At 64.1% G+C, this 230686-nt stretch carries 218 protein-coding genes and 3 tRNA genes (1 of these 221 cut by a window edge); 98 read left to right on the plus strand and 123 right to left on the minus strand.

What is annotated here, in order from left to right:
• The 3 genes from groEL to CK230_RS09950 all read right to left on the minus strand — a co-directional run.
• A partial coding sequence (gene groEL, locus CK230_RS09940) for a chaperonin GroEL (protein WP_141246013.1) occupies positions 1-857 on the minus strand: 857 nt, incomplete at its 3' end.
• A 62-nt stretch (positions 858-919) separates the two neighbouring features.
• Positions 920-1216 carry a co-chaperone GroES gene (gene groES, locus CK230_RS09945; RefSeq protein WP_095776521.1) on the minus strand — a complete coding sequence of 99 codons (297 nt, stop codon included), beginning with the start codon at positions 1214-1216 and terminating at the stop codon, positions 920-922.
• Between the two features lie 521 nt (positions 1217-1737).
• Positions 1738-1827 (minus strand) — tRNA-Ser (locus tag CK230_RS09950).
• A 478-nt stretch (positions 1828-2305) separates the two neighbouring features.
• On the opposite strand from CK230_RS09950, the gene CK230_RS09955 reads away from it, so the two are divergent.
• From CK230_RS09955 to CK230_RS09975, 5 genes are all read left to right on the plus strand, one after another.
• A complete protein-coding gene (locus CK230_RS09955; protein ID WP_095817022.1) occupies positions 2306-3046 on the plus strand; it encodes a metallophosphoesterase family protein in 741 nt (246 codons plus the stop codon).
• Positions 3047-3064: 18 nt separating this feature from the next.
• On the plus strand, positions 3065-4477 hold the full coding sequence (locus CK230_RS09960) for a bifunctional serine/threonine-protein kinase/universal stress protein (protein WP_095817023.1): 1413 nt from the start codon (positions 3065-3067) through the stop codon (positions 4475-4477).
• Positions 4478-4581: 104 nt separating this feature from the next.
• Positions 4582-5283 (plus strand): DUF2569 family protein, encoded by a 702-nt coding sequence (locus CK230_RS09965; RefSeq protein ID WP_095817024.1) that lies wholly within the window; start codon positions 4582-4584, stop codon positions 5281-5283.
• Positions 5284-5384: 101 nt separating this feature from the next.
• The gene (locus CK230_RS09970) at positions 5385-5711 is read left to right on the plus strand and encodes a hypothetical protein (protein WP_095817025.1); all 327 of its coding nucleotides are present in this window, start codon (positions 5385-5387) and stop codon (positions 5709-5711) included.
• 281 nt (positions 5712-5992) lie between these two features.
• The gene (locus CK230_RS09975) at positions 5993-6982 is read left to right on the plus strand and encodes a BMP family ABC transporter substrate-binding protein (protein WP_095817026.1); all 990 of its coding nucleotides are present in this window, start codon (positions 5993-5995) and stop codon (positions 6980-6982) included.
• A 107-nt stretch (positions 6983-7089) separates the two neighbouring features.
• On the opposite strand, the gene CK230_RS09980 is transcribed toward CK230_RS09975, so the two are convergent.
• Both CK230_RS09980 and CK230_RS09985 read right to left on the minus strand, forming a co-directional pair.
• Positions 7090-7497: a hypothetical protein gene (locus tag CK230_RS09980; RefSeq protein ID WP_095817027.1), complete on the minus strand. Its 408-nt coding sequence runs from the start codon at positions 7495-7497 to the stop codon at positions 7090-7092.
• A gap of 22 nt (positions 7498-7519) precedes the next feature.
• The gene (locus tag CK230_RS09985) at positions 7520-7726 is read right to left on the minus strand and encodes a SlyX family protein (RefSeq protein WP_095817028.1); all 207 of its coding nucleotides are present in this window, start codon (positions 7724-7726) and stop codon (positions 7520-7522) included.
• Between the two features lie 254 nt (positions 7727-7980).
• Here CK230_RS09985 and CK230_RS09990 point away from each other — a divergent pair, with 254 nt between their 5' ends.
• Genes CK230_RS09990 through deoA form a run of 6 tightly spaced genes read left to right on the plus strand, consistent with a single transcriptional unit; the run spans position 7981 to position 14191 of the window.
• Positions 7981-9513 carry an ABC transporter ATP-binding protein gene (locus CK230_RS09990; RefSeq protein ID WP_095817029.1) on the plus strand — a complete coding sequence of 511 codons (1533 nt, stop codon included), beginning with the start codon at positions 7981-7983 and terminating at the stop codon, positions 9511-9513.
• A complete protein-coding gene (locus CK230_RS09995) occupies positions 9510-10649 on the plus strand; it encodes an ABC transporter permease (protein ID WP_095817030.1) in 1140 nt (379 codons plus the stop codon). The genes CK230_RS09990 and CK230_RS09995 overlap by 4 nt, the downstream gene beginning before the upstream one ends.
• A gap of 1 nt (position 10650) precedes the next feature.
• Positions 10651-11622: an ABC transporter permease gene (locus tag CK230_RS10000; RefSeq protein WP_095817031.1), complete on the plus strand. Its 972-nt coding sequence runs from the start codon at positions 10651-10653 to the stop codon at positions 11620-11622.
• A gap of 60 nt (positions 11623-11682) precedes the next feature.
• Complete coding sequence (gene cdd, locus CK230_RS10005; protein WP_095817461.1) at positions 11683-12075, plus strand: cytidine deaminase; 393 nt, start codon at positions 11683-11685, stop codon at positions 12073-12075.
• Positions 12072-12875 (plus strand): purine-nucleoside phosphorylase, encoded by an 804-nt coding sequence (locus CK230_RS10010; RefSeq protein WP_095817032.1) that lies wholly within the window; start codon positions 12072-12074, stop codon positions 12873-12875. The genes cdd and CK230_RS10010 overlap by 4 nt, the downstream gene beginning before the upstream one ends.
• Positions 12875-14191, plus strand: a complete 1317-nt coding sequence (gene deoA / locus CK230_RS10015; RefSeq protein WP_095817033.1) for a thymidine phosphorylase — start codon at positions 12875-12877, stop codon at positions 14189-14191. The genes CK230_RS10010 and deoA overlap by 1 nt, the downstream gene beginning before the upstream one ends.
• A gap of 5 nt (positions 14192-14196) precedes the next feature.
• On the opposite strand, the gene CK230_RS10020 is transcribed toward deoA, so the two are convergent.
• The 3 genes from CK230_RS10020 to CK230_RS10030 form a co-directional block, all read right to left on the minus strand.
• Positions 14197-14763 (minus strand): TIGR02281 family clan AA aspartic protease, encoded by a 567-nt coding sequence (locus CK230_RS10020; RefSeq protein ID WP_095817034.1) that lies wholly within the window; start codon positions 14761-14763, stop codon positions 14197-14199.
• A 105-nt stretch (positions 14764-14868) separates the two neighbouring features.
• Positions 14869-15498: a uracil phosphoribosyltransferase gene (upp, locus tag CK230_RS10025; protein WP_027165262.1), complete on the minus strand. Its 630-nt coding sequence runs from the start codon at positions 15496-15498 to the stop codon at positions 14869-14871.
• 170 nt (positions 15499-15668) lie between these two features.
• Positions 15669-16643, minus strand: a complete 975-nt coding sequence (locus CK230_RS10030; protein WP_095817035.1) for an adenosine deaminase — start codon at positions 16641-16643, stop codon at positions 15669-15671.
• Between the two features lie 168 nt (positions 16644-16811).
• Here CK230_RS10030 and ubiE point away from each other — a divergent pair, with 168 nt between their 5' ends.
• From ubiE to coaBC, 3 genes are all read left to right on the plus strand, one after another.
• Entirely contained in the window at positions 16812-17588 is a 777-nt protein-coding gene (ubiE, locus tag CK230_RS10035) for a bifunctional demethylmenaquinone methyltransferase/2-methoxy-6-polyprenyl-1,4-benzoquinol methylase UbiE (protein ID WP_095817036.1), read from the plus strand.
• A 57-nt stretch (positions 17589-17645) separates the two neighbouring features.
• A complete protein-coding gene (gene ubiB, locus CK230_RS10040) occupies positions 17646-19220 on the plus strand; it encodes a 2-polyprenylphenol 6-hydroxylase (RefSeq protein ID WP_095817037.1) in 1575 nt (524 codons plus the stop codon).
• Between the two features lie 72 nt (positions 19221-19292).
• On the plus strand, positions 19293-20765 hold the full coding sequence (gene coaBC / locus CK230_RS10045) for a bifunctional phosphopantothenoylcysteine decarboxylase/phosphopantothenate--cysteine ligase CoaBC (RefSeq protein WP_210201474.1): 1473 nt from the start codon (positions 19293-19295) through the stop codon (positions 20763-20765).
• 36 nt (positions 20766-20801) lie between these two features.
• Here the strand turns inward: coaBC and CK230_RS10050 are convergent, their stop codons facing one another.
• Complete coding sequence (locus CK230_RS10050; RefSeq protein WP_095817038.1) at positions 20802-22133, minus strand: aspartate aminotransferase family protein; 1332 nt, start codon at positions 22131-22133, stop codon at positions 20802-20804.
• Positions 22134-22335: 202 nt separating this feature from the next.
• Here CK230_RS10050 and CK230_RS10055 point away from each other — a divergent pair, with 202 nt between their 5' ends.
• Positions 22336-23193 carry a LysR family transcriptional regulator gene (locus tag CK230_RS10055; protein ID WP_095817039.1) on the plus strand — a complete coding sequence of 286 codons (858 nt, stop codon included), beginning with the start codon at positions 22336-22338 and terminating at the stop codon, positions 23191-23193.
• A gap of 46 nt (positions 23194-23239) precedes the next feature.
• Here the strand turns inward: CK230_RS10055 and CK230_RS10060 are convergent, their stop codons facing one another.
• The 7 genes from CK230_RS10060 to CK230_RS10090 all read right to left on the minus strand — a co-directional run bounded on the left by CK230_RS10060 (position 23240) and on the right by CK230_RS10090 (position 28449).
• Entirely contained in the window at positions 23240-24631 is a 1392-nt protein-coding gene (locus CK230_RS10060) for an MFS transporter (protein ID WP_095817463.1), read from the minus strand.
• Positions 24632-24765: 134 nt separating this feature from the next.
• Positions 24766-25242: a DUF992 domain-containing protein gene (locus CK230_RS10065; RefSeq protein ID WP_095817040.1), complete on the minus strand. Its 477-nt coding sequence runs from the start codon at positions 25240-25242 to the stop codon at positions 24766-24768.
• 146 nt (positions 25243-25388) lie between these two features.
• Positions 25389-25865 carry a DUF992 domain-containing protein gene (locus tag CK230_RS10070; protein ID WP_095817041.1) on the minus strand — a complete coding sequence of 159 codons (477 nt, stop codon included), beginning with the start codon at positions 25863-25865 and terminating at the stop codon, positions 25389-25391.
• Between the two features lie 232 nt (positions 25866-26097).
• On the minus strand, positions 26098-26949 hold the full coding sequence (locus CK230_RS10075) for a tetratricopeptide repeat protein (RefSeq protein WP_095817042.1): 852 nt from the start codon (positions 26947-26949) through the stop codon (positions 26098-26100).
• A gap of 132 nt (positions 26950-27081) precedes the next feature.
• Positions 27082-27348: a 30S ribosomal protein S21 gene (gene rpsU / locus CK230_RS10080; protein ID WP_095817464.1), complete on the minus strand. Its 267-nt coding sequence runs from the start codon at positions 27346-27348 to the stop codon at positions 27082-27084.
• A 175-nt stretch (positions 27349-27523) separates the two neighbouring features.
• A complete protein-coding gene (locus tag CK230_RS10085) occupies positions 27524-27916 on the minus strand; it encodes an SET domain-containing protein-lysine N-methyltransferase (RefSeq protein ID WP_095817043.1) in 393 nt (130 codons plus the stop codon).
• A 164-nt stretch (positions 27917-28080) separates the two neighbouring features.
• A complete protein-coding gene (locus CK230_RS10090) occupies positions 28081-28449 on the minus strand; it encodes a DUF2568 domain-containing protein (protein ID WP_095817465.1) in 369 nt (122 codons plus the stop codon).
• 204 nt (positions 28450-28653) lie between these two features.
• Between CK230_RS10090 and CK230_RS10095 the strand changes: the two genes are divergently transcribed.
• From CK230_RS10095 to CK230_RS10115, 5 genes are all read left to right on the plus strand, one after another.
• The gene (locus CK230_RS10095) at positions 28654-29907 is read left to right on the plus strand and encodes a sarcosine oxidase subunit beta (RefSeq protein WP_095817466.1); all 1254 of its coding nucleotides are present in this window, start codon (positions 28654-28656) and stop codon (positions 29905-29907) included.
• 72 nt (positions 29908-29979) lie between these two features.
• Positions 29980-30276: a sarcosine oxidase subunit delta gene (locus CK230_RS10100; RefSeq protein WP_095817044.1), complete on the plus strand. Its 297-nt coding sequence runs from the start codon at positions 29980-29982 to the stop codon at positions 30274-30276.
• On the plus strand, positions 30273-33266 hold the full coding sequence (locus CK230_RS10105; protein ID WP_095817045.1) for a sarcosine oxidase subunit alpha: 2994 nt from the start codon (positions 30273-30275) through the stop codon (positions 33264-33266). Before CK230_RS10100 ends, CK230_RS10105 begins: the two co-directional genes overlap by 4 nt.
• A complete protein-coding gene (locus CK230_RS10110; RefSeq protein WP_095817046.1) occupies positions 33259-33840 on the plus strand; it encodes a sarcosine oxidase subunit gamma in 582 nt (193 codons plus the stop codon). The genes CK230_RS10105 and CK230_RS10110 overlap by 8 nt, the downstream gene beginning before the upstream one ends.
• A 71-nt stretch (positions 33841-33911) precedes the next feature.
• On the plus strand, positions 33912-34130 hold the full coding sequence (locus CK230_RS10115; RefSeq protein WP_095817047.1) for a hypothetical protein: 219 nt from the start codon (positions 33912-33914) through the stop codon (positions 34128-34130).
• Positions 34131-34215: 85 nt separating this feature from the next.
• Here CK230_RS10115 and CK230_RS10120 read toward each other — a convergent pair whose 3' ends face one another.
• From CK230_RS10120 to CK230_RS10145, 7 genes are all read right to left on the minus strand, one after another.
• A complete protein-coding gene (locus tag CK230_RS10120) occupies positions 34216-34449 on the minus strand; it encodes a DUF680 domain-containing protein (protein WP_095817048.1) in 234 nt (77 codons plus the stop codon).
• A gap of 165 nt (positions 34450-34614) precedes the next feature.
• On the minus strand, positions 34615-35259 hold the full coding sequence (locus CK230_RS10125; RefSeq protein ID WP_095817049.1) for a TetR/AcrR family transcriptional regulator: 645 nt from the start codon (positions 35257-35259) through the stop codon (positions 34615-34617).
• Between the two features lie 111 nt (positions 35260-35370).
• A complete protein-coding gene (locus CK230_RS33560; RefSeq protein ID WP_348629151.1) occupies positions 35371-35730 on the minus strand; it encodes an SDR family oxidoreductase in 360 nt (119 codons plus the stop codon).
• Positions 35643-36146 (minus strand): SDR family NAD(P)-dependent oxidoreductase, encoded by a 504-nt coding sequence (locus CK230_RS33565; RefSeq protein ID WP_245429873.1) that lies wholly within the window; start codon positions 36144-36146, stop codon positions 35643-35645. The genes CK230_RS33560 and CK230_RS33565 overlap by 88 nt, the downstream gene beginning before the upstream one ends.
• Before the next feature lie 16 nt (positions 36147-36162).
• Positions 36163-37200 (minus strand): phosphotransferase family protein, encoded by a 1038-nt coding sequence (locus tag CK230_RS10135; protein WP_095817050.1) that lies wholly within the window; start codon positions 37198-37200, stop codon positions 36163-36165.
• Positions 37197-37682 (minus strand): MaoC family dehydratase, encoded by a 486-nt coding sequence (locus tag CK230_RS10140; protein WP_280952531.1) that lies wholly within the window; start codon positions 37680-37682, stop codon positions 37197-37199. Before CK230_RS10140 ends, CK230_RS10135 begins: the two co-directional genes overlap by 4 nt.
• Before the next feature lie 80 nt (positions 37683-37762).
• Positions 37763-38578 (minus strand): SDR family oxidoreductase, encoded by an 816-nt coding sequence (locus CK230_RS10145; protein ID WP_095817052.1) that lies wholly within the window; start codon positions 38576-38578, stop codon positions 37763-37765.
• 114 nt (positions 38579-38692) lie between these two features.
• On the opposite strand from CK230_RS10145, the gene CK230_RS10150 reads away from it, so the two are divergent.
• The 6 genes from CK230_RS10150 to CK230_RS10175 all read left to right on the plus strand — a co-directional run bounded on the left by CK230_RS10150 (position 38693) and on the right by CK230_RS10175 (position 44452).
• Positions 38693-39934: an acyl-CoA dehydrogenase family protein gene (locus CK230_RS10150; protein WP_095817053.1), complete on the plus strand. Its 1242-nt coding sequence runs from the start codon at positions 38693-38695 to the stop codon at positions 39932-39934.
• 5 nt (positions 39935-39939) lie between these two features.
• Entirely contained in the window at positions 39940-40977 is a 1038-nt protein-coding gene (locus tag CK230_RS10155) for a zinc-binding dehydrogenase (RefSeq protein WP_095817054.1), read from the plus strand.
• A gap of 122 nt (positions 40978-41099) precedes the next feature.
• Complete coding sequence (locus tag CK230_RS10160; RefSeq protein ID WP_095817055.1) at positions 41100-42266, plus strand: glycosyltransferase family 87 protein; 1167 nt, start codon at positions 41100-41102, stop codon at positions 42264-42266.
• The gene (locus CK230_RS10165) at positions 42259-43227 is read left to right on the plus strand and encodes a glycosyltransferase family 2 protein (RefSeq protein WP_095817056.1); all 969 of its coding nucleotides are present in this window, start codon (positions 42259-42261) and stop codon (positions 43225-43227) included. Before CK230_RS10160 ends, CK230_RS10165 begins: the two co-directional genes overlap by 8 nt.
• On the plus strand, positions 43224-44045 hold the full coding sequence (locus tag CK230_RS10170) for a ChbG/HpnK family deacetylase (protein WP_095817057.1): 822 nt from the start codon (positions 43224-43226) through the stop codon (positions 44043-44045). Before CK230_RS10165 ends, CK230_RS10170 begins: the two co-directional genes overlap by 4 nt.
• The gene (locus CK230_RS10175; protein WP_095817058.1) at positions 44042-44452 is read left to right on the plus strand and encodes a GtrA family protein; all 411 of its coding nucleotides are present in this window, start codon (positions 44042-44044) and stop codon (positions 44450-44452) included. Before CK230_RS10170 ends, CK230_RS10175 begins: the two co-directional genes overlap by 4 nt.
• 194 nt (positions 44453-44646) lie before the next feature.
• Here the strand turns inward: CK230_RS10175 and CK230_RS10180 are convergent, their stop codons facing one another.
• The gene (locus CK230_RS10180) at positions 44647-45471 is read right to left on the minus strand and encodes a MurR/RpiR family transcriptional regulator (protein WP_095817059.1); all 825 of its coding nucleotides are present in this window, start codon (positions 45469-45471) and stop codon (positions 44647-44649) included.
• A gap of 143 nt (positions 45472-45614) precedes the next feature.
• Here CK230_RS10180 and CK230_RS10185 point away from each other — a divergent pair, with 143 nt between their 5' ends.
• The 14 genes from CK230_RS10185 to CK230_RS10250 all read left to right on the plus strand — a co-directional run bounded on the left by CK230_RS10185 (position 45615) and on the right by CK230_RS10250 (position 60836).
• Entirely contained in the window at positions 45615-46433 is an 819-nt protein-coding gene (locus CK230_RS10185) for an N-formylglutamate amidohydrolase (protein WP_095817060.1), read from the plus strand.
• 21 nt (positions 46434-46454) lie between these two features.
• Positions 46455-48011: an amino acid permease gene (locus CK230_RS10190; RefSeq protein WP_095817061.1), complete on the plus strand. Its 1557-nt coding sequence runs from the start codon at positions 46455-46457 to the stop codon at positions 48009-48011.
• Positions 48012-48096: 85 nt separating this feature from the next.
• Positions 48097-49467, plus strand: a complete 1371-nt coding sequence (locus CK230_RS10195) for a glutamine synthetase family protein (protein ID WP_095817062.1) — start codon at positions 48097-48099, stop codon at positions 49465-49467.
• A gap of 61 nt (positions 49468-49528) precedes the next feature.
• Complete coding sequence (locus tag CK230_RS10200) at positions 49529-50005, plus strand: hypothetical protein (RefSeq protein WP_095817063.1); 477 nt, start codon at positions 49529-49531, stop codon at positions 50003-50005.
• Complete coding sequence (locus CK230_RS10205; protein ID WP_095817064.1) at positions 50002-50418, plus strand: type II toxin-antitoxin system VapC family toxin; 417 nt, start codon at positions 50002-50004, stop codon at positions 50416-50418. Before CK230_RS10200 ends, CK230_RS10205 begins: the two co-directional genes overlap by 4 nt.
• Positions 50419-50448: 30 nt before the next feature.
• Complete coding sequence (locus CK230_RS10210) at positions 50449-51834, plus strand: aldehyde dehydrogenase family protein (protein WP_095817065.1); 1386 nt, start codon at positions 50449-50451, stop codon at positions 51832-51834.
• A gap of 18 nt (positions 51835-51852) precedes the next feature.
• The gene (locus tag CK230_RS10215; RefSeq protein WP_095817066.1) at positions 51853-53025 is read left to right on the plus strand and encodes an iron-containing alcohol dehydrogenase; all 1173 of its coding nucleotides are present in this window, start codon (positions 51853-51855) and stop codon (positions 53023-53025) included.
• Between the two features lie 244 nt (positions 53026-53269).
• Positions 53270-54376: an ABC transporter substrate-binding protein gene (locus tag CK230_RS10220; RefSeq protein ID WP_095817067.1), complete on the plus strand. Its 1107-nt coding sequence runs from the start codon at positions 53270-53272 to the stop codon at positions 54374-54376.
• A 61-nt stretch (positions 54377-54437) separates the two neighbouring features.
• A complete protein-coding gene (locus CK230_RS10225) occupies positions 54438-55352 on the plus strand; it encodes an ABC transporter permease subunit (protein WP_095817068.1) in 915 nt (304 codons plus the stop codon).
• Positions 55349-56140 (plus strand): ABC transporter permease, encoded by a 792-nt coding sequence (locus tag CK230_RS10230; RefSeq protein WP_095817069.1) that lies wholly within the window; start codon positions 55349-55351, stop codon positions 56138-56140. Before CK230_RS10225 ends, CK230_RS10230 begins: the two co-directional genes overlap by 4 nt.
• 15 nt (positions 56141-56155) lie before the next feature.
• On the plus strand, positions 56156-57220 hold the full coding sequence (locus CK230_RS10235; RefSeq protein WP_095817070.1) for an ABC transporter ATP-binding protein: 1065 nt from the start codon (positions 56156-56158) through the stop codon (positions 57218-57220).
• 186 nt (positions 57221-57406) lie between these two features.
• Positions 57407-58960 carry a sodium:proton antiporter gene (locus CK230_RS10240; protein WP_095817071.1) on the plus strand — a complete coding sequence of 518 codons (1554 nt, stop codon included), beginning with the start codon at positions 57407-57409 and terminating at the stop codon, positions 58958-58960.
• Positions 58961-59065: 105 nt separating this feature from the next.
• Positions 59066-59983 (plus strand): endonuclease/exonuclease/phosphatase family protein, encoded by a 918-nt coding sequence (locus tag CK230_RS10245; RefSeq protein ID WP_095817072.1) that lies wholly within the window; start codon positions 59066-59068, stop codon positions 59981-59983.
• Between the two features lie 7 nt (positions 59984-59990).
• Positions 59991-60836, plus strand: coding sequence for an EamA family transporter (locus tag CK230_RS10250; protein WP_095817073.1), 846 nt, complete (start codon positions 59991-59993; stop codon positions 60834-60836).
• Positions 60837-60843: 7 nt separating this feature from the next.
• Here CK230_RS10250 and CK230_RS10255 read toward each other — a convergent pair whose 3' ends face one another.
• The 14 genes from CK230_RS10255 to CK230_RS10325 all read right to left on the minus strand — a co-directional run bounded on the left by CK230_RS10255 (position 60844) and on the right by CK230_RS10325 (position 77220).
• The gene (locus CK230_RS10255) at positions 60844-62061 is read right to left on the minus strand and encodes an MFS transporter (RefSeq protein WP_095817074.1); all 1218 of its coding nucleotides are present in this window, start codon (positions 62059-62061) and stop codon (positions 60844-60846) included.
• Positions 62062-62155: 94 nt separating this feature from the next.
• Complete coding sequence (locus CK230_RS10260; protein WP_095817075.1) at positions 62156-62473, minus strand: Dabb family protein; 318 nt, start codon at positions 62471-62473, stop codon at positions 62156-62158.
• A gap of 10 nt (positions 62474-62483) precedes the next feature.
• Complete coding sequence (locus CK230_RS10265) at positions 62484-64112, minus strand: GMC family oxidoreductase N-terminal domain-containing protein (protein ID WP_095817076.1); 1629 nt, start codon at positions 64110-64112, stop codon at positions 62484-62486.
• A gap of 6 nt (positions 64113-64118) precedes the next feature.
• Complete coding sequence (locus tag CK230_RS10270) at positions 64119-64880, minus strand: 3-ketoacyl-ACP reductase (protein WP_095817077.1); 762 nt, start codon at positions 64878-64880, stop codon at positions 64119-64121.
• 418 nt (positions 64881-65298) lie between these two features.
• The gene (locus CK230_RS10280; RefSeq protein ID WP_095817079.1) at positions 65299-66801 is read right to left on the minus strand and encodes a GMC family oxidoreductase; all 1503 of its coding nucleotides are present in this window, start codon (positions 66799-66801) and stop codon (positions 65299-65301) included.
• A gap of 5 nt (positions 66802-66806) precedes the next feature.
• On the minus strand, positions 66807-67922 hold the full coding sequence (locus CK230_RS10285) for an ABC transporter ATP-binding protein (protein WP_095817080.1): 1116 nt from the start codon (positions 67920-67922) through the stop codon (positions 66807-66809).
• A 20-nt stretch (positions 67923-67942) separates the two neighbouring features.
• Entirely contained in the window at positions 67943-68887 is a 945-nt protein-coding gene (locus tag CK230_RS10290) for a carbohydrate ABC transporter permease (RefSeq protein ID WP_095817081.1), read from the minus strand.
• Positions 68884-69843 carry a sugar ABC transporter permease gene (locus CK230_RS10295; RefSeq protein WP_095817082.1) on the minus strand — a complete coding sequence of 320 codons (960 nt, stop codon included), beginning with the start codon at positions 69841-69843 and terminating at the stop codon, positions 68884-68886. Before CK230_RS10295 ends, CK230_RS10290 begins: the two co-directional genes overlap by 4 nt.
• Before the next feature lie 125 nt (positions 69844-69968).
• Positions 69969-71222: an ABC transporter substrate-binding protein gene (locus CK230_RS10300; RefSeq protein ID WP_095817083.1), complete on the minus strand. Its 1254-nt coding sequence runs from the start codon at positions 71220-71222 to the stop codon at positions 69969-69971.
• Positions 71223-71280: 58 nt separating this feature from the next.
• Positions 71281-72792: an aldehyde dehydrogenase family protein gene (locus CK230_RS10305; RefSeq protein ID WP_095817468.1), complete on the minus strand. Its 1512-nt coding sequence runs from the start codon at positions 72790-72792 to the stop codon at positions 71281-71283.
• Between the two features lie 10 nt (positions 72793-72802).
• Complete coding sequence (locus CK230_RS10310) at positions 72803-73576, minus strand: enoyl-CoA hydratase/isomerase family protein (RefSeq protein ID WP_095817467.1); 774 nt, start codon at positions 73574-73576, stop codon at positions 72803-72805.
• On the minus strand, positions 73569-75170 hold the full coding sequence (locus tag CK230_RS10315; RefSeq protein WP_095817084.1) for an acyl CoA:acetate/3-ketoacid CoA transferase: 1602 nt from the start codon (positions 75168-75170) through the stop codon (positions 73569-73571). The genes CK230_RS10310 and CK230_RS10315 overlap by 8 nt, the downstream gene beginning before the upstream one ends.
• Positions 75167-76180: a Gfo/Idh/MocA family oxidoreductase gene (locus CK230_RS10320; protein ID WP_095817085.1), complete on the minus strand. Its 1014-nt coding sequence runs from the start codon at positions 76178-76180 to the stop codon at positions 75167-75169. Before CK230_RS10320 ends, CK230_RS10315 begins: the two co-directional genes overlap by 4 nt.
• Positions 76177-77220 (minus strand): LacI family DNA-binding transcriptional regulator, encoded by a 1044-nt coding sequence (locus tag CK230_RS10325; RefSeq protein ID WP_095817086.1) that lies wholly within the window; start codon positions 77218-77220, stop codon positions 76177-76179. Before CK230_RS10325 ends, CK230_RS10320 begins: the two co-directional genes overlap by 4 nt.
• A gap of 240 nt (positions 77221-77460) precedes the next feature.
• On the opposite strand from CK230_RS10325, the gene CK230_RS10330 reads away from it, so the two are divergent.
• The 4 genes from CK230_RS10330 to CK230_RS32415 all read left to right on the plus strand — a co-directional run bounded on the left by CK230_RS10330 (position 77461) and on the right by CK230_RS32415 (position 81739).
• The gene (locus tag CK230_RS10330) at positions 77461-78615 is read left to right on the plus strand and encodes a dihydrodipicolinate synthase family protein (RefSeq protein WP_095817087.1); all 1155 of its coding nucleotides are present in this window, start codon (positions 77461-77463) and stop codon (positions 78613-78615) included.
• An 82-nt stretch (positions 78616-78697) separates the two neighbouring features.
• Complete coding sequence (locus tag CK230_RS10335) at positions 78698-79666, plus strand: GDP-L-fucose synthase (protein WP_280952526.1); 969 nt, start codon at positions 78698-78700, stop codon at positions 79664-79666.
• Positions 79653-81083, plus strand: coding sequence for a hypothetical protein (locus CK230_RS10340; protein ID WP_245429874.1), 1431 nt, complete (start codon positions 79653-79655; stop codon positions 81081-81083). Before CK230_RS10335 ends, CK230_RS10340 begins: the two co-directional genes overlap by 14 nt.
• Before the next feature lie 362 nt (positions 81084-81445).
• Positions 81446-81739 carry a DUF1330 domain-containing protein gene (locus CK230_RS32415; RefSeq protein WP_141246016.1) on the plus strand — a complete coding sequence of 98 codons (294 nt, stop codon included), beginning with the start codon at positions 81446-81448 and terminating at the stop codon, positions 81737-81739.
• A gap of 63 nt (positions 81740-81802) precedes the next feature.
• Here the strand turns inward: CK230_RS32415 and CK230_RS10350 are convergent.
• Together CK230_RS10350 and CK230_RS10355 are read right to left on the minus strand one after the other, a co-directional pair.
• Positions 81803-81877: transfer RNA gene (locus CK230_RS10350), tRNA-Val, on the minus strand.
• A 118-nt stretch (positions 81878-81995) separates the two neighbouring features.
• The gene (locus CK230_RS10355) at positions 81996-82358 is read right to left on the minus strand and encodes a response regulator (protein WP_006199474.1); all 363 of its coding nucleotides are present in this window, start codon (positions 82356-82358) and stop codon (positions 81996-81998) included.
• A 150-nt stretch (positions 82359-82508) separates the two neighbouring features.
• Between CK230_RS10355 and CK230_RS10360 the strand changes: the two genes are divergently transcribed.
• Positions 82509-83465 (plus strand): N-formylglutamate amidohydrolase, encoded by a 957-nt coding sequence (locus CK230_RS10360; protein ID WP_095817471.1) that lies wholly within the window; start codon positions 82509-82511, stop codon positions 83463-83465.
• A 358-nt stretch (positions 83466-83823) separates the two neighbouring features.
• Positions 83824-84597 (plus strand): histidinol-phosphatase, encoded by a 774-nt coding sequence (hisN, locus tag CK230_RS10365; protein WP_095817089.1) that lies wholly within the window; start codon positions 83824-83826, stop codon positions 84595-84597.
• 36 nt (positions 84598-84633) lie between these two features.
• Here hisN and CK230_RS10370 read toward each other — a convergent pair whose 3' ends face one another.
• Positions 84634-85590, minus strand: a complete 957-nt coding sequence (locus CK230_RS10370) for an alpha/beta hydrolase (RefSeq protein ID WP_095817090.1) — start codon at positions 85588-85590, stop codon at positions 84634-84636.
• 465 nt (positions 85591-86055) lie between these two features.
• Between CK230_RS10370 and CK230_RS10375 the strand changes: the two genes are divergently transcribed.
• Positions 86056-86523: an Hsp20 family protein gene (locus tag CK230_RS10375; protein WP_095817091.1), complete on the plus strand. Its 468-nt coding sequence runs from the start codon at positions 86056-86058 to the stop codon at positions 86521-86523.
• Between the two features lie 103 nt (positions 86524-86626).
• Here CK230_RS10375 and CK230_RS10380 read toward each other — a convergent pair whose 3' ends face one another.
• From CK230_RS10380 to CK230_RS10385, 3 genes are read right to left on the minus strand one after another with little or no spacing between them, the layout of a single operon-like run.
• Positions 86627-87373 carry an MBL fold metallo-hydrolase gene (locus CK230_RS10380; protein ID WP_348629152.1) on the minus strand — a complete coding sequence of 249 codons (747 nt, stop codon included), beginning with the start codon at positions 87371-87373 and terminating at the stop codon, positions 86627-86629.
• Complete coding sequence (locus CK230_RS34080; protein ID WP_348629146.1) at positions 87268-87519, minus strand: hypothetical protein; 252 nt, start codon at positions 87517-87519, stop codon at positions 87268-87270. The genes CK230_RS10380 and CK230_RS34080 overlap by 106 nt, the downstream gene beginning before the upstream one ends.
• Positions 87520-87533: 14 nt before the next feature.
• Positions 87534-88583: a low specificity L-threonine aldolase gene (locus CK230_RS10385; protein ID WP_095817092.1), complete on the minus strand. Its 1050-nt coding sequence runs from the start codon at positions 88581-88583 to the stop codon at positions 87534-87536.
• A gap of 491 nt (positions 88584-89074) precedes the next feature.
• On the opposite strand from CK230_RS10385, the gene gltB reads away from it, so the two are divergent.
• Positions 89075-93811: a glutamate synthase large subunit gene (gene gltB, locus CK230_RS10390; protein ID WP_095817093.1), complete on the plus strand. Its 4737-nt coding sequence runs from the start codon at positions 89075-89077 to the stop codon at positions 93809-93811.
• A gap of 198 nt (positions 93812-94009) precedes the next feature.
• Complete coding sequence (locus CK230_RS10395) at positions 94010-95464, plus strand: glutamate synthase subunit beta (protein WP_095817094.1); 1455 nt, start codon at positions 94010-94012, stop codon at positions 95462-95464.
• A gap of 154 nt (positions 95465-95618) precedes the next feature.
• Here the strand turns inward: CK230_RS10395 and CK230_RS10400 are convergent, their stop codons facing one another.
• Positions 95619-96827 (minus strand): DUF459 domain-containing protein, encoded by a 1209-nt coding sequence (locus CK230_RS10400; protein ID WP_095817472.1) that lies wholly within the window; start codon positions 96825-96827, stop codon positions 95619-95621.
• A 113-nt stretch (positions 96828-96940) separates the two neighbouring features.
• Positions 96941-98161, minus strand: coding sequence for a lytic murein transglycosylase (locus tag CK230_RS10405; protein ID WP_095817473.1), 1221 nt, complete (start codon positions 98159-98161; stop codon positions 96941-96943).
• 238 nt (positions 98162-98399) lie between these two features.
• Between CK230_RS10405 and galU the strand changes: the two genes are divergently transcribed.
• Positions 98400-99305, plus strand: coding sequence for a UTP--glucose-1-phosphate uridylyltransferase GalU (gene galU, locus CK230_RS10410; RefSeq protein WP_095817095.1), 906 nt, complete (start codon positions 98400-98402; stop codon positions 99303-99305).
• A 162-nt stretch (positions 99306-99467) separates the two neighbouring features.
• On the opposite strand, the gene CK230_RS10415 is transcribed toward galU, so the two are convergent.
• Complete coding sequence (locus tag CK230_RS10415; RefSeq protein WP_095817096.1) at positions 99468-101267, minus strand: outer membrane beta-barrel protein; 1800 nt, start codon at positions 101265-101267, stop codon at positions 99468-99470.
• Between the two features lie 173 nt (positions 101268-101440).
• On the opposite strand from CK230_RS10415, the gene CK230_RS10420 reads away from it, so the two are divergent.
• A complete protein-coding gene (locus CK230_RS10420) occupies positions 101441-102442 on the plus strand; it encodes a KpsF/GutQ family sugar-phosphate isomerase (RefSeq protein ID WP_095817097.1) in 1002 nt (333 codons plus the stop codon).
• 39 nt (positions 102443-102481) lie between these two features.
• On the opposite strand, the gene CK230_RS10425 is transcribed toward CK230_RS10420, so the two are convergent.
• The 11 genes from CK230_RS10425 to CK230_RS10475 all read right to left on the minus strand — a co-directional run bounded on the left by CK230_RS10425 (position 102482) and on the right by CK230_RS10475 (position 115486).
• Positions 102482-102946 carry an NfeD family protein gene (locus tag CK230_RS10425; RefSeq protein WP_095817098.1) on the minus strand — a complete coding sequence of 155 codons (465 nt, stop codon included), beginning with the start codon at positions 102944-102946 and terminating at the stop codon, positions 102482-102484.
• A gap of 125 nt (positions 102947-103071) precedes the next feature.
• Positions 103072-104022, minus strand: a complete 951-nt coding sequence (locus CK230_RS10430; RefSeq protein WP_095817099.1) for an SPFH domain-containing protein — start codon at positions 104020-104022, stop codon at positions 103072-103074.
• 134 nt (positions 104023-104156) lie between these two features.
• Complete coding sequence (hemH, locus tag CK230_RS10435; protein WP_095817100.1) at positions 104157-105221, minus strand: ferrochelatase; 1065 nt, start codon at positions 105219-105221, stop codon at positions 104157-104159.
• Positions 105222-105366: 145 nt separating this feature from the next.
• A complete protein-coding gene (locus tag CK230_RS10440; RefSeq protein WP_095817101.1) occupies positions 105367-107478 on the minus strand; it encodes a bifunctional UDP-sugar hydrolase/5'-nucleotidase in 2112 nt (703 codons plus the stop codon).
• Between the two features lie 189 nt (positions 107479-107667).
• Entirely contained in the window at positions 107668-108042 is a 375-nt protein-coding gene (locus CK230_RS10445; RefSeq protein ID WP_095817102.1) for a hypothetical protein, read from the minus strand.
• A gap of 86 nt (positions 108043-108128) precedes the next feature.
• On the minus strand, positions 108129-109574 hold the full coding sequence (locus CK230_RS10450; protein ID WP_095817103.1) for a homospermidine synthase: 1446 nt from the start codon (positions 109572-109574) through the stop codon (positions 108129-108131).
• A 132-nt stretch (positions 109575-109706) separates the two neighbouring features.
• Positions 109707-110636, minus strand: coding sequence for a DUF3445 domain-containing protein (locus tag CK230_RS10455; RefSeq protein ID WP_095817104.1), 930 nt, complete (start codon positions 110634-110636; stop codon positions 109707-109709).
• A 39-nt stretch (positions 110637-110675) separates the two neighbouring features.
• Complete coding sequence (locus CK230_RS10460; RefSeq protein WP_095817105.1) at positions 110676-111338, minus strand: aminotransferase class IV family protein; 663 nt, start codon at positions 111336-111338, stop codon at positions 110676-110678.
• The gene (locus tag CK230_RS10465; protein ID WP_095817106.1) at positions 111287-112432 is read right to left on the minus strand and encodes an aminodeoxychorismate synthase component I; all 1146 of its coding nucleotides are present in this window, start codon (positions 112430-112432) and stop codon (positions 111287-111289) included. The genes CK230_RS10460 and CK230_RS10465 overlap by 52 nt, the downstream gene beginning before the upstream one ends.
• A gap of 152 nt (positions 112433-112584) precedes the next feature.
• On the minus strand, positions 112585-113295 hold the full coding sequence (locus tag CK230_RS10470) for a proton-conducting membrane transporter (protein ID WP_095817107.1): 711 nt from the start codon (positions 113293-113295) through the stop codon (positions 112585-112587).
• 352 nt (positions 113296-113647) lie between these two features.
• Positions 113648-115486, minus strand: coding sequence for a M3 family oligoendopeptidase (locus tag CK230_RS10475; RefSeq protein WP_176480069.1), 1839 nt, complete (start codon positions 115484-115486; stop codon positions 113648-113650).
• Between the two features lie 156 nt (positions 115487-115642).
• Here CK230_RS10475 and CK230_RS10480 point away from each other — a divergent pair, with 156 nt between their 5' ends.
• The 3 genes from CK230_RS10480 to CK230_RS10490 all read left to right on the plus strand — a co-directional run bounded on the left by CK230_RS10480 (position 115643) and on the right by CK230_RS10490 (position 119596).
• Positions 115643-117190, plus strand: a complete 1548-nt coding sequence (locus tag CK230_RS10480) for a sigma-54 dependent transcriptional regulator (protein WP_095817108.1) — start codon at positions 115643-115645, stop codon at positions 117188-117190.
• Positions 117191-117568: 378 nt separating this feature from the next.
• Positions 117569-119434 (plus strand): DUF882 domain-containing protein, encoded by a 1866-nt coding sequence (locus CK230_RS10485; RefSeq protein WP_095817109.1) that lies wholly within the window; start codon positions 117569-117571, stop codon positions 119432-119434.
• 88 nt (positions 119435-119522) lie between these two features.
• Positions 119523-119596: transfer RNA gene (locus tag CK230_RS10490), tRNA-Gln, on the plus strand.
• An 86-nt stretch (positions 119597-119682) separates the two neighbouring features.
• Here the strand turns inward: CK230_RS10490 and CK230_RS10495 are convergent.
• Positions 119683-120576 carry an AraC family transcriptional regulator gene (locus CK230_RS10495; protein ID WP_095817475.1) on the minus strand — a complete coding sequence of 298 codons (894 nt, stop codon included), beginning with the start codon at positions 120574-120576 and terminating at the stop codon, positions 119683-119685.
• 277 nt (positions 120577-120853) lie between these two features.
• Between CK230_RS10495 and CK230_RS10500 the strand changes: the two genes are divergently transcribed.
• Positions 120854-121603, plus strand: coding sequence for an SDR family oxidoreductase (locus CK230_RS10500; RefSeq protein WP_095817476.1), 750 nt, complete (start codon positions 120854-120856; stop codon positions 121601-121603).
• A 9-nt stretch (positions 121604-121612) separates the two neighbouring features.
• Here CK230_RS10500 and CK230_RS10505 read toward each other — a convergent pair whose 3' ends face one another.
• A complete protein-coding gene (locus CK230_RS10505) occupies positions 121613-122251 on the minus strand; it encodes a 2-dehydro-3-deoxy-phosphogluconate aldolase (RefSeq protein ID WP_095817110.1) in 639 nt (212 codons plus the stop codon).
• Positions 122252-122400: 149 nt separating this feature from the next.
• Between CK230_RS10505 and CK230_RS10510 the strand changes: the two genes are divergently transcribed.
• The 3 genes from CK230_RS10510 (at position 122401) to CK230_RS10520 (ending at position 125178) form a co-directional block, all read left to right on the plus strand.
• A complete protein-coding gene (locus CK230_RS10510) occupies positions 122401-123327 on the plus strand; it encodes a rhodanese-related sulfurtransferase (protein ID WP_095817111.1) in 927 nt (308 codons plus the stop codon).
• Between the two features lie 116 nt (positions 123328-123443).
• On the plus strand, positions 123444-124175 hold the full coding sequence (locus tag CK230_RS10515) for a tellurite resistance TerB family protein (protein WP_095817477.1): 732 nt from the start codon (positions 123444-123446) through the stop codon (positions 124173-124175).
• Positions 124176-124416: 241 nt separating this feature from the next.
• Complete coding sequence (locus tag CK230_RS10520; protein WP_095817478.1) at positions 124417-125178, plus strand: SDR family oxidoreductase; 762 nt, start codon at positions 124417-124419, stop codon at positions 125176-125178.
• 12 nt (positions 125179-125190) lie between these two features.
• On the opposite strand, the gene CK230_RS10525 is transcribed toward CK230_RS10520, so the two are convergent.
• The gene (locus CK230_RS10525) at positions 125191-126375 is read right to left on the minus strand and encodes a pyridoxal phosphate-dependent aminotransferase (RefSeq protein WP_095817112.1); all 1185 of its coding nucleotides are present in this window, start codon (positions 126373-126375) and stop codon (positions 125191-125193) included.
• An 82-nt stretch (positions 126376-126457) separates the two neighbouring features.
• Between CK230_RS10525 and CK230_RS10530 the strand changes: the two genes are divergently transcribed.
• The 4 genes from CK230_RS10530 (at position 126458) to denD (ending at position 129413) form a co-directional block, all read left to right on the plus strand.
• Positions 126458-127144, plus strand: coding sequence for a GNAT family protein (locus tag CK230_RS10530; protein ID WP_095817479.1), 687 nt, complete (start codon positions 126458-126460; stop codon positions 127142-127144).
• Between the two features lie 67 nt (positions 127145-127211).
• A complete protein-coding gene (locus tag CK230_RS10535) occupies positions 127212-128186 on the plus strand; it encodes a cation diffusion facilitator family transporter (RefSeq protein ID WP_095817113.1) in 975 nt (324 codons plus the stop codon).
• Between the two features lie 43 nt (positions 128187-128229).
• Positions 128230-128436, plus strand: a complete 207-nt coding sequence (locus tag CK230_RS10540; RefSeq protein ID WP_095817114.1) for a hypothetical protein — start codon at positions 128230-128232, stop codon at positions 128434-128436.
• A 2-nt stretch (positions 128437-128438) separates the two neighbouring features.
• Positions 128439-129413 (plus strand): D-erythronate dehydrogenase, encoded by a 975-nt coding sequence (gene denD / locus CK230_RS10545; protein ID WP_095817115.1) that lies wholly within the window; start codon positions 128439-128441, stop codon positions 129411-129413.
• A 35-nt stretch (positions 129414-129448) separates the two neighbouring features.
• Here denD and CK230_RS10550 read toward each other — a convergent pair whose 3' ends face one another.
• The 4 genes from CK230_RS10550 to CK230_RS10565 form a co-directional block, all read right to left on the minus strand.
• The gene (locus tag CK230_RS10550) at positions 129449-130639 is read right to left on the minus strand and encodes a nickel/cobalt transporter (protein WP_095817480.1); all 1191 of its coding nucleotides are present in this window, start codon (positions 130637-130639) and stop codon (positions 129449-129451) included.
• Between the two features lie 7 nt (positions 130640-130646).
• Complete coding sequence (locus CK230_RS10555) at positions 130647-131315, minus strand: DUF1007 family protein (protein WP_095817481.1); 669 nt, start codon at positions 131313-131315, stop codon at positions 130647-130649.
• Between the two features lie 131 nt (positions 131316-131446).
• Positions 131447-132349 (minus strand): LysR family transcriptional regulator, encoded by a 903-nt coding sequence (locus tag CK230_RS10560; protein WP_095817116.1) that lies wholly within the window; start codon positions 132347-132349, stop codon positions 131447-131449.
• A 2-nt stretch (positions 132350-132351) separates the two neighbouring features.
• The gene (locus tag CK230_RS10565; protein ID WP_095817117.1) at positions 132352-133548 is read right to left on the minus strand and encodes an amidase; all 1197 of its coding nucleotides are present in this window, start codon (positions 133546-133548) and stop codon (positions 132352-132354) included.
• A gap of 540 nt (positions 133549-134088) precedes the next feature.
• Between CK230_RS10565 and odc2 the strand changes: the two genes are divergently transcribed.
• Positions 134089-135222 (plus strand): ornithine/lysine decarboxylase, encoded by a 1134-nt coding sequence (odc2, locus tag CK230_RS10570; protein ID WP_095817118.1) that lies wholly within the window; start codon positions 134089-134091, stop codon positions 135220-135222.
• 164 nt (positions 135223-135386) lie between these two features.
• A complete protein-coding gene (locus CK230_RS10575; RefSeq protein WP_095817119.1) occupies positions 135387-136055 on the plus strand; it encodes an N-acetyltransferase in 669 nt (222 codons plus the stop codon).
• A 116-nt stretch (positions 136056-136171) separates the two neighbouring features.
• Here the strand turns inward: CK230_RS10575 and CK230_RS10580 are convergent, their stop codons facing one another.
• The 6 genes from CK230_RS10580 to CK230_RS10605 form a co-directional block, all read right to left on the minus strand.
• Positions 136172-136456, minus strand: a complete 285-nt coding sequence (locus CK230_RS10580) for an SCP2 sterol-binding domain-containing protein (RefSeq protein WP_095817120.1) — start codon at positions 136454-136456, stop codon at positions 136172-136174.
• 196 nt (positions 136457-136652) lie between these two features.
• Positions 136653-137183, minus strand: a complete 531-nt coding sequence (locus CK230_RS10585) for a hypothetical protein (RefSeq protein WP_095817121.1) — start codon at positions 137181-137183, stop codon at positions 136653-136655.
• A 76-nt stretch (positions 137184-137259) separates the two neighbouring features.
• Entirely contained in the window at positions 137260-137679 is a 420-nt protein-coding gene (locus CK230_RS10590) for a hypothetical protein (protein WP_095817122.1), read from the minus strand.
• An 8-nt stretch (positions 137680-137687) separates the two neighbouring features.
• Positions 137688-138257, minus strand: a complete 570-nt coding sequence (locus tag CK230_RS10595) for a rod-binding protein (protein WP_245429875.1) — start codon at positions 138255-138257, stop codon at positions 137688-137690.
• Between the two features lie 292 nt (positions 138258-138549).
• Positions 138550-139290, minus strand: a complete 741-nt coding sequence (locus CK230_RS10600) for a class I SAM-dependent methyltransferase (protein ID WP_095817124.1) — start codon at positions 139288-139290, stop codon at positions 138550-138552.
• Between the two features lie 35 nt (positions 139291-139325).
• A complete protein-coding gene (locus CK230_RS10605) occupies positions 139326-140258 on the minus strand; it encodes a 2-dehydropantoate 2-reductase (RefSeq protein WP_245429876.1) in 933 nt (310 codons plus the stop codon).
• A 401-nt stretch (positions 140259-140659) separates the two neighbouring features.
• Here CK230_RS10605 and CK230_RS10610 point away from each other — a divergent pair, with 401 nt between their 5' ends.
• On the plus strand, positions 140660-140899 hold the full coding sequence (locus CK230_RS10610) for a hypothetical protein (protein ID WP_095817125.1): 240 nt from the start codon (positions 140660-140662) through the stop codon (positions 140897-140899).
• 93 nt (positions 140900-140992) lie between these two features.
• Here CK230_RS10610 and CK230_RS10615 read toward each other — a convergent pair whose 3' ends face one another.
• On the minus strand, positions 140993-141214 hold the full coding sequence (locus tag CK230_RS10615; RefSeq protein WP_141246017.1) for a hypothetical protein: 222 nt from the start codon (positions 141212-141214) through the stop codon (positions 140993-140995).
• Positions 141215-142710: 1496 nt separating this feature from the next.
• Complete coding sequence (locus CK230_RS33570) at positions 142711-143061, minus strand: hypothetical protein (RefSeq protein WP_245429877.1); 351 nt, start codon at positions 143059-143061, stop codon at positions 142711-142713.
• A gap of 189 nt (positions 143062-143250) precedes the next feature.
• On the opposite strand from CK230_RS33570, the gene CK230_RS32425 reads away from it, so the two are divergent.
• Positions 143251-143472, plus strand: coding sequence for a hypothetical protein (locus tag CK230_RS32425; RefSeq protein WP_141246018.1), 222 nt, complete (start codon positions 143251-143253; stop codon positions 143470-143472).
• 80 nt (positions 143473-143552) lie between these two features.
• Here the strand turns inward: CK230_RS32425 and CK230_RS10635 are convergent, their stop codons facing one another.
• The 4 genes from CK230_RS10635 to flhA all read right to left on the minus strand — a co-directional run bounded on the left by CK230_RS10635 (position 143553) and on the right by flhA (position 147635).
• On the minus strand, positions 143553-144005 hold the full coding sequence (locus tag CK230_RS10635) for a YidB family protein (RefSeq protein WP_095817130.1): 453 nt from the start codon (positions 144003-144005) through the stop codon (positions 143553-143555).
• A 404-nt stretch (positions 144006-144409) separates the two neighbouring features.
• A complete protein-coding gene (locus CK230_RS10640) occupies positions 144410-144793 on the minus strand; it encodes a hypothetical protein (protein ID WP_095817131.1) in 384 nt (127 codons plus the stop codon).
• A 5-nt stretch (positions 144794-144798) separates the two neighbouring features.
• Positions 144799-145551: a flagellar biosynthetic protein FliR gene (fliR, locus tag CK230_RS10645; RefSeq protein WP_095817132.1), complete on the minus strand. Its 753-nt coding sequence runs from the start codon at positions 145549-145551 to the stop codon at positions 144799-144801.
• Positions 145548-147635 (minus strand): flagellar biosynthesis protein FlhA, encoded by a 2088-nt coding sequence (gene flhA / locus CK230_RS10650; RefSeq protein ID WP_095817133.1) that lies wholly within the window; start codon positions 147633-147635, stop codon positions 145548-145550. Before flhA ends, fliR begins: the two co-directional genes overlap by 4 nt.
• 122 nt (positions 147636-147757) lie before the next feature.
• Here flhA and CK230_RS10655 point away from each other — a divergent pair, with 122 nt between their 5' ends.
• From CK230_RS10655 to CK230_RS10665, 3 genes are all read left to right on the plus strand, one after another.
• Positions 147758-148057 carry a putative quinol monooxygenase gene (locus CK230_RS10655; protein WP_095817134.1) on the plus strand — a complete coding sequence of 100 codons (300 nt, stop codon included), beginning with the start codon at positions 147758-147760 and terminating at the stop codon, positions 148055-148057.
• 137 nt (positions 148058-148194) lie between these two features.
• Positions 148195-149976 carry a chloride channel protein gene (locus CK230_RS10660; RefSeq protein ID WP_095817135.1) on the plus strand — a complete coding sequence of 594 codons (1782 nt, stop codon included), beginning with the start codon at positions 148195-148197 and terminating at the stop codon, positions 149974-149976.
• A gap of 50 nt (positions 149977-150026) precedes the next feature.
• Positions 150027-151412: an FAD-binding oxidoreductase gene (locus CK230_RS10665; protein WP_095817136.1), complete on the plus strand. Its 1386-nt coding sequence runs from the start codon at positions 150027-150029 to the stop codon at positions 151410-151412.
• Positions 151413-151424: 12 nt separating this feature from the next.
• Here the strand turns inward: CK230_RS10665 and CK230_RS10670 are convergent, their stop codons facing one another.
• The 32 genes from CK230_RS10670 to CK230_RS10825 all read right to left on the minus strand — a co-directional run bounded on the left by CK230_RS10670 (position 151425) and on the right by CK230_RS10825 (position 181728).
• Complete coding sequence (locus tag CK230_RS10670; protein ID WP_095817137.1) at positions 151425-153068, minus strand: MFS transporter; 1644 nt, start codon at positions 153066-153068, stop codon at positions 151425-151427.
• A gap of 150 nt (positions 153069-153218) precedes the next feature.
• A complete protein-coding gene (gene asnB, locus CK230_RS10675; protein WP_095817138.1) occupies positions 153219-155084 on the minus strand; it encodes an asparagine synthase (glutamine-hydrolyzing) in 1866 nt (621 codons plus the stop codon).
• Positions 155085-155226: 142 nt separating this feature from the next.
• Entirely contained in the window at positions 155227-155493 is a 267-nt protein-coding gene (gene fliQ, locus CK230_RS10680; RefSeq protein WP_027165133.1) for a flagellar biosynthesis protein FliQ, read from the minus strand.
• A gap of 125 nt (positions 155494-155618) precedes the next feature.
• Complete coding sequence (gene flgD / locus CK230_RS10685; protein WP_095817139.1) at positions 155619-156026, minus strand: flagellar hook assembly protein FlgD; 408 nt, start codon at positions 156024-156026, stop codon at positions 155619-155621.
• 1 nt (position 156027) lies between these two features.
• Complete coding sequence (gene flbT, locus CK230_RS10690) at positions 156028-156465, minus strand: flagellar biosynthesis repressor FlbT (protein WP_095817140.1); 438 nt, start codon at positions 156463-156465, stop codon at positions 156028-156030.
• Positions 156462-156809 (minus strand): flagellar biosynthesis regulator FlaF, encoded by a 348-nt coding sequence (gene flaF, locus CK230_RS10695; protein WP_042640513.1) that lies wholly within the window; start codon positions 156807-156809, stop codon positions 156462-156464. Before flaF ends, flbT begins: the two co-directional genes overlap by 4 nt.
• A gap of 31 nt (positions 156810-156840) precedes the next feature.
• Positions 156841-157890 carry a flagellar hook-associated family protein gene (locus CK230_RS10700; RefSeq protein ID WP_095817141.1) on the minus strand — a complete coding sequence of 350 codons (1050 nt, stop codon included), beginning with the start codon at positions 157888-157890 and terminating at the stop codon, positions 156841-156843.
• 3 nt (positions 157891-157893) lie between these two features.
• Positions 157894-159345, minus strand: coding sequence for a flagellar hook-associated protein FlgK (gene flgK / locus CK230_RS10705; RefSeq protein WP_095817142.1), 1452 nt, complete (start codon positions 159343-159345; stop codon positions 157894-157896).
• 30 nt (positions 159346-159375) lie between these two features.
• Entirely contained in the window at positions 159376-160629 is a 1254-nt protein-coding gene (locus CK230_RS10710) for a flagellar hook protein FlgE (protein ID WP_095817143.1), read from the minus strand.
• 91 nt (positions 160630-160720) lie between these two features.
• Complete coding sequence (locus CK230_RS10715; RefSeq protein WP_042640505.1) at positions 160721-161389, minus strand: response regulator transcription factor; 669 nt, start codon at positions 161387-161389, stop codon at positions 160721-160723.
• A 222-nt stretch (positions 161390-161611) separates the two neighbouring features.
• Complete coding sequence (locus CK230_RS10720; protein WP_095817144.1) at positions 161612-162202, minus strand: transglycosylase SLT domain-containing protein; 591 nt, start codon at positions 162200-162202, stop codon at positions 161612-161614.
• A complete protein-coding gene (locus CK230_RS10725) occupies positions 162132-163487 on the minus strand; it encodes a flagellar hook-length control protein FliK (RefSeq protein WP_095817145.1) in 1356 nt (451 codons plus the stop codon). Before CK230_RS10725 ends, CK230_RS10720 begins: the two co-directional genes overlap by 71 nt.
• Positions 163484-164923 (minus strand): chemotaxis protein MotC, encoded by a 1440-nt coding sequence (locus CK230_RS10730; protein WP_095817146.1) that lies wholly within the window; start codon positions 164921-164923, stop codon positions 163484-163486. The genes CK230_RS10725 and CK230_RS10730 overlap by 4 nt, the downstream gene beginning before the upstream one ends.
• A complete protein-coding gene (locus CK230_RS10735; RefSeq protein ID WP_095817147.1) occupies positions 164920-166338 on the minus strand; it encodes a MotB family protein in 1419 nt (472 codons plus the stop codon). The genes CK230_RS10730 and CK230_RS10735 overlap by 4 nt, the downstream gene beginning before the upstream one ends.
• Positions 166335-166970, minus strand: a complete 636-nt coding sequence (locus tag CK230_RS10740) for a hypothetical protein (protein WP_095817148.1) — start codon at positions 166968-166970, stop codon at positions 166335-166337. The genes CK230_RS10735 and CK230_RS10740 overlap by 4 nt, the downstream gene beginning before the upstream one ends.
• Before the next feature lie 3 nt (positions 166971-166973).
• A complete protein-coding gene (gene fliF / locus CK230_RS10745; protein WP_095817149.1) occupies positions 166974-168632 on the minus strand; it encodes a flagellar basal-body MS-ring/collar protein FliF in 1659 nt (552 codons plus the stop codon).
• Positions 168633-168811: 179 nt separating this feature from the next.
• Positions 168812-169882 carry a flagellin gene (locus CK230_RS10750; protein WP_095817150.1) on the minus strand — a complete coding sequence of 357 codons (1071 nt, stop codon included), beginning with the start codon at positions 169880-169882 and terminating at the stop codon, positions 168812-168814.
• A 251-nt stretch (positions 169883-170133) separates the two neighbouring features.
• The gene (locus CK230_RS10755; RefSeq protein WP_095817151.1) at positions 170134-171129 is read right to left on the minus strand and encodes a flagellin; all 996 of its coding nucleotides are present in this window, start codon (positions 171127-171129) and stop codon (positions 170134-170136) included.
• A 213-nt stretch (positions 171130-171342) separates the two neighbouring features.
• Positions 171343-172074 (minus strand): flagellar type III secretion system pore protein FliP, encoded by a 732-nt coding sequence (fliP, locus tag CK230_RS10760; protein WP_095766375.1) that lies wholly within the window; start codon positions 172072-172074, stop codon positions 171343-171345.
• Complete coding sequence (locus CK230_RS10765) at positions 172071-172565, minus strand: flagellar basal body-associated FliL family protein (protein ID WP_095817152.1); 495 nt, start codon at positions 172563-172565, stop codon at positions 172071-172073. The genes fliP and CK230_RS10765 overlap by 4 nt, the downstream gene beginning before the upstream one ends.
• A 19-nt stretch (positions 172566-172584) precedes the next feature.
• Positions 172585-173289, minus strand: coding sequence for a flagellar basal body L-ring protein FlgH (gene flgH / locus CK230_RS10770; RefSeq protein ID WP_095817153.1), 705 nt, complete (start codon positions 173287-173289; stop codon positions 172585-172587).
• Positions 173286-173906: a MotE family protein gene (locus CK230_RS10775; RefSeq protein WP_095817154.1), complete on the minus strand. Its 621-nt coding sequence runs from the start codon at positions 173904-173906 to the stop codon at positions 173286-173288. Before CK230_RS10775 ends, flgH begins: the two co-directional genes overlap by 4 nt.
• 8 nt (positions 173907-173914) lie before the next feature.
• Positions 173915-175003 (minus strand): flagellar basal body P-ring protein FlgI, encoded by a 1089-nt coding sequence (locus tag CK230_RS10780; RefSeq protein WP_245429895.1) that lies wholly within the window; start codon positions 175001-175003, stop codon positions 173915-173917.
• A gap of 149 nt (positions 175004-175152) precedes the next feature.
• The gene (flgA, locus tag CK230_RS10785; RefSeq protein WP_176480070.1) at positions 175153-175674 is read right to left on the minus strand and encodes a flagellar basal body P-ring formation chaperone FlgA; all 522 of its coding nucleotides are present in this window, start codon (positions 175672-175674) and stop codon (positions 175153-175155) included.
• 6 nt (positions 175675-175680) lie between these two features.
• On the minus strand, positions 175681-176469 hold the full coding sequence (gene flgG, locus CK230_RS10790) for a flagellar basal-body rod protein FlgG (RefSeq protein ID WP_095817157.1): 789 nt from the start codon (positions 176467-176469) through the stop codon (positions 175681-175683).
• A gap of 10 nt (positions 176470-176479) precedes the next feature.
• Positions 176480-176809 (minus strand): flagellar hook-basal body complex protein FliE, encoded by a 330-nt coding sequence (locus tag CK230_RS10795; protein ID WP_095817158.1) that lies wholly within the window; start codon positions 176807-176809, stop codon positions 176480-176482.
• Complete coding sequence (gene flgC / locus CK230_RS10800; RefSeq protein WP_095817159.1) at positions 176809-177225, minus strand: flagellar basal body rod protein FlgC; 417 nt, start codon at positions 177223-177225, stop codon at positions 176809-176811. The genes CK230_RS10795 and flgC overlap by 1 nt, the downstream gene beginning before the upstream one ends.
• 2 nt (positions 177226-177227) lie before the next feature.
• Positions 177228-177608, minus strand: coding sequence for a flagellar basal body rod protein FlgB (gene flgB, locus CK230_RS10805; RefSeq protein WP_095817160.1), 381 nt, complete (start codon positions 177606-177608; stop codon positions 177228-177230).
• Positions 177609-177696: 88 nt separating this feature from the next.
• Positions 177697-178485 carry a hypothetical protein gene (locus CK230_RS10810; RefSeq protein WP_095817161.1) on the minus strand — a complete coding sequence of 263 codons (789 nt, stop codon included), beginning with the start codon at positions 178483-178485 and terminating at the stop codon, positions 177697-177699.
• Positions 178466-179872, minus strand: a complete 1407-nt coding sequence (gene fliI, locus CK230_RS10815; protein ID WP_095817162.1) for a flagellar protein export ATPase FliI — start codon at positions 179870-179872, stop codon at positions 178466-178468. The genes CK230_RS10810 and fliI overlap by 20 nt, the downstream gene beginning before the upstream one ends.
• A gap of 4 nt (positions 179873-179876) precedes the next feature.
• Entirely contained in the window at positions 179877-180599 is a 723-nt protein-coding gene (gene flgF, locus CK230_RS10820; protein WP_095817163.1) for a flagellar basal-body rod protein FlgF, read from the minus strand.
• A gap of 7 nt (positions 180600-180606) precedes the next feature.
• Complete coding sequence (locus tag CK230_RS10825; protein WP_095817164.1) at positions 180607-181728, minus strand: DUF1217 domain-containing protein; 1122 nt, start codon at positions 181726-181728, stop codon at positions 180607-180609.
• 147 nt (positions 181729-181875) lie between these two features.
• Here CK230_RS10825 and motA point away from each other — a divergent pair, with 147 nt between their 5' ends.
• The 6 genes from motA to CK230_RS10855 are packed head-to-tail and all read left to right on the plus strand — an operon-like array spanning position 181876 to position 186778.
• Complete coding sequence (gene motA / locus CK230_RS10830) at positions 181876-182751, plus strand: flagellar motor stator protein MotA (RefSeq protein WP_095817165.1); 876 nt, start codon at positions 181876-181878, stop codon at positions 182749-182751.
• Positions 182752-182785: 34 nt separating this feature from the next.
• A complete protein-coding gene (locus CK230_RS10835; RefSeq protein WP_095817166.1) occupies positions 182786-183724 on the plus strand; it encodes a FliM/FliN family flagellar motor switch protein in 939 nt (312 codons plus the stop codon).
• A gap of 30 nt (positions 183725-183754) precedes the next feature.
• Entirely contained in the window at positions 183755-184147 is a 393-nt protein-coding gene (fliN, locus tag CK230_RS10840) for a flagellar motor switch protein FliN (RefSeq protein WP_095817167.1), read from the plus strand.
• A gap of 43 nt (positions 184148-184190) precedes the next feature.
• On the plus strand, positions 184191-185216 hold the full coding sequence (locus tag CK230_RS10845; RefSeq protein ID WP_095817168.1) for a flagellar motor switch protein FliG: 1026 nt from the start codon (positions 184191-184193) through the stop codon (positions 185214-185216).
• Positions 185217-185240: 24 nt separating this feature from the next.
• Entirely contained in the window at positions 185241-186323 is a 1083-nt protein-coding gene (flhB, locus tag CK230_RS10850; RefSeq protein ID WP_095817169.1) for a flagellar biosynthesis protein FlhB, read from the plus strand.
• A 17-nt stretch (positions 186324-186340) separates the two neighbouring features.
• Entirely contained in the window at positions 186341-186778 is a 438-nt protein-coding gene (locus CK230_RS10855; RefSeq protein ID WP_095817170.1) for a hypothetical protein, read from the plus strand.
• Between the two features lie 109 nt (positions 186779-186887).
• Here the strand turns inward: CK230_RS10855 and CK230_RS10860 are convergent, their stop codons facing one another.
• The 4 genes from CK230_RS10860 to CK230_RS10875 all read right to left on the minus strand — a co-directional run bounded on the left by CK230_RS10860 (position 186888) and on the right by CK230_RS10875 (position 190534).
• Positions 186888-187658, minus strand: a complete 771-nt coding sequence (locus CK230_RS10860) for a helix-turn-helix transcriptional regulator (RefSeq protein WP_095817171.1) — start codon at positions 187656-187658, stop codon at positions 186888-186890.
• Positions 187655-188365 (minus strand): helix-turn-helix transcriptional regulator, encoded by a 711-nt coding sequence (locus CK230_RS10865; protein ID WP_095817172.1) that lies wholly within the window; start codon positions 188363-188365, stop codon positions 187655-187657. The genes CK230_RS10860 and CK230_RS10865 overlap by 4 nt, the downstream gene beginning before the upstream one ends.
• Positions 188366-188807: 442 nt before the next feature.
• Complete coding sequence (locus CK230_RS10870) at positions 188808-189839, minus strand: histone deacetylase family protein (protein WP_095817173.1); 1032 nt, start codon at positions 189837-189839, stop codon at positions 188808-188810.
• A 41-nt stretch (positions 189840-189880) separates the two neighbouring features.
• Positions 189881-190534: a TetR/AcrR family transcriptional regulator gene (locus tag CK230_RS10875; RefSeq protein ID WP_095817174.1), complete on the minus strand. Its 654-nt coding sequence runs from the start codon at positions 190532-190534 to the stop codon at positions 189881-189883.
• 246 nt (positions 190535-190780) lie between these two features.
• Here CK230_RS10875 and CK230_RS10880 point away from each other — a divergent pair, with 246 nt between their 5' ends.
• The 8 genes from CK230_RS10880 (at position 190781) to CK230_RS10920 (ending at position 201709) form a co-directional block, all read left to right on the plus strand.
• Complete coding sequence (locus tag CK230_RS10880) at positions 190781-192442, plus strand: amidohydrolase (RefSeq protein WP_095817175.1); 1662 nt, start codon at positions 190781-190783, stop codon at positions 192440-192442.
• Between the two features lie 128 nt (positions 192443-192570).
• Entirely contained in the window at positions 192571-193674 is a 1104-nt protein-coding gene (locus CK230_RS10885) for an ABC transporter ATP-binding protein (RefSeq protein WP_095817176.1), read from the plus strand.
• Positions 193674-194714, plus strand: coding sequence for an ABC transporter permease (locus tag CK230_RS10890; RefSeq protein ID WP_095817177.1), 1041 nt, complete (start codon positions 193674-193676; stop codon positions 194712-194714). The genes CK230_RS10885 and CK230_RS10890 overlap by 1 nt, the downstream gene beginning before the upstream one ends.
• On the plus strand, positions 194633-195427 hold the full coding sequence (locus CK230_RS10895; protein WP_245429879.1) for an ABC transporter permease: 795 nt from the start codon (positions 194633-194635) through the stop codon (positions 195425-195427). The genes CK230_RS10890 and CK230_RS10895 overlap by 82 nt, the downstream gene beginning before the upstream one ends.
• 40 nt (positions 195428-195467) lie before the next feature.
• Positions 195468-196496, plus strand: coding sequence for an extracellular solute-binding protein (locus tag CK230_RS10900; protein ID WP_176480071.1), 1029 nt, complete (start codon positions 195468-195470; stop codon positions 196494-196496).
• Positions 196497-196611: 115 nt separating this feature from the next.
• Positions 196612-197808 (plus strand): serine hydrolase, encoded by a 1197-nt coding sequence (locus tag CK230_RS10905; RefSeq protein ID WP_095817483.1) that lies wholly within the window; start codon positions 196612-196614, stop codon positions 197806-197808.
• Positions 197809-197839: 31 nt separating this feature from the next.
• On the plus strand, positions 197840-199018 hold the full coding sequence (locus CK230_RS10910) for a serine hydrolase (protein WP_095817180.1): 1179 nt from the start codon (positions 197840-197842) through the stop codon (positions 199016-199018).
• Between the two features lie 369 nt (positions 199019-199387).
• On the plus strand, positions 199388-201709 hold the full coding sequence (locus tag CK230_RS10920; RefSeq protein WP_095817181.1) for a Tex family protein: 2322 nt from the start codon (positions 199388-199390) through the stop codon (positions 201707-201709).
• Here the strand turns inward: CK230_RS10920 and CK230_RS10925 are convergent, their stop codons facing one another.
• Positions 201710-202621 (minus strand): LysR family transcriptional regulator, encoded by a 912-nt coding sequence (locus CK230_RS10925; protein ID WP_095817182.1) that lies wholly within the window; start codon positions 202619-202621, stop codon positions 201710-201712. It lies immediately after the preceding gene.
• Between the two features lie 106 nt (positions 202622-202727).
• Between CK230_RS10925 and CK230_RS10930 the strand changes: the two genes are divergently transcribed.
• From CK230_RS10930 to CK230_RS10980, 11 genes are all read left to right on the plus strand, one after another.
• Positions 202728-203924, plus strand: coding sequence for an acyl-CoA dehydrogenase (locus tag CK230_RS10930; RefSeq protein WP_095817484.1), 1197 nt, complete (start codon positions 202728-202730; stop codon positions 203922-203924).
• 105 nt (positions 203925-204029) lie between these two features.
• The gene (locus CK230_RS10935; protein WP_095817183.1) at positions 204030-207389 is read left to right on the plus strand and encodes a transglutaminase family protein; all 3360 of its coding nucleotides are present in this window, start codon (positions 204030-204032) and stop codon (positions 207387-207389) included.
• A gap of 6 nt (positions 207390-207395) precedes the next feature.
• A complete protein-coding gene (locus CK230_RS10940) occupies positions 207396-209807 on the plus strand; it encodes a circularly permuted type 2 ATP-grasp protein (protein WP_095817184.1) in 2412 nt (803 codons plus the stop codon).
• A 1-nt stretch (position 209808) separates the two neighbouring features.
• Positions 209809-210693, plus strand: a complete 885-nt coding sequence (locus CK230_RS10945; RefSeq protein ID WP_095817185.1) for a transglutaminase family protein — start codon at positions 209809-209811, stop codon at positions 210691-210693.
• A gap of 65 nt (positions 210694-210758) precedes the next feature.
• A complete protein-coding gene (locus tag CK230_RS10950) occupies positions 210759-211745 on the plus strand; it encodes a glycosyltransferase family A protein (protein WP_245429880.1) in 987 nt (328 codons plus the stop codon).
• The gene (locus CK230_RS10955) at positions 211745-212617 is read left to right on the plus strand and encodes a glycosyltransferase family A protein (protein ID WP_095817186.1); all 873 of its coding nucleotides are present in this window, start codon (positions 211745-211747) and stop codon (positions 212615-212617) included. The genes CK230_RS10950 and CK230_RS10955 overlap by 1 nt, the downstream gene beginning before the upstream one ends.
• Complete coding sequence (locus CK230_RS10960; protein ID WP_095817187.1) at positions 212614-213357, plus strand: hypothetical protein; 744 nt, start codon at positions 212614-212616, stop codon at positions 213355-213357. Before CK230_RS10955 ends, CK230_RS10960 begins: the two co-directional genes overlap by 4 nt.
• Positions 213358-213419: 62 nt before the next feature.
• Positions 213420-214511 (plus strand): DNA topoisomerase IB, encoded by a 1092-nt coding sequence (locus tag CK230_RS10965; RefSeq protein ID WP_095817188.1) that lies wholly within the window; start codon positions 213420-213422, stop codon positions 214509-214511.
• Between the two features lie 111 nt (positions 214512-214622).
• Positions 214623-214997 carry a YciI family protein gene (locus CK230_RS10970; protein ID WP_095817189.1) on the plus strand — a complete coding sequence of 125 codons (375 nt, stop codon included), beginning with the start codon at positions 214623-214625 and terminating at the stop codon, positions 214995-214997.
• Positions 214994-216268, plus strand: coding sequence for an RNA polymerase sigma factor (locus CK230_RS10975; protein WP_095817190.1), 1275 nt, complete (start codon positions 214994-214996; stop codon positions 216266-216268). Before CK230_RS10970 ends, CK230_RS10975 begins: the two co-directional genes overlap by 4 nt.
• Before the next feature lie 184 nt (positions 216269-216452).
• Positions 216453-217967: an aldehyde dehydrogenase family protein gene (locus tag CK230_RS10980; RefSeq protein ID WP_095817191.1), complete on the plus strand. Its 1515-nt coding sequence runs from the start codon at positions 216453-216455 to the stop codon at positions 217965-217967.
• Positions 217968-218012: 45 nt separating this feature from the next.
• Here the strand turns inward: CK230_RS10980 and ugpC are convergent, their stop codons facing one another.
• The 6 genes from ugpC to CK230_RS11010 form a co-directional block, all read right to left on the minus strand.
• Positions 218013-219089: a sn-glycerol-3-phosphate ABC transporter ATP-binding protein UgpC gene (gene ugpC, locus CK230_RS10985; RefSeq protein ID WP_095817192.1), complete on the minus strand. Its 1077-nt coding sequence runs from the start codon at positions 219087-219089 to the stop codon at positions 218013-218015.
• A complete protein-coding gene (locus CK230_RS10990) occupies positions 219076-220014 on the minus strand; it encodes a PfkB family carbohydrate kinase (RefSeq protein WP_095817486.1) in 939 nt (312 codons plus the stop codon). Before CK230_RS10990 ends, ugpC begins: the two co-directional genes overlap by 14 nt.
• Positions 220014-221036, minus strand: a complete 1023-nt coding sequence (locus CK230_RS10995) for an SIS domain-containing protein (protein ID WP_176480080.1) — start codon at positions 221034-221036, stop codon at positions 220014-220016. The genes CK230_RS10990 and CK230_RS10995 overlap by 1 nt, the downstream gene beginning before the upstream one ends.
• A complete protein-coding gene (locus tag CK230_RS11000; protein WP_095817193.1) occupies positions 221033-221878 on the minus strand; it encodes a carbohydrate ABC transporter permease in 846 nt (281 codons plus the stop codon). Before CK230_RS11000 ends, CK230_RS10995 begins: the two co-directional genes overlap by 4 nt.
• The gene (locus tag CK230_RS11005) at positions 221878-222762 is read right to left on the minus strand and encodes a sugar ABC transporter permease (RefSeq protein ID WP_095817194.1); all 885 of its coding nucleotides are present in this window, start codon (positions 222760-222762) and stop codon (positions 221878-221880) included. Before CK230_RS11005 ends, CK230_RS11000 begins: the two co-directional genes overlap by 1 nt.
• 87 nt (positions 222763-222849) lie before the next feature.
• Positions 222850-224088, minus strand: coding sequence for an extracellular solute-binding protein (locus CK230_RS11010; protein ID WP_095817195.1), 1239 nt, complete (start codon positions 224086-224088; stop codon positions 222850-222852).
• A gap of 188 nt (positions 224089-224276) precedes the next feature.
• Here CK230_RS11010 and CK230_RS11015 point away from each other — a divergent pair, with 188 nt between their 5' ends.
• Positions 224277-225479, plus strand: a complete 1203-nt coding sequence (locus CK230_RS11015) for an ROK family transcriptional regulator (protein WP_095817196.1) — start codon at positions 224277-224279, stop codon at positions 225477-225479.
• Between the two features lie 12 nt (positions 225480-225491).
• On the opposite strand, the gene CK230_RS11020 is transcribed toward CK230_RS11015, so the two are convergent.
• Positions 225492-226352 (minus strand): hypothetical protein, encoded by an 861-nt coding sequence (locus CK230_RS11020; protein ID WP_095817197.1) that lies wholly within the window; start codon positions 226350-226352, stop codon positions 225492-225494.
• A 119-nt stretch (positions 226353-226471) separates the two neighbouring features.
• Positions 226472-227338: a hypothetical protein gene (locus CK230_RS11025; RefSeq protein WP_095817198.1), complete on the minus strand. Its 867-nt coding sequence runs from the start codon at positions 227336-227338 to the stop codon at positions 226472-226474.
• Between the two features lie 522 nt (positions 227339-227860).
• Between CK230_RS11025 and CK230_RS11030 the strand changes: the two genes are divergently transcribed.
• The 3 genes from CK230_RS11030 (at position 227861) to CK230_RS11040 (ending at position 230426) form a co-directional block, all read left to right on the plus strand.
• Positions 227861-228694, plus strand: coding sequence for a GNAT family N-acetyltransferase (locus tag CK230_RS11030; protein ID WP_095817199.1), 834 nt, complete (start codon positions 227861-227863; stop codon positions 228692-228694).
• Positions 228695-228819: 125 nt separating this feature from the next.
• Entirely contained in the window at positions 228820-229590 is a 771-nt protein-coding gene (locus CK230_RS11035) for an SDR family oxidoreductase (RefSeq protein WP_095817200.1), read from the plus strand.
• Positions 229591-229670: 80 nt separating this feature from the next.
• Complete coding sequence (locus tag CK230_RS11040) at positions 229671-230426, plus strand: SDR family NAD(P)-dependent oxidoreductase (RefSeq protein ID WP_245429881.1); 756 nt, start codon at positions 229671-229673, stop codon at positions 230424-230426.
• 68 nt (positions 230427-230494) lie between these two features.
• Here CK230_RS11040 and CK230_RS11045 read toward each other — a convergent pair whose 3' ends face one another.
• Positions 230495-230686, minus strand: the 3' portion of a protein-coding gene (locus CK230_RS11045; RefSeq protein WP_095817202.1) for an oxidoreductase. The gene runs 624 nt beyond the window's last position; the window shows 192 of its 816 coding nt (coding positions 625-816); its start codon lies off the right edge, out of view; the stop codon is at positions 230495-230497.

The following is a 230686-nucleotide window of genomic DNA, read 5'->3' on the forward strand; positions in this document are numbered from 1 at the left end:
TTGCGGCGGTCACCGAAGCCCGGCGCCTTGACGGCGGCGATCTTCAGGCCACCGCGCAGCTTGTTGACGACCAGCGTGGCCAGAGCCTCGCCTTCGACGTCTTCCGAGATGATGAGCAGCGGCTTCGAAGTCTGCACGACAGCCTCGAGCACTGGCAGCATCGCCTGCAGGTTGGAGAGCTTCTTCTCGTGCAGCAGGATGTAGACGTCCTCGAGATCGGCGACCATCTTGTCGGCGTTGGTGACGAAGTAGGGCGACAGGTAGCCGCGGTCGAACTGCATGCCTTCGACGACTTCCAGCTCGGTCTCGGCGGTCTTGGCCTCCTCGACGGTGATGACGCCTTCGTTGCCGACCTTCTGCATCGCTTCCGCGATCATCGAGCCGACCGACTCGTCGCCATTGCCGGCGATGGTGCCGACCTGGGCAACCTCCTCGGAGGTCTTGATCTTCTTGGCGTTCTTGATCAGCGTCGCGACGACCTCGGTGACGGCGAGGTCGATGCCGCGCTTGAGGTCCATCGGGTTCATGCCGGCGGCAACGGCCTTGTTCCCTTCCTGGACGATCGACTGCGCCAGAACGGTCGCGGTCGTGGTGCCGTCGCCGGCGATATCATTGGTCTTCGAAGCGACTTCGCGGACCATCTGCGCGCCCATGTTCTCGAACTTGTCCTCAAGCTCGATCTCCTTGGCGACGGTGACGCCGTCCTTGGTGATGCGCGGGGCGCCGAACGACTTGTCGATGACGACGTTGCGGCCCTTGGGACCGAGGGTGACCTTCACCGCGTCGGCGAGGATGTTGACACCGCGCAGCATGCGCTCACGGGCGTCGCGGGAGAATTTTACGTCTTTTGCAGCCATGGTTAGCTCCTGACAGGGGCTCGGGAAGAGCCCGAAAACTCAGTTGATGGAGAGGCCGATATTCAGCCGATGATGCCCATGATGTCGGATTCCTTCATGATCAGAAGGTCCTCGCCATTGAGCTTGACTTCAGTGCCCGACCACTTGCCGAACAGGATGCGGTCGCCGGCCTTGACGTCGAGCGGCACGAGCTTGCCGCTTTCGTCGCGGGCGCCGGAACCGACGGCGATGATCTCGCCTTCCTGCGGCTTTTCCTTAGCCGTATCGGGGATGATGATCCCGCCCGCGGTCTTGGATTCGGATTCGACTCGACGAACGACCACGCGGTCATGCAGCGGCCGGAAATTCGACTTTGCCATTTTGGATATCCCTGGTGCCGAGGTTGAAAGGTTCTCCGTTGCCGGAGCCGGTTAGCACTCGCCAGCGGGGAGTGCTAACGTGGCGGTGAGATAGGCTGTAGGTTCATCCTGGTCAAGACGGACGAGCGGACAGCCGAAGAGCAAAAGATTTGGAATCGACACGGAAGCCCGGCCTCATTACGGGGCGCATCCCACTGCCTAAGCGCGTTTCGGCCGTCAGCTCTGGGCCGATTTTTGTGTCTTATTTGAAATGTGAAATTATGTGAAATTAACGGCCGAGCCGTGGCCGCATCCACAAATTGGGTCGCAACGAGCGCTCATCGCTTCGGCAGGCACTTGCAGAAGGCGCTCTGAGAGTACTCCCCGTTCTCGATGGGATCCCGTTTTTCGATGGGAATGGCACCCCGGCTGTTATGTCTCATGCCGTCGCATGCTGTCTAAATCAATAGCATCCTGCATGAGGGGCTTTTTGGCGGGTAAATTCTGAAATTCGCTCTAAATCATTGATTTTGTTGATGAACTGGCGGAGAGAGCGGGATTCGAACCCGCGTTACGGTTTCCCGTAAACACACTTTCCAGGCGTGCGCCTTCAACCACTCGGCCACCTCTCCGTCCTTGACATCTCGCGCCGGCCGGTTTCGCCGCGCGGGTTGGGGAGATGCTCCCATGGGAAGTCCTCAACGGATATGTGGTGCCTTCAACCGGCAGGCAACCCTTCCCTGCGCCGCTAGCCCTCTAGGCAAACAGGCGCGGGGCTCATCTAGTCGATCCGAAAGCGAATGCCAAGCCATAATGGCGTTGCAAAGGCTTTTGGCCGTGGATGGCCCCGAAGGCCGCCTTAACGAGGCGTGCCGCGCGTTCGCGTGATGTGTGTGGGCTGACCCGCAGGAGCCGTTCGCGCCTAGCCGCAGCCTGGTTTCAGAGTGCGTAAGAGCCGGACAGCCGATCTGCAGCCAATGTCATGGAAATCGACAAGGTAACCGCAATTGGCGGGATGCTCCGCCGCAAGCCCGCGCACGGTATTGAGCCGGATCAAATTCCTTGCAGCCGTCGCCTTGCTATGTTGCGCGCTTCCCGGGACAAGGTTGAATGCGCATCGCGATCCTGTCTGACATCCATGCCAACCGTGAGGCGTTCGACGCAGTCCTCGACGTCGTTCGGAGGCAGGCACCGGACCAGCTGGTTCTGCTTGGCGATCTGGTCGGCTACGGGCCCGATCCTGTCTATGTGGTCGAGAAGGCCGCCGATCTGGTGGAGGGCGGCGCATTCTGCATCAAGGGCAACCACGATGAAGCGGCGGCCTTGGGCCGGACCGACATGACGGAGAACGCGCGGGCCGCCATCGAGTGGACCCGCGAACGGCTCGCCCAGAAGCATCTCGACTTTCTTGCGCAGCTGCCGCTTTCGCTCCGGTCCGAAGACCGGCTGTATGTTCACGCCAGCGCGGAGCGGCAGGAAAAATGGCTGTACATACGCGACGTCGACGCGGCGGAACGCTGCCTCTCCTCAAGCGATGCCCGCTTCATCTTCTGTGGCCATACCCACATTCCAGCCATTTACTATGCTTTGCCCGGCAGACGGCCGGTTCATTTTCGGCCGCTCGACAACGTGGCGGCGCCTTTGTCCGAGCTCAGGCGGCATCTTGTCGTCGTCGGGGCGGTCGGCCAGCCGCGTGATGGCAATCCGGCCGCCTGCTTCGCGCTTCTCGACACGGAGCGGCGCGAGGTGACGATGGTGCGCGTTCCTTACGATCATGAAGAAACCGCTCGCAAGATTCAGGCGTCAGGCTTGCCCGGGTGGCTTGGCATGCGCTTGAAGATCGGCCGTTAGTCAGCCTGGAGGCGATGGATGCAGAAGTTCGAGGCAGGGGCAAGCATCGATGGTTTCGAGCTCGTCGAACGGGTCCAGTCCGGCGGCATGGCGACACTATGGCGGGCGAGAAATCCGAAATTCGATTTCCCGCTTCTTCTGAAGATACCGTTTCTCGACCCGGGCGGAGACGTTTCCGTCATTCTCGGCTTCGAAGCCGAGGAACTGATCCTCAAACGCCTGTCGGGTCCGCATGTGCCGCGCTTCGCGGCATCCGGCAGCCTGGCGAAGGTTCCCTATATCGCCATGGAGTTCGTCGCCGGCGTCGGTCTGGCTGAACTGACGAACCGCGCGCCACAGCCGCCGGCCGAGGTGGCAAGGACCGGCGCCGAAATTGCGAAGGCGCTCGCCGCCTTGCACCGCCAGAAGGTCATCCACCTCGATCTCAAGCCCGAAAACATCATTCTGGCCGAGCGCGGTGCCGTGCTTTTGGACTTCGGCCTCGCCCGCCATGCGGAGCTTCCGGACCTTCTTGGCGAAGAGAGTTCCGTGCCGATGGGTACGGCAGCCTATATGTCGCCGGAACAGGTGCTGGGCGAGAGGTCCGATCCCGCAAGCGATATATTCGCGCTGGGCTGCATCCTCTATCAGCTCGCCACCGGCGAGGAGCCGTTCGGGCGTCCGGCCACCTTCGCGGGAATGAAGCGCAGGCTCTATCACGCGCCCAAGCCGCCGCGAGACATCGACAAGGCGATACCGAGATGGCTGGAGGCCGTCATTGTGCGATGCATGGAAGTCGACAGATCCAGGCGCTATGGCGAAGCGGCGCATGTGCTCTCGGATCTCAGGAACCCCGATCAGGTCGTGGTCACCAGGAAGAGCGAGCCATCGAAGGAACGGGCCTGGGGCGCGATCAGGAACCTTTTCCGCAGGACGGACGAGAAGTCGCTGGTAGGCAAGGCGGCCAGCTCCGCGGTGCGCGCGGGACCGCCGATCGTCTTGGCCGCGGTCGACCTTGCCAGCGGAAGCGATGCGCTGGCGGGCGAGGTTCGCAACGAAACCGCGCGTATCCTTGCGGCGCATCAGGATTCCTGGCTGGCCTGCGTGACGGTGTTGAAGACCGAGATTGTCGGTAAGACACCGGATGTCGATGAACCGGGGCGCCTGGTTTATCTGCAGCGGCTGGTCGCGCTGAAGGACTGGGCGCGCCCGCTGCATCTGCCGGAGGACCGCATAAGCTATCACGTGCTGGAGGCGGTCAGTCCGGCCGACGCAATCCTCAACTATGCCGAGCACAATGATGTCGGGCACATCGTCGTCGGCGCGCGATCCTCTTCGGCAATCCGCCGCCATCTCGGCAGCGTGTCGACCAAGGTGGTGGCGCGAGCCCTTTGCTCGGTGTCGGTCGTGCGATTGAAAGCGGTCGAGGAGGAAAGGCGGCTGCGGCCGTGAGGTGGTCGGTGCCCTGCGAGACCATCCGAGCTTGACTTCGGCCTTGCCTGCCTGTCGACTGCTTGCAGAATTGCATTGGGCTTTGCGAGGGGCATTGTCCTGAGATGGCATCGATCGACCAGCGACCCGCAGGGCGGCCGGACAGCGGGCTTTCCTTCATCCCGGTGGCCTGGCTCGTCATCGTCATGGGCCTGTCGGCCTATGGCCTGATCTCGAACTGGCGGCTGATCGGCGACTTCAGCCTGCCGGATAACGTCCTCTTCCTGGTCTATGGCGGCCTCGCCGGCGGCGTCATCACCATTGTGTGGGGGCTGTACCTGCTTGCTCTCGCCTTCAACCGATCCGCCCGTTTCCCGCGCCACTACACGATCTGGCAGGTCGCCATCATCATCTGGATCCTCGTGCGCCAGGCCTATGTGCTGCTCGTGTCCGACTTCGTCTTCTCGGCCGAGGGGCTGGCCTTCACCGTCGCCGAGATCGCCATCGGCCTGCTCTGTATCTATCTCCTGCGCGACGGGGCCGGCGCCGAGACGGTCTACGCTAATCCGGAGACCGAGCGGCCGCCGGTCTTCGTCTCGATCCTCGCCGCGCTGCTCGGCATCATCCTTGGCGGCGCGATCGGCGCCTGCGCCGGATTCTTCGCCGGTTCGCTGATTGCCGACCTGACGCAGATGAGCTGCTTCGAGGGCGCCTGCGGATTTTTCGCGGCTTTCATCGGGCTAGGAGGTATGATCTTCGGAGCGATCGCCGGCGGCATTTTCGCCGTCTGGCGGGTCAACCGGCGCAGACCGGCGCGGGCTCGCTAACATCAAGGGGTCGCAATTTCATGGGGCCGCGATTGCGCGGGAACTGCGCACACTCTATGTCGATGGCGGGGTAGACGGGAGCCTTCCCGGGGAGAGCGTCGATGTTGCGTTTCATCTTTCGGCTGGCGGCCATGGTTGCGCTGTCGATTTCCGTCATCATGGCGGTGATCGACACGACACGCTCGGTCGCCGCCTCCTCGCTGGTGATGACGCCGCTCAATGTAAGCTGGCTCGCGGTTTCGCCGGATACCCGCGCGGCCTTCGAGAGCTTCGTGCGCGCCAAGGCAAGCCCGCTGGTGTGGGACGGCGCCGTCGCCTGGGTGCTCGCGCAGCCCGGTTTCGCCGTGTTCGCGGTGCTTGCCTTCCTGCTCTACGCCATCGGCTACCGGCGCAAGCGTCGGGGCGCGGAATTCGCTCCAAGCCCCTGAAGGGTCTCGTTCCGACGCAATTCCGGACGGAAGGCTACGGCGAAACCGCCGAGCCTGACCGCTTCACACTTTTCCCGGAATTGCTCGAAGAGCCACGCCGGACCGCCCGGTAGCCGCTTTTTCCAACAGGTCAAAAATCCACGTGAATTTTGTTTCGCGCCGTGCCAGATTGACCTTGAGCGGGAAGGGCAAACACTTCCTGCCTGGCATCGCAAGCCTGCCGGAGAACCGGGCAGGCAGGCGGTGCAAAACGGAAAAATAACCGACAGGGTGTGGATCACATGAAACGTATCGTTCTCGGCCTTCTGGCCGCAACCGCAATGGTTCTTCCGGCTTTCGCCGCGGACGTGCAGCCGGCCATCCTCTATGATCTGGGCGGCAAGTTCGACAAATCCTTCAACGAGGCTGCCTATCACGGCGCTGAGAAATTCAAGACTGAAACCGGCGTCGCCTATGTCGAGTTCGAAGTCTCGAATGCCTCGCAGCGCGAGCAGGCGCTGCGCCGCTTCGCCGAGGACGGCCGCAACCCGATCGTCATGGCCGGCTTTGCCTGGGAGGACGCGCTGAAAGCGGTCGCGAAAGACTATCCTGACCTGAACTTCGCCATCATCGACGATGCCGTCGACCTGCCCAATGTGCGCTCGCTGGTCTTCAAGGAGAACGAAGGCTCCTACCTCGTCGGCATCCTGGCGGCGATGGCGTCGAAGTCGAAGAAGGTCGGCTTCATCGGCGGCATGGATATCCCGCTGATCCGCAAGTTTGAATGCGGCTATGTCGGCGGCGCCAAGTCGGCGGGTGCGACCGATGTCATCCAGAACATGACCGGCGACACGCCGGCCGCCTGGAACGACCCGGCCAAGGGCGGTGAGATCGCCAAGACCCAGATCGACCAGGGCGCCGACGTGGTCTACGCGGCGGCCGGCGGCACCGGCGTCGGCGTGCTGCAGGCGGCGGCGGATGCCGGCAAGCTCGGCGTTGGCGTCGATTCCAATCAGAACGGCCTGCAGCCGGGCAAGGTGCTGACCTCGATGATGAAGCGCGTCGACGTCGCCGTCTACAACGCCTTCATGGACGGCAAGAACGGCACCTTCAAGGGCGGCCTCCAGAATCTCGGCCTCAAGGAAGGCGGCGTCGACTACGCCATGGACGACAACAACAAGGCGCTGGTGACCGACGAGATGAAGGCCGCGGTCGAAAAGGCCAAGGCCGACATCATCGCCGGCAAGATCGAGGTGCACGACTATACCGCCGACAACAAATGCCCCTATTGATCGGCAGCTGAAGCAGGGTTTTGAACCGCCGGGCCAGTGCCCGGCGGTTTCATTTTTGAGAAGGGATGATGCGGCCGACGATCGAAGCCATGGCCGAAGGCGGCATTCTATAGCGTGCCGACGATATAGCCGAGCGCGAATGCTGCCAGCAGGGCGAGCGCAATAACAAAACCAAGCCTGCCGCCAAGCGAATGCAGGCCGACGCCGTAGGGCTTGCGCTCGAGCCGGTGGATCATCACCGGCGGCGGTTCGGCCTCGGGAGCGGCAAGGCCAGCGAGGCGCGCCTGCATCTGCGGCAGTTCGGCAAGGCGTTGCGTGACAAGCTCCCAGCGATTGCCGCGCGCTTCGGCTGCCGCGGGATCAAGCGCGCGCAAGCGCTCGGCGAGCCGCAGCACCGTGTCGCGAAAGGCGGGATCGATCTCGAGGTCGCGCTCGGCGCGGGCGCGTTCCCTGTCGTTCATCAGGCCAAAGACATAGTCGCCGGCCCGGGCGACGCGGTCGCTTTCACTGGACATGGCCGTCTTTCCCCATGGCTCCTCACCAATGCGGCGGTTTGGTCACCGGCACATCAGAGGCGGTCTGCTCCAACTCCAGGAACCGGTCGGTCAGGGCGGCAAGCTTGCGCTCCATGCGCTCGATCACCTTCCACTGTTCGGCGATCTGGCCGGACAGTTCCTCGATGGTCTTTTCCTGCTCTGCGGCGCGGATTTCCAGCGTCGTCAGCCGATCGTCAGGCATGGCCATGCAAAACCGGTCCTTGCGAATATCAAGCTCCCACCTAAGCAGATATTCGTGGAATGCCCACGAATATCTGCTTAGGTGGGTTGGTTCTCGCAGGTTCTGATCGCAAAACCGCGGGACACTTTTGCGGAACCTGCCCAGGTTCGAAATTGACAAGGGCGCGGGGATTTGTCGAGAGTGAACGGCCGATTGGCATAAGCGGGGCATCATGCTAGGCATTTTGACCAAGCGATAAAAAACTGAGTGGGACAGGCTGCATGGCGCAAGCCGCAATTGAGCTCATAGGCATCAACAAGAGCTTTGGCGCGGTACGCGCCAACCGCGACATCAACCTGGAGGTCGAGCGCGGCACCATCCACGGCATTGTCGGCGAGAACGGCGCCGGCAAGTCGACGCTGATGTCGATCCTGTACGGCTTCTACCAGGCCGACAGCGGCGAAATCCGCGTCGGCGGCAAGCCTGTTTCGATCCACACGTCCAACGACGCCATCGCGCTCGGCATCGGCATGGTCCATCAGCATTTCATGCTGGTCGACAATTTCACGGTGCTGGAAAATGTCATCCTCGGGGCCGAAAGCGACGCGCTGCTGAAGAGCAGCATAACCAAGGCGCGCTCGGAGCTTGACCGGCTGGAGCGCGAATACGGCCTCGAGGTCGATCCCGACGCCGTCATCGAGGAGCTGCCGGTCGGCCTGCAGCAGCGCGTCGAGATTCTCAAGGCGCTCTATCGCGGCGCCGAGATCCTGATCCTCGATGAACCGACGGGCGTGTTGACGCCGGCCGAGGCCGACCACCTTTTCCGCATCCTCAAGCAATTGAAGGACCAGGGAAAAACGATCGTGCTCATCACGCACAAGCTGCGCGAGATCATGGCGATCACCGACACGGTTTCGGTGATGCGCCAGGGAACCATGGTGGCGACCAGGACGACAAAGGAAACCACGGTCGGCGAATTGGCCGAGCTGATGGTCGGCCGGCGCGTGCTGCTCAGGGTCGAGAAAGGCCAGTCGGAAGCCGGCGCGGTGAAACTGTCGGTGAAGAACCTGACGGTGAAGGACCAGCGCGGCGTCACCATGGTCGACGACGTTTCCTTCGACGTGCGCGGCGGCGAGATCGTCGGCATCGCCGGTGTTGCCGGCAACGGCCAGTCCGAATTGCTCGAGGCGATTTCCGGCATCAGGCATGCGGTCTCCGGCGAGGTGATGCTCGACGGCAAGCCGATCGACCTCACCGGCAAGGCCGATCCCGGCGAATTGCGCGACCGCGGGCTCGCCCACGTCCCCGAGGACCGCCACCATGTCGGGCTGGTGCTTGCGTTCGAGGAGAACGAGAATTCCATCCTCGGCTATCATGACGACGAGCGCTATCTGAAGGGGCCGTTCCTCGACGTCGATGCCATCATGGCCGACGCCAAGGACAAGATCGAGAAATACGACATCCGCCCCACCAATCCGCGCCTCAAGACAGCCAATTTCTCCGGCGGCAACCAGCAGAAGATCGTGCTGGCGCGTGAAATGGAACAGGACCCCGGCGTGCTGATCGTCGGCCAGCCGACGCGCGGCGTCGATGTCGGCGCCATCGAGTTCATCCACAAGCGGCTGATCGCCATGCGCGACCAGGGCAAGGCCGTGCTGGTGGTGTCGGTCGAGCTCGACGAGATCCGTTCGCTCTCCGACCGCATCCTGGTGATGTTTGCCGGCCGTGTCGTCGGCGAGCGCGGCCCGGACGCGACCGAAGGCGAACTCGGCCTCCTGATGGCCGGCGTCGAGCACCAGGAGGCCGCCGAATGAGCACGCCCTACGCCAAGCTGCCGGCCTGGGCCGATTACGGACTGATCCCGCTGATCAACCTGTCGGTTGCCTTCATCGTCGCCGGCTTCGTCGTCATGCTGGTCGGGGAAAACCCGTTCCGCGCCGCCGTCATCCTGGTCGAAGGCGCCTTCGGCAGGGGCACGGGCATCGCATTCACGCTCTTCTATGCCACCACCTTCATCTTCACCGGACTGTCGGTGGCAGTGGCGGCGCATTGCAGCCTGTTCAACATCGGCACCGAGGGCCAGGCCTATATAGGCGGCCTCGGCATCGCGCTCGTGTGCCTGAGCTTCGACAGCGTGCTGCCCTGGTGGGTGATCTTTCCGATCGCGATCGTGGCCGCCGCGGCGTTCGGTGCGCTCTGGGGCCTGATCCCGGCCTATCTCCAGGCCAAGCGCGGCTCGCACATCGTCATCACCACCATCATGTTCAACTTCATCGCGGCCTCGGCGATGGTCTATCTGCTGGTCGGCGCGCTGAAGCCGGCCGGCTCGCAGGCGCCGCAGACGCGCAATTTTCTTGCCGGCGCGGAACTGCCGAAGCTCAACTGGGTGATCGAATTGTTCGGCGCAAAGATCCGCTCGGCGCCGCTCAACATCTGTTTCCTGCTGGCGCTGGTCATGGCTTTCCTGGTGTGGCTTCTGATCTGGCGCACCCGGCTCGGCTATGAAATGCGCACCTATGGCCACAGCCCCAAAGCGGCGCGCTACGCGGGCATTTCGGAAACCCGCATCATCATCACGGCCATGATGATCTCGGGGGCATTGGCCGGCATGATGGCGCTCAACCCCGTCATGGGCGATCAGCACAATGTCGCGATCGATTTCGTTTCCGGCGCCGGCTATGTCGGAATCGCGGTGGCGCTGATGGGCCGACTGCATCCGGTCGGCATCGTCCTGGCGGCCATCCTGTTCGGCATGCTCTACCAAGGCGGCGCCGAGCTCGCCTTCGAGATGCCGGCGATCAGCCGCGACATGATCGTCATCATCCAGGGGTTGGTCATCCTCTTCGCCGGCGCGCTGGAACATATGTTCAGGCCTTACATCCAGGCGCTTTTCGCCTCGGTCAGTCCGAAGTCGGTCGGCATGCAGGCGGTCAAGGGGACGGGGGCCTGAGATGGACATGTTCAACGCAATCGTCCAGGTGCTGGATTCGACCATCCGCCTTTCGGTGCCGCTGCTGCTCGCCTGCCTGGCGGGCCTTTATTCGGAACGGGCCGGCATCTTCGACATCGGGCTGGAAGGCAAGATGCTGGTCGGCGCCTTCGCCGGGGCTTCCGCCGCCGCCGTCTTCCATTCGGCGCTGATCGGCCTCGGCACGGCGATCCTGATCTCGGTTGCTTTCGCCCTGGTGCACGGCTTCGCCTCGATCACGCATCGCGGCAACCAGATCGTGTCCGGCGTGGCGATCAATTTCATCGCCGCCGGATCGACCATCATCCTCGGCCAGGCCTGGTTCAGTCAAGGCGGGCGCACGCCGGCGCTGCAGCCGGGCGAACGATTCGCAGCGATCACCTGGCCCGGCGCCGATGCGATCAGGGACGTGCCGATCATCGGCCCGATCTATGCCGAGCTGATCTCAGGCCATTCGATCCTGGTCTATTTCGCCTTCGCCATGGTGCCGTTCACGTGGTGGGTGCTGTTTCGCACCCGCTTTGGGCTCAGGATGCGCGCCGTCGGCGAAAATCCCGCCGCGGTCGACACCGCCGGCATCTCGGTCGCGTGGCTGCGCTATCGCGCGCTGATCTGCACCGGTATCCTGACCGGCGTTGCCGGCGCCTACCTGTCGATGGCCCAGAACGGCGGCTTCGTAAAGGACATGACGGCGGGCAAGGGCTATATCGCGCTGGCAGCGCTGATCTTCGCCAAATGGAAGCCGGTCAACGCCATGTTCGCCTGCCTGCTGTTCGGCTTCCTCGACGCGGCCTCGATCCGCTTGCAGGGTTCGCCACTGCCGCTTGTCGGCAAGGTGCCGGCGCAGTTCATGCAGGCGCTGCCCTATGTGCTGACCGTCATCCTGCTCGCCGGCTTCATCGGCAAGGCCATCCCGCCGCGCGCCGGCGGCGTGCCTTACGTCAAGGAACGTTGAGGCTGGATTTTCGTCTGCCGCGACCGGCATTTGAACAAGATCGTGGGAGAGAAGAACCGTATGTCGCATGATCTGTTCGAGGCGGCGAAGACGGCGATGGCCAAGGCCTATGCGCCCTATTCGAAATTCCCGGTGGGTGCCGCACTTCGCACGGAGGACGGGCGTGTCTTCACCGGCGCCAACATCGAGGTGGCGTCCTATCCGGAAGGCTGGTGCGCGGAGACGACGGCGCTCGGCCACTACATCATGGGCGGCGGCGGCAGGATCGTCGAGATCGCGGTGATCGCCGAACGCATGGCCAAATGCCCGCCCTGCGGCGGCTGCCGGCAACGGCTGGCGGAATTCTGCCAGCCTGATACGAAGCTCTATCTTTGCGACAGCACCGGCGTGGCCGAGACGGTCACCCTGGGCGACATGCTGCCTTACGGCTTCAGGGGCGAGATACTGAAATGATGGAAGCACTGGATCACCTGGTCGAGAAGCTGGACGGGCTGGCGCCCACGGCGGCGCTCGTGCTGGGCTCGGGCCTGGGCGGGCTGGTCGACCAGGTCAAGGATGCCAGGCGTATCTCATATGCGGAGCTGCCCGGCTTCCCGCGCAGCGGCGTTTCCGGCCATGCCGGCGAGGTGGTTGCCGGGCATTTCGCCGGTACGCCGGTGCTGATGCTGTCCGGCCGCGCGCATTATTACGAGCATGGCAACGCCGCCGCGATGCGCCCGGCGCTGGAGGTGCTGGCCGGCATTGGTATCTCGCATCTGATCCTCACCAATGCCGCCGGCTCGGTCGACCCGGACATGGGGCCGGGCTCGGTGATGCTGATCACCGACCACATCAATTTCTCCGGCTCGAATCCGCTGATCGGCGAGCCGAGCGACCGCCGCTTCGTCGGCCTCACCGAGGCCTATGATGCCGGCCTGCGCGGCGCGATCGAGAAGGCGGCGAAGGCGACCGGCACGGCGCTGCACAAAGGCGTCTATATGTGGTTTTCCGGACCATGTTTCGAAACGCCGGCCGAGATCCGCATGGCGCGCATCATGGGCGCCAACGCGGTCGGCATGTCCACCGTGCCGGAGGTGATCCTCGCCCGCTTTCTCGGCCTCAAGGTCTCCGCCTGCTCGGTCATCACCAACCTGGCGGCCGGCATGACCGGAGCGGAGCTCTCGCACCAGGAAACCAAGGACATGGCGCCGGTCGGCGGCGCGCGGCTGGCGACGATCTTGCGACGCGTCTTCCAGGACGGCTTGCCCGACTGATGCTGCTGCAGGAGATCATCCGCCGCAAACGCGACGGCCACAGGCTCTCGGCCGATGAGATCGCGGCCATCGTCGCAGGGCTGGCGTCCGGCACCATCTCCGAGGGCCAGATCGGCGCTTTCGCAATGGCCGTGTTCCTCAACGGCATGAGCCGCGAGGAAGCGGTGGCACTGACGATCGCCATGCGCGATTCCGGCGATGTGCTCGACTGGTCCGACCTGCCGGGGCCGGTCACCGACAAGCATTCGACGGGCGGCGTCGGCGACAATGTCTCGCTGATGCTGGCGCCGATCGTTGCCGCCTGCGGCGCTTATGTGCCGATGATCTCCGGGCGCGGCCTCGGCCACACCGGCGGCACGCTGGACAAGATGGATGCCATCCCAGGATATGCCAGCCAGCCGGACGTGGCGCTTTTGCGCAAGACGGTGCTGGAAACAGGATGCGCCATTATCGGCCAGACCGCCGATCTGGCGCCCGCCGACCGCAGGCTCTACGCTATCCGCGATGTGACGGGCACGGTCGAATCGGTCCCGCTGATCACCGCTTCGATCCTGTCTAAGAAGCTTGCCGCGGGTCTGGGCTCGCTGGTGCTCGACGTCAAGGTCGGCAATGGCGCCTTCATGGAAAAGTCGCGCGATGCCGTCGCCCTGGCGAACAGCCTGGTCGAGGTCGCCAATGGCGCCGGCCTGAACGCATCGGCGCTGGTGACGGGCATGAACGAACCGCTGGCTTCGGCTGCCGGCAATGCGGTCGAGGTGAAGAATGCGGTGGATTTCCTCACCGGCCGTTTTCGCGACAAGCGGCTGGAGGAGGTGACGCTGGCGCTGGCGGCCGAGATGCTGCAGTCGGCGGGGCTCGTCTCGTCCAACCAGGACGGTATCAGGCGCGCCACCGAGGCGCTTGCCGGAGGCCGTGCAGCAGCCGTCTTCGCGCGAATGACGGCAGTGCTTGGCGGACCGGCCGATTTCGTCGAGAATCCGGAAAAATATTTGCCGGCGGCGCCGGTCGAACTGGCCGTGAAAGCGGAACAGGCCGGCTTTGTGACCGGCATCGCCACGCGCGATATCGGGCTGGCCGTCGTGACGCTCGGCGGCGGGCGTTCCCGCCCGGACGACAAGATCGATCATGCGGTTGGTTTGACCCGGCTGTTGCCGGTCGGCGCCGAGCTGCGCCCGGGGGAGGCGCTGGCGCTGGTCCATGCCCGTACCGACGCGGAGGCCGAGGCGGCAGCGGCGGCCGTGCGTGCCGCTTACACGATCGGAGGCTCGAAGCCGCCGGCCGAAAAGACGGTGCTCAGGCGAATATTGCCGCGCTGACCTATTTACTGGACGAGCAGCAACGCGCCGGCCTGGACCTGGTATTTCTGCAGCCGCTGCAGGAAGCTCATACCGATCAGATTGGTCTGCAGCGCCCGGTCGTCAAGCACCACCGCCTGGACGTTGTCGACCGAGATCTTGCCGATCTGCAGGCGGTCGACCGTCACGACGGCGGCCTTGATCGCTCCATTGGCGGTGTTCACCTGTTGATTGAAATCTGACGGGTTGAGCGAGATGCCGATCCTGCGCGCGGTCGAGCTGTTGATGGCGACCAGCGTCGCGCCGGTGTCGATCATGCCGTCGATCTGCCGGCCATTGAGCTTGAACTGCGATGTGAAATGGCCGCGGCCATCGGCATTGACCAGCACCTGGCGGCCAAGCGGCATCGGCGTAGCAGGTTTGACCGGAACCGAGACGAGATTGACCTGGGGCTCGGCCTTCGGCGCCGCCGGCTGCGCGGCATTGGTCGATTTCAGCAGGCCGTCCACCAGATGCGGATTGGCCTGATAGACGATCGGAATCGAGGCCGAGGTTCCGGCAAAGATGCCGAGGACGAGAAGCTTGCGCAGCATGGATGCCCCTGGATCAAGGCCGCATCCTAACGCCGACATGGTGTTTTGAGCTTTAACGTGCGCCGGAACCGCGCGGCTGTGTAAACGCTCGGTAAACGGATGCGCTCACTTTGTCCCGTACATGCGGTCGCCGGCGTCGCCAAGGCCGGGCATGATGTAGCCCTTGTCGTTCAACTGGCGGTCGATCGAGGCGGTGAAGATCGGCACGTCCGGATGCGCCTTGGTGAAGCGCTCGATGCCTTCCGGGGCGGCGAGGAGACAGAGGAAGCGAATGTTGGTGGCGCCGCGTCCCTTCAGCTTGTCGATGGCGGCGATCGCCGAATTGGCGGTCGCCAGCATCGGATCGACGACGATGACCAGACGGTCGGCAAGATCGCTCGGCGCCTTGAAGAAATATTCGACCGCTTCCAGGGTCTCATGGTCGCGGTAGAGGCCGATATGGGCGACGCGCGCGGCCGGCACCAGATCGAGCAGGCCCTCGAGCAGGCCGTTGCCGGCGCGCAGCACCGAGGCGAAGACCAGCTTCTTGCCTTCCAGCGTCGGCGCTTCCATCTCCTCGATCGGCGTTTCGATCATGGTCGTGGTCAGCTCGAGATTGCGGGTCACCTCATAGCCGAGCAGCAGCGAGATCTCGCGCAGCAGCCGCCGGAAGCCGGCCGTCGAGGTCTCCTTCTTGCGCATGATGGTCAGCTTGTGCTGGACAAGGGGGTGGTCGACGACGGTGACGCCCTGCATGATGTGCTCCAGTGAGTGGTGAATAGTGAATAGTGAATAGTAAGCGGGTTTGCGAGTCCTGATGGTTCTACGATTGTCTTGACATGCCGAAGCGCGCCGGCAAACCAACCATTCACCATTCACCATTCACCATTCACCATTCACCATCCACCATTTCACCATTTCACCATTCACCGGCCGCGGGCGTCGAGTCTGCTCAGCAGCATCGCCTTGGTCTTCCTGTCGACGAAGGCTGCTTCGATGGCCGTCCGCGTGACGGCGGTAAGCGCCTTGTCGTCCATGCGGAAATGCTCGGCGGCGATATCGTATTCGCGCTTCAGCGAGGTCCAGAAATAGGGCGGGTCGTCGGAGTTGAGCGTCACCTTGCAGCCGGCGGCGCGCAGCACCGGAAAGGGATGGTCAGCAAAACTGTCGAAGACTTTCAGCGCGATGTTCGAGCCCGGGCAGCATTCCAGCACCACCCCCTCTGCGGCGATCCGGCGGACGAGGTCCGGGTTCTCGATGGCGCGAACGCCATGGCCGATGCGCGATGGCCGGATGTGGTCGAGGGCGGCCTTGACACTTTCCCAGCCCATCAGCTCGCCAGCATGGATGGTGATGCCGAGGCCCGCTTCGCGCGCGATCTCGAAGGCGCGCACATAGTCTTCGAAGTCACCAATGCGCTCGTCGCCGGCGACACCGAAACCAGTCACCAGCGGATGGCCGCAGCGCGCCGCGAAGCGTGCGGCTTGTTCGATCGCCTCGACCCCGACATGGCGCACGCCGGTGACGATCATGCGGCCTTCGATCCCTGTCTTGGCCTTGGCGCGGGCCATGCCTTCGCCCAGCGCATCGGTATAGGCTTTTGGCGAGAGGCCGGCCTTCTTCGCATGATCCGGCGAGGTGAAGACCTCGGAATAGATGGCGCCGTCGCGAGCGAGGCTGGTCAGATAATAGTCGGCGAGGCGCGCATAATCGTCTTCCGTGCGAAACAGGTCGGAAGCGAAATCATAGGCGGCGAGAAAAGAAGTGAAATCGTGCCAGACGAAGGAGCCGTCCTGAATATAGGGCGAAGGGTCCTTGCCATATTTGCGGGCCTGGGCGACGACGAGCTCCGGCGCCGCCGCCCCTTCGATGTGGCAGTGCAACTCGGCCTTCAAAATCATGCGGTCATTTCGCCCGGCATGCTGTTCTCGCACGGAATCTGGTCGGAAAATCATGCGGGACCTTTCTCGACCGGGTTTTGCAAGCGCGGCCGAAAACCGCGCCTTGAACAATAGCGTCGGCACCATCGATCGGCTATGGTCCCGCCGGTTTTATGACGGATCAAAATAATGTCAGTTGAGAGAACCACGGCCGCGGGCGGCATGGAAACCTCCTATGGTTTCAGGAAGGTCGGGGCAGGCGAGAAGCAGCCCCTGGTCAACGACGTCTTCCACAAGGTGGCCAATCGATACGACCTGATGAACGATCTGATGTCGGCCGGGTTGCATCGCCTGTGGAAGGACGCGATGGTCGCCTGGCTGAACCCGCCGAAGCGGCCGGGCTGGAAAATGCTCGATGTCGCCGGTGGTACCGGGGACATCGCCTTCCGCATCGTCGAGGCCAGTCAGCGCCAGGCTCATGCCACGGTGCTCGACATCAACGGCTCGATGCTCTCCGTCGGCCGCGACCGCGCCGAGAAGCTGGGCCTTGCGGCAAACACCGACTTCGTCGAGGCCAATGCCGAGGCGCTGCCGTTCGAGGACGACACCTTCGATGCCTATACGATCGCATTCGGCATCCGCAACGTGCCGCGCATCGAGGTGGCGCTTGCCGAAGCCTATCGCGTGCTGAGGCGCGGCGGGCGGTTTCTGTGCCTGGAATTCTCGGAGGTCGAGATGCCGCTGCTCGACAAGGCCTATGAGGCATGGTCGTTCAACGCGATCCCCAGGATCGGCAAGGCGGTGACCGGCGACGGCGAGCCCTATTCCTACCTGGTCGAATCCATCCGCAAGTTCCCCAACCAGCAGAATTTTGCGGCAATGATCACCCGCACCGGCTTCGATCGCGTCACCTTCCGCAACTATTCGGGCGGCATCGCCGCCCTTCATTCCGGCTGGAAGCTTTGAGGCGGGACCTTTGAAGCAGGCCCTCTTGAAACAGGCCCTCTTGAATCGGGATGGCCAATGAGCAGCATCGGCGCCGCTTTCAGGCTCGCCAGGGCCGGCTGGGTGCTGGTCCGCGAGGGCGTCGTCGCGGCGTTGCCGGGCGAAGAGCTTTCCGGCATGCCGAAATTCGGCTGGAGCGTGGCGCGGCTTTTTACCCGGCGGCGGGCGCTGAGCTATCAGCGCGGCGACAGGCTGGCGCGCGCGGTGGTGCGGCTCGGACCTTCCTATGTCAAGCTCGGCCAGTTCCTGGCGACGCGGCCCGACGTCGTCGGCAACGACATGGCGCTCGACCTCGCGCTGTTGCAGGACAAGATGCACACCTTTCCGAAGGCGGAGGCGGTCCACGCGATCGAGGCCTCGCTCGGACGCAGGATCGACGACCTCTATTCGAGCTTCGGTGAGCCGGTGGCGGCGGCCTCGATCGCGCAGGTGCACAGCGCCGAGGTCGTGCGTGGGGCTACTGCTTCGCGCGTGGCGGTGAAGGTCATCCGGCCCGGCGTGCGGCACCGCTTCTTCCAGGATCTCGAAAGCTATTTCCTGGCCGCCCACCTGCAGGAAAAATACATCCCCTCGTCACGTCGGCTGCGCCCGATCGAGGTGACGCAGACGCTCGCGCAGACCACCAGGATCGAGATGGATTTGCGGCTCGAGGCGGCCGCGCTTTCCGAGCTCGGCGAGAACACCAAGGACGATCCGGGATTCCGCGTGCCGGCAGTCGACTGGGAACGGACCGGCCGCGACGTGCTCACCATGGAGTGGATCGACGGCGTCAAGATGAACGACATCGCCGGCCTTGCCGCCGCCGGCCACGACCTCAAGGCGATCGCCGCCAATCTCATCCAGTCGTTCCTGCGCCATACGCTGCGCGACGGCTTCTTCCATGCCGACATGCATCCTGGAAATCTGTTCGTCGAGGCGGATGCCACCATCGTCGCGGTCGATCTCGGCATCGCCGGGCGGCTCGGCAAGAAGGAGCGGCGCTTCCTGGCGGAGATCCTCTACGGCTTCATCGTGCGCGACTATCAGCGCGTCGCCGAGGTGCATTTCGAGGCGGGCTACGTGCCGCGCCAGCACAATGTCTCGGCCTTCGCCCAAGCGATCCGCGCCATCGGCGAGCCGATCCACGGCCAGTCGGCCGACACCATCTCGATGGCGAAGCTCCTGACGCTTCTCTTCGAGGTCACCGAGCTGTTCGACATGGCGACGCGGCCGGAACTGATCCTGCTGCAGAAAACCATGGTGGTGGTGGAAGGTGTCGCGCGCACGCTCGATCCGGGCTTCAACATGTGGAAGACCTCGGAGCCGGTGGTCGGCGACTGGATCGCCGGCAATCTCGGTCCGCGCGGACTGCTCACCGACGCGCGGGATGGCGCCAAGGCGCTGCTGGCGCTGGCGCGCCAGGCGCCGGACCTCGCCGCCCGCACCGACCGGCTGTCGCGCGAGATCGACCTGATGGCCGAGAACGGCCTCCGCTTCGACGAAGCGACCGCGCGAGCCATCGGCAAGGCGGAAGCGCGCCACACCCGTTCCGGCCGCGTCGCGCTGTGGGTGATCGCGCTGACGCTGATCTACATTGCATGGAAATTGCTTTGAGCGCCATGCGGCTTGTCGCCGATTGATTGCATTGCTATCATTGCAAGCGCCACATGAGGCAAGTGCAATCACATGGCCAGCATCACGATCCGCAACCTGGATAGCGAGGTCAAGGACCTGCTGCGGCAGCTTGCCGCCGAAAATGGCTGCTCGATGGAGGAGCAGGCGCGGGCGATGATCCGAGCCGCGGTCGAAGGCAGGGCAGGGCAGGCCGGCCGCATCGACCAGATCGAGGAGAAGCTGCGGGCGCTGACAGGTTCGAAGGAGCAGGCGACGCCGGTTGTCGCGGCATCCGGCAAGCCGGTCCCGCGAGGCTCGCTCTCCGGCAAGCGCATCCTGCTCATCATCGGCGGCGGCATCGCCGCCTACAAGGCGCTGGACCTGATCCGGCGGCTGCGCGAGCGCGGGGCGTCGGTGCGGGTGGTCATGACATCGGCCGCGCAGGAATTCGTCACCACTTTATCGGTCGGAGCGCTTTCGGCCGATCATGTCTTCACTGAATTGTTCGACCGCGAGGACGAGCACGATGTCGGCCATATCAGGCTGTCGCGCGAGGCCGATCTGCTGGTCGTGGCGCCGGCCACCGCCGACCTGATGGCGAAGCTCGCCAACGGCCATGCCAATGACCTCGCCTCGACGGTGCTTCTCGCCACCGACAAGAAGGTGCTGATGGCGCCGGCGATGAATCCGAAAATGTGGGCGCATCCGGCAACGCGGCGCAACCGGGCGAGCTTGCAGAAGGACGGCATCGCCTTTGTCGGACCTGGTAAGGGCGAGATGGCCGAAAGCAACGAAGCCGGCGAGGGCCGCATGGCCGAACCGCTGGAGATCGTCGCCGCGATCGAGGCGATGCTCGACGAGAAGCCGAAACCGCTTGCCGGTCGCAGGTTCATCGTCACCTCAGGGCCTACGCACGAGCCGATCGACCCGGTGCGCTACATCGCCAACCGCTCGTCCGGCAAGCAGGGCCATGCGATCGCGGCCGCGCTGGCAAAGCTCGGCGCCGATGTGCGGCTGGTTTCCGGTCCGGTGAACATCCCCGATCCCGCCGGCGTCGCGACCACGCATGTGGAGACGGCCGCCCAGATGAAGGAAGCAGTCGAGAGCCTGCTGCCGGCGGATGTCGCCATATTCGTCGCCGCGGTCGCCGACTGGCGCACGACCAATGCCGCCGGCGAGAAGATCAAGAAGGTGGCGGGCGAGGGGCCGCCTTCGTTGCAGATGGTCGAGAACCCGGACATCCTGGCCGGCATTGGTCATCATGCGCAGAGGCCGGGCCTTGTCGTCGGCTTCGCCGCCGAGACGCAGGACCTGATCCGCAATGCCGAGGCAAAGCTCAAGAAGAAGGGCGCCGATTTCATCGTCGCCAACGACGTCTCGCATGAAAGCGGCATCGGTCCGTCCGGCGTGATGGGCGGCGACCGCAACAAGGTGCGCATCGTCTCCAGGAGCGGCGTCGAGGAATGGCCCGAAATGGGCAAGGACGAGGTGGCGGCGCGGCTTGCCGCGCTCATTGCGGAGCGGCTGCAGACCATCGTGGTGTGAGGCCGAAGCCGGCGCCCGGGTCGCCGGGCCCCGACGTCACTCGGCGGCGATGCCGGGACGGCTCATGTTCGCGGCGAGCCCGGCCTCGATCGACTCGGCGATGATCTTCAGGCCGAGATCCAGCTCTTCCTCGGAGATCGTCAGCGGCGGCGCGATGCGGAAGACGCCGCCCATGCCGGGAAGCTTGACGATGTTCATGCTGAGGCCGCGCCGAAATGCTTCCACGGCAATGGCGGCGCCAAGCTGGTGATCGGGAACCCTGCCGTCTTTGACGATCTCGACACCGAGCAGGAGGCCACGGCCGCGCACGTCGCCGACGCAGTCGTAACGCTGCTTGAGCCGCGAGAGGCCATCGAACAATCGCGCGCCGAGATGGCGGGCGCGCTCAACCAGCTTTTCCTCCGCCACCACATCGAGCACGGCGAGGCCGACGGCTGCCGGCAGCGGATCTGAGACATGGGTGGTGTAAAACAGGAAGCCTTTCGCATGCGCTTCCTCCTCGATCTCGGCCGTCGTCATGACGGCCGACAGTGGCAGGCCGGCGCCGATCGTCTTGGAAAGCGTAAGGATATCCGGGGTGACGCCGTCCCGCTGGAAGGCGAACATATGCCCGGTGCGGCCGATGCCGGTCTGCGCCTCGTCGAGGATCAGCAGCATGCCGCGCTCGCGGCATTTCTTTTGCAGCGCCGCCAGATAGCCCTGCGGCAGTTCCAATATGCCGCCGCTCGACAGTATCGGTTCGGCGACGAAGGCGGCCAGGTTGCCCGTCGACTGGCTGTCGACCAGATCGAAAGCATCATCGAGCTCGGTCTGCCAATCGAGCGAGCCGTCGGCATTCCTGAAACGCGGCCGAAAACTGTTCGGCGCCGGGATTGCGAGCGAGCCGACGGCGGCCGGCCCATAGCCTTTGCGGCCGGCGCTGTAGGTCGCCGATGCGGCGACACCGGTCATGCCGTGCCAGCTCTTCAAAAAAGCGACGATCTCGTGCTTGCCGGTCACCAGCTTGGCCATGCGGATCGCGGCTTCGTTCGATTCCGCGCCGGTCGACAGGAGCAGCACCCGGTCGAGCCCCGGCGCCAGCGCCGCCAGGCGCTCGGCAAGCTCGACCACCGGACGGCACAGCATGCCGCTGAACAGATGCGCGACCTGACCGACCTGGCGGCTTACCGTGGAAACGATCCGGGGATGGGAATGGCCGAGCAGCGCGCTCATCTGGCCGGAGGTGAAATCGAGGATCGGCCGGTCGTCGGCGTCGTAGACGAAGGATCCCGCCGCACGCTCGATGATCGCCGGCTCGAAGCTGCCGCCATAGCGTATCAGATGCTTTTGCGCCGCATTCCAAAAACCGCGATCCTGGTTCTTCGACATCGTTCCAGCTCCACCAAAGCGTCCGGATGACCAAAGCGCGTCGCGTCTGAACGCCCTAATGCGACGCGCTTTAGGTTGTTGTTTTTATGCATGTCGTTCTCCCAAAACCGCTGCGCACTTTTGGGCGACATGCATTAGATAGCGGTTGGCGTTGGTGCAGTAAAATTGATAGTAATCGGATCCGGATATCAACGGATTTGATATGCAGGCTCCGCTCGATCTCAAGCTTCTGTCGACATTCGTGCGCGCGGCGCATTCCGGTACGCTGAGCGCCGTGGCTGTTCAGGTCGGGCGCACGCAATCGGCCGTGACCATGCAGATCCAGCGGCTGGAGGAAGCGCTTGGCCAGAGCCTATTCCATCGCAGCGGCAGCGGCGTGCGGCTGACCGGCAGCGGCGAACGATTTCTGGCCTATGCCGAGCGTATCCTCAAAATCCACGACGAGGCGATCTCGGCCTTTTCCGACAAGGGCCTGCATGGGTCGATCATCTTCGGCAGCCCCGAAGATTATCTGAGCGCGTTCTTCCCAGCGCTCCTGAAGAGTTTCGGTACCATGTATCCCGATGTCGAGATCAAGGTGGTCTCGGCGCCGACGGTCGAACTGCGCACGCTCATCAATGCGCGTCAGGTCGATCTGGCGCTCGTTTCCACACCCAATCCAAGCGATGCACCGGATGTGGTGCGCAGAGAGTCCCTGGTCTGGGTCGGCAGCCGGCCAATTCTGGAGCTCTATGATTTCGGCGATACCGTTCCGCTGGCCCTGGCCGCGTCGAACGCGATCGACCACAAGGGGGCCTGTGAGGCCATGACCCGCTCCGGCCTGCGCTACAAGATAGCCTATGCCTCCAACAGCCTTGCCGGGCTGATCGCCGTGGCGCGGTCAGGTCTGGCGATCAGCGTGATGGCCGAGGAGGCCGTGCCGCCCGACCTCCATATTCTCGGCGCTCCGCTTCCTCCGCTTCCTGAACTCGGCATTGTGATCGTTTTCGCCGACGCGGATCGATCGCCCGCGGCCACGGCCTTTGCCCATCATATCCGAAACGTTCTGCCGTCGCTTTGAGGGTCTGCCGCCTTGCGGCTTCTCGATCAGTTCCGGGCCTTGAGCGTCAGCTCGCGGCGAATTGCGGCCGGTTCGCCCTAGACGATATCCTGAGCGCCGCCAGGCAGCCGACGATCCCGAGCGGCACGAAAGCCAGGAACAGCCAGCCAGCGACGGTCGCGGCCGCCTCGCGGCTCAGCCCTTCGGAGAAGCCGCTGGCATTGGCGATGATGCCGGCGACGGCCGCGCCAACCGCATAGCCGATCCGTTGCATCGTCGGCACGGCGGCGGAGGCGATGGTCTGTTCGCCCTCGCGCGCCGAGGCAACGATCACGCGGGTCAGGAACGGCCAGGCGACGCCGAAGCCGCCGCCCTGCAAAAGGGCGCAGAGCAGGATCAGCGGGATCGAGCCGGTCGGGATCGTGTAGGCGAAGCCGGCAACGCCGCAGGCGATCATCACCGCGCCGACGACGATGATCGACCGCTCGCGATGCAGCGGCGCATTGGCGACGAGGATCGACAGGATCGACCATGAGATCGACTCGGCGGCGATGATATAGCCGGTGGTGAGAAGCGGGATCTGATGCAGCGTGGTCAAGAGCAGAGGCCCGTAGATGCCGAAGGAGCAAGTCGCCACCGAGAACGCCGCGACCATGGTCATGCCGCTGCCGACTGGCGAGCGCCACGAAAACAGATTTGACGGAAAGAGCCGCGAGCGAGGCTTGAGCCCATCGATCTGGACGAACAGCGCCAGGCCGACCAGGCCAAGCGCAAGCAGGATCGAAGAGCGCAACAGAGCGATATCGACGCCAGCGGTTGCGATCAGCACGACGGCGACGGCAAGGCAGCCGAGCGCGCCATAGGGGAAGGGCGGTGCCGTGTCGCTAGACGCCTGCGGCCGCGACGCGCCGGCGGTGTTGAGGACGGTCAGGCTGGCAAGCGCGACGGCGATGCCGCCCAGCGTGAAGATGCCGACCGCCCAGCGCCAGGACAGAAGCTCGACCATGATCGCCCCGATCATCGGACCGCTAAAGGCGGCGATGCCCCAGATCGCCGACATCACGCCGAAGAGTTGCGGCCAGATGTTGCGTGGAAACAACCGCTCGACCGAGATGAACGCCAGCGAAACCAGCGCGCCGCCACCGAGGCCCTCGATCAATCGTCCGGCGAGGAACTGCGCCATCGAGGGAGCCACAGCGCTTACCAGCGCGCCGGCCGCGTAAAGCAGGGCAGCGACCGCCATGTTGTTGCGCAGGCTGACGTAGCTGACCAGCCGGCCGGCCGCAGCGCCCGCAGTAATGGCGCCAAGCTCGTAGATCGCCAGCGACCAGCCGACCAACTGCACACCGTCCAACTCGCCGACCATCGCCGGCATCACCGTCGCCACCATCGTCTCGTTGGTGGCGTAGAGCAGAATGCCGAGATTGATGAAGCAGAAGCGCGCCAGGTCGCCGCTCATCCACAGCGCCCGCCAGTCGACCTTGTTTTCCGATTCCCTATTCAAGACGCTCTCCCGATTTCATGTCGGGCATGTCTGTAGAACCTCAAGCGGACTTGAGCTCAAGCGGATTTTTTATGCCGTGATGACGGACGTCAGTTCGCCGTGCTGCGCAGCTGGAACTGGCTGACGCCGATGGCGATGTTGAGGCCGGTCTGGGTCTGGATGCTGAGCGGCTGCAGGGTGAAGGCGTTGCCGGTGCCGCCGACCAGCAGATTGGCGCCGACCGCGGCGGTCACCTCGGCGCTGGCGCCGACATAGTCGCCGGCGAGCGCGCCCGGAGCGTAGATGTTGTTCATGGGCGTCAGCACCAGCCAGCGCATCACGCTCTGGCTGGTGGTGCCGATGTCGAGGCCGTATTTGTTGACGGCGCCGAAATAGGCTTCCGGCGCGAAGGTCTTGTCGGCCGGCGTGAAGGTGCAGCTCAGATCCTTGCTGGAGCCGAAGACGAAGCCGGTGCCGCCGCCGATGGCGCAATCCAGCACGCCGAGCTCGACGCCGCCGGTTTCCGCTTGAGCCTGTCCGGCCAGTGCAATAATCACGATCGCGGCTGCGGCGATGATCCTCGACATATGTCCCCCTCTTGTTTTGACGCAATTCCGGACGGAAAACCGTGTCACACTTTTCCTGGAATTGCTCAAAAGCATACGGCCCGGAACGGCTACAATGTCCTGTTCCGGGCCGCGCGTATAGGCGGATGTCGTTAGCGGCTGAGCGCTTATTTGTAGGAGTGGACCAGATCCAGCGACGCTACCGCGACGGCCAGGTTGACGCCGGTCTGCGCCTGGACGCTGAGCGGCTCCAGCATGAAGGCGCCGTCGAGGCCGCCGACCAGGAGGTTGGCGCCGCCGCCGGTCACGACGGAGGCCTCGGCGTTGACGCCGTAATAGCTGCCGGCGAGGTCGCCCGCCTCATGATGGCGCGTGGCGCCGAGCACTGCCCAGACGAGCTGGCCCTGATGCGTCTGGCCGATGTCGACGCCGAGCTTGGAGATCATGCCGGTGTATTGCTCGGCCGGACCGTGATGATAGGGACGGAAGGTGCAGGATACGCCCTTGTTGGACGTGATGACATAGCCGACGCCGCCGTCGATGGTGCAATCGAGCGTGCCGAGCCGGAGCGTGCCGGCGCTGACCGGAGAAGCGAGGACCGTGGCGGCAAGCGCGGCAGCGGCACAGGCAAGGGATTTGATCATTGGAAAGGTCCTTTCGCGAAAAATTTTGGCCCCGGCTTAAACGAGCGAGGTGCGCCGAGCGTTCCGCCGAAACCTTGGCGCGAACATGGCAAAGATTAACGCATTGCCTTGGGCGGTTAACGGATCGCTATCGGCGTCTCACGGCGCAACACCGAAGTCACCGGCGGCCACTCAGGCGATCGAGGACGACGCCTAAGTCGTGATAGGTACCTCTGTGGGCGTCAGCTTGCGATCAGCTGGCGTTGGTGCCGGTGCGCGACAGACCGTCCTTGGCCGGCTGGTAGTTCGGGTCGAGGTGGATCGCCTCGCGGTAGGACTTGGCGGCCCTGGCCTTGTCGCCGCGGCGCTCGTAGATCAGCGCCTGGTTGGCCCAGGCCTCGGCATTCTTGCCGTCGAGCTTGATGGCCATGTTGAAATCGGAGAAGGCGTTGTCCTCGTCGCCTGTCGCCAGATAGGAGAGGCCGCGGCCGTTGTAGGGCTCGGCGGCGTCCGGCGCCAGCGAGATGGCGGTCGAGAAATCCTCGATGGCGAATTTGTGCTGGCCCTGGCTCTGATAGATCAGGCCACGATTGTGGTAGGCGCGCGCATCGGTGGTGTCGAGCTGGATCGCCTTCTGGAAGTCGTTGAAGGCATCCTGGGTGCGGCCCGCCTTACGGTAGAGATTGCCGCGGCCGATATAGGCGGCATCGTAATTGGCGTTGATCTGGATCGAGCGGTTGTAGTCAGCCAGAGCCGCTTCCTGGTTGCCGAGGAAACGCTGGATCAGCGCGCGGTTCGAATAGGCCTGGTAGAAGTTCGGATTGAGCTGGATGGCCTGGTTGAAGTCCTTGAGCGCCGCCTGGTACTGGCCGCCGCGGCCATAGGCCGAGCCGCGCACATTATAACCCTCGGGATCCTGCGGATTGCGCTGGATGACCGCCGAGAGCGAGGAGATGTTCTCGCTTGAGCCTTGCGCCTTGTCGATCGAGTTGAACTCACCCGTCGGGGCCGTCTGGCATGCTGCAAGCATCAGACCCGAAAGCAGGGCCGCCGTCAGGGCGAAGCCGCGAAAAGCGGTTCCACGCTCCACGGTAATAGCGTTCATCTTTGTCCTCACTGCCGCAGCGCCGTCAGTCCGTTCCCTCTCCGAACCGGCTCGAATCTATAAACAAAAAGGTGGCGGCGATTCCGCATCGCGCCACCTTCGGTATCCTTCGAAAAGGACGAAAAATAGGCGTTATGGGCGCGGCGAACGCGGCGCGCCACCAGCACCGGCCGGAGCCGGACGCGGGGTCATCGGCAGCAGGCCTTCGCGCTGGGCGCGCTTGCGGGCCAGCTTGCGGGCGCGGCGCACGGCTTCCGCCTTCTCGCGGGCACGCTTCTCGGACGGCTTCTCGTAGTGACCGCGCATCTTCATTTCGCGGAAAATACCTTCGCGCTGCATTTTCTTCTTCAGCGCGCGAAGCGCCTGATCAACGTTGTTGTCGCGGACGAGTACCTGCACGGGCAATCCTGTCTTCGGGTTTGAAATCGTTAGGCAATCGGCCAATAGCCGAGGTGCCTCCCGCGGCGAGTTGCACCGCGAATTGTGGCGGCTGATAGCAGAATCAGCCCGGGATGTCCACCGCTGATTGCGGGAAAGCGCGATCAAAAACCGGAGCGGCGCGCCCCGCCGCGATTCAGCCTTCCGCCGCCGCCAGATGAAGGCGTGCGAAATCCTCGAAAAACTCGCCATAATCGCAGGTGATTTCCTCGCCGGCGGCGATGTCGCGAATGGCGGTGGCGCCGCCATATTGCGAGAAATCCGTATTCGGCCGCTCGGAGTGGTTCATGAAGCGGCCATTGTCGACCTCATAGACCATGAAGCCCGGCTTGTCCGGGCTCGGATAGGCATAGCGGTCGAGCAATTCCCTCAGATGCGGGGGCGCGGCTTCGTATTTTTCCATCGGGATCAGCCGGTCGAAATCGGGATCGAGCCGCCAGATCGAAGCGCCTTTGCGGATCGGCTCGGCGGCGAAGACGCCGACGCCCTCGATGGCGCTCTGGGCAACATAGGTTCTGATCAGCAGCATCGTTCCGGTCCGTTTTCGACGGGAAATGAAAATCGTCAAAACGGACCGGAATGCAAGGCCGCATCACGAGATTTCAGCGGACAGGCATGTCTGCTGTCCGCCCCCCGGATCACATCCGGTCGATCGAAGCGTCCGGCTTTGGCCGCGGCAAAGGCCGCTGTCCACTACTGCCGCAACAGCCAACCCAGCCTGTCCAGGGAGAAGGCGTAGCTGAGGGCGATCAGCAGAGCCATGGCTAGGCCTGCGGCCGCATGACCTGCCAGATAGAACCCGGCGGCGCCGCCGAACAGTATGACGAGTTCCAGCGCCAACCGCACCCCGCCCGGCACAGGAACCGGCGCGCGGCCTGACCGGCTTGGGTCGTCAGGAACCGCGAAGGTTCCCCACAGCGCAGCCGCGATAAGCGGCAAGGCCAAGGCGAGGAGCCAGCGCCACCACCCTTCGAACAGGCTCCAGCCGGCCATGCCGAGCCCAAGCAGCGCCGCAAGTTCCAGCAGAAAGCGCAAGGTCAGATTCCACCAGGCGTGGCCCATATCCATCCTCCAGGTCCGGGAGCAATCGGTATGGCCGATCGCGGACGCGGCTGCCAGCCCGGACGCCATCCTTTCGGCATGGCGCAAAGCGGCAAGCGCCGTCGCAAACAGCGCAAGGATGACATCGCGGTTTCGCTAGTGATACACCGTCGCGTGACGGGAGAGGCCCGGACGACATCCGCGATTTTTGGCGCGAGGCTTAACGTGAAGAAATACTCGGTATTCGCCATTGCCCGCGAGGCGATGCGCGGCCACAAGGGCTGGGAAGAGCAGTGGACCTCGCCCGAGCCGAAGAAGGAATATGACGTCATCATCGTCGGCGCCGGCGGGCACGGCCTGGCGACGGCCTATTACCTGGCGAGCGAGCACGGCATCACCAACATCGCGGTGCTGGAAAAGGGCTGGCTCGGCGGCGGCAACACCGGCCGCAACACCACCATCATCCGCTCCAACTACCTCTATGACGAAAGCGCCGGCATCTACGACCATGCGCTGAAGCTGTGGGACGGGCTCAGCCAGGAGCTCAACTACAACGTCATGTATTCGGCGCGCGGCGTCATGATGCTGGCGCACAACGTCCATGACGTGCAGGTGTTCAAGCGCCACATCCATGCCAACCGCCTCAACGGCATCGACAATGAGTGGCTGACGCCGGAACAGGCGAAGGAATTCTGTCCGCCGCTCAACATATCAAAGGAAGCGCGCTATCCGGTGATGGGCGCGGCGTTGCAGCGGCGCGGCGGCACGGCGCGGCATGACGCGGTCGCCTGGGGCTATGCGCGCGGCGCCTCGGCGCGCGGCGTCCACATCATCCAGAACTGCGAGGTCACCGGCATCAAGCGCGCGGCCAACGGCGCGGTCAGCGGCGTCGAGACGACGCGCGGCTTCATCGGCGCCAAGAAGGTGGGCGTGGTGGCGGCCGGCCATTCGTCGGTCATCATGAACATGGCCGGCGTGCGCATGCCGCTCGAGAGCTATCCGCTGCAGGCGCTTGTGTCGGAGCCGATCAAGCCGGTGGTGCCCTGCGTGGTGATGTCGAACACCGTGCACGCCTATATCTCGCAGTCCGACAAGGGCGAACTCGTCATCGGCGCCGGCACCGACCAGTATGTCTCCTATTCGCAGACCGGCGGCCTGCACATCTTGCAGCACACGCTCGACGCCATCTGCGAGATGTTCCCGATCTTCACCCGCATGAAGATGCTGCGCTCCTGGGGCGGCATCGTCGACGTCACGCCGGACCGCTCGCCGATCCTGGCGAAAACGCCGGTCAAGGGGCTTTACGTCAATTGCGGCTGGGGCACCGGCGGCTTCAAGGCGACGCCCGGCTCGGGCAATGTCTTCGCGCATACGATCGCAAAGGACGAGCCGCACCCGATCAACGCGCCCTTCACGCTCGAGCGCTTTCGCACAGGCCGTCTCATCGACGAAGCCGCCGCGGCCGCGGTGGCGCACTGATGATGGCTCAGCCGCTTTGCGATCAACAGGCCGACGCGCGCGTCGGTCACGGCAAGTTTTAGGATCCCCCAGATGCTTCTCATCCGCTGTCCCTATTGCGAGGAAGAGCGCCCGGAACTCGAGTTCCGCAATGCGGGCGAGGCGCATATCGCGCGCCCGACGAACATTGCCGCCGAAAGCGACGACGATTTCGAGAAATTCTTCTTCATCCGCGCGAACCCGAAGGGTGTCATCTATGAGCGCTGGCGCCACATCCATGGCTGCGCGCGCTTCTTCAATGCGGTGCGCGACACCGTCACCGACAAGTTCGTCATGACCTACAAGGCCGGCGAGCCGAAGCCCTCGAAGCTGCCTGGAGCCTCGAAATGACCGCCGTGTTCCGTATCTCTGGCGCCGGGCGCCTGAGCCAAGCGAAGACCGCCTCCTTCAGCTTCGACGGCAAGCCCTACAGCGGCATCGAGGGCGACACGCTGGCCTCGGCGCTACTTGCCAACGGCGTGCATCTGGTCGGCCGTTCCTTCAAGTATCACCGGCCGCGCGGCTTCCTGTCGGCCGGCGCGGAGGAGCCCAACGCGCTGGTGCAGATCGTGCGCGACGATGCGCGCAAGACACCGAATGTTCGCGCCACCGTGCAGGAGCTCTATGACGGGCTGACCGCCATTTCGCAGAACCGTTGGCCGTCGCTTGCCTTCGACGTCGGCGCGGTCAACGACCTTGCATCGCCGATGTTTTCGGCCGGCTTCTACTACAAGACCTTCATGTGGCCGAAATGGGCCTGGAAGGATCTCTACGAGCCGAAGATCCGCGCCGCCGCAGGCCTCGGCGTTTCGCCAGAGAAGCCGGATCCGGACCACTATGCCGCGCGCTACGCGCATTGCGAGGTGCTGGTGCTGGGCGGCGGCGCTGCCGGCATTGCCGCTGCCCTTGCCGCCGCCGAAACGGGCGTGCGGGTGATCCTCGCCGACGAGCAGGCCGAATTCGGCGGCAGCCTGCGCTTCGAGAGCGGCGCCAGGATCGACGGCCAGGACGGCTATGCATGGGCTCAAGGCGCGATCGCGAAGCTCAAGGCGATGGACAATGTGCGGGTGCTGTCGCGCACGACGGCCTTCGGCTATTACGCGCAGAATTTCGTCGGCCTGGTCGAGCGGGTCAGCGACCATCTCAAGAGCCCGGGCCGCGAGCTGGCGCGCGAACGTCTGTGGCAGGTTCGCGCCGGCCGCGTCGTCATCGCCACCGGTGCCATCGAGCGGCACATGGTCTTCGCCAACAACGACCGTCCTGGCGTCATGCTCGCATCTGCCGCGCGCACCTATCTCAACCACTATGGCGTCGCGGTAGGCAGGAATGTCGGCGTCTATACGGCCAACGATTCCGCCTATGCGGCGGCGATCGACCTCAAGAAGGCGGGCGTCAACATCGCGGCCATCGTCGACCTGCGCGACAATCCAACCTGTCCGGTGATCGACGAAGCGAGGGCGCTGGGGATCGAGATCAATTTCGGACGTGCGGTGGTGAGTGCCGGCGGCAAGCTGCGCGTGTCCTCGATGACCGTGCAGCCGAAGAATGGCGGCGGCGAACGCACCATCCCGGTCGACGCGATCCTAATGTCGTCCGGCTGGACGCCGTCGGTGCATCTGTTCTCGCAATCACGCGGCAAGGTCGCCTTCAACGATGACACCAAGCGCTTCGTGCCCGGCACCTACGCGCAGGATTGCGTCTCGGTCGGCGCCTGCAACGGCACCGACGGCCTGGACGCAACGGTCGACGAAGCCTATGCCGCCGGGGCCAAGGCGGCGAAGGATGCCGGCGGCAAGGCCGGAAAAGGCGCCAAGCCGAAGGTCGATGCCGGCGAGAGCTGGTCGCGCGGCATGCTGGGCGCCGCTCCCGGCGCCGGGCCGGGCACCACGGTCAAGGCCTTCGTCGATTTCCAGAACGACGTCACCGCCAAGGACATCCGCCAGGCGGTGCATGAAGGCATGCATTCGATCGAGCACGTCAAGCGCTTCACCACCAACGGCATGGCGACCGACCAGGGCAAGACGTCCAACATGCACGGCCTGGCGATCGCCGCCGAGGAGCTTGGCAAGCCGATCCCGCAGGTCGGCCTCACCACGTTCCGCGCGCCCTATACGCCGGTGACCTTCGGTTCGATCGTCGGGCACGCGCGCGGCGCGCTGTTCGATCCGACCCGGCGCACGGCGACCCATGGCTGGGCGGCGTCGCACGGCGCCGTGTTCGAGGAAGTCGGCCACTGGAAGCGGGCCTGGTATTTTCCGAGGGCCGGCGAGGACATGCATGCCGCCGTCAACCGCGAATGCGTGACGGTGCGAAAAGTGGGCGGGCTGTTCGACGCCTCGACGCTCGGCAAGATCGAGGTGGTCGGGCCGGACGCGGCGAAATTCATGGAACTGCTCTACACCAATCCGTGGGAGAAGCTGGAAACCGGCCGCTGCCGCTACGGCATCATGCTGCGCGAGGACGGCTTTATCTATGATGACGGTGTCGTCGGCAGGCTGGCGCCGGACCGCTTCCACGTGACGACGACCACAGGCGGCGCGCCGCGTGTCATGAACCATATGGAGGATTACCTCCAGACCGAGTTCCCGCATCTCAATGTCTGGCTGACCTCGATCACCGAGCAATGGGCGGTCATCGCGGTGCAGGGGCCGAAGTCTCGCGACATCATCGCGCCGCTGGTCGAAGGCATCGACATCTCGGACGAGGCGATGCCGCATATGTCGGTGCGCGAGGGTAAGATCTGCGGCGTGCCGACAAGGTTGTTCCGCATGTCCTTCACCGGCGAGCGTGGCTTCGAGGTCAATGTGCCGGCCGATTACGGCGAGGCGGTGTGGGAAGCGCTGTGGGCCGAGGGCCAGAAGCATGGTGCTGTCGCCTACGGCACCGAAACGATGCACGTTCTGCGCGCCGAGAAGGGCTACATCATCGTCGGCCAGGACACCGACGGCACGGTGACGCCGAGCGATGCCGGGCTCGACTGGGCGGTCGGCAAGAAGAAGACCGACTTCGTCGGCATCCGCGGCCTGACCCGTCCGGACCTGGTGGCCAAGGCGCGCAAGCAGCTTGTCGGGTTGAAGACCAAGGACCCGAAAGTCGTGCTGGAAGAGGGCGCCCAGATTGTCGCGGATCCGAAGCAGCCGATCCCGATGAAGATGATCGGCCACGTCACCTCCAGCTACTGGTCGGAGAATTGCGGCCGTTCCATCGCGCTGGCGCTGGTTGCCGGCGGCCGCGACCGCATGGGGCAGACGCTCTATGTGCCGATGCCGAACGGTACGATCGAGGTGGAAGTCACCGGCATGGTGTTCGTCGACGAGAAGGGAGGGCGCCTCAATGGCTAAGGCTGCCGCCAAGACAAAAGCTGCTGCATCCGCTTCCGTCGAACGGCGTCCTGCGCTTGCCGGCCGCACGCTGTCGGCGCCCGGCGTAAAGGTGGAGATGCTGCCGCCGGCCGAACGCATCTCGCTGCGCGCGCCGCAGGCTTCGCTTGCCGCACTTTCCAAGGCGCTCGGCGTGACGCTGCCGGTCAAGCCGAAGACCTCGGCCATGAAGGACGGCCGCACCGCGCTGTGGCTCGGCCCGGACGAATGGATGATCATCGACGAGGCCGGCAATGACCCGCTCGCCGACTGCGCCAAGGTGACGGCGCTGCATTCGGCGGTCGGCATCTCGCATCGAAATGTAGGGATTTCGGTTGCCGGACCAGCGGCCGCCGTGACGGTCAATTCGGGTTGTCCGCAAGACCTGTCGATCGAGGCCTTCCCGGTGGGTGCTGCCTCGCGCACCATCCTCGGCAAATCCGAGATCGTGCTGCTGCGCACCGCGGAAGACAGCTTCCGCGTGGAATGCTGGCGTTCCTTCTCGGACTATGTCTTTACTTTGCTGTCGGAAGCGGCGAGCGACGCAGCGAACTGATCCTCGCAGGCATTGGTGCGAGGAACCATCGCCGGTCCGCCTCGTTTCCACGGCTTGCGAGGAGATTGCCGATGCCGTCCAAAACCGCGCCGAAATCGCCCAAGAAGACTCCGGCCGTCCGCTCGCTGGAGCACGAAAAGCATCGCGAAATCGAGGAAGAAGAACTTGAGGAAGGCCTCGAGGATACGTTTCCGGCCAGCGACCCGGTGTCTATCACGAGCACTTCCATCCCCGGCGGGCCGGAAACGCCGGCCAAGACCGTGCCAGGGGCGAAACCTCGCAAGAAATAAGTCTGGGCAGATCGCTCGGGCAACAGACAAAACGAAAAAGGGCGGCCAATTGCCGCCCGTTTTCGTTTGATCTTAACAGTAGCGCTTACAGGCCGGGCACGAACCACGGGTTGACGTCGATGCCAAGCTTCGGGCTCTTCGGCTGGGTCTTGGTGGTGTCCGCCTTTTCGACGGAGCCGGTCGCGGTGCAATCGAGCGCCACATTGGCGTTGGTCTGGGTGCAGGCAGCCGGGGCATGCTTTGCCGGCTGGCTCGCGCCGGCAAAGGCGGCGCCCGAGAAAGCCAAAACGGCGGCGAGGGCGAGGATGGTCGTCTTCATTTTCCGTCTCCGGTTCGTACATGTACGACACAACGTACAGATACGGTTAACGGAGGCTGAATTCAAGAGGGAATTTGTACGCGTACGACAACTTTTCTTGAACGTAAGAATTCGTCGGCGCGAATCCAAGCGATCGTCCTCGTGGAAAAGCGGCGCAAACGCCGGTCAGCAGTTGACGGGTGTTTCGGTGAGCGGGGGGATATCCTGCGCCGACAATGAGGCCAGCATGAAATCGCACATCCGCTTCACATAGGTCTGGGGATCACCGAACGGATAGAAGGGAAAGGTGATCAGCAGCGAGATCGTGCCGTGGCCGACGGTCCACAGCATGGTGGCGATCGCGCGCGGGTCGCCCTCGAGCTTGCCGGCGGCGACGCAGGCCTCGACACGTTTGATCAGCACCTTCATGGCGGGGTTGCCCTCTTCCATGTCCTCGTAGCTGCGCCCCTCCGGCAGCCTGGTCTTCTCGGTCATGAAGACGGTGCGGTATTCGTTGGGATTGCCAAGGCCGAAAGCAGCATATTCGGTCATCACCGCCTTGAGCGCCTCGACCGGGTCGTCGGCGGGGTGCGCCTCGATGCGACGGGCCAGCGTTTCGAAGGCGTCCTCGGCGAGCGCGAATAGGATGTCCTGCTTGTCGGCGAAGTAGGAATAGACCGACATCGGCGCATAGCCGACGCGCTTGGCGAGCTTGCGGATGGTCAGGCCTTCGTAGCCTTCTTCCTGCACCAGCTTGTGCGCTGCCGCGACGAGTTCGGAGCGAAGCTCCGCCTTCTGTTTTTCGCGGCGTTTCTGAACGCTCAGCGTCAATGTCCGCTGCCTTTTGTCGTTGGTTGCCTGACGAAATTATATACGCTGTACGGGAACGGACAAGGGCGCGGACTGGTTCCGCTACGTCCGCAGCTAATGGAATGGGATTGCTCAGATGGCGCCAATGCCGCCGTCCAGCGCCAGGGCATGGCCAGTCATGAAGGAATTGGCCGGGTCGGCGAGGAACAGGATGCCGGTCGTGATCTCGTCGACCTCGCCGACACGCTTCATCGGCACGCCGCGGGTGAGTTCGGCAAGCGCTTCGGCTTCCGGCGCGCCGGTGAAGCGGGCGAAGCCGTCGACCATCGCCGTGCGCGTATGCGCGGGACAGACGGCATTGATGCGAATGCCCTTGCTGGCATATTCCACGGCCGCTGAGCGCGTCAGCCCAACGACGCCATGCTTGGCGGCGGCATAGACCGAAAGCTTGGGCGCGCCGGAGAGACAGGCGACCGAGGCGATGTTGACGATGACGCCGCCCTTGCCGCCTTCCCTGAACTGGCGCCCATCTGAGGGATCTGGTGCTTCATGGCATAGAAGACGCCGAGCAGGTCGACGTCGACCACGCGGCGCGCCTCCTCGGATGTGACCTGCGGCAGGCGTACGAAGCTGTGCACGATGCCGGCATTGTTGATGGCGATGTCGAGCCGGCCGAATTTTTCGACGGCCAGTTGCACAAGATCCTGCGAGAGCTTTTCATCGGCGATGTTGCCGGCAAGGGTCGCCTTCTCGGTGTCGAGGGTTGCGGCGAAATCGGCAAGCGCGGCCTCGTCGAGGTCGGAAAGCACCAGCCGTGCGCCCTCCGCCGCGAAGGCCTTTGCCGCGCCGCTGCCGAGACCGCCTGTCGCGCCGGTGATGAGGACGGTCGCCCCGTTGAAACGGCCCATTTATCCGCTCTCCGCTTCAGCTCTTCTTGTCGATCAGTTCCACTGCCAGCGCCGCAAGCAGTTTGACGGCCTCTCCGTAGGTCTTGGCCTTCTCGGGATTGGAGGCATTGCCGTCCAGCGCGCGGCGATAGACGCCTTGGCAGATCGCCGCCAGCCTGAAGAATGAGAAGGCCAGGAAGAAGGTCCAGTTGTCGATCTTCCCAATGCCGCGCCGTCTGCAATAGGCGGCGACATAAGCCTCCTCCGAAGGCAGGCCGGCCGCAGCGCGGTCGACGCCGCCGAGGCCGCGAAAGCCCGAGGCATGCGGCAGCCGCCATTGCATGCATTGATAGGCGAGGTCGGCGAAGGGGTGGCCGAGCGTCGACAGCTCCCAATCGAGCACCGCGATGACTTTCGGCGCATCGAGCGCGAACATCATGTTGTCCAGCCGGTAGTCGCCATGGACAAGCGAAACGCGCCCGTCATCGGCCGGCATATGGGTCTCGAGCCATTCAATTAGCCGATCCATGTCGGCGATGGTTTCCGTTTCGGATGCCCGGTATTGGCCGGACCAGCGCGCGAGCTGGCGCTCAAAATAGCTGCCGGGCCTGCCGAAATCGCCAAGGCCGACGGCGCCAACATCGACATCGTGCAGGGCGGCTAGCGTGGCATTCATGGCATCGTAGATCGCCGCGCGTTCGTCATTGCCGGAAGCGCCCGGCAGCGGCGGATCCCAGAAGATGCGGCCGTCGAGATATTCCATGACGTAGAACATGCGGCCGATCGGCGATTCCCCGCCCGAGAGATGCAGCATGCGCGGCACCGGCACAGCCGTGCCGGCAAGCGCCTGCATAACCCGGAATTCGCGGTCGACCTGGTGCGCGGATTTAAGCAATTGTCCCGGCGGCTTGGCGCGCAGCACATAGCGGCCGCTGGCAGCGGTCAGGAGATAGGTCGGATTGGACTGTCCGGACTTGAATTTTTCAATGGCGGACAGACCGCCAAGGCCCGGAATATGCGCCTCGAGATAGGGCGCAAGCGCCGCCTGGTCTAAGGCGCCGGCCTCGACGCTCATGCGTTCTCGGGCTGACGCTCGAGCAGCGTCAAAGTCAGCCAGCGCGCCGTCAAGGCGGGCTTCTTCGAGCCTTCGATCTCAATGGTCACGTCATGCGCCGTCTGCACCCAGCCGGAGGGCCGCACCTTGACGTCGGCCAGCACGAAGCGGGTGCGGATGCGGGAGCCCGTCTTCACCGGCGCCAGGAAGCGCAACGTGTCGAAGCCGTGGTTGACGCCCATCTTGGTGTTTTCGATCGGCGGCATGGTCTCGAAGGTCATCGCCGACAAAAGCGACAGCGACAGGAAGCCATGCGCGATGGTGCCACCGAACGGCGTCTCGCGCTCGGCGCGCTCCGGATCGCAATGGATGAACTGATGGTCGTCGGTCGCATCGGCGAACTGGTCGATCATGCGCTGCGTCACCGTTCGCCAGGGCGAGACGCCGACCTCCTTGCCGACGCTTGCCAGAAGCGTATCGAGACTGATCGGTTCCACGCTGATGTCCTCCGCACCCCCGCCCGGATTCCTTGAACCGGGAGTCTTATTCCTTGAACCCCGCCCGATTCCCTGAATCGGGCGACTTACTCCTTGAATAAAGTCATTCCGTGCTGCACCGACTGGCCGCCGTCGATGGGCAGGATGGCGCCGGTGACATAGCTTCCGGCACGGCTGCACAAATAAAGCGTTGCGCCGGCAATGTCATCCGCCACGCCGATGCGGCCGAGCGGAACATGGTTACCAACATGTTTCGCCTGTTCCTCGGTCGCGGTGGCGAAGGCCGTCATGCGGCTCTGGAAAGGACCGGGCGCAAAGGCGTTGACGGTAATGCGGCGGGCGGCGAACTCGATTGCCAGCGTGCGCGTCAGATGATGCACCGCCGCTTTCGAGGCCGCGTAGGAATAGGCGTCGTCGGCCAGCGGCTGGGTTCCCATCACCGAGCCGAGATTGATCACGCGGGCCGGATCCTCGTCGCTTGCGGCGGCGTCAAGCAGCGGCAAGAGTTCTCTGGTCAGGTGGAAGACGGCGGTGACATTGACGCCGAACACCTTGGCCCAGGCATGGTAAGGGAAATCCTGCAGCGGCGTGCCCCAGGAAATGCCGGCATTGTTGACCAGGATGTGCAGCCGCTCCGTGCGCGCCTTGACCTCGGCGACCAGAGCGGTGATGCCCGCTTCGCTGGACACGTCGCCGGCAAAGCCCTCGGCCTGGCCGGAGCCGCCGAGCGCATTCAATTCGTTGGCGACCTTGGCGCAATCCTCACCCTTGCGCGAGGCGATCATCACATGAGCGCCGGCGCGCACCAGACCGGTCGCCACCATGCGGCCGATGCCGGTCGCCGCGCCCGTCACCAGCGCGCTCTTGGCGGCGACCGAGAACAGCTTGTCCAGATAGCTCATCGCGTTCCTCCGCACCCTCGATCAAACCGGCGAGGGACTCGCGTTGACAAGGCTAGCCGAAGTACGGTCATCCTTGCCACGGGTAAAGATCTATCTGCGAAGGGACTGGAAGCGATGGCGGACATGAATCTCGGCATGACCGAGCGGCTGAAGCCGATCCACCAGCGCGTGGCGGCGATGGTGCGCGACGAGATCGCGCCGCTTGGCGAGGAGTTTCTGGCCGAAATCGGCAAGGAGGGCGACCGCTGGGCCTACACCGCCAGGCAGACCGAGATCCTCGAAGGCTTGAAGAAGACGGCGCGGGAGCGCGGGTTGTGGAACTTGTGGCTGACCGATTCCAAGCGCGGCTACGGCCTTTCCACCGTCGAATATGCCTATCTGGCGGAGGAGATGGGCAAGGCGCATCTCGGCGCCGAGACCTTCAACTGCTCGGCGCCCGACACCGGCAACATGGAGGTGCTGGAGCGTTACGGCTCGGGGGCGCACAAGCGGGACTGGCTGGAGCCGCTGCTGGAGGGCCGGATACGCTCGGCCTATCTGATGACCGAGCCGGACGTCGCCTCCTCGGATGCGACGAACATTTCGATGCGCTGCGAGCGGCAGGGCGGCGACTATGTGCTGAACGGCGAGAAATGGTGGGCGTCCGGCGCCGGTGATCCCCGCTGTGCAATCTATATCGTCATGGTCAGGACCGGCTCGGACGAGGAGCCGCAGCATCGCCGGCACTCGATGATCCTGGTGCCCGCCGACAGCAAGGGCATCACCAAGCTGCGGCCAATGCAAGTCTATGGCGACGACGACGCCCCGCATGGCCATATGCATCTGCGATTCGAGAATGTGCGGGTGCCGGCGGCGAACCTGATCCTCGGCGAGGGAAGGGGGTTCGAGATCGCGCAGGGGCGGCTGGGGCCGGGCCGCATCCATCACTGCATGCGCGCCATCGGCCAGGCCGAGATGGCGCTGGAGATGCTGTGCCAGCGCTCGGTGCGGCGCGAGGCCTTCGGCCAGTCGCTGGCCAAGCTCGGCGCCAATTTCGACATCATCGCCGAATGCCGGATGGAGATCGAGATGGCGCGGCTCTTGTGCCTGAAGGCTGCGTGGATGATCGACCAGGGGGACGCGCGCGCGGCCGCGCCCTGGATCAGCCAGATCAAGGTGGTGGCGCCCCGCGTCGCGCTGAAGGTCACGGACGAGGCGGTGCAGATGTTCGGCGCGCAAGGCATCAGCCAGGATACGCCGCTTGCCCGCTCCTGGACGCATTTGCGGACGCTGCGGCTGGCCGACGGGCCGGACGCCGTGCACCGGCGCCAGGTGGCGCGCACGGAACTGAAGAAATACACGCAGGAAAAGGTCTGACGGCCATGACGCTTCCAGCGCGAATGCGAGGTCTGCTGCTTGTCGGCGACGGCTATACGAAGACGCCTTCTGCGGCCGCGCTGGAGGCAATGGAGCCTTACCTTGAGCCCGGCAGCATAGCCGTGCCGGCGCCAGGGCCGACACAGGCGCTGATCAAGGTCAGCCTCGCCTCGATCAACCCCTCCGACATCGCTTTCATCAAGGGCCAATACGGCCAGCCGCGGGTCAAGGGCCGTCCGGCGGGCTTTGAAGGCGTCGGCGTCGTCGTCGCCACCGGCGATGATCCCTATGCCAGGAGCCTGGCGGGAAAGCGGGTCGCCTTCGCCACCGGCGTGTCGAACTGGGGCGCCTGGGCGGACTATGCGGTTGCCGAGGCCGCGTCCTGCATCCCGCTGATCGACACGGTGCGCGACGAGGATGGCGCCGCGATGATCGTCAACCCGCTGACCGCCTTGGCCATGTTCGACATCGTCAGAGAGGAAGGCGAAAAGGCCTTCATCATGACCGCCGGCGCCAGCCAGCTCTGCAAGCTGATCGTCGGGTTGGCGAAGGAGGCAGGCTTCCGGCCGATCGTCACGGTGCGTCGCGACGAGCAGATCTCGCTTTTGAAGGAGCTCGGCGCCGCCCATGTGCTCAACGAGAAGGCGGCGGATTTCGAGGTGGCGTTGCGCGAGGCGATGAAGGCAGAGCAGCCGCGCATCTTCCTCGACGCGGTCACCGGCCCGCTGGCTTCGACTATTTTCAATGCCTTGCCGAAACGTGCGCGCTGGATCGTCTATGGAAGGCTTGACGCCGAGCCGACGGTGATCCGCGAGCCGGGGCAACTGATCTTCCAGCACAAACGCGTTGAGGGTTTCTGGCTGGCCGAATGGATGCGCCAGTTCCGCGACAGGCTGGGTCCGGCGGTGCTGGAGGCGCAGAAGCGCTTTTCCGATGGACGCTGGTCGACCGACGTCACGGCGGTCGTGCCGCTGGACGAGGCGATGGCACGGCTGCCGGCCGAGCTCGCCAAGCCCAACGGAAAGGTGTTCATAAAACCATGATATCGCCGGACGGCGGGCCGGCGGCGGCTATGCTCCGTTGTTTTGGCCGTGATATGCCGCCATCAAATTGCCGGGACGGTGCTTGACTGATCCCGCTTCGAGCGTTGGGTGGGGGGCATTCGATGATAATTTCCAAGCCGGTATTCGACCGTTTGGGGTTTTGGCTGTGGGTGGGGTCGTTTCTGGTCGTGCTCGGCCTGGTGCTATGGTCGCCCGAGACACGCTCGGTGATCCGTATCTATCGATATGGCAGCGAAGCTTTCCTGAACCGCCAACCGCTGTATCAGGTCCAAGTCGCCATGGGGTACCTGTACGCTCCCGCCTTCGCCGTCCTCTACGTCCCTCTGCTGAAACTCGGGCCACATCTGGGTAACATCCTGTGGCACGCGCTGGGCTTCGGGGCGCTTACCTTTGCCGCGATGCGCCAGGTCCGCAAGGTGGGCGGCGAGGAGCAGACATGGCTCCTGTCCTTCGGTCTCTTCCTCGCCCTGCCGGTTTCGCTGGCAGCGCTTCGCAATGGCCAGGCGACGATCCTGCTTACCGGGGCGTGCTGGTTTCTGACGCTGTCGGCACTCGAGGGGCGGCGCGCCGAATGCTTCTTCTGGGCCATGCTTGCGATCATTGCCAAGCCGTCGGCGATCATCATGCTGCTGCTGGTGGGCGCGCTGCGTCCCAGGCTGATACCGGTCCTGGCGCTGGCGGTGATTGTAGTGCTCGTCATCCCCTACGGTTTTGCGTCCGCAGGCTATATCAACACCCAGTACTACGATTTCTTCCGGATGCTCACCTCGATGACGGTTGACCCGACCGGTCCCTTCGTCCCGGCCGATTTCACCGCGCCTTTTACAAGGTTCGGGATGACGCTCCCGGAGTTTGACGCGACGATCGTGCGCGTCGTAGCGGGCTTGCTTACGCTGTGGGTGGTGCTCCAGTTCGACCGCAGGCTGGACTCGAATGTCAGCGGTCTGGCCATCTTCCTCACCGCGGCGTTCTATATGTGCGTCTTCAATCCGCGGGTCGAGCAGAATACCTATGCCACGGTGGCGGTGCCGGCAGGCCTGTCCATTGCGTTGCTGTGGCGGGAGAAGGGACCCGTGATCATGCGATGGTTGCTGGCTGTGCTCCTCTTCGTCACTGGACTGACCAGTGTCGATACGCGGCTGCACGACTTTTTCCACCCGTGGTTCCGGCCAATCGGCATCAGCATTGTTGCTTGCCTGCTGATCGGCTGGCTCTGGGCGCGAGGCAAACAGAAGATGCCGGCCACGGGAGCCGTCGCGCATGGCTGACAGGCTCGACGTCATCGCGCCGTTCTTCAACGAGGCCGAATCCGCGATCGCCTTCGTCGGGCTGCTCGACAGGCTCGAGGCTGCCGTGGCGGAGCGCTTCGGCATGACGGTGCGCAAGATACTCGTCGATGACGGCAGCCACGACGGCAGCGCCGAGACATTCGCGGCGGCGCTGTCCGGCTCCTGGGAGATCGTGCGGCTCAGCCGTAATTTCGGCAAGGAAGCGGCGGTGCTCGCCGGCCTCGACCATTCCCGCGGCGACATGGTCCTGATCATGGACTCCGACCTGCAGCATTCCCTGGACATCAGCCTGAAGATGATCGGGGAACTGGTCGACAACCCGGAGATCGATGTCGTCTATGCGCAGAACGACCGGCGTGAGGGGAGCTGGCGGCGCAGCCAGCTGGCGCGGCTTTTCTACAAGCTGATCAACAGCAGCCAGCGTTTCGATATCCCCGAAAATGCGGGTGACTTCCGCGTCATGCGGGGTGCCGTGGCGCGTGCCTTGACCCAGGTGCGCGACAAGCGTCGTTTCAACAAGGGCTTGTTCGCCTGGGCCGGCTTTCGCCAGAAGGCGGTGCTTTATTCGCCGGAAAGCCGCGCCGGCGGCACGTCGAAATGGAGCCGGTTCAACCTGATCGCCTTCTCGCTCGAAGGGTTCACCTCGTTTTCCGTGATCCCGCTGCGCATTATCAGCCTTATCGGATTGCTGGCGGCATTTGCCGGTCTCGCCTATGGCGTGAAGGTGCTCTTCGAGGTGCTCTTCTACGGCATCGCCGTGCCCGGCTATCCAAGCATCATGGTCGCTGTCGTGTTGCTGGGTGGCCTCAACCTGGCACTGCTCGGCCTGATCGGCGAATATGTCTGGGTCACGCTCAGCGAGAGCAAGGACCGGCCCGTCTACATCGTGCGCGATGTCCTGTACGGCAATGCCGCCGAGCAGGCCGCCCCCGGCAAATGACCCGGTCGGTCCGCCTGATCGCCGACGATTACGGGCTGGCGCCGGGCGTGTCGGACGCGATCCTCGAGCTGATCGACCGCGGCCGCCTGACCGGAACCGGTTGCATGACCGGTCTTCCCGAGTGGGAGGAGGCGGCGGCGCGCATCAGGCCGCTCCGTCGTCGGGCTGCCGTCGGGCTGCATCTGACCCTCACCGATCAGGTCGCTGCGACCGGCCCGTCCAGCCTGGCGCCGGACGGTAAATTGCCTGGCCTCGCTTCGCTTGCGCTGCCGGTGCGGCGCGGGCGGTTCGACGAACGGGACATTCATGCCGAGCTCGACGCCCAGTATGACCGTTTCGTCGAAGCGCTGGGTGGCCCGCCCGACTATATCGACGGACACCAGCATGTGCATTTTCTTCCCATGGTGCGGAAATGGTTGCTCGCGCGGTTCGGGGCAGGCGCGCGCAAGCCGGCGCTGCGAGGAGCGCCGGGACTTCCGGGCATGGATGCGGCGGCGCCCAAGATCGCGGCGGTCGCCGCTCTGGCCGCGGGGTTCAATGGATCGATGCGACGGGCCGGCTTCAGCGTCATGACGCCGCTTTCCGGGATCTATGACTGGCGGCAGCCGGAGAAGTTCGCTTCAACGCTGCGCGCCGCGATCAAGACCTTGCCGGAACAAGGGGTGTTCATGTGCCATCCGGGCCATGTCGACGACATTTTGCGCGCGCGAGACCCAATGCAGGCCGTGCGCGAGGTTGAGTACACGGTTCTTTCCTCGCGGGATTTCGGCGACATCCTCGACAAGGCCGGAGCCCGCGTCATGGACAGCAGCGCATGACCAATGCCGGCCAGCCGCAGCGTTCGACCCGCAGCAAGATCGTTCGCTTCGCCTTGGTCGGGCTGGTCAACACCGGCATCGACCTCACCGCATTTTTCCTGCTGCTCAAGCTCGCGGCACCGGCTTTGGCTGCCAATGTCGGCGCCTGGTTCGTCGCGGTCCTCTTTTCTTTCGCGGCGAACCGCTTCTGGTCGTTCGAACGGGACCCGGACATCCGGTTGCACCACTCCTTCCTGCGCTTCGTCTCGCTGGGAGCGCTGATTTCGCTTGGTGTTTCCAGTCTCTCGCTCGCGGCCCTGGCAGGGGCCATCGGCGTGTGGCCGGCGAAGATCATCGGCGTCGTGGTCGCGGCCGTGCTGAATTTCCTGGCCGCGCGCTGGTCAATCGAGGGGCGGCTGGTGCGGTGAGTCAGGGATTTCGTTGCCCGGCCGGCTGGATGTCAGGACCTGATCCATGCTCTGCTCATGCCGGAAGCGGTGGCGCGAAGGTGGCGCAGGCGAGTTCCGTCGGCGAGCCCGGTGATGTCGAGATGTCGGGAACGTGAAGCCGGACTGCCGTCTCGGCCCCGATCCCTGCCGTATTTTCGCGAAGGCCGAAGATCTTAGCGCAAGTTTTCGAGCTCGCGGATGCGCTTGGCGCCTGCCGCTTCCAATTGCCTCGTCACCGCGCCGATCAGTGTTTCGGCGACGACGAAGAGAGCGGCAGACGAATCCCACGCAGAAGGCACCGCGGTGCGTCCGGCGATCACATGGCGGGCGAAGCGGGCGATCGGCGACAGCCACTGGTCGGTGAACAGGATGATCTGCACGCCGCGCTGATGCGCCTTCTCGGCGAAGCGGACGAGACTTTCCTGGTAGCGGCGGATGTCGAAGATCACCAGAATGTCGCGCTTGCCCATGTCGATCAGCCGATCGCGCCAGATGCTTTCCTGGCCGGCGAGATGGTAGACATCCGGCTGGATGATGGCGAGATGGGCGGCCATGTAGCGCGCCAGCGGATCGGTGAAGCGGCCGCCGATGAGGAAGGTCTTGCCGCGTCGCTCGGCAAGCCGCGCCGCGATGTCGGCCAGCTGTTTGTCGGTGAGGTGGCGGAACGTCTCGCGCAAATTGTCGAGCGTTGCCTCCAGCATCGGCGAGACGGCTCCGCCAGTCGAGCCCGGATTGAGCGTGCGCGAGACGGGCGACTGCAGTTGCGCCGCCAGTTCATCCTGCAATGCCGACTGGAATTCGGGGTAGTTCTGGAAGCCGAGCCTGGCGACGAAACGCAGGATCGTCGGCGAGGACACGCCGGCCGCGGCCGAGAATTCGGCGACCGTCTTCAGCCCGGTCAAAGGATAGTTGGCAATCAGCGTCTGGGCGGCGCGGCGCTCGCCGGCCGGCATCGCGCCGATACGGTCTGAGATCAGTTCGGCAATGCTGGAAATCATGGTTTTCCCCCGCCTGTTGACCCGCCGCCGCCGTTTTCCCGAATTCGCGTTTGACAAAGCCGGCCAAACTGTATGAAATCATTCACAGGGACGCAATGAGACAAAATAAGTAATATAAGATACAGCGCCCCGCAGGGGACGATATGGAGAAAGCTCGGCCCGTCAGCCTTGCACCGTCGGAGACCGTGAGGGTGACCAACCCTGGCGGCTCGAGCCCCTTCGTCTTCACCTGCGACCACGCTTCCAACTTCCTGCCCGCCGAATTCGGCACGCTCGGCCTACCGACCGAAGACCTTTCCCGCCACATCGCCTGGGATCCGGGCGCGCTACCCGTCGCCAGCCGCATGGCCGAGGCCCTCGACGCCACCCTAGTCGAGACCCGCGTGTCGCGACTCGTCATCGACTGCAACCGGCCGCTCGACGCGCCCGACCTCGTGCCGCCGGTCAGCGAGACGACAGTCATTCCCGGCAATGCCGGTCTTTCCGAGAAGCAGCGCGCCGCGCGGGTGGATCTGTCTTGGCGTCCTTTCCACGACACGATAGCGCGGATTATCGATGCGCGGCTGGCGTGCGGCCAGGAGACGCGGCTGGTCTCGGTGCACTCCTTCACGCCGGTCTACAAGGGCAAAAGCCGGCCCTGGCATATTGGCATCATCCATGATGACGACCTCAGGCTGGCGGCGCCGCTGATATCGGCGCTGCAGCGGCTCTCGGGCGTCACCGTCGGCGTCAACGAGCCCTATTCGCCGGCCGACCGCGTCTATTTCACGCTGGAGCGGCATGCGCGCCCGCGCGGCCTTGCCTGCGCGATGATCGAAATCCGCAACGATGAAATCGCCGGCGAGACCGGGCAGCGGAAATGGGCGGATCTGCTCACGGGCATATTTTCGAATCTGGAGCCCGAGGAGGCCAGGGGCTCCCGACAAAGCGCAATGGGAAAGTCAGTACAATCGGCCAGCTAAGAAATCAAAAGGGGACTTCAAATGTCAGACTACTCAGAAGTCGACAAGCATGAGGACCTAAAGGTCCTCCACGGAATGGGCTACGCCCAGGAACTGTCGCGAAGCATGAGCCGCTTCTCGAACTTCGCGATCTCGTTCTCGATCATCTGCATCCTTTCAGGCGGCATCAATTCCTTCGCCCAGGCGACGTCCTCGATCGGCGGCGCCGGCGCCGGCATCGGCTGGATCGTCGGTTGCGCCGTGTCTGGGTTCTTTGCCCTTGCCATGGCCCAGATTGCTTCAGCATTTCCAACCGCCGGCGGCCTCTACCACTGGTCGTCGATCCTTGGAAACCGTTTCACCGGCTGGCTCACCGCCTGGCTCAACCTGCTCGGCCTGATCACCGTGCTCGGCGCCATCAACATCGGCACCGCTTTCTTCTTTGTCGGCACTTTCGGCAGTTGGTTCGGCATCACCGGCACGCCGGGTGAGATTGTCGGATTTGTTGCCGTCATTACAGTCCTTCAGGCGATCTGCAATCACTTCGGTATCAAACTGACCGCTATGCTGACGGACGCTTCCGGCTTCCTGATCCTGGGCGCGACTGCGGTGCTAATCGTGGCCTGCCTGGTGTTTGCGCCCGCGATCGACGTCACGCGGTTGTGGACGTTCACCAACTATTCGGGCGATGCCGGCGGCGGCGTCTTCCCGCAAACAGATTCCATGACGTACCTGTTCCTGCTCTGCCTGTTGCTACCGGTCTACACCATCACCGGCTACGACGCTTCGGCGCATACATCCGAAGAAACGCTGAAGGCAGCGCATTCCGTGCCGCGCGCGATCGTCTCATCGGTGCTGTGGTCTTCGCTTATCGGCTGGGCAATGCTGTGCGCGATCGTCCTGGCCATTCCGGATTTGGCTGCAGGCGCCAAGCAGGGCTGGAGTGTGTTCTTCTCGACCATGGACGCGATTCTTCCGGTCTGGCTGAAGGAACTGCTCTATCTTGCCATCCTGATCTCGCAGTTCCTCTGCGGCCTTGCCACGGTGACCTCGGCCTCGCGGATGTTGTTTGCCTTCTCCCGCGACGGCGGCATGCCGGTCGGTTCGGCCGGTCTCGCCAAAGTCAGCCCGACGTGGCGGACGCCGGTCAATGCCATATGGACAGCTGCCATCCTCGAGATCATCTATGTGTTCCTCGCCCAGTTCATCTCGATCGGCGGCACGAACATCTACACCATCGTCGTCAACTCGACGCTGGTCTTCCTGTTCCTGTCCTTCACGGTTCCGATCGTGCTTGGCATGTTGACCTTTGGCACGGCGAAGTGGCCGAATCCCGGCCCGTGGAATCTCGGCGCTGGCCTGTTCAGGCTGTTCTGCCTGCTCTCGGTCGTCGGCATGGCGATCATCTTCTTCATCGCCATCCAGCCGCCAAACGACAAGGTGCTCTACATCACCATCGGCTTCCTGATTCTGACTGCGGTGCTCTGGTTCGGCTTCGAGAACCGCCGCTTCCAGGGTCCGCCGATCGGCGAACAGATCGCGGCGCGCCAGGCGGCGATCAAGGCGGCCGAGCGGGCGGTCGGCGAGACCGGCAACTGACCTTCGCTTCGAGGCCATGGCCGGCGCAATGCCAGCCATGGCCTCGTTTCTCCCTTAAATCGACAAGCACTGGAGCGCCAAAGGAATGGCCGGGAATTTCTCGTTCGATCAGTTGAAGAAAGCGGTCTCGAACGGCGAGATCGACACGGTGCTGGCCTGCATCGTCGACATGCAGGGCCGGCTCGCGGGAAAGCGCTTCCTGGCCCAATATTTCGTCGATTCCGCGCATGGCGAGACGCATGGCTGCAACTATCTGCTCGCCTGCGACATCGATATGGAACCGGTGCCCGGCTACAAGGCGGCAAGCTGGTCGAAGGGCTATGGCGACTTCGTCATGAAGCCGGACCTGTCGACGCTGCGGCGCATTCCGTGGCTGGAAAAGACGGCGCTGGTCATCTGCGACGTGCTCGACCATCACACGCATGAGGATCTTGGGCACTCACCCCGCGCGATCCTGAAGAGACAGGTCAAGCGTCTGCAGGAGCGCGGCTATATCGGCTATTTCGCTTCCGAGCTCGAATTCTACCTGTTCAGCGAGACCTACGAGTCCGCCCGCAAGAAGCACTGGCAGGGTCTCGACAGCGCCTCGCCCTATATCGGCGACTACCAGATCGGCATCACCAGCAAGGAAGAAGGCGTCATGCGCCGGCTCCGCAACGAGATGGAAGCCGCAGGCATCCCGATCGAGAATTCCAAGGGCGAGTGGGGTCCCGGCCAGGAAGAGATCAATGTGCGCTACGCCGAGGCGCTCGACATGGCCGACCGCCATGTCATCCTGAAGAACGGCGCCAAGGAAATCGCCGATTCCGAAGGCAAGGCCATCTCCTTCATGGCCAAGTACAATTACGGGCTCGCCGGCAATTCCAGCCATATCCACAATTCGCTGTGGAGCGCCGACGGCAAGACGCCGCTGTTCTTCGATAAAAAGGCCGAATGGACGCTATCGAGCCTTGGCCAGCAATGGGCGGCCGGCCAGCTCAAATACGCCAAGGAGTTCACCTGGTTCCTGGCGCCCTACATCAATTCCTACAAGCGCTTCCAAGCCGGCACCTTCGCGCCGACCAAGATCATGTGGAGCGAGGACAACCGTACCGCCGGCTTCCGGCTCTGCGGCGAGGGCACGAAAGGCATCCGCATGGAGTGCCGCATCGGCGGCGCCGATTTGAACCCTTATCTGGCCTTCGCGGCGCTGATCGCGTCCGGCCTCGCCGGCATCGACGAGAAGCTGGAACTGCAGAAGCCGTTCGTCGGCGACGCCTACCAGGCTTCGCGGCTGCCGGAGATCCCGAAGACGTTGCGCGACGCCACCGAGACGCTGGCCAAGTCGAACATGCTGAAGCAGGCCTTCGGCGACGACGTGATCGACCACTATGTGCACACCGCCCGCTGGGAGCAGTTCGAATACGACCGCCGCATCACGGATTGGGAACTGCATAGAGGGTTTGAGCGGTACTAGAAAGATAGTAATATACTATTGCCAACTTGACCGGAAATGCGGGCCGAACTAGATTTATGAGATGACCGAAGGAACCAAATATCATCCGCTGTTCGAGCATCTGCTGTTCTCGGGCCAGGGGCATTTGTCGATGAGCTTCGACGAGATCGAACAAATAATAGCTGGCCGCTTGCCGCCGTCGGCGCGACAGCGCGAGGAATGGTGGGCGAACAGCCCGAGCGGCCACAGCCAGGCGCGCGCCTGGCTACGCGCAAATTATCGGGCGTCTCGTATCGATCTCGCGAACGAACGGGTGGACTTCAATCTGGAGGGGTGGCCCGAGGGCTATCGAAAGCCGAATATGGCCACCGCGGACAAGGGCCGCCCGGGAATGGCGGAATCGACACAGGCAAGCTACGAACATCCGCAGGAAGGGAAGCTCTCACATGCGCCAGGGGATGCGGATCATCCGCTCTTCGGCATATGGACGGGCAAGGTTACGCTTCGCCAGGGGTATGACTACACCAAACCGGCTTTGGAGCCGGACGCACTGCCGTGACACACAGGCTGCTGCTCGACACTTGCGCGATCATATGGATTGCGTTGAACGAACCGATCAGGCCGGAAGCCAGGACTGCCATCAATACCGCAGGAGCCGCTGACGAGAAAATCCGGGTTTCCCCCATTTCGGCTTGGGAATTGGGACTGCTGAGCGCCAAGGGCCGATTGGCGGCCGCAAAGTCGCCGGCAAGCATTTTTGGGGAAGTGATCGCTACGCCGGGCATCAGGGTCGAGGCTCTTTCGCCGGAATTATTGATTGAATCATCTTTCCTGCCCGGATCGCTGCACGGCGATCCTGCGGATCGTATATTGATTGCGACCGCGCGGGCGTTCGATTTGACGCTCGTGACGCGCGATCAGTCGATACTGGATTATGCAAGGGTGGGGCATGTTCGTGCCCTTGCCTGCTGATGCCTACCTTTCGATAGCTGGAGATCCTTTTTGGAAACCGTAAAACTCAAATCCCCCATCGACGGTTCGATCTACGCCGAACGGCCTGTCGCGAGCGACCAGGCGATCAATGCCGCGGTCGAGCGCGCCAGGGTGGCGCAGGAGAAATGGGCGGAGACGCCGGTCGTCGAGCGCGGCAAATACATGCTGGCGATGCTCGAGGCGCTGGTCGCCATGACCGACGAGATCGTGCCGGAGATCGCCTGGCAGATGGGCCGGCCGGTGCGCTATGGCGGCGAGTTCGGCGGCGTCAAGGAACGCACCAACTATATGGTGGAGATCGCCGAAGCCGCGCTGAAGCCGGTCATGGCCTCCAACCCGAAGGACGGTTTTCGGCGCTATGTGAAGAAGGCGCCGCTCGGCGTCGTCATGGTGATCGCGCCGTGGAACTATCCCTACCTCACCGCCGTCAACACCATCGTGCCGGCGCTGATGGCCGGAAGCGCCGTCATCCTCAAGCACGCGGCGCAGACGCTGCTCGTCGGCGAACGCTTCCAACAGGCTTTCGACAAGGCCGGCCTGCCCAAGGGCCTGTTCCAGAACCTCGTCATGAACCACACCCAGACGGAGAAACTGCTCGGCTCGGGCAAGATCGACCATGTCAACTTCACCGGCTCGGTCGGCGGCGGGCGCGCCATCGAGAAGGCTGCTGCCGGCACCTTCATGACGCTCGGTCTGGAGCTCGGCGGCAAGGATCCCGCCTATGTGCTGCCCGATGCCAAGATGGACCATGCGGTCGCCAATCTGGTCGACGGCGCCTTCTTCAATTCCGGCCAGTGCTGCTGCGGCATCGAGCGCGTCTATGTGCATGAGAAAGTCTATGACGAGTTCGTCGAGGGTTTTGTCGCCGAGACGAAGAACTATGTCGTCGGCAATCCGCTGGAACAGGCGACGACCCTGGGTCCGATGGCGCAGGCGCGCTTCGCCGACCTGATCCGTGAGCAGAAAGCCGAGGCACTGCGCAAGGGTGCCAAGGCGCATATCAACATGAAGGTCGAGAACGACAAGGCCGGCTCGCCCTATCTGGCGCCGGAAGTGCTGACAGAAGTCGATCACCAGATGAGCGTCATGCGCGAGGAAAGTTTCGGCCCGATCGTCGGCATCATGAAGGTGCGCAACGACGAGGAGGCGATCGCGCTGATGAACGACAGCCCCTACGGGCTGACGGCTTCGATCTGGACGCGCGACACCGAGCGCGCGGTGGCGATCGGCGACCGTGTCGAAACCGGAACGGTGTTCATGAACCGCTGCGACTATCTCGACCCGGCGCTGGTCTGGACCGGCGTCAAGGACACCGGCAAGGGCGCGGCGCTCTCGGCCATCGGCTACGACAATCTGACCCGGCCAAAATCCTACCACCTGCGCGAAACGATCTGACCTTTCGAAAGACTGAAAATGTCCAAGCTCATCTCCAAATGGAACTACCCCACCACCGTCCGCTTCGGCGCCGGGCGCATCAAGGAATTGCCTGATGTGCTCAATGTGACGGGCATCAAGCGGCCGCTCTTCGTCACCGATCCCGGCCTTGCGAAGCTGCCCGTCGTCGCCTCGACGCTGAAGATCCTCGACGATGCCAAGATCCCGTATGGCGTCTTCTCGGAGGTGAGGCCGAACCCGGTCGAGTCCAATCTCACCGCCGGCATCGCGGTGTTCAAGAAGGGCAAGCATGACGGCGTCATCGCCTTCGGCGGCGGCTCCGCGCTCGACCTCGGCAAGCTGATCGCCTTCCAGGCTGGGCAGACCCGGCCTGTATGGGATTTCGAGGATGTAGGAGACTGGTGGACCCGGGCCAATTCGGACGTGATTGCGCCGATCATCGCGGTGCCGACCACGGCGGGCACGGGGTCCGAGGTCGGTCGCGCCGGCGTGATCACCAATGAGGAGACCCACACCAAGAAGGTCATCTTCCATCCGAAACTTTTGCCGGCAATCGTCATTGCCGACCCGGAACTTTCGGTCGGCATGCCGGCCTTCATCACCGCCGGCACCGGCATGGACGCGCTTGCGCACTGCCTGGAGGCCTATTGCGCGCCGGGCTATCATCCGATGGCGGACGGCATCGCGGTGGAAGGCATAAGGCTGGTGTTCGAGAACCTGCCGAAGGCCTTCGCCAACGGCAAGGATCTGGTCGCCCGCGCGCATATGATGAGCGCGGCGGCCATGGGCGCCACCGCTTTCCAGAAGGGGCTCGGCGCCATCCATTCGCTGTCGCATCCGATCGGCGCGCTCTACGACACCCATCACGGCATGACCAACGCGGTGTTCATGCCCTATGTGCTGGCCTTCAACCGCGAGGCGATCGAGGACCGTATCGTACGGCTCGCCGCCTATTGCGGCATCAAGGGCGGCTTCGACGGCTTTGCCAAGGCGATCATCAAGCTGCGCAAGGAGCTCAAGGTGCCGCACGCGCTGCCCGGCCTGATCAGGGGGCTCGACATGGACAAGAAGCGCAAGACGCTGATCGCCGACATGGCGGTGGTCGATCCGACGGCTGGCGGCAATCCGGTGAAGCTGACCAAGAAAGCGGCGCTGACGCTGCTCGAAAATGCGATCGCCGGTGCCGTTTGAGAGCCGGCTTTCAAGACCAAAAGTTGAAGAAGGGAACAACTCGAGGAAAGGGAGAAGGGGCAAAAATCAAGGCAGCTAACCATTAGCCGGAAAATTAAGTGCGGGCTAATTGCTACAGTCCGTTAAAAAGAGTTAACTTTTTTCGCTGTGGGCTTCGGTTTCAAAAAGCCTTCATCTGGCTGTCACACGAAAACGATACCCGCATCGCAGGCGCCTAACAGCGCCAGTTCAACGGAGAGAACACATGTTCAAGTTCACGGGGAAAGTGCTTTCCCTCTCGGCCGCGGCGCTCTTCGCGTCGACGGTGATTTCGTCCGCCGCTTCGATGGACGATCTCGTCAAGGCCGCGAAGGCGGAAGGCCAGCTCACTGTCATCGCGCTTCCGCATGACTGGTGCGGCTATGGGGCAGTGATCGACGCTTTCAAGGCTAAGTATCCGGAAATCACCATCAACGAGCTCAACCCGGACGCCGGCTCGGGCGACGAGGTCGAGGCGATCAAGGCGAACAAGGACAACAAGGGCCCGCAGGCGCCTGACGTCATCGACGTCGGCCTGTCCTTCGGTCCGACCGCAAAGAAAGACGGCCTGATCCAGGCTTACAAGGTATCGACCTGGGATTCGATCCCGGACAGCGCCAAGGATGCCGATGGTTTTTGGACGGGCGACTATTACGGCGTGCTGTCCTTCCTGGTGAACAAGGATCTTGTGAAGGAAGCTCCGGCTGACTGGGCAGACCTGCTGAAGTCAGACTATGCCAACACCGTCGCCCTTGCCGGGGATCCGCGTGCCTCGAACCAAGCGATCCAGGCGGTCTACGCCGCCGGCCTGTCCGGTGGTGCCGCCGCTGGTGAAGCAGCCGGCACGGCAGGTCTCGACTTCTTCAAGAAGCTCAATGCCGCTGGCAATTTTGTGCCGGTCATCGGCAAGCCGGCCACGCTAGCTCAAGGTCAGACCCCGATCCTGGTCACCTGGGACTACAACGCGCTTGCCGGCCGCGACACGCTGAAGGGCAACCCGCCGGTCGACGTCGTCGTGCCGAAGACCGGCGTCGTCGCCGGCGTCTATGTGCAGGCGATCAGCGCTTATGCGCCGCATCCGAATGCCGCCAAACTCTGGCTCGAGTACCTCTACTCCGACGAGGGTCAGATTGGCTGGCTGAAGGGTTACTGCCATCCGATCCGCTTCAACGACCTCGCCAAGAACGGCAAGCTTCCCGCCGATGTGATGGCCAAGCTGCCGCCGGCCGAAGCCTATGCGTCGGCAGTGTTCCCGACCCTCGACGAGCAGGGTAAGGCCAAGGAGGCGATCACCAAGAACTGGGACGCCACTGTTGGCGCCAACGTGAAGTAATAGAATGATACGGCCGGGCGGCTCTGGCCGCCCGGCGCTTCTCCCAGACGGTAGCCCGCGCATGACCGATCTTTCGCTCTCCAACCAGACAATTTCGGGAAAGACGGCGCCGCCCAGCGAAGCGCGCGCGTTGCGGCTGCCGACGCAGTGGATGGGCGTTGCGCCTTTCTTCATCTTCGCCGTCATGTTTCTTATCCTGCCCACGCTCTACCTGATGCTGGGCGCGTTCCAGAACGAGGCCGGTGAGTTCACGCTGGAAAATCTCATCGCCCTGTCGGAGCCGAATATCGTTGCCGCCTACTTGATTTCGATTAAGGTCAGTCTGGCATCGGCGCTTATCGGAGCGTTTGCCGGCCTGGCTATCGCCATTGCCATCGTGCGCGGCGGCTTGCCCAGTTGGATACGGTCGGCGACACTGACCTTTTCCGGGGTGGCCTCCAATTTTGCCGGCGTCCCTCTGGCATTTGCCTTCCTCGCAACGCTTGGACGCCTCGGGCTTGCCACCGTCATCCTGAACACCGTGTTCGGCCTTAACATCTACGCGCATGGCTTCAACATCTTGTCGTTCTGGGGCCTCACGCTGACCTATGTCTATTTCCAGATTCCGCTGATGGTGGTCATTATCGTGCCAGCGATAGACGGACTGAAGAAGGAATGGGGCGAGGCTGCCGCGACACTTGGCGCGACTACTGCCCAATACTGGCGCATGGTCGTCATCCCGGTGATCTGGCCGAGCTTCCTCGGTACCGTTATCCTGCTTTTCGCCAACGCCTTCGGGGCGATTGCCACCGCCTATGCCTTGACCGGCTCGTCGCTCAACATCGTGCCCATCCTCCTCTACGCGCAGATCCGCGGCGACGTGCTTCACAATGCGCATCTCGGTTATGCGATCGCCTTCGGCATGATCGTCATCACCGGCCTCGCCAATGTCTTTTACATTTGGTTCCGGACGCGTTCGGAGAGGTGGCTGAAATGAAGACTGGACGCTTCTGGGCCTGGGTCGTCTTCATCCTTGGCGCGGCCTATTTCTTTATCCCGCTGATCGCGACTGCGGAATTCTCGATGCGCATGCGTCGCGGCGCCTACTCGTTCGACGCCTATCAGATCGTGCTTGGCGACGCCCGCTTCCAGGCGACATTCATGTACTCGGTGGTTGCCGCCATATTCACCATCATCCTCGGCGTGCTGGTGGTGGTGCCGGCGGCCTATTGGATCCGCCTTCGCCTGCCGCAGCTCAGGCCGATCGTCGAGTTCATCACGCTGCTGCCGCTTGTCATCCCGGCAATCGTCATCGTCTTCGGCTACATCAGAATGTACGGCTCGAATTCGCCGCTGCCGTTCCTGGCAAACGATACGGCCACCAACGCCCTGCTTGTGATCGGCTACGCGACGTTGTCGCTGCCTTATATGTATCGGGCGGTGGATACCGGCCTTCGCACCATTGATGTGCGCACGCTGACGGAAGCGGCGCAGATCCTCGGCGCCGGCTGGTCCACGATCATTACTCGGGTGATTCTGCCAAACGTGCTGATCGCTGTGCTCTCCGGCGCCTTTCTGACTTTCGCCATCGTCATCGGCGAATTCACGATGGCGAGCCTGCTGAACCGTCCGGCGTTCGGGCCGTATCTGCAGAATATCGGCGCCAACCGCGCCTATGAGCCGGCGGCACTTGCCATCATCGCCTTCGCCATCACCTGGGGCTGCATGTCGCTGATCCAGATCCTGTCCCGTTTCGCGCCGAAATCGGCGAACCGACCGAATTGAGCTGAGAGAAAAGCCATGGCCGAGCCATTCCTGTCCATCCAGCATGTGCGAAAGTCCTACGGCACCAACACCGTGGTGCAGGATTTCAGCCTCGATGTCGAACCCGGCGAATTCGTCTCCTTCCTCGGCCCGTCCGGCTGCGGCAAGACGACGGTGCTGCGCATGGTCGCTGGCTTCGAAGAGCCGTCGGCCGGCAAGATCGTCGTTGGCGGCAAGGACATCACCCGGTTGAAGCCCAACCAGCGCAATGTCGGCATGGTGTTCCAGGCCTATGCGCTGTTCCCGAACCTGACCGTGGCGCAGAACATCGGCTTCGGGCTCAAGGTGGCGGGCATGTCGAAGCCGGCCATCGATTCCCGAGTCGCCGAGATGCTCGACATCATCAAGCTGCCGCAGATGGCCGACCGCTATCCCTACCAGCTCTCGGGCGGCCAGCAGCAGCGCATCGCGCTCGCGCGGGCGATTGCTCCGAAACCCAAACTGCTTCTGCTCGACGAGCCGCTGTCGGCACTCGACGCCAAGGTGCGTGTATCGCTGCGTGAGGAAATCCGCTCGATCCAGAAGAAGCTCGGCATCACCACCATCTTCGTCACGCATGACCAGGAAGAGGCGCTGTCGATCTCCGACCGCATCGCGGTGATGTATGGCGGCAGGGCCGAGCAGGTCGGCACGCCATTCGAGATCTACAACCGGCCGGCAACCAAGTTCGTCGCCAATTTCGTCGGCACGCTCAACGTGCTGGAAGGCAAGGTCACCGACGCCGCCTCGGGCAAGGTGCAGGTCAACAGCCAGGAAGTCTCGCTCAAGGGCAAGCTCAACGGCTCCAAGTCCGGCGACACGCTGTCGCTCGCGCTGCGGCCAGAAGCGATTTCGCTGGGGCGGCAGCCTGGCCATGACGCCAGCCTGTCGGGCGAGATCGCCGAAGTGCATTTCCTCGGCTCTGTGATCCGCGTGCGCGTCGGCATCGGCGGCAACACGGTGTCGCTCGACACATTCAACAATTCGACGACGCCGCCGCCGGTCGTCGGCGACAAGGCGGACATTTCGTTCTCGTCGGGCGATATGCTGGTTCTGCACTAGGCTGTGTCGATATTCAGGTGAGGCCGGCCCGCAAATGGCGATCTCCTGCGCTTCCGGTGCTGGCTGAAGCGCATCAGGCCAGTGCAATGTGGCGTGTAGCCGGGCAATATCGACGCGCCGGTATAATCAACAGCATCCTTGTCTCAGGGTACTGCCAAGCTGCGTGCTTCGCCGCTACGATAAGCCATGGCCCTCTTCGAGCTCACCCTCATCCTGCTTCTCATCGCGGTCGCACTGACGGCGCTGTCGCGCCGTCTTGAAATACCCTATCCGTCGCTGCTGGCGCTCGCCGGTGTTGCGCTGGCTTTCGTGCCGGGCGCGCCAGTGATCGAAATCGATCCCGAACTGGCGCTGGCGCTGTTTATCGCACCGGTGCTGCTCGACGCCGCCTACGACACGTCGCTGCGCGACCTGAAACGCTACCGGCTGTCGCTGGTGCTTCTGGCGCTCGGCGCCGTCGTCTTCACGGCCGTGGCGGTCGCCTTCGTCGGCTGGAAGATGGCCGGTCTGCCGATCGCGGCGGCGATCGCGCTCGGCGCCATCGTTGCGCCGCCGGACGCGGTGGCGGCAAGCGCCGTGCTCAACCAGTTCAAGGTGCCGCACCGCATCACCGCCATCCTGCAGGGCGAGAGCCTGCTCAACGACGCCACGGCGCTTTTGATCTACCGGATTTCGGTTGCGGCAGCGATCGGCACGCTCATGCTGAAAGACGCAGTGCCCGTCATCCTGCTAGCCACGATCGGCAGCGTTGTCGGCGGCTATCTGTTCGGCCGCCTCTCGGTGATCGCGCTCGAGCGCATCGAAGATGCGGCAAGCAGCACCGTGGTGCAGTTCGCCGGGACCTTCGCGGTGTGGATCATCGCCGACAAGCTCGGCCTTTCGGCCATCATCACCATCGTCGTCTACGCCATCACCATCGCGCGCCGCGCGCCGCGCCGCATGACGGCCAGACGCCGCGTCAGCACCTATTCGGTCTGGGAGTCGGCGGTATTCGTGCTCAACGTGCTGGCTTTCGTGCTGATGGGCCTTCAGGCCCGGTCGATCGTCGGCCGGCTCTCCGGTGACGGACAGGGCGAGGCCTTTTTGTTCGCCGCGACGGTGCTGGCCATCGTCATCGTGGCGCGTATCGTCTGGGTGGCGGGCTATGTCGCGGTCATACGCTGGTTTGCCCGCTACGCCAGCGAGGAGGAAAGGCGCGATGGCCCGACATTCCCCGGCGCCGTGCTCGTCGGCTGGTGCGGCATGCGCGGGCTGGTGACACTGGTCGCAGCCGTTGCCTTGCCCGCCAACTTTCCTGGGCGTGACCCGATCGTGCTTGCCGCCTTCGCCGTGGTGCTGGGCACGCTGGTGCTGCAGGGCATGAGCCTGAAGCCGCTGCTGCGCTGGCTCGACTTCCCGCGCGATACCACGGTCGACGGCGAGGTGGCGCTGGCGCGCGTCGCCATCATGCAGGCGGCGCTCGACGTGCTCAGCCGCAAGAATTCGGCCGCGGCGGCTGTGGTGCGCGAGCAATATGAGGCGCAGCGCAAGGTCGCGGAGAACCCGGAGGACGCGCAAGCGGCGACCGAGTATGACCGGCTGCGGCTCTACGCCATCAACCGCCAGCGCGACACGCTGGAAGAATTGCGCCGCAACGGCACGATCGGCGACGAGGCCTATCACCGGCTGGAAGAGGAGATCGACTGGGCGGAACTGGCTGCGTCGCCGGCCGGAAGCTTCCAGCCACTGACGACCTATTAGAGCGGCTCGCAGACCGTCGGCTGGATCACTCGCCTGCCTACGCGGCACATTGCAACGTCGCCTGCGGGGCGCTAGTGCGATCATAAGAAGTGAGCCGGTTAATCAATGAAGCTGATCAGCTACAATATCCAGTATGGCTATGGCAGCGACGGGCGCTACGATCTCGCCCGCGCCGCCAGGTTGGTTGATGGTGCCGACATCATCGCGCTGCAGGAGGTCGAGCGGCATTGGCTACGCAGCAATGAGGACGACCAGCCCGCGATCATGTCCGGTTTGCTGCCCGACTATTATTGGGCCTACGGCCCGGCCTTCGACATGGACGCCAGCGAGAAGCGCGACGGTCGCGTCGTCAACCGCCGGCGGCAGTTCGGCACGATGGTGCTGTCAAGGCTGCCGATCGTCTGGTCGCGGCTGCACACGCTGCCGCTGCGGCGCACGCTGAGGCCGCTCAACACGCGCAACGCCGCGCTCGAATGCATGATCCGCACCCCGGCCGGACCGGTGCGAGTGCTCTCCTTGCATCTGGCGCATATCGCGGCCGAGGAGCGGCTGGAGCAGATCGACTATCTGCTTGCCGAGCATCGTCGTGCGCCATCCGACGGCGGCCCGTGGAGCGGCGCCGACGACGAGCCGCAGCGCAACTGGTCGAACGGCCAGGCGGAGCCCGAAAACCCTCAAGCGGCGATCTGGCTTGGCGATTTCAACATGGAACCAGGCAGCGCTGAATACCAGCGTATTACCGGCAGCATGCCGTATCATCCCGGCGCCGCCTATATTGACGGGTTCGTCGATGCCGCTTCCGTCGCCGCCGAGCCCACTGCGGACTTCCATACGCACGAAAAGATCATCGACGGCAGGCTGGCGAAGCGCCGGCTCGACCATTGCTTCGTCGGCGGCATGCTGGCCGGGCGCGTGCGTTCGGTGAGCGCCGACATCGGCGAGGTGGCTTCGGACCATTTTCCGCTCAGGGTCGATGTCGATCTGGAAACGCCGGGCATTGCCCCAGGCCTGGCAGGCAGGTGAACCGGGCATGACGCTTTTCGTCTTCCTTGCGGTGCTCTCGGCTGCCGCCATGCATGCGATCTGGAACGCACTGGTCAAGGTGCATCTCGATCGCTTCCTGTCGATCACGCTGATGACGCTCGGCATGGGCGCCGCGGCACTCGTGGCGCTGCCCTTCGTCGAAGTGCCCAAGGCCGAGGTCTGGCCATTCATCCTCGCATCGGTTTTCTTTCACATGGGTTACCGGACATTCCTGATCGGCGCCTACAAAGCCGGCGATTTCGCCCAGACCTATCCGCTGGCGCGCGGCACCGCGCCGCTGCTTTCGGCGCTGGGCGGCATCGTGTTGGTCGGGGAGGTGCCTGCGCCGCTCGCCATCGTCGGCATTTTGCTGTTGTCGATCGGCACGCTGGTCATGTCGTTTCGCGGCGGCGTCCATCTCGAGCGGTTTAATTTGCGCGCGGTCGGTTTCGCGCTCGGCACGTCGATCTTCATCGCCAGCTATACGCTGTCCGACGGCAGCGGCGCGCGGCTCGCGGCGACCGCGACGAGCTACGCTGCCTGGCTATTCGTCTGCGATGCGACCTGGGCGCTGGTGCTGTGCGTCGCCTTTCGCGGGCCACAGTCGCTGCCCGTGCTGGCGCGCGACTGGAAGGCAGGGCTGTTTACCGGCGTGCTCAGCGGCGCGGCTTACTGGATCGTCATGTGGGCGATGACCAAGGCGCCGATCGCCTCGGTCGCGTCGCTGCGCGAGACGTCGATCCTGTTCGCCATGCTGATCTCGGTGCTGGCGCTGGGCGAGAAGATGACGGCCTGGCGCGCGGCCGCTGCGCTCGGCATCGTCGCGGGTGTCGTCGCGCTGAGAATGGGTTGATTGCCATTCACCCGAACACGGTCATCACCTCGCCGCGCTTCTCGGGGCTGAAGCGGACGACGACGATGATGCAGACGGCAACCACGCCGGCAAACAGCGCCAGCGCGTAACCGTAGCTGCCTCCCGGCGCTTCGGCGATGCCGGCCTGATACGGACCGCCGCACGAAGCGGCAAGGTTGCCGGCCTGATAGATGAAGCCAGGCAGGGTCGCCCGCACCGAGCCCGGCGACAGTTCATTGAGATGCACCGGGATGACGCCCCAGGCGCCTTGCACGGCCACCTGCATGATAAAGGCGCCGATCGCCAGCATGAAGGGCGTGGTCGTATAGGCCCAGAGCGGGATCGCCGGCAGGGCGATCAGGCAAGCGAGCGTGATGGCGTTGATGCGGCCGATCTTCTCCGACAACGCGCCGAAGGCCAGGCCGCCGACGATGGCGCCGATGTTGGCGACGATGGTGATCCAACTCACCGTGTGCGGATCGAAGCCGTGCTGCTTCTTCAGGAAGGTCGGATAGAGGTCCTGCGTGCCATGGCTGAAGAAGTTGAAGAACATCATCAGCACCACGGCATAGAGCGCGATGCCCCAGTGCTTCTGCAGCGTTTCGAGAAGACCGGGCCGTGCCTGCGAACGGCCTTCGACGAAAGCAGGCGATTCCGGCACATGCGAACGGATGAACAGCACGATCAGCGCCGGCGCGAAGCTCAAGAGGAACATGGCGCGCCAGCCGATGGTGAAGTCGCCGATCTTCTGTCCGTAGAGCAGTCCGTAAGCGACAGCGGCCAGCAGGTAGCCGGCCGGATAGCCGCATTGCAGGATGCCCGAGACCATGCCGCGCGCGTTGGGGGGAATGGATTCCATGGCAAGCGAGCTGCCCAAGCCCCATTCGCCACCCATGGCGATGCCGAACAGCGCGCGCAGCGCCAGGAATATGCCGAGGTTGGGCGAGAAGGCGGCCAAGGCGCCGATCACCGAATAGCTGACGATATTCAGCATCAGAATAGGCTTGCGGCCGTATCTGTCGGCAAGCATGCCGAAGAAGAACGCGCCGATGAAGCGCGTCGCCAGTGTCAGGAACAGTGCTTTGGAGACCGCCGGCACGTCGGTTTGGAATTCAGCGGCAATATCGGTGAGCAGGAAGGTCAGAAGGAAGAAATCGAAAGCGTCGAGCGTCCAGCCCAGAAAGGATGCGACTACGGTTTTCTTCTGTTCGCTGGTGAGGTTCAAGGCAGTGCTCCTTTTGCATTCCCCAGAAGGAGCGATATGTTCCACGGCGGGCAAAAGAGAACGGGACAACCGCCGGTTTTAAGCCGGCGAGCGGTCACATTTGCGTCACCTCGAGATCAATGACCATCAGCCCCTCGGTGCCGCCTTCGAGGGCGGCGACAAGGCGCGCGCCGGCGCGCTGGTGCGCCTCATGCACCAGATAGGCGTCGCGCGCGGCGGCATCGCGGAAATCGATGGTGAAACCATGCGTGAAGCCGCGCGCGAAAGGCTCGGGGCTGACATTGGGGCTGAAGTGCACCTTGCCCATGCCGTCGATGACGGCGCGCAAGGCTTCGAGATCGGCATGGATCGCCGCCCGCTCGGTTTCAGGAACGTCGTCGCGAAAGCGGACAAAGACGCAATGCCGGATCATTGTTGATGCCTCATGCCGCCTTGTTGCCCTTGAACACGGCCGGCGGCAGCGGCTCGCGGCCGAGGATCAGGTCAGCGCCTTTTTCACCGACCATGATGGTCGGCGCATTGGTGTTGGAGGAGGGGACGCGCGGCATCACCGACGCATCGCAGACGCGGAGATTTTCGATGCCGCGCAGCCTGAGATCCGGTGTCACCACGGCCATCGCGTCATGGCCCATGCGGCAGGTGCCGACCGGGTGATGATCGGTCTTGGAGGTGCGGCAGGCATAGTCGAAGAGGTCGTCGTCGCTTTGCAGGCTCGGGCCGGGCAGCACCTCGCGCAGCACGTAGGGTTGCAGCGCCTTCTGGCGCACGATCTCGCGCGCCAGCCTGAGCCCCTTGATCGACATGTCGCGATCATAGGGGTCGGACCAGTAGTTCGGGTCGATCAGCGGGTGGTCGGCCGGGTCGGCGCTCTTCAGCCGCACCGTGCCGCGCGAACGCGGACGCAGGAAGGCGGAGTTCAGCGTCACGCCCGGGTTCTTCAGCTTCTCGACCCCGGCCTCGATGCCTGAGCCAAGGCCGAGATGGAACTGGATGTCGGGCGAGGCGGCGGTCGGATCGGCGTACCAGAAGCCGCCGGTCTCGAAGAGGCTCGAGGCGACGGGTCCATTCTTGAACAAAAGGTACTGCAGCCCGGCCCACATCGTGCGGTGCAGCTTGGCGTAGTTGTCGTAGGTATAGTCGCCGGTGCATTCGGCGATCACGAAGAGGTCGAGATGGTCCTGCATGTTGGAGCCGACGCCGGGCAGGTCGTGGACAGGCGTCAAGCCGACCGATTTCAGATGATCGGCCGGGCCGATGCCCGACTGCATTAAGAGCTTGGGCGAACCGATGGCGCCTGAGGAGACGATCACTTCGCGTTCAGCGCGCAGGATGGTCTTTTCACCGCCTGGCTTGTCGACCGCCTCGATGCCCATGGCGCGGCCCTTCTCGATGACGATGCGGGTGACCAGCACGTCGGTCCTGACCGTCAGATTCTTGCGATCGCGGATCGGTTTCAGATAGGCGACGGAGGCGGACGAGCGGCGCGCATTCTTTTGGGTCAGCTGGTAATAGCCGACGCCTTCTTGGGCAGCGCCATTGAAGTCCGGGTTGAAGGGTATGCCCATCTCCTGTCCGGCGCGGAAATAGGCCTCGCAGATCGGCAGCGGCGAGATCGGGTTCGACACGCCGAGCGGGCCTTGGTCGCCATGAAAGTCGTTGGCGAAGCGCTGGTTGTTCTCGGCGCGCTTGAAATAGGGCAGCACGTCGCGATAGCCCCAACCGGCCAGGCCTTCCTCTTTCTCCCAGGCGTCGTAGTCGCGGGCGTTGCCGCGCGTGTAGATCTGGGCGTTGATCGATGAGCCGCCGCCGACCACCTTGGCCTGCGTGTACCAGAAGACGCGGTCCTTCATGTTTCTCTGCGGCACGGTCGACCAGCCCCAGGAGGCGATGCCCTTGGTCATCTTGGCGAAGCCCGCCGGCATGTGGATCAGCGGATGCCAGTCCTTGCCACCGGCTTCCAGAAGCAGCACGGAATTGGACGGATCCTCGCTCAGCCGGTTGGCGAGAACGCAGCCGGCCGGCCCGGCACCAACAATGATGTAGTCAGCCATTGTTCCTCACAAGCGTGGCACGGAGAGCGCGCCGTCGACATCGATGACCGATCCGGTCGAAAAGCCGAATTTGCCGGAGGCGAGCGCCGCAACCACGGCGCCGATATCGGCGGCTTCGCCCCAACGTTTGGCCGGCACCAGGCCGCCGTCGATCAGCGCGTCATATTTGGCGGAAACGCCGGCTGTCATGTCGGTTCGGATGATGCCCGGCCGCACCTCGAACACGCCGATATTCTCGGGCGCGAGCCGCAGCGCCAGGTTCTTCACCCACATTGAAAGGCCGGCCTTGGAAATGCAGTAGTCGGCGCGCTCAGGCGAGGCCATCGTAGCGCTGACCGAAGTGATGGTGATGATCGATCGAGGTGATACAGCAGGTGTCGCCAACATGGCCCTGGCGACGGCCTGGCTGAGGAACACCGTGCCGCGCAGATTGATGCCGATCGCGCGATCGAAGTTCTCCGGCTTCAGGTCCAGCAGGTCGCCACGCACGACGGCGCCGACGCCGGCATTGTTGACCAGGCAATCGATGCGGCCGAAGGCGTTCATCGCGGCTTCGACCATTCTTCGATGAGCGGAAAGATCGGCAACGTCGCAGTGGAAGTAGGCGAATTTCGCGCTGCGAGCCGCAAAGTTGGCGGCGAGCTTGTCTGGCGCTTTTTCGGCAAGATCGGCGACAAGGATATCGAAGCCGACATCGGCAAGCGCCTCGGCGCAGGCGAGCCCGATGCCGCGCGCGCCGCCGGTGACGATGGCTGCCGGGCGGGTCATTGGAGACTGGCCTTGTGAACGCCGGCGCTGCCCCTCATCGCCCTGCCGGCCACTTCTCCCCGTATAGTGACGGGGAGAAGGACGCTGTCGTCGACGCCTTCGCCAATCGCCAGCGTCGCAGAATGGGTGCCAAGGTTGCGGCCAGAGTTCTTCTGCCCGTTTATGGTAGGGCAATCGCATATGGGTTTATTGGCGAATGCCAACACAACGCCGTCATCCTCGGGCTTGTCCCGAGGATCTGCCGTCGCACGCAGATAGAGCGCGACCAGTTCGGGGAAGCCGGTAGATCCTCGGGACAAGCCCGAGGATGACGGGATCGAGGCCTGCAGGTTATTCGAACTCCCAGGGCCATATGCGATAGCCCTGCCGTTTACGGGAAGAAAGTGCCGGCAGGCGGATGAGGGGCTGCGCCGGCCTATCATGGGGAAAGCTCCGTCTTGCGGATGTGGTCAGCAACCCGCAGCGCCTGCGCCGCGATCGACAGCGCCGGATTGACGGCGGCCGATGTCGGCAGGAAGCCGCCATCGACGACGAACAGGTTTTGATGGTCCCAGGCGCGGCAGAAGGTGTCGAGCGGCGAGGTGGCCGGGTCGTTGCCCATCTTCACCGTGCCGCATTGGTGCGAGGGCGTGCGCTTGTCGAAGGGGCGCGACAGCACGATCGGATAGCCGCAGGCGCGAAGGTTCTCGCGCATCACCTTGGTCAGGCCTTCGAGCGACTGCATGTTGGAGCGGCGCCACTGCATGACGATGTCCTTGCCGTCGACCATGATGCGGCTTTCGGGATCGGGCAGATCCTCGCACATCAGGTACCAGTCGACGGCGTGGCTGGCCATGAAATCGAGCGCGAATTTCGGTACCCGCTTCACATTGGCCTTGAGCATGTTGCCGTCGATCTTGCCAAGCAACTGCACATTGCCGAGCGGCTTGCCGCCCTTGCCGTCCGACAGATAGTAGTCGTTGAGCATCAGCGTCTTCTGGTAGACGGCATCGTTGGGGCGGCGCGGATCGATCGCCAGCATCGCGCACGAATTGTGGTTCATGAAATTGCGGCCGACCTGGTCAGAGCTGTTGGCCAGTCCCTTGCCATTCGCGGAGGGCGAGCGCAGCAGGATGACGGCGGAATTGACAGCGCCTGCCGACAGGATGACGAGTTTCGGCGACAGCGTCTTTTGCGCGCCATTCTGGGTGTAGTGGATGGCGGCAATCGTCTTGCCGTCCGGCGCGGTTTCGAGCCAGTCGACATGGGCGCTGGTTTCGAGCCGGATATTCGGGTCCTTCAGCGCTGCGGTCAGCGGTCCGGTCTGCGCGTCGATCTTGCCCTGGCCGGTGTTCGGGAACGCATCCCAGCCCGTCCTGCCGTCTTTCAGCCAGGCTTCGATGTCGACGCCGAGCGGCAGCGAGGCGGGGTGCAGGCCGAGGTTCTTCAGTTCGACGCGGGCGCGCGCGATCGGCGGCTCGTCGGGCACCGGCTTGAAGGCGTAGGGGATCGAATGGAACGGCTCGGTCGGGTCCTCGCCGAGGGTGCCGCGCACGCGAAACAACTGCTCGGCCTTCGAGTACCAGGGCTCGAACTCGTCATAGGAGAACGGCCAGGCCGGCGACATGCCGCCGAAATGCTCCAACTCGGAGAAATCCTCCTTGCGGTAACGGATCAGCACCGCGCCGAAGAATTTCGAATTGCCGCCGACATAATAGTAGTTGCCGGGGTTGAAGGCCGCACCGCCGGCCTCGCGCCACATCTCCTTCGGCCGGTAGTGTTCGTCGACAAATATGGAACGCGTCGAGCGCGCATGCGGCGTCGCGGGCAGCGGTTCGCCGCGCTCCAGGATCAGGATCGAGGCGCCGCTGCCGGCCAAGCCGGAGGCGATCGTGGCGCCGCCAATGCCGGAGCCGATGATGACGATATCCGGGTTTGCCATAGCTTTTAAAGGATGCGCTTCTCGGTCGCCGGATCGAAGAACACCGCCTTGCTCAGATTGAACGCAAGCGGCGTGCTGGTGCCGGGCTGGATCCTGGCGTCGGCTCTCAGCCGCGCCACCACGCCCTTGCCGCCGAGATTGGTGACGGCGAACGTATCCGATCCCGCCGGCTCCACCACCTCGATGTGGCAGTCGGCGGTGGCGATCTCGGATCCGTTACGCTCGGCGCCTTCCGGATCGGTCAGCGCTTCCGGGCGGACACCGAAGATGACCTGCTTGTCCTTGAAGGCCGCAAGGCCGGCGGGCGCGCCAGGCATCGGCAGCACGATCGGCTGGCGCGACTCGCGGTCCAGCACGACCGAAAGCCCGCTGCCATTGCCGTCGATCTTGGCCGGGATCAGGTTCATCGCCGGCGAGCCCATGAAGTCGGCGACGAAGATGTTGGTCGGGTTGTTGTAGATCTCGGCCGGCGTACCGAACTGCTGCACCTCGCCGTCGCGCATCACGGCGATCTTGGTCGCCAGCGTCATCGCCTCGATCTGGTCGTGCGTGACATAGACGATCGTCGTGCCGGTGGTGGCATGCAGGCGCTTGATCTCGATGCGCATGTCGACGCGCAGCTTGGCGTCGAGGTTGGAGAGCGGCTCGTCGAACAGGAAGAGTTTCGGGTCGCGCACCAGCGCCCGGCCCATGGCGACGCGCTGGCGCTGGCCGCCGGAAAGCTGGCTGGGCTTGCGCTGCAGGAGATGGCCGATCTGGAGGATCTTGGCCACCTTGTCGATCGCCGCCTGGCGCTCCGCCGCAGGCACGCCACGCATCTCCATGCCGAAGGCGATGTTTCCGGCAACCGTCATGTTCGGGTAGAGCGCGTAGCTCTGGAACACCATGGCGATATCGCGCTTCGAGGGATGGAGGTCGTTGATGGCGCGACCATCGACGCGGATCTCACCCTCCGTGATCTGCTCCAGCCCGGCGATGGTGTTGAGCAGCGTTGACTTGCCGCAGCCGGACGGACCGACCAGCACCAGGAAGCCGCCCTTTTCGAGCTCGACATTGATGCCCTTCAGGATCTCGACACTCCCGAAGCGCTTCTTCAGCCCATCAATTTCCAGAAAAGCCATGATCGTTCCTTCCGAATGGGTCAGCCCTTGACCGCGCCGGCCATCAGCCCGCGCACGAAATAGCGGCCGGCGACGACATAGACGATCAGGGTGGGGAGCGCGGCGATCATCGCCGCCGCCATGTTGACATTGTATTCGACGACGCCGGTCGAGGTGTTGACGACATTGTTCAACGCCACAGTCATCGGCATCACGTCGCCGGAGCCGGCATAGGCGGAAGCGAACAGGAAGTCGTTCCAGATGTTGGTGAACTGGTAGATCACCGTCACAACGATGATCGGCAGCGAATTGGGCAGCATGATGCGCCGAAATATCTGAAAGAAGGAGGCGCCGTCGACCTGTGCCGCCTTAATCAACTCGGTCGGGAAAGCTTCGTAATAGTTGCGGAAGAACAGCGTGGTGAAGCCAAGGCCGTAGACCACGTGGACGAAGACGAGATTGACGGTCGAATTGCCAAGGCCAAAATTGAAGCCGGTAGCGTTCTGCAAGGTGACGCCGAAGCGTCCGAGGCTGCCGAGAATGGTCGCCATAGGCAACAGCACCGACTGGAACGGGATGAAACAAGCAAACAGCATCATCGCGAAGACCAGCGTGTGGCCGCGGAAGCGCCATTTGGTCAGCACGTAGCCATTCAGCGCGCCAAGCAGCGTCGAGATCAGCACCGCCGGCACGACCATCTTGATGGAGTTCCAGAAATAGCCCTTCATGCCGACGCAGGTCAGGCCCGAGCAAACTTCGCTCCACGCCTTTACCCATGGTGCGAAAGTCGGGGCATGCGGCAGCGACAGCATGTTGCCGTTCTGGATCTCGTCCATGGTCTTGAACGAGGTGACCAGCATGACGAAGAGCGGCATCAGGTAGAAGATCGCGAACAGAGCGAGCAGGCCGTAGATGACGATGCGGTTGATCGTTTTGGCGCCCAGGCCGCTCGAAGCCTGGCGGGCGGGTGAAGTGATGGCGCTCATCGCGACTTCTCCCTGAGCTCGGAATAGAGATACGGAACAATGATGGCCGTGATGGTCATCAGCATGATCACCGCGCTCGCCGAGCCGACCGCCATCTCGTTGCGCTTGAAGGTGAACTCATACATGAAGTTTGAGGGCAGCCAGGCCGAGCCGCCGGGGCCGCCGCTGGTCAGCGCCACGACCAAGTCATAGGACTTGATGGCGAGGTGCGCGAGCACGATGAAGGCCGACAGGAATACGGGCCGCAACATCGGGATGACGATGCGGCGGTAGAGCTGGAAGGTGGAGGCGCCGTCGATCTGCGCCGCCTTCATGATCTCGCCGTCGATACCGCGCAGGCCGGCCAGGAACATCGCCATGATGAAGCCGGAAGCCTGCCAGACGCCGGCGATGACGACCGTGTAGATGACGAAATCCTTGTTCTTGATCCAGTCGAAATGGAAGCTCGTCCAGCCCCATTGATGCAGCGTCTGCTCCAGCCCGAGGCCGGGGTCGAGGAACCATTTCCAGGCGACGCCAGTGACGATGAAGGACAGCGCCATCGGGTAGAGATAGATTGGCCTGAGCATGCCTTCGCCGCGGATCTTCTGGTCGAGCAGGATGGCCAGGAACAGGCCGAGCGCCAGGCAGATCAGGATATAGAGGAAGCCGAAAATGCCCATATTGGTGATCGAGGTGTACCAGCTTGAGGGCGGGTCGCTCTCGAACGTCCATCGCCACAGCCGCTGATAGGCGCGGGCGCCGGTGATGGCATAAGACGGGAAGGTCTTGGAATTGGTGAAGGACAGATAGATCGTCCAGAGGATGAAGCCGTAGACGAAGACGATCGTCGCCGCGAAGCTCGGCGCCAAAACGATCTTCGGCAGCAGATCCTGCAGCCGCGAACGGACCGATGCGCCGGGACGGGCGTCATGCTCCGGTGTCAGCTTGATCTGGGTTTCGGCAACTGTGCTCATCGGCTTGTCCAGTTCCGGTTGGTCGGAAACCGCCCGGCGCGAAAACGCACCAGGGTTGTCCCACACCTTTTTTCGACAGGAGACCTCCCCCGCCGAAGCGGGGGAGACCTGAGTTCAAGCGAAGCTTACTTCGCGTCGTCGATCGCCTTGACCAGCTCGGTCACGGCCTCGTCGGAGGTCTTGATCTGGCCGTGGACGAATTTCGACACGACGTCCTTGTAGGCGTTGGCGACGGCCGGCGGAGCGCCATAGCCCTGGGCCAGCGAGCCGAACAGCGTGCCGCCTTCATTGGCCTTCTTCAGGTCGGCGATGCCCTTCTTGCCGCAGGCGTCGAAGTCGGTGTCCGGCACGTCGGTGCGGGCCGGGACCGAGCCCTTCACCACGTTGAAGGCCGACTGGAAGCTCTTCGACAGAGTGGCGGTGGCAAGTGCCACCTGGGCGGCCTTGCGGTCGTCCGGCACGTTGAACATGCCGAACATGTCGGAGTTGTAGACCACCGTGCCGTCGGTGCCGGGGAAGCGGTAGCAGAGGAAGTCGGTGCCCGGGGTCTTGTTGGCGGCGTGGAACTCGCCCTTGGCCCAGTCGCCCATGACCTGAACCAGCGCATCGCCCTTGATGACCATGGCGGTTGCGAGGTTCCAGTCGCGGCCCGAGAAGTTCGGGTCGACATAGGTGACGAGCTTGGCGAGGTTGTCGAACGACTTCTTCATCGTGTCGGACTTGAGCGACTCCTCATCGAGGTCGTTCATCGCCTTCTTGTAGAACTCCGGTCCGCCGGTCGACAGCACGACGGAGTCGAACATGGTGGCTTCCTGCCAATTCTGGCCGCCCAGAGCGAGCGGAATGACGCCTGCAGCCTTGGCCTTGTCGAGCAATGCCACGAAGTCGTCGAAGGTCTTCGGCTCGGTGCCGCCGATCTTGTCCATCACCGCCTTGTTGATCCACAGCCAGTTGACGGAGTGGACGTTGACCGGAGCGGCCACCCACTTGCCGTCATAGACGGAGAACTTCTGCAGGGCGGCGGGAACCGACTTGTCCCAGCCTTCCTTCTTGGCGGTCTCGGTCAGGTCGCCCATGACGCCGGCGGCGGCGTAGTCGAGCACGGTGTAGCCCAGCATCTGCGAGGCGGTCGGATAGTTGCCGGCCGCGACCATCGCCTTCAGCGCGGTCATGGCGGCGTCGCCGCCACCGCCGGCCACCGGCACGTCCTTCCAGGCAAAGCCTTCCTTGGCCAGATCCTGCTTCAGCACGTTCAGAGCGGCCGCTTCGCCGCCCGACGTCCACCAATGCAGCATCTGCACTTCCTTGACGTCCGCGGCATGCGCCGAGAACGCAAAGCTCGTCGCAAGAGCCGTTCCGATAAGCAGTTTGCGCAACATGTACTACCTCCCTTGTTGCATTCACATAACCGGCGGGTGTCCGCCGGCGTCTCCCAACTCAGCCGACCCACCATCCGGTGCGCTGGCCGCGATGAAACTGGATGGTCTTTTCCTCGGTATAATCCTCGACGGCGCGTTTGCCGAGTTCGCGTCCCAGACCGGACTGCTTGTAGCCCCCGAAAGGCAGCTCGGGGTAACCTTCCATGAACGTGTTCACCCAAACCGTCCCCGAACGCACACTGCGCGCCACCGACATGCAGGTGTCGATGCTGGCGCTCCACACCCCTGCAGACAAACCATAGGGCGTGTTGTTGGCAATGTGCAATGCCTTCTCAATCGTCTCAAAAGTGAGCACGGACAGCACCGGCCCGAACACTTCCTCGCGCGCGATCGCCATGTCTTCCGTAACGTTACGGATGATAGTCGGATCGAGATATTGGCCGGCATTGGACGCAAGCCGGGCGCCGCCGGTGAAAACGTTGCCGCCGCCGGTTTTCGCCGCCGTCACATAGCCGGCTACCTTTTGCATATGGTCGGCCGAGATCATGGCGCCGACCTTGGTGCGGTCGTCGAGCGGATCGCCGACACGGACCTTCTCGGAAAGCGTCTTGACCGCAGCCAGGAAATCGTCGGCGATCGCCTCGTGCACGATCAGGCGGCTGCCGGCATTGCAGCATTCGCCGGCGTTGAAGAAACCGCCGAACACCGCGGCATCCGCCGCCGCCTCGAGGTCGGCGTCGGGGAAGACGATCTGGCCGTTCTTGCCGCCGAGCTCCATCGAAACCTTCTTCAGCGAATTGGACGCCGTGGCCATGGTCGTCTTGCCGACACGGGTCGAGCCGGTGAAGGACACCATCTCGACCTGCGGGTGACTTACCATCGGCGCGCCGACATCGGCGCCGTAGCCGGCGAGCATGTTGACGACACCGGCCGGCAAGCCGGCTTCGAGCAGGATGTCGCCGAGCACGAAGGTCGAGGCCGACGTCATTTCGCTGGGCTTCACCACCGCCGTGCAGCCGGCGGCGAGCGCGAAGGGCAGTTTCTGGCTGACGATCAGGAAGGGGAAGTTCCACGGCGTGATGATCGAGACGACGCCGATCGGTTCGCGCAGCACCACGCCCAGCATATCGTCGCCGAGATTGGCGTAGCTCTCGCCATGCAGCGTGCGGGCAAGCGAAGCGGCATAGCGCCAGATGTCGATCGCGCCGCCGATCTCGCCGCGCGCCTGGGCGATCGGCTTGCCGGATTCCAGCGCGTCGAGGCGGGCGATCTCCTCCAGGCGGGTCTCGATCAGGTCGGCCGTCTTCAGCAGAATCGCTGCGCGTTCCGACGCTTTCATGCGCGGCCATGGGCCGGTTTCGAATGCCTTATGAGCGGCCTGCACGGCAGCTTCCACTTCAGCCGCACCTGCCTGGGCGTAGCGCGAGACGACAAAACCATGGCCGGGGCTGGCGCGCTCGATCGTTCGGCCATCGCGGGCCTCGACATGTTTGCCCTCGATCAGCAGTTTGTAGATCCTTGGCGCCTGGGACGCCTCTTTCGGCATAGCGATGTTGAGCGGTGCGTTCATCATGTCTTCTCTAGGATCTCGAAAAGGCCGGCTTCTGCTTGGCCTTGAAGGCGCCGACGCCGGTTTTCAGGTCGGCGGTGAGCGCAATGAAGCCGCTGGCCAACGCCTCGGTCGCGGCGGCATTTTCCTCGCCCTCGGCAACGCCGATCATCAGCTTCGCGGCCTCTGTCGCGAGCGGGCCGCGCTCGGCGATCTTTTCGGCCCAGCTTCTGGCCTCGTCGAAAGCCTTGCCGGTTTCGACCAGCCGGTCGACGATGCCGTGCGCGAGCGCGTCTGCCGCCAGGAAAATCTCGCCGCCAATCGCCATTCGGCGCACGATCTGTGCGCCGAAGCGCCGCACGGCGCGCTGCGTGCCCGACCAGCCGGGCACGACGCCAATGGAGGTTTCGGGGAAGCCGAGTTTTATCTGCGTTTCGGCGACGCGGAAGTCGCAGGCGGCCGCCAGTTCCAGCCCACCGCCCAGCGCGTGGCCGGACAGAACCGCGATGGTCGGTTGCCTGAGCCGCGCCAGCCGGTCGAACACGCGGTGACCATAGCGCACCCATTGCACCTGGAAATCGGCGGCGCTCATAGCCCCCCAGGCCTCGACATCGCCGCCGGCACAGAAGCCCTTGCCTTCGCCGCGGATGAGAACGACGCGGACGCCCTCGGCCAGTTCGGCTTCGTCGAGCGCTGCTTCCAGCTCGCGCAGCATCGGGATATCAAGCGCGTTGAATTTTTCCGGTCGGCGCAAGGTGACGATGCCGATCGCGCGATCCTGCTCGAAAGTGACGAGTTCAGCCATGCGCGCCTCCAAGCGAAGCGCCGCCATTGAGCGACAGGCCGATCGGCCTGTCGTGGTAAAGCGCGGCCGGGGTGACCTTGAGGTCGTTGGCGACAGCGAGTGGAATCTCCGCCTGCGCCAGCACGTCGCGCTCAAGATTGATGCCGGGTGCCAGCTCCGTCACCATAAGCCCGTCCGGCGTCAGCTTCATCACGCAGCGTTCAGTGACATAGGTGATGTCCTGTCCCTGCGCGACGGCGCGTTTTCCCGAGAAGGAGATGTGCTCGACTTCCTCGACCACCTTCTTCACCTTGCCTTCCTGGTCGATGCGGATGGTGCCGCCGGCCAGCGAAAGCTTGGCGCCGGCGTTGAAGAAGCCGGAGAAGACGATCTTCTTCGCCCGCGACGTAATGTCGACGAAGCCGCCGGCGCCGGCCGTGACATGCGGCCGCGCCGACAGCTTCGAGACGTTGACCGAGCCGTGGCGGTCGATCTGCAGGAAGGAGAGCAGCGAGGCGTCGAAACCGCCTGCCTGGAAATAGATGAACTGGTGCGGCGAGGGCATGATCGCCTCGGCGTTGGAGGCGCAGCCGAACTTGAAGTCGAGCAGCGGCACGCCGCCGACCGCGCCCTGCTCGATCACCCAGGTGACCTTACCGTGCTGGCCTTCCTCCAAGAGGATGCGCGGCACGTTGGCGGAGATGCCGAAGCCGATGTTGACGGCCATGCCGTCGCGCAACTCCATGGCGACGCGCCGCGCGATCACCTTCTGGATGTTCATCTCGGGCGTACGGAAGGTCGACAGCGGCCGGAAAATCTCGCCCGAGATCGCCGGGTCGTAAGGGGTCTGCGTCGTCTGCAACTGATCCGGCGCTACGACGATATGATCGACCAGCACGCCGGGAACGCGCACGTCGTGCGGCTTCAGCGTGCCGTTTTCGACGACGCGCTTCACCTGCGCGATGACGATGCCGCCATTGTTGCGGGCGGCAAGCGCCTGTTCCAGCCCGCCGAGATAGGCACCCTCGTGCTCGTAGGTGAGGTTGCCGCGCTCGTCGGCCGTGGTGGCGCGGATGATCGAGATGTTGGGGACGATCGAGCGGAAGTAGAGCCATTCCTCGCCGTCGAACTGCTCAACCGAAACGATCGGCTCGCTGGCGGCGGCGTTCATGGCGCAACCCTGGTGGCGCGGATCGGCAAAGGTGTCGAGGCCGACCTTGGTCAGCACGCCTGGACGCTTGGCGGCGGCCTCGCGATGCATGTCGAACAGGATGCCGGAGGGCACGTTGTAGGCGGCAACGGAATTGTCGCCGATCATCTTCCAGATCTGCGGCGGTTCGGCTGAGGAGGGGCCGGACGGGTAGGAGCCGCAGAGCGTGCGCTTCAACAGGCCGGGCTTTGCGAGATGGTCGATGCCCTTGATGCCGTACATGTCGCCGGCGGCGATTGGGTGTAGCGTTGTGATCGCCTTCGGATGGCCTTCCACGTCGAAGCGCTCGCCGATCGCGGCAAGCACGGCGTCGGGGCAGCCAAGGCCGCTCGACGACGACACCGAGACGACCATGCCGTCCTTGATTAGGCCTGCGGCGTAAGCCGCCGAGACGAGCTTGCTCAATTCATGCTCCCGAGTTTCGGGTCGATGGTCACAGCCTTGCCCGTTTTCGACGATTGCAGTGCGGCTTCGGCCGAAGCCAGCGACCAGATGCCGTCCTCTCCAGTGGCGGATGGCTGGCCTTCGCCGCGGATCGCGGCATGGAACTGGCGCAGCGAGCGGGTGTAGAGGTCCTCGCGGTCGAAACTCAGCTCTTCCTCGCCGCTCGCGGTGCGCAGGAGCACCGAGCCGATCGGCTTCTGCGTCATCACATTGGTGGCGATGAGCGAGCCTTCCGAACCGTGCACCTCAAAACCGGTGCCGGCGAATTTCGTCGTGAAGCCCTCATGCGACTGGGCAATTACGCCCGACTTGAAGCGCCAGATGCACATGGCGCCGTCTTCCAGCCCGCTGTCGGCCATGCCGGCGGATTGCGTGAAGGCCGAAATCTCCACGGGATCGTCGCCGAGCACGAAGCGCAGCGTGTCGGCGTCGTGCACGGTGATGTCGAGCACCACGCCGCCGCCTGCTTTGGGCCTGGTGATGCGCCAGCCCTGCAGGTTTTCCGGCAGGAAGACCGAGTGGAAGACGCGCGCCGCGACCGGCTTGCCGATGCGACCGGCGGCAATCGCCTCTCGCATGGCGCGATGTGCGCCGGCATTGCGCAGATGATGGTTGGTGCCGAAGACGATGCCGGCCGCTTTCGCGGCGGCGACCAGCTTGCGGGCATCGGCGCTGGTCAGCGCCAGCGGTTTCTCGCACAACACATGCGTGCCCGCCTTGATCGCCGCCATGCCTTGTTCGAGGTGCAGCTCGTTGGTGGTCGAGATGTAGACTGCGTCGATGTCCTTGTTGAGCAGCGCATCGAGGGTCGAGACGGCGGCAGGAATGTTGTTTTCGCGGGCATAAGCCTCTGCGCGCTCGGCGCTGGAGCTCATCACGGCGGCGACCTCGCCGTCGGCTGCGCGGATGGCGTTGATCATGAATTGTCTGGCGATCGTGCTGGCGCCAATCAAACCCCATCTCACGCTCATGCCGCATCTCCCACCTGCTTGCCGCGATCCGGGCCGCTGCTCTCACGAACGACGAGGCTGACGGCGCCGATATGGTCCTCGGCGCGCGTGGTGCGTGACTGGATCATCTTCAGCATGACATGGGCGGCGCGCTCGCCGAGGCCCGCCGTGTCGACGGCAACGCTGGTCAGCGCCGGGCTGTAATGCTCGGCCTCGGCGACGTCGTCGAAGCCGACGACGGCGAAGTCCGTTCCCGCCTCGAGGCCGCGCTTGCGCAATGCCAGCATGACGCCGAAGGCAACCGCGTCGTTGAAGCAAAGGGCCGCTGTCGGCGGTTCGGAGATGGCCAGCGCCGTCTCCAGGCATGCCATGCCGCCCTTGCGGCTGGTTTCTCCCTCGACGATCGTCCGGTCGGCAACCGGAATGGCGAACGCCTCGCAGGCTTCGAGGAAACCGCCCAGACGCTCCTGATAGACGACGAGGTCGGGCGAACCGCCGAAGAAGGCGAGGCGGCGATGGCCCTTGCGTATCAGATGCTCGGTGGCAAGGCAGGCGCCGCGATGATTGTCGGGCGCGATTGCCGGTATGCGGCTCTCGGGCAGCCTGCGCATGGCGAACACCACGGGCACGCCCGCCGCTTCGATGCGCCGGAAGGCGCCAGGCGTGGTGCCGCGCGCCGGCGAGACGATCAGGCCGGCGACGCCCTGTTCCATCATCGACTTCAGCACTTCTTCCTGGCGCACCGGATTCTCCGCCGTGTTGGCGATGAAAGGAACGACGCCCGCCGCCTGGAAGACGCGCTCCATGCCGACGGCAAGCTCGGCGAAAAAGGGATTGGTGAGGTCGTTGATCACCATGCCGATGACGTTGGAATGGGCCTTGCGCAGATTGGCGGCGCCGCGGTTGTAGACATAGCCAACATCCTCGATCGCCTTGCGCACCTTGACCGCGGTTTCGGGCCGGATCAGCCCGCTGCCCTGCAGCACGAGCGACACCGTCGATTTGGACACGCCGGCTTCGCGGGCGATGTCCAGGATCGTCGCCTTGGCCCGGCTGGCCATCCTCGTTCTATCCTCCACGGTTTTGAACGAATTTATTGGAACGTTCTAATCACCGTTCCAAATCAGAGTCAATCGCGATTCCCGCTAGATTCGAAAAATTGATTGGAGCGGTTCAAAATCGCAATCAACGCAAGGGCTTTTTCGATGAGGCTCTGTACCTGTTGCCTCGGGCTTCCTGAATCACGAAGGTCCTTGATTTATTGGAACGTTCCATTTATAGGGGCGCAACGGGAGAACTCGATGGACATCACCTTGCCTGCGGAAAACGGCGCCCGGGTCAGCTACCGGCTCGTCGGCAAACCGGTCGCGCCGAGTGAGGGTGCGCGTTTTTCGCGCATCGCCTATGCCGCAGCCCATGTTGTCGCTGACCCGATCGCGATGACAGATCCATGGTCGCGGCCAGCGGTCGACTGGGACAGCACCATGGCGTTCCGCCACCACCTGTGGCGGCTCGGTTTCCGCATCGCCGAGGCCATGGATACGTCCCAGCGCGGCATGGGTTTCGACTGGGCGAGCGCCAGGGAACTGATCCGCCGTTCGATCGCCGAGGCCAGGACGGTGCCGGGCGCCGACCTTGCGTCAGGGGCGGGGACCGATCACCTGGCGCCTGCGGCGGCCAAGACGCTCGACGACGTCATCCGCGCCTATGAAGAGCAATTCGCCTTCATCGAAGGCGAGGGCGGCAAAGCGATCATGATGGCGAGCCGCGCGCTGGCGGCGGTGGCAAGGGGGCCGGACGATTATGTCCGCGTCTATGATCGGATGCTCTCCCAGGCATCGGGCAAGGTGATCCTGCACTGGCTGGGCGACATGTTCGATCCGGCGCTCAGTGGCTATTGGGGCAGCAATGATTTCGACGCGGCGCTCGACACGGTCGTCGCCATCATCGAGCGGCATGCGGACAAGGTCGAGGGCATCAAGATATCGCTGCTCGATGCCGCCAAGGAGGTGCAGCTGCGCGACCGGCTGCCCGAGCGCGTCGTGATGTTCACCGGCGACGATTTCAACTACCCGGAGCTGATCGCCGGCGACGGCAGGCGGCATTCGCATGCGCTGCTCGGCATCTTCGACGCCATCGCGCCGGTCGCCAACGCCGCGCTGGCGAAGCTGGCCGATGGCGATCGTGCCGGCTACGACGCGCTGATGGCGCCGACCGTGCCGCTGTCGCGAAAAATCTTCGAGGCGCCGACCGAATACTACAAGGCCGGCATCGTCTTCATGGCCTGGCTGAACGGGCATCAGGACCATTTCACCATGGTCGGCGGCATGCAGTCGGCGCGCGGCATATGCCACTATGCAGACGTGTTCCGCCTCGCCGCCCAGGCCGGTCTGTTGGCCGACCCCGATCTTGCCTCCGCGAGGATGAAGACCCTGCTGGCGACGGCCGGCATCTGAGCCTATCCCCGCACGGGAGATTTGCGTTCCGCCGGGAAATCGTATTCGCTTGCCGAATATGGCAATGGCGGAAGGCTGCTGAGTGGACCAGACCTTCGACCTCAAAGGAAAGCGCATTTTCGTCGCCGGCCATCGTGGCATGGTCGGCTCGGCGCTGGTGCGCCGCCTGGCAAGCGAGGATTGCGAGATCGTGACCGTCGCGCGCAGCGAGCTCGATCTCCTCGACCAGGCTGGCGTGCGCCGATGGATGGAGGACCACCGCCCGGACGCGGTGATCATGGCTGCCGCCAAGGTCGGCGGCATCATGGCCAATGACAGCTACCCGGTGGATTTTCTTTACGAAAACCTTGTCGTGCAGACCAACGTGATCGAAGCCGCCTTTCGCAGCGAGGTGCAGAAACTCCTGTTCCTCGGCTCGTCCTGCATCTATCCGAAACTTGCGCCGCAGCCGATCCCGGAAGACGCCCTGCTCACCGGTCCGCTCGAACCCACCAATGAATGGTACGCCGTCGCCAAGATCGCCGGATTAAAGCTCTGCCAAGCTTACCGGCGGCAATATGGCGTCAACTATATCTCGGCCATGCCGACCAATCTCTACGGTCCGGGCGACAATTTCGACCTGGGCAGCAGCCATGTCATTCCGGCGCTGATGCGCAAGGCGCATGAGGCGAAGCGCACCGGCCAAAAGACCCTGCAGGTCTGGGGGTCGGGCCGGCCGATGCGGGAATTCCTGCATGTCGACGATGCCGCCGACGCCTTTGTCTGGCTTTTGAAGACCTATGTGGACGATGGCCACGTCAATGTCGGGAGCGGCGAGGACGTCACCATCGCGGAGCTCGCCAGTACTGTCGTATCGGTCGTCGGCGCCGCCGCCTCGATCGAACTCGATCCGACGAAGCCCGACGGAACGCCGCGCAAGCTGATGGATGTGTCGCGCCTGTTCGCAACCGGCTGGAGACCGGCATATTCGCTTCGACGTGGATTGGAACAGACCTATGCGTGGTTCCTTGAACATGTCGAGGGAGGCGACATCCGTCTTGGCCCGGCATGATCCCCAGTCGAAACTCATAGCGGCGACCAGGGAGGACGGTCTGGGCGGCCGCCTTCTGGCCATGGTCAACGCGAAGGCCCTTGCCGACACGCTCGGCTATCGCTTCGGCTTTACGTGGTGGCCGATGCATGACGACGAATTTCACTCGGTCGAGAGGGTCGACAAGATATTCTCCACCGATTTTGTCGAGAAGTACTGGCTGGGGGAGTGGGTCGAACCATCGGGCTTCGATGTCCTCGCGGAGGTGGCCTTTACCCGTGCCAGTCTCGATGCCGCTGCGGGACGGCGAAGTCTGCGCGGCTGGATCTGCAACGAGTTCCGGATACCGGATTTTTTTCACGGCGGACCCGAACTCGTCCGTCGATCGGAGACATTGCGGGGTTTCGGCTTTTCCCAGGCCGTGAATCAGGCGCTCGATGCCGCCGACAGGCGCCCCTTTCCAGGGCCGACCGCGGCTTTGCATCTTCGCAGCGGCGACATTGTCCGCGGCAAATATCGCTTCATGCTGGATTACAGCGACAAGGTCGTGGCCTCGACCCTGGTCAAGTCCATCGCCTCGGAGCTTACGTCGAAAGGCCTGACAACCCTTTTGATCGGTCAGGATCGCGCGACGCTCGAATATCTACGGTCGCAAACCGGCGCATTGCTGAGCGATGATCTGGGATCGGCGGAATTCGAGGATGAGACGCTCAGGGCATTCTTCGAAATGAGGCTGATGGCGCGCTGCCAGACAATCTATGCAGGCAGCAGCGTCTATGCGTCGGTGGCATCGACGATGGGCGATATCGCCCTCGTCCACCCGAAAACCTTGTTCGACGGTTCGAAAGCCGCGGAAATGATCCTGGGCGAACTGAGCCGTCATCAGAGCGACTACCACCCGCTCGAGGCCGCCTTCGGTTATCAAACCGCATTTCTCGACCTCGAAGACCAGATCGGTTCCGCGCGGGCAAAAGACATCCTCGAAAAGGCTTACAAGCTGGATCCGGAAAACGACCTCTATCCGCTCAAAATCGCGGCAGCGCTCTTTCGCGAACGTGACTACCGGTCCGGCGAAGCTGTTTTGAAGGCGCTCATGACCAGCCAGTTCGAAGCCTCTCTTGCGATGCCGGTGCGCGCGATTGGCGTCCTAATCGGCCGGTCGTGGCGCGGCCATGCCATGTCGAAGGATTTCGAATCCTTCTTCGCGGCGGCCGCCGATAGGCATCCCTACGCCGCTGCATGCTCGGCGCATATCCTCCATGTCGTGTTCGGGAAGCTGAAACCGGCCCGGCGGATGATTGCGATGTCGCTGGAGGCGGAACCGGACAATGCCCTGTTCAAGAGGATCAAACGCCACATCCGGCCATTGACGACGCCACAGTCCGGTCTGCTGGCGAAGGCGCGGCTGCGGCTCTGGAAGGCCGGGATCCGAATCTAAAGCGCGTCGCGATCCTTCGGATTCGCTCCATGCGCTTTAGGTCTTGGATTTTACGCATGTCTTTATCCCGAAACCGGTTCCCACCTTCGGGAGACATGCTTTAGGGGGCTGCGGCCATGACCGGGTTCCCCGCGGTTGTTGGATACGGACAGGAACGCGGCGTGGCGCCCGAATCTCGAGGAAACCTACGGGCATGGAAAAGCCACGGTGCCGCTAAAGACGCTGGGAACCGCCGAGGACGTCGCCGATGCCTGCCTCTATCTCGCATCGGGACATGGGCAAGTTCGTCACCGGACATTTGTTGCACGTCAACGGCGGCGAGTTCATGGTGTAGGCCGGCAATCATTAGGGAGCGCTTCAGCGTGAAGGGATACTGGCTCATCGTCGGAACCGAGATTTCGGATCAGGAAGCGCAGGCCGAGTATGCCCGGCTCTGGAAACCGATCGGCGAAAAATACCACGCAAGGACCAACACGACGAAACAGCCGCCGCTGCTGGTCGAGGCGCGTGCCGCCAAGCGCATGGTGCTTGTGGAATTTCCGTCGCTGGAAATCGCCAAGGCCTGCTATGCCGATCCGGCCTATGAGGAAGCCATGCGCTTCGCGTTGAAGGCGTCGAATCGCGTGCTTGTGATGTTCGAAGGGGATCTCGGGTAGTGGTGCCGCCAGGCACCAAATGCACAGGATTTGTGCCGGCAAAGTCCTGAGTTATGAGAAGGATGGTGGGCGTGACAAGGATTGAACTTGTGACCCCTGCAATGTCAATGCAGTGCTCTCCCGCTGAGCTACACGCCCATCCGACGCCGCGCATACACCACTTTTGATCCGGCGCGTCAATAGCGGGAATGTGGAAAGACGGCTTCCGTTTGTCGCATCGGCGAAGTGCCTGCCGATGCGAGCCTTGATGCAGGCCTCAGGCCGCCTGCAGCATCTTCTCGACCTCGTTGACGAGATCGCGCAGGTGGAAGGGCTTCGACAGCACCTTGGCGTCCTTGGGCGCCTTGGAATCGGGATTGAGCGCGACGGCGGCAAAGCCGGTGATGAACATTACCTTGAGGTCGGGATCGATCTCGGTGGCGCGGCGGGCGAGCTCGATGCCGTCCATTTCCGGCATGACGATATCGGTCAGGAGCAGCGAGAAGGGCTCTTCGCGCAACCGCTCATAGGCGCTAGCGCCATTGTCGAAATCGCTTACCTGGTAGCCGGCGCGTTCCAGCGCCTTGACGAGGAAGCGGCGCATATCGTCATCGTCTTCCGCCAGCAGAATGCGTGCCATCATATCCCGTCCGAATCACCCGCCCCAAGCCTGCCGCCGGGCTAGGCCGTTAACCATCCTGTATATGAGATGGAGCCGGTAAACATCAAGTGAATGAAGGGCATGCCAGATGCGGTTCGAGGCGCGGTTTTGCCGCCTGAAATGCTGGACATGCCGCACGCAAGGTGGCAAGTTTTGCGTCATGATGCAGTGCTTCATCGTGGTTCATACAAATTGAAGACGGCAGCCGAGGATTTTTCGGTCGTTCCACCCTTCGAAATCCGATCGGGCGCCGAGCAGCGCGTCCCCTTCCTGTTCAACTCGCCGCATAGCGGCCGCCATTATCCCGAGCGGTTCCTGGCCATGGCGCGGCTCGACCGCAACGCCATCCGCCGGTCGGAGGACTGCTATGTCGAGGAACTCTTCGGCGGCGCCGTGCCGCTCGGCGCGCCGCTGTTGGCGGCGAACTTTCCGCGCGCTTATCTCGACGTCAACCGCGAGCCCTGGGAGCTCGATCCGCGCATGTTCGCGGAGCCGGTGCCGTCCTTCTGCAACATCCGCTCGGCGCGCGTCGCTGGCGGGCTGGGCACGGTGCCGAAATTGGTCGGCGAGGGGCTGGACATCTATCCCGGCCGGCTGCCTCTGGCCGAGGCCGTCGGGCGCATCGAGGCGGTATACAAACCTTATCATGAGACGCTGAAGCGGCTCCTGACCAGGACGCATGCCCGGTTCGGCTATGCCGTGCTGATCGACTGCCATTCCATGCCGGCCTCGATCCGCGTCGGCGACAACGGCGCGCGGCCCGACTTCATCATCGGCGACCGGTTCGGCATCTCGGCCTCGCCGGCGCTCACCGAAATGGCGATCAGCCTGCTTGTCGGCATGGGCTACACGGTAGCCCACAACAAGCCCTATGCCGGCGGGTTCATCACCGAGCATTACGGCCGACCGGCGCGGCATCTGCATGCGCTGCAGATCGAGGTTAATCGCGGGCTTTACATGGACGAGCGGACGTTCCAGAAATCAGCCGGTTTCGACGCCCTGGCCTGCGACCTGACCCGCTTCTCGGCCGACCTGATGTCGATGCCCGACCATCATTTCGTCGACTTGCCGCTGGCGGCGGAATGACAGCGCGGTCGGCGCGCCCGAGTTCTTTGTAAACGCAATTCCGGACGGAAAACCGGTTCGCGCCTTTCCTGGAATTGCTCGAAAAAAAGACCGCATCGTTTTCACGACACGGTCGAAGTCTAGGGAGGAAACGCCCAAGGAGGGCATGGACAGGAAAACCTGTCCGATGACAAAATTATTGTGCGGCGCACAAATGTCAATCGACAGCATGGTTTTTTAATTCAATATGATGTGGAAATTCCGCTTCGACGGTTCAGATGTGACATTAGGGCAACAGAAAACGGGCGACTGACGAGACTTCAGCGCGCCTGTTCTGCGAGATAGAGCGGCTGGCAAGGGCCGCGACGGGGAGAGCGACTTGGATATCAGCACCGATTTCATGCGGCGCATAGCGCATGCCGCCGCAGCGGAAACCTTGCCGCGCTTCCGCAGCCAGGGGGCGGTCGCCAACAAGGAGGCGGGAAGCTTCGACCCGGTCACGGAGGCCGATCGCGAAGCCGAGCGCGCGATCCGGGCGCTGATCTCCGCCGAATATCCCGAACATGGCATCCTCGGCGAAGAACATGGCAGCCAGAACATCACCAACCGGTATGTCTGGGTGATCGATCCGATCGACGGCACCCGCGCCTTCATTTCCGGTCTTCCGGTCTGGGGAACGCTGGTCGGGTTGACCGCTGACGGCGACGCGGTTGCCGGCATGATGTCGCAACCCTTCACCGGCGAGCTTTTCTATGCAAACGCGTCCGGCTCGCATTACGAAGGACCGGGCGGCCCGCGCAGGCTCTCAACCCGCAAGACGACCGACCTCGCGCAAGCGACGCTGTTCACGACCACGCCCGCCCTGTTCAAGGGCGAAGCGCGCAAGCGCTATGACCAGTTCGAGACGAAGGTCCAGCTCGCCCGCTACGGAACCGACTGCTACGCCTTCGCCATGGTGGCGGCGGGCTGTGTCGACATCGTCGCCGATCCGGGCCTGAAGCCCTACGACATCGTCGCGCTGATCCCGATCATCGAGAAGGCCGGCGGCGTCGTCACCACTTTCGAAGGCGGCCCGGCGGAGAAGGGCGGCGATATATTGGCTGCGGCGACACCGGAGCTGCACGCTGCGGCAATGGCGGCGCTGCGCGGTTGATCCGTCCCCGCCGCGGGGGTCTGGTTTCGACCACGATCAGGGAGCGTCGCCGGTGCCCGGAATGAAGGCATCGAACGCGGCGAGCAGCTGCTCGCGGTAGATATCCTTCTCTTGCAGGAGTTCGTGCTCAGCGCCGTCGATCATCAACAGCGAGCCGACGCGCAGTTTCCTGGCATAGGCTTCCACGGCCTTGGTCGAGACCACTCGGTCGGCGCCGGCGGCCACGATCAGCGTCGGGACCCGGACCCTTGCCATGAAATCCGGATCGCTGACGGCTTGCGCGGCGGCGGCCGCGGCCTTCAGCCAGCGGATGGTCGGGCCGCCGAGCGCGAGCTGCGGCCAGGCTTCATAGATTCCGACATTGCGGCGGTAACGCGCCGGGTCCGAGGTCACCTTGTTCACCTCGAAAGGCGGCGGCACTTTCGGTCGCGGTCCGATCGCCGCGTAGAGCCAGCCGAGGCCAAGCGCGCAGAAGATCGCGCAGACGCGCCGCACTGTGGCTATCGAGACCGGCATGTCCGGCACCTCGAGAAAAGGCGCGAGCAGCACCATGCGCCGCACCCGATTGACCATGGACGGCGAGGCAAGCAGCGCAATCACCGCTCCGGTCGAGTGGGCGAGGATGTAATAGGGGCCGCGGCAATCGGGCAGCACGATCTCCTCGAAAAATTGCTCCAGGTCGCGCTCATAGTCGCGGAAGCTGCGGACATGGCCGCGCTGGCGGTCGCGCAGCAGGCGGCTGGAATCCCCCTGGCCGCGCCAGTCGAGGACGGCGACGCCGAAGCCGCGATCGGCGAGATTGCGGATGGTCTCGAAATATTTCTCGATGCACTCGTTGCGTCCGGTCAGCAGAACCACCGTGCCCAGCAACGGGCGGGCGACCGCAGCGAAGACGCCGTAGCGGATCTTCTTGCCGTCACGCGTGGTGAAAAAGCCCCCCGCGGCGTTCTGCGGCGCGGGATTGTCCTCGGTCAGATGGAAAAGATCCGTCATTCGGCGCGTCGTTGCCTGTTCTTTGCCCGGACGGGCGAGGCGTCGGCATGGTGATAGACGGCCGGGCGGCAAAAGCAAAGGCGTCGCGAGGATTTACGCAACCGCCTTGAAATGGGAAGGCCGGAAGTGCCTGCGGCGCACTTCCGGCCTCTGTCGATCCGGGAGGAAGGGACGTTGCACCCGGTTCGGCCTCGTCGCGGCGCGGGGATCGCAGGCCGCTTGTCGGTCATCTTGGCTTAGAGCCTAATGCCGGCAGGCTGAACGGATGCCGAAGCTGCGGTTCATCCGCCGTTCATCAACTTGGCCGCATTGCGGCCGCCGAAAAAACCTTGAAATGGGTTTTTGAGCTTCCCAAATGAGGGTTGCGGCCGCCGATTGTCGGGGCCGCTGGCCTATTCGGAACGCCTTTCGAGGGTTTCGCAGGGGGCCATACGCAAACCATGTTGCTCAACAGGAGAACACATCATGCGTCACGTTGATTTTTCCCCGCTTTATCGTTCGACCGTCGGCTTCGACCGGCTGTTCACCATGCTCGATACGCTCGGCCAGCCCGAGACCGCGCAGACCTATCCGCCTTATAACATCGAGCGGACCGGCGAGAACGCCTATCGCATCTCGATGGCCGTTGCCGGCTTCTCGGAAGACGAGATTTCGATTGAAGCCCACCGCAACGTGCTGACCGTCAAGGGCGAGCGCAAGGAAGAGGGTAATGGCGAGGGTTCCGAGCTGCTCTATCGCGGCATCGCCTCGCGCGCCTTCGAGCGCCGCTTCCAGCTCGCCGACCACGTCGAAGTGGAAGGCGCCACGCTGAAGAACGGCCTGCTCTTCGTCGACCTCAAGCGCAACATTCCCGAGGAGCTGAAGCCGCGCAAGATCGCGATTACCCAGTCCTCGGACAAGGCCAAGCAGATCGAGGCGAAAGCGGCCGCGTAATCGCGGATCCCACAAAGTCCGTCTCCTCCCGAGACGAAAGCGGCGCCGAGAGGCGCCGCTTTTTATTGTGCCATCGGCAACGGACCGTACTGGCCTAGGCCCATTACCGGCGCTTTGCCGTGATAACGGCCTCCACGTTCTGTCGGTGCACGGGTTCATACGGCGCAAAATACTGAACTGCCGTCGTTGCAAACATGTCGGCGCCGAAGGTCTTCAGATCCTGTTTCGCCAGGTCGGGGTCTTGCCGGCAGGCAAGCAGCTTTCGGAGATAGGCCTCGGTTGCGGCGATGAAGCTTCTGTCATAGCCACCGGCCTTGATTGTCTCCAAGGAACCATGATTGGGCAGGATCCGATCGAACCGCCAACCGGCCATGCGCTCGAGGTCTATCAAGTGTTCCGACAGACGCTCCGGCTCCGAGACATAGGTGATGGAATCCTCCAGCGTGTCGCCGGCCAGCAGCAAGCCGGCATCGGGCATCAGCAGCACCGTGCCGTCATGGCTGTGGATTTCCACCTGACGCAGTTCGATCGCGATCGCTCCGACCGTCAGGCTCAGGCTGTTCCCAAATATCCTGTTGGGCAGCACGAGCGGCTTGATCGGCGGATTGCCGCCCTCGATCTCGGCCCGGCCGCGTTCAAGCGCCGATGCGGTGAGGCTGTTGGCGATGATTTCGCAATCCTTAAACGCCTCGTTGCCGGCGATATGATCGTCATGCCAGTGGCTGAGCACGACGCGTATCGAGGTCACGCCCATTCCATCGAGCGTGTGCCTGATGAAGCGGGCGTGGGCGAGCGAGATATGCGTGTCGTAGACAAGCGCCTGCGATCCGTCGACGATCCATAGGTGCAGATGCCGAGCGTATAGGCGCCGTCATCCAGCCAGTTCGGCTCGTCCGACCAGACACGGACGCCATCGACGCGGCCGTCGTAGAAGCCCAGCACATTCGGCGCCGGACGGACCAGCCGCATGGTCGAGCCGAGAGGCGGCCTGGTCATCGGCTTACCTCGACTCAAGCCAGCAGCTTACCGAGGCGTTCGATCTCCTCGGTCGCGGTCGCGAAGCTGGCGACGAAGCGGTAGATCGCTTCGTTGTCGCCGAGGTGCCCGTCGAATCCTGAAGGCACGCCCCATTCATGGAATTTGGCGCCTGCCGTCCGCAGCTTCTCGGCCGTCTCGCGGTTGAGGATCGCGAACACCTCATTGGCCTGTGGCAGCCAGGCGAGCCTGCCTCCCGGCGCATCCTCGATGGTTTCGGCCAGGTGCGCGGCCATTTGATTGGCGTGCCCGCCCATCCGCAGCCACAGATCGTCGGTGAAATAGGCTTCGAACTGGGCCGAGATGAAGCGCGCCTTGGAAAAAGTCTGCCCGGCGCGCTGGCGCAACAGGCGCAATTCCTTGCCGACATCCGGATTGAGGATCACCACCGCATCGGCCATCCAGCAGCCGTTCTTGGTGCCGCCGAAGGAGATGAGGTCGACGCCGCTCTTCCAGGTCATTTCGGCCGGGCTGACGCCCGTTGCCGCGATCGCGTTGGCGAAGCGCGCCCCATCCATGTGCAGCGGCAGCTTGTGGCGGCGGCTGACCTCGGCGATCGCCTTGACGTCGTCGACGCTATAGACCGTGCCGACCTCGGTCGCCTGGGTGAGGGTAACCGCCATCGGCTGGCCGGCGGGAGCAAGGTCCTGCGAATAGCGACTGATGGCGCGGTCGAGCGCCTCCGGATTCATGCGCCCCAGCGGTCCCGGGACCGGCGCCGTGCGCGCGCCGCCGGTGTAGGAGCCCATCGCGCCGAACTCGTCGACATTCATATGCGCTTCGGAATGGCAAAGCACGATGCCGCCGATACGGTTCAGCCCGGCCATCGAAAGCGCATTGGCCGCGGTGCCGGTCGCAACGAAGAAGACCTGAACCTCGCGCTCGAAGATCTCGTTGAAGCGGCGATAGACGGCGCGGTCCAGATCACCGTCGCCGTAGGCGACGGCGGTGTCGGCGGCGTGGCGGGAGAGATTGGCCGAAATGTCGGGATGCACGCCCGCCCAGTTGTCGGATGCAAAGAACATCGAGAGGTCCGTATTGTGGTTGGCAAAAGCGGCGGGACTTGACCGCTTCGGCGGGAGAAGCGCAAGGGCCAATCGCCGGCAAAGCGGTGAAGCCAGCGCATCACCTCGAAAGAGCCGGACCGAAGGTTGCGTTTCCAGCGTTCGTCACGAAATTTTGTGTCGCGGCGCGCCCAAGTTTTTTGTGAATCGGTCTTGTATAGGTCCCTGATTTCTGCCATAAAAAATTTAGGACAGTAGTGCTGTCTTATTTTGTCGCACAAAACAGGCTGGACTGGCGTATCATTGCTGCCATTCCGGCCATTGTCGCGAGCGGCGGGTAGACGGCCCGGCTCTGGCCTGTACGATACCGGATGCGAACCGGGCGTATAGCCGTATGGTTCGATGGATTTCGCGAGACGTGCAGCAAGGATCAAGGGGAAGCCTTGTGCTTCCCAAGGCAAACCAGCGCCCTCAGACAGTCAGGGCCAAGGTGGAGAACGGAGGATAGGACGATGACGGAACTGACGCCATCTGCGATCAACGGCCGGGCCGCGCAGACGAAAGCGGCAGTCGTTAAAAATACCGTCCTGACCAAAGGCGGCCGAACCACCAACGGCCCTGCCGCGCAAGGCCTCTATGATCCGCGCAACGAGCATGACGCCTGTGGCGTCGGCTTCATCGCCAACATGAAGGGCGTGAAGTCGCACCGGATCGTTGAGGACGGTCTGGCGATGCTGGAAAACCTCACCCATCGCGGCGCCGTCGGCGCCGATCCGCTGGTCGGCGACGGCGCCGGCGTGCTGGTGCAGATCCCTGACGCCTTCTTCCGTGAGGAAATGGCCGCCAAGGGCGTCGAGCTGCCTCCGGCCGGCCAGTATGGCGTCGGCCATTGGTTCATGCCGCAGGACGCGGCGCTTCGCGCCCATATCGAAGAGATCATCGCCGAATCGGCGCAGTCGGAAGGGCTGCCGCTCATCGGGTTCCGCGACGTGCCGGTCGACAATTCGTCACTGTCGAAGGCGCCCGATATCGTCGCCTCGGAGCCTTTCCACCGGGAGGTGTTCATCGGCCGTACGGCCGACATCCCGGATGACGAGGAATATGAGGCGCGGCTTTATCTGCTGCGCAAGGTGATCTCGGGCCGCATCTATGCCGAGAACGACAACAAGGACATCGGCGCCTATTGCGTGTCGCTGTCGGCGCGCACCATTGTCTACAAGGGCATGTTCCTGGCCTACCAGGTCGGCGCCTATTACAAGGACCTCAAGGATCCGCGCTTCGAAACAGCGCTGATCCTGGTCCACCAGCGATTCTCGACCAACACCTTCCCGTCGTGGAAGCTGGCGCATCCCTATCGCATGGTCGCGCACAACGGCGAGATCAACACGGTGCGCGGTAACAACAACTGGATGGCGGCACGCCAGGCCTCGGTCGATTCCGAGCTGTTCGGCAACAACATCTCGAAGTTATGGCCGATCTCCTATGAGGGCCAGTCCGACACCGCGTGCTTCGACAACGCGCTCGAGTTCCTGTTCCAGGGCGGTTACTCGCTCACCCACGCCATGATGATGCTGATCCCGGAAGCCTGGGCCGGCAACAAGCTCATGGACGCCGACCGCAAGGCTTTCTACGAATACCATGCGGCGCTGATGGAGCCGTGGGACGGGCCGGCAGCGGTGGTGTTCACCGACGGCCGCCAGATCGGCGCCACGCTCGACCGCAACGGCCTGCGCCCGGCGCGCTACATCGTCACCGACGACGACCGCGTCATCATGGCGTCGGAAGCCGGCGCGCTGCCGGTGCCGGAGGAAAAGATCGTGCAGAAGTGGCGGCTGCAGCCCGGCCGCATGCTTCTGATCGACCTCGCCAAGGGCCGCATCGTCTCCGACGAGGAGATCAAGTCGGAGATCGCGACCAGGCATCCCTACAAGAGCTGGCTCGCCAACACGCAACTGATCCTGGAAGACCTGAAGCCGGTCGAGCCGCGTGCGCTGCGCAAGGATGTCAGCCTGCTCGATCGCCAGCAATCCTTCGGCTACACGCAGGAAGACACCAAGCTTTTGATGGCGCCGATGGCCACCACCGGCCAGGAAGCTGTCGGCTCGATGGGCACCGATACGCCGATCTCGGCGATGTCGGACAAGTCGAAGCTGCTCTACACCTATTTCAAGCAGAACTTCGCCCAGGTCACCAACCCGCCGATCGACCCGATCCGCGAGGAGCTGGTGATGAGCCTGGTGTCGTTCATCGGGCCGCGGCCGAACATCTTCGACCTGGTCGGCACGTCGCGCCGCAAGCGGCTGGAAGTGCGCCAGCCGATCCTGACCAATGGCGATCTCGAAAAGATCCGCTCCATCGGGCACACCGAGGACCGTTTCGACACCAAGACGATCGACATCACCTACGGCTCGAACGAGGGCGCTGCCGGCATGCAGGGCGCCATCGACCGGCTCTGCGAACGGGCCGAGGCGGCGGTCGCCGGCGGCTACAACATCATCATCCTGTCAGACCGCCAGGTCGGGCCCGACCGCATCGCCATTCCAGCCCTTCTGGCCACGGCGGCGGTGCATCACCACCTGATCCGCAAGGGGTTGCGCACGTCGGTCGGCCTCGTCGTCGAATCCGGCGAGCCGCGCGAGGTGCATCATTTCTGCTGCCTCGCCGGCTATGGCGCCGAGGCGATCAACCCTTATCTCGCCTTCGACACGCTGCTCGACATGCACAAGCGCGGCGAACTGCCGGCGGAGGTCGACGAATACGAGGTCGTCTCGCGCTACATCAAGTCGATCGGCAAGGGCATCCTCAAGGTGATGTCCAAGATGGGCATCTCGACCTACCAGTCCTATTGCGGCGCGCAGATCTTCGACGCCATCGGGCTGAAGTCCGATTTCGTCGAGAAGTATTTCACCGGCACCGCGACGCTGATCGAAGGCGTCGGCCTGGACGAGATCGCCACCGAGACGCTCAGCCGCCACAGCGATGCGTTCGGCAGCGATCCGGTGCTGCGCAACAGCCTCGAGGTCGGCGGCGAATACATGTTCCGCATGCGCGGCGAGGCGCATATGTGGTCGCCGGATGCGGTCGCCACCTTGCAGCATGCCGTGCGGCAGGGATCCTGGGACACGTTCAAGGAGTATTCGGCGCAGATCGACAGCGCGACGGCGCGGGCGCAAACCATCCGCGGCCTGTTCAAGATCAAGCTGGCCGAAGAAGCCGGCCGCAAGAAGGTCGCGATCGAGGACGTCATGCCGGCGGCCGAGATCGTCAAGCGTTTCTCGACCGGGGCGATGTCGTTCGGCTCGATCTCCAGGGAAGCGCACACCACGCTGGCGCGCGCCATGAACCAGATCGGCGGCAAGTCGAACACCGGCGAGGGTGGCGAAGAGGCCGACCGTTATCTGCCGCTGCCCGGCGGCGGCAAGAACCCGGAACGCTCGGCTATCAAGCAGGTCGCTTCGGGCCGGTTCGGCGTCACGGCGGAGTATCTGGCTAATTCCGACGTCATGCAGATCAAGGTCGCCCAAGGCGCCAAGCCCGGCGAGGGCGGCCAGCTGCCTGGACACAAGGTCGACGCGACCATCGCCAAGGTCAGGCATTCGACGCCCGGCGTCGGCCTGATCTCGCCGCCGCCGCATCACGACATCTATTCGATCGAGGATCTGGCGCAGCTGATCTACGACCTGAAGAACGTCAATCCGGCGGCCGATGTCTCGGTCAAGCTGGTGTCGGAAGTCGGCGTCGGCACGGTCGCGGCGGGCGTCGCCAAGGCGCGCGCCGACCACATCACCATCTCGGGCTATGACGGCGGCACCGGCGCTTCGCCGCTGACCTCGCTCAAGCATGCCGGTAGCCCGTGGGAAATGGGCCTTGCCGAGACGCATCAGACGCTGGTGCTCAACGGCTTGCGTAGCCGCGTGGCACTGCAGGTCGACGGCGGCTTGCGCACCGGGCGCGACGTCATCATCGGCGCGCTGCTTGGCGCCGACGAGTTCGGCTTCTCGACCGCGCCGCTGATCGCGGCCGGCTGCATCATGATGCGCAAGTGCCATCTCAACACCTGTCCGGTGGGCGTGGCGACGCAGGATCCGGTGCTGCGCAAGCGCTTCAAGGGCACGCCGGAGCACGTCATCAACTTCTTCTTCTATGTGGCGGAAGAGGTGCGGGCGCTGCTCGCCGAAATGGGCTTCACCCATCTCGACCAGATCATCGGCGACAGCGACCTTCTGGAAAAGCGCGACGTGATCCAGCACTGGAAGGCGCGCGGGCTCGACTTCTCGAAGATGTTCTTCAAGCCCGACGCGCCGCATGAGGCGCTGCACTGGACCGAGCGGCAGAAGCATCCGATCGACGACGTGCTCGACCGCAAGCTGATCGAGCTGGCCAAGCCGGCGCTGGACGCCAAGCAGCCCGTCACCATCGAGCTGCCGATCCGCAACGTCGACCGCTCTGCCGGCGCGATGCTGTCGGGCGAGGTGGCCAAGCGCTTCAAGCACAAGGGCCTGCGCGAGGACACCATCCAGGTGAAGCTGACCGGCACGGCCGGCCAGTCCTTCGGCGCGTTTCTCGCGCGCGGCGTGTCGTTCGAGCTGGTCGGCGCCGGCAATGACTACGTCGGCAAGGGCCTGTCGGGCGGCCGCATCGTCATCCGCCCGCCGGAAGAAGCCAAGATCGTTGCGGCCGACTCGATCATCGTCGGCAACACCGTGCTTTACGGCGCGACCGAAGGCGAAGCCTATTTCGCCGGTGTCGCCGGCGAGCGCTTCGCCGTGCGCAATTCGGGCGTGGCGGCTGTCGTTGAAGGCGTCGGCGACCATGGCTGCGAATACATGACCGGCGGCATCGTCGTCGTGCTCGGCAAGACGGGGCGCAATTTCGCGGCCGGCATGTCGGGCGGCGTCGCCTATGTGCTGGACGAGAAGGGCGATTTCGCCGAACGCTGCAACATGGCGATGGTCGAGCTGGAGCCGGTTCCGGAAGAGGACGACCTGATGGAGAAGCTGCTCCATCACGGCGGCGATCTCGACCACAAGGGCCGCGTCGACGTGTCGGGCGACATGACCAGCCATGACGAGGAACGGCTCTACCAGTTGATCTCCAACCACGTGCATTTCACCGGTTCGGTGCGCGGGCGCGAGATCCTCGACAACTGGCAGAATTTCCGGCCGAAATTCCGCAAGATCATGCCGGTGGAATACCGCCGCGCCTTGATCGAGATGGAACGCATGCGCATGAGCGTGGCGGCGGAATAAGCATCGGGCATGGCCGGAAAGATGACTTTCCGGCCGGCATCCTCACCAACAATCCTGACCCCGAGAGCATGATCCCGAAAAGTGGGAACCGGTTTTCGGCGAAGGTCATGCTCCAACAAGGTGCGGTTGCCATGACAGCCTTATGGGGTTAACGGGTGCGCCGACAAAAGCGTGCCTTCGGACAGCAGGAACTGGACTATGGGCAAGGTAACAGGCTTTCTCGAGATCGACCGGCAGGTTCACAAGTACCAGCCGGCCTCGGACCGCATCCGGCATTTCCGCGAATTCACGCTGCCGATGTCGGATAAGGAGGTCGAGAAACAGGCCGCGCGCTGCATGGATTGCGGCATTCCGTTCTGCCATGGGCCGACCGGCTGCCCGATCCACAACCAGATCCCGGACTGGAACGACCTCGTCTACAATGGCGACTGGGACAGCGCGATCCGCAATCTGCATTCGACCAACAATTTCCCGGAATTCACCGGCCGCATCTGCCCGGCGCCCTGCGAGGAAGCCTGCACGCTGAATCTCGAGGACATTCCGGTCGCCATCAAGACGGTCGAGCAGGCGATCGCCGACAAGGCCTACGAAACCGGCCATATCCGGCCCTATCCGCCGGAAAAGAAGACCGGCAAGCGGGTTGCCGTCATCGGCTCCGGACCATCGGGCATGGCGGCGGCGCAGCAGCTCGGCCGCGCCGGGCACGACGTGCATGTCTATGAGCGCGAAAGCCGCCCCGGCGGGCTGATGCGCTACGGCATTCCGGACTTCAAGATCGAGAAGCACTATATCGACCGGCGCATCGAGCAGATGCAGGGCGAGGGTGTCACCTTCCATTGCGGCGTCAATGTAGGCGTCGACATGAAAGCGACTGACCTGCTCGGGGAATTCGACGCGGTGCTCTATTGCGGCGGCTCGGAAACGCCGCGTCCGGCCGGCATTCCGGGGGCCGATCTCAGCGGCGTCTACGACGCGATGCCTTATCTGGTGCAGCAGAACCGCCGCGTCGGCGGCGAGCCGATCCAGTCGGTGGCCTGGCCCTCGCATCCGATCATCGCCGGCGGCCAGCATGTCGTGGTGGTCGGCGGCGGCGACACCGCGTCCGACTGCATCGGCACCGCCTTCCGCCAGGGCGCGGTGCGCGTGACGCAGCTCGACATCCGTCCGCAGCCGCCCGAGAAGGAAGACAAGCTCTCCGTATGGCCCTATTGGGCGACCAAGATGCGCACGTCTTCCTCGCAGGCTGAGGGCGCCGAGCGCGAATTCCAGGTGGCGACGCTCGAATTCATCGGCGAGGACGGCCAGTTGACCGGCGTGCGCTGCTGCGAGGTGGACGAGAAGCGCAAGCCGATCGCCGGCAGCGAATTCGTCATCCGCGCCGATCTCGCCTTCATCGCCATCGGCTTTGCCGGCCCGGCGAGCGACAGCCTGATGAAGGAACTGGACGGCAAGATCAAGGTCGTCACCGACAGCCGCCGCTCGCGGAATGTCGAGGCCAATGATCGCGACTACAGGACCAGCGTCGACAAGCTCTATGCGGCGGGCGACGTGCGCCGCGGCCAGTCGCTGGTGGTCTGGGCGATCCGCGAGGGCCGCCAGGCGGCGCGCTCGATCGACGAGGCGCTGATGGGATCGACGGTACTGCCGCGCTGAGACCGTTTAGAAATTCTACTCCTGCGGCCAGCTGATGGCGTTTTCTGCGCTTCCGGTGCTCACGTACGGCAACGTACGCTCCGCTCCGGTTCTCGAAAACACCACCATCTGACTCACAGGAGCGAATTTCTTAAACGGTCTCCGAGCCGATGAGCTACTGATTGATGCCCGTCGTCGTATCTGGCTGAGCGACGGCGGTCGGCTTCGGCGGCCAGGAAAAATCGTCGACGCGGCCGGGCGAGGCCGCGGGAGCCTTGCCTTCCAGGATCAGCTTTTCGCCGGGCAGATTCGGATCGGCCCTGGCCGGCTGCGCGGCACCCAGCAGTTCGGTGCCGCCGTCGAGCGCCGGGTCGCCGAGCAGCATCGGCGCGGTGCGGTCGACGATGACGGGCGCGGCGGCAGGCTTCGGCGCCTCGACCGGAGCGCCGGCCGGCGCCGACACGGTGGTGATGCTTCCCGGCGCCGCCAGTCCGAGGATCTTGGCCAGCGGCTTTTCCGTATAGAAGGCGAGCTTGCGCTTGCCGGCCTTGGTGACGTTGATGCCGTCGTCGGAACGCAGGCGCACCGGCTGGCCGTTGATGTCCGGGCCTGAGGTGACGAACGCGCCATTCTCGTCGACGAAGCCGTCCCAGACATCGACGAACTCGCCGCCATGGCTTTGGGCGACCGAGTGATAGATGTCGTTGAAGGCGAGCATGTCGGAGTTCATCTTCGACACACCGAAAGCCGGCATGCCGACCCACAGGAACGGCACCTTGGTCTCCTGAAGGGCCTTGCCCAGCGCATCGGTGCGGCGCTCATATTCCTTGGTCCAGTTCTCCGAGCGCGGCTGCTCGCGCACGTCGCCGACCTTCATCTGCTGCCGGTCGTTGGAACCCAGCATGACGATCACAGCCGCCGGTTTCTCGGTTTCGATCAGCGATTTTATCTGGGCCGGCCAATTGTAGACGTCGTCACGAACGAATCCGGACGAACCGTTGGAGCGGGCCACGATCCTGACAGCGGGATTGTCGGCAAAGGCCGTATCGAGGCCCTCCGCCAGCCCGCCCGCCAAAAAATCGCCGACCACCAGCACGACGCGGGCGTCGTTCGTCTTCTCGACGATCGGCGTCTCGGGTTCCGCCGGCGGGCGCGGCTTGAGCTTCTTCTTGGGTTTCGGCCTTGGCTGGACTTCGACGGGCGGCTCGATGCGTTCGCTGCGGCGCGGAAACAGAAGGTCACGCAGCGACCAGCCACGGCTTTCCTCCTGCGCGAACGCGGGGGCGTGGAAAGCGCCGGCGGCGGTGACGACAAGCACGGCAAGGGCAAGAATCAGGACGGGCGCCCGGCGAATGCTCTGCCTGATACGCGCAACCGACACCAAACAACTCTCCATCCCTTGGCGCATGACCAGGCAGACGCGGAAAGTCATGCCCAAGCCGAAGCGCTACAGCATCCTTGCCGTCTTTGAAAGGATGCCATGCGATTCCTCAGGCTCTACTGCTTGCGGAGCCATTTGAGCACTTCAAGGCTCGGATAGCCATCCTGGGTCAGGCCAACCTTGGCCTGATAGGCCATGATGGCGGCCTTCGAGCCGTCACCGATCTTGCCGTCGAACTTGCCGTCATAATAGCCGTGCTCGGAAAGCCGCTTCTGCAGCTCTTGCCGCTCCTCGAAGCTGAGCTTGGTGAAGGGGCGCTGCCAGTCCTGCACCAGGCCGGTGCCGCCGGCGATCTCGTCGGCGAGCAGGCCGACGGCCAAAGCGTATTTGTCGGCGTTGTTATAGGCCTTGATAACCGAGAAATTCCGGATCATCAGGAAGGCGGGGCCGCCCCGGCCGTCCGGCACTTTCAGCGTCGCCTTGTCGGTCAGGTTCCTGAACGGCTTGCCGCTGGCCCTCACGACCCCCAGAGCCTGCCACTGGACAATTGTCTTTGCGCCGCCGGGCAGCTTGCCGGCCGGTATGGTGACCTCATAGCCCCAGGTCTTGCCTGCCTGCCAGCCATTCTTCATGAGCAGGTTGGCGGAGGTCGCCAGCGCATCGGGGATCGAATTCCAGATATCGCGCCTGCCGTTGCCGTCCATGTCGACTGCATAGCGCTGATAGCTGGTCGGGATGAACTGGGTCTGGCCCATCGCGCCGGCCCAGGAGCCCATCAGATGGCTCTCGTCGATGTCGCCGGTCTGCAGGATCTTCAGCGCCGCGATCAGCTGCGTGCGGGCATATTTCGAGCGCTTCGCGTCGCCATAGGCGAGGGTGGAAAGCGAACGGATGACATTGCGCATGATGTCGTCGCGCTTGAGGATCTCGCCGTAGTTGGATTCCATCGACCAGATCGCCAGCAGGATATTGCGGTCGACGCCGAACCGCGCCTCGATCCGATCCAGCCACGGCCTCCATTTCTTCGCCATGGCGCGGCCATTGGCCACCGACTGGTCATGTACGCGGTTGTCGAAATAATCCCAGGCGGGTGCGGTGAATTCCGGCTGGGTGCGGGCCTTTTCCAGCACGACCGGATCGGGCTCGATGCCTCTCATTGCCTGATCGTAGACAGCGCCCGAAACGCCGCCTGCCACCGCGGTGGCGCGGAAGCCGGCCACCCATTGGCGGAACCCGGCATCGGCGAAAGCGGGTCCGGCAGGCATCAGCAGGGCCAATGTCAGGCCGGCTGCGGTCGCCAGTGCCGTTAGGCGCCTTGCGGTGTTGCGAACGGACATCATTTCCTCCTTCGTCAAATCAGGAAGGATCATTCAACGCCGAACCGGGTTAGTATTTAGTTTACCATAGGTGCCGCAGGGAACGAAAAGAGGTGTCGCGGCTTTTAGCTCTCACACTCAACCTGGCCGTTCGGTAGCCCAACATTCCGGCGTGAAAATGATTCCGGCGTGAAAATGTTTGGGGGGATTGCGGAGCGTGCCGCCGAGCGGATAATTGGCGAAAAGCAGGGGTGTCAGCATGAAGCGCGTTCGCAAGGCAGTTTTCCCGGTTGCAGGTCTCGGCACGCGGTTCCTCCCGGCCACCAAGGCTATTCCGAAGGAAATGCTGACCGTCGTCGACCGGCCGGTCATCCAATATGTGGTCGATGAGGCGCGCGAGGCCGGCATCGAGCATTTCATCTTCGTGACCGGGCGCAACAAGGCGGTCATCGAGGACCATTTCGACGTCCAGTTCGAGCTCTACGACACGCTCGCCCAGCGCGGCAAGGACGACCAGCTCGCCCGCCTGCAGCGGCTGCAGCCGGCGCCGGGACAGACGAGCTTCACGCGCCAGCAGGTGCCGATGGGCCTCGGCCACGCCGTCTGGTGCGCTCGCGAGCTGGTCGGCGACGAGCCTTTCGCGCTGCTTCTGCCCGACATGATCATGCAGTCGGAAAAGAGCTGCATGAAGGACATGGTCGAACTCTATGCCGAGACCGGCAACAACATCATCGCCGTGCAGGAATGCGACCCGGCCGAGGCGCATAAATACGGCATTGTCGGCCGCGGCGAGGACACCCATCACGGCTTCCGCATCACCGGCATGGTGGAGAAGCCGAAGCAGGGCACTGCTCCTTCCAATCTTTACATCAACGGCCGCTACATCCTGCAGCCGGAAATCTTCGGCATCCTGGAAAGCCAGGAACGTGGCGCCGGCAACGAGATCCAGCTGACCGACGCAATGCTGAAGTTGGAGAAGAAGCAGCCCTTCTACGGCTATCACTATAAGGGACGCACCTTCGACTGCGGCTCGCCGGAAGGTTTCGTCGAGGCCAATGTCGCCTTCGCGCTGTGGCGCAGCGACATGAACGGAAGCATGGCCGGCGTCATCCGCACGCTGCTGGACGAGGTGCGGCCGGTCGAGCGCCGCGGCGCCGCGTTCTAGCCTATGCCGATATTCAGGTGAGGCCGGTCTGCGAACGGCAGGTTCCTGCGCTTCCGGTGCTCACGTACTTTGAGTACGCTCCGCTCCGGTTCTCGGAACCTACCGTTCTCGTCTCGGCCTGACCTGAATCTCGGCATAGGCTTGGGCCATTGCCGCTGCTCTTCAGCGCTGGACCTTCAGACCGAGATAGACGCTGTTGGCCGTGTAGTCGCGGCCGAGCAGGTTGCTGGTCAGCTTCTCGGTCCTGACGCGGGTGGTTATCCCGGCATAGCGATTGAGCCACCAGGTCAGTCCGGCTTCGGCGCTCAGGATCAGGTCGTGGCCGTCGGAGCCGGTATAGTCGCGCCAGTCGAGGCCGAGCGCGGTGTTCGCCGTCAGATTGGCGCGGATCTGGCGCTCGCCGGTCAAACGGCCGGAATAGAGGATATCGCCGCTCTGGCCGGCCGTCGTTGTCGTCTCGACGCTGGTCTTGCCGGTGAGCCCGATGGTGGTGCCGCGCTCGGGCGACCATTTGAGGTCGGCGTTGATGCTTGGGCCGGCTACCGCCGGCAGACGGCTGTCGTCGATGGCCTCGCGCAGCCAGCCGGCGGAGAATTCGCCGGACAGCTTCTCGCCCATGTCAAGCTCGAGGCCGGCACGCGCGCCAAGCCTGGTCGAGGACCTTTGGAAGCCGTCGGTGTCGGTGCGCAGGTCATAGACGCGCCGCCCGGCCTCGACCTCCGTGAAGGGTGTCAGCGCGGGCGAGATCTCGTAACCGGCGCGTAAGGTCGCGGTGTAGAGTGTGGAGTCGCGATCCTTCTGCGACACGGTGGTGCCGTTGGAGAGCTCGGCGTCGCCGTAGAAGTCATGCGAGACCGCCCCGGTCAGCGCATAGCGCATCTTGCCGACAGTCTTTTCGAGACCGAGGCTGCCGTCCACGGTCTGGCGCAGCGGCTGCGAGGTGACGCCGGCGATCGCATCCGGCGAGGAGGCCGATTCGGGTGCCGCCTCGTAGCCTAGTTTGGCGATGGCGCGCAGTTCGTTGTCGAGATCGACATTGAGCTGGCCCTCGATGCGGCCCTGCGCGTCGTTGATCTTTTGGCCCGAGACGGTGTTGCGGAACTGGCCGTAGCCGGTGATCAAAGCCGAATTCTCGCGCCAGTCGGAGGTCGCGGTGAAACGCAGCGCCGTCTCGGACAGAACGGCCGATTTGCCGGTGTTGCTGGAATCGGCATTGGACGTGGCAGTGAAGCCTTGCTCCAGCGTCGGCCGGAACAGAAACGTGCCGATCCTGACGCCGGGAGCAGCGAAGGGATCTTCCTCCGGCTTGATCTTCTGTCCATCGATCGATCCGGTACGCTCCTGGCCCGGGTCGAGCTTCCGCTTGTCGACGCTGTCGATGGTGACGGCGCGGCGGTTGCTGCCGTCGGTATCGGTCGCCGTGGTATCGGTCTGGTCGCTGGTAGTGCTGGTGGCAGCAGTGGTCGTGCTGTCGATAGCCTCGCCCGCTTTCTTCCTGGCCTTCTTCTTGTCGGCGGTCTTGGTATTCGCCTTGGTGTCGGCCTTGGCGTCCTGGGCACGCTGCTTTGCCGTCGAAGGCCGGCGCGGCTTTGCCGGCGCCGTCGTGTCGGCCAGCGGGTCGTTGGCTGCCGGCGGCTGGTCGAAGATGCTGCCCGACGCGCCCGCTGTCTGGTCGTCATCGGGAACGGCGCCGGGGCTTGCCGGCTGATAGGTTGTCGACGCCGTGTCCTGGACGGCCGAGGCGGGAGCGTTCCGATCCTGCGTCCCTTGCACCCGCAACAGCCTGGCCTTGCGCTGCTGGTCGGCAAGTATCGCCGATTCGGAAACCTCGCCGCGCAGCTCGGTTTCCTGCGAAAATGCCGGCGCCGGGCGCAGCAAGGCAAATGCGCTCGCCGTCAGCAGCAGTGCTGCAACGGCAATGCCCCTCCGACCGATTTTCGTTTCAGGCTGGCCCCCGGACATCGTCACCACTGCTTGCGCGGCGCGGTTGCGCCATACTTACCGAACCGTAAATACGGATGGTTAACGGAGGGTTGAGAGAGCCGCCTCGGAGCCCTTCCAATCGGCGGCATGAGGCAATTCTGTTGGACAATTCTGTTGGACAGGGGCGCGGCAAAGCGCTAATCGCTTCGCCCATGCATGCGGGGTCCCCAGAAAGAAAGCAGCCCAACAGGCAGGCTGCGATCGAATCGGCGCTGAGAACGGTGGCGACGGAGCAGGCCGGCATGGCGGCCCTGGCCGCCGGGCTCGCAAACGGACTGGCCGAGCCATTCGCGGCGGCCATCGACCTGATTTCGCGGATCGACGGCCGTGTCATCGTCACCGGCGTCGGCAAGAGCGGCCATATCGGCTCTAAGATCGCCGCCACGCTGGCCTCGACCGGCACTCCAGCCTTTTTCGTCCATCCGGCGGAGGCCAATCACGGCGATCTCGGCATGATCGCCCGGGACGACGCCATCATTGCCATGTCCTGGTCGGGCGAGAGCAAGGAATTGATGGGCATCGTCGCCTATTCCAGGCGCTTTTCCATCCCGCTGATCGCCATCACGTCCGGCGAGAGCTCGGCGCTGGCGCGGGCCGCCGATGTCGTGCTGCTGCTGCCGCCCGTGCCCGAGGCCTGCCCGCATGGGCTGGCGCCCACAACCTCCGCCCTGCTGCAGCTCGTCATGGGCGATGCCTTGGCGATCGCGCTGCTCGAGGCGCGCGGCTTCACGCCGGACCATTTCCGCACCTTCCATCCGGGCGGACAGCTCGGCGCCAACCTGACCCAGCTGCGTGAGATCATGCATGTCGGCGAAAGGCTGCCGCTGGTGCCGTCGGGCACAGGCATGCAGGAAGCGATCCTGGAATTGTCGCGCAAAGGCTTTGGCTGCGTGGCGATCACCGGCGCCGACGGCGCGCTGGTCGGCATCGTCACCGACGGCGACATCCGCCGCCACATTGCCAGCGACCTTCTGACGATGAGCGTCGATCAGGTGATGACAAAGAAGCCGAAGACGGCCAGCCCGGACACGCTGGTGGCGACGGCGCTGCAGACCATCAACACATCCGCCATCACCAGCCTCATGGTCGTCGAGGGCGGACGCCCGGTCGGGCTGGTGCATCTGCACGATCTGCTGCGCATCGGCGCCGCCTAGATAGCGTCAGTATCCAACGCATCCTGAGCGGCAGTCGGCTCAGATAGCCTCGACGGTCAGCTCCAGATCGGTATCCGCCGCCCCGGTCACGCGCACCTGCGTGCCGACCGGCAGGTCGGGTCCGGAGACGCGCCACAGCGTGTCGCCGAGCCGGATGCGGCCGCGGCCGTTCTTGATCGGCTCGGCCAATGTCGCTGTCCGGCCGACCATCTGGGCGCCGCGGCGGTTGAGCAGCGGCTGGTCGACGCTGCCTTGCCGGCTGACGGCGATCTGCCGGCCGACATAGGCCGAGATCACGGCCAGCACGAGGAAGGCCAGGACCTGGACCTGCCAGGTCCAGAAAGCGGCGTCCCAGATCGCCAGCGACACCGCGCCGATGATCAGCGCCGCGATGCCGATCCACAGCATGAACACGCCGGGCGCCACGACTTCCATCACCAGGAGCACTATGCCCAGAACCATCCAGTTCCACGGGCCGAGTTCCGAAACGATGCGGTCGATCATTGATGTTCTCCCACCCGGAGCAGTTCCTCGCTTCGCGGAAACGAGGAACCGTCCTGTTTTCTTTGTTTGCCGCAATTCCGGACGGAAAACCGCGTCACACTTTTCCTGGAATTGCGGCCGTCACATCAGTTGTCGCTGGGCTTGACCGCCGGCGGGCGGGATGCCTGCCGCTGTGTGCCGGAAGAGCCGTCGCCCTTGAAAATTTCGCGGGCGATCTCGCCGATGCCGCCCAGCGTGCCGATGAGGGATGACGCCTCGAGCGGCATCAGCACGATCTTGTTGTTGGGCGCCGAGCCGATCTTAGACAGCGCCTCGGTGTATTTCTGGGCGACGAAGTAGTTGAGCGCCTGCACGTCGCCCTTGGCGATGGCCTCCGACACGACCTGGGTCGCCTTGGCTTCGGCCTCCGCCGAGCGCTCACGCGCTTCGGCATCCCGGAAGGCGGCTTCCCGCCGGCCCTCGGCCTCGAGGATCTGCGATTGCTTCAAACCCTCCGCGGCCAGGATCTGGGCGCGCTTGTTGCGCTCGGCCGTCATCTGGCGGCCCATCGATTCAATAAGGTTGGCCGGCGGGTTGATGTCCTTGATCTCGACGCGTGTGATCTTGATGCCCCAGGGGTGCGCCGCCTCGTCGACGACGCGCAGCAGGCGCTCGTTGATGGCGTCGCGGTTGGACAGCAATTCGTCGAGGTCCATCGAGCCCATGACGGTACGGATGTTGGTCATGGTGAGGTTCAGGATGGCGTTTTGCAAGCCTGAGACCTGGTAGGCTGCCTGTGCGGCATTGAGGATCTGAAAGAATGCGATGCCGTCGACGCCGACGATGGCGTTGTCGCGAGTGATGATCTCCTGCGTCGGGACATCGAGCACCTGTTCCATCATGTTCATCTTGGCGCCGATGCGCTCGAAGATGGGATTGATGATGTTGAGGCCAGGGGTCAGCGTCTTGGTGTAACGGCCGAAGCGTTCCACCGTGTAGTTGTAACCTTGCGGTACCGTCTTGATACCCTTGAAAAGAAGGATGATAACCAGGAAAACAAGAACAATGATGGCAATATCGAAACCGCTGAAGCCCATTTCGTATCTCCCTCAATAGGCACCGACTTCACGGAATCACTTAAGTGTGTTTCCGTAGCGTTACAATCAGGTGATCGCGAATATTGGTTAGCGAAGGCTTTTGCGCACCGCTTTCGAGCTGTCGATGAAGCCGGTCACACCCAGCCGGAAAGCTCGCGCCGCACCAGCGCCTCGATGACCGCCATGCCCTCGGCGCTGTCGTTGAGACAGGGGATATGGGCGAACTTCTTGCCGCCGGCGTGATGGAAGGTCTCGGCTGCCTCGCGGCCGATCTCGTCCAGCGTCTCGATGCAGTCGACGGAAAAGCCCGGATTGACGACGGCGATGGATTTCACCCCGTCCTTCGCCAGCTTCTCGACCGTGACGTCGGTGTAAGGCTGCAACCATTCCTGGGCGCCGAAACGCGACTGGAAGGTGTTGATGAGCTTGTTCTCGTCCCAGCCGAGCCTCGCCCGCAGCAGCCGCGTCGTTTCAAGGCAGTGCGACCGATAGGGATCGCCCTTGTCGGAATAGGGTTTCGGGATGCCGTGATAGGACGCGATAACCACCTCGGGCTCGAAGTCCAACGTCTCGAGATGCCGCTCGATCGAGTGAGCGAGTGCGTCGATGTAGACCGGTTCATCATAGTAGGGCGGCACGCTGCGGATCGCCGGAGCGTTTCTGATCTTCATCAGCGCGCGAAACAACTGGTCGTTGGCGGTCGCCGTCGTCGTTGCTGAATACTGCGGATAGAGCGGGAAGGACAGGATACGGTCGCAGCCCTGTTCGATCAGTTTTTGCGCGACGCTTGCCGTCGAGGGATTGCCGTAGCGCATCGCCCAATCCACCACGATGTTCGGGTGATCGGCGAGGGTACTGGCGAGCTTCTCTGCCTGAGAACGGGTGAAGGTGCGCAGCGGCGACTCGTTCTTCTCCCGGTTCCAGATCCTGGCATAGTTGGCGCCGGACTTTTTCGGCCGTGTGGTCAGGACCAGGCCGTAAAGGATCGGGTACCAGATCGCCTTGTTGAGCTCGATGACGCGCGGGTCGGAGAGGAATTCCCTGAGATACCGCCACATCGGCTTGAAGTCGGTGCCGTCGGGCGTGCCGAGATTGATCAGCATGACGCCGATCTTGCCCTGTTTCACCGCTGGGTGGCCGGCGGGCAGCGGACCGACCGCCTTGGCGGCTTTGGCATCGGTGGGGCTGGCAAGCGTCATGAACGGTCTCCGGTAGCGCCGCGAAACTAGCGATGCCCTGCCGGTTTTCAATGCTGCGTCTGGCCGCACCTTATCGTGTTTGGCAAAGGAAAAGGAACGCCCGCCCGGTTGCCCGGGCGGATGCCATGAATTCCGGAGTAGCCGCCTACTTCGAAGCCGGCGGAATGGTCAGCGTCGCGCCGAGCGGCAGCCGACGCGGCTTAAAGTCCTTGTTGGCCTCGGAGATCAGCTTCCACTTAGTCGCATCGCCATAGGCTTTCCTGGCCAGGTCCCAATAGGTATCGCCGGCGGCGACGGTGTGGCTGGTTTCTGCCGGCTTGGTTTCAGCGGGATTGGCCGGCTCGGCGGGAGCAGGTGTCGCCGGGGCGGTCTCGGCTGGCTTTGCCGGTTCCGCAGCCGGCGCCGTCTCGGCCGGCTTCGCGGTCTCGGCGGGGGCGGCAGGGGCTGTTTCAGCCGGAACGGCCGGTGGTGTGCCGGCAATGTCGCTGGAGCCGGAAGGCATAGCCGGCATCGCGGATTCACCCGTCGCTGGCGCAGCCTCGGCCGGCTTTGCTGCCTCGGACGCAGGCGCCTGGGTTGCGGCGGGAGCGGTCTCGGCGGGCTTCGCCGGTTCCGCAGGCTTGGCCGGCTCAGCCGCCGCAGTCGTTGCCGCAATCTCGGTGATGCGGCCGTCGAGCTTGGGCGTGTAGGGCCGATGCGAGCCGAGATAGTCGGCCACCACCTGCTCCAACCCGGGACCGTAGTCATAGGCGTCCGTGGCCTTCTCGGCGAACACTTTGTAGCCGTCGCCGCCCTGGCGGACATAGTTGTTGGTGGCGACGAGATACTGCTTGTCCGGGTTGATCGGCGCCCAGGCGCCGTTCTCCATCACCTCGACCGATTTGACGCGGCCGGCGTTGGGCGCGACCGACTTGTCGAAGGAATATTTCAGCCCGGCGACCTGCGGGAAGCGGCCGGCGCCGTCCTCGACCTGGCTGAGGCCATTTTCGAGGCCAGCGACCAGGTCCTTGCCCGAGATCTTGAAGGTCGCCAGCGTGTTCTGGAACGGCAGCACGGTCAGCACCTCGCCCATGGTCACCGTGCCCTGGTCGATCGAGGCGCGCAGGCCGCCACCGTTCGAGATGACGATCTCGACGCCCTGGCCCTTGGTGCGGTCGAGGATGGCGTCGGAGACGAGATTGCCCATCTCGCATTCGCGCGCCCGGCAATTCTCGCGGCTGCCGTCGATCGCCTTGGTGGTCTCGGCCACCTCCTTGTTCTTCAGCGCCTCGATCGGCGCGCCGAGTTCCTTGATGCGGGCAAGGACAGTGGGATCTGGCGTGATCGACTTGTCGAGGAAGATCGGCGCGCCGCTGGCTTCCTTGACCACGCCGTTGTCGTCGAACACGACCTTGAACTCGCCGAGATATTTCGAATAGGACGCAGCCTGCACGACCGGCACCTTGGAGCCGTCGGGGTTGTCGACCATCGTCGGGTACGGCCCCTCGGCTTTCGGATCGGTGTTGGACAGGAGCGTGTGGCTGTGGCCGCCGACCACCACGTCGATGCCCGGGATCTTGGCGATCACGTCGCGTTCGCGCCTGTAGCCGATATGGGTGACCGCGATGATCTTGTTGATGCCTTGCGCCTTGAGCTTCTCGACCTCGGCCGTGATCGATTTGACGTCGTCGGCGATGGCGATGTTCGGGCCGGGAGAGGCGAGTTCCGGCGTGTCGTTGGTGACGGCGCCGATGATGCCGATCTTCTGGCCGCCGACCTCGACGACGATCGACGGCTTGAACTTGTCCTTGGCGCCGGACTTATCGTTGGGCACGACATTGGCGCTGACGACCGGGAACTTCGCCTTGTCGAGGAAAGGCACAAGCGCTGTCTCGCCATCGTCGAATTCGTGGTTGCCGAGCGTCACCGCGTCGGGCTTGATCTGATTGAGGAATTCCTCCTCCACGGCGCCCTTGTAGGTGGTGTAGAAGAGCGAGCCCTGAAAACTGTCGCCGGCATTGAGCAGCAGCACGTTCTGCCCTTCGAGCTTCTTGCGCTCCTCAGCGATCGCCGTGATCAGCCGGCCGGCGCCGCCGATGCATTCGCCCTTGGTCTCCTCTTCAGCGGAACAGGTCGACTCGTATTTGTTGTTGCCTTCGATGCGGCTGTGCCAGTCGTTGAAATGCAGGATGTTCAGCGTGTAGTCGGCAAAGGACACGCCGGCCGACAGGCCAAGCGTCGAAGCGGAAAGGGCTAGGATGGCGGCAATCTTCTTCATCTTCGTCTCCCGGATAAGCTGACTTCGACAGTGCTTAACGCCTTCGCTTGACTGGAAAATAACAATCAGCCTCGGATCATGTTCACATCGGGTCCCGGCCGATGCAAGCACAAATCGGGGAGATATTTGCCGGCACAAAAAAGGACGGCGGCTCGCGCCGCCGTCCTGTCGGATTGATATCTGCGAGCCTCAGGCCCGACGCGTCAGCACGAAATTCTGGCCGCTGGCGCTGGTGCAGTTGAGCTGGCTGATTGAGACCATCAGGCAGTTGAAGCTGACCGGCGTCTGTCGGATCAGCGAGGTGCCGTGGATCTCGACCGAGGTCGGTCCGGTCAGGGTGTAGCTGCCTTCCGACAGCTTCTGGCCGGTGTCGGTGGCGACAGTGGTGAAGTTGCCGGCCGCGAAGGTCGACAGGCCGGTGCCCTTGGCGTCGATCCAATTGCCCTCGACGCCCTTGGGCGCGGCTGCGCTCGGTGGTTCCGATGGGCCGGTGGTTGTGCAGGCGGCCGCAGCCAGCAGGCTTGCCGCGGCGCCCGCCGAAAGCAGTTTGCGCGCAATGGTCATTTTTGAAAATCCTCTCCTCAGTCCGCTCCCTTCAATCGCCCGATTTCCGGGCGATTGCAAGGCGGTGAGGGTTGTCAAGCTGCTTGCTATCGCACCAGCATGTTGCGGAACTGCCACGGATCGTCCTTGTCCAGATCCTCCGGGAAGAGACCCGGTCGGTTATCGAGTGGCGTCCAGTCGGTGTAATAGCCCCTGACCGGTCCGAGATAAGGCGATTGCACTTCGAGGCAGCGCCGGTAGTCCATCTCGTCGGCCTCGACGATGCCGGCGGTCGGGTTCTCCAGCGCCCAGACCATGCCGGCGAGCACCGCCGAAGTCACCTGCAGCCCAGTGGCGTTCTGGTAAGGAGCGAGCTTGCGGGCCTCGGCCAGCGAGAGCTGCGAGCCGTACCAGTAGGCATTCTTGTCGTGGCCGTAGAGCAGCACGCCGAGTTCGTCGACGCCGTCGACCAACTCGTTCTCGTCAAGCACGTGGTGGACCGGCTGCGGCTTGCCGGCGGCGCCGAACATCTCGTCCAGTGACAGCAAGGCGTCGTTGCAGGGATGGTAGGCGTAGTGGCAGGTCGGGCGGTATTGGACCTTGCCCTTCTTCGAACGCACGGTGAAGAAGTCGGCGATCGAGATCGACTCGTTATGCGTCACCAGCAGGCCGTATTGCGCGCCCGGCGTCGGGCACCAGCTGCGCACGCGCGTGTTGGCGCCGGGCTGCTCCAGATAGATCGCCGCCTTGGAGCCGTGCTTGTGCTTCTTGCCGTTCTTCGGCATCCAGTTTTCATGCGTGCCCCAGCCAAGCTCGGCCGGCTGCAGGCCTTCCGAGATGAAGCCTTCGACCGACCAGGTGTTCCAGAACACATTCATCGGCTTTGGCTTCTTGGTGCGCTGGGTGTCGCGCTCGGCGATGTGGATGCCCTTTACGCCGGCCTTCCTCATCAGCCTGGCCCAGCCCTCGCGGTCTTCCTGCGCGGGTTCCGAAAACTCGAGGCCAAGGTCGGTGGCGAGGTTGACCAGCGCCTTCTTGACGAACCACGAGACCATGCCTGGATTGGCGCCGCAGGTGGAGACCGCTGTCGGGCCGCCGGGCTTGTCGTGCTTTTCCTTGATCATCACCTCGCGCAGCGCGTAGTTGGAGCGGCTGGCATTGTCGGCCTCGGCGTCGAAATAGAAGCCCAGCCACGGCTCGACGACGGTGTCGATGTAAAGCACGCCGAGCTTGCGGCACAATTTCATCAGGTCAACAGAACCGGTGTCGACCGAGAGGTTGACGCAAAAGCCTTGGCCGCCGCCATTGGTCAGAAGCGGCGTGAGCAGCTTCTTGTAATTCTTCTCGGTCACAGCGTCCTGCATGAAGGCGATGCCGCGCTCGTCGAGCAGCTTGCGGTCGGTGTCGAGCGGGTCGATGACCATCATGCGCGACTTGTCGAACTTGAAATGGCGCTCGATCAGCGGCAGCGTTCCCCGCCCGATCGAGCCGAAGCCGATCATCACGACGGGACCGGTGATTTCACCGTAAACGGGCCAGTTTTCATTCGCCATTTTTTCGCACACTCCTTCAAACACGCGCAAAACCGGGCGCCCTTGGCCCGACGGCCAAGCGCTACACCACAGATCATTGTCATAAACCAGCGAAAAGCGCCAACCGCCGGCTAAGCCGTTCTGGGCGTGTGGTTAAGCCGATCCGGACATGCGGTCGAGGAATGCAACCAGCCTGTCGCGGTCGGCGGTGAGACCCTTGTAGTCGAGCTGTTGCTGGTCGAGGGCCAGGAGCTGCTGCGCGAAGGAGGCCGCCAGTGCTGCCCGGTCCGGATGCGCATCAAGCACCTTGAGCGGATCGAGGTGGATGCGGATGGTGAAGAGGATGTCGCGCGACACCGGCAACTTGCGCAGCGTCTGGCGTTCGACGCGGATGAAGGCATGGGCGTTGAGGTCGCCGTCGGGAAAGCGGCTCGGACGGTTGGTGGCGCGGTCGATGCGCTCGACGTTGGAAAGCGGATGATAGAGCGCATCGTTGGCCTGGATCGACCAGTTGAAGCGCTCGACCGCCTGGCCCTGCAGTCCGTCGAACATTCGGTTGATGAGCTCGGCCGGCCGCGTGCCGGGTCCGAAGCCCGGCACCAGCTGGTGGATTTCCTGCAGCGGCTTGCCGAATTTCTCCTGCAGCGACCAGGATGAAGGGAAGCACAGCGAGCCTGCGGCGAGCCGCCAGCCGCGCTCGTCGCGGCGCATCAGGATCAGGTCTTCCTGGACGAGCAGCGAAGCCTTTGCCAGCGGCGCCTCGCGCAAGGCAGGAGGCAGCCCGTCGATCGCTCCCTCGAAACCGACCGGCTCGACATCGGTTCCGTTGCGGCGGTGCGTGACGGGATGCGCGGCTTCGAGATGGGCGACGAGCAGGTCGAGAACTTCGCGCTGGGCGTCGCTTGTGCCGTCTTCCTCGACGAAGACCTTTTCCGGTATTTCCGCATAGAGCCTTTGCTTTTCGCCCAGATGCGGCAGCAGGAACTCGTCGACCTCGATCCAGCGGTCGAAATCGAGCGGCTTCAGCCCGATGGTGAAGAGTTTTGAGGACCCGTCATAGGGCGTATGGGCCGGCTGGCGGATGCCTGTTGGCGTGTTGTCCAGTTTGTGTCTCCCGCGCGGTCAGCCAAGCCGCGCCGGGATCAGCCCGCGCAGCGAGTTGCCGACGAAGATCGCCTTCGCCGCCTTCAAGTCGTCGAAGCTGTAGATCGCTTCCACGGCGCGGCCTTCGTCCAGAAGCGCGCCGCGCAATATTCCAGGCAAAAGGCCGCAGTCGAGGCGGGGCGTGACGAGCGGGCCGTCGCCGAAATCGGCGAAGAGGTTGGTAATGGTGCCCTCGCAGAGTTCGCCGCGCTCGTTGGCTAAAAGCACTTCGTCGGCGCGCGTGGCGAGATATTCCGCGCGGGCATGCTGGTAGGTCTCGCGGCGGCTGGTCTTGTGGCGCAGCAGCATGTTGCCGGAATCGAGCCGGATCCGCGCCAGCTGCAGCCGCCAGACCTTGTCGGCGGGTAATGGTTCGTAAGGCTGCACGGCTGCCGCCGCTTCGCCGTTGTGCTGCAAGGCGAGGCGCACACGCAACGCACTGCCGTGTCCGCCGACGGTGTTAGACAGCACTTCGCCGATGCGTTCGGGATCGCAAGCGAAGCCGAGTTCGGTGGCGGACGCATAAAGCCTGGCGAGGTGGCGCTCAAAGCGCAGGAAGCCGGAACCAGGCTCCCAGCGCATGGTCTCGATCAGCTCGAAGCCGGCACCGTCCCCGTCGCGAAGCGCGCTTTCAACAGACACTCCCGGTACTCCTCCTCGGCGGTGGAATCGAAGACGACGCCGCCGCCGACATTGTAGACCGCCTCGCCGTCGGCAAAGAGCGAGATGGTGCGGATCGCCACCGAAAAACGCATCCTGCCGCCCGGCGCGATCCAGCCGATGGCGCCACAATAGACGTCGCGCGGCGCGCCTTCCAACTCGTGCAGGATTTCCATGGCGCGGATCTTCGGCGCACCGGTGATCGAGCCGCAAGGGAAGAGCGCGGCGAAGACCTGGCGGATGCCGATGTCCGGTAGAAGCTTCGCCCGCACGCGGCTCACCATCTGGTGCACCGTCGGATAGGACTCGATGCGGAACAGTTCCGGCACGTCCAGCGTGCCGACCTCGCTGATCAGCGAGATGTCGTTGCGCAGCAAGTCGACGATCATCCGGTTCTCGGCCTGGTTCTTCTCGTCGTTGCGCAGGAAGGCTTTTAGCCGGGCATCCTCGGCCTTGGTCGCACCGCGCGGCGCGGTGCCCTTCATCGGATGCGTCTCGATCATGCCCTCGGCATCGATCTCGAAGAACAGCTCGGGCGAGCGCGACAGGACGATCGGATCGCTGAGCGAGATCAGCGCGCCATATTTCACCGGTTGGCGTTCGGTCAGCGCGTCGAAGGCCGCAAGCGGATCGCCGGACCATTGCGCGCGGACCGGGAAGGTGAGGTTGCCCTGGTAGCAGTCACCCTTGCGGATGTGGTTGTGAAGGCGCGCGAAGCGGCCGGCATAGTCCTCGGCGGACCACGTTGCCCTTGCATCGAAAATCGGGCCGTTGCTGGCGGATCCCGCATTCTGCGGCGCGGCCTGATCGACGGGCGCATCGAAGATGCCGAGGCAGACCAGCGGCGCGCGGCGGCCTTCGGGCAGCAGCGGCACCAGTTTCGGCTCGAGCAGGTAGCCGGCCTCGTAGGAGAAATAACCCGCCAGCCATTTGCCGGAGTCGGAGGCGGCCTGGGCTCGCTCGAGCGCCGGCACGAACTCCTCCGCAGTGCGCGCGAGAATGATCTCGTGCGGCCGGTCGAACACCAGCTGACGCGCGCTCTCGTCGTTGCGGAAAATGGCTGCGGGCAGGGACATGAGCCTTGGAAGCGGACAATTCAGTCGATCGCTCTATATGGGGGGCCGGCGAGGCGCAATCGAGGGAGCGGCGTCGGGCGGCGCAAAGGCGTCCGGCCCCAATACAAAGACGGCGCCCGGTGGGCGCCGCCTTGTACCAACCAGGAAGATGCTCAGGTGTTGCTTGCGGTTCCAGCCGTCGGGAACTGCCTGGCGAACCCGGCCTCGTCGCCGGCGGCCAGCAGTTTCGCCTGCTCGATCCATTTTTCGCGCGCGATGCGGCCGTCGAAATTGAGCACCTCTTCGATGCGTTTGACGTCGGCGTCGGTCCAGGCGGCGATCTGGGCATAGGTGGTGACGCCCAGGCCCTTGAGCAGCCTCTCGTTGACCGGGCCGATGCCGATGAGGCGGCGCAGATTGTCGGCCTTACCAGTCGCGGCCTTCGGTGCGGCGGTTTTCTTTGCCGCGGGGGCCGCAGCTTTCCTGGGCGCAGCGGCTTTTGCAGCCGGCTTCGGCGCCGCGGCGGTCTTCGCTGCGGCCGGCTTCTTCGCGGCAGCCGGCTTCGCCGGCGCGGCCTTTGCCGGTGTCGCGGCCGTCGGTGTCGAGACCAGCGCCGCCGGGGCCGGCGCGGCGGCCTTGGCGACGCCGGCCTTGGCGGCAGGCGCGTTACGCAGCTGGCTTTCGAGATCGGCACGGGCACGGCCGCAGGCATCGAGCTCGCCCTTCAGCCGATCGCTGTCGGCCTTCAGCCTGTCGCGTTCGCTTCGGGTGCGATCCAGATCGCCACGCAGACTGTCGAGCTCGCCGCGCAGGCGGCCCCAGATGAACCAGCCAACCAGGATACCCACAACGAACGCCAGAAGCATGTAGAAGAAAGTGCTCATTTCCCTCTCCAGTCCGATCCGTCGGCCGCGGCTGGGAGGGCACGCTTGCCGCCAAGGATCGTCAAAGGTTCCGTGTTCGGTGGAACCGCCGGCTTCAATCGAGCCATCGGCGTTCGGCCTTGTCCGGACCGACGGCCATCATCGCATTCGCCGTGGCGGAGCGGCAGGCATCTCTGGCCTGCGCGATGCGTCCGGCTGAGCTTGAGGCCGGACGCTATCATATGGCTTGTCGAAAGCCAGTTGAAAATGCGCCGCAGAGTTATTCAAGAACAGCTATTTAGGGCAAGAATAGTTTCTTGCTAATATGCGTCCTGGCTAAACTATAGATGCCGATGCACAGCTTCGTTGCTGTTCACTTGTCCAGCGCTTCCAACTCGTCGATCAGCGAACCGATCACGCCAAGGCCGATCTGCCAGAACGCGGGATCGGTGGCGTCGAGGCCGAAGGGCGCCAGGAGTTCGGAGTGATGCTTTGTACCGCCGGCGCGCAGCATCTCGAAATACTTCTCCTGAAAGCCGCGCTCGGCATTCTGGTAGACGGCGTAGAGCGAGTTCACCAGGCAATCGCCGAAGGCATAGGCATAGACATAAAAAGGCGAGTGGATGAAGTGCGGGATATAGGTCCAGAAGACCTCGTAGCCGTCGCGCAACTTGATCGCCGGCCCCAGGCTCGCGGCCTGCACCTCCAGCCAGAATTCGCCCAACCTGTCCGAGGTCAGCTCGCCGTTCTTGCGCTCGGTATGCACCTTGCGCTCGAACTCGTAGAAGGCGATCTGGCGCACGACAGTGTTGATCATGTCCTCGACCTTCTGGGCGAGCATGGCCTTGCGCTCGCGTCTGTCGCTGGTCTGCTCGAGCAGGGAGCGGAAGGTCAGCATCTCGCCGAAGACGGAGGCTGTCTCGGCCAGCGTCAGCGGCGTCGAGGCCATCAGGGCGCCCTGGCCGGCGGCCAGCACCTGATGCACGCCATGGCCGAGCTCATGCGCCAGCGTCATCACATCGCGCGGCTTGCCCATATAGTTGAGCAGCACATAAGGATGCGCCGACGGCACGGTCGGATGGGCGAAGGCGCCGGGCGACTTGCCCGGCCGCACCGGCGCGTCGATCCATCTGCGATCGAAGAAGCCGCGTGCGATTTCGGCCATGTCGGGCGAGAAGCGCTGGTAGGCGGAGAGCACCGTGTCCCTGGCGTCATCCCAGCGGATCACCGCCTTCGGCGTCTCCGGCAGCGGCGCGTTGCGGTCCCAGTGGTTCATCACCTCCATGCCGAGCCAGCGCGCCTTCATCGCGTAGTAGCGGTGCGACAGCCGCGGATAGGCCTCGCGCACGGCCGCGGCCAGCGCGTCGACCACGTCGCGCTCGACGCGGTTGGCGAGGTGGCGCGAGTCGGCGATATCCTGGAAGCCGCGCCAGCGGTCGGAAATTTCCTTGTCCTTGGCTAAAGTGTTGGTGATGAGGGTGAAGGTGCGCAGGTTCTTGCGGAACGTTGCCGCGAGCGCCTCTGAGGCGCGGCGGCGCACTTCGCCATCCGTATCCTGCAGCCGATTGAGCGCCGGCTCAAGCGTCAGTTCCTCGCCGTCGACGTCGAAGCGCAGGTCGGTCATCGTCTCGTCGAACAGGCGGTTCCAGGCGCCGCGTCCAGTGACCGACTTTTCGTGGAACAGTTGCTCGACGCGATCCTCGAGCTGGTAGGGTTTGTCCTTCCTGAGGTCGAGCACCCAGGGCCGGTAATGGCCGAAGGCCTTGTCGGCGACCAGAGCGCTTTCGATCGCCGCATCGTCGATCAGGTTGAGCTCGAGCGCGAAGAACAGAAGATGGGCGCTCGCGTCCGTCATCTTTTCCTGGACGTCGCCATAGAGCTTGGCGCGCTGCGGATCGGCGGTGTTGCCGGCATAGACGAGGCCGGCATAGGAGACGATGCGGCCGATCAGTTCCTCGAGCGCCTCATAGGCTTGCAGCGCCTCGCCCAGCCGGCCGGCGCCGCCGCGCCCGGCTTCCGCGGCCAGCGTGCCTTTCCAGCGGGTCTCGAAGGCGACGGCGTCGCGGGCCGCCTTGGCGATATCACGCTTCAGCTCGGGCGCTTCCATGCCTGAATAGAGATCGGCGAGATTCCACTCCGGCAGATCGCCTAGCTCCGCCGCGCCGTGTCCGGACGCTGGCGCCGCAAGCCGCTGACCAAACTCCATGCGCATCAGCAATACCTTTTTTGAATCGATGCCAAATCAGAGGGAAGGAGGAAGCCGGTCAAATCCTAAGGAATTCGTTCACCGGGTTTTTTGAAACCTTATTTAGAACCCTGTGCCAAGATGATCCATGCGGATTTTCTCGGGCGGACAACTCGAACAGTCATGACAGGTTCCATACTCATAGTCGATGACGATCCGGTGCAGCGCAGGCTGGTCGAGGCCGCGCTGACCAAGTTTGGCCACACAGCGATTGTCACCGATAGCGGCAATGCCGGCCTCGACGTGCTCGACGGGCCGAACGCGCGCGAGGTCTCCGTCGTCATTCTCGACCTCGTCATGCCCGGTCTCGACGGCATCGGCGTGCTGAAGGCGATGCGCGAGCGCGCCATCAACATTCCCGTCATCGTTCAGACGGCCCAGGGCGGCATCGAGACGGTCGTCTCGGCGATGCGGCACGGCGCCTTCGACTTCGTCGTCAAGCCGGCGTCGCCCGACAGGCTGCAGACCGCGATCTCCAACGCGCTTAAGGTGGAAGCCGTCGAGGACGAGATGAAGCGCACGTCGCGGCGGCGCGGCGGCGGCCATCTCACCTTCAAGGACATGATCACGCGCAGCCCGGCAATGGACCGGGTGATACGCCTCGGGCAGAAGGCGGCGGCCTCCAACATCCCGATCCTGATCGAGGGCGAGTCCGGCGTCGGCAAGGAACTGGTGGCGCGCGCCATCCAGGGCAGCGGCGATCGCCGTTCGAAGCCCTTCGTCACCGTCAATTGCGGCGCCATCCCGGACAATCTCGTCGAATCGATCCTGTTCGGCCACGAGAAGGGCTCCTTCACCGGCGCCACCGAGAAGCATGCGGGCAAATTCGTCGAGGCGAATTCCGGCACGCTGTTCCTCGACGAGATCGGCGATCTGCCGCTCGATGTCCAGGTCAAGCTGCTGCGCGCCGTGCAGGAGGGCGAGGTCGATCCGGTCGGCGGCCGCTCGACCGTCAAGGTCGATATAAGGCTGATCTCGGCCACGCACCGGAACCTTCTGCAGCAGGTCAAGGACGGCAAGTTCCGCGAGGACCTGTTCTACCGGCTGAACGTCTACCCGATCTTCGTGCCGCCGCTGCGCGACCGCCGCGACGACATCCCCCATCTGGTCCGGCATTTCATGGAAAAAGTGGCGCCGTCCGATCCGCGCCGCCGCCTTGCCGGCATATCGGCGCCAGCGCTTGCCATGCTGCAGGCCTATGACTGGCCGGGCAACATCCGACAGCTGGAAAATGCGGTGTTCAGGGCCTCGGTGCTGGCCGAGGGCGATGTGCTGACCGAAGAGGAATTCCCGCAAATCCGCGCGCAGGTGGAAGGAACGGTAGATCTCGAAGCCGAACCGGTATCCGCCACCGCCGAAGCGATTGCCGACGTGTTTCCGCAGGCGGACGAGACCGTTGCCGACGCAACAGGGCCCGCCTCATCCGACAGTGAGGCGCCGGCCAGGTTGCAGCCGCGGTTCGGAACGCTTCGTGCTCTCGACGAGCGCGGCAATGTGCGGGCGCTGGCCGATGTCGAGCTCGAGATGATCAGGCTGGCGATCGACCATTACAATGGCCAGATGAGCGAAGTCGCGCGCCGTTTGGGCATCGGCCGCTCGACTCTCTACCGCAAGTTGAAGGAATATGGCATTGATCCCGAAGCTGGTCGCGTCGACCGGCTTGCCTCGTGACAGGCAAGCCTTGAACTAGCTTGCGCGCCTAAAATCCGAGTTAAATTGTCGCTTTTGACCTGAAAACGCAGGGTTTTCAGCGGTTGGCGTTGCCGGAGATCACGCATTAACGCTAATGGTAACAGATCGTGTTCTGGCGGAGGCCGGATTCTTGATCTAAACCAGCGGTTTACCACGAAATGCTGTGCATCATTTTTGACGGGATATCGCCACGGTGTTACCGCATTTCGGCTTCAATAAACGATGATTAACCATTAGGATCGATATTCGGATGTGAAAGCGACGCATCCGTTTGGTCAAATCCGGGGACAAACGGCAGCCTGAAAGCCATTTGATTTGAACAAAGTCGAACGACACACAAACGGGCGGCATTTTCACATGAGCGTCTGGCCGAGGTGGCTGACGTTTGTGATTTTGGCTGTCGGGTTTTTGTCCGCGGCAATGTCGGGCGCCAGGGCTGAGGTTCGTACGCTCAAGCTCTATCACCTGCACACGCACGAGAAGGCCGAGATCGTCTACAAGCGCAATGGCCGCTACGATCCGGAAGGCCTGCGCAAGATCAACATCATCCTGCGCGACTGGCGCCGCAACGAGCCGACGAAGATGGACCCGCGGCTCCTCGACCTCGTCTGGGAAGCTTATCGCGAAGCCGGCGCGACCGACTATATCCAGGTCGTCTGCGGCTATCGCTCGCCGTCGACCAACGCGATGCTGCGTTCGCGCAGCCGCGGCGTCGCCGAGAAGAGCCAGCACATGCTGGGCAAGGCGATGGACTTCTACATTCCTGGCGTGCCGCTGAAGAAGCTGCGCAACATCGGCCTCAAGATGCAGGGCGGCGGCGTCGGCTACTACCCGACCTCCGGCTCACCCTTCGTCCACATGGATGTCGGCAATGTGCGCCACTGGCCGGGCATCAGCCGCCAGGAGCTGGTCAGCCTTTTCCCGAACGGCAAGACGCTGCATGTGCCGAGCGACGGCAGGCCGCTGCCCGGCTATGAGCAGGCGGTGGCCGCCTACCAAGCGCGCAAGGGCGCGGGCACCCCGAACATCGAACTGGCCAGCGCCGGCGGCTCGACCAAGCGGTCCGGCGGATTGCTTGCCGCCTTGTTCGGCGGTGGCGCCGACGAGGCAGACGACGCTGCCGATACCGGTGACAGCGGTGGTGCGTCCCAGGCGAAGGCCGTGAAGCAGGTCCAGGTCGCGAGCGTCGCGACGGCCCGCAACAGCAATCTCCCAGGCATCGCGATCGTTTCGCCGAAGGACGCGAAGCGCGCCAACGTCCCGCAGATCGCGGATGACAGCGCCGACGATTCGCAGCAGCCGCAGCAGGATACGCCGGAGACGATCATCGCCGCTCTGCCGCCCAAGGAAATCCCGCTGCCCGATTTCGCGCCGCGTCCGAAGGTCGATGTCGGCCAGCAGACGCCGCAGAACGTGCCGTTCGCCGTGGCGGACGCCTCGGCGACGACCGAGCAGGCGGTTTCGACGGCGCAGGCGCCCGTGCCTGACAAAGTTCCGTTCGGCGCTGCCAGCGCGGCCGAGGCCGCGGGCACTGATCCGGCGCAGGTGGCGGTCAACAACATTCCGCTGCCGACCTGGCGCCCCGATCGCTCGACGCCGGCCGAGCTGGCATCGAAGGATAAGAACGTGCTTCTGGCGCTGGCCGAAACGGCTTCGCAGGACAAGAGCGCGACCGACGCGTTCTCCGTGCTGCCGTCCGCCCGGCCGCAGCCCGGCAAGCAGGATGAGGTCAAGGCCGTTCTCGAACAGGCCAACGCGACCGTTGAGGCCGGCGGCGTTGGCGCCGAATACCAGCTTGCGTCGCTGACGCAACCGGAGCCGCGTTCGGCGTTCAACGATCCCTCGGATGCAGATGCGGCCTCGCCGCGCAAGGTCATCGCCGCACTTCCGGCAGGGGCCGATCCTTCGCAGGCGATCGGCGGCAGTGTAAAGACGACAGCCAAGGAAGCCAGGGCGTCCGCTCACGATCTGAAGCCGGGACCGAAGGCCATGGTGGTGGCGGCAGCGCCGCAGGCCGCGCGGTGGGCGCTGGGCAGCGGCGTGAACATTGCTTCGGTTTCCGATCCGACGACGGCTCCGCGCTATGCCTATAACATCGTGCATACGCCGCCGAGCGAGGTGTACACCGCCGGCTTCCAAACGGATGGCGGGATGCAAGATGCCAGCCGTTTCAGCGGCAACGCGGTCAAGTTCCTGTCGGTCGCCCGTTTCCAGACGAAATAGCGATCCCGCCAGACACCGGAGAAGCCGCGTTGCAGGACAACGCGGCTTTTGTTTTTCATCCCTGAAGGCCTGTTTGATCGCCAGGTCTTCCCGCTTCGTCTAATGGTAGGACAGCGCCCTTTGAAGGCGTGAATCGTGGTTCGAATCCATGAGCGGGAACCAGCCCTCGGTTGGCGTTATTAGGCATTGCGCGAGGTACATCGGCTTGAGTTTCCCGTGAGGAGGCCGGCGCAAGCCGGCCGGCTTGCTCAGTCGACTTCCAGCGTGGGCGCTTCACCCTTGGCAAGAAGCCGCGCGGCGTCGCGCGCGGGCGGCAGGCCGAACTGGCGCGCATATTCGCGGCTGAACTGGGAAGCGCTTTCGTAGCCGACGCTGAAGGCGACCTGCGCGGCGTTGCCCGGTTGCGCGATCAGCAAATGGCGCGCCTCCAGCAGGCGGAGCTGCTTCTGATACTGGATCGGGCTCATCGCCGTTGCCGTCTTGAAGTGGCGATGAAAAGCGGCATTGCTCATATGCGACAGGGCGGCCAGTTCGCTCACATCGATCGGCTCGTTGTAATGCGCCCGGATCCAGGCGGTGGCCCGGCGGATCCGCGACAGGCGGCCATCGGCGAGCGCGAGCTGGCGCAGCTTTTCGCCCTGCGGGCCCTGCAAGAGCCTGAAGGCGATCTCCCGTTCGAGCATGGGCGCGAGAACCGGTATCTCGGCCGGCTTGTCGAGCAGCCGCAGCATCCGGCGCCAGGCGTCGAGCAGCAAGTCATCGACCTGATTGGTCGCGAACCTATCGCCGTCGATCGCCGGCTTGTGGTCGATGAGCAGGCCGGCGATAAGCTCGGTATCGAGCGCGAAGGCGATGGCCGTGTAAGGCTGCGCGACGCTCGCCTCGATCAGCTGGCTGGTTGCGGGTGTCTCGACCGCATAGACGAAATAGCTGCCGGCGCTGTAGGCGAGCGTGCGGTCGCCGATCAGCACCGTTTTGGTCCCCTGCAGGACAAACAGGGTGGTCGGCTGGCAAAGCTCCGGCAGCGGCGGCGTCGGAACCTCGCTGCGCCCGATCGTGACCCGCGGAATGGCCGTCTTCGTCCGGCGTCCGCGTGCATGGCGGCCGGCGATCGCGATCAATTCCCGAAGCGCTTCGTTCATCGGTTCAGCATTGCCGATCCGCGGCGGCCAAGCAACCAAGCAAGGCGCTGACGCGCCCGCGAAGACGCGCACTTGGTGACGCGAAGACGCGCACCTGGGTGACGCGAAGACGCGCACCTGGGTGACGCGAAGACGCGCACCTGGGTGACGCTAAGACGCGCATCTGGGTGACGCGAAGACGCGCACCTGAGAGGATTAGGCAAGAGGCTGAGAGCTTTTGGCGCGCGAAGCGAGACGGTTCACGTCATTTCTAGGTCACCGAACAGGAGACATGGATATGACGACGAGAAAGAACGCGCTGGTGACCGGCGCCAACAAGGGCATCGGCCGTGAGACGGTTCGGCGGCTGGCGGCTCTGGATTACAAGGTGTGGCTCGGCGCGCGCGACGCCGAGCGTGGCGAGACCGCGGCTCACGCGTTGCGCGGCGAGGGGCTGGACGTCGAGTGGCTCGCGCTCGACGTCGCCAGCGACGACAGCGTGGCGGCCGCGGTCAAAGCCGTCGCGGCGCGGACGCCTGGCCTGGACGTTCTGGTCAACAATGCCGGCATCGCGCCCGGCTATGTCGAGGCGCTCGGCCCGGACGGCCGCTATGAACGGTCGCCGAGCCGCGAGAGTGTCGCTGACATGAAAGCCACCTATGACGTGAACGTCTTCGGTCCGGTGCGGGTCACGCAGGCATTCCTGCCGCTGCTCCTTGCATCGCCCACTTCACGTATCGTCATGGTGAGCAGCTATCTCGGATCGCTGGCGCGTGCGGCCGGCAACAGCCAGTCGCCCAATGTCATGGGCTATGGCAGCTCGAAGACCGCTCTCAACGCCATTACGCTTTCCTTCGCCAGGGAACTCGCGCCGCACGGCATCATGGTCAACGCAGCCGCCCCCGGCTACACCGCGACCGACCTCAACGCGCACAGAGGCGGCCGCACGGTGCAGCAGGCGGCCGAGATCATCGTGCGGCTGGCGACGCTGGAGCCGGGCGGACCGACGGGCGGCTATTTCGATGAGAACGGCGCGCTGCCCTGGTGAAAGCGCTGATTACGTCTTGAGCTTGCTCGCCTCACGCGCCAGCGCTTCGATCTCGTCCCACTTGCCGGCCTTGATGAGATCGTCGGGCGCCACCCAGGAGCCGCCGACGCAGATGACGTTGGGCAGGCTCAGATAGTCGGCGGCGTTCTTGGCCGTTACGCCGCCGGTCGGGCAGAACTTCACGTCGGCGAGCGGCGAGGCGAAAGCTTTCAACGACGCGATGCCGCCGGACTGCTCGGCCGGGAAGAATTTCAGGAAGCGCAGGCCGGCTTCGCGCGCGGCCATGATCTCGCCGGGCGTGATGGCGCCGGGCAGCAGCGGCACGGGGCTGTCCTTGGCCGCGTCGAGAAGCTGGCTGGTAATGCCCGGGCTGACGATGAATTTCGAGCCGGCGCGGGCCGCTTCGTCGAACTGCCTGGCATCGAGAATGGTGCCGGCGCCGACGACCGCGTCCTCGACTTCGGCCGCGACGCGGCGGATCGCCTCCAGCGCGTCAGCGGTGCGCAGCGTGATCTCGATGGCCCGCAAACCACCGCGCGACAAAGCACGAGCAAGCGGCACGGCATCGGCAACATTGGCGATCTTCAGCACCGGGACAACCGGTTGACCGTTGAGGAGCGACAGGAGCTTTTCGGTCTTGCTGGTCATGCGCTGGTCTCCATTTCGATCCGTTTTAAACCGATTAGCAGAAGGAATATGCCAAGTCCACGAAGCCCGCCGTGTCGCGATGCCGCGCACCTGACCGCTCTTCCTGCTTTGCCTTGAAACGGCTTTCAGCACGGTCTAGTGGCATAGCCATGACAACGACAACACAAAATCCGTTTCAGGTCGCCGCGCTCTACAAATTCGCGCGGCTCGACGGATACGAAGCCCTGCGCACGCCGCTCGCCGCCTTTTGTTGCGGGCGCGGCATCAAGGGCACGCTGCTTCTGGCGCATGAAGGCATCAACGGCACCGTTGCCGGCAGCGAGGAAGCGATCGCGGGGCTGATGGATCATCTCGAAGCCATCGAAGGCCTTGCCGGGCTGGAAGTCAAATACAGCAGCGCCGCCGAGATGCCGTTCCACCGCATGAAGGTGCGGCTGAAGCGCGAGATCGTCACCATGGGCGTCGAGGACATCGATCCGGCGACCAGCGCCGGCGCCTATGTCGCGCCGGCCGACTGGAACGCGCTGATCTCGGATGCGGACACCGTCGTCATCGACACGCGCAACGCCTATGAGGTCTCGCTCGGCACCTTCAAGGGCGCGGTCGATCCCAAGACCACCAGCTTCCGCGAGTTCCCGGCCTGGGTGGAAGAGCACCGTGAAGAGCTCGAAGGCCGCAAGGTGGCGATGTTCTGCACCGGCGGCATTCGCTGCGAGAAAGCGACGGCCTATGTGAAGTCGCTCGGCCTCAAAGATATCTTCCATCTCAAGGGCGGTATCCTGAAATATCTCGAAGAGGTGCCGGCCGAAGAGAGCCTCTGGCAGGGCGAGTGCTTTGTGTTCGACGAGCGGGTGTCCGTCTCGCATGGCCTGACCGAGGGCGAAGCGGAGCTCTGCCGCGCCTGCCGCCACCCGCTGACCGTCGAGGACCGGCTGTCGCCGAAATACGCAATCGGCGTCTCCTGCCCGCATTGTTTTGAAACGCGCTCCGACGAGGATCGAGAGCGCTATGCCGAACGGCATCGCCAGGTGGAGCTGGCGCAAGCGCGCGGCGGGAAGCGCCATATCGGCAGCTAGGGCGGCCTGCGACCGAAAAGCCGCCCGTCATTGTAATGTCAAAGCGCGGGGCCTACGTCTTGCCGGTCCGAAACCCTGCCCGGGCGCATTCGGCCGGGCCAATTCTGGAGGCACTGATGCTCGACCCCAAGAAGCTGCTCGACGACCTTCTCGGCTCGCAAATCCCTGGGACCGGCTCGACCGTGCGCGACAAGGCGGGGCAGGCGGTGCAGATGGCGAAGGACAATCCGCTGGCCGCCGGCGCGCTGGCGGCCGTGCTGCTCGGCACAGGCACCGGCCGGCAGGTTACGGGCGCGGCCATCAAGCTCGGCGGCCTGGCGGCGATCGGCGGCCTCGCCTACAAAGCCTATCAGAATTACAAGGCCGGCAACGAGCCGGCGCAGGCGCCCGCGTCCGGCGAGCCTGAACTGCTGCCGCCGCCCGCCGATACCGCCTTCGATCCCGCGCAGGCGCCGCAAGGCGAGGCCGAGTTCACGCTGACCTTGGTCCGGGCGATGATCTCTGCGGCGAAGGCCGACGGTCATGTCGACGACGAAGAGCGCAAGAAGATCGCCGACAAGCTCAAGCTCGCCGGCATCGGCGCTGAAGCGGAAAAATTCCTGCTTGCCGAGCTCGATAGACCGCTCGATCTCGACACGCTGGTTGCCGGCGCCAAGACCGATGCGCAGAAGCTCGAGCTCTACACCGCCTCGCGTCTGACCATCGATCCTGACACCCGCGCCGAGCGCGGCTATCTCGACCTGCTTGCCGGCCGGCTCGGCCTGCCGGATGCCCTGGTCGATCATGTCGAAGCGACGGTTTCGGCGGCCAAGGTGCCGGCCGGGAGCGCGCCCGGTTCGCCGTGGTGAACAAGCGTTGGTAAACGCCAGCCGGCGACGCCTTGCCGATCGCTAATCTCTCGTTAACCCAGAAAGCGCATCATTCTAACCAGTCGGACCGGCTTTTCCTCCTCCCAAGCGCGGTTCAGATCGGGGCGGTCGCCAATGGCCGCCCTTTTTGTTGGCCCTTTCTTTATCGCCAACAGCGGCTTGCCTTGATCCCTGGCATTTGCGATGCCACGTCTTTGCATGCATGACCGGGAGGACGGCGATGACCGCCATAGCAGAGAAGACCGCTATCGTGACCGGCGCCGGCACCGGCATCGGCAAGAGCGTCGCCACGGCGCTGCTCAAGGCCGGCTGGAACACGGTGTTCTGCGGGCGCCGCAAGGCGGTTCTGGAGGAGGCGATCGCCGAGGCGGGCAAGACGCAGGCCAAGGCATTGGCCGTCGCCTGCGACATCAGCAAGGCCGGCGAGGTCGACGACATGTTCGAGACCGTGCTCGAGGCCTTCGGCCGCGTCGACCTGCTCTTCAACAATGCCGGCATGGGTTACAAGTCGACACTGATCGACGAAATTCCGGTCGAGGTCTGGAACGACGTCGTCGGCGTCAATCTCACCGGCTCGTTCCTGTGCGCCCGCGCCGCCTTCGGCGCCATGCGCCGGCAAAAGCCGATGGGCGGCCGCATCATCAACAACGGCTCGGTGTCGGCCTACGCGCCGCGCCCCGGCTCCGCGCCCTATACGGCGACCAAGCACGCCATCACCGGGCTCACCAAGACGCTGGCGCTCGACGGCCGGCCCTTCGACATCGCCTGCGGCCAGATCGACATCGGCAATGCACTGACCGAGATGGCGCAGCCGATGACGGTCGGCGTGCCGCAGGCCAATGGCTCGATCGCCGCCGAGGCGGTGATGGACGTGCAGCGCGTCGCCGACGCGGTGCTGCACATGGCCAGCCTGCCGCTCGACGCCAATGTGCTGTTCATGACGGTGATGGCGACGAAGATGCCGTTCGTCGGGCGCGGATAGGCGCCTAACGGGTCACTTCTTCAGAAACGCCTCGATCCGCTCAAGCGCGCGCAGGATGTTCTCCTCGGAATTGGCGTAGGACAGCCGGATGTAGCCTTCGCCGAGCACGCCGAAGTCGGGGCCGCCGATCAGCGCAACGCCTGCATCCTCCAGCAGCGCCGAGGCAAGCTTCTTGGCCTTCCAGCCGGTCTTCGAAACGTTGGGGAAGGCGTAGAACGCGCCTTTCGGCGTGATGCAGGAAATGCCGGGCAGCGCGTTCAGCCCCTCGACCACGATCTTCCTGCGGTTGTCGAAGGCGCGCATCATCTTGTCGACATCGTCCTGCGGGCCGTCGATCGCGGCGACCCCGGCAAACTGGCTCGGCGCGTTGACACAGGACCAGCAGTTCACCGCCAGCTTGCGCACCTTGTCGTAGAGATAGGCGCCCTTGTCGCCGTTCGGCCAGATCGACCAGCCCATGCGCCAGCCGGTCATCGCCCACGTCTTCGACCAGCCGTTGAGCACGATCAGGCGGTCGCGGATTTCGGGGAAGTTGAGCAGCGAGCAGTGGGTCTCGCCGTCATAGGTCATGACGTCGTAGATCTCGTCCGACATGATGGCGACGTCAGGGTGCTTCTCCAGGCCCTTGACCAGCTTCTCGATCTCGGCGCGGGGCGTGACGCCACCGGTCGGATTGGCGGGCGAGTTGAGGATGAGCAGCCTGGTCTTCGGCGTGATCAGCGCCAGCGTCTCGTCGGCCGAGAAGGCAAAGCCGTTCTCCTCGCGGATCGGCACCGGCACCGGCGTGGCGCCGGTGAACTCGATCATCGAGCGATAGATCGGGAATCCGGGATCTGGATAGAGGATCTCGGTGCCGGCCTCGCCGAACATCAGGATCGCGGCGAACATGGTCGGCTTGCCGCCGGGCAGGATCATCACATTCTCGGGCGAAACCTCGACGCCGGTGGTGGTCAGCGTGCGGCGCACGACGGCCTCGCGTGTGGCCAAAAGGCCGTTGGCCGGCGTGTAGCCGTGGTGGCCGTCGCGCAGCGCCTTGATCGCCGCCTCGACGATGTGCTGCGGCGTCTTGAAGTCGGGCTGGCCGATGCCGAGATTGATGACGTCGCGTCCCTGATGGGCAAGTGCTGTGGCCCTCGCCAGCACCGCAAAGGCATTTTCCTCGCCGAGACGATCGAAGGCCGCGATGGTGTGGAGCATTTTTCCCGTCCCTGTGGTTCTTTCTGTGAGCGAGCGTTTTTGTGACCGTCCGCTGGGAAAAGTCAACGGATTGGAGTGGCAGGTGTCGGAAGATCTGAAGAATTGGCAGCCGCGCCCACGGCCGGAACGCAAGGCGATCGAGGGGCGCACGGTCAGGCTTGAGCCGCTCAGCGCGGCGAAGCATGGCGACGGCCTCTACGAGGCCTCCTCGGTTTCGGATGCCGGCGGACGTTTCGCCTGGCTGCCCGATTACCCGCCGGAGACCCGCGCCGCCTTCCAGCCGTGGCTCGACAAGGCGGAAGCGAGCGAGGATCCGCTGTTCTTCAGCGTCATCGATAAGGCGAGCGGCAAGATCGCCGGGCGCCAGACGCTGATGCGTATCGACGCCGCCAACGGCGTCGGGGAAATCGGCAACATCTATTGGGGTCCGCTGATCTCGCGCAAGCCGGCGGCTACCGAGGCGCAGTTCCTGTTTGCGAAATATCTTTTCGACGATCTCGGCTACCGCCGCTACGAGTGGAAATGCAACAACCGCAACGAGCCCTCGAAGCGCGCCGCCGAGCGCTTCGGCTTCAAGTTCGAGGGCATCTTCCGCCAGCATCTTGTGGTGAAGGGTGAAAACCGAGACACGGCGTGGTATTCGATCATCGACAAGGAATGGCCGGCCTTGCGCAAAGCCTATGAGGGCTGGCTCGACCCGGCAAATTTCGATGGCGAGGGCGTCCAGAAGCGGCGGCTGGAGGATTTCCGCTCCGACTTTGGCGCGTAACCATGATCCCGAAAAGTGGGCAACCGGTTTTCGGATAGGATCATGGTCAGTAACGAGGAGTTCCGCGATGGCGCATGACCACGGTTCGCATGGGCACAACCATGGCGCCGGCCATGTGCATGGCTCGACCGACAAGAAACGGGTGCTGATAGCCACTTGGCTGACTGCCGGCTTCATGGTCGCCGAGGCGCTCGGCGGCTGGCTCACCGGATCGCTGGCGCTTGTCGCCGATGCCGGCCACATGCTGGCCGACGCCATCGCGCTCGGTCTTGCCTGGTATGCCTTCCATCTCGCCGGACGCCCGGCAACGGGCCGTCTGACGTATGGCTTCGGCCGGGTGAAGACGCTGGTCGCCTACACCAACGGCATCGCCATCTTCGTCATCGCGCTGTGGATCGTCTACGAAGCCTGGGGACGGCTGATGCACCCAGCGCCCGTGCTCGGCGGGCCGATGCTGGTCGTGGCGGTGGCAGGCCTCCTGGTCAACATCGCCTCCTTCTTCGTGCTGCATGGCGGCGACCGCGAGAGCCTCAACATGCGCGGCGCCATCCTGCATGTGCTGGGCGACCTGCTGGGCTCCGCCGCCGCCATTGTCGCCGCCATCATCATCCTGGCGACGGGCTGGACTCCGATCGATCCAATCCTGTCGGTGCTGGTGTCGCTGCTCATCCTGTCGACCGCCTGGTCGCTGATGCGCGAGGCGGCGCATGTGCTGCTGGAAGGCGTGCCGGGGAGCCTCGATCGCGACCTGATCGCCAAGGACATCGAAGGCACGGTCAAGGGCGTGCGCGAGGTGCACCACATGCATGTCTGGTCGCTCGACGGGACATCCAACATTGCGACGTTGCATGCCTGCCTGAACGACGGCGTGGATGCGTTTGTGGCGGTAAGCGCCATCAAGAAACGGCTATCCGCCAAGCACGGCATCGATCATGCCACGGTCGAACCGGAATTCGGGCAATGCGCCGACAGCCATGACATGCACGACCACCAGCACGATCACGCGCATGGCGCGCCCGCCGATCGCCGGCACTACCACTGACCACCATTATGCCTAACAGCGTCGAAGCCAGGAAAGCCTGCTGATGGATCGTGACACACGCAACGCGGCGATCGCCGCGGCTGTGATACTGCTCGTGTTCGGTCTCGCCGCCTATTTCCTGCCGGCCATCATGCTGGCCGCGGGCAAGGTGTCGACGGTGCTGGCGGCCGTCATCGCCGCGGTCTTCATGGTCGGGCTGTTTGTTGTCCTGTGGCTGCGCGGGCGCAGCCAACGCAAGAAAGGTCTCTGAAGATGAAAATTCTGATCACGGGCGCGGCCGGCATGGTGGGCCGCAAGCTTATCGCGCGGCTGGCCAGGGACGGCGCCTTGCGCGGGCGCCAGATAAATGCGCTCGACCTGCACGACATCGTGGCGCCGCAGGCGCCGGCGCTTGCGGGCGTCGAGGTCTCGATCCACACCGGCGATCTTTCCGCGCCTGGCGCCATGGCGGCCCTCGTGGCTCCGCGCCCGGACGTGATCTTCCACCTGGCCGGTATCGTGTCGGGCGAGGCCGAAGCCAATTTCGATCTCGGCTACCGGGTCAATCTCGACGGCACGCGCGCGCTGTTCGACGCGGTGCGGCTGGCGGCATTTTCGCCGCGCCTTGTCTTCACCTCGTCGATCGCCGTGTTCGGCGCGCCGTTTCCAGATGTCATTCCGGACGAGTTCCACCCGACGCCGCTCACCTCATACGGCACGCAGAAGCAGATAAGCGAAGCGCTGCTCGCCGATTACACACGGCGCGGCCTCTTCGACGGCATCGGTATAAGGCTGCCGACGATCTGCGTGCGCCCCGGCAAGCCGAACAAGGCGGCCTCCAGCTTCTTCTCCGGCATAATCCGCGAGCCGCTCGCCGGGCAGGAGGCGATCCTGCCGGTGCCGCGCTCGGTGCTGCACACCCATGCCAGCCCGCGCTCGGCAGTGAATTTCCTCATCCATGCGGCCGAAATCGACGGCGACAAGGTCGGACCGCGCCGCAACCTGACAATGCCTGGCGTCGCCGTCACCGTCGGCGAGCAGATCGAGGCGCTGGAGCGCATTGCCGGCGCCGAGGTCACGAAGCGGATCCGCGAGCAGCCCGACGAGGTCATCTGGGCGATCGTCAAGGGTTGGCCGACGCGGTTCGAGGCCAGGCGGGCGCGGGAACTCGGCTTTGCCGCTGAAAAGAATTTCGACGAGATCATCCGCGCTCATATCGAGGACGAGCTCGGCGGGCAGATAGCGTAGCGGCCATCCAGCGTCTGGGCGGCGAAAATCGACGTTCAGACGCCGCCCGACAGACTCGCCAACAGCAGCAGCAGGCCGACCAGGAAGATGAAGGCGGCGCCGCCGATCTCGACGATGGAGTGGATGCGGTTGCCGATGCGGCCTTCGCCGGCGAAATAGACCGCCCAGTTCTTGGCCAGCACGGCGATCGTCGCCAGCGCCGAGACGGTGATCGCGGTGCCGATCGACATCGCCAGCACCGACAGCAACCCGCCTAACCAAAGTCCGTTGAGCAGCGCGAAGCTCAGCACGATCAGCGCGCCGGAGCAGGGGCGGATACCGACGGCGGCCACAGCTGACCAGGCGGTCTTCCAGTCGAAGCGGTCGCCCGAGAGCATCGCCGGATCCGGCGCATGCGAATGGCCGCAGGTCTCGCAGACTTCGCCCGGATCATGGTCGTGATGGGCGTGGTCGTGCGCGGCGTGATGGTGGTGCTCATGCGCGCCATGATCATGGGCGTGGGCATGCGAATGCTCATGATGATGATGATGATCGTCATGCAAATGCGCGGCGTGCGCGTGCGCATGAGAGTGGCCGGCATGGGCATGTGCGTGAGCTTGAGCGCGGGAATGCCCGCCATGCGAATGGCTGGTATGGGCGGCCGACAGGCTGTAGGCAGGCGTCCTGCCGAAGAGGCGCAGTACCGATGGGCCGAGCTTGCGCCACAAGAGCCAGGCACCGAACAAGGTGACCAGCACAAAGCTTGAGATTTCGAGGAACCAGGCGGCGTCGGTCATCGAGATCGCGGTGCCGCGCAGCACGAAATAGGCAAGCATCATGACGACCACCGCCGTCAGGCCCTGCAGCAGCGCCGAGACGAAGGAGAGCATGATGCCGCGCTTCAGCGCAACTTCATTGGCGACCATGTAGGATGAGATCACCGCCTTGCCGTGGCCGGGGCCGGCGGCATGAAAGATGCCATAAGCGAAAGACAGGCCGATCAGCAGCCAGAGCTTGCTGCCGTCCTGGCGCATGGCTTTCATGGCTGCGGCCAGCGAATGGTAGAATTCCTGTTGCCTGAGATTGATCCACATCAGGATGTGGGCGAACGGGCCTGTCGCGGTCGGCGCCATGCCGTCATTGGTGCCGATGCCGAGCGAGCTTTGCGCATGCGCGGCGCCGGGCAAGTGAGTGATCACGAAGGTGGCGGCCAGCAAGCCAAGCGCCAGGTGTAACGACGGTTTCATCACCAAATCATCCTTCCGGCGGGCAGTCCAATTCGAGCTTGGTGGCGAAGATCTTGCTCATGTCGGTGCCTGTCGGATCGTTGAAGAACGCGTCCGTCAGGGTCTTCTGGTTTTCCTTGATCGCCTCATCCGGATCTGGGCGGATGACCTTCTTGGTGCAGGTCGAGGGCAGGCCTTCGACCGTGAGGTTGGCGTCGTCGGTGAAGTCGATCGCGGTGTAGAAGGTCGGATCGTAGACGCCGATATCGATCTTGCCGGCAAGCTTGATCGGCGTCTTGGGCTGCGATTCGAACAGGATGATCAACTGGTCGTTGTCGAAGTTCGCCATGAGGTGCGGCGGCGGCACCATGGGCACGTCCTTGCCGTCCTGGGTGACGAGCTGGAAGTAGTTGAACTCGGCCAGCGAGGAATGGACGGTGTCGGCCACTTCCTTGAGCTCTTTGTCGTCAAGTTTCAGATCGGAGTTCTTGTCGAACTCCATCATCACTGTACTCGAAAACAGGTCGTCGAAGCGCCAAAGGTGGCGCAGCGCCGTCACACTTTGGTGATCCTGGCTGAGAATGACGTCGAGCCGGGCTTCGGCGAAGACATGCGGGTGCACTTCAGCCTGTTCGACCGAGGCCAATGTGGCCGCAAGGGCCGAAGCCAGCATGGTTGCTTGCCGTTTCAGATGCATTCCGTGCCGCGATTCCATTGACATTGTTTTACGCAATTCCGGACGGAAAACCGCTACGCACTTTTCCTGGAATTGCTCTAGGGAGCGAGCCCGAGGGTTGACATAAAGCAGGCGAAATTGGGACGCGTCCCCTACGACGCCGTATCGCGCGTCCTGAACCAGTGCACCAGGAAGTCGACGAAGACCCTTACCTTGGCCGGCAGATAGCGGCGGTGCGGGTAGACGGCGAAGATGCCGGTGCCCGACAGGAGGCGATCGTCGAGCGCTGTGACCAGCTTACCGGACGCGACGTCGGGGGCGGCGATGAAATCGGGCAGCAAGGCAAAGCCGAGGCCCGAGAGCGCCGCGGCTCGTGCCACGATCGGGCTGTTGACTTCGATCGGGCCTGACACGGCGACGCTCATGGATTCCTCGCCCTCGCCCTTGAAACGCCAGTTGGCCAGCGAGCGGCCGTTGGTGTCGACGATGCAGGGCAGGTTGGCGAGATCCTGCGGCCGCGTCGGCGCGCCATGCTTGGCCATCAGCTCCGGCGACGCGCAAAGCCTGACCGAAAACGGCGCCAGCCGCCTGGCGATCAGCGAGGAGTTCTCCAGCCGCGAGATGCGCACGGCAAGGTCGAACCCTTCCTCGACCAGGTCGACGAAACGGTCGTCGAGATGGATGTCGAGCACGATGTCGGGGTGCTGCCTGGTGAAGTCGATCAGCGATTGGCCGATCGGCGCGTCGGCGAAGGTGCGGGCGGCCGACAGCTTGATCCTGCCGCGGACGTCGCCGGAAGACTGGCGCACCGTCTCGGCGAGGCTGTCGACCTCGCGCACGATCTCGGAGGCGCGCTGGTAATAGGTGTGGCCGGCCTCGGTCAGCGAGAACTGGCGCGTGGTGCGGTTCAACAGCAGCGCGCCGAGCTCGTCCTCCAGCTCGCGCACATATTTCGACAGCAGCGCCTTGGAGCGGCCGATCTTGCGCGCCGCGGCCGAAAAGCCTTCCGCCTCGACCACGTCGATGAAGGCGCGCATGCGGGTCAATGTATCCATGGTCAGACCTTTCGTGCCGCGTCGAGAATCCTGCGGCCGAGCCGTATCAGGGCCACGTCGCTGCCGGAAGGGCCGAGCAGCGAAAGGCCGAAAGGTGCGCCGTCGACGGAACCGATCGGCAAAGTGATCTGGGGAAAGCCTGAAAGGCCTGAAAGGCACAAGAGATGCAGCGCTCTTTCGCGATAGGCCTGGAACCGTTCCGGCGTGCTGGCGGCGAGCGGCGCCGGGCCGGGAACGGTGGGCAGGACCAGAAAGCCGCTGTTGCCGAGCAGCGCGCCGAGCTCGTCCCGGAACGCCAGCCGCCGCGCCGCTTCGGCGGCGGCAGTTTTGGCATCTATGGTGCGGCCGAAGGCAAAACGCTCCTCGACGCCCGGGCTGAGGCGACCGCCGGCCGAAATCCACGGGCCATGCTCGCGCCAGGCCTCGAAAGCCTGCAGGCGACGAAAGCACCAGTAAAGCTCGTCGGGGGATGAGGCGAAGGCGTATTCGGTCTCCACGGGCTGGCCGATGACAGAGGCGGCCAGCGCCTTCATGCGCGCATATTGCGCGGCCTCCGCCGGACCCATGACGAAGGCGTCCAACCAGCGGATCGACAACGGGCGGTTGAGCGGGTGCTGGTGCGGGTCGCGGCCGAGCAGAAGCTTGCCGACCGCCTCGTAGGTCTCGATGTCGTCGGCGAACCAGCCAAAAGTGTCGAAGCTCGATGCCAGCTTCATCGCCCCGTCGAGCGAAATGCGGCCATGGGTGGTGCGCAGTCCGATCAGGCCGCAGAAACTCGCCGGAGCGCGGATCGAGCCGCCGGTGTCGGAGCCGGTGGCAATGTTCGCCAGCCCACCCGCAACCGCGGCCGCCGAGCCGGAGGAGGAGCCGCCGGTGGCGCGCTCGGGCGCGGCGGGATTGACCGGGTAGGGGAAATGCGCGTTCTGGCCGAACAGCGAGAAGGCCAGTTCGTCGGTCTGGGTCTTGCCGACGAATCGCGCGCCGGCATCGAGGATCGCCTGCACCGCTTCGGCCGTGCGCGAGGCGGCATGCGCCTCCTCGAATTTCTGCGGGTTGCCGCAGCCGGTGCGGTAGCCTGCGACGTCGTAGATGTCCTTGACCGCCAGGCGCAGGCCGGCGAGCGGGCCCAATTCCGCATGCGCCACAGGCATCTGGCGCAGATCGAGGAAGGCGTTCAGCGGCCCTTGGGTTCCTGGCATCGTTCGATTTCCGGATACGGTGCGACCAACATTGTTCGATGCCGGAAATTTTACAACCTGGGCTTACGATTTTTATTGATTGTGAAACCCTTCGCCCCTATATCGCGCTTGCCCAAAGTCGCACGTGCCTGTGGGTGTCCGCCGATCCTCGAATGGTGAGGGCAATCGGTAAGGTAACTGGAGCCAACCACTCCAGTCGGTCAGTGGCCAACCACAAGATCGAGGACACCTTGAAGCAACGACGGTGCGGGCCTTTCTGGTTCTCTTCCGGTTGTCCAAAGACCGGGGTTACTAAAGAGGCACACCTTCATTGCCGGCAGTGCGGACGGGGTTTCCCATCCAAGCCAAGGCAGACAAAGCGAACCGAGGCCGGGCAAGGCCAAGGTTCATCGCCGCGAGACGGCATTTCATGGTTCCGGGGTCTCCACCGGCTGGTTCCATGGATTTACGTCCCGCCTTTGTTTGACCGCGAGTTCGCGAGGCTGAGCGCCCGCGTTCCGTAGCCTTTGTGCGCGCCGAAAGGCGTTATGGAGAGACCCGATGGCCACCCAGCGCATCCTTGACTTCCTCGCCACCCGACGTCCGAACGGCCCTTGCCTCGTCGTCGACCTCGATGTCGTGCGCGACAATTTCCGCGCCTTCGAGAAGGCGCTGCCCGATTCCAAAATCTATTATGCGGTGAAAGCAAACCCGGCGCCGGAAATCCTGCGCCTGCTTGCTGCGATGGGCTCGTCCTTCGACACCGCATCGGTTGCCGAGGTCGAGATGGCGATGGACGCGGGTGCGCCCGCCGACCGCATTTCCTTCGGCAACACCATCAAGAAGGAGCGTGACATCGCACGCGCCTACCAGCTCGGCATCCGTCTCTTTGCCGTGGACTGCGTCGAGGAGGTCGAGAAGATCGCCCGCGTCGCGCCCGGCTCGCGCGTGTTCTGCCGCGTGCTCACCGACGGTGAAGGCGCCGAGTGGCCGCTGTCGCGCAAGTTCGGCTGCGTGCCGGCGATGGCCGTGGACGTGCTGCGCCATGCCAAAGGCCTCGGCCTCGACGCCTATGGCGTGTCGTTCCATGTCGGCTCGCAGCAGACGGATCTCACGGCCTGGGATCGCGCGCTGGGCGACGCCAAGAAGGTGTTCGCGACGCTCGCCGAGGAAGGCATTGTGCTCAAGATGGTCAACATGGGCGGCGGTTTCCCGACCCGTTACCTGAAGGACGTGCCGGTGGCCCAGGCCTACGGCCAGGCGATCTTCTCGGCGCTGCGCAAGCATTTCGGCAATGCGCTGCCCGAGACGATCATAGAGCCGGGCCGCGGCATGGTCGGCAATGCCGGCGTCATCAAGTCGGAAGTCGTGCTGATCTCCAAGAAGGCCGACAACGACAATGTGCGCTGGGTGTTCCTCGACATCGGCAAGTTCGGTGGTCTCGCCGAGACGATGGACGAGGCGATCCGCTATCCGCTGGTCACGCGCCATGACGGCTCGGAGACCGCGCCTTGCGTGCTCGCCGGCCCGACCTGCGATTCGGCCGACGTAATGTACGAGAAGACGCCCTATCCGCTGCCCTTGTCGCTGACCATCGGCGACGAGGTGCTGATCGAAGGCACCGGAGCCTACACGACCACCTATTCGGCGGTCGCTTTCAACGGCTTCGAGCCTCTCCGATCCTACGTGATCTGAGCGGTTCGCAAGAAGCGCTCAGATCGACCGGCGCGGGCGATGTCCATCGCCCGCCCGGGCTCGCTTGTGGAACAGATCTCCGCTCGTGAAGGATCGCGGACATGGACTTGGCAAATTTCATCATCAACAGTGGCGTGGGCGGAATCTCCCCCCTTGAGGGGGAGATGGCCGGTAGGCCAGAGGGGGTCGGTTCGACTGAACTCGACCTCTTGCGGCAGAAAGATGTTGGCGCTTCACGCGCGGCGACCCCCTCTGTCGCCTGCCGCGACATCTCCCCCTCGAGGGGGGAGATCGCTCGCGCGTTTGCGATCGTCGCCGAATCCGTCATCGACACCGCGGCGCGCGAAGCGCTGCTCGACCGCGCCATGGGACCCAAGCGCAGGAAGAAGTCGTCCGAGAAGCTGCGGCGCGGCCGGCGGCCCTCGGAGGGCCTGGCTTTCGTCGCCCGCGATGCCTCGGGCGCGGTCGTCGGCACGGTGCGGCTTTGGGATGTGAGGCTGGGCGAGGGCGGTCCGGCAGCACTTCTGCTTGGCCCGCTGGCGGTCGAGCTTGGCTTGAAGAGCGGCGGCATCGGCTCGGCGCTGATGCGGCATGCGATCGCCGAGGCCGCGCGGCTCGGCCATGGCGCGATCCTGCTCGTCGGGGATGCGCCCTATTACGGACGGTTCGGCTTCTCGGCCGATCGCACCGGAGCGCTCGCCATGCCCGGTCCCTACGAGCGGCACCGGCTTCTGGCGCTGCAGCTGAAGGATGGCGCGCTGGATGGCGCCAGAGGCACGATCAAGGCCGCCGGCCGCAAGATCAAAGGTCAGGCGCCGGGCTTCGTCGCCTGAGTCTTTGTTTTCACGCAATTCCGGACGGAAAACCGCCACGCACTTTTCCTGGAATTGCTCTAAGTTCGAAAAAAAACAACGCCGCCCATCGGGCGGCGTTGTTTTTTCGCAAACGATCACCCGAGCAGCTGGCTAAGTCCCATGGCGACGGTCATGTCGCCTTCGACCTTGAGCTTGCCGGCCATGAAGGCCATCGTGGGATTGAGGTCGCCGGCGATCAGCGAATCCAGATCGTCAAGCGAGAGCTTGACGGTGCAGTCGGTCGGCGCATCGGTGGTCGAGACGGTCGCGCCGTCGATGACGATGACGCCGTCGCTGCCGGTGTCGAACTTGACCGAATGCTCGAAGCCGGCGCTTGCCACGCGCGACCTGATCTTGTCGGCAATCTCCTGAACGCCCATGGCGGTCCTCCTCGTTGGTTGCATTGACGCGCACCGGCCTGTCGAGCCGCTGGGCGACGCGCCACGCCTCAAGCGCGGTCGCGTGTCACCGCGCATATAGCTTCGAGTTGACGTAAACGTCAACGCGATCACCATGCGTCAAGTCGCATCACGGGGAAGCTGGCTCAGGCATCCATGCCGAACCTTGGCCGGACAATCAATGCTCCGGCGCGGTCTTGAACGCCTTGGTCATCGCCGCCGCGGTTTCGCCGGCACCCCTGCGGCGGCGCAGCGCGTTGTCGCGGATATCGTCCTTTGAAAGGAAGTTGACCTGGTCGATCAGCACATCGTTCACCAGTTCGACGCCAATGCGGGTGTTGATGGTATCGCGGATCGACTTGCGGAAGGCGTCGAGATCGATCGATTCCTTCTTGGTGAAATCGATCTGCGGATTGGAATAGAGGTAGGAATAGACCTGGTCGGTCATCAGCGCCTGCGCCGGGACCGACAGCTTCTTCATCTGTTCCGGCTCAATCGTGTAGACGAGCTTGGTGAGGAAATAGCCGTCGATCGTGCCATCGCGCAGCAGCGGCACCGAGATCATGTCGGTCTTGACGTAGTCGAGGCCACCCAGCATTGGCTTCGGCGGTTCGGCCGCGCCGCGTTGGCTGGCCGCCTGGAAAGAGTAGAAGACCGCGCCGAGCGTCACGGCGCAAATCCACAGCGCGGCGGCGATGAATTTTATCATGTTCTATTTGCTGCGAGCATGATCTTGTCCGAAAACCGGCCTCCACTTTTCGCTGACGCGGTCCTGCGGTTCGGGATCATGCTCGAGCCATTCCGAACTCGCCGGCCGAATAGGTACCGTCGGCATCGGCGCGCTGGATGGCGTTCCTCAGAAGCGTGGCGACCTCGTTGACGGCGTTGAGATGGGCGAGGATCGCCGCCTCGTTCTTGGCCAGCTTCTGGCGCAGCCGCAAAAGGCCTTCGCGATGCTGCTCGAGGAATTCGATCTCGTTGGCGCCCTTCAAGGCGCGGTTGAGCTCGTAAAGATACCGGCTCTTGCGCGCGTTCGAGGACTTGAGGTCATAGGCCGTTCCACTGCGGATGCCGGCGGTCTCCTCGTCCACGACTTCCTCGATGCGGCCGATGATGGCGGCGAGGTTGCCGGGTCGTGCGGCGGCGGGCGCTTCCAATGCATTGGCGCGCGCGGGAAGGTTGGAAAGGTCCGTCTGGTCGGCCATGTAGGTCCCTAGATATTGATGTCCGTTTTTATGGTTGTGTCGTCGCCGGTCATCGACCGTGCGGCCTTGCGTTCAAGCTCCTCGACCATCGAGGTCGAAAGCCTGGTCTGCTGGTCAATCTCCGCTTTCTGCGGTCCGCCGGCAACGGGGCCGACCGGCACCTTGTGCTTGCCGTCGAGATAGTGGTCGGCGAGCATGGATCGGGCGATGCCGATGCCGCCATGCGCGGCCATGACATCGGCCACCTTTTCGGCGAGCTGCGACTTCCACATGTCGCCGGCCAGGCCCTTGCCGTAAACGCCCTCGGTGTCCTTGGGCATCATGTTCTGGATGAAGGTCGTCAGCACCATCGCCTCGAAGCGCTGGAACTTCTTCGCTGGATTGGCGGCTTCCGCCTTGTCGGCAGTGGCGCGCGAGAGCACGGAGCCAGCATCGACCGTCGCGGACGGATGGAGGGCGAATGGCGCCGAGGCGCCGTTCGCTCGTCTGGCGAGCGCCGCGCGCGCGGCCTCGACATCGGCCGGCTCCGCTGCGCGGGCAACGTCCATGACGATGTCGCTGGGTGGGGAAATGGCCAAGAAAGTCCGCCCTTTGCCGGTTTTGTTATCCGCACAATGACTGAACAAGCTTGTGGCAGGCTTGCGGGAAATGGGAGGCGGAATGCGGATGTTGGATCGGTTGTCTGCTTCGCACCACGAGGGGTGTTCCCCAAGCAGATGTTTCTGATTTCGCCATTGAGCCGCAAGCCGACGGTCTGTTTACAAGACAAATTCAACGTTTTGATTGGTAGATCGGCACGTTTCGTCCAAAATAGTCTCCCAGGGCTGCGAGGTCGTGCGGAAGATGACGGCGGCCATTCTCGGCTCAGACTCAATTTGAGAACCGAAACACCCTGCCCATTTTGTTCGGCATCATGAAAACCTCCTCCGCCTGGGAGAAGCCCGCGTCCCTGCCCATGCAGAGCCATGTGCCGACCGTCTCCGGGAAATCGGCAAGAAGCATGTGCCTTTCCATCGAAGCGAATTCATCATCCGAAACGGCCGACCATTCGTCGCGCAGCAAAGAAAATCGTTCCAGCCAGGATAAGCGCTCCTCTCCCTCGAACAGCGCCGGCTCCCAAATGATAAAAATGCCCTTGCCTGCCAGAGAGCGGCGGGCGTCCTGCATCAGCTGTGCCTTGCCCGTGGCTGGCAGGTGGTGCAGCGACATGCCGATCCAGATTACATCGACAGGCTCAGACCATTTCGCCATGGCCCGGGCGAAATCACTGCACCGCAACTCAACCGGACATGGCAGGCCGTCGAGCTCCCGTGCCGCCAGTCGCAGAGATGCCTCAGACGAGTCGATGCCGACATAATTTCCGATCGCCATCGTCTTCAGCATTGCGGCGGAGGCGCTGGCATCTCCACAGGCAATGTCGAGAAACCGGAATGACGCCGGCGCATGCTCGACAAGCAGATCGCGAAGGAGGCCGTAGACCTCGCGATGGAACATGAGATTCGCGCCAACGATCTTGCGATAGGTTTGCAGTTCCTTGTTGAACATGTCCTGGGAACCAACAGCGTCGTCGCCTGCCCTGACCAGCATTGTGTCGTTCGAGGAACCTGCCATGACGTCCTCCCAATAGATGTGGCTATGAGCGTTATTCAGAGATTGGAATTCTCGCGTTGCGTCCCCAGTGCGTGGAGATGGAGCGCTCGGAACACGGCCGAGTGGCCCGGCGTAGCCACCCCCAGTTTCATTCCCAGTTGATGCATTCGACCGGAAAGCCACGCAACCTCGATGGGTTTCCCTCGTTCAAGGTCATTGGCCATCGAGGATTTCACATGCGGGGGAAACGCAGACCACCTTGTCTCGACGCGACCCGGGAACCCGTCGGCCATCGGGTGGCCGGCCGCTGCGGCTACCGCCATCCCCTCATCCCGCAACTGTTCAATGAAGATACGCGATTCCGGATCGGCCAGGATCGGACCGATGCCCGAGCGCATCAGCGATGTTCCTCCCGAGAAGGCGGCTAGCGTTACAAATTTCTCCCAAAGCACTTCGTCGATGTCTGCGACTGGCGTCAGCTCAAGCCCGATGGCACGATCACACAGCTCCTGCAGTTTCTCGATGACAGGATCATGTTGGCCGCCGACCAGGATGTGCGGCAGCCCGCCCGAATGAATGACCTCGCCGGGCTTGTTGATGAAACCGGAAAGGTAGGTGGCACCACCGATCACGCGCTTGCCTTGCACGTGACGACAAAGAATTTCGACGCTATCGATGCCGTTTTGCAGCGTAACGACGCGCGTGTTATCGGCTATGAGCGGAGCGATCGACGCAGCGGCATCCTCGCTGTCGTAGAGCTTCACTGCAAAGATCACCAAATCGACGGGTCCGATATCAACCGCCGCTTCGCTCGCGGACACAGGCGCAAGAACAAAGCTGCCGAGGTCGCTCTGGATTCTCAGACCAGTCTGGAGCATTGCCGCGAGGTGCGCTCCGCGAGCAATGAAGCTCACGTCGCCCCCTGCCTGGGCTAGCCTGGCGCCAATATATCCGCCGATGCCGCCCGCTCCCATCATCGCGATCCGCATGCCGTCCCCTCGACGTCAGCTGTCGCCATCAACCCGCCACGCGTTGCGAACCGATTGGTGAGCCCAACTAATATTAGCAGTTTCTTCAGTGACCAGCCAGTTGGCACGTCACTCCAGCTGAGCAGATTTCCGAGACGGGCATCGAAATGGATGCTCACCATCCCACCGAATCAAAGTAACTGAGGAGAATGTCCTTTGCCGACGCTTCCCCTGGCGCCCGGCGTTCAGCTTCTTACCGCCTCGGCGTAGCGGCAAGCGACCAGATTGCAAAGCCGTTCGACCGAAAGATTTGCTGCCTGGGTCCATCGGCTTGATGAAAGTGAGATGCAGCGCACAACCCCAACACAACGCAATTCAAGGCGCCGGCCGATACCTGTTCCGGAACATTTTAGCAAAATTGAATGTTTATTTTGGTTATGGAAAACGACCCTGCTTGCCGCGCCGCCTTGCGCATGATCCGCGCAACGATCGAGGAACACTGCCCGCCGGGCGTGCTTACGAGCGAGGAGCAGGTGAATGGGCACTATGGCCCGACGCTACTCGACGAGGCCGAGGCACTGTCGGTTGCGATTGTTGCCACCGTGGAGCGGCTGAGTTTTGAGTCCCAAGGGATACCTCCAGCGCCGAGCATAAAGAGGTGAGTTTCCACAAGCACCGGGCCTGCCTGCTGCTATGACGTGAGGAGGCCGAGCTGCTCACCAAAAGGCGTCGGGAGGCGCGTAAGCCGGCACCGCCTAGCTTGCCTTGCGGTAGGCCTGCGTGGTCTGAACCGCCTCAAGCAGCTCCTCTTCCGTTCTCCGGCCGCTCTCGAACAAGTTGACCAGTACCAAGGCGGTAGCTTCGCCTTCCGGGGAGCCCGGCTGGCAACCGCGCTCGCGGCACAGAACGTCAAACACGCGCTTCAGCACGTCGAGGTCTTCCGGATAAAAGGCATTAGGCGGCAGGTGCCGTTGCATCTCTCTGTTCCCGTTGGGGGCGAGAGTGCGTTGGTCGCTCTCAAGCAGCGGAGGCCATAACATAGCCGCTGACCAACGCACCTTGGCGGCTCCTGCCCAGACTGTCTATTGCATTTGATGTAGCGGCCGAAATCTTCGGCCGGCATTACGCTTAAATGAAAGCTTCTTATCCGGCAGGATGTTGGATCAGCACGGCGTATGCGAGGCCAACTAGCAGGATGAGCACAAGCCCAGCAATGACGATGCTAATGGCGATCCAGAGGCGTCTCGATTTCTTATCGGTGCTCACTCTGCCGGCTGCCCAGTTTAGTCGCGCAAGGCGACAAAAAGCCCGCCGGCCGAAGCCAGCGGGTGAAGTGGGGTCTCGGCCCGGCACGTGGGCCAAGAAAGTAATCATGCGCTCACAGCCGGCCGGGCGCGCCTACAAATGTTAAGACCACGCAGGCTGCGGTCGCGCCGCTGTCTACACCGTCTAGAGGTCGGCAGCCGCTGCCCGGATAAATCGTTCTACACAATCCTCAATCGGTGGACTCGCGCGACATATCGGCAGCTAGTGTGTCTCCCCGTCAGGCCAGAAGGAGGGCAACGCCTGCGGAATCCGGGAGGAAAACGATGTCTGCGAACAAAGAAGACTTTCGAACGAACAGAGCCGACTATCTGCTTGCCGCGAAGAAAGGTCGAGCGAACGCTCATGATGATCGCAATGAGTTGCTGACAAAGGAGATGTGCCAAAGGGACTGGCGCTTAGCAGCATTGGCAGCAAATCCGTGTAACAGCTTGCCGGAACCGAGGAAGCCGAACCGCCCGGTTCTGTAAGAAAGCGGAAATCGCCTCATGGGCAAGGCTTCCAGCCTTTGCGCTGTTCAGGCGCCTTCGCAGCCTCCTCTGTTCACACGACGGAAGCTTTAGCCACAGCTGATATAACCTTCGTCAGCCGGTGCAGTGTATCTAGTGCCCTGCCGGTCAGGCCCGGCTCGTGGAGCCTACCCCGCTTCGCGCCGGGCCGCCCGGGGCACGGCATCCGGACAGAGAATCAGTGAAATGTAACCAACCGTGATATTCATGCAGCCTTGCTAATGTAACCTCTGCATCGGCCGACTCCGCCACCCCGAGTCGGCTAGACCCGACGGTTCAACCCAACGCCCCAACAGAGCGCAGAACTGTCGGGCCGCCTATGAGCAAGGCGTCCACCCCTTCCGCTGCTCTGGTGTCACGGCATGGTTCGTGAATTGCAGGTTCCGGTCATCCCGGCCGGCGGCGCGGCACTCGTGGCAATAGACGATTTTAATCAGATCCCAGTGAAGACAGGGCTGGTCCGGGCCGAACCGTTTGACTAGCTGGCGATGCCAAGAACCGCTCGGCGCTGGCAGCCGAAGCAGTGAACTGACAAACCCGTGCCGGCGGCCAGTTTGCCTCCCAGCGTGCTTTCTGAAAACGGATATTCCTTGCCCAATGGCGATCCTCGTGCTGAAGGGGTCGCCGCACCGATGAGGGATTTATTCCTGACGCCTGCCGGCTTCAAGCTCTTTCAGGAAATAAGCTTCATTGAGGAGCTTTTCCCAATCCGTGCCGAAGCGCTCAATCAGATCACGAGCCTGTGCTTCCGTGAGATTCGCTTCTCGTGACAGTCGGCCGACCAGCAGGTCAAATTCGGTAAGATCATTTTCTGGCAAACTTCCGTCGCGGTGCTGCACCGCTCCCGCGATCACCTCGAAGACGCTGCCAACTTCCTCATAGATCTCGCTGACCTCGATGCCCTCCCGGTCCGCAGCTTCCATAAGTTGGTCAGTCAGATCGCTTATCGTGGCAGGGTCATCCGTTACCGCTTCGGCCAGATGCTCTGCCATCCAACGCTCGAGAAAATTGGCGCCGCGTGTGCTCATTTTTTCACAAGCATGAGCAGTATGTTAGGTTCCGCTCACCTTTTCGAAACTTTCTCCCGCGGGCCGCGTTGCCTTACGCTCATTTGGTGCATCGGGAAGCATCTTCAATTTGCGGTCGTTGCCTTCCGAGGTTACCAGCGAGGAGGGAACCACGTGTCCAAAAGGTTTTTCGTCGAAGAGATGGACGGCGATTTGCCGATGGCCGGCCGCGAGATTACCGCGGAGACGCCTGAAGAGGCGGTCGCCCGCGTGATCAGCGACGCTGTGGTAACTGAAGATTGGGAAGCCAGCGCCGACGAGAAATGGGTCAGAGTGACGGATAGCGAGCGTGGTACAATCTATCGATTTCAAATCCCGGTTAAGACGGCTGATTAGCCGCCTTGTCGTCCGCGCCATTTCCTGGCTGTCTGTCAGACGACAACGGCTTCCAGGCTGCCTACTCGCCTTTGCGTGGTCTAGGGCGCGGCACGCGGCGGCACCTGATCGAGCAGGGTAACGTCCTCCGGACCTGCAGGCGGCAGTTCGCCGTTGGGGGTGAGATTGTTGATCGCCTCGGGCAAGTCCCGGGTTATCCTGGAGATCAGTTCATCGCGGGACAGCCCGGTCTGCATTGAGAGGGAAGCCAGGGTTTCATCATCTATTGCCGCCTCGACCTCGTTTGGTTCAATCGGCTGGTTGGGTCCGGGGCTAACCCAAGAATCCACCTTCGACCCGGCTCCCGCATCTCGGAAGCGGTCGACGATATCGCCAAGCGCTGTTCCGGATACGCCTTTCGACAGTTGGTCCAGGATCCCGCCCTGCGGATTGTTCGGATCGCGATTCCCGCGCAGCAATTCCCCGATCTTGTCGCGATTTTGGTATGCGAGCACGCCTAATATGGCGACAGCCAGTCTGCCCAGATTTGCCATTGGTTTCCTCCCATCAATCACAGGGGAAGCGGCCGCGGTCGGAAAAGTTCCGCTGCACTTCCAAAGTTCTGTGGAAAGCCCAATCTGTGGCTTCCGCGATCACACCATGGTCTGAGCCAGGATGTTTTAGCTAAGCTGCATATGCGGCGGACCAAGGTTCGCCAGGCCGGCGCAGGCTCAGGCAATCTCCTAATGAGAGGCGCCGGCCACCTTAGCCCGCCGCTAGGTGTGGGGGCACACCGGCGGCGGGCTATCGGCGAATATTAGCAGTCGCTTGACGAACCCGCAGTCCGCGCCAGACTCAATGGGATGGCTAAGGGCACAATAAGGTCGGCGATACGGTTGCGATCACCTTGATGAGCTGATCATACGCCTCGGACGACAGGCCCCATGGGTGGTCTGAGCTACTCCTCGGCCCGCTTCTGCGTGATGAGGTCGAGCCGCTCGCGGTCGGAGCGCTCGCGCTCGTCGCGGCGGCGCACGTCCTTGTAGGCGCGCTCGACCATGTTGGTGCGCGCCGTCGCGATGGCGATCAGCGCGGCTTCCTGCTTGGCATCTTCCAGGTTCTGTTTCTGGCGGCCGAGCGCGTCGGTGATGCGCTTGTGGTAGAGCGCAGGAAAGAGGCCGGCGAGCGATTTGTCGGTGTCGAAACGCTCGATCAGGTCCTTGGCCTCGGCTTCCGCCTTCACGGCGGCGGCGAGGAAGCCGGCATGGCGGGTTTCGTGCAGCGCCCTCAACTGCTCCTGCACCTTGACCAGTTTCTTCAGACGGTCTTTTCGCGTGGTCATGGCCCCTACCTCGCCAGCGTGAGGTCGACGAAGCCGTCGACGAACAGCGACAGCAGCGTGCCGACGGCGAAGTAGAAGATGATCATACCGCCGGCGATGACGAAGGGCAGCGAGATGAAATAGACCGGGATCTGCGGGGTCAGCTTGTTCACGAAGCCGATCGTCAGATTGACCAGGATGGCATAGGCGACGAAAGGGCTGCCGAGGCGAATGACCAGGAAGAAGGCGTCCGACACTGTGTCGGTTACGTCGACCAGCGCCGCTTGCGGGTTGAAGAACACATTGACCGGCGCGACCTGGTAGGAGGCGACGAGCGCCTTGACGATCTCGTGGTCGAAGTCGAAGACGAACAGCAGAAGCAGCGCCGAGAACGAGATGATGGCGGCAAGCGCCGCCTGCGGCTCCGGCTCCTCGATCGCCGGTCCGCCCGAGCCGCCATAGCCGATCAGCGTGGCGATGGCCGAGCCCATGAAACGCAGCGCTTCCATATAGAGCCTAGTCATGGCGCCGATCAGCCCGCCGACCAGAAGCTCGGAGACGATCATCGGCGCCAGGATCTGCGGGCGCGGATCGACGAACGGGTAGATACGATCCCACAGGAAGGCGAGCAGGCCGCCCGTCGCGGCCACCGAGACGAACAGCCTGATCTGCAGCGGCACGCGGGCGCTGGACAGGCCGGGCATCAGCATGAAGCAGGCGCCGATGCGGCAGAAGGCGAGGAAGGCGGCGATGACGACGCCTTGCGAGAGCGCGTTCACGAGATCGTTCCGAGCACCTTGATCTCGACGCCCTTGGCGATCTCGACATGGCTCAGCACCGGCAGCGTGGTGAACAGCCGCTCGATGATCATGCGCACATAGGGGCGCGCGTCGGGCGCGGTGACGAGCACGAAGCGCTCGCCGGCCTCGAGATGCTTGCGGATCGCCTTGGTGGCGTCCTGGCCGAACTCCTCGAGCTGGCGCGGATCGATGTCGAACTCGCGCACCTCGCCCTTGGCGTCGCGCTTGAGGCTCTGGTGGAAGGCAAGATCCCAGCGGTTGCCGAGGCGCAGCACCTTGAGCATGCCGCCTTCGGAGAGGTCGCCGCAGATCTGCTGCGCCATGCGGATGCGCACATGCTCGACAATCTGCTCGGTGCGGCGCACATGGGGCGCGATCTCCGCGATGGCCTCGATGATCAGATGCAGGTTGCGGATCGAAACGCGCTCGGCGAGCAGCAGCTTCAGCACCGCCTGCAAGCCGGGATAGGAGATATGCGAGGTGCAGATCTCGTCGGCGAGCTTGCGGTATTCCGGATCGAGCCGCTCAAGCAGCGCCTTCATGTCCTTGTAGGACAGAAGCTGCGGCAGGTTGTTGCGGATCACTTCGGAAAGATGCGTGAGCAGCACCGACATGTTGTCGGCGAAGGTGAAGTTCTCGCGCCTCAGGTCCTCGGCGAAGGTTTCCAGCACGGAATAGGCGCGCATCCCGAAGGCCGGCTCGCGGATCTCCTCGCCGGGGATTTCCGGCACGCCGCGCGTGCCGAGCAGCACCATGATCTCGCCGACGCGCATCTGATATTCGGCGACGACCGTGCCGTGCACCTTGATCTGGTAGCTCTTGGGCGGGATGGCGAAGTCGTCGGCGACACGCACTTCCGGAACGACGAAGCCGTATTGCTGGGCGAATTTCTTGCGCATCTTCGACATGCGGAACACCAGCTCTTGATGCGCCACCATCAGCCTTGTCGAAAGCTGCTTGCCGATCAAAAGCTCGATCTCGGCGGTGACCAGCGAGGCCTTGACCGAGTTCTTCTCCTCTTCGACCTTGTTCGCCTTCTCCTGCGTCTTCAGGGCTTCGGCGGCGGCAAGCGCGCGGTGCTGGCGCAGCGGGATGATGTAGCCGAGGCCGGCCATGCCGCCGGCGAGCGCGAAGAAGGGGAACAGCGGCAGGCCGGGCATCAGGCCGAGGATGACCAGCAGCGAGGCCGCGACATAGAGGGCGCGCGGATGCGCGCCGAGCTGGCCGAACACCGCCTGGTTGGCCGAGCCGCGCGTGCCGCCCTTGGAGACGAGCATGCCGGCGGCGAGCGAAACGATGAGGGCCGGGATCTGGGTGACCAGGCCGTCGCCGACCGATAGCTTGATGAAGACGTCGGCCGCCTGGCCGAGGCCCATGCCGTGGCGCAGATAGCCGATGGCGATGCCGCCGACGATGTTGATGGCGGTGATGATGAGGCCGGCGATGGCGTCGCCGCGCACGAATTTCGAGGCGCCGTCCATCGAGCCGAAGAAGGAGGATTCCTCCTCCAGCTCGCGGCGGCGCAGCTGCGCCGTCTTGTCGTCGATCATGCCGGCGGAGAGGTCGGCATCGATCGACATCTGCTTGCCGGGGATGGCATCGAGGGTGAAGCGCGCGCCGACTTCGGCGATGCGGGTGGCGCCCTTGGTGATGACGATGAAGTTCACCACGATCAGGATCATGAAGACAATGAGGCCGATGACGAAATCGCTCGACATCACCAGCTTCGAGAAGCCCGAAATAACATAGCCAGCGGCATGCGTGCCCTCATTGCCGTGGGACAGGATCATGCGCGTGGTGGCGATGTTGAGCGACAGCCTCAGCATCGTGGCGATCAGCAGCACGGTCGGGAAGGATGAGAAATCGAGCGGGCGCTGGATCCACAGCGCCACCATCAGGATCAGCACCGAAAGCGCGATCGAGAAGGCCAGGCCGATATCGATGAGGAAGGCGGGGATCGGCAGGAACAACACCGCCAGGATGATCACGATGCCGAGCGCGAAGAACACGTCGCGGCCGTTCTTCGCCACCAGGCCGGACGGGAGTGTTTCGCTGATCGCCAATGTCGTCCCCAAATCAAGACCCGCCACGCACAAGGCAGGCCCTCGACCGTAACCCTCCAAGCTTGCGCGAAGGTGGGAGAGTGGCTACGGGACCTTGCCACGGTCTTGCGAAAGGATGGCAAATGCTTCTGATCACCGGCACGGTTCGGCTGCCGGCCGAAAGGTTCGAACAGGCAAAGCCGGCGATGCAGCGAATGATCCTGGCAAGCCGCGCCGAACCGGGCTGCCTTCACTATTCCTATGCGCAGGATGTGCTGGACGCCGGGCTCATCCATGTTTCGGAAGCCTGGAGCGACCGCGCCGCGCTCGAAGCGCATTTCAAGTCCGCGCATATCACCGAATGGCGCGCGAGCTGGGCGGAGCTCGGCATCGGCGACCGCAAGCTTACACTCTACGAGACAGACGGCGGCGCGCCGACCTGATCCTGCGAGGCACGTAAGCTAATTCACGCACCGTCAAATTGGCGCCACAAGCGGTCGGCATTGCGGTTGCCACGCATAGTTGCCGCGCGTATCACCCATGGCAGCTGTTTTCTCCCGCATACCGGCGAGCCGTTCACTTGCCTGCCAGAAACGATCCACGAGTCTACGCCCGCCGGCTTCGCGCGGTGCTGATCAGCTCGATCCCCGTGCTCGAGGCGCGCGGCATCGTGATCGTGCTGATGGCCGGCATGGTCGGCGTCATCGCGGGCGCGCTGGTCACCGGCATGAGCGCGCTGGTGCAAGGCATGCATTATCTGCTGTTCGATGTGCAGCCGGGCGGCCGGCTGTCGGCGATGTTCTCGCTCGCCGATCCGGTGCAGGCAATGTTCCCCGCCATCGGCGGTCTTTTGCTCGGGCTTTCGGTGATCTGGCTCAGACGGTACAAATTCCGCACGCCTGTCGACCCGATCGAGGCCAACGCGCTCTATGGCGGGCGCATGTCGCTGACCGACACCTTCATCATCGTGGCGCAGACGATGATTTCCTCGGGCTTCGGCGCCTCGGTCGGATTGGAGGCCGGCTACACGCAGGTCGGCTCCGGCATCGCTTCCCGGCTGGCGCGAGCCTTCCGGCTGCGCCGCAACGACGTGCGCATCCTGGTCGGCTGTGGGGCAGCCGGCGCGATCGCCGCCGCTTTTGACGCGCCGCTGACCGGCGCCTTCTACGGTTTCGAGCTGATCATCGGCATCTACTCCGTCGCCAATGTGGCGCCGGTGATGGCGGCGGCGATCTCAGCCTCGCTAACGGCGGAAATGTTCGGCGGCGTGCCGTTTCCGCTGGAACTCTCGGGCCTGCCGAATTTGACCGCCGGCGAGTATGTGCCGTTCCTGCTGCTGGGCCTGCTCGGCGGCGCGGCCTCGATCGCGATCATGCATCTGGTGAGCATCGTCGAGAGCATCTTCGTGCGGTTGTCGATCGACGCCTCGGTCAGGCCCTTCATCGGCGGCATCTTCGTCGGCCTGCTCGGGCTGGTCACGCCGCAAGTGCTCTCCAGCGGGCACGGCGCGCTGCACCGCGAGTTCGCGATGAACTACGCGCTTCCGGTGGTGGCGAGCGTTTTCGTAATGAAGCTGGCGGCCTCGGCCATCTCGCTCGGCTCCGGCTTCCGCGGCGGCCTTTTCTTCGCCTCGCTGTTCCTGGGCGCGCTGCTCGGCAAGGTCTTTGCCGGCGTCATGGCGCTGACCGCGCCGTCGGCCGGCATCGACCCGGCGGTCGCCGCCGTCGTCGGCATGACCTCGCTTGCGGTCGGCGTCGTCGGCGGTCCGCTCACCATGACGTTCCTGGCGCTGGAATCGACCCGCGACCTGACGCTGACCGGCGTGGTGCTGGCGGCCTCGATCATGTCGGCGATCCTGGTGCGCGAAACCTTCGGCTACTCCTTCTCGACCTGGCGCTTCCATCTGCGCGGCGAGACGATCCGCAGCGCGCATGACGTCGGCTGGATGCGCAGCCTCACCGTCGGCTCGATGATGCGCAAGGACGTCCGCACCATTCCCGCTTCGACGACGCTTGCCGAATTCCGCAAGGAGATCCCGCTCGGCTCCGCCCAGCGCGTCATCGCCGTCGAGCAGGCCGACCAATATGTCGGCATGCTGCTGGTGCCGGAACTGCACAGCGATCGCTCCAACGACGATACGCCGGTGAGCGCGCTGGCCCGGTTCAAGGATGCGGTGCTGGTGCCCTCGATGAACGTTCAGACCGCGGCCGAGACGTTCCAGCGCACCGGCGCCGAAGAACTGGCGGTGGTCGAGGATTTTGATGAGCGCATCGTGCTCGGGCTGCTCACCGAAAGCCATCTGATGCGCCGCTACGCCGAGGAGCTCGACAAGGCGCGGCGCGACCTGTCAGGCGAAGGTTGACCACTATCGACAGCCCGGCCAATAAGACGTCACTCCCTGGAAATCATCCCATGCAAGTCAAGCGCAACGGCGACATCTCGTTCTGGTATGCGGATCTGGGCCATATCCCCGCGCCGCGTCCGCCTTTGCCGGGCGACATCGAGACGGATGTCGCGATCGTCGGCGCCGGTTATACCGGCCTGTGGACGGCCTACTATCTGAAGAAGGCCAAGCCCTCGCTGCGCATCGTGCTGATCGAACGCGAGTTCGCCGGCTTCGGCGCATCGGGGCGCAATGGCGGCTGGCTGTCGGGCGGCTTCGGCTGGTCGCGCGAGAAATATCTGAGGACCTCAACCCAGCAAGGCGTCACCGCCATGCAGAAGGCGATGGCCGGCTGCGTCGACGAGGTGATCCGGGTGGCGACCGAAGAGGGCATCGATGCTGACATCCGCCGCGTCGACAATCTGACGGTCGCCACCAATCCGGCGCAGCTGGAGCGCGTGCGCGAGGAATGCGAGACGACCCGCTCCTGGGATGCCGATCCCGAACGGATCGAACTGCTTGACGCCGAGGCGACACGGGCGCGCATCAACATCCGCAATGTCATGGGCGGCTTCGTCATCCGCGGCCAGGCGCGCGTGCAGCCGGCCAAGCTGGTGCGCGGGCTGGCAGAGGCGGTCGAGCGTCTCGGCGTTTCGATCTACGAGAAGACGACGGTGACGGCGATCGCTCGGGGCAAGGTCACTACCGATCGCGGCACGGTGCGTGCCGAAACCATCATTCGCGCCACGGAAGGGTTCACCGCCGGCATCCCGGGCGAGGAGCGGACCTGGCTGGCGCTCAACAGCGCGCAGATCGTCACCGAACCGCTGCCGGAAGAGCTTTGGCGCAAGATCGGCTGGGAGGGGCACGAGCTGCTCGGCAATGCCGCGCATGCCTATTGCTATGCCCAGCGCACACGCGAGGGGCGTATCACCATGGGCGGGCGCGGCGTGCCCTACCGCTACGGCTCGCGCACCGACGTCAACGGCCAGACGCAACAGGCGACGATCGACCAACTGCACACGATCCTGACCACGCTGTTGCCGCAGACGGCGGGATGCCGCATCGACCATGCCTGGTGCGGCGTGCTCGGCGTGCCGCGCGACTGGTGCACGACGGTGGGGCTCGACCCGGCGACGCGCATCGGCTGGGCTGGCGGCTATGTCGGGCTCGGCGTGTCGAGCTCCAACCTGTCAGGCCGCACGCTGACTGATCTTGTGCTCGGCCAGGATACCGAGCTGACGCGACTGCCCTGGGTCAACCGCAAGGTGCGGCCGTGGGAGCCGGAGCCCCTCCGCTGGCTGGGCGTGCATTCGATGTACCAGCTCTACCGCATCGCCGATCAACGCGAGGCTGCGGGGCTCGCGCACACCTCGAAGCTTGCCGCCCTGGCCGACAGTATCACCGGCCACTGATCGGCCAGAAGATCAGTGATCGATCGGGCCTTTGGGTGAGACGAGCGTCGTGCCCGCGGTGGTCGGGCGCTCGATCATGCGGCGCACGCGCGGCGGGTTCTCGCCGCTGTGCAGCGCGCGGATGCGTTCGCCGACCACGGCGTCGGCGTGGGTGGCGCGGCGGTTGTGGCGGATATACTCGACCCAGGTCGGCGTGTGGTAGTGCTCGATCCACACCGACGGATTTTCGAGATCCCGCGCGAGCGTCCAGTTGCGGGCGCCGTCGCGGCGGCGGATGCGGCCGCGCTCTGCCATGGTCGCCAGGAATTCCGGCACGTCGTCCTCGAGAATGATGTACTCGATCATGATGGCGATCGGGCCGCTGCGCGGCTTGAGGTCGAGCGAAAGCATCGGCTCCTTGAAGCGGTTGAGCGGATCGAGGTTGAGGACCGTCTGCTTCGGCAACGGCAGGACAAAACCGATCGCCGCGCCGGCAAGCATGGCGACCGCCGCCGCGATCAGCGCGGTCTCAGCGCCATGCGCGTCGGCGACGACGCCCCAGATCCAGCTGCCCAGCGCGATGCCGCCGAAGGTCGCCGTCTGGTAGATCGACAGCACGCGGCCGACCACCCAGCGCGGCGTGGACATCTGCACCGTGACGTTGAAATGCGAAAGCGCGATCACCCAGCAGGCGCCGCCGATGAGCAGGCCCGCCGACGTCTGCCAGCCATTGTGGCTGACGGCGGCGTTGAAGGCACAGACCGCGAAGCCACAAAAGGCCATGCGCACCATCGCCTCGCTCGACAGCAACTGCCGCAATCGCACGCTGATCAGCGCGCCGCCGACCGCGCCGATGCCGAAGGCGCCGAGCATGATGCCATAGGTCAGCGCGTCGCCCCTGACGACGTCCCGCGCCACCAGCGGTAGCAGCGCCAGCACCGCGCCGGCGCTGAAGCCGAAGGCCGAGCCGCGCACCAGCACCTTGGCGATGTTGGGCGACATGGCGACATAGCGGAGGCCGGCGCCCATCGCCGCGCCGAGCGACTCGCGCGGCAGGGTCTGCTCGGGCAGCGCCGGCTTCCAGCGGGCAAGCACGATGATGAGGCCGATATAGCTGATGGCGTTGGCGGCAAAGGCGGCGGCAGCACCCGCGGCGGCGACGATGACGCCACCGATGGCCGGGCCGACGCTGCGGGTGATGTTGAAGCCCAGCGAATTAAGCGCGACCGCCGCCGGCACCTTGGCGCGGGGCACCATGTCGCCGACCGACGCCTGCCATGACGGGCTGTTCAGCGCCGTGCCGCTGTCGATCAGGAAGGTGAAGGCCAGCAGCGTCCAGGGCGTCATCCAGCCTTGCCAGGTGAACAAGGTCAGCAGCGCCGAGACGACCAGCATGAAGGTCTGCGCCACCAGCATCACCTTGCGGCGGTTGAAGCTGTCGGCGATGGCGCCGGCGACGAGCGCGAACAGCATGATCGGCAAGGTCGTCGAGGCCTGGACCAGCGCCACCTGGTAGGACGAGGTGGCGATCGTGGTCATCATCCAGGCGGCGCCGACGCCCTGGATCAGGCCGCCGAAATTCGACACCAGGCTGGCCGCCCAGACGGCTCGGAAGATGCCGTGCTGGAACGGCGCCAGAGCGGAGACGCGTTCGCTTTCCGGCTCGTCGTCGATCATGGTTGGGCCTTCGTCCTATACAAGGCTTGCCGCACCCGAAGAGGGACGGGCGACTCGTCAAAGAGTGCGACCCAACAACAGGATGGCAAAGGCGAAAATGCGTCGGCGAAGCATTAAGCCAAGCATCTCGCCGGTCTGGACCAACCCAGGCTATTTCTTGCCTCTCGTCTCAGCGTGCAGGGCCTCGGTCAGGTCGCCTGTGGTCTCACCATTCACGTAAAGCCTGAGCAGCATTTCCATGCCGACGAGACGCAAGCGCGACGTTTCCTGGTCCCTTGCCATGTCGATGAGGTCTTCCACCTCGGAAGAAGACCATTTCATCGCATCGCGCAGCAGGCCGCCGCGCAGCAGCCCTTGCGTACCGGCCGAAAAAGCTTCGGCCATCTCGAAGCCGTTCTTCGCGGCACGGATGTTCTCGCGCGGCAGATGGTTTTCAGCGACCTTTTTGAGCAGCCATTTGCCCGTGCCGTCGCGGTATTTCTGCCTGCGCGGCAGATGAAGGGCGAAGTCGATCAGCCGGTTCTCGAGGAACGGCACCCTGAGCTCGACGGAAGCCGCCATGCTCAGCCGGTCGTGCCTGTGCAGCAGGTCCTGCAGATGCGAGTAGAGGTCGTAGAGGCAACTTGCGAGCAAGGCGCGATCATCGAGCGGCTCGACACCTTCCAGCCTGTCGAACAGCTTTATCTGCAGGAAGTTCAACTCGGGCGACAGGGCCCTGAGCGCCATGGTGCGATCGGAGGGCGAGCCACGACCGATCGAGTTGCGGAACGGGGTGCGGCGCAGTTCGGCGAATTTGCGCTCCCGCCTGGCCTTCGAGCGGAACAGGCGCTGCAGCCAGGATTGGCGCCAGAGCCGCATCGTCGACGCCTGCCATTTGTAACCGCCGAAAAGCTCGTCGGAGCCTTCGCCGGTGAGCAGCACCTTGACGCCGTCGGCGCGGCATTGCTCGGCCAGCGCCAGCAGCGCCGCGTGGCTGGCATGCCAGCCGTCCGTTTCGAGATGCCAGACCGCGCGCGGCCAGAGTTCGAAGAACCGGTCCCTGTCCAAAGGCACCCTGCGCAGGCCGACACCGACATGGCGGCCGATCCGCTCGGCGTCGGACGCCTCGCTGCGGCCGAGTTTCTGGTCGACGACGTAACCGTGCAGCTCCGGCCTGAAGCGCTTGGCGAGCGCGGTGATCAGGCCGGAATCGACGCCGCCGCTGCAGGCGGTGGCAAGGCTGGCATCGGCGATGCAGTGCAGCTCGACACTTTCCTCCAGCAACGTTTGAAGCGTCGCCATATGTTCGGCGTCGGATGTCTTGTCGCCGGCGATGCGCGTGGGCTCGATCACATCGAGGACATGCCAGAAGCGGCGCTTCTCGATGCCATCCCCGGTGATCCGCCACATGCCGGCGGGCGGCAGCCGCTCGATGCCGTCGAAGACGCTGTAGCTCGAATCGCGGCTCTGCCAGGCCAGCCGCAATGTCAGCTCGCGCGTGTCGATCCGGCGCGCAAAACTACTACAGGCGAGGATCGCCTTGTCCTCGGAGGCAAACAGCAAGCGGTCGCCGGTTTCAGCGACCGACAACGGCTTGATGCCGAGCCTGTCCCTGGCAAGCCACAAGGCGCCATCGCGGGCGTCGAAATAGGCGAAGGAGAACATGCCGTCGAACAACGGCGCCGCCTTTTGCGGACCCCAGTGATGCAAGGCCTGAAGCACCACCTCGGTGTCGGACACCGTGCGGAACGTCAGGCCTTCCGCCTCCAGCGTCTTGCGCAACGCGCGAAAATTGTAGACCTCGCCATTGTAGCATAGCACGCCCTCGCCGGAGGTGGTCAGCATCGGCTCGCGCGCGGCGGGCGATGGGTCGATGATGGCCAGCCGGCGGTGGCCGAGCGCCAGGCGGGCGTTGTTCCAGTTGCCGTGATCGTCGGGACCGCGATGCGCCAATGCCCGCATCATGCGGGCCACATCGGAAAGATCGCCGCTGCCGATCGGATTGCGCTTTCGCCAGACGCCAGCTATTCCGCACATGGCCCGCCGGCCGTATTTGCCTGATGCATCGCTTCCTGAAAATCGCGTGAGACAACGACTTGCAATCTAGCTGCAACAAAAGTCGCCGCAAGCGATCTTACGGCCTGCAGACAGCCGCCTGACGCTCGCTTAACGCTTCGCGTCAGAAGCCGTGCTCGATGCGTTCGAAAATGACGTTGGTGAAGGCCGAGATCTGGCTGCCGATGAACGGGCCGGTCAGCGCCACCACGAGCATGATGGCGACGATCTTTGGCACGAAGGTCAGCGTGATTTCCTGGATCTGGGTCAGCGCCTGGATGAGCGCGATGCCGATGCCGACCGCCATCGCCACCAGCACCACGGGGGCTGAGGCAGTGAGAACCGTCCACACCGCGTACTGGACGATATCGAGGGCATCGGCCTCATTCATGCCGGCACATCCCCAGCGGTCAGACTAAAGCGCGTCGCGATCCTTCGGATTCGCTCCATGCGCTTTAGGTCTTTGGTTTTACGCATGTCTTCCCGAAACCGGTTCCCACTTTCGGGAGACATGCTTTAGCTGGCCGGCTTGATCGAGACGCCGGCGCCGACCGGGACCTTGGTGCCATCCTGCAGCACGGCGATCAGGCCGTTGCTGGAGAGCGTCACCGAGGCAACCGTCCCGGTGGTCTTGCCGTCGGCCGAGGTGATCGAGCGGCCGATCAGCGCGTCGGCCTGCGAGAGCGCCGAGGATTGCATGATCTGGTCGAGCTTGGTGTTGGTCTGCACCGACTGCTCGACCTGGGAAAAGGTGGCGAGCTGTGCGACGTATTGCGTCGAATCCATCGGTTTGGTCGGATCCTGGTTCTTCATCTCGGCGATCAAGAGCTTCAGGAACGACTGGTAGTCCACCGCCGTCTTCGAGGTCTTCTGGCTGGCCTGGTTGGCGCCAACCGGGATCGTTGTCGTCATGTCGACGGCCATCTTATGCTCCTACAGCCAGTGCGCGGGGCGTTTCGGGAATGTCGTCATTGCCTTCGAGCGCCTTGCGCTCGAGCGGATAGAGCGCGCGGATCGCCTTCAGCGCCTCGTAGATCTCGTCCTCGCCAACCATCCGGTCGATCTGCTTCAGGCGGTTGCAGATGTCCTGGTTTTCGAAGCTCGCGATCAGCATCGGCAGCGAGCGGCGGAACATGTCGCGCGCTTCCGCGGCGCCCGCCGGATTGATCAGCATGATCTGCACGATGAAATAAAGCTGCCTGAGCGGCGTCGAGGCCTGGTCGGCCTGGATGACATGGCTTTCGAGCAGGAACTGCACATCGTTCATCAGTTCGATGGTGACCTTGCGATCGACGCGGATGACCGCGCCATTGACATAGATCTTCTCGTTGGGCTTCAGCGAGATCTTCAGCGTGTTGGTCATTGGATGCCGTCTCGGATGATCTGGGAGACCTCGATCAATCCTTCGAAATTGTTGGTGCGGCCCTGGCGGATGTCCTCGGTCTCGCGCAGCAGCCACAGGCCGATGGAGATCAGGTTGGCGCGCAGCTCCTTGGGGAGCGCGTTGTCGCTGGAGCCGAGATCCTCGACGAAAGTGGTCCAGATGCGGTTGGTGAAATGCAGCGCCTCGACCGCCTCCATGGAGTCGGTGCCGACCGCGGCCGCCGCCGCCAGCATGTCGATCGAGCGCGTGAGCAGCTGCCGCTCCCGGTCCTTGGCATCGGCGACGGAGTCGGTCTGGATGTCGGCGTAGGAGAATTGATACATCGTCGGCGCTCTGGCGTTCCGGTTTATATGTTCAAGTTAGATAGTTGAGCAGGCTGAGCTGCTGCAGACGCGCGGTCAAGGCAAAGGACGTCTCGATATGCTGTGTCAGGTCGGCCACGCGGTTCGCCGCTTCCGCGGGATCGACGCCTTCGAGATCAAGGATATGCTTCTCGAAGAGGTCGACCTGGGTCTTCATGCGGTCGCTGGCATCGGACACCCGCTGCTGCGCAATACCCGTTTCGGCTCGTATCTGGGTGATGCCGCCGATGGCTTCGCCGACCAGCGCCTGGGCGCGGCTGACGACCGCGTTCTGCGCGGCCTCGCTGATGCTGCCCGTCATCAGGCTGCTGACCATGGCGGCCGCCATGGCGAGCTTGCGGATGCCTTGGTCGTTGGCGCTGACCGAGGTCTGGGTGGTCTCGTTGAGCGAAATGCGGCTGGTGATCTGCTCGTCGGTGGCGCTCGACCAGTTGGCCTGCCAGCCGGAGCCCAGGAATTGCGGCTCGACCTGCGTGGTGATGAAGTTGTCCATCTGCGCGGCGGTGATGTTGGCCGCAGCCGGATTGGTCTGAGCGAAGCCGAAATAGCTGGTGAAAGCGGCGTCGAACGCGGCCTTGGCCGGCGAGCCGGCGGCGTTGAAATCGTCGATCGGCTTGACGTCGGTGTTGGTGCCGGCAAACAGATATTCGCCGTTGACGCTGGTGTTCAGGATGCCGGTCATCTGCTGCAGCGCCGAGGCGCCGGCGGTCCGCAGGATGCCGGTCGAAGAGTCGCCCGAGACGCCGCTGGTCAGCGCCGACAGGAAACTCTGCGCGCTGTTGGCGATCTGGCCGAGCGAATCCTGAGTCGATTTCAGGCGCGCGGTGACGAGCGCGTTGGAATCGACGATACCGTTCAGCCGGTCGAGATCGCGCTGGAAGGTGACGGCCTGGGTCGTGCGGCTGCCGAGCGCCAGGCCGATATCGGCGACGGTGCCGGTCTGTGATTCCTTCGTCGCTTTGATGAGGTCGGCCTGCATCTTCGCCTGCTGGTAGCGCAGCGCGTTGGATATGGCAGCTGAGGAAACGCCTGTCGCTTTCATGAATTATCCCACCGCGGCCAACAGGGAATCCAGCATGTCGCCTACCGTCTTCATCATGTGGGCCGATGCCTGATAGGTGTGCTCGAGGTCGAGAAGCAGGGACATTTCCTGGTCGACATTGACCCCGGTGTCGTTGGACAGCGCCTCGGCCGTGCGTGCGGCCAGCGCCTGTTTGCTGTCGGCATTGGTCGAGGCCTGCTGGCGCACCCCTTCGAACCAGCCGATGGCGTTGGCCGCGTAATCGGAGACGCCGGAGCTGACGGTGATGCCGGTGGAAGTATCGAAGGCCATCGGCTGATCAAGCTTGTTGCCGTAGCTGATCAAAAGGTCCGCATAGGATGCGCCGCCGGTGTTGACGACATAGGCCGCGCCGTTGGCGCCGCCGTCGCGCAACAGCGCGGGGTTGCCGCCGGCGCTCGGATCGAAGGCGGCGTTGATGCTGATCGAGCCGGCGAGGCCATCGACCAGGGTGCCGGCTGCCGGAATTGCCTGGGCGCCCGACCATGTGAACAGGCCGGTGGCATCGGGTTGCGACGGCGCGGTCTCGGCAAATGCCGTGATCAGGCCGCGCGCGATTTCGTCGAGCTGGCTTTGCATGGTCGAGGCGACGCCGTCGCGCAGCTTCAACAGGCCCGCAAGCTTGCCGTCGGCGGTGGTGTTGTCGCCGGTGCCGGCGGAAACCGGCACGTTGTCGATGTAGACCGTGTTGCCGGGCGTGCCGGCCGAATAGCCGGACGATGGCGTGAAGGTCACCGAACGCGGCACGGTCTCGAACAGCGTCGTGCCGTCCCCGGTGGTGATGACCATGTCGTTGTCGCCGCGCGTGAAGGTCGAGATCGGGACATATTCCGAAATCTTCTTCAAAAGCGCGTCGCGCTGGTCGAGCGCGTCGGACACGTCGGTGCCGGAACGGGTGCCCGAAATGACCGCCTTGTTGGCGTCCTGGAACTGGCTGAGCAGGGAGTTGAGATCGTTGACGGCCGTGGCGATCTGGCTGTCCGCCTGGGTGCGGAAATCCTGGATCGCCTGGGTGCCGCTGTTGAGTGAATTCACCACTTGCTTGGCGGCGTCGACGACGGTGGTGCCGAGGTTCTGGTTCGACGGCGTGGTGGCGTAGAGCTGCAGGGCTTTCTGCAGGTTGGCGATTGCCGTCGAGGGTGACGACGCATTGTCGACCCCGTTGACCGACAGATCGAGCTGGTCCATGCCGTCGTAAAGCGCGCTCTGGCCGCTCCATGCCGACAGCGCCGAAAGGTTCTGGCGGAACAGAAGGTCATTCGCGGTACGCTGGATTTCCACCGCCCTGGCGCCGGGCGCCGTGCTGGTCACCACGGCGATGCGACGGGTGTAGTCCGGGTTCGACGCATCGGCCACATTGCGCGATACGACGCTGGTCTGCTTGGACGTGGCCAGAAGCGCCGACTGGGCAATGCTAAGTGCGGAGGAAAGCGACATGCTGATCTTTCACGGGGCGGCGCCCGTCGTTTATCTCTTCAGGTTGACGAGGACGTCCATCAGGTCCGAGCCGGTCTGGAAGACCTTGGAATTGGCGGTGTAGCTGCGCTGCGCCGCAATCATGTTGGTCAGTTCCTCGGCGATATCGACGTTGGAATTTTCAAGCGCGCCGGAGACGATGGAGCCGAGCTTGCCCTCATTGGCAAAGCCGATATGGACCGCGCCGGAATCGGTGCTCTCCACATAGACGTTGCCGGGCATGGCGGTGAGGTTGTCGGGGCTCTGAACGTCGGCCAGCGGGATCTTGTAAAGCGCCTTGGTCGAGCCGTCGGCGAACTGCGCGTAGATGATGCCGTCCTGGCCGATCTGGACCTTTTGGATGGAGCTCGGCGCGTTGCCGTTGACCTTGGCGTCGGCGACGGTGAAGCCGGTGCCGAGCTGGGTCAGCTTGGAGAGATCGAGGTTGAGGCTCTGGCCGCCCGGAACGGTGAAGGAGACGCCCGTGGTTGCGCCGGTCAGCTTGCCGGTGGTGGTGTCGAAGGTGAGGTTGGCCGTGCCCAGCGCGCCGCCCGTATACGGGAACGAGGTGCCCGGCGTCGCCTTCGACTGGTCGAAGACCGCGACCTGCCATGTGCCGGCGCCGGTGTTGGTGAAGTAGACGTCGAGCAGCTTCTTGTTGCCGAGATTGTCGTAGGCGACCAGCGAGGTTTTCGAGGTGTATTCGGCGGTCGCGCTGTTGGAGGAAGGCAGCGGGCCTGCGGGCGGCGTGGCGCCCGCGGGCAGGTTGCCGCTGAAGATGCCTTCCGTGCTTGGCGCCGCCGTCATTTCCTGGTCGGAGATCTGCACCGGCACGAGGCCTTCGAAGCCGTTGGCGGTCGCGGCCGGATCGCCATTGGCGTAATCGTAAGCCATGAGCTGGTAGCCCGCGGCATTGACCAGCCGGCCTTGCGCATCCGGGACGAAGGAGCCGGCGCGGGTCAGATAGGGCGTGCCGCCGGCGTCCTGCACGACGAAGAAGCCGTCGCCGTTCACGGCGAGGTCGGACACCGAAGTGGTGTAGGTCATGACACCCTGGGTGCTGACGGCGGAGCGGATCGTCGTCGTCACGCCGCCGGAATTATAGGCGCCGCCGGTGCCGGGCATGATCAGTGACGAGAACTCGGCTGAAGAGCGCTTGTAGCCGGTGGTATCGGAGTTGGCGATGTTGTCGGCCACCGTGGACAAGCGGTTGGCCTGCGCGTTCATACCGGAAACGCCGGTCCGCATCATTCCGTAGAGGCTCATCGATGGATCTCCGCAGTGCCTGGGTAGGAGGCCATAAAACTATGCCTCGTGTCTTGCGCGAGGCTGGCGCGGGATGTGCCCTGAACGGCCATCAAAACACCAGCCGGTAGCCGAGAAACCGCTTGGAATCGATCGGGTCGTGGCCGAGCTTCTCGCGCAGCTTCTTGCGCAGCTTCGAGATGTGGCTCTCCACCACGTTCTCCTCGACCTCCTCGTCGAAGATACCGTAGATGGCGTTGAAGACCTGCGTCTTGGTCACGCGCCGGCCGCGGTTGCTGGCCAGATATTCGAGGATGCGCCGCTCGCGCCGCGGCAGCGGCAGCGGCTCGCCGTCGATCTCCGGATCGCGGCCATCCATGAAGATGCGCATCGAGCCGACCTCGGTGTAGGCGGCCTCTTCGGAGCCACGGCGGCGAATGGCGGTGATGCGGGCAAGGATCTCGCGGATATGGACTGGTTTGCGGACGACGTCGTCGACACCGCTTTCGAACAGCCGCAGCGTATGTTCGAGCGAGTGATGCTCGCTGAGCGCGATCACCGGCGCGCCGGTCCGGTCGCGGATCTGGCGCGGCGACACCGCGCCCTCGCGGCAGTCGCCGATGAGAAAGGCCCTGACGGATCTGAGATCGGTGTCGGCGGCGGAACTCACCCACTCGCCGAATTCACCTGGCGCGAAACCGGCCGTGGCCACGCCCTCGCGATCGAAGAGTGAAGAGTAGCCCTCTGTCACGAGCTCTCGCTCGTCAACGATCACGATCATCGGCCCGCCCTCCGAATCAATTCATTTGCCCCGTACGGAAAGGGGTAGCCGGGTCGACGAATCCTGGAAAACCGTCATTTCTTGTAGCTATTTTCTTGGGAGTTTTTTTGGGAGCCGTAATAAAAGCGGTTGTGCAAGTGTATTCGCGCCAGCTGTCGGCGAATGAATATTGACGCCGGCGGACAGCCCGGCGACGGCCGATGGGCATCCAAGGACAAGCAACTATCGGTTGCAGAATGCGCTGGCATTCGGCGTCCACCTGCCGAAGCCTGTGGCGACCATGTTGGCGATGACGCGGCAGACATAGACCTTCTGCGCCGGGTCGTTGTCAGGGCCGGCATGGTAGCGGGCGACGGCCATTGACCAGGTCATGTGCCGGGCGTGCAGGGCGGCCAGGAAGCGTGCGGCATAGTCGACATTCTGATGCGGGTCGAGCATGTCGTCGACGCTGCGGAAATGGTCGCCATGATAGTGCTGGTTGATCTGCATGCAGCCGAGGTCGATCAGCACCTTGCCTTCGCGGCGGGCATTCTCGAAGGTGGCGAGCGCTTCACCACGGCTGCGTGGAAAGATGGCTTTTCCCTCTATATTCATGGCGTTAGGCTGAAGGCTGCCCTTCTTTCCGGTCTCGGTCAGCCCGACCGCATAGAGAATGCCGGCCGGCACGCCGTAGCGATCCGCGGCGCGCAGGATCTCCGGCTCGCAGGGATTTGTAGCGGCGCTCGCGCCGCCGGCCACCAAACTAGATATACATATCGTCGCCAGCGCGCTCGCGAAGAGGCGAAGCCGGGCGAGCGAATTGCTGTGCGCCATTGCCGTCGTTCCTTCCCGGTTGCCGGCCGCCGCCCGCGCCGTTGCCGCCCGAGTTCCCGGGCTGGAACGAAGGCTGGTCGCGGCCTGTCGACATCGGCATGGCGCCGCTTGCGTCAGTGCGGCTGGCCGCATGCGCTGCTATCGAAGGTTGCAGAATGGTGACCTTGTCGACATCGAAGCCGAGGCTGCGCATCGACTTCACGATGGCATCGCTGTCGGTGGTGAGACGACGATATGCCTCGTGCGTCTCGGGCTTCATCTCAATCGAAAGTTGCTCGCCCGAGAGCCGCAGGCTGGCGGTGACCGCCCCGAGCTCAGCAGGGTGGAGCTCGATCTTGAGCACATGTGTCGGAACGGCAACAGAATTGGTCGTCTGGGAGCCTGCCGAGGCGCTGGCGAAAGCCTGCTGAACGCCTTTGTCGGAGGCTAGCGCCTCAACCAGTACCGATGCCGTCTGGCCGATCGGGTTTTGCGCCGGCGCCGGGAAGCTCTGCTGGCTGACGACTTCCATGCGTGTGGCGGAAGAAGATGGCTTGGTGGTTGGCTGCTGAGTGGCGGGCTGCGATTGCTGCGAGGCCTTGGAGGTCGAAGCTGGCCGCCAGCCCTGCGGCGGCGCAGGGCCGTCGGCCTGCGGTTCATTCCCTTGCGTCGGCAAGATTTCGGTTTCGCCGCGACCGGGCATGTCGAGAGCCATGTCCGCCTTCACCGGCTTCTGCCCGAAGTCGGGGCCGGAAGCTTCAGCCGCCGTCGAACGGGCGGATCGCGACTGCGGCTCGGCGGAATTGCCGACCGTCGCGCGCTTGCCCATGCGCAGTTGCAGTTCCACTGCTTCGTGCTCGCCGGCGCCTTCTGCATCGGCAGCGGGATCCTTCCCGCCCGCGCCCGACGATTGCGCGAAGTGCTTCATGTCGCTCAGCGCCATCAGCAACGGCAAGCGGTCCTGCAGCGGTGCGGAATCGCTGGTTTGCGCCGTGGCATCTTTGTCGGTCGTTGGCTTCGCCTCATCGTCCCGGGCGGCCGTGGTCCGCATGGACTTTCCCGCAGCTTTCTGCGAGCCGGTTTTCCCTTGCGGATCCTGGTCAGGCTCCTGCTTGCCGTTGTCGGCTGCCGAGCGCTTTGCCAGATGCGCATCCGGCAATACGGTCGCGTGCTTGTCCTGCGGCCGATCGGGCTTTTCCGTCCCGTGCACCATCTCGCCGAAACCCTGATCCTCGTCCTTGCCGCCGGCGTGCTGCCGGGGCTGGGTCGAAGCAAAGCCCGGCAGGGTCTGGTTGACGCTGGTCATTTGGGGGCTGCTCCGAGGAGTTGGTCGATCTGGTCGAGCTGGCGGCGCGTGCTGGCCACCGCGGCATCGATGGGGTCTTGCGCATTCGAGGCTGTCGGCGCGGAGGCCTGAACCGCCGGCGCGGCGTCAGCCTGCATCTGACCGGCGGCCGGCGTTTCATCCGTTGTTCGCGCCAATGGCTGGGCAGAAGGCGGCGAAGCCGCGGGTGGAGTGTCCTTCGCCGGATCGCTCGACGCGACCGGCGGATCGCTCGACGCGACCGCTGGCTGGTCGGGCATCGCTCCTTCCACCGGAGGCAGGTCCGCGTTGGCCGGATCGGCCGAGGCCTCGGCTGCCGCGTTCGCCTCGTTTCCCTTCGCTGCGGCCGGCGCGGCTTCCGCCTTGGCGGGCGTCTTTACCGGCGCCACCACTTCGCCCGCCACAGCTTGCGCGGCGTCAAGCAGGTCGCGGTCGCTTTGCGAAAGCTTGCTGCGATCGATCTTGCCGAGCTTGGCACGCACTTCATCGACGCTGGCCGATGTCATGGTGGAAAGGCTCGAATAGAGTTGGCTGCGCGGGTCGTCCTGGCTGCCGCCGCCGTTGCGGCCCAGTTCGGCCTTGGCCGCGGCAAAAGCCGAGAGCTCCGTCATCCCGTCGATCGCGGCGCGGCGCGCGATGCGCAGATAGATCACCTTCTCGCGCTCGGGATCCATCATCGAGGTGATGTCGGCGATCTTGTCCTGACTGATCGCCATATGCAGCGTGATGACGCCGGAAACAAAGGCATCGGCGAACTGGCTGGCGTAGGGCGAGTAGAGATAGGACGCGACATATTGAGTCGAAGCCAGCGCGAAACGGGCGGCGTCGCCTTGCGCGGCCGCGATGCCCACGGAGCGGCGAAGCGCCGCCTCCTCGACCAGCGTGCCGGGGCTGAGCAGGCGCGCCTCGTCCAGCAGGGCGAGCGCCTGGGCAGGGTCATCGGCCGCAAGCAGTGAACCCTTGACCAGCGCCAGAAAGGCGCCGATGTCCGGAGGCACGCTCATCGGATCGATAGGCTTCAGCATATCGATCGCATTGGCCGGCCGGCCGTTCAGATAGGCGAGGACGCCTTTGGCGATGGCGAGGCTTTGCGGGTCCGCCATCGCACGCGAGGCCGCCGCCGCGACCGTCACCGGATTGCCGCCGCTCATGCCGTAGACCAGCAAGGCGCGGAAATTCTTCGGCTCCTTGAAGTCCTCGGCATTGGCATCGCGCATCCGGACGTCGATCATTTCGAGCAGCTTCGCCTGCATCGGCAGCGCGGCATGATCACCGCCGGCAATGCGGTCCTGGATCAGCTGCAGCGAACGCACCAGCTGATAAGGCTGCAGCGCGTCCTGCGCGAAGGCCGCCGATGGCGACCCCGCCGCAAGCAATAGCAGCGCGATCGCGCCGCCGATGACGCTCCTGCCCTTCATCCGCCGGCCGTCATCAGGATTTCAATGCGGCGGTTCGCGGCCGCCATCGGATCGGAGGCGATCTTGGGCTGCCGGTCGGCGAAGCCCGCGACCTCGGTGATGCGGCTTTCGTCGACGCCGCCGCGCACCAGCATGTAGTAGGCCGCATGGGCACGCGCCGTGGACAGCCGCCAGTTATCGTAGGTGTCGCTGCGGAACGGCCGCGCGTCGGTGTGGCCGCTGATGGTGATGGTGCCCTTCTTCTCGTTGATGATGCGGCCGATCTTTTCCATCGCCAGCACCAGCTCGCGGCGCGGCATGGCCGAGCCGATCTCGAACATGCCGAAATCGAGCTGATCGGTGATCGAAATGACGACCCCCTTCTCGGTGGCCTCGACCGAGACGCCGTTGGCGAGCTTTTCGCCCGGCAGGAATGCCTTGGCGAGTTCCTTCTTGATGTCCGCGGCTTGCTGGAGGGCGGCTTTGCTCGGCGCCTTGTCGCTCTTGCCGGCTGCTTGGTCCTGTTCGGTCTTTTCCGCCTTCGCCGCTTCGGCCTTGGCGTCGCTGGACGCGGCCTCGCGCTTGTCAGCCCCGGCTTTCCCGCCTTGTGCTTTCTCGGTCTTGTTGCCTTCACCCGACGGCTTCTCGGCCTCGGCCTGCGTGGCTTTTTGCCCGCTCCTGGTGTCGGTCTTCCCCGGGGTTGCCAGCGGCTCCAGCGGCGCGGCCGTCAGCGGGGGAGCCGCCGGAACGGCCCTCACCTTCGGCACCGCGGCCGTTGCGACCTTCTCGCCGGGCTTGGCCGGGTCGCCCTCAATCCTGGCGCGTTCGGCGGTGGCCTCGGCGCCAGGCGCCGCCACCTGCTGCGACCAGAAGTCCGGTGCGAACGGATCGCGATAGGACTCGCCGCCAGAAGCGCCGGTCGCCGGACCGGCCGTCTGGGCGCCGCCTTCACCCTTGGCGCTGACGTTCTGCAGCACCCCCGTATCGGCGGCGATCTCCGCTAGCACCGCGTAGGGATCGGCAAACAGCTTTTCATCCGAGAGCTGGGCGTCTTGCGCTCCCTGCTTGGTCTGCCGGCGTTCGGAGGTACCGGCGCCGCCCTTGCCGTCATCGCCTGCCTTGGTCGCGCCCTGCTGCGGGTTGTCCGCGGTCAGCCCGACCTTGCTCGGCCCGTCGCCGAGGTCTTCGAGGCCCTTGCGGCTGGAATTGCGGTCGATCAGCTCGACCGGATTGAAGTAGCTGGCGACGGCCGCCTTGGTCTGCTCGTTGGCGGCATTGATCAGCCACATCACGAGGAAGAAGCACATCATCGCCGTCATGAAATCGGCGAAGGCGATCTTCCACACGCCACCATGGTGATCATCGTCATGGCCGTCGTGATTGCGCTTGACGATGATGATCTCGTGCCGGGGTTCGGCATGGTCGATGGCGCTCATGACAGAACCTCAGACAAGGACGCAGACCACTCGGCGATACGCGTCTCGAACACCGTTTCGTCGATGCTGACCGTCAGGTCGAAGCCGGGCGCCTCGGTGAAATCGAGATTGGCGGCGCGGGATCCAAGCGCCGCCTTCAGGGGCTCGAACAGCGAGAGCGGTCCCCGAACACCGATGCGGACGGCTTCATTGTCGGCGACCGCGGCGCCGATGGCGCGTGAAAGGGCCTGCAGCGAACGTTCCTGCAGGTCGTCGCTGAGAAGGCCGCCGATGATGCGGGCAACAGTCGCGCCGGTAAGCTCGGCAACCCGCTGCTCCATGGCCTCGATGCGCGTGGCGACAGCGGCGCCGAGGTCGCCGCCGAAGCTTTCGAGAAAGGCCCTCGCGGCATCGTCGCTGGCCTGGCGCTCGGCTTCGAGCGCGGCCTGATGGGCGAGCGAAAGTCGTGCCTCGAGCGTGGCTTCCGCGTCGGCCACCGCCTCGGCGATCAGCGCGCCGATATCGGCCTGCGGGGCCTGTGCGGCCGGCGGGGCTGGCATATGTCCGGCGTCGCGCGGGGTCGCCGCGTGGTTGGCATGGGGACCCCGTGAGCCGAAATCGGGCAGGAGATCGAAGAGGGCCGCCGAGACCATGGCCTAACCCACGGCTTCCGGAGCGGCTGCCCATTTGCGCAGGATCTGCGCGGTGCGCTCCTCATTGAGGTCGACCATGCGGGCAAGCCGCTCCTGCGGCGCCGGCCGGATCTTCTGGCGCAGATCATCGAGCGGGGTTGCGCCGGCGCGCCCGCCGGGCAGGGGGCCTGCCGGGGTCTCGGCGGTGATCGCGGCAACCGGCGCGTCGGGCGTCGGCAGCGAGCGTTGCACGTCGTCGAAGCTTGGGCCGGCAATGGCCGCGGGCTTTGCCGATGCCGTCAGCGCGGTGGCCATCGGCTTCAGGCCGAAGAAGGCAACCAGGAAAACGACGACAATGAAAGCGCCGGCATTGATCAGCGTGCCGGTATAGGTGCCGATCGAGGCGAGGATGCCAGGCTGGTCGATCGGCTCACCGTCAAGGCCGTTGATGAACTCGACCGCCGACACATCGATGACGTCGCCGCGCTTGTCGTCGAAGCCGGTCGCCGAGGCGACCATCTTCTGGATATCGGCGACGCGCTTGGCGATCTGCTCCGGCGTGGCGTCCTTGCCGAGGATGGTCTTCAGGCGATCCTGGTTGACGACCACCGCGATCGACATCTTGTTGACCGTGTAGCCGTTGGAGATGGTGGCGATCTTCTTCGAGTTGATTTCGTAGTTGGTGATCTCTTCCTTGCGGTCGTTCTGCGAGGAGGATTGCGGTCCCTCCGTGCTGGTAGTCTGCGTCTCGGGCAGGTTCTGCTCGACGCTGGTCGGGGTCGAGGCCTGCTTCTGGTTGCTGGCCTCGTTGGTCTTCACCGACTGCACCGAACGCTCGACGCGCGAGTTCGGATCGAAGATCGTCTCCTCGGTCTGGCGGCTGTCGGTGTTGACGTCGGCCTTGACGCTGGCGCGGAAATTGTCGGGGCCAAGGTAAGGGGTGAGCGCGCGGCGGATGTTGTCGCCGATCTGCGCCTCGACCGTCTGCTCGACGCCTAGCGTGCGTGCGGCGCTCGTGTTGGAAGGATCGTCGCCGGCGGCCAGCAGATTGCCGTTGGAATCGAGCACGGTGACCTTGTCGGCCGAGAGGCCGGGAACCGCCGCCGCAACCAGGTGACGGATCGACATGGCGCTCTTCTCGGCATCGTTGCCGGTGTAGCGGATCACCACCGAAGCGGAAGGCTGCTGTTCGTCGCGCCGGAAATTGGCGCGTTCGGACATGACGATATGGACGCGCGCCGCCTTGACGCCGGAAATAGACTGGATGGTGCGCGCGATCTCGCCTTCCAGCGCGCGCACACGGGTGATCTGCTGCATGAACGAGGTGAGGCCGAGCGAGCCGACATTGTCGAACAGCTCGTAGCCGGCATTGGCGCTGGTCGGCAGGCCTTTCTCGGCAAGCAGCATGCGCGCCTGCGCGGTGGTGCCGGCGGGCACCAGCACCGAGGTTCCGTCGGAGCCGACATCGAAGCCGATGCCGGCATCGGCCAGCACCAGGCCGATCTGGTTCACGTCGGAACGCTCGAGGCCGACATAGAGCGTCTCATAGGCCGGGCGATTGAGATAGACGGAGGCGATGCCGATGACGGCCATGACCAGGGCCGCGATGCCGCCCATGAGCGCCAGACGCCTCACGCCGAAGCTCTTGAAATTCGCGATGATGCTCTGGATCTGTTCCGGCACGATTCAACGGCTCCCAGCACGACTGTCCGCCGGAAGACTAGACGGTGAAGCTTGTGCGAGGATGATAGGGCGCGCCGGCAAAGAGCCACCAAGGGGCTGAACGCGCAACTTCTTTCAGAGAAACGAAAAAGGCCGCATTTCAGACGCGGCCTTTCGTCGGTCGAAGGTGATCAGGCGGCTTAGCCGTTCTTGAACAGCTGCAGGATCGACTGCGAGGAGCTGTTGGCGATCGACAGGGACTGGATGCCGAGCTGCTGCTGAACCTGCAGCGCCTGGAGCCGGGTCGATTCCTTGTTCATGTCGGCATCGACGAGCTGGCCGACGCCGCGATCGATGGAGTCCATCAGGCTCTGGGTGAAGGTCTTCTGCAGGTCGATCGAGCTCTTGGCCGCGCCGAGCACGGTGGCGGCGTCGGTAAGCTGACTCATGACGTTGTCGATCTTGGTGACCATCTGCGTGATGATGTCGTCGGTCACGCCCGCCGCCGTGATGTCTAGATTGAAGGCTGAGACGTTGTCGATCTTGACGGGCGTGCCCGACACCGCGGCCTGGCCGGCGGTGTTTGCGGCGATGTCGGTATTGCCGGCGGCGATCGAGGCTGCGTAGGCGGCATCATATGCCGACTGGTCCGCGGCCGTGGAATAGACCGAAGTCTTGCGATCGAGGATGCCCTGGTTCTTGACGGCCGTGGCGAGGCCGGAATCGAACAGCTTGGTGCTCTCGACATTGATGTCGATGGTGCCGAGCGAGATGGCGCCGGACGAAGAGCGGTTGAAGGACGAGACGATCTTGGCATCCTGCTGGACGCCGTCATTAGCGGCGGCGACCTGCGTGGACGTGACCGAAAGATAATTCGAGCCGGAAAAGGTGGCGGCGTCGGCGAAGGATTTCATCTGCGCCTGAAGGGCGGTGACTTCGCTTTGGGTCTTTGCCTTGTTGGCTCCCGACTGGCCGACGGCCGACAAAAGCTTGGTCTTGATCTTGCCGATGGTATCCAGCACGTTATTCATGCCGGTATAGGCGGTGTCGACCTTCGAGGCGCCGAGGCCGAGCGCGTCCTGCACCGTCGACAGCGCCGAGTTGTCGGAGCGCATCGTGGTGGCGATCGACCAGTAGGCCGCGTTGTCGGAGGCCTCGGAGACCCTGTAGCCGGTCGAGATCCGCGCCTGTGTCTGCTCGAGCGATTTGTTGGTGGCGTTGAGGCTTTGAAGTGCAGTCAACGCCGCAGCGTTCGTCATGATGCTCGCCAAGAAACTCGCTCCTTCTCAAAAGCCGACATGCCACAGGCCGCTGGGCCTGCTAGTGATCGCGATCGTGCCGGACTGGCCGATACGGCAATCTAGTCATTGGTTAACCATACCTAGCGCGATATGGTTAATGGCCTGTTAAAAGTGGACTTTGGGGAAGTTAAGAAACGAGGGTTGCGCGAGCCTTGAGCAAACGCAAATCGGGCCGCGCTTTTGGCGCGGCCCGATGCTTTGGCGTGGTCAGTATAGAGCGATCAGCCGCGGAAGAGCGACAGGATCGACTGCGACGAGCCGTTGGCGATCGACAGTGCCTGGACGCCGAGCTGCTGCTGAACCTGCAGCGCCTGGAGGCGTGTCGATTCCTTGTTCATGTCGGCATCGACGAGCTGGCCGACGCCGCGATCGATGGAGTCCATCAGGCTCGAGGTGAAGGCCTTCTGCAGGTCGATCGAGCTCTTGGCGGCGCCGAGCTTGGTCGCGGCGTTCGTCATGGACTTGAGCGCGGCATCGACGACGTTCATCATCTGCTGGATCTGGGTGTCGCTGGCAGCGGTGGTGCCGGAGAAGATCTTCAGGCTGGCGACCGTGTAAGTGTCGGTGGCCGCCGCAGCAGCGCCGAGCGTCGGGGCCGAGGCGGTGGCCGTGACGCTGCCGTCGAGGCCGAGACGGTTGGCGTCGAGGATGCCCTTCGTCACGCCAGCAGCAGTGCCGGCTTCATACAGCTTGATGCTTTCCACGTTGACGTCGATCGTGGAGATCGAAACCGCGCCGGCGGAGCTGCGGTTGAAAGCCGAAACGATCTTGACGTCGGCCGCGGTCGTGGCGGTGGCGCCGCTGTTGACCGACAGCATGTTGGTGCCGGAGAAGGTGGCGCCGTCGGCATAGGCCTTCAGCTGGTCCTGAAGAGCCTTGATTTCAACCTGGGTCTTTTCCTTGGAAGCGTCGGTCTGGCCGTAGGATGCGGTCAGCTTCTGCTGGATCTGGTTGATGGTCTTGATCGCGCTGTCCATGCCGGTGTAGGCGGTGTCGACCTTCGAGGCGCCGAGGCCGAGCGCGTCCGAAACGGTGGACATGGCCTGGTTGTCGGAACGCATCGTGGTGGCGATCGACCAGTAGGCGGCGTTATCCGAAGCCTGCGAGACGCGATAGCCCGTCGAGATGCGGGCCTGGGTGGTGTCGAGGTTCTTCTGGGTGGCGTTCAAGCTCTGCAGAGCGGTCAACGCCGAGGCGTTGGTCATGATACTGGCCATGGTACTCGTACCCTATTTTTACACGGATTTTTTTGACATACCGGCATGTCCGGTATGACGGTGCGGCATCATGCCAATGATCTGTGAAACCCGATCACCCGCCATCTGCGAGCAATATGCGGGCCAGTCCCTACCAAAGCGCTAAATCGCAGGGTTAATCGAAAATATTTTGCCTAAAATTCGAGCGCCTATCCGGCGCCGGCCTCTGCGGCTTCAGGTGAAGGATCGCACCAGGCTGCCGACCAGCAGGTTCCAGCCGTCGATCAAAACGAAGAACAGGATCTTGAACGGCAGCGACACCACCGTCGGCGGCAGCATCATCATGCCCATTGCCATGGTGACGGTGGCGACGATGAGGTCGATGACGAGGAACGGCAGAACGATGAGAAAGCCGATCTCGAAGCCGCGCCGGATTTCCGAGATCATGAAGGCCGGCACCAGGATGCGCAGGTCGACGGTCTCGCGCGAGACGGTCTGGCCGCGCTCGCGGGCGAGATCGGCGAAGAGGTCGAAGTCCTTGTCGCGCACATTGTGCAGCATGAAATCGCGGAACGGACCGGAAATCTTCTCGAACGCCTCGCCTTGTGTGATCTGGTTGTCCATCAGCGGCTTGACCCCGGTGTTCCACGCCTGGTCGAAGGTCGGCGCCATGACATAGAAGGTCATGAACAGCGACAGCGAGATCAGGATCAGGTTTGCCGGCGTCGACTGCAGGCCGATGCCGGCGCGCAGGATCGAGAAGGCGATGACGAAGCGGGTGAAGCTCGTCACCATGATGAGCAGGCCCGGCGCCACCGAAAGCACGGTCAGCAGGCCGAACATCTGGATCAGGTAGCCAACGGTCGTGCCGTCGGCCTTGCCGATGCCGCCAAGATCGAGCTGCTGGGCCGCAGCGACGGAAGTGGTGACGACGATGAGCGCCGTGGCTATGAGGAACTTTCTCATTCGAGCAGCATCGTCCTGACAAGAACCTGTTTGACGTGGCCGCCGCTGCGCAGCGCCGCGCGCTCCTCGAGATCGGCCTTGAGATGCTGGTAGCCGCTGGCGCCTTCGATCTGATGCAGCTTGATCGTGCGCACGAAGGCGAGCAGATCCTGGTGGATCTGCTCGGTTACTTCCTGCGGTTGCGGGGCATCATAGAGCACCGATACCTCCAGCCGGATCCAGACGTCCGACGGCGAGGCGAGATTGGTGGTGATCGGCGCCAACTGAGCCAGCATTGGCCCGGCGGCCGCCTTGCCGGCTTCGCCGGGCTTCTCCGCCTCGCCTGCATTCTCCGATGCCGCGGGCGCCGGCGCCGGCGTTTCACCCTGCTTGAGATAGCCGCCGGAAACCCAGCCCATGCCAATGGCCGCGCCTGTCATGACCAGCAGCATGGCGAGCTGGATCACCAGTGAAGGTCCCTTCTTGGGCTGGACCTGCTCGACATTGGCCACGGCCGCGCTCTCCCCGGTCCTAGAAAGGAAGAACCTGGTCCAGCACCTGCTGGCCATAGGGCGGCTGCTGGACCTCGCTCACACGGCCGCGGCCGCCATAGGAGATGCGCGCTTCCGCGATGCGCTCGTAGGGGATGGTGTTCTCCGCGCCGATGTCGGTCGGACGAACCATGCCGGCAATGGTGAGCACCCGCAGCTCGTAGTTGACGCGGACCTCCTGCGAGCCCCTGATCATCAGATTGCCGTTGGGCAGCACCTCCGTCACCACGGCCGCTACATTGAGCGCGATATCTTCCGAGCGCTTGATCTCGCCGTCGGCATTGGTCTCGGTGCTGGAGCTCAAGCCGGCGTCACCCTTGCCGCTGGTGCTCGCCGTTTCCCATCCGAGATTGACGTCGTAGCCGAGCTTGCGCGCGGCGGTGCGGCTGCGATCGTTCTGGTTTTTGAAATTGGCCTTGTCGTTGAGCTTGATGTTGACGGTCAGGATGTCGCCGGCGCGCAACGCGCGCGGATCGGTGAAAAGCCGGCTCTGGCGATCGTCCCACAGCGAGAATTTCTTAGGCCGCGAAGCGGGCGGCTCGGGGTAGCTGTATGGACCGGAGCCGCCCTCGCCGATGCCGGACCCAACCGGCGACAAAGCGGGCTCCCTGTTGATTTCCCTGGGATCGGTGCCGCAGCCGGCCAGGCCGGCCAGGGCGATCAGGGCGAGCAATTTCAACTTCATGACGGATCAACCCTTCGCGCCGCGCTGGCCATGATGCCGGTGAGCGTCGCCGCCGCCTTCTGGTCCATTTCATTCAGGATGACGCCGGCCTTGCGCGTATCGAGCTTCATCAGGATGGCCGCCGCGAGCTCGGCATTGACCATCGCCAGCCGTTCGGCGGCGGCGTCCGGCTTCATGCCGGCATAGATCTTGACGACGCCGTCCTCGGCGCGCGCCAGGAAAACTTCGCGGCGCTTCAGCCATTCTTCATATTCGGCTTTCTTTGCCTCCAGCGCTTTCATGCGCTCGTCGATACCGGCCTGCAGCTGCTTCAGCTCCTCCGCCTGTAGGGCGTAGCGACGGTCGCGCGCGGCGTCCGCGATGTTGGAGCAGAAGCGCTGGACCTCGCTTTCGTCAGGCGCTTTCCCGCCCGCAAGTCCAACCGGCTGGGCCGATGCCGTCTCTCGCGCGAGCTGGGCCGGCTGAGCCGGCGCCTGACCGCCAGGCAATACCTGGCGCACTTCATCCGCGCGGACCGCGCCGCCCGCCAGCGCGACGATCGCGCCAATGGCGAGGAGGCCGGTCGCGGGGTGAAGCCTTGGGCGACGATGCAGTATCGAGGAGAGGAGCGCGATCATCGGCGTGCCTATTGGAGAACCAGGTCGGCCTGCAGGGCGCCGGCCGACTTGATGCCTTGCAGGATGGCGATGATGCCGTCGGGCTTCACGCCGAGGCGGTTGAGGCCGGAGACAAGCGTTTCGAGATCGGGGCCGTCGAGCACGGCGACGCGCGCGTTGGGTCGGCTCGCATCGATGGCCGTGGACGGTTCCACCGCGGTCTCACCCCTGGAGAAAGGTTCAGGCTGGACGACCCGCGGCGCTTCGGTGATGCGTACGGTAAGCGTGCCGTGGCTGATCGCCACGCGCGAGATCCTGACATTATTGCCGATGACGATGGTTCCGGTGCGCTCGTCGATGACGACGCGGGCAGGGGCGTCCGACTCGACGACGAGGTTCTCGATCTCGGCATAGAAGCGTGCTGCGGAGATGTTCTTCGGTCGCCTGATCTGCACGGTTCGGGCATCGCGCTCGGCGGCGACCCGCATGCCGAAGCGCTGCGAGGTGTAGTCGTTGACGGCGTCGGCGATGCGGATGGCGGTCGAGAAGTCGGGATTGCGCAATTGCAGCGTCAACACGCCCTGATCGTCGAACTCGGCCGGCACGGCGCGCTCGACGATGGCGCCGTTGGGCACGCGGCCGGCGGTCGGCACGCCTTGCGTCAACTGCTCGGCCTGGCCTTGGGCGGTGAAGCCGCCGACGATGACCGAGCCCTGACCGACGGCATAGATCTCGCCATCGGCCGCCTTCAGCGGCGTCATCACCAGCGTGCCGCCGGCGAGCGAGGTGGCGTCGCCCATCGAGGAGACGTCGATGTCGATGCGAGCGCCCGACTGGACGAAGGGCGGCATGTTGGCGGTGACGATGACGGCGGCCACGTTCTTGGCGCGCGCGCTGCCGCCCTCCGTGGCGATGCCGAGGTTCTCCAGCATGGCGCGGATCGACTGCTCGGTGAAGGGCGAATTGCGCAGGCTGTCGCCGGTGCCGGCAAGGCCGATGACCAGGCCGTAGCCGACGAGCTGGTTGTCGCGCGCGCTTTGCAGCTGGGCGATGTCCTTGATGCGCGCGGCCACCTGGCCGGGCGGCAGCGTGCTTGGCCCGGTGGAAACGCGAAACATGCGCTGGGTGGTGGCGGGATCGTATTCGGGATCGTCGTAGACGCCGCCATTTTTCTGCGCCAGCTCGCGCTTGGCCTTGGGCGTCAGCCCATCCGCCAAAGCCGGCTGAATACCGATGGCCGCCGCGAGCAGAAGCACAAAGGCGCGCCTCACGAAGCGCCGACCTTGATGGTGCCGTCGGCCATCACCGTGCCGGAGATGATCTTGCCGCTGTCGATGTTGCGGATCTTGATCTGGTCGCCGGCAGCACCTGGCTGCAGCGTGACGCAGGCTGCCGAAATGGTGAGCGCGCCGGCGGTGAAATAGACCTGCACGGAAGCGCCCTGTTCGACCAGCCAGGCGTCGCGGATGGCGGTGACCGGGATGTAGCGGCCGGGCAGTAGCGTGCGCTTGGCGACCTTGCCCTGAAGCTCCTCGGAGCGCGTCGCCATGCCGTCGGGCTTGTGCTTGCCGGGTATGAGCGTCAACTGCTTGAGCGAGGCGGATTCGATTGTCTCACCGGGATAGATGACCCGGTCTGGGATCAGCACGGCCTCGCCGACCGCCTGGCTGGCGGCGATCTGGTTCGCCGACTGGCCGGTGGTGTCCTGCGCGATAGCCGGCGTGCCGGCGGCCACCAGGGCGGCAGCCAGCACGGCGCGGCGGAGTGCGAAGGAGATCGGCCCGGCCATCATCCGTTACCTGATGTTCTTGGAGACAACCGAGGCCATGTCGTCGGCGGCCTGGATGACCTTGGAGTTCATTTCATACGCGCGTTGCGCCGAGATCAGCTCGGTGATTTCCTTGACCGGATCGACGTTGGAGGATTCCAGATAGCCTTGCTGGATCGTGGCGAAGCCGGGATCCCCTGGAACGCCGACATTGGCCGGGCCCGAGGCGGCCGTTTCCTGGAAGAGGTTGTCGCCCAGTGGGGCCAGGCCCGCCTCGTTGGCGAAATTGGCGATCTGGAGCTGTCCGAGAAGCTGGAGGTTGGTCTGACCGTCCAGGCGGGCAAAGACCTGGCCGGTCTTGTTGACGATAACCTCGATGGCATCGGTCGGCACGGTGATGGCCGGAATGACCTCGGCGCCGTCGACCGTCACCAACTGCCCGGTGGCATTGGTGTTGAAGGCGCCAGCGCGCGAGTAGAGCGTGCCGCCGTCGGCCCCCTGGATCTGGAACCAGCCCCTGCCGGTCAAAGCCAGGTCGAAGCTGTTGCCGGTGCTGGCCAGCTCGCCCTGGGTGTGGACGTTGCGCACGGCCGTCGTCTTGACGCCAAGGCCCACCGAGACGCCTTCCGGCACCAGCGAGGTGTTGGAGCGGTTGGGCACGCCTTGCGTGCGGTCGACCTGGTAGAGCAGGTCGGAGAATTCGGCCCGCGCCCGCTTGTAGCCGGTGGTGTTGATGTTGGCGATGTTGTTGGCGATGACTTCCAGGTTGGTCTGCTGGGCGTTCATGCCGGTGGCGGCGATGGCGAGTGCTTTCATGACGCGGTTCCTAGATACTCATGCGACTGATTTCGAGGTAAGCCGAGACGACCTTGTCGCGGATGGCGATGGTCGTCTGCAGCGCCTGCTGGGCGCTCAGCACCGCATCGACAACCTGACGGGTGTCGGCGTCGCCCTTGAGGGCCTGTATCGACATCTGCTCAGCACCCTGCAGCGTGTTGACGGTCTTCGTCGCGGCCTGGCTGAGGACGTCGGCGAAGCTGCTGCCGACGCTTTCGCTGGCCTGCGTCCCGACACCGCCTTGAAGCAGGCCCGGCGCGGCCGAGTCGGCGCCGTCGATTGCTGGTTTGAACTGTAGTGCCCCGATACCGCCGATCATTACTGGTTCCTCATCAGGTCGATGGTCATGGAAATCAGATCGCGAGCCTGCTTGATGACCTGCAGGTTGGCTTCATAGGAGCGGTTCGCCTCGCTCATGTCGGCCATCTCGACCAATGTGTTGACGTTGGGCATCTTGACGTACCCTTTGGCGTCGGCAGCTTCGTTGCCGGGCTGGAATTCGATCGGAAAGTCCGAGGGATCGCGATTGATGGCGCTGACTTCCACCAGCGACCCGCCGGTCGCGCGGTCGACCTCGGACTGGAAGGTGATCGTCTTGCGACGATAAGGATCGGCGCCCGGCGTGCTACCGGTCGACTGGGCGTTGGCGAGGTTTTCCGAGACCACGCGCAGGCGCTCCGACTGGGCGCCAAGCCCGGATGCCGCGACTTTGAGGGCTGCGGTGAGGGCGTCCATGGTCAGCTCTTCACCACCATCGTCATCATCGAATGGAAGGCCTTGACGATCGCCGTGTTGAGCTCGAAGGAGCGGCGAACCTCGCCGGCCTTCATCAACTCCTGCTCGAGAACGACGGTGTTCTTCGACGGCATGATCGCGCCGTCAGGATCCTCCGGCTTGACGTTGAAGCCGGCATTGGCGGTTTCGGCGCCAAGGTGGCCCGTCTGCGTGGCAGCCAGCGTCACCGCGGTGCGGTCGAGGATCTTTTCGAACGGCTCGACATCATTGGCCGTATAGCCCGGCGTGTTGGCATTGGCGATGTTGGAGGCAATCGCCGATTGGCGCACGGCCAGCCATTGCGACTGCCGCGTGGCAAGATCGAAAAGATTTACGGGTTCCATGGGAATCTCCCGGACAAGTACGCACAAGACTAGGCGGCCAGTCTTGCGCGGACCTTGCGCGGGGGCGGGGCCGTACGGGGCGGCTCCGTTACTTCGAGAGCTGGATCACCTTGTCGGTGCTGGTGACGATCACCCACTTGCCGCCGCGCTGCTCGATCGAGGCGACGCGACTCGAATCCGGCAGGACGGAGCCGCGCTGAACGACCCACAGACCCGTATCGTCCTCGATCATGGCGCGGCCGTTGGCGACATGCACCATCTTGAATTCGGATGCGGCGGCCGGGAAGGGCTGGTCGGCCGGCGGCGGGGCGGGGTCATCCTCAACCGTTCCGGTGGCAAAGAGGTCGATATCGGGATTGGGAACGTCCTTGGCCGTCAGCGGCCCGCTGCGTTGAGCCACAACGCCGCCGCCCTCGCGTCCGGAATTGCTGCCACTGCCGCCGAACTTGATGGCCTGGACGCCGAACTGCTCCTGGTTGAAGAATATGTACCAGGGAAACAGCGCGCAGATCAGGCCGAGCGTGATGCCGAGCGCGGCGATGACGAAATCGCTGCGTCGGTCGGCGCTCCTGTCGGCAAGGCGCGGGAACTGGGCTTTCGGCGGCTCCGGCCATTCGGCGCGCGGAAAAAGCCCGTCGATCAATGAATCGCGGCTGGCCTGTGCCGCATCGGCCCCCTTGGCGATGGGCGCCCTCGAGGGATGCGGCCTGTCGGCTCTGGTCAGAAGTGCCGCCGCCTTCTGTGTCTTGGTGCGCGCGGCTTGGTCCTTGGCAATCCTCGTTTTGTCGGCTTCGGCCCGCTCCGCCGCCTCGGCCTCGGCGAGCATGTCGCGCAGCATGCGCTCGGTATATTGGAGCTCAGTTTCCTTGATCGCCATTCAGCTTCCCCTTGAGATGGCGGGCGAGGTCAGCGAACGGATCGGCCGACGCGCGGTCCCTCGGCGATTGCGTGAGCGCATCGTAGATCAGCGGCACCTGGCGCACCGCGTTGTCGAGCTCGGCATCGGCGCCGCTTTGGTAAGCGCCCAAAAGACGAATGTCGCGCGTGTCCTCGAAGCGCGCGATCATCGATTTCAGCTTGGTCACCAGCACGCGCTGTTCCGGGCTCCAGGCCTTGTCGGCAAGGCGCGAGATGGACGACAGCGGATTGACCGGCGGATAGCGGCCCTGCTCGGCCAAGGCGCGGTCGAGCACGACATGGCCGTCGAGGATGCCGCGTACCGAATCGGCGACCGGATCGTTGTGGTCGTCGCCGTCGACGAGCACGGAAATGATGGCGGTGATCGAGCCTTTTCCCTCGGCGCCCGGGCCGGCGCGTTCGAGCAGCTTCGGCAGGTCGGTGAAGACCGAGGCCGGATAGCCGCGCGCGACCGGCGGCTCTCCGGTTCCCGTCGCAACCTCACGCAGCGCATGCGCGAAACGGGTGATGGAATCCAGCACCAGGAGCACGCGATGGCCCTGGTCGCGAAAATGCTCGGCCACGCACATGGCCGTGTCGGGCGCGCGGCGCCGCATCATGGCGCTCTCGTCGCTGGTGGCGACGACGGCGATGGTCTTGGCCATGCTCTCGGCGCCGATCGTATCCTCGAGGAACTCGCGCACCTCGCGGCCGCGCTCGCCGATCAGCGCGACGACCACCGTATCGAAGGCTTCGGCGCCGGCGAGCATGGCAAGCAAAGTCGACTTGCCGACGCCGGAACCGGCGAAGATACCGAGCCGCTGGCCGAAGCAGAGCGGGGCGAAGATGTCGATCACCCTGACGCCGGTGAGGAAGCCGGTGCCGACGCGCTGGCGCGACAAGGCGCCCGGCGTCGCGCCATGCGTGACATCGGTGGCATTCGACCGGATCAGCGGAAGACCCCCGTCAATGGGGCGGGTCAAGGCATCGATGGCGCGTCCGCGCCAGGAGACATGCGGCGTGACCGCGAGCGGGCCGCGGCGAAAGACGGCGTCGCCGATACCGGCATCGGCGCTGCGCTCGAAAGGCGCGATCACGACCTCGTCGCTGCCGATCTTTACGATCTCGCCGCGTCGCGCGCCGGCCTTGCCGCGCTGCTCCACGATGTCGCCGAGCCTGGCGATTCCGGACAGGCCGCGGACCTTGTAATGCGTGGGCGATATCTCGGCGACACGGCCGCCGCGCGCAAGCAGCGCCTGCGGATCGTCGAACCGCCGCCAGACGCGTTCGAGCGCGGCCAGCCGGTCCGTCCTTCCGGAATCGGCCAGGCTCTCGGAGCCGCGCAACAGGGACGGACCAGTCGTCATGCCGTCACTTCGAGCCGAGCGTCTTGATCGCGTCCTCGGTCGAGGAATCGGTCTGCCGCATCAGCGCCGCCGTGTTCTCGAAAGCGCGCTGCACCTGGATCAGCCGGGTCATCTCCAGCACCGGGTTGACGTTCGACTCTTCCAGAAATCCTTGCGCGATGCCGACGTCGGAGCGATCGGTGACGGGTTCGGGCGTGCGCGCCGGAACGATGCCTGAATTGCCATAGCGGACGAAATTCTCGCCGGGATCGAAATTGTAGAGGCCGATGGCGCCGACCAACTGGTCGTTCTGCCTGAGCGAGCCGTCGGCGCCTGCCTTGGGCGGGCCGTTGCGCGGATCGAGTTGGATCGGAGCGCCGCCGCTGTCGAGCACCGGATAGCCTTCGATCGACATCAGTTCACCGTTCTCGTTCATGGAGAAACGGCCGTCGCGCGTCATTACGGTGCCGGCGGGCGTGTCGATGGCGAACCAGGCATCGCCCTGGACGGCGAAGTCGAACGGGTTGCCGGTTTCGGTCAGCGCGCCATGCGCGCCGGAAAGATAGGTATTGCCGGAGGAGGCAAAGGAAACCGACCTCGGCCCCGTGCCGGAGACGACGTCCTCGAACTTCACGCCGGTGGCGCGAAAGCCGATGGTCGAGGCATTGGCGACGTTGTCGGCAATGGTGTCGAGACGGCGCTCGAGCGCGATCTGAGAGGAAAGGGCGACGTAAAGACTGTCCTGCATGATCGTCTCAGAACTTCAATTGCTGCATGGCCATCATCAGATCGGTGGAGATGCCGACAGTGGTCGGCCGCGCGAAAAGCACGCTGACCGACGTCACGGCCGTCGAGGTTGGGTTGGCGATCTCATACATGCTGGTGAAGCGGGTCAGGAACTTGCTGAGCTTGTCGGGGTCGGTGAAATCCTTGATGTCGAGCTTCTGCCCGAACAGTTGCGCCTGCTTGTCGATGTCGGCCGTGGCAAAGGAATCGGGCAGGCCGAGCGCGGTGCGCACCACGCTGGCCAAAGCGGTGTCGGCCAGCACGTCGTACCAGCTTGTGATGTCGGGCGCCTTGCGCTGGAAATAGAGCGCCAGCCGCACGCCTTCATTCGTCTTGCCGGCATCTTCCTCGAGCGTCTGGCGCATGTACATGTCGACGGTCGGCTGCTGCGCCTGGACATAGGTGGTGGCGTTTTCGCCGTACTGCTCGAAGTTGAAGGCCGAGGCCAGCCCGGCATAGGCCTTGTTGGTCTGCTTGTTGGCGACGCTTTCGGGATCGCGCACGCCGCCTTGCAGGACCGACTTGATCAGGTCCTTGTCCTCGGTCGCCGAATCCAGCCCGTATGCGGCAAGCGCGTAGGTGTAGAGCCGGTTGTTCGACATCAGATCGTCGACCGATTTCACTTTGGTGATGTTGGCGAGATAGTAGGTCGTCTCGCCCTTCACATAGTCCGAATTCGGGTCGAGGCCGGCGATCTGGGCCTGGATGGCGTAGTTCTTCGTCACCAGCTGCTGCGCCGGGTTGTAGACGGTCGCATCGGCGCCGTCCGCCGCGAAATTGAAAGCTTTGACGAACTGGGCGTAGCGCTTGTCTGTCAGCTTGTTGGCGAAACTGTCGGGATCTGAAACGCCTTCCTTCAGCGCCTTGACCATGAAGGCCTTGGCATAGTCCATGTTCTCCAGCCCATAGGCCTTCATGGCATATTTGAACAGGCGGTCGTTGTTGACAAAATCGTCAATCGATTTCACCTTGGTGATGTTGGCCAGATAATATTGGGTATCGCGATCGACCATCGGCTGTTTCTCAATCCGGTCGATCGACTTCCCGATGTCTTTGGCAATCAACTGATAGCTGGTGTAGGTATTGAGCAAGGACACGCCTCCGGCCGAAGCTATCCCCGGACAATAACGTCACTTCCTTGCGCGAAGCTGAATCGCGTCCGCTGCCCTCGATTCAAGCCTCACACAAGGCACGGGGACTATCCCTGATCCACGACGTGACATGCGGAAGGACCTGTCGTGGGCATTCTGATCGGACTTGTGGTGACGCTCGGCTGCGTTCTCGGCGGCTTCATGGCCATGGGCGGCCATCTGCACGTGCTGCTGCAGCCCTGGGAAGCGGTGGTCATCTGCGGCGCGGCGCTCGGCACTTTCCTGGTCGCCAATCCGATGAAGACGGTCAAGGACACCGGCAAGGGCATTCTCGAAGCCTTCAAGCAGGCGGTGCCGAAGGAGCGCGACTACCTCGAGACGCTCGGCGTCCTGCACAGCCTGATGCGCGAACTGCGCTCGAAGTCGCGCAGCGAGGTCGAGGCGCATATCGACAATCCGGAAGAGTCGGCGATCTTCCAGGCCTTCCCGACCGTGCGCAAGAACCACGACCTGACGAATTTCATCTGCGACTATTGCCGCATCATCATCATCGGCAATGCCCGCTCGCATGAGATCGAGGCGCTGATGGACGAAGAGATCCAGACGATCCGCAGCGACAAGCTGAAGGCTTACCACGCGATGGTGGCGGTCGGCGACGGCCTGCCGGCGCTGGGCATCGTGGCCGCCGTGCTCGGCGTGGTGAAGGCGATGGGCGCGCTGGACCAGTCGCCGGAGATCCTCGGCGGCCTGATCGGCGCCGCGCTCGTCGGAACCTTCCTCGGCATCTTCCTGTCCTATGCGGTGGTCGGTCCGGTCGCCACCAAGATCAAGACGGTGCGCGAAAAGAAGAACCGCCTCTACATCATCGTCAAGCAGACGCTGCTTGCGTATATGAACGGCGCCCTGCCGCAGGTGGCGATCGAATTCGGCCGCAAGACCATCTCCTCCTATGAGCGTCCGACCATCGATGCCGTCGAGCAGAGTACCATGAACGCCGGCTCCGCCGAGAAGAAGGCGGCCTGAGCATGCAGCACCCGAGACAGGGCCGCCTGCCGCCATGACCAGTCCGGCCAGTCCGTCAGAAACGCGGGCCTTGATCATCGAGCGGCTCGTCGGCGACAGCGGCGAGGCGGCGCAGGTGATCGGCGCCGGCCGCAGCATGGCCGAGCGGGCGCTGCCGGTGCTGCAAAAGGCGCTTACCGGCGAGCTCGGCGCGCCTGTGACCGTCGACCTGCAGGCGGTAGAGGTCGGCCGCGTTCCCGAAGCGCGTTCGCGCGCCGGCGATGCCTTCGCGCTGACCATCGTTTCCTCGCCTTCCTCGGCTGATGCCATGACGCTGGTGATGGATGCGCAGGCGGTCGCCGTCATGGTGAGCGCGCTGTTTGGCGGCGATCCCGACCAGCCGGTCGCGCCGATCGAGCGCGACCTGTCGCAGATCGAAGCCGATGTAGCGACGACCGTGTTCCAGGAGGTCGCGACGGCGCTCAACGGATCCGGCAAACGCTCGCTCGAGCTGCGCCTGCCGGTGCCGAGGGCCATGGCCGGCAACGAGGCCAGGCGGCGCGTGCTGCGCGACGGCGCTGCAGTGCGCATCGTCTTTGGCCTTTCCACGCCGTCCGACAGCGGCACGCTCACGGTGATGATCCCGCAGCGCCTGCTGCTTATCTCGCGCGACGGCGCAGCCGCCGCGGGCAAGGATGGCGAGGCCACGGAGTTCGACTGGCGGGCCCGCTTCTCCGAAGAGGTGATGCGCTCGACCGTCCGGCTCGAGGCGACGATGCCGCTGGCCAGGCTGACGCTCGGCGACCTTGCCGCGTTTGCGCCCGGCCAGGTGATCGAGTTCGAGGAGAAAGCGCAGCTCAACGCCAGGCTCAGCGCCCGCGACAAGACATTGTTTGTCTGCGAGTTCGGCAAGCTCGGACAGAACTACACCGTCCGCATCAGCCATCCGCATGATGCCGGGCAGGATTTCATCGACGGACTGATGCCGGGCTGACGCCAGGTCTGGGATTCATGGAGACGAAGTATGGCAGCGACAAATGTGGAAGCCGAGGCCGAAACGGAAACCGGCCAACCCAACGAGCAGCTGGATCGCGCTATCGAAGAACTGCGTGGCGTGCTCCGTGAAGAGGAGGGCCGTCCAGATGCCGCGCTTCGGTCGGGGGCCAATTCGTCGATCATCATGACCATTCCGGTCGATGTGCAGATCATCCTCGGCAGCACCGAGATGCCGGTGTCGGATTTGATGGCGTTGCAGAAAGGCTCCACGGTCGCGCTCAACCGCCGCATCGGCGAGCCCGTTGACGTCGTGGTCAACGGCCGCAAGATCGCGCGCGGCGAGATCACCGTGCTGGAAAACGATCCGACGCGCTTCGGCATCAGGCTCACCGAGATCATCGCCGCGACGAAGAGAGCGTGAGCATGGTCGGCGGGCGGACCAATCGGCAGCGAGGGCAACACGCATGACGACGGCATTGGCGCTCACACGTCCGCAAAAGGCGGCGGCCATACTGGTGGCCATGGGCAAGCCGGCGGCCAGCCGGCTGCTCAAATTCTTCAAACAGGATGAGCTGAAGGCGCTGATCGAGGGCGCGCGTCTCCTACGCACCATCCCCCAGGCCGATCTGGAGCGCATAGTCGCCGAGTTCGAGGCCGAGTTCACCGAGGGCGCGGGCCTGCTCGATTCGGCCGACCGGATGGATACGATCCTCAACGAATCGCTGTCGCCCGAAGAGATGAGCGCCATCATGGGCGAGAGAAAGTTCGAGCCGGTCGCGGAAGGGCCCGCGCCGATCTGGCCGGATCTCGAAAAGCTCGAACCGGTACGGCTGGGCGCCTTCCTTTCCGGCGAGCATCCGCAGACGTCCGCGATGGTGCTTTCGAAGCTGGCGCCCCAGACTGCCGCCAATGTTCTGCTCACCATGGAAAAGCCGCTGCGCAGCCAGATCATCAAGCGCATGGTGACGATGGCCAACGTCCCGGATGCCGCCTCCCGGATCGTCGAGAACCAGCTGCGCGTGAGCGTGCTGTCGCAGAAGGCCAGCAGGGACACCACGGCCGGGCAGGAACGCGTCGCCAGCATGCTCAACGAGATGGCGAAGCCGGAACTGGACGACCTGATGCAGGACCTGGAGGAAGCCGGCACGCCCGATCTCGCCGGCGTCAGGTCGCGGCTGTTCGCCTTCGACGATCTGCCGCTGCTTCCGCAGAAAGCCCGGGTCCTCCTGTTCGACGGGCTGTCGACCGAACTCGTCACGCTGGCGCTTCGCGGCGCCTCGCCGGAACTGGCCGAATCCGCGCTGTCGGCGATCGGCGCGCGCTCGCGCCGCATGATCGAATCCGAGCTTGGACAGGGATCGGAAGGCATTGCGCTCGCCGACATCATGGCGGCCCGCAAGAGCATATCGAGCGCCGCCATCCGGCTGTCGCGCGAAGGGGCTTTCGAGCTGCCTTCGACGCAGACCGCCGCACCCGCCGAAGCCGCCTGACGATAGTAACCCGGTCAGGACGCCATGGCTGAAGCGGTCGACAAGGATTCCAAAACCGAGGAAGCCACAGAAAAGAAGATCCGCGACACGATCGAACAGGGCAAGCTGCCCCATTCGCGCGAGACCGCGATCTTTGCGTCCTTCCTCGCCATCCTGGTTTTCGCGGTCTTCTACGCCAAGGACGCAATCGTCGACCTCGGCATGTTCCTCTCGACGTTCCTGGAAAAGCCGGAAGCCTGGCCGATGGACACCGAGACCGACGTCATCTCGCTCTACCGGCAGGTGATGACCGAAATCGGCCGCGCCGTCGTCAGCCTGCTGGTGCTCCTGACGGTTGCCGGCATCGGCGCCTCGGTTTTCCAGAACCTGCCGCAAATCGTCGGCGAGCGGATCAGGCCGCAGCTGTCGCGCATCTCGATCGCCAAGGGCTGGAGCCGGATGTTCGGCATGCAGGGATGGGTCGAATTCCTGAAATCGCTGGCCAAGCTCGGCTTCGCCATCGCTGTGCTGAGCTTCACGCTCTCGCAAGATCATCGCAAGCTGCTTGCCGGCATGATCACCAACCCGATGTCCTTCGGCATGGTTATCCGCGGTATCTTCGTCGACATATTGGTGGCGATCGTTTTCGTCATGGGCCTGATCGCGGTGGTCGACATCGTCTGGTCGCGTTTCCATTGGCGGCGCGACCTGCGCATGACCAAGCAGGAAGTGAAGGACGAGTTGAAGCAGTCGGAAGGCGATCCGATCGTCAAGTCGCGGTTGCGCTCGCTGGCGCGCGACCGGGCGCGCAAACGCATGATGACGGCGGTGCCGCGCGCGACGCTGGTGATCGCCAACCCGACGCACTTTTCGATCGCGCTGAAATATGTGCGCGGGGAGGATTCCGCTCCCATCGTGCTCGCCAAGGGGCAGGATCTGGTGGCGCTCAAGATCCGCGAGATCGCCAGGGAGAACAACATCCCGATCTTCGAGGACGTGGCGCTCGCGCGCTCCATGTACAAGCAAGTTTCGGTTGATAGCGTGATCCCGTCGCAATTCTACCAGGCGGTAGCCGAGTTGGTGCGGATCGTCTACTCGAAGAAGTCCGCCCGCAAGGCAACCCAATGAACGGACGCCGCTAATCCATGGACCGGCAACCACACGCCAATTCCCGCGAGCTGATCGTCGCCAGCGCCATCGAGCCCGTTGTGGGCGAGTTGAGGCTCATCGACGTTGCCGACTATATCGCCTTCATCCGGCTCGAGCATTTCGCCTGCCTGTCGGACCTGGTGGATTCGGCCGCCGAGCTTTACTTCCGGCCGGGCACGCTGCGGCTCGGCCATGGCGGCGAGGCGCATGTCGACTGGAGCGGCAATCCGCGTATCGTGCTCGATCTCGAGCTGCGGCCGCGCGGCGTGACGGTCTATTTCCAATTGACGCTGACCGAGCGCGGGCCATCCGTGGTGGTCAACTACGTGTCGTTCGAGAAGCCCGGCGAGACGCCCGAGCACAACACAGCCTTGCTCGAGGACGCCGTAGAGGAGGCCCGCATCCGCAGGACCGAGCCGCTGGCATTTCCGTAACGATTTGATTGCGGCCGAGCCAATCTCGCAGGGGCACGTTTACAGCAGTTCCAGGACGTTTCGCCGTTTCCGTGAAACGGCGAAACGCCTTAGCGCTGTATGCGTGACATCACTCGATCAGGCCGAGCCGCAGCGCCTTGGCGACCGCCTGGTTGCGGTTGACCGCGTTGAGCTTCTGCGTCGACTGGGTAAGGTACTGGTTGGCGGTGTGCACCGAGAGCTTGAGAAGCTTGGCGATTTCTTCGCTGGTGTTGCCGTTGGCGGTCAGCTTCAGGCATTCGAGCTCGCGCTTGGAGATCGAGCGCATGCGGCCGCTGTCGCTAGGGCGGATGCGGGCGACCGCCGCGAACAGCGCGAAGGAGCGCGCGTGGATCTCGCACAACGTGTCGTCGGACAATGCGATCTCAGAGCCCAGAAAGACGACCAGTCCGCATTGACCACGGTCTGCATGCACGGGAAGGGCGATGCCGTTCGTGCCGGGCGCCAGCGGCGCGGTCGGCTCTGCCCAGGCGAGCGACTGGAAGACCTGCCGCGATCCGGCGATGCCGTCGTCGGCCCACCAGCGCGGCGCGGTGGAGATGCGGCTGTGGCGTACCACATCCTCGCCATTGGCGCCGGAGATGAATTTGGTCGCGACCGCGGTGCTCGGGTAGTCGGAATCGAAGCACGCGACGAGGCGAGCGCGTTCCGCCGACGGGCTGACGAAATAGAGCCCGAAGGCCGAGGCATTGATGTCGACGGCGATCCAGCGACAACGGCGCACGGCATCCGGAATGGTGGCCGCATAATGCGTCTCCGAGCCCAGCGAGAAGGCGCCGAAGGGATTGCGCTGATCGTTGAAAAGGGCGGCGGCCGCCTCTTTGACCTGTGCGTGCTTCAAATGATGCCGCTCCTGATCGCCGTCGCGATCGCCATCGCGCGGTTCGAGGCCGCGAATTTCTGGATGGCGTGCGTGATGTAGCTGTTGACGGTGTTGGACGAGACGCCGAGGATGAGGGCCACCTCATCGGTGGTCTTGCCTTCCGAGACCCAGAACAGGCATTCGCGTTCGCGGTCCGACAGCGGATCCTGCATGGATGCTGCCGCGATCAGCTGCGGAATGCTGGAAAGCGCATAGCAGCATTTGAGCTGCGCCTTCATCAGGGCGGTCAGGTCGATCTTGCCTGTCTCGGCGGCCGAGAACAGCACGAACAGGCGCTGCCGGCCGACATTGAGCCGCAACGAGTAGATTTCGGCATGGCCTAGCACGTCGAGCAGGCGGGCCTCTTCGCCGGTCAGCAATGCGCCGGCGTCGGGCGCGTGCGCCGCCACCAACGGCTTCGGGCGCACCCCGGGCGCCACGGTGAGAGGGCCGAGTGCCAGATTGGCGATCAGCCTTTTGCCGATCAGCTCTATGGCGTCGAAGATCCAGTTCGAGGAGACGATGCGCGCGTCGTTGCGGTCCTGGTCATGCACAATGGCGACCAGCATGTAGCTGTCGGCGCCGATGTCGGCGGCAAGCTGCATGAAAAAACCAGTGAGATCGCCGCGGGACGTCAGGTGCGGGCCTGAAGCATCGGGTTGGAGAAGCGCGGCGGGACTGCTCATTTCCAATTCTTGGATTTCTTGCCGGAATCGATCCTTGTGCCCAGTGCTGGCAAAGCCGGCGGCCGGACCCGAAACATGTAACGTTTACGAAGACACACTCACGGACGCGAACGGCGCCCAACCGCGCCGAATCCCTCCAGGGAACGCGAAACCGTCCGCGTCTGGTGCCGGCCTGGCGCCGGAACTTGAGACTTTGGGTGGTCGCCGCGCCCCCCGTGGACCGGCTGATTCGGGTCTAATCTACCCGCAGATGAATCCGACATCAAACGCGATTTGACAAAATCGAATCTGACGGACTCGCATTGCGACTCAGCAGCCGGTCTTCGCGTTACTTGGCGGTGACTTCAGAGTCGAATGGAGCGGGTGATTTCCCGCCGGGGGGCGTAAAAGAGCACGCCCCCGGTTGCATCCGGGAGCGCAGGTCCTTGAATTAGGATATGGCTCAGCGGTCCTCGAAACCCGTCAGCACGCCGACGGCGTTGATGCCGATCTCTTCCACGGCGTAGCCGCCTTCCATGACGAACAGCGTCGGCAGGCCGAGCCTGGCGATACGGCGGCCGATCTTGGGGTAGTCGATGCTCTTCAGCCTGAACTGGCTGATCGGGTCCTTCTCGAATGTGTCGACGCCGAGCGACACGATGACGACGTCGGGCGCGTAGGCCGCAAGCCTGGCGCAGGCATCCTCCAGCGATGCGCTCCAGCCGTCCCAGTTTGTGCCGAAGGGCATCGGATAGTTGACGTTGAACCCTTCGCCTTCGCCTTCGCCGCGCTCGTCGGCGTGGCCGAGGAAGAAGGGATACTCGACCATCGGGTCGCCATGCAGGTTGAGCACCTGGATGTCGCCGCGGCGATAGAAAATCTCCTGCGTGCCGTTGCCGTGGTGGTAGTCGACATCGAGGATCGACACGCGCCTGGCGCCCTGGTCGCGGAACCATTGCGCGACGACGGCGGCGTTGTTGATGAAGCAATAGCCGCCCATGAAGGCGGCACCCGCATGGTGGCCGGGCGGCCGGCAGAGCGCGAAGGCGGCGCGCTCGCCGCCCTTGACCAGGGCGGCCGCAGTCAGGGCGACGTCATAGGAGGACTTGATCGCCGCCCAGGTGCCCTCGACGAAGGTGGCGCCGGCATCGAAAGAGTAATAGCCGAGCAAGGCATCGATGCGCTTCGGCGGCACGTCGCCGCGCAGGCCGCGCGTTGGCCAGGTGAAGCCCATGGCCGAGCCGATGAAACCGGCGGCGATCCATTCCGGCCAGACCGTCGGCAGAAAATCGATGTAGTGGGCGTCATGCACGCGTTTGGCGGCGGCGAGGTCGTGTTCGACCGGTCCGATGATCGGCCCGAGCTTCTCGCTCTCCACCCGTGCCTTGATGAATTCGGCCCGCGACGGCTTCTCGAAGCCGGGCACGATGGCAGATGTGACCAGTTCCGTCTGGCCTGAATGACCGGCGTGAAGTGGCGAAAAGACAGTCTTCATTGAATTCCCCTGGAAGTGCGAAATCGGTTGGAGGTGCGAAATCAGTCGAGGTTGAGATAGGGGGTCACGAGAGCCAGCCACATGGCTTCCACATCGTCCTCGATGAGGTCGTATGTCTTGCGATCCCGCTTCAGTCCGACAAGCCTGCAGGCGTGCCCGACCTCCATCATCACCAGGCCCAGCCGCTTGGCGGTCTTTTCCTCAAGCGCCGGGTTCGCATGCCGCAACCAGGCTGCGTAGAGGGCGATGATCTCCTTGTCGTATTCATCCTGGATCGGCCTGAGGTCGGCGTTGCCGGAAATCGCCTCGATCACCGGCATCAGGGTCGCGTTGTCGAGATAGATCCGCGACGTGTCGGTAAAGAGCTTGCGCACTTCGCGGCGAAACTCTTCGCGGTTGGTGGGCGGGGCGACTTTGATGCGCTTGGCGATCACCTCGGGAAAGGAAGACAGCCAGCGCCTGCCGAGTTCGAGAAGGATGGCTTCCTTGTTGGGGAAATATTGGTAGACCGAACCGACTGACAGGCCCGCGCGCTGCGCGATGGCGAGCGTCGTCGGGGTCTTGGTTCCTTGCTCGCGGGTCAGGATCAGCGCTGCGTCGAGAATCCTGTCGACCACCTTGCTCGACCGTTGCTGCCGCGGCTGCTTGCGCGGCTCGAGCGCGATTTTGGTCTTACGGTCGAGACTGCGCTTCACTGCTCGTTGCCCCCGTTCCCCGCTCAGCCTCGGCGCGCGGTGCAGTCCACTATACATGCCAAATTCCGGCTGTTGACAAACGCGAATAAACAGTCGCATTCTTTATCTACGCTGTCTTCAACGATAACAAGGGGAATTTCGAAGACGGCGCATCGGCATCGACTTTTGTCCCACGGCGCCGCCCCGGGTGGAGCGGCAGCTCGCAGGACTTCGCGCTGTCGGTCCCTCAGCAAACGTGGAGTCGCGATGTCGGTTGGTGGTGCGGATCTGATTGTCGTCAACGGCCGTGTGCTGACCATGGACGATGACAATCCCACCGCTGAGGCTATTGCCGTCAAGGACGGCATCATCATCGCCATCGGCGGCTGCGCTTCCATCGAAGAACTCAAAGGACCGGCGACAAAAATTGTCGACGCCCAGGGCGGCTCGGTGCTGCCGGGATTCATCGAGGCGCATATGCATCTCTTCGGCGGCGCGGCCGAGCTCGACAATCTGCATCTGGCGGGCGTGCACGGCTTCGACGCGCTACGCGACGCGATCCAGGATTTCGCGGGCAAACGTCCGGACGCCAGGCTACTCATCGGCGCCGGCGTCGACTACGCGATCCTGCCCGAGCCGGTGACGCGCCACGACCTCGACCGCATCATTCCCGACCGGCCTTTCGTCATGTCGGCATCCGACCACCACACGATGTGGGCGAACACCAAGGCGCTGGAAGAGGCTGGCCTGCTGCATGGCAGGCAAATCGGGCAGGGCAACGAGATCGTCATGGGCGCCGACGGGCTTGCCGCCGGCGAGTTGCGCGAGGGCGAGGCGTTCGGGCCGCTCCTTGACCACTATGGGGCAAGCCGCGCGAGGCTTGGCCTCGAAGGCGCCGAACCGGATCCTTATCCTTCCGCAGAGGAGCTGGCGGCCGATCGCGACCTGATGCATCGCGGGCTTGAATGGTGCGCCAAGCACGGCATCACCTCGATCCATAACATGGACGGCAACCTCTACCAGCTCGAGCTTCTGGCCGGTCTGGAGAAAGAGGGAAGGTTGCTTTGCCGCACCAAGATCCCGTTCCACTTCAAGAACTTCATGAAGCTGGACATGCTGGAAAAAGCCTCGCGGATGGCTGCGAGCTACAATTCCGAGTGGCTGTCCTCCGGCCTGGTCAAGGTCTTCTATGACGGCGTGCTGGACTCCTGGACCGCGGTGATGGTCGACGACTATGCCGACCGTCCCGGCTGGCGCGGCGAGCCGCTGTTTTCGCCTGAGCATTTCGCCGAAGGGGCGGTCGAGGCCGACAGGCGCGGGCTGCAGATCGCCGTGCATTCGATCGGCGACGGCGCGGTTCGCGCGGTGCTCGACGGCTATCAGGCGGCGGCGAAGAAGAACGGCAGGCGCGACAGCCGCCATCGCGTCGAGCATATCGAGGTGATCACGGCCCACGACGTGCCGCGCTTCGCCGAACTTGGCGTTCTGGCTTCGATGCAGCCGGCGCATCCGCCGGGGGCGATGAATTTCCCGATGGAGCCGACGATCTCGCGCATCGGTCGCGACAAGTGGCCGTTGAGCTACGCCTGCCGCACGCTGAAAAATGCCGGCGCGCGCGTGGTGTTCGCCTCCGACTGGCCGGTTTCTCCGGTCGATCCGATCCTGTCCATCCAAGCGGCAGTCATGCGCAAGCCTTGGGCAGAAGGCATGCCCGACCAGAGCTTCTCCCTGCAGGAGGCAATAGAGGGCTACACGGTCGAGGGCGCCTTTGCGGAGTTCATGGAAGATCGCAAGGGTCGGCTGAAAACCGGCTACCTCGGCGATATCGTCGTTTTGTCGGCCGATATCGAGGCGACGGCGCCGGAAGCGTTGCACACGGTGCACCCGGTCACCACCATCTGTGGCGGCAAGGTCACCTACCAGGCCTGAGGTGCGGCATGAAAATTGCGTTTGAAAATCAGGTAGCAGCTCCGCAGTTGCCAAGCCGCACGGCTTATGGTGACAATCAAACAGGAACACACCTGCCGGAAAGAGCAGGCTTTCTCAACGGGGTAATCGTGCCGGAACAACCGGGTAAGAACGCGATCGAAGTTCGCGGTGTTCGCAAGGTTTTCGGAACCGGCGAAAATCAGGTAGCCGCCCTCGACACGGTGTCGGTGTCGATCCGCGAAAACGAGTTTTTCACGCTGCTCGGCCCGTCGGGATGCGGAAAGACGACGCTGCTGAGATTGATTGCCGGCTTCGATTTCCCGACCGCCGGCGAGATCCTGCTGCACGGCAAGGACATCGCACCGCTGCCGCCGTTCAAACGCCCGGTCAACACTGTCTTCCAGAGCTACGCGCTGTTCCCGCACATGACCGTGGCGCAGAATATCGGCTTCGGGCTGGAGATGCTCGGCAAGCCGAAAGCGGAGATCGAGGCGCGCGTCGCCCAGATGCTGAAGCTGGTCAAGATGGAGGCGCTGAAGGCGCGCCGCACCAGCCAGATCTCCGGCGGCCAGCAGCAGCGCGTGGCGCTCGCCCGCGCGCTGGCGCCGCAGCCGAAGGTGCTTCTGCTCGACGAGCCATTGTCGGCACTCGACTACAAGCTGCGCAAGGAAATGCAGATCGAGTTGAAGCGGCTGCAGCACGAGACCGGCATTACCTTCATCTTCGTCACCCACGATCAAGAAGAAGCGCTGACCATGTCCGACCGCATCGCGGTGATGTCGGCCGGCAAGATCCTGCAGGTCGGCACGCCGCGCGACATCTATGACCGGCCGGCCGAACGTTTCGTCGCCGACTTCATCGGCGAGACCAATTTCCTGCCGGGGACGGTGGTGTCGAAGCAGGCCGGCGTGGCGACGGTCAAATTCGCCAGCAACGCGACGATCAGCGCCGGCTATCCGGAAGGCTTCGATCCGACCGGCGAGGTAACGCTGGTGGTGCGGCCCGAGCATGCCGATCTGGTGCCCGATCCGGCCAAGGGCACGATCGCCGGCACGCTCGCCAACATCGTCTATTTCGGCACCGACACCCATTACCACGTCAAGCTCGACGGCGGCGGCGAGAATTTCATCGTGCGTCACCAGAACAGCCGTTCGAGCGCGGTGACCTACGAGACCGGCGTCAAGGTCGGCATCCAGTTCGAGGAGGACGCCGCCCGCGTCCTGAAAGACTGATGACGACAGCTGCTCTCTCCTCAGCCCCGCCCTCCAAGGCCGCATTGTTCGAAGCCAAGGCGGTGAAAACCAGCGCGCGACGCAACCGGCTCCTGTCGCTGCCGGCGCTGATCATCATCGGCATATTCGGCGTGCTGCCGCTGATCATCATCTGCGTCTATTCGTTCCTCGTCGCCGCGCCCTATGGTGGCGTGCAGTGGCAGTTCTCGACCGACGCCTATCTGAACTTCCTGTTCCAGCGCGACATTTTCGACGACACGCTGCAGTTCACGCCGGACTTCCTGATCATCTACCTGCGTTCGTTCCTGTTCGCGGTGGTGACGACTGTCATCTGCCTGCTGCTCGGTTTTCCGACCGCCTATTTCATGGCGACGCGGCCGCCGGCGCAGCGCAACTGGTGGGTGCTTCTGATCACCATCCCATTCTGGTCGAACCTTCTGGTCCGCACACTGGCGATCATGTTCATCATCCGTGACGAGGGCCTAGTAAACAACGCGCTGATCGGGCTCGGCGTGATCGATAAGCCGATCACCATGCTCTACACCAACTTCGCCATCCAGCTCGGCCTGCTCTACGCGTTCCTGCCGTTCATGGTGCTGCCGCTCTATTCGAGCCTCGAGAAGCTCGACTTCCGGCTGATCGAGGCGGCCTACGATCTCTATGCGACACGCAGGCAGGTGCTGTGGCGGGTGATCATTCCGTTGTCCAAGCCCGGCATCATCGCCGGATGCCTGCTCGTCTTCATCCCGGCGCTCGGCGCCTATGTGACGCCGCTGATTTTGGGCGGCGGCATCCACCTGATGATCGGCGACCTGATCGCCCAGCAATTCGGCTCGGGGCGCAACTGGCCGCTCGGCTGCGCGCAGGCGTTGATCCTGATGGCGGCGGTGCTGGTGGCGCTATACTTCTATGTCCGCAAACACGTCGGGCAAGGTGCAGCATGGCTGAGCCCCGCGTCATGGATATCAAGGACCAGCCGGGCTTCCGCACGATCGCCATCATCTGCCTGCTGGTGCTCTATGTGCCGGTGCTCATCCTGATGATCTTCTCGCTGAACAGCGGCTCGCTGGTCACGCATTGGGAAGGCGTCACGCTCGGCTGGTACGGCACCGCCTTCCTCAACGAGGAATTCCATGCTGCTGCGCGCAACACGCTGATCATCTCGGTGACCGCGACGATCGTCTCGACGATTTGCGCGACTCTGGCGGCGATCGGAATGACGCGCGTGAAGCCCTGGCGCGGGCTGGCCGCGGCTTTCATGGTCATCAACCTGCCGCTGATGGTACCGGAAATCATCACGGCGGTGGCCACGCTCTCCTTCTTCGCGCTGATTGCCGGCGCGTTCGGGCTGAATTTCGGCATCGGCAATCTGATCCTTGCCCACACCGTGTTCTGCATCCCCTTCGCCTATATGCCGATCCGGGCGCGACTGGAGGACATGGATCTGACGCTGGAATATGCGGCGGCCGATCTTTACGCGACGCCGTGGAACGCCTTCAGGCGCATCACGCTGCCGCTGTTGGTTCCCGGCATCATGTCGGGCGCAGCACTCGCCTTCATCGTCTCCTTCGACGATTTCACCATCACGCAGCTCGTCGCCGGTCCCGGCCAGACGACGCTGCCTCTCTATATCTGGAACCAGATCCGGCGCCCGATGACGCCGGAGATCAACGCCATCTCCACCATTCTGCTGATGGTGTCGATCCTGTTCGTCGCGGTCTCGTTCCTGATTGCGCGCCGACGCGCCAAATGAACTCCAACACACAACAATGGGAAGGCAAGGAGAACATAAAATGTCTGGAAGACTGATGGCGGCCGTTTCCGCGACCGTGCTTTTATGGGCAGTGCCGGCGCTGGCCGACGGCGAACTGCACATCTACAATTGGGGTGACTACACCAATCCGAAGCTGATCGAGAAGTTCGAAAAGCAGTACAACATCAAGGTGACGCTGGACGATTACGACTCCAACGAAACCATGCTGTCCAAGGTGCGCGCCGGCAATTCCGGCTACGACATCGTGGTGCCGTCGGACTACACCGTGAAGATCATGATCGAAGAGGGCCTGCTCGAAAAGACCGAGCCCAACGCGATGCCGAACGGCAAGAACCTCGATCCGCGCTTTGTCGACATCTACTGGGACAAGGGGCGCCACTACACCGCGCCGTGGCAGTTCGGCACGACAACGTTCTCGGTCAATACCGACAAGTTCAAGGGCGACATCGACACGTTGGCCATCCTGTTCAACCCGCCGGATGAGCTCAAGGGCCAGATCAACGTCCTCGACGACGTCAACACCGTCATGCATGCGGCGGAGCGTTATGCCGGCGTGCCGCGCTGCGGCGCAGACAAGGCCAATCTGAAGAAGGTCAACGACATCCTGGTGGCTGCCAAGCCGTCGTGGAAGACGTTCAGCTACGACACCATCACCAAGATCACCTCGGGCGACGTGATCGTCACAGAGCAATGGAATGGCGCGGCCTATCGTTCGCGCCAGAAGATCCCGGCAATCAAGTATGCCTATCCGAAGGAAGGCATCGAAGGCTGGATGGACAATGTCGCGGTACTGAAGGGCGCCAAGAACCTGGAGAACGCCAAGCTATTCCAGGACTTCGTCATGGCGCCTGAGAACGCGGCGCTGATCTCGGACTTCGCCGGCTACGACAACGGCATTGCCGGTAGCCACAAATTCCTGCCGCCGGAGTTCGCCAACTCACCGGAACTTAATCCGCCGGCCGGCGCCCCGACGCCGGAATTCGTGCCGCCATGCCCGCCGGAAGTGGTGGAGATCTACAACAAAATCTGGACCAACCTGCGCAAGTAATTTCGCAGGTGGCATGAAAGGAGGGGAGGCTCCGGCCTCCCTTTCTTGTGACTGTGCATGTCGTTCGCCCAAACCGGCGCACGCACTTTGGGTGACATGCATCGAGGAGGAAATCTTGTCGTCTTACCGCAATTCCGATCCGCGGCCGCCGATCATGCAGGGCTCGCCGCCGAGCCTGGTGCCGCCGAAGCTCGATTGGGACAGGCCGCCATGGAACCGCTGGGCCTTCCAGCATATCCGCGAATTCCTGCCGACTGTCGAGGTCTGGCGCGGCAGCGGCCATCGCCATCGGCTGGAGCGGGCAGAGGCCAATCTCGACGAATTGCCGGTGGCGGACAGCAAGGGTGCTCCAACGACGCTCGCCGGCTTGCTCGACGAAACCTATGCCGACGGCTTCCTTGTGCTGAAGGACGGCAGGATAGCCTATGAGCGCTATTTCAACGGCATGAACGAGCGCACGCTGCATCTGTCGCAGTCGATGGCGAAGTCGGTCACTGGGTCGGTGTTCGGCATACTGGTCGGGCGCGGCCTGATCGATCCAGCCAAGCTGGTGACGGACTATCTCCCGGAGCTCGGCGAGACCGGCTGGGCCGGCGCCACCGTGCAGCACGTTCTCGACATGACGACCGGCGTGCGCTTTTCCGAAGAATACACCGATCGCTATTCCGAGATCGGCCAGGTCGATGTCGCCAGCGGCTGGAAGCCGATCCCGCCGGGGAGCGATCCTGATTTCCAGTGGCCGTCGCATCTGTTCGAGCTGATCTTGCGGCTGAAGGATAAGGTGCGCCCGCATGGCGAGGCGTTCGAATACCGCTCGATCGAGACCGACGTGCTCGCCTTCATCATGGAACGGGTGAGCGGCAAGCGCCTAGCGCAGCTGGTCTCGGAAGAACTCTGGCAGAAGCTCGGCGCGGACGAAAGCGCCTGCTTCACCGTCGACAGTGCAGGCTACGCTCTGGCCGATGGCGGCTTCAACGCGACGCTGCGCGATTATGGCCGTTTCGGGCAATTGATCCTCGACAATGGCGGCGACGTCATCCCGGCCGAATGGATCGAGGCGACGCGCAGCGGCAGGCATGGTCCCGACTTCAATCCCAGCCTGCCGGAGGGCGGCTACCGCAACCAGTTCTGGATCGAAGATCCGCGCTCGCGCGCGCTGATGTGCCGGGGCGTGTTCGGCCAGCTGATCCATATCGACTGGGACAACAGAATGGTCGTGGTGAAGCTTTCGACTTATCCGGATTTCACCAACAAAGCCTATTCCGTGGCGACGCTGAAGGCCGTCCATGCCATAGCCGCGGCGCTGGCCTGAACACCCGCAAGATAGCAACCGCGAGAGCATCATGACCGGCAAAACCGCGTTCGAGACCCAGTATGGCTTTGCCCGCAAGGATGTGCGGCTCGACAACTGGCGGCTGGCGCCGTTCAACCGATGGTCGTTCCAGAATGTCGGCGAACTGGTGCCGTCGGTGCATGTCGCGGCGGCGCCCGGCGGCGAGCAGCAGGCAAAATCCCTGGGGGCGCTGTTCGAGGAGAAGATCTCGTTCGCCGGCGGCAGCGAAACCGTCCAGAGCTTCTTGAAGCGTTCCGATACGGACGGGCTGACGATCCTGAAGGGCGGCAAGCTGGTCGGCGACTGGTCGGCGCCGCATATGCCGTTCGGCTCCCGCCACATCATCTTTTCGATCAGCAAGTCGGTGACGGCAATCCTCGCCGGCATATTGGAAGGCGAGGGGCTGTTCGATCCCAACGCGCCGGTGATGCAATACATCCCCGAGGCCAAGGGCTCGGCCTATGGCGATGCGAGCGTGCGCAATGTGCTCGACATGACGGTCAGCCTCGATTTCGAGGAAGCCTATCTCGATCCGGAGAGCGCCTTCGCCCGTTATCGTCGCTCGACCTTGTGGAATCCGGGCGGCGGGTCGGAAAGCCTCACGGCATTCCTGCTGACGCTGCAGCGTCTCGCCGAGCCGCACGGACAGACCTATCGCTACCGATCGCCCAATTCGGACATGCTTGGCATCCTGGTGGAGCGGGCATCGGGCAAGCGTGTCAGCCAATTGCTCAGCGAAAAGCTGTGGCTGCCGCTGGGTGCTGCAAGCGACATGTCGGTGACGGTCGACATGGAAGGCACGGCGCGCACGGCCGGCGGCATGTCGATGACGTCGCGCGATCTCTCCCGCATCGGCGAGATGATGCGGCAGGACGGCGTCGCTAATGGCCGCCGCATCGTCCCGGAAGCCTGGGTGCGCGACACGGTTGCAACCGGCGGCAGCCATGAAGCCTGGCAGCGCGGCACGATGGCGTTCCTGTTCCCTAAGGGGCGCTACCGCAACAAATGGTACCAGACCGGCCACGACAGCGGCGCCTTCTGCGGCATCGGCATCCACGGCCAATGGCTCTACGTCAACCCGAAGACCGAGGTTGTGATTGCCAAGATGTCGTCGCAGCCGGAGCCGGTGGACGACCAGCTCGACGTCGATATCGTCGCCTTCCTGGAGGCGCTGAGCACGATGGTCTGAGCAGAGGGATCACATTCGATTATCGATGTCCGCGCTGCCCCTCATCCGCCTGCCGGCACCTTCTCCCCGTATAGTGACGGGGAGAAGGGGCTGGCCGCGACCTCGGCGCTTTTCCTGCAGCGCTGGCGATTGGCGAAAACGGCGATGACTGCACCCCTCTCCCCGTCACTATACGGGGAGAGGATGCCGGCAGGCAGGTAGGGGCAGCGCCGACCTTCGGTAATCGTTTCCCAACCTGTAGCCGGGAGAGCGATCCGATCGCACCTTCCAGCGTGCTTTTTTGTGGACCTCTCTCCCAACTGAAAACAGCGCGGTTGGCGCAGCCATCATCCAGGCCTATGGTCGCCGCTCTTTTCGACAGGGACCAGCATGGCATCGGACATCAAGCGCATCGCAGCAATCATCGCGACCGAGATCGGCGCCCGGCCGGAACAGGCCGCCGCGGCCATCGGGTTGCTGGACGAGGGCGCCACGGTGCCGTTCGTGGCGCGCTACCGCAAGGAAGTCACCGGCGGCCTCGACGACACGCAGTTGCGCGACCTCTCCGAGCGGCTCGCCTATCTGCGCGAGCTCGATGCGCGCCGCGACACGATCCTCGGCTCGATCCGCGAACAGGGCAAGCTGACCGAGGAGTTGGAAGCCAAGATCGCCGCGGCCGCCACCAAGGCGGAGCTGGAGGACATCTACCTGCCTTACAAGCCGAAGCGGCGCACCAAGGCCGAGATCGCCAGGGAGCGCGGCCTGGGGCCGCTCGCCGAAGCGATCCTGGCCGACCGCTCCAAAATTCCGGCGGAGCTCGCGCTCGCCTATGTCACGGAAGAGGTGGCCGACGCCAAGGCGGCTCTCGAAGGCGCGCGCGACATCCTGTCGGAGCAGTTTGCCGAGAATGCCGACCTGGTCGGCAAGCTCCGCGCCTATATGAAGGAACGCGCCTTCCTGCGTGCAAAAGTCGTCGACGGCAAGCAGGAAGCGGGCGCGAAATTCTCGGACTATTTCGATCATGTCGAGCGCTGGTCCGGCGTGCCCAGCCACCGCGCCTTGGCCATGCTGCGCGGCCGTAACGAAGAGGTGCTGTCGCTCGACATCGAGGTCGATGCCGACGACGCCTCGCCGGTGAAGCCGGTCGAGCGCATGATCGCCAATGCCTATGCCATCGGCGGCACGCTGCCCGGTGACAAATGGCTGGTGGAAGTGGCCGGATGGACCTGGCGGATCAAACTGTCGCTACATCTGACGCTTGACCTGATGCGCGATTTGCGTGAGCGGTCCGAGGAAGAGGCGATCCATGTCTTTGCCCGCAATCTGAAGGATTTGCTGCTGGCGGCGCCCGCCGGATCGCGGCCGACCATGGGGCTCGACCCTGGCATCCGCACCGGCGTCAAGGTGGCGGTGGTCGACGGGACCGGCAAGCTGGTTGCGACCACCACTGTCTATCCGTTCGCGCCGAAGAACGATGTGCGCGGCACGCAGGCCGAACTTGCCGCCCTCATCCGCCAGCACAAGGTCGAGCTCATCTCGATCGGCAACGGCACCGGCAGCCGCGAGACCGAGAAGCTGGTTGCCGACATGCTGTCGGATCTGCCGGCCGGCGCCGGGCCGAAGCCGCTCAAGGTGATCGTCAGCGAGGCTGGCGCCTCGGTCTATTCCGCGTCGGCGACGGCAGCGGCTGAATTCCCCGGCCTGGATGTCTCGCTGCGCGGCGCGGTGTCGATCGCCAGGCGCCTGCAGGATCCGCTGGCCGAGCTGGTCAAGATCGAGCCGAAATCGATCGGCGTCGGCCAGTACCAGCATGACGTCGACCAGTACCGGCTCGGCCGCTCGCTCGAAGCGGTGGTTGAGGATGCGGTGAACGCCGTCGGCGTCGACCTCAACACGGCGTCGGCGCCGCTCCTGGCACGGGTTTCGGGGCTGGGGCCGTCGCTCGCCGAAGCGATCGTCGCGCACCGCGACACGGCCGGGCCGTTTGCCAGCCGCAAGGACCTGCTCAAGGTGGCGCGGCTCGGGCCGCGCGCGTTCGAGCAGAGCGCCGGCTTCCTGCGCATCCCGAATGGCGCGGAGCCGCTCGATGCATCGTCGGTGCACCCGGAAGCCTATGGCGTGGCGAAGAAGATCGTTGCCGCCTGCGGCCGCGACGTGCGCGCTTTGATGGGCGACAGCGCCGCGCTCAAGGCGCTGGATCCACGCGTCTTCGTCGACGAGCGCTTCGGACTGCCGACGGTGCGCGACATCATCGCCGAGCTGGAGAAACCCGGACGCGATCCGCGCCCCGGCTTCAAGACCGCGACTTTTGCCGAGGGCATCGACGACATCAAGGATTTGAAGCCCGGCATGTTGCTCGAAGGCACCGTCACCAATGTCGCGGCTTTCGGCGCCTTCGTCGATATCGGCGTGCACCAGGACGGGCTGGTGCATGTCTCGCAGCTTGCCGACCGCTTTATCAAGGATGCGCATGAGGTGGTGAAGGCCGGCGACGTGGTGAAGGTGCGGGTCGTCGATGTCGACATCAAACGCAAGCGCATCGGCCTGTCGATGCGCAAGGATGGCGGCGAAGGTGGCGCGCCGCGTGGCGGCCAGCGCGATCACGGCGGCGGCAAGCCCACGCCGCGCTCGCCGGCACCGCTGCGCCAGCCGGACCGGCCTTCGCAGGGCGCGTTCGGTGCCGCGCTCGCCGAGGCGATGAAGCGCAAGTAGCTACCACGCGAGGACAGCCGGCTCCTTGCCGATCTGGCCCAGCAGCCAGTCGCGAAAGCTGGCGACCGGCGGATGGCCGCGCTTGTCGTGCGGCACGACCAGGTAATAGGCGCTGCGGCTCTGCATCGGCTGGCCGGGCGCTGCGACCAACTGGCGGCGCTGCAATTCGCCGGCAATCAGGATTTCGGGCAGCAGCGCCACGCCGAGACCAGCCATGCAGGCCTGGGCGACCGTGCCGAACTGCTCGAACTGCATGCCGGGACCGGTCGGCGCCTCGAGCCCTTGCTCTTCGAACCATTCGCTCCAGGCGCCGGGGCGTGTCGCCATATGCAGCAGCGGCAGGCGGCTGATGTCAGCCGCTGTGGCGATGGCGCGGCTGGCCAGGAATTCCGGCGAAACCACCGGCAGCACGGTTTCGCGCATCAAAAGCGTGGAGTCGGCGTGCGGCCAGTCGGGCATGCCGTGATGGATTGCGGCGTCCAGCCGCTCGCGGGCGAAGTCGAACCGTCCGATGCGGGTGGCGAAGTTGATGGTGATGTCCGGGTGGCGGGCGACGAAATCCGGGATGAGCGGCATCAGCCAGCGCGTGCCGAAGGTCGGCAGGATGGCAAGGTTCAAGGCGCCGCTATGCCGATTGCTCATCAATCCGAGCGCCGCGTCGCGCAATTGGCCAAGCGCCGAGCGCACCGCCTCGGCATAGATCTCGCCCGCAGCGGACAAGCGGACATTGCGGCTGTCGCGTTCGAACAGCCGGCGACCGAACTGTTCTTCCAACAGGTTGATCTGACGGCTGACGGCGCCTTGGGTCAAATCGAGCTCGCGCGCGGCGGCGGTGAAAGAGCCAAGCCGCGCCACCGCTTCGAAGGCGGCAAGCGCGGCGGTGTTCGGCAAGAGGCGGCGCTGAACGTTCATGATCCATTACTAACGCTCATTGATCTACGATGCAATTTCGTTTGATTTTTCGCGTGCGCAGGCGGATAAACCCGGCACATCCAAAAAATACTGGGAGCCCGAGGCCATGGCCGCCGAGAAGAACGCTTTCGTCTGGAACGATCCTTTCCTGATCGAGGACCAGCTTTCCGAGGATGAGCGCATGGTGCGTGACGGCGCGGCGGCATTCGCCGCCGACAAGCTGGCGCCGCGTATCGAGGAAGCCTATGTCGACGAGAAGACCGATCCGTCGATCTTCCGCGAGATGGGCGAGGCGGGTCTGCTGGGCATCACCATTCCGGAGGAATATGGCGGGCTTGGCGCCGGATACGTGACCTACGGGCTGGTGGCGCGCGAAGTCGAGCGTATCGATTCGGGTTATCGGTCGATGATGAGCGTGCAGTCGTCGCTGGTCATGTATCCGATCCATGCCTATGGCTCGGAAGCGCAGCGCAAGAAATACCTGCCCAAGCTGGCGTCGGGGGAATGGATCGGCTGCTTCGGCCTGACCGAACCGGATGCCGGCTCCGATCCGGGCGGCATGAAGACACGCGCCGAAAAGACCGCCAACGGCTATAAGCTCTCCGGCTCCAAGATGTGGATCTCCAACGCGCCGATCGCCGACGTTTTCGTCGTCTGGGCGAAGCTGAGGGGTGAGAACGGCAAGGACGAGATCCGCGGCTTCGTGCTGGAAAAGGGCATGAAGGGCCTGTCGGCGCCGAAGATCGGCGGCAAGCTGTCGCTGCGCGCGTCGATCACCGGCGAGGTGGTGCTGGAAGGTGTCGAGGTCGGCGAAGAGGCGCTGCTGCCCAACGCCAGGGGCCTTGGCGGTCCGTTCGGCTGCCTCAACCGGGCGCGCTATGGCATTTCCTGGGGCGCGATGGGCGCGGCGGAAGATTGCTGGCAACGGGCGCGGCAATATGGTCTCGACCGCAAACAGTTCGGCAAGCCGCTTGCCGGCACGCAGCTCTTCCAGAAGAAGCTCGCCGACATGCAGACTGAGATCGCGCTTGGCCTCCAGGGCTCATTGCGCGTCGGCCGGCTGATGGACGAAGGCAAGATGGCGCCGGAGATGATCTCGATCGTCAAGCGCAACAATTGCGGCAAGGCGCTCGACATCGCCCGCCAGGCGCGCGACATGCATGGCGGCAACGGCATCCAGATCGGCTACCACGTCATGCGCCACGCGCAGAACCTGGAGACGGTGAACACCTATGAAGGCACGCATGACGTGCATGCGCTGATCCTCGGAAGGGCGCAGACGGGGCTTCAGGCGTTTTTCTAAGCCGGCAACGCTGCTTAAATTAGGTGCAGCGCAACATCTCTGCTTGGAGAATGCCCAGCATTTGTGTCAGGGTTCGGCGGTTGAAACGCCGTTCTCCGGGGCCCCATGGCAATTCTGGCAGCCGTCCATCACCTGACCCATTACAAATACGACCGGCCGGTGGTGCTTGGTCCCCAGGTGATCAGGCTGCAGCCGGCGCCGCATTCGCGGACCAAGGTGCTCAGCCATTCGCTGAAGGTCGAGCCGGCAAACCACTTCGTCAATCTGCAGCAGGATCCCTACGGCAACTTTCTCGCCCGCTTCGTCTTCCCTGAGCCGGTGACGGAATTGAAGATCGAGGTCGACCTCGTCGCCGACATGACGGTCTACAATCCATTCGATTTCTTCGTCGAGGAAAGTGCCGAAACCTTCCCGTTCGATTATCCCGAGGAGATCAGGGAAGACCTCGCCATCTACCGGACGCCGGAACCGGCTGGGCCTCTTCTGTCCAAATTCCTGGAAAGCATCGATCGCAGCCCGACGAACACCGTCAATTTCCTCGTCGACCTCAACGCGCGGCTGCAGCGCGAGATCGCCTACATCGTGCGCATGGAGACCGGCGTCTTCTCGCCGGAAGAGACGCTCGCCGCGGCCAAGGGCTCGTGCCGGGATTCCAGCTGGCTGCTGGTGCAGATCCTGCGCAATCTCGGCATAGCGGCGCGCTTCGTCTCCGGCTACCTGATCCAGCTGAAGCCGGATCTGGTTTCGCTCGACGGGCCGCCTGGAACCGCCGTCGATTTCACCGACCTGCATGCGTGGTGCGAGGTCTATATTCCCGGCGCCGGCTGGATCGGCTTCGACCCGACCTCCGGCCTGCTCACCGGCGAGAGCCATGTGCCGCTCGCAGCGACGCCGCATTTCCGCAATGCAGCACCCATCTCCGGCTTGGCGAGCTTCGCCAATGTCGATTTCGGCTTCGACATGCGCGTCGACCGCATCGCCGAGCATCCGCGCATCACCAAGCCGTTCTCGGATGAGAGCTGGGAAGCACTCGATGCTCTCGGCAACAAGGTCGATGCCGTTCTGCGCGAGGAAGACGTGCGGCTCACCATGGGCGGCGAGCCCACCTTCGTTTCGATCGACGATTTCGAATCCGACGAATGGAACACCGCCGCCGTCGGTCCGACCAAGCGCGACAAGGCGGACCAGCTCATCCGCCGGCTGCGCGAACGCTTCGCGCCTGGCGGTTTTCTCCATTATGGCCAGGGCAAGTGGTATCCGGGCGAAAGCCTGCCGCGCTGGACCTTCTCGCTCTACTGGCGCACCGACGGCGAGCCGGTGTGGCGCGACCCGTCCCTAATCGCCCGCGAGAAGGGCGGCGGTTCCGTCGGTCCGGAGCAGGCCGAAAATCTGCTGAAGACGATCGCCGGCGAGCTTGGCATCGACAAGGCGATGGTCAGCGAGGCCTATGAGGACCCCGGCGAATGGCTGCTCAAGGAAGGCAAGCTGCCGGACAATGTCGATCCGTCCAATTCCAAGCTGGAAGATCCGGAAGAGCGCAGCCGCATGGCGCGCGTGTTCGAGCGCGGGCTGACCAAGCCGTCGGGCTATGTACTGCCGGTGCAGCGGTGGAACAGCCAGGCCGCCGGACAGCGCTGGCGCTCGGAAAAATGGAAGACGCGGCGGGGAAGGCTGTTCCTGGTGCCGGGCGATTCACCAGTCGGCTATCGCCTGCCGCTCGGTACGCTGCCCTATGTGCCGCCGGCGCAATTCCCTTATATCGTGCCGGTCGACCCGTCCGTGCCGCGCGGGCCGCTGCCGGCGCGCGAAGCTATCCTGCCTGAAGCCCCTCCGGCGGAGCCTGAAGGCGCCGATGAAATGGCGCGCCGCCAGCAGGCGGTGTCCTTCACGGCCGCGACCGGCCAGCAGGACCGTGTCGAGCAGGAGATCACGGAGATTGGCGGCGCGGTGCGGACCGCGCTCACCGTCGAGCCGCGCGATGGGCGACTCTGCGTGTTCATGCCGCCGGTCGAGGCGCTTGAGGACTATCTCGAACTGGTGGCGGCGGCGGAGAACGCCGCCAAGGCGATCGGCCTGCCGGTGCATATCGAGGGCTACGCTCCGCCGCATGACCCGCGCCTCAACGTCATTCGTGTGGCGCCCGATCCGGGCGTGATCGAGGTCAACATCCATCCCGCCGCCAATTGGCGGGAATGCGTCGCCACGACCACGGCGATCTACGAGGAAGCGCGGCAGTCGCGGCTCGGCACCGACAAGTTCATGATCGACGGTCGCCACACCGGCACCGGCGGCGGCAACCATGTCGTCGTCGGCGGCGCGACGCCCAATGACAGCCCGTTCCTGCGCCGGCTTGATCTGCTCAAGAGCCTGGTGCTGCAATGGCAACGGCACCCGTCGCTGTCGTACCTCTTCTCCGGCCTGTTCATCGGTCCGACCAGCCAGGCGCCGCGTTTCGACGAGGCGCGGCACGATTCGCTTTATGAGCTCGAGATCGCGCTGGCGCAGGTGCCGCATCCGGAGAAGGGCGCGGCACCCTTGCCGTGGCTGGTCGACCGGTTGTTCCGCAATCTCTTGACCGACGTGACCGGCAACACGCATCGTTCGGAAATCTGCATCGACAAATTGTTCTCGCCGGATGGCCCGACCGGCCGGCTGGGGCTGGTCGAGTTCCGCGGCTTCGAGATGCCGCCCAATTCGCGCATGAGCCTGGCGCAGCAATTGCTGGTCCGCGCCATCATTGCCCGCGCCTGGAAAAACCCGCTCGACGGCCGCTTCGTGCGCTGGGGTACCTCACTGCACGACCGTTTCATGCTGCCGCATCATGTCTGGGCGGATTTCCTCGACGTGCTGGACGACTTGAAGCTCAACGGTTTCGACTTCCGCCCCGAATGGTTCGCCGCCCAGCTCGAATTCCGCTTCCCCTTCTGCGGCGAGGTTCAGCATGCCGGCGTCAAGCTGGAGCTCAGGCAGGCGCTGGAGCCCTGGCACGTGATGGGCGAGCAGGGCGCGATCGGCGGCACGGTCCGGTTTGTCGATTCCTCGGTCGAGCGGCTGCAAGTGCGGACGGAAGGCCTCAATCCGGAGCGTCACGCCATCGTCTGCAACGGCCGTATCGTGCCAATGAAGGTCACCGACAACCGCGAGGTCGCGGTGGCTGGCGTGCGCTTCAAGGCGTGGCAGCCGGCCTCCGGCCTGCATCCGGCCCTGCCGGTCAACACGCCGCTGGTCTTCGACATCTATGACCGCTGGTCGGGCCGCTCGGTCGGCGGCTGCGTCTACCATGTCGCGCATCCCGGCGGCCGCAACTACGACACCTTCCCGGTCAACGGCAACGAGGCCGAGGCCCGACGCCTCGCCCGCTTCGAGCCGCGCGGCCACACGCCCGGCGGCTATGTGCTGCGTGACGAAGAAGTCTCTGAAGAGTTCCCGATGACCCTTGACCTCAGGCGGCCGGCGAGACTCTGATCGACAATGGCCAAGGGGAATCAGAAACGGGCGGGCGGCGGGCTGCGGGCGCGGAGCCTGCTGGAACGCTACCGGCCGATCGAAGGCATCGCCGACGAGATGGTCGATGCGTCGGGCAATGCGCGCCCGGCCTGGCGCTCCTTCATCGACGCGCTGGACGAGCTTGGAGCGGAGCGGCTTGGCCAGCGTTTTGCCCGCGCCGACCAGTATCTGCGCGATGCCGGCGTCTATTATCGCGTCTACGAACAGACTGGCGCCAACGAGCGCGAATGGCCGCTGGCGCATGTCCCGCTGCTCATCGACGAGAAGGAATGGACCGAGATCAGCGCCGGGCTGGTGCAGCGCGCCGATCTGTTCGAGGCGATCCTTGCCGATATCTATGGACCGAACCGGCTGATCGAGAAGGGCATCCTGCCGTCCGGCCTGATCGCGGCGAGCCCCGAATATCTGCGCCCGGTCGCCGGCGTCCGGCCCGCCAACGGTCATTTTCTGCACATGATCGCCTTCGAGCTCGGCCGTGGCCCGGACGGTGGTTGGTGGGTCCTGGGCGATCGCACCCAGGCGCCGTCGGGCGCAGGCTTTGCGCTGGAGAACCGCGTCGCCACCACGCGCGCGCTGTCCGACATCTATGGCGAGATGCATGTGCATCGCCTTGCCGGCTTCTTCCGCCGCTTCCGCGATGCGCTGAATGGCATGGCAAAGGAGTCGGGCGGCCGCGTCGCCATCCTGACGCCGGGACCGCTCAACGAGACCTATTACGAGCATGCCTATATCGCCCGCTATCTCGGCATCATGCTGCTCGAGGGCGAGGACCTGACTGTCTCCGGCGGCAGGCTGATGGTGCGCACGGTTTCGGGCCTGGTGCCGATCGGCGTGTTGTGGCGGCGGCTCGATGCCGCCTTTGCCGATCCGCTGGAGTTGAGGCCCGAATCGCAGATCGGCACGCCGGGGCTGGTCGAGGCGATCCGGCGCGGCACGGTATCGGCAGTCAATGCGCTTGGCTCAGGGCTGATGGAAACGCGGGCGCTGCTGTCGTTCCTGCCGAGGATCGCGCGGGAACTGCAGGGCGATGGTCTCAAGCTGCCGAGCATCGCCACCTGGTGGTGCGGGCAGGACGCCGAGCGCGCCCATGTGCTGGCCAACATAGACCGCATGGTGGTCGGCCCGGCGCTGTCGACCCGGCTCGCCTTCGAGGATGACGGCGCGACCCGGCTCGGATCGTCCCTCTCGGCCGGCGAGCGGGCCGAGCTCATCGCACGCATCGAGACCGACGGCGCCGGTTTCGTCGGCCAGGAAGCGGTGACGCTGTCGACCACGCCGGTATTCGTCGACGGCATGCTGGAGCCTCGACCCGCCAGCCTGCGCGTCTATCTGGCGCGCACGCCGGAAGGCTGGGCGGTGATGCCCGGCGGCTTCGCCCGCGTCGGCTTCTCGCTCGACCCGACAGCGATCGCCATGCAGCGCGGCGGCCAGGCGGCGGACGTCTGGGTGGTCAGCGACAAGCCGGTCCAGCGTGAGACGCTGCTGCCGCAGGAGCATGAGGGTTTCACCCGCACGATGCCGGGCAGCTTGCCCAGCCGCGCGGCCGAGAACCTGACCTGGCTCGGGCGCTATATAGAGCGTTCGGAAGACACGTTGCGCGTGCTTCGCGCCTATCACGTGCGGCTTGCCGAGACGTCCGATCCGGATATGCCGCTGCTTGCCGATATCAGGGACTACCTGGAGCCGTTCGGCATCGAGGTGGACCAAGCCATTCCGCTGGGATTGATCGGCACCTTGGATAGCGCCGTCTACAGTGCGGGCCAGATACGCGACCGTTTTTCGCCCGACGGCTGGCTGGCGCTCAAGGATCTTTCGAAGACTGTTCACAAGTTCGCGCAGACGGTCGCGCCCGGAGATGATGCGACACGGGCGATGACTGTCCTTTTGCGCAAGCTCGCCGGCTTTTCGGGCCTGCTGCACGAGAATATGTATCGCTTCACCGGCTGGCGGTTCCTGGAGATCGGCCGCAGGCTGGAACGTGGCATCCAGATCGCCCGCACGCTCAGCCGGCTGACAAGGAAGGGGGCGCCGGAAGGCGCGCTCGACATGATGCTGGAGATCGGCGACAGCGTCATGACCCACCGCCGGCAATATCCGGTGCAAGCCGGGCGACGAACGGTCATCGACCTGCTGGCGCTCGACCCGCTCAATCCGCGCTCGGTCCTGTTCCAGCTCGAGCGGCTGAAAACCGAGATCGGCATGCTGCCTTCGATCGGCGGTGAGGGGCATATGTCGACGGCCGCCAAGGAAATCCTGCAGCTCAACACTGCAATCGCAGTGAGGGAACCATCGGACATGACGGCGGATGTGCTTGATGATCTCGCGACCGAGATCGGCAATCTCTACAACAGTCTCGCCAAAGCCTATTTCGGTTAGCATGCTGTACGATATCAGGCTTCACCTCAGCTATGACTATGACGCCGCGGCCGGTGGTAGCCGGCATCAGGTGCGGGTGCTGCCGCCGACGATTGCGGGCGTGCAGCGCGTCGTCGTCGCCTCGCTGTCTTTCGTGCCAAACCCATCTGAACGCACGGATTTTTTCGATTTCTTCGGCAACAACGTCACCTCGATCGCCTTTCGCGATGTCCACGACGGCCTCGATATCAAGATGACCGCGCGGGTGTCGGTGTCGCGTCCGGACCCCGGCCTTGACGTTTCGCCGGATCTGCAGCGGCTCAAAGAGGAACTCGGCTCGGTCCGCTCCCTGTCGCCATCCGCGCCGCATCATTTCCTCGCCGCCAGCGATCATGTCGGCATCGATGCTGCGATCACGGCCTATGCGCGGGACAGCCTCGCAGGCTCGGCGGTAGCCACGGCGGTTAATCTGTGCAACCGCATCCATCGCGATTTCACCTATGACGGCAAGGCGACGACCGTCCAGACGCGGGCGGGCGACGCCTTCGCGCTGAAGCGCGGCGTCTGCCAGGATTTTTCCCATATCATGATCGCGGGGCTGCGCGGGCTGGGCATTCCGGCCGGCTATGTCAGCGGCTTCCTGCGCACCATTCCACCGAAGGGCAAGCCCCGGCTCGAAGGCGCGGATGCCATGCATGCCTGGGTCAAGGTCTGGTGCGGGCGCGATGCCGGCTGGCAGGAATTCGATCCGACCAATGGCATGCGGGCGAGCAACGACCACATCACGGTCGGCTATGGCCGCGACTATTCCGACGTGGCGCCGATCGTCGGCGTGCTGAAGACGACGGGTGGCCAGGTCGGCGAGCAGGCGGTCGACGTCATTCCGGTCGCCATGGAAAAGGTGTGATGGCAATCCCGATTGCCCGATAGACGCTTCTCAAGCCCGGGCGCGGCCGATATCGTGAGCATTGGATGGACGGGGATCGCGGCCGCTTGCGGATCGGTTGCGGCGCGGAGACAGGTTTGGAAGCAGTCAGCGTCATCATTCCGGCACATGATGCGGCCCGGACGATTGCCCGCACGCTCGCCTCCCTGGCATCGGAAAAAGCGATTATCGGCGAGGTGCTTCTGGTCGACGATTCATCGTCCGACGACACCGCCGCCGTCGCGGTTGAAGCGGCGTTGCGGCTTGCCTTGCCGCTGCGCGTGATCAAGTCGGGCTGCCGCGACGCCGGCGGCTCGAGGAACCTGGCGCTGGAGCAAGCCCGCTTTCCCTGGATCTACATGATCGACGCCGACGACCTTCATCTGGAAGGCGGCTTGCGGGCTTTGTTGGCCGAGACCGGTATCCAGCCAACGCCCGATATGGTGGTTGGCGCCTATCGCCGGCGAACTGATGGCGTGGATCGGCACGTCAAAATGCCGAACGGCTACACCACCGCGGGGCTCGCCAACGCTTCCGCCTATCTGGAAGGGCGGATCCGGTCGATCGCAGTCGGCAGCGCGCTGGTTGCGCGGCGCGCCATTGGTCAGACGCGCTTCCAGACAGGGCTGCCCTATGACGAGGATACGTTGTTCTGGGCCCGCGTGATGAGCAAAGCGTCGCTCGCGGTGACAAGCCGGCCCATCATGGTCTACCTCGTTTCATCGGAGCGCTCCGACGATCGGTTCATGGTCGAGCCGGCGTCACGGTTTCTCCAATGGCGGCTGGCGCTGCGGGAACTGGGCGACTGCGGCATTCCGAAATCGTCACTGAAGGCGAGACAAGGACTGGTTGCGCTCAAGATCGCGCGCGTTCACTACGCACGAGGCGACTTGGAGACGGCCGCAAGATTCCTGACAGTTGCCGAAGCCGCCCCCAAGGCTTTCTTGGACATCTGGCGCTGTATGCGCTACCGGTTGAAAATCGCCGCGCGGCGCCGGTTCCCGGTCCTCAGAATCCAGTTGCAAGGCGCCTGATGGCCGACGGGCCGGAACTCGCAGTCGTCGTGATTAGCTTCCGGGCGCCGAGCGAACTGGTCGCGGCGGTAAGATCGGTGCTCGGCCAGGACATCCCGCTTGAAATCGTGGTCGTGAATTCCGGCGGGGGAAATGCACAAGCGCTTCTCGCCGACGCCGGACTCGACGTGCCTGTCATCGAATTCAAACAGAGGCTGTTGGTCGGCGCCGCAAGAAACCGCGGCATAGCGGCGACGAAGGCTCCTTTCATCGCCTTTCTCGCGGATGACTGTCTGGCGTGTCCCGGGTGGGCTGCGGCCAGACTGCGGCGTCATCGTGAGGGTGCCCCGTCCGTGGCGAGCGCGATTGTAAATAGCCATCCGCGCAATCTGGTAGCATGCGCAGCGCATCTCGTCATGTATATGCGACGCCTGCCGGGCCTCCCTGACGACAAGGCGCTTCGCTACGGCGTTTCCTTCGACCGAGTGCTGTTCGATCGCTATGGGCTGTTCGATGAGCAAATGGGGTCGGGGGAAGACACCGAGTTCCTGGTAAGATTGCCGAAGGCGATGGAGCCACTGTGGGAACCCACGGTGCTCACCGTCCACCGCAACGAGACACGGCTGGTCAGGCTGATTGCCGACCAGTATCGGCGCGGGCGACGATACGGCGCCTACCTCAGATCCGTTGAAGGCAAAAAACCACGGCGAATTTTCGCAGGGGTATTTCGGGATCGACACAATGTCGGCAAGCTCGCAAAGGAAGGCTTGGCTGAAAAGGATAGAAGTTTCGCCATGCTGTCGCTGCCGATCGTCTGGTTGGTATTGTTCGCCAAGTCGCTGGGGGCTGCCGTTGGTGCGTGGCATGCCGACAAGGAGGGTCGGCGCCCATGATGACGGTCGAGATGAAGCCGCCGCGCCGGCGCCGCGGCCGATGGTTCTGGTCCCGGCAAAGGATCGTCGCTGTCTTCAGCTATCGTTATGATGCGCATCTTGTGCCCGACCTTCTCGCCAACCTCGACGCAATCGTCGACGGCTGGATCGCTTATGACGATCGGGCCGCGAATGAGATTTTCAGCAGCGAGACACAGAGGCGGCGCGCGCTTGTTGCCGCAGCCTATGAGGCGGGCGCCGATTGGATCCTGGCCATGGATCCCGACGAAAGGCTGGAAATCGCGGTCGCCGATCGCATAGGCCAACTGACCGGCGGATCCAGGCGCATCGCCTGGGGATTCCGCTGCCGGGAGATGTATACGCCGGCCAGCTACCGGGTCGACGGTCCCTGGGGCCGGAAGATGCAGCACAGGCTTTTTGGCGCCTTTCACCCCGACCGCTACCGCGCGCAGGACCTGCACGGCGCCTGGTTTCCCGACGATATCGGCTTCAGGCTCAGGGACAGCGGTCTCAATCTTTATCATCTGAAGATGATCGAGCCAAAGCGGCGCGTGGCACGTCGCGACCTCTACAATCGTCTCGATCCGCATCGCCGCTTGCAGCAGATCGGCTACGACTATCTGGCGGACGAGGCGGGAATGATCCTCGAAGCCGTACCGGCCGGACGAGGTTACTTTCCCGCCCATGCCGACGACGGCGGGCTCTGGATGGCGGATTTATCGCTCGACCACCAGGGCTGACGCCCTTCTGGAACAAGTCACCGGCGCGCGCCTTTATCTACGGGTCATTTCGCGGAGCCGGCATGTTGCAGCATTCACAAGCGTCATCGGACCGTTCGGCGCGGGACGAGGAAAACCGGAGGAACGGCACCCGCGGCTCGGCCGGGAGCACGTCGCTCAACTATGTAACGGATGCCGATCCCGGCGTCCGCAGATTGAGGAAAGGCACGGGATTCACCTATCTGGGAGCCGATGGCGGGGCCGTCGATGAAGCGACGGTTGCGCGTATCAGAGCGATCGTCATCCCGCCGGCCTGGACGGATGTGTGGATTTCGCCCGATCCGGACGGCCATATCCAGGCGACGGGCAGGGACCAGCGCGGCCGCAAGCAGTACCGTTACCATCCGCAATGGACCGAGGAACGCGACGGTGTCAAATATTCCAGCCTCGTCGCCTTCGCGGAAAGCCTGCCTGGCCTCAGGCGCCAGATCGATGTCGATCTGCGCCGGCGCGGGCTGCCCCTGGAGCGCGTCGTCGCCTCGGTGGTCTGGCTGCTCGATAACACCATGATCCGCATCGGCAATGCGGCCTATGCACGCGACAACAAGAGTTTCGGGCTGACCACGTTGCGCGACCGCCATGTCGAGATCAACGGCTCCAGCCTGCGCTTCGCCTTCAAGGGCAAGTCGGGCAAGGAATGGAAGCTGAAGCTGGTCGACCGCCGCATCGCCAAGGTGGTGCGCGGCGCTCAGGATCTGCCCGGGCAGAAGCTGTTCCAGTATCTCGACGAGGATGGCGAGCGGCGTCCGGTGCGCTCGGAGGACGTCAACCGCTATATCCGCGATGCATCCGGCGCCGAATTCAGCTCAAAGCATTTCCGCACCTGGGGCGGCACCATCCATGCCGCGTCGCTGTTTGCCGGGACCGAACTGCCGGAAAGCAAGGCACAGCAAAAGCGGGCGATCAACAGCGTCGTCGACAAGGTCGCCGAGCGGCTGGGCAACACCCGCGCCGTCTGCCGCAAATGCTACATCCATCCGCTGGTGTTCGAGGCGTGGACCAAGGGGCGCCTGCTTCACGAAATGGCCGAGGCCAACAAGCGCAAACGCCTGATACCCGGCCTCGACGAGGAAGAAACGCTGGTGCTCAGATGGCTGCAGGCGCATGGCGCCTGACGGCCAGGCGCGAGGGGCAACCAAGTCCGTGATTGCCCGCCGAATTTTTTTATCGACCTTGTGTCGGGAAGGGTCCTAGTGTCGCGTCCTTTGATACGGAAAGGACCTGCCATGCTCTACGCCATCCTCTGCTACGCCTCCGAAGACGTCGTCTGCTCCTGGAGCAAGGAACAGGACGACGAGGTGATGGCAAAGCTCCTCAATGTGCAGGACAAATACGCCAAGGCCGGCCGGCTCGGGCCGGTGGCGCGCCTTTTGCCGACGACTGCCGCGACGACCCTGAGAAAGGTCAAGGGCGAGGCAGTCGTGCTCGATGGCCCGTTCGCCGAGACCAAGGAGCAGTTCCTCGGCTTCTACACGCTCGAATGCCGCGACCTCGACGAGGCCGTCGAATTCGCCCGCGAGCTTTCCGAAGTCAATCCGAGCGGCGGCTCCTACGAGATCCGGCCGGTCTCGGTCTTCAATCCGACGAAGGTCGCCGTATGACCGAACTTGCCTGGATAAGCACGGCGATCAGCAACGCCCGTCCGCAGGCGATGGGCGCGCTGCTGCGCTATTTCCGCGACCTCGACGCCGCGGAAGAGGCTTTCCAGGACGCGTGCCTGAGGGCGCTCAAGAACTGGCCGAAGAACGGGCCGCCGCGCGATCCGGCGGCCTGGCTGATCTTCGTCGGCCGCAACAGCGGCATCGACGCCGTGCGCAAGCGCGCCAAGCAGGCGCCGATGCCGGAAGAGGACCAGATCTCCGATCTGGAGGACGCCGAAAGCGACATGGCCGAGCGGCTCGACGGCGAGCATTATCGCGACGACATCCTGCGGCTCCTGTTCATCTGCTGCCATCCGGATCTGCCGGCGACGCAGCAGATCGCGGTGGCGCTGCGCATCGTCTCCGGCATCACCGTCAAGCAGATCGCCCGCGCTTTCCTGGTCGGCGAGAGCGCCATGGAGCAGCGCATCACCCGCGCCAAGGCGCGCATCGCGGACGCCGGCGTGCCGTTCGAGACGCCGGGCGCGGTCGAACGCTCGGAGCGGCTCGCCGCGGTCGCGGCGATGGTCTATCTGATCTTCAACGAAGGCTATTCGAGCAATGGCGGCGAGGCGCCGGCCCGCGCGCCGCTGTGCGAAGAGGCGATCCGGCTTGCGCGCCTGCTGCTGAGGCTGTTCCAGGCCGAACCCGAGATCATGGGGCTGACCGCGCTGCTTTTGCTGCAGCACGCGCGAACGCCGGCGCGGTTCGACGAGAATGGCGAGATCGTCTTACTCGAGGATCAGGACCGCTCGCTTTGGAGCCGCAAGATGATCGACGAGGGCCTGGCGCTGGTCGACAAGGCGCTGCGCCACCGCAAGCCCGGCCCTTACCAGGTGCAGGCGGCGATCGCGGCGCTGCATGCGCGGGCGGCGACGGCCGAGGATACCGACTGGACCGAGATCGACCTGCTCTACGGTCTGCTGGAGCAGATGCAGCCGTCGCCGGTGGTGACGCTGAACCGCGCCGTCGCGGTCAGCAAGGTACGCGGCCCGGAGGCAGCGCTTGCCATGATCGAGCCGCTGGAAGAGCGTTTGTCGGGCTATTTCCACTTCTTCGGCCTGAGGGGCGGGCTGCTGATGCAGCTTGGCCGCAACGAGGAGGCGCGCGTCGCCTTTGACCGCGCCATCGCCTTGGCCAATACGGCCGCCGAGGCGGCGCATATCCGCATGCATATCGATCGGCTGATCAAGGAAAGCAGCGGGAAGTCATCGGTCCAGAAGGCGCGCTAATCCAGCTTCTCCCTCTGGCCCAATTTCGCACTCCGGCCTTGGACCATGCCGGGGTGGCGGTTTTTGCCCGAAACGAGTAATGCCACGCCATCAAAGCGCCCAGGCGTGCCCGACGGCACGTCCAAGAGATGGCGCATGGCTTCTACGCCCGTCCCATGAGAGGCGGGATCTGAAAGGAACAAAAATGACGTTAGCGAAGGAAACGGCTTCACTTCTTGAGAAACTCGATGTTTCCGGGGATGCGCTTGTCGGAGGCGACCTCGTCGTGCGCAGCCCGGTGACGGGCGAAGAGATCGCGGCGCTGAAGCAGATTTCGGCCGCCGATGCCGGCAAGGCCATCGATGCCGCGCACAAGGCTTTCCAGGCCTGGCGGCTGGTGCCGGGCCCGAAGCGCGGCGAGCTGGTGCGGCTGCTGGGCGAAGAACTGCGCGCGCATAAGGATGAGCTCGGCCGACTGGTGTCGATCGAGGTCGGCAAGATCCCGTCCGAAGGCCTTGGCGAGGTCCAGGAGATGATCGACATCTGCGATTTCGCCGTCGGTCTTTCGCGCCAGCTCTATGGCCTCACCATCGCTACCGAGCGCCCGGGACACCGCATGATGGAGACCTGGCATCCGCTCGGCGTGGTTGGCGTGATCTCGGCCTTCAACTTCCCGGTCGCGGTGTGGTCGTGGAATGCGGCGCTCGCCTTCGTCTGCGGCGACTCAGTGGTGTGGAAGCCGTCGGAAAAGACGCCGCTGACCGCGCTTGCCTGCGAGGCGATCTTCAGGCGCGCCGCGAAGCGTTTCGGCGCCGATGCGCCGGCAGGGTTGCTGCAAGTGCTGATTGGTGACCGCGTCGCCGGCGAGGTGCTGGTCGACCATCCGAAGGTACCGCTGGTCTCGGCCACCGGCTCGACCCGCATGGGCCGCGAGGTCGGTCCTCGGCTGGCCAAGCGCTTCGCCCGCGCGGTGCTTGAGCTCGGCGGCAACAATGCCGGCATCGTGACGCCCACCGCCGATCTCGATATGGCGCTGCGCGCCATCGCCTTCGGCGCCATGGGCACTGCCGGGCAGCGCTGCACGACGCTCAGGCGCCTGTTCGTACATGACAGCGTCTATGACGCGTTGCTGCCGCGGCTGAAGAAGGCCTATCAGAGCGTCTCGGTCGGCAATCCGCTGGAAGGCAAGGCGCTGGTCGGTCCGCTGATCGACAAGGCCGCCTTCGACAACATGCAGAAGGCGTTGAAGGAAGCTGAGGCGCATGGCGGCAAGGTGACCGGCGGTGCGCGCGTCGAGAACGGTCATCCGGACGCCTACTACGTGCATCCGGCGCTGGTCGAAATGCCCAGCCAAGTCTCGCCGGTGACGGAAGAGACCTTCGCGCCGATCCTCTATGTGATGAAATATTCCGAATTCGACGAGGCGCTCGAATTGCACAATGCGGTCGGCGCCGGCCTGTCGTCGTCGATCTTCACCCGCGACCTGCAGGAATCGGAACGCTTCCTCGGCGTCGACGGCTCGGATTGCGGTATCGCCAACGTCAATATCGGCACCTCGGGCGCCGAGATCGGCGGAGCGTTCGGCGGCGAGAAAGAAACGGGCGGCGGCCGCGAGAGCGGCTCGGATGCCTGGAAGGCCTATATGCGCCGCGCCACCAATACGGTGAATTTTTCAAAGGCGCTGCCGCTCGCGCAAGGCGTGTCGTTCGACATCGATTGATGACAGGCGCAGGCGCCGCGAACCGCGGCGCCTGATTGCCGTTGATCAGAAAGCCTTGCCGGTTGCCGGATCGAACAGGCGCAACGCGTCCGCGTCGAAGACGAAAGCGCATGGCTGACCCTTCGCGACCCGGGCTTGCGGCGGCAGGGATGCCGTCAGCCTCTGGATTCCGATCCGGGCAGTGGTGACCTGCTCGGGCCCCGTCAGCTCGACGACATCGATCTCGACCGGTAGCGACAGGTCCGTGCCGCTGCCGGGCCCGAGGCGGAGCGCTTCCGGCCTCACGCCGACAATGACCTGGGCGCCGTCACCGGCTGCGCCTGTGAAGCGTGCCGGCAGCGCCAGACGCGCATCCGTGCCGGTAATGGCGAGCTTGCCGCCCTCGACGGTGGCTTCCAGCATGTTCATCGCCGGCGCGCCGACGAAACCGGCCACATAGAGCGTTGCCGGCTGGTTGTAGATCTCTTCCGGGGTGCCCAGCTGTTCGATGCGGCCGTCGCGCATGACGGCGATCCGCGTCGCCAGCGTCATCGCCTCGATCTGGTCGTGGGTGACGTAGACGACCGTGGTCTTGAGCATCTCATGCAGGCGCTTCAGCTCGGTGCGCATTTCCAGGCGCAGCTTGGCGTCGAGATTGGAGAGTGGTTCGTCGAACAGGAAGACCTGCGGCTTGCGCACCAGCGCCCTGCCGATGGCAACGCGCTGGCGCTGGCCGCCGGACAACTGGCCGGGCTTGCGATCGAGCAGGTTCTCGATTTGCAGGAGCTTCGCCGCTTCGCGCACCGCCTTGTCGCGCTCGGCGGCGGGAACCTTGCGCATCTCGAGGCCGAAACCGATGTTGCGGCTGACGGTGAGGTTCGGATAGAGCGCGTAGGACTGGAACACCATGGCGATGTCGCGGTTCTTCGGATGCACGCCAAGCACCGACCGGCCCCCGATCAGGACGTCGCCGCTGGTTGCTTCGGCGAGACCCGCGATGATGTTGAGCAAGGTGGATTTGCCGCAGCCCGACGAGCCGAGCAGCACCAGGAACTCGCCATTTTCGAGCGCGATGTCGATGCCTTTCAGCGTCTCGACGCTGCCGTAACTCTTGCGGACGTCGCGGATTTCAAGCGCGCTCATGGACGGCATCCTCGAAGTGGATCGGCCCGCCATAGTCGCGGGGCAGGGTTGAGATGGCGCGCGAGGCCACGCGGATGGCGGTGGACAGGCATTTCTTCAGTGGCCGGCCCTGTGCCAGCGCGGCCAGGAAGGCGGCGTTGAAGACATCGCCGGCGCCGATCGTGTCGACCACCGTGACGCGCGGCGCCGGTACTTCGATCAACCCGCCGTCGGCGCCGACGGCGATCGCGCCGTCCGGTCCGCGTTTGACCACGACGATCGCCCCGTCCTTCATGCCGTCGCGGATTTTGCGCGCGGCCGCCACTGGACTAGCCAGGCCGGCCAATGTCGTCGTCTCGACCTCGTTGAACAGCGCCAGTTCGCAGCGCGACAGCCAGCCGCGCGCCGCAGCGCAGTTCGCCTCGTTCCAGCCGTCGATCGGCCATCCCGTGTCGAGCGCGACGGCAATACGATGCGACTCCGCCCAGTCGAAGAGCGCGCCATAGTCGCGCGTAAGGTCATCGGTGAGAAAGGAGCCGCTGAGCAGCGCATAGCCGCCGGCAAGCCGGTCACCGTCGAGCATGGAAAGCACGTCGGCCAGACTGAAGCGGGGCAGGTGGCCGCGCGTGGTGAAGAAGGTGCGCTCGCCATCGGGATGGGTCATGCCGACCGACAATGTCGTGCCTTCGGGGCGAACCGGCCATTTTTGCGCGCGGCGTCCGAAGGCTTCGCGCAGCCAGCGGCCGAACTGGTCGTCGCCAACATTGGCAGCGATCTCGAAGTCGATGCCCAGCGCCTGCCAGGCAAGCGCGGTGTTGCCGGCCTGGCCGCCGACGCGCAGGTCGTCGTGGTCGACGACGGTCTCGGTGCCAGCCTTCGGCCAGGGCGCGACCGGGCCGACGATCAGGTCGACATTGACGTTGCCGATCACCGCAAGCGGCCGCATCATTCGCTCCTGGTGATCTTGGTGGTGCGAACCGGCGTTCCGGCATTCTCGACGCGGCTGTCGGCGAAGGCGATCATCAGGCGCTGCGCCACCGGCAGCATGGCGAAGACCGCCGCCAGGCCCGTGGCGGGGTTGAAGGCCAGTGTCACGGCACCCGCGATGGGCGGTTTGCCCGAAGCGTCGAACACGATCAGCGGCGCGCCGGCTTCAGCGACGGACAGAGCCATCGCGGTGACGAGGTCGGCGGTCGGGTCGTCGCCGCGAAAGAGCACGACGCCAATGCTTGGGCCCAGCATCTCCATTGGCCCGTGGCGCAGCTGGCCGCCTTCGAGCGAGAAACAAGGCAGGCGCGACAGTTCGGTGAGGCCGAGCGCAAGCGCTTCAGCTACGCCTTGGAGGCTGCGGCCGGATGTGACCACGGTCACCACATTGCCGAGTGCCGCAAGCGCCGCATCGATCGCAATCGCCTCAGGGGTCTTGAGTGCGGCAAGGGCCGCGGCGGGATCGTCGCCCAGTGCTGCCAGAGTGGCGAGATGCAGCGCGAAGGTCACGGTCAGGCTGCGGGTCGCGGCAAAGGCAAGCTCGGTGCCACCGGCGCCGACGAGACAAGGGACCGTCCGGCCCAGGAACGAGCCGGCTTCCAACGTCAGGCCGAAGGTTTCGGCGCGACCGCCGGTCTCGGCAAACCAGCGCAGCACCTCGGCGCTCTCGCCGGACTGCGAGGTCACGATCACCGTCTTGCCGGCGAGCGGCAATGGCTGTCCAAGCTGTTCCGACAGCGGCAGCGCGATGGCGTCGATGCCGTGCGCGCGATAAAGCGGCTCGACCGCGCGGGCGACGGCATGCGAGGCGCCCATGCCGAGCAGGACGAGCCGGCCGTTCTTCCTGATCGAGGCGGCGACCTTGGCGGCTGCCTCGCGATTGTTCTCGAACGAGGCCAGCGCATCCTCATGCTGACGCGCCATTTCCCGGTCGATCGCGACGAGCCCTGCCGGGCGTTTCTTCTGTGCAGTCATCATTATCCTTTCACGCCGCCGCTGGTGAGGCCGGAGATCAGCGCGCGTTGCATGACGAGGCCGATCAGCACCGGCGGCAAAGCCGCGAGCACGCCGGCGGTGGCGATCAGTCCGTAGTCGGAGACACGCCCGCCTGCCAGATCGGCGATGGCGACGGTGAGCGTCTTGGCCCGCTGGTCCGAGGTGAAGAGCAGGGCATAGAAGAACTCATCCCAGGCGAGCAGCACAGCGAACAACGCCGATGTCGCCACGACGGGCGCGGCCAGCGGCAGAGTGATGATACGCCAGGTCTGCAACAGCCCCGCTCCATCGATCATCGCCGCGGCCTCGATCTCGCGCGGGATGGAATCGAAACCCGATTTCATCAGCCAGGTGGTGAAGGGCGCGAGGATGGTCAGATAGATCAGCGCCAGGCCGAAGACGTTGTTGAGCAGGCCGAGCCAGGACAGGCCCATGTAAAGCGGTACGGAAAGCGCCACCGGCGGCAGCATGTAGGTGGCGATCACCATCGACAGCGACCAGCCGACAGACGGCGTGCGCGAGACCGCCCAGCCCGCAGGCACGGCAAGCAGGATCGCGGCAAGCGTCGCCATGCCGGCGACCTCCAGGCTGTTGCGCAGCGATGCGGTGAAGGCCGCGCCGGCGCTGTTTTCGGCGGTCGACAGAAGCTGCCCGTAACGGGAGAAGTCGGCTGCCTGCGGCCACCAGCGCAGCGGTTTGGCGGCTAGGTCGGCCGCCGGCGATATGCTCATAACGAAGAGCCAGGCGAGCGGCGCCAGGATCACCGCGGCAAGTAGGATGGCGCACACATAGACGAAAGCAGTGAAGACGGGGCTCTTGCGTTCCATCAGGCCGCGCTCCCTGCGGTCTTGCGGACCAGTGTCGCGTAGGCGACGGCGAGCACCGTGACGAGCAAGGTGACGATCAGCGCCAGCGATGCGCCGGAGCCGGCGCGCTGGAAGGAGAAGGCTTCCTGGTAGACGAGGATCGACAGCGAGCGCGTGCTGTTGGCCGGGCCGCCGCGGGTCATCACCCAGATGATGTCGAAGACCTTGAAGGCTTCGATGGTGCGCAACACCAGCGCCACCATCAGCGGGCCGGCGAGATAGGGCAGGATGACGAAGCGGAAGCGGTTGAAAGGGCCGGCGCCGTCGACAAGCGCCGCGGCGGTGATGTCGCGCGGCACCGCCTGCAGGGCGGCGAGCGCGATCAGCGCGACAAGCGGGAAATTCTTCCAGCAGTCGGCGACGATGAGCGCCGCAAGCGCCGTGCCCGGCTCGCCCAGCCAGGAGCGGTAGTCATCGATCAGGTGGAGTTGCGTCAGCGCCGCGTTCAGCGCGCCATATTCGGGCTTGTAGATCAGCCGCCAGAGCGTGGCGTTGACGACCGTGGGCAGCGCCCAGGGCAGGATCATCAACCCGCGCAAGATGGCGCGGCCACGGAATTCCTGATTGAGCAGGAGAGCCGCCAGCACGCCGAGCACCATTTCGGCGGCGACCGAGACAACCGCGAACCAGGTGGTGGTCGAGAGTGTGCGGGTGAAATTCGAGCTGGTCAGCATCCTGGTGTAGTTGTCGAAGCCGACGTAGTTGCCCGCCGTGCCGACCAGTTGGGCGTCGGTGAGGGAAAGCCTGACCGTATCAACCAATGGCCAGCCGATGACGGCGACCATGATCACCAGCAGCGGCAGCATCAACAGCCACGCACGAGTCGTCATCCAGGTGCCTGACATCAGAGGCGCCTCTTTCCCTTCATTCGGTCAGAAATAGCACGGGCGGCTCTCGTGAATGAGGCCGCCCGCCTGTCGAGAAACGCCAGATCAGAGGCCGCTGTTTTCGGCGGCGGTCTTGAGCGCGTCTTCCGGCGTCGTCTGGCCGAGCAGCGATTCCTGGATGGCCTGCTGCAGAGCGGTCGACAGCTGCTGGTATTTTGGCGTGGTCGGGCGCGGATACATCGCGGCGAGGCCGAGCTTGGCGGTGGCGATCAGCTCTTCCTGGCCCTTGGTGACGGCCGGGTCGTCATAGGACGAAGCCCAGATCGGCAGCGAGAGCTTGGCATACTGGTTCTGCGTCGCCTGCGAGGTCATGAACTCGATGTATTTCCAGGCCTCGTCCGGATGCTTCGAGACAGCGGTGACGCCGAGACCCATCGAGCCGTTGACGGCCGAGACCTCGCTGGTGCCGGCAACGCCCGGCGCGGGCACGACGCCCACCTTGCCGGCGACCTTGGAGTCCTTCGGATCGTTGGCCATGTTGTACATGTAGGTCCAGTTCAGCGCGAAGGCGGCGTCACCGTTCTCGAACACCTTGCGGACGTCCTCTTCGAGGAATTCCTTGGAGTTCGGATTGGTAAGGCCGGACTTGTAGCTATCGACCATGTATTTCAGCGCCGATGCGCCGCCGCCATTCTGGAAGTCCGGCTTGCCGTCCTTGAGGAAATCGCCGCCATAGGCGCTGACCAGCGTGGTGTAGTCGCAGATCACAGCTTCGGCCTGTGCCCAGCTCCAGGCGATCGGCGTCTTCAGCAAGCCCTTGTCCTGGATGATCTTGGCCTGCTCACCAAGCTCTTCCCAGGTCTTCGGCGGCGCCTTGATGCCGGCCTTTTCGAGGATTTCCTTGTTGTAGAACAGGTATTTGGTGTCGAGGATCCACGGCATCCCGTAGTACTTGCCGTCATATTGCACCGTGGTCCAGGCGCCGGGCAGCACGCCCTTCTTCATGTCGTCGGTGATTTTCGACGAGACGTCGACCAGCACCTTGTTGGTGGCGTATTCGGCCGGCCAGATGACGTCGAACAGCACCACGTCGTAGCCGCCGCCCGACCCTTGAGCGAGCACGGTCTTGTCGTGCAGGCCTTCATAGGGGACGAATTCGAGGTTCACCTTGATGTCCGGATTGGCCTTGGTGAAGGCCTCGGTCATGGAGCGGACGTCGGCCTCGCTATAGGCGGCCTGGGCCATGAAGAGCGCATTCAGCGTGGTTTCGGCGAAGGCGTGCGGGACGAAGAGTCCGCCGACGAACACCGCGCCCAGAAGTGTCTTACCGATCGATTTCAGCATTTGTCTTTCTCCCATTTTCGACGGCTGCGAGTGGGCGGCAGAGGCTTGTGCCGCTTCCTCGAATTCCCAATCGCGTGTGACCAGATCTGCCGGGCTTGTTTTCAAATCGCCCGTTCTCACCATTAAGTCAATTCGCTTGACTTAATTAGTCGATCAATCCTTTAATGGAGTCAAGAGGGGAAACGACGGTGCACGACATCAACCCGATCCGGGCCAAGAGCGGTACCAACCAGGAAGGTACCAGCGCGCACAACCGCCGCGTCATGATCGAGGCGCTGCGGCTCAATGGTGCGCTGTCACGCGCCGACCTGGCGCGGGCGACGCAGCTGACCAAGCAGGCGGTTTCCAACATCATCGAGGATCTGGAGCGGGACGGCCTGGTCGTGGCCCTGGATGCGGTGCGCAAGGGCAGGGGTCAGCCTTTCACGCCCTATCGGCTGGTGCCCGAAGGCGCTTTTGCCATTGGACTGCAGATCGACCGGCATTTGGCGCGGGTGGTGGTGGTCGACCTGGTCGGCAGCGTGATGGCGCGCGCCGAGGCCAACCTGCCGCTCGATGAACCGTCTCCTGGGGTCCAGACCATCCTCGGCCTCATCGCGGATGTCAGGCGCGAGCTGGCCGGCATTTCGGCGCAGTCCGAATGGCGCCTGGTCGGCCTTGGCGTCGCCATGCCGGGGCCGTTCGGTCTGAAGGAATCCGACGACAAATGGATGATGCCCGCCTGGCAGCAATTCCCGCTGCTGGAGACGCTTGCCGCCGGCACCGGACTGAATGTCGGGCTGCAGAACGACGCGGCGGCCTGCGCGACGGCGGAGCGCATCGTCGGCGCCGCGCATGGCGTCGATCACGCGGTCTGCCTTTATGTCGGCTACGGCATCGCCGCCGGGCTGATCCTGAATGGCGAGCTTTACAATGGCGGCAGCGGCAATGCCGGCGAGATCGGCAGGGCGTTGCTGTCGCCGGCAGGGCCCGGCTCGACGCCGCTCGAGCACCGTGCCTCGCTCGCCTCGCTCTACCAGCATCTCGGCCTCGATCCCGCCGAGAGGGGGCTTTACGAGAAGCTCGGCGCGCTGGCGCTAGCGCAGGACCTCCGGGTCTTGGGTTGGGTCGAAAGAGCCGCGTCCGACCTGCGCTGGAGCGTGCATCTGATCGAGACGATCTTCGATCCGCAGACCGTCATCCTCACCAGCAGCGCGCCCGAGGCGCTGGCCCGGCTCCTGCTTCAGGCCATGCATCCGCTGCTGCCGTCGATCGCGGACCGGCCCGACCGCCGCCTGCCGCGGCTGCAGCTCGGCACCACCGATCCCTGGGCGATAGCGGTTGGCGCCGCGGCCGAACCGATCAGCCGGGCCTTCGATCCGCGTTTCTCCGCAATCCTGAAGGCCAGATAGAACGCCTGGCGATCAGCCGGTTGCCTGCTCCATGCAGGCGGCGAAAGCCGAGTCGATAATGGCGAGCTTGACCGCCTGCGCGGTGAGGTATTCGCCGTAGAATTCCTTCGAGATCCACATGACGGAATGACCGCGCTGCCCGAGCCACCCGACGCTGCCGAGCACCTCGGCGTCGCGCAGCTTGCGCGCAAGGTGGGTACGCGACAGCTTCAGCCGTCTGGAGAAGTCGCCGATCGACAGCACGCCGGTCGGGATGCGCTCCTGACCGGCATTTTGCGGGTCGACGCCGGCGATCAGCCAATCCATGACCACGCCGCCATTGTTGAGCCATGTGAACAGCGAAAAAGTCTGTTGCGGCTCCCGCATCACCGGCACCGAGGAGATCAGCCCGTCCGCGATCAGCGGCTGCAACCGCGCCAGCATTTGCGGCCGTGCCTGAAATGTTTCCAGCCGGCTCCCGCCGTCAAGAGCATCAAGCGTGCTCAGATGCATGTGAATCCAGCCGATCAACGGCTCCAGGGTTATGGCGGGCAGGTGCAAGGGGCGAATGCGGCCGTCGTCGGCCATCGGCCCGACTTCGATGAAATCATAGTGCCGCATTTCCTTGATGAAGGCATGGGCGGTGTTGCGGCTTGCCACAGCATGCTGAACGGTGACGTCGACAAAACGCGCGGCGGTCAGTTCCTTCCGGTAGTAATCCCTGCGGAAATGCAGAGCAAGACCGATATGCGCCATCAACCAGCGCTGCTGGGTGGCAAAGACCGAGGACGCGCGTGGGTTTCCTTCATAGGCCTGCTGCATCGCCCGGGCCTGTGCCTGGACGGCGGCATTCAGCGCCGGATGACCGACAATGTCTTCGAAGTTCAGCGCCATCCCCCCAGACTCGGCCAAATATCGCAATATGCGGATGCGGATAGCAGTTTTGGCCGGCGCCTGCCAGCGCAACCAGCGGTATTTGTCGGCTGGATCCGAGAAGCGACCGTTTGCGCCGGTCAGCTCTCGTCCGCCTGGGACAAACTACCCTCGAACGCCAGGTCGACGACGGCGAGCTTGGACGTCTGCACCGCCATGTACTCGTCGAAGAACTGGCGTGAAACCCACATGACGGAATGGCCGCGCTGGCCGACCCAGCCGATGCTGCCAAGCGCCTCGCCATCGTTGAGTTTCCGCGCCAGATGGGTGCGCGACAGCTTCAGCCAGTGCGCGAATTCACTGACCGAGATGACGCTGGTCGGTATCCTGTCGAGATGAACGTCCTCCGGATCGATACCGGACATCAGCCAGTCCATGACGATGCCGCCATTGTTCAGCCAGATAAACAACGAGAAAGTCCGCCCAGGCTCCCGCACGCCCTCGCTGGCCAGCAGTCCGTCGGCGATGAGCGGCTGCAGCCTGGACAGCATCCCGGGTCGATCGAGGAAGGTCGTCAGCCGGTTTCCGCCGTCTATGCGGTCGAGCGTCCTCAGATGCGCGTGGATCCAGCCGGTGAAGGTCTCGATGGTGCCCTCGGTGACCCGCATGGGGTGGGCGCGGCCGTCACCGCTGGCCGAAATATACTCGGCAATGTTGTAGCGCAGCATCTCCTTGACGAAGGCCTCGGCCGTGTTGCGGCTGGCCACGGAATTGCGGCGCACGACCTCGATGAACCGCGCCATCGTCATTTCGGTACGGCGATCGTTCGGATCGCGCCGGAAATGCAGAGCCAGGCCGACATGAGCGAGCAGCCAGCGCTGCTGGGTGGCGAAGACGGCGGCCAGCCGCGGGGTCGTTTCGTAGACATGGATGAGCGCGCGCGACTGTTCCTGCACACTGCGAAGCGCTGCCGGATGACGGACGATCTCTGCGGCACTCAGCGGCATTTCCTGCGGTACTCCATGCGATTCCACGCAACGACAAATGAAGATTCCCAATCTTCGCCGGTTGTGTCCAGTTGCCTATTGGAACAACGAACGATCAAGCGGTGCGTTTGTTGCTAACTCTTTGCATCGGTTCGGGAAACCCGTCCCAATAATAGTCCGGCCCGCAGCCTGCGTTGAATTGACGAGTCCCGTCGAGCAGGCATAGGTTCCGCGCCATCGGGGCTGGGGGGAGCGCTTTCCCGGGAAAGAAGAAACAAGGACAGGGTCTGGCGCCCGATGCGCGGCATCGGCGGTGGCAACGCTTTGCGCCGAGGATCCCCGCTTCGACAAGGCCGCGTTCTGCCGAGCCATGGGCATGGTCTCCACCGTCTCCTGGCCTCGGCTGAGCAGGGCGCCGGCAGGTGATGGGCGCCAGCGGGTAATCGAAGGTGAACTGAGGTTCTCGTGTGGACTTTGCAGCGTGGAAGCGGCTACCTATCCTGATGCCTTGACGCCGTTTGCCGAGGCCGCCCGGGTGAAAAGATGCCGAGAACAATCCGGACACTGACCGCCAGCGAAGTGGAAACGCTCGTCGACTGGGCGGCTGGAGAGGGCTGGAACCCAGGCATCGGCGACGCTGCGGCGTTCAGGACAGCCGATCCGGACAGTTTCATCGGCGCATTCGTCGACGGAGAGATGGTGGCCGGCATTTCGGCCGTCGCATACGGCCCGGGCTTCGGCTTCATCGGTCTCTATATCTGCCGGTCCGACCGGCGGGGCGAAGGCCATGGCAAGGCGGTCTGGGATGCCGGCATGGCACGCCTCGGCAACCGCATCATCGGTCTCGACGGGGTGGCCGAGCAGCGGGCCAACTACCAGCGCATGGGCTTCGTGCCCGTCTACGAGACCGTGCGCTACAGCGGCCGCCCCGCCGGATTGCCGGGGGGTGGCGACATACGGCCGGTGGCGGCCGGCGACATGGCCGGGATACTTGCCTATGACCACCAGTGTTTCCCGGCGCCGCGGGAAGCCTTCCTCCGGGAGTGGCTGCGGCAGCCCCGGATTGCACTGCTCTGTGGCGGATCGGCCGGCATTGCCGGCTACGGCGCGGCCCGCCGATGCCGGGAAGGTTTCAAGGTCGGGCCGCTGTTCGCCGACAGGACGGACCTTGCCCTGGCGTTGCTGGCGGACCTCAAGGGTCGGATCGGCAACGAGGCATTGCATATCGACGTGCCGGCCAGCCAGGTTCAATTCACCGCCGTGCTTCAGGCTGCCGGCATGACGCCGGGCTTTGCGACGACACGCATGTACAAGGGCGGCAAACCCGGCAACGTGCCGTCGACGGTTTTCGGCATCACGACGCTCGAGCTGGGATGATCGGGGAGCAGCGGAACTGCTGCAGTCATTGTTTTACCTGGCTGGTCCATGCGACAGGGCCCCATGACGTGATTTAGGGACATGGTTTGCCTTTGCCGGGCGCTGCGTGGCGTGGAGGTTGTCGAATGGCTGGCAGGACGGTTCTGATCGCCGGTGGCGCCGGGGGGATGGGTCTTGCGACCGGACTGCGCCTCGCGGCCGACGGCGAGCGGATCGCGCTCGCAGACCTTCCCGGCCCCAAGCTCGACGCAGCCGTGGCCAAGATTGCCGCGACCGGAGCGGATGCGGTCGGCTTGCCGCTCGACATCCGCTCCGTCGCTGCCTGCCGCGACGTGGTGGCCAAGGCCAAGGACTGGGGCGGCGCCATAGACATCCTCGTCAACGCCGCCGGTGTCTGGCTCGAGGGGCCGGCGAGCGGGGTCGAGGAAGATCAGTGGGACCTTGTGCTGGACGTCAATCTCAAGGGCGCGTTCTTCCTGATCTCGGCGGCTGTCCCACATCTGTCGGCGGCGCAAGGCGTGATCGTCAACATTGCGTCCGACGCCGGCCTTGTTGGCAACAATGGGGCGGCCGTCTATTGCGCCTCGAAGGGCGGGCTGGTTCTGCTGACCAAGGCTCTCGCGCTGGAACTCGCCCCGCAAGGCATCAGGGTCAATGCCGTTTGCCCCGGCGATACGGCAACGCCGATGATCGAATACCAGGCCAGGACCTATGGTAGGGACGATCCCGACGGCTACAAGCGCCGGCTTCTCGGGCACTATCCGCAGGGGGACAAAGCAAGGTTCATTCAGGTGGAAGAGATCGCATCCTTCATCCACTATCTCTGCCAGCCGGGCGCGGCGCCGATCACCGGGGCCGCGCTTTCGATCGATTTCGGCGTCAGCGCCGGCTATTGAAAAAAGCCTGGGCGGTTTCATCCTGGGTATGATTGCCCGCGTCGGCATGCCGGCATTCCAATCGTGGAGAGGAAATGATCGTGTTCCGCAAGTCTCGCAGGGCGCTGGTGACCGGCGCGGGCGCCGCCGATGGCATCGGCGTAGCGGTCGCGCGTGCGCTGGGCGAGGCCGGCCTTTCGGTCGTCATCACCGCTTCGTCCGCGCGCGTCGAGCAGCGGGCAGGGGAACTGCTGGCGGAAGGGCTCGATGTCCGCGCCGTTGTGGCCGACCTGACGCTTTCGGACGATGTCGAGCGCTTGTGCTCGCAGGCCGGCGAAATCGACGTCCTCGTCAACAATGCCGGGATGGGGACTATCGGCCAGCCGGCGTTGCAGCGGCGGTTTCTCGACCTCAGCGAAAGCGACTGGGACCGCGGCATCGACGTCAGCCTGAAGACTGCGTTCCTGAGCACACGCGGATTCCTGGCCGGCATGGTGCAACGCGGCCACGGGCGCGTCGTCAACATGGCTTCGGTGACGGGGCCTTATGTATCCAATGAGGGCGAGGCCGCCTATTCCGCGGCCAAGGCCGGCATGATCGGGCTGACGCACGCGCTCGCCCTGGAGGTTGGCCGCAGCGGCGTCACCGTCAATGCCGTGGCGCCGGGCTGGATCGCGACCGGAGCCTCGACGCCGGAGGAACTCGCCGCTGCCCGCAACACGCCGCTCGGGCGCGCGGGCAGTCCCGGGGAGGTCGCGGCCGCCGTGTTGTTTCTGGCGTCCGACGGAGCCAGCTATGTCAACGGCGCCGTTCTCGTCGTCGATGGCGGCAACATCCTGCAGGAGCGCAAGGGATGAGCGCGAAAGCCAGAAATGTCGGGGAATGGTAGCGGGGGTCGATGTCCTTTGGGCAAACCAATGCCGTCTCAGATGGGCAGGCCGAGTTGCTTTCGAAGGCTCTTGTCGAACGCTGACGCGGGAACGAAACGACGCAGGAGGCTGACCTGGCGGGCCGTTTTTCCCGCCGCATAGCGCCGCTTTGGAGTTGGATCGGTCGCGGCCGCCAAGACGGTGCTGGCCACCACTTCGGGCGTGTCGCCTTCTTCCATAGCCTTTCG

Source organism: Mesorhizobium sp. WSM3859, from assembly GCF_002295065.1.
Taxonomy (GTDB): Bacteria; Pseudomonadota; Alphaproteobacteria; order Rhizobiales; family Rhizobiaceae; genus Mesorhizobium.

Coding starts and splice junctions, on each gene's coding strand:
- groES (WP_095776521.1), bottom strand. CDS start 1,216: ATGGCAAAGTCGAATTTCCGGCCGCTGCATGACCGCGTGGTCGTTCGT.
- CK230_RS09955 (WP_095817022.1), top strand. CDS start 2,306: ATGCGCATCGCGATCCTGTCTGACATCCATGCCAACCGTGAGGCGTTC.
- CK230_RS09960 (WP_095817023.1), top strand. CDS start 3,065: ATGCAGAAGTTCGAGGCAGGGGCAAGCATCGATGGTTTCGAGCTCGTC.
- CK230_RS09965 (WP_095817024.1), top strand. CDS start 4,582: ATGGCATCGATCGACCAGCGACCCGCAGGGCGGCCGGACAGCGGGCTT.
- CK230_RS09970 (WP_095817025.1), top strand. CDS start 5,385: ATGTTGCGTTTCATCTTTCGGCTGGCGGCCATGGTTGCGCTGTCGATT.
- CK230_RS09975 (WP_095817026.1), top strand. CDS start 5,993: ATGAAACGTATCGTTCTCGGCCTTCTGGCCGCAACCGCAATGGTTCTT.
- CK230_RS09980 (WP_095817027.1), bottom strand. CDS start 7,497: ATGTCCAGTGAAAGCGACCGCGTCGCCCGGGCCGGCGACTATGTCTTT.
- CK230_RS09985 (WP_095817028.1), bottom strand. CDS start 7,726: ATGGCCATGCCTGACGATCGGCTGACGACGCTGGAAATCCGCGCCGCA.
- CK230_RS09990 (WP_095817029.1), top strand. CDS start 7,981: ATGGCGCAAGCCGCAATTGAGCTCATAGGCATCAACAAGAGCTTTGGC.
- CK230_RS09995 (WP_095817030.1), top strand. CDS start 9,510: ATGAGCACGCCCTACGCCAAGCTGCCGGCCTGGGCCGATTACGGACTG.
- CK230_RS10000 (WP_095817031.1), top strand. CDS start 10,651: ATGGACATGTTCAACGCAATCGTCCAGGTGCTGGATTCGACCATCCGC.
- cdd (WP_095817461.1), top strand. CDS start 11,683: ATGTCGCATGATCTGTTCGAGGCGGCGAAGACGGCGATGGCCAAGGCC.
- CK230_RS10010 (WP_095817032.1), top strand. CDS start 12,072: ATGATGGAAGCACTGGATCACCTGGTCGAGAAGCTGGACGGGCTGGCG.
- deoA (WP_095817033.1), top strand. CDS start 12,875: ATGCTGCTGCAGGAGATCATCCGCCGCAAACGCGACGGCCACAGGCTC.
- CK230_RS10020 (WP_095817034.1), bottom strand. CDS start 14,763: ATGCTGCGCAAGCTTCTCGTCCTCGGCATCTTTGCCGGAACCTCGGCC.
- upp (WP_027165262.1), bottom strand. CDS start 15,498: ATGCAGGGCGTCACCGTCGTCGACCACCCCCTTGTCCAGCACAAGCTG.
- CK230_RS10030 (WP_095817035.1), bottom strand. CDS start 16,643: ATGATTTTGAAGGCCGAGTTGCACTGCCACATCGAAGGGGCGGCGGCG.
- ubiE (WP_095817036.1), top strand. CDS start 16,812: ATGTCAGTTGAGAGAACCACGGCCGCGGGCGGCATGGAAACCTCCTAT.
- ubiB (WP_095817037.1), top strand. CDS start 17,646: ATGAGCAGCATCGGCGCCGCTTTCAGGCTCGCCAGGGCCGGCTGGGTG.
- coaBC (WP_210201474.1), top strand. CDS start 19,293: ATGGCCAGCATCACGATCCGCAACCTGGATAGCGAGGTCAAGGACCTG.
- CK230_RS10050 (WP_095817038.1), bottom strand. CDS start 22,133: ATGTCGAAGAACCAGGATCGCGGTTTTTGGAATGCGGCGCAAAAGCAT.
- CK230_RS10055 (WP_095817039.1), top strand. CDS start 22,336: ATGCAGGCTCCGCTCGATCTCAAGCTTCTGTCGACATTCGTGCGCGCG.
- CK230_RS10060 (WP_095817463.1), bottom strand. CDS start 24,631: ATGAGCGGCGACCTGGCGCGCTTCTGCTTCATCAATCTCGGCATTCTG.
- CK230_RS10065 (WP_095817040.1), bottom strand. CDS start 25,242: ATGTCGAGGATCATCGCCGCAGCCGCGATCGTGATTATTGCACTGGCC.
- CK230_RS10070 (WP_095817041.1), bottom strand. CDS start 25,865: ATGATCAAATCCCTTGCCTGTGCCGCTGCCGCGCTTGCCGCCACGGTC.
- CK230_RS10075 (WP_095817042.1), bottom strand. CDS start 26,949: ATGAACGCTATTACCGTGGAGCGTGGAACCGCTTTTCGCGGCTTCGCC.
- CK230_RS10085 (WP_095817043.1), bottom strand. CDS start 27,916: ATGCTGCTGATCAGAACCTATGTTGCCCAGAGCGCCATCGAGGGCGTC.
- CK230_RS10090 (WP_095817465.1), bottom strand. CDS start 28,449: ATGGGCCACGCCTGGTGGAATCTGACCTTGCGCTTTCTGCTGGAACTT.
- CK230_RS10100 (WP_095817044.1), top strand. CDS start 29,980: ATGCTTCTCATCCGCTGTCCCTATTGCGAGGAAGAGCGCCCGGAACTC.
- CK230_RS10105 (WP_095817045.1), top strand. CDS start 30,273: ATGACCGCCGTGTTCCGTATCTCTGGCGCCGGGCGCCTGAGCCAAGCG.
- CK230_RS10110 (WP_095817046.1), top strand. CDS start 33,259: ATGGCTAAGGCTGCCGCCAAGACAAAAGCTGCTGCATCCGCTTCCGTC.
- CK230_RS10115 (WP_095817047.1), top strand. CDS start 33,912: ATGCCGTCCAAAACCGCGCCGAAATCGCCCAAGAAGACTCCGGCCGTC.
- CK230_RS10120 (WP_095817048.1), bottom strand. CDS start 34,449: ATGAAGACGACCATCCTCGCCCTCGCCGCCGTTTTGGCTTTCTCGGGC.
- CK230_RS33565 (WP_245429873.1), bottom strand. CDS start 36,146: ATGGGCCGTTTCAACGGGGCGACCGTCCTCATCACCGGCGCGACAGGC.
- CK230_RS10135 (WP_095817050.1), bottom strand. CDS start 37,200: ATGAGCGTCGAGGCCGGCGCCTTAGACCAGGCGGCGCTTGCGCCCTAT.
- CK230_RS10145 (WP_095817052.1), bottom strand. CDS start 38,578: ATGAGCTATCTGGACAAGCTGTTCTCGGTCGCCGCCAAGAGCGCGCTG.
- CK230_RS10150 (WP_095817053.1), top strand. CDS start 38,693: ATGGCGGACATGAATCTCGGCATGACCGAGCGGCTGAAGCCGATCCAC.
- CK230_RS10155 (WP_095817054.1), top strand. CDS start 39,940: ATGACGCTTCCAGCGCGAATGCGAGGTCTGCTGCTTGTCGGCGACGGC.
- CK230_RS10160 (WP_095817055.1), top strand. CDS start 41,100: ATGATAATTTCCAAGCCGGTATTCGACCGTTTGGGGTTTTGGCTGTGG.
- CK230_RS10165 (WP_095817056.1), top strand. CDS start 42,259: ATGGCTGACAGGCTCGACGTCATCGCGCCGTTCTTCAACGAGGCCGAA.
- CK230_RS10170 (WP_095817057.1), top strand. CDS start 43,224: ATGACCCGGTCGGTCCGCCTGATCGCCGACGATTACGGGCTGGCGCCG.
- CK230_RS10175 (WP_095817058.1), top strand. CDS start 44,042: ATGACCAATGCCGGCCAGCCGCAGCGTTCGACCCGCAGCAAGATCGTT.
- CK230_RS10180 (WP_095817059.1), bottom strand. CDS start 45,471: ATGATTTCCAGCATTGCCGAACTGATCTCAGACCGTATCGGCGCGATG.
- CK230_RS10185 (WP_095817060.1), top strand. CDS start 45,615: ATGGAGAAAGCTCGGCCCGTCAGCCTTGCACCGTCGGAGACCGTGAGG.
- CK230_RS10190 (WP_095817061.1), top strand. CDS start 46,455: ATGTCAGACTACTCAGAAGTCGACAAGCATGAGGACCTAAAGGTCCTC.
- CK230_RS10195 (WP_095817062.1), top strand. CDS start 48,097: ATGGCCGGGAATTTCTCGTTCGATCAGTTGAAGAAAGCGGTCTCGAAC.
- CK230_RS10200 (WP_095817063.1), top strand. CDS start 49,529: ATGACCGAAGGAACCAAATATCATCCGCTGTTCGAGCATCTGCTGTTC.
- CK230_RS10215 (WP_095817066.1), top strand. CDS start 51,853: ATGTCCAAGCTCATCTCCAAATGGAACTACCCCACCACCGTCCGCTTC.
- CK230_RS10220 (WP_095817067.1), top strand. CDS start 53,270: ATGTTCAAGTTCACGGGGAAAGTGCTTTCCCTCTCGGCCGCGGCGCTC.
- CK230_RS10225 (WP_095817068.1), top strand. CDS start 54,438: ATGACCGATCTTTCGCTCTCCAACCAGACAATTTCGGGAAAGACGGCG.
- CK230_RS10230 (WP_095817069.1), top strand. CDS start 55,349: ATGAAGACTGGACGCTTCTGGGCCTGGGTCGTCTTCATCCTTGGCGCG.
- CK230_RS10235 (WP_095817070.1), top strand. CDS start 56,156: ATGGCCGAGCCATTCCTGTCCATCCAGCATGTGCGAAAGTCCTACGGC.
- CK230_RS10240 (WP_095817071.1), top strand. CDS start 57,407: ATGGCCCTCTTCGAGCTCACCCTCATCCTGCTTCTCATCGCGGTCGCA.
- CK230_RS10245 (WP_095817072.1), top strand. CDS start 59,066: ATGAAGCTGATCAGCTACAATATCCAGTATGGCTATGGCAGCGACGGG.
- CK230_RS10250 (WP_095817073.1), top strand. CDS start 59,991: ATGACGCTTTTCGTCTTCCTTGCGGTGCTCTCGGCTGCCGCCATGCAT.
- CK230_RS10260 (WP_095817075.1), bottom strand. CDS start 62,473: ATGATCCGGCATTGCGTCTTTGTCCGCTTTCGCGACGACGTTCCTGAA.
- CK230_RS10265 (WP_095817076.1), bottom strand. CDS start 64,112: ATGGCTGACTACATCATTGTTGGTGCCGGGCCGGCCGGCTGCGTTCTC.
- CK230_RS10270 (WP_095817077.1), bottom strand. CDS start 64,880: ATGACCCGCCCGGCAGCCATCGTCACCGGCGGCGCGCGCGGCATCGGG.
- CK230_RS10280 (WP_095817079.1), bottom strand. CDS start 66,801: ATGGCAAACCCGGATATCGTCATCATCGGCTCCGGCATTGGCGGCGCC.
- CK230_RS10285 (WP_095817080.1), bottom strand. CDS start 67,922: ATGGCTTTTCTGGAAATTGATGGGCTGAAGAAGCGCTTCGGGAGTGTC.
- CK230_RS10290 (WP_095817081.1), bottom strand. CDS start 68,887: ATGAGCGCCATCACTTCACCCGCCCGCCAGGCTTCGAGCGGCCTGGGC.
- CK230_RS10295 (WP_095817082.1), bottom strand. CDS start 69,843: ATGAGCACAGTTGCCGAAACCCAGATCAAGCTGACACCGGAGCATGAC.
- CK230_RS10300 (WP_095817083.1), bottom strand. CDS start 71,222: ATGTTGCGCAAACTGCTTATCGGAACGGCTCTTGCGACGAGCTTTGCG.
- CK230_RS10305 (WP_095817468.1), bottom strand. CDS start 72,792: ATGAACGCACCGCTCAACATCGCTATGCCGAAAGAGGCGTCCCAGGCG.
- CK230_RS10310 (WP_095817467.1), bottom strand. CDS start 73,576: ATGGCTGAACTCGTCACTTTCGAGCAGGATCGCGCGATCGGCATCGTC.
- CK230_RS10320 (WP_095817085.1), bottom strand. CDS start 76,180: ATGAGCGTGAGATGGGGTTTGATTGGCGCCAGCACGATCGCCAGACAA.
- CK230_RS10325 (WP_095817086.1), bottom strand. CDS start 77,220: ATGGCCAGCCGGGCCAAGGCGACGATCCTGGACATCGCCCGCGAAGCC.
- CK230_RS10330 (WP_095817087.1), top strand. CDS start 77,461: ATGGACATCACCTTGCCTGCGGAAAACGGCGCCCGGGTCAGCTACCGG.
- CK230_RS10355 (WP_006199474.1), bottom strand. CDS start 82,358: ATGGCACGCATTCTGCTGGCGGAAGACGATGACGATATGCGCCGCTTC.
- CK230_RS10360 (WP_095817471.1), top strand. CDS start 82,509: ATGCCGCACGCAAGGTGGCAAGTTTTGCGTCATGATGCAGTGCTTCAT.
- CK230_RS10370 (WP_095817090.1), bottom strand. CDS start 85,590: ATGACGGATCTTTTCCATCTGACCGAGGACAATCCCGCGCCGCAGAAC.
- CK230_RS10375 (WP_095817091.1), top strand. CDS start 86,056: ATGCGTCACGTTGATTTTTCCCCGCTTTATCGTTCGACCGTCGGCTTC.
- CK230_RS34080 (WP_348629146.1), bottom strand. CDS start 87,519: ATGACCAGGCCGCCTCTCGGCTCGACCATGCGGCTGGTCCGTCCGGCG.
- CK230_RS10385 (WP_095817092.1), bottom strand. CDS start 88,583: ATGTTCTTTGCATCCGACAACTGGGCGGGCGTGCATCCCGACATTTCG.
- gltB (WP_095817093.1), top strand. CDS start 89,075: ATGACGGAACTGACGCCATCTGCGATCAACGGCCGGGCCGCGCAGACG.
- CK230_RS10395 (WP_095817094.1), top strand. CDS start 94,010: ATGGGCAAGGTAACAGGCTTTCTCGAGATCGACCGGCAGGTTCACAAG.
- CK230_RS10405 (WP_095817473.1), bottom strand. CDS start 98,161: ATGTCCGTTCGCAACACCGCAAGGCGCCTAACGGCACTGGCGACCGCA.
- galU (WP_095817095.1), top strand. CDS start 98,400: ATGAAGCGCGTTCGCAAGGCAGTTTTCCCGGTTGCAGGTCTCGGCACG.
- CK230_RS10415 (WP_095817096.1), bottom strand. CDS start 101,267: ATGTCCGGGGGCCAGCCTGAAACGAAAATCGGTCGGAGGGGCATTGCC.
- CK230_RS10420 (WP_095817097.1), top strand. CDS start 101,441: ATGCATGCGGGGTCCCCAGAAAGAAAGCAGCCCAACAGGCAGGCTGCG.
- CK230_RS10425 (WP_095817098.1), bottom strand. CDS start 102,946: ATGATCGACCGCATCGTTTCGGAACTCGGCCCGTGGAACTGGATGGTT.
- CK230_RS10430 (WP_095817099.1), bottom strand. CDS start 104,022: ATGGGCTTCAGCGGTTTCGATATTGCCATCATTGTTCTTGTTTTCCTG.
- hemH (WP_095817100.1), bottom strand. CDS start 105,221: ATGACGCTTGCCAGCCCCACCGATGCCAAAGCCGCCAAGGCGGTCGGT.
- CK230_RS10440 (WP_095817101.1), bottom strand. CDS start 107,478: ATGAAGAAGATTGCCGCCATCCTAGCCCTTTCCGCTTCGACGCTTGGC.
- CK230_RS10445 (WP_095817102.1), bottom strand. CDS start 108,042: ATGACCATTGCGCGCAAACTGCTTTCGGCGGGCGCCGCGGCAAGCCTG.
- CK230_RS10450 (WP_095817103.1), bottom strand. CDS start 109,574: ATGGCGAATGAAAACTGGCCCGTTTACGGTGAAATCACCGGTCCCGTC.
- CK230_RS10465 (WP_095817106.1), bottom strand. CDS start 112,432: ATGTCCCTGCCCGCAGCCATTTTCCGCAACGACGAGAGCGCGCGTCAG.
- CK230_RS10470 (WP_095817107.1), bottom strand. CDS start 113,295: ATGAGCACTTTCTTCTACATGCTTCTGGCGTTCGTTGTGGGTATCCTG.
- CK230_RS10475 (WP_176480069.1), bottom strand. CDS start 115,486: ATGCGCATGGAGTTTGGTCAGCGGCTTGCGGCGCCAGCGTCCGGACAC.
- CK230_RS10480 (WP_095817108.1), top strand. CDS start 115,643: ATGACAGGTTCCATACTCATAGTCGATGACGATCCGGTGCAGCGCAGG.
- CK230_RS10485 (WP_095817109.1), top strand. CDS start 117,569: ATGAGCGTCTGGCCGAGGTGGCTGACGTTTGTGATTTTGGCTGTCGGG.
- CK230_RS10495 (WP_095817475.1), bottom strand. CDS start 120,576: ATGAACGAAGCGCTTCGGGAATTGATCGCGATCGCCGGCCGCCATGCA.
- CK230_RS10500 (WP_095817476.1), top strand. CDS start 120,854: ATGACGACGAGAAAGAACGCGCTGGTGACCGGCGCCAACAAGGGCATC.
- CK230_RS10505 (WP_095817110.1), bottom strand. CDS start 122,251: ATGACCAGCAAGACCGAAAAGCTCCTGTCGCTCCTCAACGGTCAACCG.
- CK230_RS10510 (WP_095817111.1), top strand. CDS start 122,401: ATGACAACGACAACACAAAATCCGTTTCAGGTCGCCGCGCTCTACAAA.
- CK230_RS10515 (WP_095817477.1), top strand. CDS start 123,444: ATGCTCGACCCCAAGAAGCTGCTCGACGACCTTCTCGGCTCGCAAATC.
- CK230_RS10520 (WP_095817478.1), top strand. CDS start 124,417: ATGACCGCCATAGCAGAGAAGACCGCTATCGTGACCGGCGCCGGCACC.
- CK230_RS10525 (WP_095817112.1), bottom strand. CDS start 126,375: ATGCTCCACACCATCGCGGCCTTCGATCGTCTCGGCGAGGAAAATGCC.
- CK230_RS10535 (WP_095817113.1), top strand. CDS start 127,212: ATGGCGCATGACCACGGTTCGCATGGGCACAACCATGGCGCCGGCCAT.
- CK230_RS10540 (WP_095817114.1), top strand. CDS start 128,230: ATGGATCGTGACACACGCAACGCGGCGATCGCCGCGGCTGTGATACTG.
- denD (WP_095817115.1), top strand. CDS start 128,439: ATGAAAATTCTGATCACGGGCGCGGCCGGCATGGTGGGCCGCAAGCTT.
- CK230_RS10550 (WP_095817480.1), bottom strand. CDS start 130,639: ATGAAACCGTCGTTACACCTGGCGCTTGGCTTGCTGGCCGCCACCTTC.
- CK230_RS10555 (WP_095817481.1), bottom strand. CDS start 131,315: ATGCATCTGAAACGGCAAGCAACCATGCTGGCTTCGGCCCTTGCGGCC.
- CK230_RS10560 (WP_095817116.1), bottom strand. CDS start 132,349: ATGGATACATTGACCCGCATGCGCGCCTTCATCGACGTGGTCGAGGCG.
- CK230_RS10565 (WP_095817117.1), bottom strand. CDS start 133,548: ATGCCAGGAACCCAAGGGCCGCTGAACGCCTTCCTCGATCTGCGCCAG.
- odc2 (WP_095817118.1), top strand. CDS start 134,089: ATGGCCACCCAGCGCATCCTTGACTTCCTCGCCACCCGACGTCCGAAC.
- CK230_RS10575 (WP_095817119.1), top strand. CDS start 135,387: ATGGCCGGTAGGCCAGAGGGGGTCGGTTCGACTGAACTCGACCTCTTG.
- CK230_RS10580 (WP_095817120.1), bottom strand. CDS start 136,456: ATGGGCGTTCAGGAGATTGCCGACAAGATCAGGTCGCGCGTGGCAAGC.
- CK230_RS10585 (WP_095817121.1), bottom strand. CDS start 137,183: ATGATAAAATTCATCGCCGCCGCGCTGTGGATTTGCGCCGTGACGCTC.
- CK230_RS10590 (WP_095817122.1), bottom strand. CDS start 137,679: ATGGCCGACCAGACGGACCTTTCCAACCTTCCCGCGCGCGCCAATGCA.
- CK230_RS10600 (WP_095817124.1), bottom strand. CDS start 139,290: ATGGCAGGTTCCTCGAACGACACAATGCTGGTCAGGGCAGGCGACGAC.
- CK230_RS10605 (WP_245429876.1), bottom strand. CDS start 140,258: ATGCGGATCGCGATGATGGGAGCGGGCGGCATCGGCGGATATATTGGC.
- CK230_RS10610 (WP_095817125.1), top strand. CDS start 140,660: ATGTTTATTTTGGTTATGGAAAACGACCCTGCTTGCCGCGCCGCCTTG.
- CK230_RS10615 (WP_141246017.1), bottom strand. CDS start 141,214: ATGCAACGGCACCTGCCGCCTAATGCCTTTTATCCGGAAGACCTCGAC.
- CK230_RS33570 (WP_245429877.1), bottom strand. CDS start 143,061: ATGGCAGAGCATCTGGCCGAAGCGGTAACGGATGACCCTGCCACGATA.
- CK230_RS10635 (WP_095817130.1), bottom strand. CDS start 144,005: ATGGCAAATCTGGGCAGACTGGCTGTCGCCATATTAGGCGTGCTCGCA.
- CK230_RS10640 (WP_095817131.1), bottom strand. CDS start 144,793: ATGACCACGCGAAAAGACCGTCTGAAGAAACTGGTCAAGGTGCAGGAG.
- CK230_RS10655 (WP_095817134.1), top strand. CDS start 147,758: ATGCTTCTGATCACCGGCACGGTTCGGCTGCCGGCCGAAAGGTTCGAA.
- CK230_RS10665 (WP_095817136.1), top strand. CDS start 150,027: ATGCAAGTCAAGCGCAACGGCGACATCTCGTTCTGGTATGCGGATCTG.
- CK230_RS10670 (WP_095817137.1), bottom strand. CDS start 153,068: ATGATCGACGACGAGCCGGAAAGCGAACGCGTCTCCGCTCTGGCGCCG.
- asnB (WP_095817138.1), bottom strand. CDS start 155,084: ATGTGCGGAATAGCTGGCGTCTGGCGAAAGCGCAATCCGATCGGCAGC.
- fliQ (WP_027165133.1), bottom strand. CDS start 155,493: ATGAATGAGGCCGATGCCCTCGATATCGTCCAGTACGCGGTGTGGACG.
- flgD (WP_095817139.1), bottom strand. CDS start 156,026: ATGGCCGTCGACATGACGACAACGATCCCGGTTGGCGCCAACCAGGCC.
- flbT (WP_095817140.1), bottom strand. CDS start 156,465: ATGACCAACACGCTGAAGATCTCGCTGAAGCCCAACGAGAAGATCTAT.
- flaF (WP_042640513.1), bottom strand. CDS start 156,809: ATGTATCAATTCTCCTACGCCGACATCCAGACCGACTCCGTCGCCGAT.
- CK230_RS10700 (WP_095817141.1), bottom strand. CDS start 157,890: ATGAAAGCGACAGGCGTTTCCTCAGCTGCCATATCCAACGCGCTGCGC.
- flgK (WP_095817142.1), bottom strand. CDS start 159,345: ATGTCGCTTTCCTCCGCACTTAGCATTGCCCAGTCGGCGCTTCTGGCC.
- CK230_RS10710 (WP_095817143.1), bottom strand. CDS start 160,629: ATGAGCCTCTACGGAATGATGCGGACCGGCGTTTCCGGTATGAACGCG.
- CK230_RS10715 (WP_042640505.1), bottom strand. CDS start 161,389: ATGATCGTGATCGTTGACGAGCGAGAGCTCGTGACAGAGGGCTACTCT.
- CK230_RS10720 (WP_095817144.1), bottom strand. CDS start 162,202: ATGGCGCACAGCAATTCGCTCGCCCGGCTTCGCCTCTTCGCGAGCGCG.
- CK230_RS10725 (WP_095817145.1), bottom strand. CDS start 163,487: ATGACCAGCGTCAACCAGACCCTGCCGGGCTTTGCTTCGACCCAGCCC.
- CK230_RS10730 (WP_095817146.1), bottom strand. CDS start 164,923: ATGAAGGGCAGGAGCGTCATCGGCGGCGCGATCGCGCTGCTATTGCTT.
- CK230_RS10735 (WP_095817147.1), bottom strand. CDS start 166,338: ATGAGCGCCATCGACCATGCCGAACCCCGGCACGAGATCATCATCGTC.
- CK230_RS10740 (WP_095817148.1), bottom strand. CDS start 166,970: ATGGTCTCGGCGGCCCTCTTCGATCTCCTGCCCGATTTCGGCTCACGG.
- CK230_RS10755 (WP_095817151.1), bottom strand. CDS start 171,129: ATGGCCAGTATCATGACCAACGCCTCGGCGTTGACCGCTCTGCAGAGC.
- fliP (WP_095766375.1), bottom strand. CDS start 172,074: ATGAGAAAGTTCCTCATAGCCACGGCGCTCATCGTCGTCACCACTTCC.
- flgH (WP_095817153.1), bottom strand. CDS start 173,289: ATGAAGTTGAAATTGCTCGCCCTGATCGCCCTGGCCGGCCTGGCCGGC.
- CK230_RS10775 (WP_095817154.1), bottom strand. CDS start 173,906: ATGATCGCGCTCCTCTCCTCGATACTGCATCGTCGCCCAAGGCTTCAC.
- CK230_RS10780 (WP_245429895.1), bottom strand. CDS start 175,003: ATGTTTCGCGTTTCCACCGGGCCAAGCACGCTGCCGCCCGGCCAGGTG.
- flgA (WP_176480070.1), bottom strand. CDS start 175,674: ATGGCCGGGCCGATCTCCTTCGCACTCCGCCGCGCCGTGCTGGCTGCC.
- flgG (WP_095817157.1), bottom strand. CDS start 176,469: ATGAAAGCACTCGCCATCGCCGCCACCGGCATGAACGCCCAGCAGACC.
- CK230_RS10795 (WP_095817158.1), bottom strand. CDS start 176,809: ATGATCGGCGGTATCGGGGCACTACAGTTCAAACCAGCAATCGACGGC.
- flgC (WP_095817159.1), bottom strand. CDS start 177,225: ATGGACGCCCTCACCGCAGCCCTCAAAGTCGCGGCATCCGGGCTTGGC.
- flgB (WP_095817160.1), bottom strand. CDS start 177,608: ATGGAACCCGTAAATCTTTTCGATCTTGCCACGCGGCAGTCGCAATGG.
- CK230_RS10810 (WP_095817161.1), bottom strand. CDS start 178,485: ATGGCGATCAAGGAAACTGAGCTCCAATATACCGAGCGCATGCTGCGC.
- fliI (WP_095817162.1), bottom strand. CDS start 179,872: ATGACGACTGGTCCGTCCCTGTTGCGCGGCTCCGAGAGCCTGGCCGAT.
- flgF (WP_095817163.1), bottom strand. CDS start 180,599: ATGCAGGACAGTCTTTACGTCGCCCTTTCCTCTCAGATCGCGCTCGAG.
- CK230_RS10835 (WP_095817166.1), top strand. CDS start 182,786: ATGACCAGTCCGGCCAGTCCGTCAGAAACGCGGGCCTTGATCATCGAG.
- fliN (WP_095817167.1), top strand. CDS start 183,755: ATGGCAGCGACAAATGTGGAAGCCGAGGCCGAAACGGAAACCGGCCAA.
- CK230_RS10845 (WP_095817168.1), top strand. CDS start 184,191: ATGACGACGGCATTGGCGCTCACACGTCCGCAAAAGGCGGCGGCCATA.
- flhB (WP_095817169.1), top strand. CDS start 185,241: ATGGCTGAAGCGGTCGACAAGGATTCCAAAACCGAGGAAGCCACAGAA.
- CK230_RS10855 (WP_095817170.1), top strand. CDS start 186,341: ATGGACCGGCAACCACACGCCAATTCCCGCGAGCTGATCGTCGCCAGC.
- CK230_RS10865 (WP_095817172.1), bottom strand. CDS start 188,365: ATGAGCAGTCCCGCCGCGCTTCTCCAACCCGATGCTTCAGGCCCGCAC.
- CK230_RS10870 (WP_095817173.1), bottom strand. CDS start 189,839: ATGAAGACTGTCTTTTCGCCACTTCACGCCGGTCATTCAGGCCAGACG.
- CK230_RS10880 (WP_095817175.1), top strand. CDS start 190,781: ATGTCGGTTGGTGGTGCGGATCTGATTGTCGTCAACGGCCGTGTGCTG.
- CK230_RS10890 (WP_095817177.1), top strand. CDS start 193,674: ATGACGACAGCTGCTCTCTCCTCAGCCCCGCCCTCCAAGGCCGCATTG.
- CK230_RS10895 (WP_245429879.1), top strand. CDS start 194,633: ATGGATATCAAGGACCAGCCGGGCTTCCGCACGATCGCCATCATCTGC.
- CK230_RS10900 (WP_176480071.1), top strand. CDS start 195,468: ATGTCTGGAAGACTGATGGCGGCCGTTTCCGCGACCGTGCTTTTATGG.
- CK230_RS10910 (WP_095817180.1), top strand. CDS start 197,840: ATGACCGGCAAAACCGCGTTCGAGACCCAGTATGGCTTTGCCCGCAAG.
- CK230_RS10920 (WP_095817181.1), top strand. CDS start 199,388: ATGGCATCGGACATCAAGCGCATCGCAGCAATCATCGCGACCGAGATC.
- CK230_RS10925 (WP_095817182.1), bottom strand. CDS start 202,621: ATGAACGTTCAGCGCCGCCTCTTGCCGAACACCGCCGCGCTTGCCGCC.
- CK230_RS10930 (WP_095817484.1), top strand. CDS start 202,728: ATGGCCGCCGAGAAGAACGCTTTCGTCTGGAACGATCCTTTCCTGATC.
- CK230_RS10935 (WP_095817183.1), top strand. CDS start 204,030: ATGGCAATTCTGGCAGCCGTCCATCACCTGACCCATTACAAATACGAC.
- CK230_RS10940 (WP_095817184.1), top strand. CDS start 207,396: ATGGCCAAGGGGAATCAGAAACGGGCGGGCGGCGGGCTGCGGGCGCGG.
- CK230_RS10945 (WP_095817185.1), top strand. CDS start 209,809: ATGCTGTACGATATCAGGCTTCACCTCAGCTATGACTATGACGCCGCG.
- CK230_RS10950 (WP_245429880.1), top strand. CDS start 210,759: ATGGACGGGGATCGCGGCCGCTTGCGGATCGGTTGCGGCGCGGAGACA.
- CK230_RS10955 (WP_095817186.1), top strand. CDS start 211,745: ATGGCCGACGGGCCGGAACTCGCAGTCGTCGTGATTAGCTTCCGGGCG.
- CK230_RS10960 (WP_095817187.1), top strand. CDS start 212,614: ATGATGACGGTCGAGATGAAGCCGCCGCGCCGGCGCCGCGGCCGATGG.
- CK230_RS10965 (WP_095817188.1), top strand. CDS start 213,420: ATGTTGCAGCATTCACAAGCGTCATCGGACCGTTCGGCGCGGGACGAG.
- CK230_RS10970 (WP_095817189.1), top strand. CDS start 214,623: ATGCTCTACGCCATCCTCTGCTACGCCTCCGAAGACGTCGTCTGCTCC.
- CK230_RS10975 (WP_095817190.1), top strand. CDS start 214,994: ATGACCGAACTTGCCTGGATAAGCACGGCGATCAGCAACGCCCGTCCG.
- CK230_RS10980 (WP_095817191.1), top strand. CDS start 216,453: ATGACGTTAGCGAAGGAAACGGCTTCACTTCTTGAGAAACTCGATGTT.
- ugpC (WP_095817192.1), bottom strand. CDS start 219,089: ATGAGCGCGCTTGAAATCCGCGACGTCCGCAAGAGTTACGGCAGCGTC.
- CK230_RS10990 (WP_095817486.1), bottom strand. CDS start 220,014: ATGCGGCCGCTTGCGGTGATCGGCAACGTCAATGTCGACCTGATCGTC.
- CK230_RS11000 (WP_095817193.1), bottom strand. CDS start 221,878: ATGGAACGCAAGAGCCCCGTCTTCACTGCTTTCGTCTATGTGTGCGCC.
- CK230_RS11005 (WP_095817194.1), bottom strand. CDS start 222,762: ATGTCAGGCACCTGGATGACGACTCGTGCGTGGCTGTTGATGCTGCCG.
- CK230_RS11010 (WP_095817195.1), bottom strand. CDS start 224,088: ATGCTGAAATCGATCGGTAAGACACTTCTGGGCGCGGTGTTCGTCGGC.
- CK230_RS11020 (WP_095817197.1), bottom strand. CDS start 226,352: ATGGCGCTGAACTTCGAAGACATTGTCGGTCATCCGGCGCTGAATGCC.
- CK230_RS11025 (WP_095817198.1), bottom strand. CDS start 227,338: ATGCCGCTGAGTGCCGCAGAGATCGTCCGTCATCCGGCAGCGCTTCGC.
- CK230_RS11030 (WP_095817199.1), top strand. CDS start 227,861: ATGCCGAGAACAATCCGGACACTGACCGCCAGCGAAGTGGAAACGCTC.
- CK230_RS11035 (WP_095817200.1), top strand. CDS start 228,820: ATGGCTGGCAGGACGGTTCTGATCGCCGGTGGCGCCGGGGGGATGGGT.